The sequence below is a fragment of the Comamonas brasiliensis genome (assembly GCF_018292285.1).
Taxonomy (GTDB): domain Bacteria; phylum Pseudomonadota; class Gammaproteobacteria; order Burkholderiales; family Burkholderiaceae_C; genus Comamonas; species Comamonas brasiliensis.
Map to the genome: position 1 here is coordinate 1473254 of NZ_JAANES010000001.1, position 224875 is coordinate 1698128.

Below are 224875 nucleotides of genomic sequence, written 5' to 3' on the forward strand. Positions count from 1 at the left end.
TTCTTCGGACTGAGCCGCAAAAAAGCGGCCGAAGCCGCGAACAAACAGGCATTGCCGGTGCCTGCTTACCGCCTGGGGTCCAACAAGAGCCAGTGGTTTATGGATGCGAGCAAGCTCGCTGCGTACATCGACCAGAAGAAGGTTCAGGCCGAGCAGGAGTGGATATCTGTGAGGTGCTGACTTGTACGGATGAGCAGTGAGCGCAGAGCACATCACGCTACCCCAACTCGGGTACATCTGCTGGATCGAGGTGGGTGTAGATCTTCAAAGAAGTCCAAGACTCGTGCAGGGAAAACTGCGCGACCTGCTCAATGCTGTAGCCTCTTTCAAACAGCCTGCTGATTGCTTCATGTCGCAGATCATGGAACCGCAGATCCGGGATGTTCAGAAGCTTGCATGCTCGCGTAAAACTGGAGCCTATGCTTCGATGGTTGTAGGGAAAGACCAGCTCACCTGTCTGCCCTGACTCCATTCGGCGTCTGATCAGCTCCAGTGCAGGCTCCAGCATCCGAAAACAGCGCCGGTTGCCGGTCTTGAGCTTGGGATGCTTCACATCATCCAGCCAGCCCACGCGGCTTTCGAAGTCCACATCGGCAACCTTGAGCGTGGTGATCTCTTCCTGGCGCCGCGTGGTCAGCAGCGCAAACTCAAAGATCTGCAGCATGGGAATCGAGGCGCGAGTCTCCTGCTTGGCAAAGTACGCCCGCAGCGCAGCCTCTTCCTCTGCCCTCAGACGGCGTATGCGCCGGCGTGGCTTGGAGATGATCTTCAGCCGCAGCAGCTCCTGCTTGGCAGCGTCCAGCTCCTGCACCAGCTTGTGCATGCCATAGCGCGCCACGGCCCCCAGGCAGGCCTGTCGCAGCCAGACAATGTCGTTGAGCACGGTGGCCGGACCTGCATCCTCTTCGGTGCGCCGCCACCTGGCATACTCGATGAAGTCGATGGCACGCAGATGCCGGGCATCCCGGTGCGCCAGCTTGGCCTTCCGCAAACGGGTGATGTCTGCCGTCTTGGACCGCCCCCATGCCACGATGCCTTTTGCATCGCTGACATAATCCTCAAGTATCTGTTTTAGAGTGATGTGGCCCTTGATCGGCTCCCCGCTGGCAGTTGCCTTCTCTATTTCGAACTCACGTCGACGGATCCACTCCTGCGCCAAAGCTCGCCTGGTGAAGGTCTTGGACTCGCCATGAAGGTACTCATTTCCCTGCCGTACACGGACCTGCGCACGAAATGAGATCGAGCCATCCGCTCTCTTGCGTTGAGTGATAGTTCCCATACAAGGCACCATGAATTTCGTGGTGCCTCAATGTAGCACTGAGAGTGGCGCCTATAGGCAAAATCAGGCACCACACCACGGATATTCAAGGCACCACGGCACAGTTTTCATGCTATGAACGACAAAAATATCAAGCAAAATCAACAACCTAACAACATGTGGCGCATGTCGGTGGCCCCTATGATGGACTGGACAGACAAGCATTGCCGCTACTTCCACCGTCTGCTCAGCCAGCACACCCTGCTCTATACCGAAATGGTGACCACCGGTGCTCTGGTGCATGGCGATGTGGCCCGCCATCTGCGTTTTGAAGCCGAGGAACATCCAGTGGCACTGCAACTGGGAGGCTCGGAGCCGGCCGATCTGGCGCACAGCGCGCGCCTGGGCGAGCAGTGGGGCTATGACGAGATCAATCTCAACTGCGGCTGCCCTAGCGAACGCGTGCAGCGCGGCGCTTTCGGCGCCTGTCTGATGAACGAGGCCGCACTGGTGGCCGATTGCGTCAAGGCCATGGCAGATGCGGTGTCCGTGCCCGTCACTGTCAAGCACCGAATCGGCATCGACAAGATCGAAAGCTACGATTTTGTGCGCGACTTCGTCGGGACCGTTGCCGACGCGGGTTGCCAGGTGTTTGTGGTTCACGCTCGCAATGCCTGGCTCAAAGGCCTCTCTCCCAAGGAAAACCGTGAGATTCCGCCGCTGCGCTATGAAGTTGTGGCACAGCTCAAGCGCGACTTTCCGGGCCTGACCATCGCCGTCAACGGCGGCATCAAGACCGATAATGTGGTGCAGCAGCAATTGCAGCAGGTCGATGGCGTCATGGTGGGCCGCGAGGCCTATCACAACCCCTGGTGGATGGCGTCCTGGGATGCTCTTTACTATCAGGATGAGAGCAAAGAGCGCACGCGTGAGCATATTGAAGAGCAGATGGTGCTGTATATGGAGCGCGAAGCACGCGAGCATGGCACGCACTGGTATTCGATTGCCCGACATATGCTCGGTCTGCGCAACGGTCTTGCCGGTGCGCGCCGCTGGCGCCAGGTCTGGAGCGACCACCGCCTCAAGACCCTGCCGCCGCACGAGGTGATGAAACTGGCCCGCACCAAGCCGAACGAAATCCAGCAGGAAGCCGCAGAGCAGATGCTATGACCCTGCATGAAAAGCTGACTTTGGTCAGCTTTTTTACTTTCAGACGCTGTGAAATCCGGCCTTCGTTGCGCAATCCCCGCAGATCCGGAGTTTGAAGGGAATTCACTACTTCGCATGTCAAACTCTGCTGTTATATTGCACTGCAACATAACCCGCAAAAGTGCCTCCGATGCTCTATCAGATCTACGAAATGCAGCGCGCAATGGTCGAGCCATTTGCAGACTTTGCCCAGGCCGCGTCCAAGTTCTACAACAACCCTCATTCGGTCTTCAGCCAGGTGCCCTTGGCCCAGCGCATGGCTGCGGGCTTCAACCTGATGTATCGCCTGGGCAAGGACTACGAAAAGCCCGAGTTCGATCTGCATAACGTCGAGGTCAACGGCGTGGATGTCACTATCCGCGAACGTGTAGAGATCGACAAGCCATTTTGCGAACTGCGCCGCTTCAAGCGCTTCTCCGACGACCCCGAAACGCTGGATCTCATGCTCAGCCAGCCTGTGGTGCTGATCGTGGCCCCACTCTCCGGCCACTACGCCACCTTGCTGCGCGACACTGTGCAAAGCATGCTGGGAGGCCACAAGGTATATATCACCGACTGGAAGAACGCCCGCATCGTGCCGCTGTCCGAGGGAGAATTCCACCTGGACGACTATGTGAACTATGTGCAGGAGTTCATTCGCTATCTGCAAGGGCGCTATGGCCAGTGCCATGTGGTCAGCGTCTGCCAGCCCACGGTGCCGGTGCTGGCAGCGGTTTCGCTGATGGCCAGCCGTGGCGAAGTCACGCCGCTGTCCATGACCATGATGGGCGGGCCCATCGATGCACGCCGCTCGCCGACGGCCGTGAACAACCTGGCCGAGACCCGCAGCTACGAATGGTTCGAAAACAACGTCATCTACGAAGTACCCAACAATTACCCTGGTGCCGGCCGCCGTGTCTACCCGGGCTTTTTGCAGTACTCGGGCTTTGTGGCCATGAATCCCGACCGCCACGCCAACAGCCACTACGACTATTTCAAGGACCTGATCAAGGGCGACGAGGCCAGCGCCGAGCATCACCGCAAGTTCTATGACGAGTACAACGCGGTACTGGACATGGACGCCGACTACTACCTGGAAACCATCGCCACCGTGTTTCAGGAATACAAGCTGGTCAAGGGCACCTGGGAAGTCAGGAACGAGCAGGGCAAGCCCGAGCTGGTGCGCCCGCAGGACATCAGGAACACGGCCTTGCTGACGGTTGAAGGCGAGCTGGACGATATTTCGGGTGCCGGCCAGACCCGTGCCGCCCATGATCTGTGTGCCGGCATCGCTGCCGAGGCACGCCAGCATATCGAAGTGCAAGGCGCGGGCCATTACGGCATCTTCAGCGGCAGCCGCTGGCGCAAGACCGTCTACCCCCAGGTACGTGACTTCATCCTGTCCCACCAGCCAGCCAGCGCCACGGCCGCCAGCGCCGCCGGTCACCTGAGCAGCGTCAGCGATGATGGGCCCGAGCTGGAAAGCAATGAAGCCCATGCCGACAAGCCTGTCAAGACTGCGAAAACAGGTCAAAATAGCGCCCCTGCCCAGAAAGGACGCGGCTCCCACCGCGCCAGGGCGTAAAGGCTCACCAGACCAGAATGAACTCATCCCTGTCCGCAGCCTCTTCGCTTCAAGCATTGGCTGCGAACATTGATGCAGCCCTGCCCCAGACACAGTGCACGCGCTGCGGTTATCCCGACTGCGCGGCCTATGCCCAGGCCATTGCAAGCGGAGAAGCCGCCATCAACCAATGCCCCCCCGGCGGCCAGGAGGGCGTGCGCCGCCTGGCGTCCATCACCGGCAGGCCGGAGTTGCCGCTCAATGCCGAGAACGGCCTGGAGACACCCCGCGCCCTGGCCGTGATCGACGAAGCCTGGTGCATAGGCTGCACGCTGTGCATCAAGGCCTGCCCTACCGATGCGATTTTGGGTGCCAACAAGCGCATGCATACCGTGATTGCCGAGCATTGCACGGGCTGCGAGCTGTGTATTCCCGTCTGCCCGGTCGATTGCATAGAACTGGTCAATGCCAGCGCCGACGCCACGGGCTGGTCCGCCTGGAGCGCTGCCCAGGCCGGGCATGCCCGCAGCCGCTATGGCTTACATCTGCAGCGCACGGGCCGAAAGGCCAACGCGCCGGTGCGCACCACGGCGCAGCCCGCGGCAACAGAAACCAGCGCTCAGGCCGTCACGGCGGTAGCACCAGCCCAGGACAAAAAAGCGGCGATTGCCGCCATTCTGGCCAAGGCCAAGGCTCAGCGCGCCCAGAATTGATACCAAACAAGCCTCTATCGCTTATATATAAAGCGCTAGCAGCTCTTGATTCAATAGCATCTTCTGGGACTGTAAAGCTCTCTCGGGGTTTCACTAGGCCCCGACCAGGCTCTTGTAGACGCCACAACCCCAGTAGAGGCCTGCGTGCTTGCAGACATAGGACATCTTGGTCTGCACCTGCTGATTGCTGGGGTTGATGTAGTCGTATTCCACCCAGCCCGGGCGAAGTTCGGCCTGGGCCATGATATCGGCCATCAGGCGGTCGCCGTCGATACCGGGTACGTCCTGCACACGCAGCCCCACTTTGGCCGGATTGCCGCCGAAAGCCCGGTACTCCCCTTCAGCGGACAGGGCAAACACATACATATCGCGGTCGTGAAACGGCTGCGCAGGATCGGAGACGACCTGCAGCAGGCTGGCGACACTCGAGGAGCTTCTGGCTTGCCGCATGGTCGCATTCACCAGTGCCACGGCCTCCTCTGCCGTGCCCTGCTGCAATCTGAAGCGCGACACTGCGCCCGACAGGTGCTGAGCACGCAGCTGCAACTCCTGCGCCTGCTGCAGTGCCTGGCCCACCATCTGGGCGTTGTGCTGGGTGATTTCATCGATCTGGTGCACGGCATTGCTGATTTCCTGAAGCCCCGTACTCTGGCTGCTGGCCGAGTCCGAGAGCTCCCCCATATGGCTCACCACGTCGTGAACGGCCCGCGTCACCCCCTGGATTTCCTCAACCGCGCCGCGCAGCAGCTGCGTGCTCCGTCCGACCTGCTGCACGGTTTCGCCGATCAGTTGCCGAATCTCCTTGGCGGCCTCGGCGCTACGCTGGGCCAGCGTACGCACTTCACTGGCCACCACAGCAAAGCCGCGCCCCTGCTCGCCGGCTCTGGCCGCCTCCACCGCCGCATTGAGCGCCAGAATATTGGTCTGAAAGGCAATACCGTCGATCACCCCGATGATTTCCCGCATGCGCCCGGCATTGCGCTCGATCAGCTCCACCGACTGCACCGCATGCTGCATGGCTTGGGCGCCCTGGTCGGCAGCCAGGCGCACGCCGTCGGCGCGGCCATGGGCCGCCTTGCTCACCTCCGCATTGTGCTGAACCGCCGCCGTGAGCTGCTCGACACTGACCACGGTCTGCGCCAGATTGCTCGCCTGCGTCTCGGTACGCTCGGACAGGGCCTGATGGTCCTTGACCATACTCTGCCCGGCCTCGGCCACCAGGGCCGCGTTGCTGCGGACATCGGCCACCATGGCCGACAGCGCGTGCACCATGGACCCGGTAAGGCTTGATGCAGCCCGCCCATGGTTAGGCTCAGCGACTGCGCTCATGCTCAGGTCTCCTTGGGCGACCTTTTCCAGCGCCAGCTGCATGTTCTGCCACTGCTGCTGCCAGCTCTTGTGAAGAGCGCCCAGCCACAGCAGCACTCCCAGGGCCCACAATGACAACCAGCCCAGTTGCAAGCTTGCGCTGAGCCCCAGAGCGGACAAAACAGGCCCGGCAAGCAGCCATGGCAGCCCTATCCACAGCAAGCCGGAATTCCTCACTCGTACGCGGTTTTTTTTGTCGGGCAAGATGCGCTTTTGCATTGCCAGTCTCCATTCGTTTTTTGTTGTTGACTTCGTTTGCTGACTTCGCAGCTTGTTCACGGTAGCCACTTGCTCTGTCACCCAGCTTACGTAACAAATTGCAATTTCCGGAGCCTGCAAACCCGCAAAAACAGAACCATGAGCACTGTTTTCTCATGCGAAAATGGCATCAGCCCATAATGTGTCACTATGAATCCCCTGCTCTCGCGCTTACAGCCTTATCCGTTTGAACGTCTTCGCCAACTGTTTGCCTCTGCTCAGCCGCCTGAGGGCCTGCGCCCCATCAGTCTGGGCATTGGAGAGCCGCGCCATGCCACGCCAACGTTCATTGAAAAAGCACTGAGCAGCGAACTGCAGGGCCTGTCCGTCTACCCCGCCACCGCAGGTCTGCCAGCCCTGCGCCAGGCCTGCGCCCAATGGGCCAACCGACGCTATGGCATCGAACTGGATGCCGCGACCCAGGTTCTGCCCGTCAATGGCTCGCGCGAAGCCCTGTTTGCCTTCACCCAGGTGGTGGTGGACAGCACCCGGGCCGGTGCGCGCGTCATCTGCCCCAACCCCTTCTATCAAATCTACGAAGGTGCGACGCTGCTGGCCGGGGCTACCCCCTATTACGCTGCCAGCGATGCCGCGCGCAACTTCGCCGTGAACTGGGATGCCGTGCCCGAAGAGGTATGGCAGAACACGCAGATGATTTTTGTCTGCTCACCCGGCAATCCCACGGGCGCCGTGATGCCGCTGGGCGAATGGGAAAAGCTGTTTGCCCTGTCCGACAAGCATGGCTTTGTGATTGCCAGCGACGAGTGCTACAGCGAGATCTACTTCCAGGAGGAAGCTCCTCTGGGCGGCCTGGAAGCAGCTCAAAAGCTCGGTCGCCATGATTTCAAGAATCTGGTCATGTTCACCAGCCTGTCCAAGCGCAGCAATGTGCCAGGATTGCGCAGCGGCTTTGTCGCGGGCGATGCGGCCCTGCTCAAGTCCTTCCTGCTCTACCGAACCTATCACGGCGGTGCCATGAGCCCTGTGGTTCAGACGGCATCGGTCGCTGCCTGGGGCGACGAAGCCCATGTGCAGGAGAATCGCCGCCTGTACCGCGAGAAGTTTGCCCAGGTGACGCCCGTGCTGTCCAAGGTCATGGATGTCAAGCTGCCCGATGCCAGCTTCTACCTCTGGGCCGGCATTCCGCCGGAATTGGGCATGGATGATGCACAATTCGCCAAAGAGCTGTATATTCATACAGGCGTGACAGTTTTGCCGGGAAGCTATCTGGCACGCGAGGCCCATGGATTCAACCCCGGGGCCAACCGCATCCGAATGGCTCTGGTGGCCGAAACGGCAGAATGCCTTGAAGCAGCTCAGCGTATTGCCCAGTTCATCGAATCCCGCACACGCTGATTTCCACCCAAGGTCTGCCTTGTGCAGACCTCATGACTCAACGATTCACCTCAACTTTCGATCTTTGACCGAAAACATCATGACGCAACAACTGCAATCCATCATCGACAACGCCTGGGACAACCGTGCCAATATCTCGCCTTCCGCCGCCCCCAAGGAAGTGGTGGATGCCGTGGAGCACGTGATTGCCGAACTCAACGACGGCAAGCTACGCGTGGCCACCCGCGAAGGTGTGGGCCAGTGGACGGTGCACCAGTGGATCAAGAAGGCAGTGCTGCTCTCCTTCCGTCTCAAGGACAATGCGCTGATCAACGGCGGCGCCCTGAACTTCTTCGACAAGGTGCCTACCAAGTTCGAAGGCATGAGCGAAGCCCAGATCGCTGCCACCGGCGTGCGCGTGGTGCCTCCTGCCGTGGCCCGTCGCGGCTCCTTCATCGCCAAGGGCGCCATCCTGATGCCCTCCTATGTGAACATCGGCGCCTATGTGGACGAAGGCACCATGGTCGACACCTGGGCTACCGTGGGCTCCTGCGCCCAAGTGGGCAAGAACGTGCACCTGTCCGGTGGCGTGGGCCTGGGCGGCGTGCTCGAGCCCCTGCAAGCCAACCCCACCATCATTGAAGACAACTGCTTCATCGGCGCTCGCTCCGAAGTGGTCGAAGGCGTGATCGTGGAAGAGAACTCGGTTCTGGGCATGGGCGTCTACATCGGCCAGTCCACCCCTCTGTTCAACCGCGAAACCGGCGAAATCACTTACGGCCGCGTGCCCAGCGGCTCGGTGGTGGTCAGCGGCAACATTCCCAAGCAGACCAAGGATGGCAAGGACTACTCCATGTATGCCGCCATCATCGTCAAGCGTGTGGATGCACAGACCCGCTCGAAGACCAGCATCAACGACCTGCTGCGCGACTGATAGGCGCCCGGCCATGCTCGCTCCGCCCTGGTGCGGAAGCTGCACCGGCCAGCCCTGCACAAAAGCCTGCCCGCTCGTGAGCGCGCAGGCTTTTTTCATGCCGAAGTTCGGCTTTGGGCGTCATGCATCATCTGTACCGATTGGACACGCGCTAACATGCGCAGACAGAGAGGCTGCGCAAAAGAGGATGAAGAGCAAATGAGCACCATGGAAAAAATTCTGCGTCTGATGTCCGAGAAAAAGGCATCGGACGTGTATCTCTCCGCCCGGGCACCCGCGCTGATCAAGATCAACGGCATCTGCATCCCCATCAACAATCAGGAACTGCCGGTCGAAGCTCCGCTGGCCTTGCTCTCCGAAGTCGTCAAGCCCGAAGCCATCGAAGAGCTCAAGCAGACTGGCGAGCTGAACATGGCGATCCCCATGAGCGGCATCGGCCGCTTCCGTATCAGCGCCATGCGCCAGCGTGGCTCCTATGCGGTGGTCGTACGCTTTATCTCGTATCAGATTCCGTCGCGCAATGAACTGAATCTGCCCAGCATCGTCAGCGAGCTGGTCATGGAAAAACGCGGCCTGGTGCTGGTGGTAGGCGCAACGGGCTCAGGCAAGAGCACGACGCTGGCGACCATGATCGAAGAACGCAACGAAAAGCTCACCGGCCACATCCTGACGGTGGAAGACCCCATCGAATTCCAGTTCCGCAACAAGAAATCGATTGTCAACCAGCGTGAGGTCGGCACCGATACCAGTACCCTTGCGACTGCACTCAAGAACGCGCTGCGCCAGGCACCCGATGTCATTTTGATCGGCGAAATCCGCGACCGCGAAACCATGTCGGCCGCGCTGGCCTATGCCCAGTCCGGTCACCTGTGCCTGGCCACCCTGCACGCCAACAACAGCTATCACACGCTCAACCGCATCCTGTCCTTTTTCCCCGAGGAAGTGCGCCCCAGCATGCTGGGCGAGCTGGCAGCCTCGCTCAAGGCAGTGATCTCCCAGCGCCTAGTCCGCGCCGTCGACGGCACGCGCGTGCCGGCCGTGGAGGTGATGCTCAACACCAAGCTCATCAGCGACATGATCGTCAAGGGCGACTTCGGCGGCGTCAAGGAGGCCATGGAAAAATCCATGGCAGAAGGTTCTCAGACCTTTGAGGAAGCACTGGCGGCGCTGGTGCGCAGTGGCACAATTGAGCGCAACGAAGCGCTGGCCTATGCCGACTCGCCCACGAACCTGATGTGGCGTATGGATAATGACGTCAGCCATGCGGCCACTACTGTCAAAGCTCCGGCCATCACCGATGTGATCCTGCCCGGCGATGACGATATGCCGTCCTTCACGGAAATCACCCTGGATGTCAGAACCGCCTGAAGCCGCCCGCCAAGGCGGCTTTGGCATTGTTTTAGTTTCAAGCCCTCTCCCTACATGTCCCGGACCCTGCAACTGACCGAGCAGCTCATCAGCCTGCCCTCCGTCACTCCCGAAGATGCTGGCTGCCTTGAGCTGCTCGCCGATGCCCTGATGCCCATGGGCTTTGCCTGCGAGAGGCTGGACAGCGGCCCCGCAGACTTCCGCGTACAGAATCTATGGGCAAAACGCTCTCCAGCGCCTTTGCAGTCTGCGCAAGGCGCTATCAATTCAGATAGATCCGTACTGGTCTTTGCCGGCCATACCGATGTGGTGCCACCTGGTCCGCTCAAGGAATGGACCAGCCCGCCTTTTGTGCCCATGCACCGCGACGGCAAGCTCTATGGCCGTGGGGCCAGCGATATGAAGACCTCCATCGCGGCCTTTGTCGTGGCGCTGGAAGAGTTTCTGCAGGCCACGCCCGAGCCCGCCTTTGACATTGCGCTGCTGCTGACCAGCGACGAGGAAGGCCCCTCGGTCGACGGCACCAAGGTCGTGGTCGAGCAGCTACGCCAACGCGGCGAACGCCTGGACTGGTGCATTGTGGGCGAGCCCACCTCGGTCAAACAGACCGGCGACATGATCAAGAACGGCCGTCGCGGCACCATGAGCGGCAAGCTCACCGTCAACGGCGTACAAGGCCATATCGCCTATCCGCAACTGGCACGCAATCCCATTCACGAGGCCCTGCCTGCACTTGCCGAGCTCGCCGCCACGGTCTGGGACCAGGGCAATGCCTTCTTCCCGCCCACCAGCTGGCAGATCAGCAATATCCATGGTGGCACGGGCGCCAGCAACGTCATTCCCGGCCACGTGGTAATCGACTTCAATTTCCGTTTCTGCACCGAGTCCAGTTCCGACTCCCTGCAAAAGCGCGTGCATGAAATCCTGGACCGTCACGGCGTCGAATACTCGCTGATCTGGACCGTGGGCGGCCAGCCCTTTCTGACCACGCCGGGCACGCTGGTGCAGGCCGTGCAGGCAGCCATCAAGGATGAGACCGGACTGGATACCGAGCTGTCCACCACAGGTGGCACCAGCGATGGCCGCTTCATCGCCCAGATCTGCCCCCAGGTCATCGAGATGGGTCCGCCCAATGCCAGCATCCACAAGATCGACGAACACATTGCCGTGGCCGATATCGAGCCGCTGAAGAACATTTACCGCAAGACGCTGGAACAACTCCAGCGCCAGCAGACCGCATCCCAGACCGCATGAGCACTACCAGCACAACCCTGATCTCCGGTAACACTGTTGCCGAACTGATTGCCAGCGGCACCCAGGCGCTCACCGCTGCCGGCGTGGCTTTTGGTCATGGCACGGCCACGGCCGAAGACGAAGCGGCCTGGCTGGTGCTCTGGAAGCTGGGCCTCCCCCTGGACAGCGAGCTCACTCCAGGTGCTCCGGAATCTGTCGCAAATCAGCCTGTTTCCCTTGATATACAAGCGCAGACTGCTACGCTTTTTGATGAGCGCATTCGCAGCCGCAAGCCCGCTGCCTATCTGACGAACGAAGCCTGGCTGGTAGGAGTGCCCTTCTACATCGACGAACGCTCCATCGTGCCGCGCAGCTTCATCGCGGAGCTGCTGGCCGACGGCAGCATCGACGGCTGGCTGTCCGACAAGACTGTGCAAGTGCTGGATCTGTGCACCGGCAACGGCTCCCTGGCCTGCCTAGCCGCCATGGCCTATCCCGAAGTCCGGGTGACCGGAGCCGACATCTCGACCGATGCCCTGGCCGTCGCCCGCATCAATGTGGACAAGCATGGACTGCAGGATCGCGTGACACTGCTGGAAAGCAACGGCATGGGCCAGGTGCCCGGCCCCTGGGATCTGGTGCTGTGCAACCCGCCCTATGTGAACTCCGACAGCATGGGCAAGCTTCCCGCCGAGTACCAGGCCGAACCCGAGCTGGCCCTGGCCGGCGGCACCGACGGCATGGACTTCATCCGCCAACTGCTCCAGGATCTGCCTGCTCGCCTGAACAAGGATGCCGTGGTGGTGCTGGAAATCGGCAACGAAAAGCCGTACTTCGAGGCCGCCTTCCCTGATCTGCCCGTGTTCTGGCTCGACACCAGTTCGGGTGACGAGCAGGTTCTGCTGATTACCGAAGAGGCCCTGCGCCACTGGTCCGACAACGCGCTGTCCTCATAAAGGCAGACGCTATCAGCCAAAAAGGCCCGGTCGAACCGGGCCTTTTTTCTTGTTGCCGCCGCCAGAACGGCGCTGTCAATACGCCATGATGCGTGTGGCCAGCTTGGAGATCGGCGTGCGTATCAGTCCCTCGACCCTGGTCGGCAACAGCATGGGTTTGAGCAACATGCGCACGGCCAGATCAGCAGGCAGACGGCGGCTGACCAGCTCGTATATGCGCTGGGCCATGTCCTCGAAGCGCGTGCTGCCATCCGCGAAATAGCGGCCCTTGTGCGCCCAGACATGGCGCAGTGCGATATCCGAATCGCTCTCGCGCAGCTCCTTGAGACGGCCGTACAGTGCCTTGGCAATGCGTGCACGGCCCACGGGCGACTGCTGCTGCAGCTCCTTGAAGTACTTGAGGAAATGCTTGAAGTGGTTGACCTCGTCATTGCGGACATTGCCCAGCAACTCGCTGAGCACCGGCTCGTCGCTGAGCTCGCGCAAGGTGTGATAGTAGGCCGTGGTGCCGGTCTCGACCACGCAGCGCGCCACCATTTCCAGCCGCGGGTCGGGGTAGAGTTCCTCCATGGTGCACAGCTGCGAATATTCGGCGAAAAAGCTGTCGTAGGCTTGCTGCCAGGGAAACTCAGGCCATACGGCCTCCACATAGGCCCGCAGCGCGCGCCCGTGTTGCAGTTCCTCGAACTCCCATTGATCCTTGAGCCAGATCGCGATTTCGGGCCAGGCCGCGTAATGCTCCCCGAGGTTGGCCGCGTAGGTGTCCGAGCCGGTTTCGATGAACGAGGCGCTCATCAGTAGAAAGAAAAGATCCTGGTTGTGCTCTATGGCTCGGCGATCGATGGCAGAGAAGTCAATGTCTTCAATGCGCCAGTGGGCAGAGCCGTTTCTGCTCGAAGTGGTTGAAGGTGAAGAGAGGGACACGTTTTGCTGCATCAGTTGTAGGACCGACATACTGAATCTGTCGGACTTCAGACTTAGAGATATGCCATCTTGTCGACATTTGGCCCTTGCGCCATGTCAGATTACGCCGACATTACAGGAGGCTAACAATTCTTCAAATAGCCTTCTACAGGCTTTCACACCAGCCTTCAAGCTGATTTTTTAAGTGGCAACCATGGATCTTCGCGGGCTTCGCTATTTCATCACCGTGCTGGAGGCTGGCTCGATCTCGCGGGCAGCTCATTCCCTCTATGTGGCCCAGCCGGCACTGACCGCGCAGATCAAGAAGCTGGAGTCCGAGCTCGGCATCCAGTTGCTGGAGCGAACCCATGCGGGAGTCACGGCCACGCCAGCGGGCAGCCAGCTATACGAGGATGCCCGCCGCCTGCTCTCCGATGCCGACGCCATGTGCGAACGCCTGCAGCGCCTGCCCATGGGGCCGGAAGGCTCGGTCAGCATTGCCATGCCGTTCCTTCTGACCGGACTGCTCATGGGACCGGTGATTGCCGGCCTTCGCCAGAGCCACCCGCGCATCCGAGTGTTTGTGCTCGACGACTCCAGCCTGATGGTGCAAAAAGCCATGCTGGAGCGTCGCGCCGATCTGGGCGTTCTGGTGGACACTGCCAGTCTGCAGGGCCTGCAGGTGCAGCCCATGGCCACCGAGCCCATCTATTTCTGCGGCCATGATGCACAGGGCAAGGTCGCACCCCTGCTCTATCGACACAGCACGGCAGAAAACACTCCCTGCCTGGACTTTGCCCATGCTGCGGCACAGCCGCTGGTGTTGCAGTCACGGCGCTTTTCCATACGCCAGACGGTGGAGCAGGCCGCCAGCGATCTGCAAATGGGTCTGAACATCGTGCACGAGCATGACTCGGCCCGTGTCATTCGATCGCTCTATCAATGCGGCGGGGGCTTTACCTTCAGCCCCGCCTGCTCGGTGGCAGAGAACCCCCTGCCCCAAAACGCCGGCAGCGCCTGGATCGTGGCCAGAGTCTGCAACCCCGATCTGCAACGACGCTACTATCTGGCGCGCCAGCCCGGGCGTACCCACGACGCTGCGGTACAGGTGGTTCAGGACGCTCTTCTGCGACAGGTCCAGGCCATGATTGGCGAGGGCCGCTGGCCAGCCCACTGGGACTACGCCGAGGCATAAAGCACAGCCAAGCACGGTGAACACGGCAAATGCAGCTGTCAGCTGCCCCCCTGGCACGGGACAAACCCGCAGCGCAGCACCCTGCAACCAGGCATGTGGGGTACAAGTCGTTGATTTTCCAAGCCATCAAAAATATTGATGAGGATGGATAAGCAAACGGTATTTCCTTGATCTCCTTCGTTTTGGGACAGTTTAAGCAGATGCCGCACACCGGTGCGACGCTGCTTCAACAAGGACTTGCCCATGACCACTGCTTTGCCCGCGGCCAATATGCCTGACGCCCCTGTAACGGGCGCACCTCTGCCGGGCGCCCCTATATCCAATGTCGGTGCACTCGTTGCGCGCTGCTGCCGTCTGTATGCCGACCACCTTGCGGTGACCAGCGCCAGCAAAAGCCTCAGCTATGCCGCGCTGGAGCAGCGCAGCAACCGCCTGGCCAATGCCTTGCTGGCACAGGGTCTGCAGCGTGGCGACCGCGTGGGCATCTACCTGCCCAACTGCACCGAAATCGTCGAAATCGAGCTGGCCTGCTACAAGGCCGGTCTGGTCAAAGCACCGTTCAACGCCCGCCTGTCGCCCCGTGAAGTGATCGAGATAGCCGACAACAGCGATGCAGCCCTCATCGTCACCACGGCGGAACGTGCCGAGAGCTTTCGCGCCCAGCTACGCAAGCCACAGGTTCGGCTAATACTGTTGGGCGACAATGAAAATAATAGCTATGAGCGCTTGCTGGAAAAGGCTTCAGACCAATTCTCACCGGTATCCGTGCATGAACACGAAGTGGCCGTGCTCCACTACACCTCTGGCTCTTCGGGCACGCTCAAGGCCGCCATGCAGACCTTCGGCAACCGCCTAGCCCAGCTGCGCAAGTTCCTGATGCGCGGCGAAGGGATGCAGCCTGGTCATACCCTGGGTCTGGTGGGCCCTGTCACCCACGCTTCGGGCATGCAGCTGATGCCGGCCCTGTGCACAGGCGCCACCATCCACCTTTTCAGCAGCTTCGAGCCTGCGCGCTTTCTGCAGGACATGCGCAGCCTGCGCGTGACCCACACCTTCATGGTGCCGACCATGATCAATATGCTGCTGGCAGAGACCGCAGGCCGCTACCGCCCCCTGCCCGATCTGCTGCGCCTGGGCTACGGCGCCGCCCCCATGGCACCGACTCGCATTCTGCAGGCCATGGATGTGTTCGGCCCGGTGCTCAGCCAAGGCTACGGCGCGGGAGAAACCACCTCGGGCGTCTGCGCACTTACCGTGCAAGACCATCTCTATGCTCGCGCCGCCAGGCCCGAGCTGCTGTCCTCCTGCGGGCGGCCTTTTCTCGAGTCCTGCGTGGAAGTGGTGGATGACGAAGGCCGTCCACTACCCCAGGGCGAGGTAGGAGAGATCGTAGTCAGCGGGGCCGACGTGTTTGCCGGCTACTGGCGTGCCCCGGAGCTGACGGCCGAGGTGCTCAAGCACGGCCGCTATCACACCGGCGACCTGGCACGTGTGGACGAACAAGGCTTTGTCTACATCGTGGACCGCAAGAAAGACATGGTGATTTCGGGTGGCTTCAATGTCTATCCGTCCGAAGTGGAGGCCGTGCTCCATGAGCATGCGGCGGTGCAAGACGCCTGTGTGTTTGCCATACCCGACGACAAATGGGGTGAGGCCGTGGCTGCCCACATCGTGCTCAAGCAGGGGCAGACACCCAGTGACACGGGCATCAACGAGGCCATTGACCGCTTCTGCGCCGATCGCCTGGGCGGTTTCAAGCGCCCGCGCCATATCGAGTTTGTGCAGCAGCTGCCCAAGAACCCGAATGGCAAGGTCATGCGCAAGACCGTGCAAGCGCCCTACTGGGCCAACCACAGCCGAAAGGTGAACTGAGATGAATGCCAAAGACCCCATGCAAGCCGCATCCCCGAGCTCTGCCTTGCTTGCCATGCCGTTTGAGGGCTCGCCGCGCGCTGCCGAGCTGATTGCAGCCCTGCAGGATTTCCTGCAAGGTGAGCTCGCAGAGCTGGCCGAAAAGCACGGCATCAGCCATGACAACAGCGCCAGCAAAGAGTTGCTGCGACAGGTCTGGAAGCGTTCACGCGAGCTGGGCTTCTACGGCATGACGCTGCCCCGCGCCATGGGCGGCGAAGAGCTCTCGGTGCTGGACCAGGTGCTGATCAAGGAAGCCATCTATGCCAGTGGCTCACCGTTCGCTCCCCATGTGCTGGGCGAGCTCAGCGGCCCGCCGCGTATCGGCTCTCTGGTGCGCAAGGCCACGCCTTTTCAGATGGAGCAGTTCATCGCACCTGTTGCGCGCGCCGAAAAAGCTATCTGCTTTGCGCTGACAGAATCCCAGGCGGGATCCGATGCAGGCGCTCTGCAAACCAGGGCCGTGCGCGACGGGGAGCATTATGTGCTGACCGGCCACAAGCGCTTTATCTCTGGATCGCCGTTTGCCGACTTTGCCGTGCTCATGGCATCCACCGCCTCCGAGGGCAGCACCGAACGGGAAATCAGCGCCTTCTTTGTGGACCTGGCCGCACCTGGCGTGGAAGTGGTCAGCGGCTACAAGACCATGGCCGGGCAGTCGCACACCGGCGATATTCATCTGAACGCCGTGCGCGTGCCCGTGGCGCAGCTGATTGGCGAGCCAGGCCGCGGCCTGGGCCTTGCGCTGGGGCGCATTACCGTCAACCGACTGCTGCACTGCCCCGCCATGCTGGGTCTGGCACAGTGCGCGCTGCGCGATGCGCGCGACTATGCGCTGAGCCGTCAGCAGTTTGGCCGCAGCATTGCCCAGTTCCAGTCCATACAGCACATGCTTGCCGATATGGCTACCGACTGGACGGCCGCCCGTGCGCTGATGATCCAGACCGCCCGCGCGCTGGATGCAGGCATTGATGCACGCGCCCAGGCCTCGATGAGCAAGCTGTTTTGCTCGGAAAAAGCCTTTGCCATTGCCGATCGCGCCGTGCAGATCCACGGCGGTGAAGGCATTGTCCAGGGCCGACGCGTCGAGTTTCTGTTCCGCATGCTGCGCATGTACCGCGTGCTCACCGGCACCAGCGAGATCCAGCGCAACACCATTGCCAAGGAACTGCTCATGCCCTGACGGGACATAACCAGGCAGCTAAAAAAACCAGGAGACAAAATGAGCAAGCAATCCTTGAACCCCTCTGTCGGCAACAGCGAGCGCCGCGCTTGGCTGCGCATGGCTGGCGCCAGTCTGGGCGCCGCAGGCCTGGGCGTTGTCGGTCTACCCGCCCGGGCCCAGAGCTGGCCCAGCCGCCCCATCAAATGGGTGGTTCCCTATATGGCAGGTACCGGTCCGGACAATGCCGCACGCATCGTCTCCGAGGCGCTGGGTCAGCAGCTGGGCCAGCCTGTGGTGATCGAAAACCGGCCCGGCGCAGGCGGCAACATCGGTGCGCGCCAGGTCGCCCGCGCTGCCGCAGATGGCTACACCCTGCTGTATTCAGGCTCGCCCATGGCAGCCGCCATGCGCATGTACAAAAACCCAGGCTTTGAGGTATTCAAGGATTTTCGTCATGTGATGGGCATGTCCCGCTCGGACATTCTGCTCGTGGTTCATCCTGGCTCCGGACTGCGCAGCCTGGCCGACCTGATCGCCGCCAGCAAATCTCGCGACATCGATTACGCCTCTGGCGGTGTGGGCACACCGTCGCACCTGGGGGTGGAGCTGCTGCTCTCGGCGCTGCAGATCCAGGCCACGCACGTGCCTTACAAAGGGGCGTCCGATCTGGTCAACGCAGTGCTGGGCCAGCAGGTGGTGTTTGCGGCGCCCATCTTTTCCGTCGCCTACCCCCATGTGCAAGCCGGCAGGCTGATCCCGCTGGCAGTCGCCGGCGAGCAACGCAACGAAAAGCTGCCCCAGGTCCCCACGCTGGAGGAAGCCGGCGTGAAGAACGTGCATCTGAGCTCCTGGGGCGGCCTGTCCGTACCCAGGGACACGCCGCAAGCCGTCACCACCAGGCTGCGCAATGCCATGGATGCGGTGCTGAGCCAGCCCAAGGTGCGCCAGATGCTGGAGATGGATGGCGGCAAGGTGCAGATTCTGGACTCTGCTGCCTACACCCTGGCGTTCGAGCATGAGCTGAAATTCACCGAAACCATGATGAAGCGCATAGGCCTTCAAGCGGTATGAGGACTCCGACTGAGCCGCCGTGACCGGGGCACCGCTGCCCTCGGCTCAATCCCGCATGCTCCTGGGTCTGCGGGCATTCGCGGATAATCGGCTCCAGTCATGATCAGTCTCAAGAACATCACGCTGCGCCGCGGCACCAAAGTCCTGCTCGACCAAGTCAGCACCACCATCAACCCGGGAGAGTCCGTCGGCCTTGTCGGCCGCAACGGTGCGGGCAAGTCCAGCCTGTTTGCCCTGCTCAATGGCAGCATCAGCGAAGACGGCGGTGATTTTTTCATCCCTCCTCAGTGGCGCATGGCACAGGTGGCCCAGCACATGCCGGAAACCGACGAATCTGCCACCCGGTTCGTACTGGATGGCGACACGCGCCTGGCCGAGCTGAACGCCCAGCTGGCTGCAGCTGAAGCTTCCGGCGATGGCATGGAGATCGCTCAGGCCTATGTGGATCTGGCCGATGCCGGTGCGCATGATGCCGAATCGCGCGCACAAGCCCTGATTCTGGGTCTGGGCTTCAAGGTCTCCGAGCTGGATCACCCTGTCAACAGCTTCTCGGGCGGCTGGCGCATGCGTCTGCAGCTGGCCCGCGCACTGATGGCTCCCAGCGATCTGCTGCTGCTGGACGAGCCCACCAACCACTTGGACCTGGATGCCCTGGTCTGGCTGGAGGCCTGGCTCAAGCGCTATAGCGGCACGATGATCGTCATCAGCCATGACCGCGAATTTCTGGACGCCATCACCAACGTCACACTGCAGATTCAGGGTGGGCAGATCAACCGCTACGGCGGCAACTACTCGCGCTTTGAAGAGCTGCGTGCTCAGCAGCTGGAGCTGCAAGCGGCCAGCTTTGCCAAGCAGCAGGAAAAAATGGCTCACCTGCAGAAGTTCATTGACCGCTTCAAGGCCAAGGCTAGCAAGGCCAAGCAGGCACAAAGCCGGGTCAAGCAGCTGGAGCGCATGGAAAAGATCGGGCCGGTGCTGGCCGAGGCCGAATTCACCTTCGAGTTCAAGGAGCCTGCCAATCTGCCCAACCCGATGCTGGCCATCTCCGACGCAGCCTTTGGCTACGAGGACGAGGACGGCAACCAGACCACCATTCTGCGCGGCGTCAACCGCTCGGTGCTGGCGGGACAGCGCATCGGCATTCTGGGAGCCAACGGCCAGGGTAAATCGACCCTGGTCAAGACCATTGCGCGCGAGATGAAGGCGCTGGCGGGTACCGTCACCGAAGGCAAGGGCCTGAACATCGGCTACTTTGCCCAGCAGGAGCTGGACGTGCTGCGCCCCAGCGAGAACCCGCTGGAGCACATGATCCGGCTGGCCAAGGAACTCGGCGCTGCCGCGCCTGCGGCCAGCCGTGAACAGGACTTGCGCAACTGGCTTGGCACTTTCAACTTCAGCGGCGACATGGTCAAGCAGTCTGTGGGCAGCATGAGCGGCGGTGAAAAAGCCCGCCTGGTGCTGGCCATGATCGTCTGGCAACGCCCCAATCTGCTGCTGCTGGACGAACCTACCAACCACCTGGACCTGGCCACCCGCGAAGCGCTGGCCATGGCACTCAACGACTTCGACGGCACCGTGATGCTGGTCTCCCACGACCGCCACCTGCTGCGCGCCGTATGTGAAGACTTCTGGATGGTGGGCCGCGGCGTTGTCGGCCCGTTCGACGGCGACCTGGACGACTACCAGCGCTATTTGCTCGAAGAGTCCAAGCGCCTGCGTGAAGAAGCACGTAATGCCGAACAGCAGGCCGCCAGCACTCCGAAGGTGCAAGCTCCGGAAGAAATCAAGCCAAATCTGCCTGAAGCCCTTGAACAAAAAGCGCCAGATGCTCCTAAAGTGGAAGCATTCAGCGACACCGTAGCCGACCCCAAGGAGGCCCGCCGCCTGGCTGCTGCAGCTCGCCAGCAACTGGCCGAAAAGACCAAGCCTTTCAAGAAAGAGCTGGAGCAGATCGACAAGACACTGCCCAAGCTCAATGCAGAGCGCGGCACTCTCGAAGCCAAGCTGGCCACGCCCGGCCTGTCGGGCGGCGATATCGTGGAAGCCGGCAAGCAGCTAAGTGCCGTCAACGCCGAGATTGATCAATTGGAGGAGCGCTGGCTGGAGCTTTCGGAGCAGATCGAAGCCCTGTCCACCGAAACCTGCTGAGACCGTAAAGCAAGCTCTGCCATTGCCCAGCATTGGCAGGGTGCTATTCATTTTGAATAGATTCAGCAGCCGCTGACAACATCAGCAAACGTGAGTTGCATTTTCTTGCGCGGTTGATTCAGCTTCTTGTCAACCTGCAGTTCAGGCCAGGCGTTGAACACGCAAAGGAGTGAACTGCAATGACCACCACTGTTACCGACACCGCCAAAGCCCAGCCTGTAAAGGCAGCAGCAGCTATGTCTCTGATGGCCTGGCCCTGGGACGAGCGCGATCGCAAGCGTGCCCCCGCATTCGCAGCCTGATGATCACTGGATAAAAGAACAGGCAAAAAATTTCCAAAAAGCTGTCAACGAGCTGAATCTGTCAGACGTTAAACAGACATACAGGAGAGATTCCCATGCAAACCACGAACATCATGTCCATCTGGCCCGAAGACGAACGCGATCGCAAGCGCTAAGCGCTCGCCGCGCAGCACTGTGCAGACCAAAGCGCAGTGTGTTGCAGCCAGGTGCCCGGGCAGTCGGCACTGATAGGCCAAAGAACCCACAAGCCTTACTGCCCCGCGCTCGACCTGCCACTCCCTGAAGTGGCTCCCATTCCTCAAAACCCGCATGAATGATTTCTGCGGGTTTTGTCATTTGCTGAACCGAATTTCCCGGCCGCAGGCGAGCAGTGCAAAGCGAGGGGTATGAAAAAAAGGAGCCTGAGCTCCTTTTTTGCTGAATGCCTGAACAGGCTTAATGCATGTGCAGACCGCCGTTGACCGCGAAGTCAGCGCCGGTGGAATAGCTGCCCTCTTCCGAAGCCAGCCAGGAGATGATGGAGGCAATCTCTGCAGGCTCGCCCAGACGCTTGACGGGCACGCCCGCCACGATCTTTTCGAGCACATCGGGACGAATGGCCTTGACCATATCGGTGCCGATATAGCCCGGGCTGACCGTATTCACGGTCACTCCCTTGGCGGCCAGCTCTTGCGCCAGCGCCATGGTGAAGCCATGCATGCCCGCCTTGGCGGCCGAGTAGTTGGTCTGGCCGGCTTGGCCCTTGGCGCCGTTGACCGAGCTGATGTTGATGATGCGGCCCCAGCCCTTTTCCACCATGTCTGCTACCACCTGCTTGGTGACGTTGAACATGGAGTTGAGGTTGGTTTCGATGACCGACTTCCAGTCATCCGGCGTCATCTTGACGAACATTCGGTCGCGAGTGATACCCGCGTTGTTCACCAGCACATCGATGTTGCCGTGCTCTGCCTTGGTCTGGTTGAAGGCTTCGACGGTGGATTCCCAATCCCCCACATTGCCAACCGAGGCATAAAACGTGTAACCCAATTGCGCCTGCTCGTCCAGCCACTTGCGGTAGTCGCGCGATGGTCCGCAGCCCGCGATCACCTTGAAGCCATCCTTATGCAAACGCTGGCAGATTGCGGTACCGATACCGCCCATGCCCCCCGTGACGTACGCTACTTTCTGACCCATTCATCTCTCCTGTCAATCAATGGTTATTTCACGATCACACTATCAACGATAAACATTTTTAGGTTTTGCTTATCGTTTTGAACGCCACACACCCTGCACGCTGGCCATGCCAGTATGCAATCGAGTAGGTCCGAATGAACCCGCTTTCGCCGTGGTTTACCTCGTGATCTTCCCTAGGGTCGATGGGAGGCGGGCTTCAGCGGGCAGCTCAGACTGCCGGGCCTTCAGGAGCACCGCAGCAGTCTGCAATCCTGAAGCCTCAGCAGGCTTCCAGAGCCATAGCAACACCCATGCCACCGCCGATGCACAGGCCGGCCAGGCCCTTCTTGGCACCGCTGCGCTGCATTTCATGCAGCAGCGTCACCAGAATGCGGCAGCCCGATGCACCAATGGGGTGACCGATGGCGATGGCACCGCCGTTGACGTTGACCTTGGCGGTGTCAATGCCCAGATCCTGGTTCACCGCGCAGGCCTGTGCGGCAAAGGCTTCGTTGAGCTCGAACAGATCCACATCGGCAGCCTTCCAGCCGGCGCGATCCAGTGCCTTGCGCGTGGCATAGACAGGGCCCAGACCCATGACCTCTGGGGCCAGGCCGCTGGTGGCATAAGACACGATCTTGGCCAGAGGCTTGAGGCCCAATGCCTTGGCCTTGGCCGCCGTCATCACCACCACGGCTGCGGCGCCATCATTCAGACCCGAAGCATTGCCGGCAGTCACCGAACCCGCCTTGTCGAAAGCGGGCTTGAGAGTGGCGAGCACATCGGCATTGGTCTTGCGGTTGATGTATTCGTCGCTGTCGAACACGACGGGATCTCCCTTGCGCTGGGGAATGTTCACGGGAACGATTTCGTCCTTGAACTTGCCTGCATCCTGCGCAGCTGCAGCCTTTTGCTGGCTGGCCAGCGCCAGCGCATCCTGCTGTGCCCGGCTGACGCTTTTTTCCTTGGCCACGTTCTCGGCAGTGATGCCCATGTGGTACTGGTTGTAGACATCCCACAGCCCGTCCACGATCATGGTGTCCACCATCTTCCAGTCGCCCATGCGCTGGCCGTCGCGCGAATTGGGTACGGCATGGGGCGACAGGCTCATGTTTTCCTGACCGCCGGCAACCACGATTTCGCTGTCTCCGGTTGCCACGGCCTGAGCCGCCAGCATCACGGCCTTCAGGCCGGAGCCGCAGACGGCATTGATCGTCAGCGCTGGAGTCTCCTTGGCAATGCCGGCTGCCATCATGGCCTGACGTGCAGGGTTCTGTCCGGTCGCTGCCGTCAGCACCTGACCCATGATGACTTCACCGACCTGGTCCTTGCCCACCTTGGCACGGGCCAGAGCCTCGGAAATCACGGTCGCACCCAGCTGGGTTGCAGGAATCTTGGCCAGAGAGCCGCCGAACTTGCCGACCGCCGTACGCACGGCGGAAACGATAACGATGTCTTCCATTGCTGACGAACCTTTCTAGGTTTCTTACAAGTGATGCATGCGTGCGGGTCGCATTCTGTTCATCGTGCCACCCGACGCTTCCTATCACGGCGCAAGCCTTGTTTGCTGCACCGCAATATGGAACTGATTGTGCCTCAGGCCTCGCTCAGGCTTTTGACAGAACGTAGCGACCCGGTGCATCTTCGATGGCGGCATAGGCCCGCGCACGGCCATAGCTCCTCGGAGCCGCCAGCTGCTTGCCCGCATGGCTGCCGAGCCAGGCGCTCCAGTCCGTCCACCAACTGCCCGGATACTCCGTGGCATCGGCCAGCCAGTCGCTGAGCGACTCTGGAAACTCGCCACCCTCACGCAGCCAGTGGCTGCGCTTGTTCTTGGCCGGGGGATTGATGACGCCGGCAATATGGCCTGAGGCCCCCATCACGAAACGCAGCTCACCGCCCAGCACCTGGGAGGAAGCGTAGGCCGCGCCGACAGGGACGATATGGTCCTCGCGCGAGCCGTAGATATAGACCGGCATCTTGAGCTGACCCATATCGATCTTCTCGCCGCACACGGTCAGCACGCCGGGCTTGATCAGATTGTTTTCAAGGTAGAGATTGCGCAGATACCAAGCATAGAACGGGCCGGGCAGATTGGTCGAGTCACTGTTCCAGTAAAGCAGATCGAAGGGCGGCGGCGTTTCGCCCTTGAGGTAGTTGCCCACCACATAGTTCCAGACCAGATCGTTAGGCCGCAGAAAGCTGAAGGTGGACGCCATGTCCTGACCCTTCATCAACCCGCCCTTGCCCATCTGCATCTCGCGCAGACGCACCATGTTTTCATCGATGAAGATGTCCAGAATGCCGGTGTCGCGGAAGTCGATCAGCGTGGTCAGCAGCGTCATGCTGGCCACCGGGAACGGCTGGGCCTGCGTCTTGGCCGCAGCAGCCGTCCTGTTGCTGGTCTTTGCTGCAGCCGCGCGGCTGCGCGCAGGCTTGGCGGCCGGTAGCTCTCCATGCTCGCGGGCGTGGCGTGCGGCCAGCACCGCCATGGCCGTGGAGACCATGGTGCCGCCCACGCAAAAGCCCAGCACATTGATTTGCGGCGCCTCGCAGATGTCCTGCACCGTGCTCACGGCCTTGAGCACGCCGTCCTCGATGTAATCATCCCAGGTCTTGTGGCCCAGGCTTTCGTCGGGATTTCGCCAGCTGACCACAAAGGTGCGATGGCCCTGGCTGACGGCATAGCGAATGACCGAGTTGTCCGGCTGCAGATCCAGGATGTAGAACTTGTTGATGCAGGGCGGCACCATCAGAAAAGGCTTCTCGAAAACCTTGGCCGTCAGCGGCTTGTACTCGATGAGCTGGAACAGCTCGTTCTCGAAAACCACCGCGCCTTCGGTGGTCGCCACGTTCTGTCCCACGGTGAACAGGCTTTCGTCGGTCATGGAGACATGACCTTGGCGCATGTCGGCCAGCAGATTGGCAATGCCCTGGGCCAGGCTCTCGCCCTTGGTTTCCACGACCTTGTTGAGCGCATCGGCATTCAGCGCCAGAAAGTTGCTGGGCGCCATGGCCGCCACCCATTGCTCGACCGCGAAGCGCAAGCGGTTGCGCGTTTTCTCGTCACCCTGCACTGCCTCGGCCATGCCGGTCAGCATGCGGCTGCCGAGCAGATAGTTGGCTGCGGCCATCGCCGCAACAGGATTGGCGCTCCATTCGGGCTTGGCGAAGCGTTTGTCCTTGGCCAGCAGGGCCTGAACCTCCTTGGCATCCGCGAGCGACTGCACGGACTGGAGGTATTCCTGCTGCAACCCCTGCAGTTTGGGGGTATCGAACTGAACCGTCTGAGCCGAGCCGGCCGCCTGGGGCATGGCCGACTGCATGGCCTCCGTGATGGAGGCCCAGGGGTTCGGTGCAGCGCCCAGACCCGGCATGGCGCTGAGCCCCATGGGAGCACTGGCCTGCATTTGCTGGAGCGTCTGTAGACTTTTGCTCCAATGCTCCTGCCAGAATTGTTGAACGGATTGGCCAGCCTGGCCCCAGCTCGGGTCAAAATTCATGCTTACATCCTAGTCAAGGCAAGCGACCGGCGATCTCAGGGTCTGGGGACGCTTGCGGAATCTGCAATACGGCTCACACGGCGGCATTGTCACCTATGTGCCACTCGGTTCTGACAAGAAGCTGCGTCATTTCGCCGTTATGAAGCTGTTTTGACACAAAACACAGTGCTGCCGACATGCATGGCGGCTCTTAAGATAGACACCATGTACCTCATAGCCATCGCCTGGATGTACGTTGTCGTGATGATGACGATTGCCGAGGCAGCCAGCCCCGGCGGCACCCTGCTGGGTGCATTTTTCACCTTTGTTCTCTATGGTCTGCTGCCGCTTTCCATCGTGCTCTACATACTGGGCACGCCGGCCAGAAAGCGCCGCCTCAAAGCCCGCCAGGAGCAGGAAGCACTAGCTGCAGGACACGTTCCGCCCGGCCCCGATTCAGACGTCGCGCCAGATGCTGGCAGCCAGCCGACCGCTGCTGCCCAGACGGGCGGCATCGCGCCGGTGCGAGAAGAAACGTGATGCATTGATGACCGTGCACCAGGGCTGGCTGCCATCGTTACCGAAGATTGCAGCAATGCCCAAAGCAGCAAGCCTCTGACGCGCCAGTTGCGCCAGATCGGCCAGATATTTGCCCTCGCTGCCCGCTACCGGCACAAAATGCCGCGCAGCACCAGGGTCATGGGCCACAAAGATATCGCGCACCTCGTGCCCCACCTCGAAGGAATCGGGGCCTATGCAGGGGCCCAGCCAGGCCTGGGTGTGCGCGGCAATCCGGGAGCGCTCTGTTTCGGCCCCTGAAAGCGATGGCTGCATCTGCACCTTGCGACAGAAAGCCTCGAAAAGTGTCTCCAGCACACCTCCGGGCAAGGGCCCGTCAGACGGCTTTCTGCCGGGCGGCATGCCGGCCAGACCGCGCCAGCCCGCATGGGCCGCACCCACGACCAACCCCGAATCATGGGCCAGCAACACGGGCAGGCAGTCCGCCACCATGATGGTGCAGACCACGCCTACCTCGTCGCTCACACAGGCATCAAAGGCCGCACCGTTGGATTCGGCCACATTGCCTGCATCCAGCGTCAGCACGCCCACACCATGCACCTGCTGCAAGAACGCCGTACAGGCACCGGGCGTGCGAGCCTGCAGCGCCGCATTGAACAGTTCACGGTTGCGGCGCACATGAGCGGGGTCGTCGCTCACATGGTCGCCCAGATTCAAGCTACCCCAGGGGGCCTGACTGACGCCGCCCTCGCGCGAGGTGCAAAGCGCATGCACGCCAGGCAAGGCCGGCCAATCGGGGACCAGCCAGGAGTCCGGCAGGCCCGGCCTGTAGTTCTCGCTCATGGCGCCCTCTTCACTCCGCATCCGGACAGGCCGAAGGATGGGCCTGCTGGAAAGCCGACAAGGCGTTGCAGCGCTCGACCACGCCCATCAGGCGCGGCAGCGCATCAAGATTCACATTGAAGCGCTGGGCGTTGTAGATCTGCGGCACCAGGCAGCATTCAGCCAGCGTGGGCGTGTCACCCCAGCAAAACGTCGACGGCGCCAGCCCCGCGGCCTTGCGTTCGGCATCCAGCAGCGCCAGCTGACGCTCGAAAGCTTCGAGGCCGGAGCGTACCCAGTGCGCATACCAGCCATTCTTGGCTTCGTCGCCGACCCCCATCTGGTGCACCAGATACTTGAGCACGCGCAGATTGTTGAGCGGATGGATTTCACAGGCCACCATCTGCGCCAATGCCCGCACATGGGCACGGCCCAGCGCATCTGCGGGCAGCAATGGTGTTTGAGCATGGGTCTCATCGAGATATTCGATGATGGCCATGGACTGCGTGAGCCAGAGCCCCTCGTCCGTCACCAGTGTGGGCACCAGGGCGTCGCCGACATGGGAGGCATAGGCCGCAGCCTTTTGCTCGCCGCGCACCAGATGCACGGGTACGGAGTCATAGGGCAGGCCCTTGAGTTGCAGCGCAATGCGCACGCGGTAAGAGGCGGAGGAGCGGAAATAGGTATGCAGCTTCATGATGCCGCCAGCATAGCGCGAGCCGCGCAGACTGGCATTTTCCCTAGGTCCGGAATACGTAAAAGCCGACGAGCGCCGCGCCGCCAGCGTGCCCGCACCGTGGCACACTGCTTGCCACATCAACCATTGCTGATTTCAGCGCCTGTTCCTGCCGAGGACCTCATGAGTTACGTGTTCAACCCCCCTGCTGTTGCCAGCCTGCCTGTTGTGGGCCGTGGCGAGCGCTTTCCCATTCACCGCATCTACTGCGTGGGCCGCAACTATGAGGATCACGCCAAGGAAATGGGCTTCACCGGCCGCGAGCCACCGTTCTTCTTCATGAAGCCCGCGGACGCGACCGTGGCGCTGGAAGCCGGCAGCACCGGCCAGGTGGCCTATCCCACGCTGACCCAGAACCTGCACCACGAGATCGAGCTGGTCGTCGCCATCGGCAAGGCCGGCAAGAACATCAAGGCCGCCGACGCACTGCAGTACATCTACGGCTATGCCGTGGGTCTGGACATGACGCGCCGCGATCTGCAAAACGAGATGAAAAAGCAGGGCCGCCCCTGGTGCATCGGCAAGGCTTTCGAGCAATCGGCTCCCATCGGCCCCATCACGCCGGCCGATCAGGCGGGCGACATCGTCAACGCCGAGATTTCGCTGCAGGTCAATGGCGACTATCGCCAGCGCAGCCACATCCACAAGCTGATCTGGAACATCGCCGAGACCATCGAACATCTGTCCAGCGCCTGGGAGCTGCAGCCCGGCGACCTGATCATGACCGGCACTCCCGAGGGCGTGGCCGCCGTGGTCAAGGGCGATGTGCTGGAAGGCGCCATCAGCGGACTTGAGGCCATCAAGATCCAGATTGCCTGAAAACCCTTGGCGCACAAGCATTTAGCGCCAGTCAAGCTCCAGGGGAGTCACACCTGCACCGGGTGTGGCTCCCTTTTTCATAGCTATTTGCACATGTTGCGCCTGCGCTTGCGGCCTGATTTGCTTATAGTTGCGGAATGATTTTTCGCAGCCCCATCAAGTTCTGCCGCGAATGCGGCACCGCAGTCACCTACCGCGTTCCTGACGATGGGGACACACGCGAGCGTGCCGTTTGCCCGGCCTGCCACACCATCCACTATGAAAACCCGCTCAATGTGGTCGGCACCCTGCCCGTGACGGACGACGGGCGCGTGCTGCTGTGCAAGCGCAATATCGAGCCGCGCCGTGGCAAGTGGACGCTGCCCGCGGGCTTCATGGAACTGGCCGAGACCACCAGCCGCGGAGCCCAGCGCGAAACCGACGAGGAAGCCGGAGCCGACATAGAGCTGGGCAGGCTATTCAGCCTCATCAACGTGCCCCAGGTGGGACAGGTCCATCTCTTCTATCTGGCCCGCCTCAGGAGCACCCAGTTCTACCCCGGCCCCGAGACCATGGAGGCACAGTTGTTTGCCGAGGCCGACATCCCCTGGGAAGAAATCGCGTTTCGCACCGTCAAGCTCACCCTGGAGCGCTTCTTTGCCGACCGCAGGGCCGGCGTGCTCGAGCAGCCGCAAGTGCACTGCATAGACCTGCTCTGAAACTGCCAGACTGGCTACCCACTTTCTCACAAAAATCACCGCTCTGTCTTCGAGGGACAGAGGAAGTTGTCTGACGCCACGCTCACGTCTGCAGGCCAAAAATTACCAATGAATACAAATTGCGTGTGACCTGACATATCTCCTACGCAATGCTGTGAAAGGTCGAGCATGAGAGCGGGCATCGCAACGGAGCTCTGATCGCCAACGGGCATGGCGCCTGCTGGCTGTTTCGTACCCGTGCGCCTTGTGAATGCCTGAGCCCATGCTTCTACAGTCTATTTACTGGATGAGGCGTCATGAAGGCATCTTTGAGCCCCGCACTGAAGTCTCAACAATTGCTGCAGCGCGTCTGGGCTTTTGCGCTCCTGGCACTGATTCTGCTGCTCAGTGCCAGCTGCAGCCTGTACCTACTCTCGGCCGTGCGCGCCTTCGTCAACGGAGAAAGCCTCTGGTCCAAGGCCCAGAAGGATGCGATCTACTCACTGTCCCGCTATGCCGACGAAGGCAACCCGGTGGACTTCGCCCACTACCAGCGGGCCCTGCAGGTACCCCGCGGGGATGCCGAGGCACGCATCGCCCTCTACGACAAGCCGCTGCGCCTGGACCTGGCGCGCAAAGGCATAGAACAAGGCCAGAACCACCCCGATGACGTCAGCTCCCTGATCTGGCTGCTGCGCACGTTCCGCTACTTCAGCTGGGTGCAGGAGCCCGTGGCCTACTGGAAGCTGGGCGACGAATATCTGAACCAGCTGGACACCCTGGCCCAGGAAATCCGGCGCGGCTACGAAGTGGGCAATATCAGCCGCGAAAACATTGCCACCTGGAAGCGCGAAATCGACCTGATCAACCAGGGCGTGACGGCCCTGACCCGAGCCTTCAGCGACTCTCTGGGCCAAAGCTCGCGCAACATCGTCTGGCTGCTGCTCGCGCTCAACGGTGCACTGGCCATCGGACTGGTGAGCCTGTGGGTCTGGAATACCTGGCGGCTGATCCTGCTGCGCGAGCAGGTTCAGGAAGGCCTGAACAGCGAGAAAGAGCGCGCGGAAACCACGCTTGCTGCGCTCAGCGATGCGGTCATCACAACCAATGCCAAGGGCCTGATCAACTACGTCAACCCGGCCGCCATCGGCTTGCTGGGTCTGCAAAAGCAAAACTATCTGGACAAGCCCATCAAACAGGTGCTGCAGTTCTACACCATGGACGCCTCCATCACCAGCGAAGGTCTGCTCGCCCAGCTGGTCAGCGAAACCAAGGAAAGCACCGTCGTGCGTGACGAACAAACGCACTGGGTGCGCCGCACCGACCACAGCATCGTGCCGGTCAAGGTGCTGGGTTCCGCCATGCAGCGCGAGGGCCAGACATCGGGCGCCGTCTTCGTGCTGCGCGATGTATCGCGCGAGCAGCAATACATGGATCAGATCTCCTGGAACGCGCGCCACGACACGCTGACAGGACTGGAAAACCGCGGCGAATTCGAGCGGCGCCTGCAAAAAATGCTGACCCAGGGCCTGCATCAGGTCAAGCCCTATGCCCTGCTCTACATCGACCTGGACCAGTTCAAGCTCATCAACGAAACCAGCGGCCATGCCGCCGGCGACGAGGTGCTGTGCGAAGTCTCGCGCATGCTGCAGGCCAATCTGCGCGAAACCGATTGCCTGGCACGCATGGGCGGCGACGAGTTTGCCGTGCTGCTGGAGAACTGCCCGCCCTCCAATGTGGCAAGCATTGCCGAGAAGCTGCGCCTGGCAGCCCAGCAATTGCAGACCACCTGGGGCGAGAAGATATTGCGCACCGGCTTTTCCATCGGCGCCGTGCATGTTCCCGGCGATGCGGTGAATGCCTCCGATCTGCTGCGCATGGTCGACATGGCCTGCTACCAGGCCAAGGAGCGTGGGCGCAACAAGGTCTTTTTCTACAAGGCCGAGGATGGAATCTACAGCCGCTACGTCAGCGAGATGGAATGGGCCACGCGCATCCGCACCGCCTTGGACGAAGAGCGCTTTTGCCTGTACGCCCAGAGCATTGCACCGCTGCAGCACAGCAAGAGCGGCAAGCATGGCGGCATGCACTTCGAGGTCCTGCTGCGTCTGCGCGACGAGAACGGCCAGATCCTGGCGCCCGGCCATTTCATCCCCGCGGCGGAGCGCTACGGCCTGATGCCCTCGCTGGATCGCTGGGTGATCTCCAAGGCTCTGCAGACGCTGGCCCAGCAGCCAGGACATGCCAAGCTGGTGGAAACCTGCGCCATCAATCTCTCCGGCCCCAGCCTGGACGACGACGGCCTGCTGGAGTTCGTGAAGGAGCAACTGCAGCTGCACGGAATTGCAGCGCAGAAGCTGTGCTTTGAAATCACCGAAACCAGCGCCATCGGCAACCTCAGCAATGCCACGCGGTTGATTCAGGCGCTGCGCGCCCTGGGCTGCCGCTTTGCCCTCGATGATTTCGGTGTCGGCATGTCGTCTCTGACCTATCTGAAGCAGCTGCCTGTCGACTACCTCAAGATCGATGGCGGCTTTGTGCGCGACATGCTCAAGGACAAGGGCGATCACGCCATGGTGGAAATGATCAATCGCATCGGCCAGACCCTGGGCAAAAAAACGGTTGCCGAGTTCGTCGAAAGCCGCGAGATCGCCGAGGAACTCATGAGCATGGGCGTGGACTATGTCCAGGGCTACGCCATCGCCCGCCCCAAGCCCATGACCAGCGAATACTTTGCTCCCACGCAGGAAAACCAGCTGCCCCAGTGGTGCGGGGCACTGGCCATGAGCTGAAAGCAGCGCACGCCGGCAATAAAAAAACGACGCCTGAGGCGTCGTTTCCTTTTTAGGCGGCACTCAGGCTGCTGCCATCAGCGCGGCTTGCGCGAAGCCTGACCCGCAGGCTTCGCCGGCCTGGCTCCAGGCCTGGCCTTGCCCGTCACACCGGCACGCGGAGGCAGACCCGTGTGCTGGGTCAGCATCTTGCCCGGTTGGGGCTGGCTGCTGCGAAAGCGCACATCCCCCTTGGGCTCAAGGCCTGCATCATCCTGGCGACGACGCACAGCCACGGCCTTGCCATCCTTGTTGGTGGTGTAGCCGATGCCGCCGCCGCTCTTGGACGAGGTGCTGTTCTTCTTGCGGGCACTCTGATAGCTGCCGTCAACCAGAGGCTGGAAGGTCGGAATCAGATGCTGCTTGCCGTTGCCGATCAGGTCGGCACGACCCATGGTCTTGAGCGCCTCGCGCAGCAGCGGCCAGTTGTTGGGGTCGTGATAACGCAGAAAAGCCTTGTGCAGACGGCGACGCTTTTCACCACGCACGATGTCCACGCGCTCTTCGTCCTCGTCGCGCATCTGCCGGCGCACCTTGGTCAGCGTATTGCGGCCGCTGTGGTACATGGCCGTGGCCGTGGCCATGGGGCTGGGATAGAAGGTCTGCACCTGGTCGGCGCGGAAGCCGTTCTTCTTGAGCCAGATGGCCAGATTCATCATGTCTTCATCGCTGGTGCCCGGGTGGGCGGCGATGAAATAGGGAATCAGGAACTGCTTCTTGCCGGCCTCTTCGCTGAACTTCTCGAACAGCTGCTTGAACTTGTCATAGCTGCCGATGCCCGGCTTCATCATCTTGGTCAGCGGGCCTTGCTCGGTGTGCTCGGGCGCGATCTTCAGATAACCGCCCACATGGTGCTGGACCAGTTCCTTGACGTACTCGGGCGACTTCACGGCCAGGTCGTAGCGCAGACCCGAGCCGATCAGGATCTTCTTGATGCCGGGCAGTTTGCGCGCGCGGCGGTAGATCTTGATCAGCGGCCCGTGGTCGGTATGCAGGTTCTGGCAGATGCCGGGGAATACGCAGCTGGGCTTGCGGCAGGCGGCCTCGATCTGCGGGCTCTTGCAACCCAGGCGATACATATTGGCCGTGGGCCCGCCCAGGTCGGAGATGGTGCCGGTAAAGCCCTTGACCTTGTCGCGGATCTCCTCGAGCTCCTGGATGATGGAATCTTCCGAGCGGCTCTGGATGATGCGACCCTCGTGCTCGGTGATGGAGCAGAAGGTACAGCCGCCGAAGCAGCCGCGCATGATGTTCACCGAAGTGCGAATCATCTCCCAGGCCGGAATCTTGGTTGCGCCTTCGTGGCTACCACTTTCGTCGGCATAGACAGGATGCGGGCTGCGGGCGTAGGGAAGACCGAAAACCCAGTCCATCTCGGCCGTGGTCAGAGGAATGGGCGGCGGGTTCATCCACACATCGCGCGCCGTGGCTCCCTCGCCATGGGCCTGGACCAGCGCACGGGCGTTGCCGGGGTTGGTCTCCAGATGCAGAACGCGATTGGCGTGGGCGTACAGAATCGGATCGCTCTTGACTTCTTCGTAGCTGGGCAGGCGCAGCACGGTGCGCTCGCGCGGGGGCAGCTTGGACTTGCTGCGCAGCGAAAGATTGGGCACGAACTGGATGGGCTGGACCTTGGCTACCGATGCGCCGTCATTGGTGCCGTCCGCTTCCGATTTCGCGGCATCTTCCTTGGAGCAGCTCTGGCCCTGGGCCTCGGCCTGCTCGCTGGTCGTCATATAGGGGTTGATATGGGGCTCGACTTCGCCGGGCTCGTCCACCGTGGTGGAGTCGACCTCGAACCAGCCTTCCTCCGAAGCACGGCGAAAGAACGAAGTACCGCGCACATCGGTGATCTGCTCCACCGGCTCGCGCGCCGCGATGCGGTGCGCCACTTCGACCAGGGCACGTTCGGCATTGCCGTAGAGCAGGATGTCGCATTTGCTGTCCACCACGATGGAGCGACGCACCTTGTCGCTCCAGTAGTCGTAGTGGGCAATGCGACGCAGCGAGCCCTCGATGCCGCCCAGCACGATGGGCACATCCTTGTAGGCCTCGCGGCAGCGCTGGCTGTAAACGATGGCCGCGCGGTCGGGGCGCTTGCCGGCCACATCGCCGGGGGTGTAGGCATCGTCGCTGCGAATCTTGCGATCAGCCGTGTAACGGTTGATCATCGAGTCCATGTTGCCGGCCGTCACGCCCCAGAACAGATTGGGCTTGCCCAGGGCCTTGAAGGCCTCGGCGCTGGTCCAGTCGGGCTGGGCGATGATGCCCACGCGAAAGCCCTGCGCCTCCAGCACGCGGCCGATGACGGCCATGCCGAAGCTCGGGTGGTCCACATAGGCATCGCCCGTGACCAGAATGATGTCGCAGCTGTCCCAGCCGAGCTGATCCATCTCCGCACGACTCATAGGCAGGAACGGCGCCGGGCCGAAGCGCTTGGCCCAGTACGGCTTGTAGCTGGTCAGCGGCTTGGCATCGCGATGGAAAAAGGAAACATCAACCGGGGCGTTCATGTGGATGGGCTTTATATGGCCTCATGGCCTATGCGGAGAAAGAACCCGTCAGTGTACTTTTCCGCCCTCGGCCTTGCACGAGCAAGGTCTTGCGGAAACAGGGCTGAAACTCTGAACTTCATAGCAGGCAGCGCTTGCGACCATTGAAATTCAATGCTTAACGTACCTTAAACCTTTGAATGACAAGCGCTAGATACTCACTTATTCATAGCGCCAGAATGCCGCCGCCACGCTGCCTCAATCTTTTTCCTGGCCCGTGACGGCACCTGTGACCGGGTCCAGCCGGAGCTTCATGACCGTCTGGTCGGCCCGCAGCAACTTGACCTTGTAGCTGGTCCTGCCCCAGTCCGAATCCAGCTGAGCCTCCAGCGGCTTGCCTGGCAAGGAGGCAACGGCGGCATCGACCGCCTGCGCCAGCGTGATCCGGGTATCGGCCAGGCGCTTGACATGCTTGGCCTCGGCCCGCCCCTTGTTCTTCTCTACGGCGGCATCGCCGGTGCTGGCATTCACACGCAGCCTGATCTCCTCGTTCGCGGGCGACACCAGGGTGACCGCGTAATAAGGAGCGGCGCCTTTCTTGCCTTCTTCCAGCTCGGCGTCTATCGCGTTTCCGGAAACGACGGCCTGGGCTTTCTCGACGGCCTGGGTCAGGCCGATCTGCACGGCGCCGGTCAGGGCCAGCCATTCGGCAGCCGACCTTGCCAGGGCCGGAGCCGCGCTCCATCCGTACAGGCTCAGGGTGGCAGCTAGCAGCAAGGTGCTGGAACGCAATCTCATGAACCCATCCTCCGACAGTGGCGACCCTTGCAGTCTGCCCCGATTCCGGGGCTCGGGCTTGTCAGATATCAAGCCGTATCGACTTTGAGAAAATCCAAGCAAAGCCTTTGCCAGACAAAGCTTTCTCGCTATGAAATTCAAGAGTCCCATGCAAACAGCCCGCCAGGGCCGGGCCTTGGCGGGCTGCAATCGGATCGGAAACAGGCCGCTGTCGCTGTTACAGATCGCGCTGGGCTGCGGCAATCAACTCGCCGAACTGGCCGGCGTCACCCAGCCGATTGGCGGCCAGCAGCGCCAGCTTGACCAGCAGCAGCTCGGACTTGTCCGCGCCCACGGCATCGATGGCGACAGCCAGCTGGTCGTACACGGTCTCCAGACCGGCGATATCAAGAGTGGTTGGGTTCATTTGCATCTCTCCTCAGACAGGCAGGGCCGCCTTGAATGCCGCTTGCAGGCGATTGGCGTCCAGCGCCATCCAGCGCGCACAGACATGTTGATCGGGACGCAGCAGATAGGCAGCGCCATCGGCCATCACGCCATAGCGGGCGCGGCAACGGCCTTCGCTGTCGTCGAGCACCAGATCGGCACCCTGTACCGCGCTGGCGGTCTGGCTGCTGACGGCAATCAGGCGCACGCCGATGCCGCGAGCCCTTATCCCGGCCACGACCGCTTGCAGCTCGGCGGGTATCGCCTTGCCGTTCGTGAAATACAGCAGATCGAAGCCGCCACCCAGGTGGTCAAGCAGATAGCTGTCCGGCGCAAGCCGCACGTTCAGAGGCGGCGCGCCGTGGGCGGGCCCGGCCTTGAACAGCAGATTGTCGTCGCCCATGCTGTTGAGCGGCGAGCTGCCGTACTCATGCGGGCGCGAAGTTCGCCAGTGATAGAGCGGGCCGACAAAGGGCTGGCTCAGCGACAGGGACAGCACGGCATCGCGCAGCAGTCTGAAGCCTCGGCTCGGCGGGGCCATGAAACGCGTGCTCTTGCCGGCCTCCTCCACAATCTCGCGGGCCGCACCCACGCGCTCGCTGCTATAGCTTTGCAGCAGCGCGGCGCTGGCCGCGCCCTTGGCGACGAGCGCCAGACGCCAGCCCAGGCCCTGGGCATCCTGAAAGCCGGTATTGGCGCCGCGCACGCCGAAGATGGGCAGCATATGGGCGGCGTCGCCCGCAAAGATCACGCGGCCATGCACATAGTCGGGCAGGGTCAGCGCGCGGGCCGAGTAGACGGAGCTCCAGTCCATCTCCCAGGGCGTGCCGCCAAAGCCGATCATCTCCAGCTGCGCATCGATGCGCGCCTTCAGCGACTCGGGCCTGAGCGCATCCTCGGGATCTTCGCCGGCAGGCAGCTGGTAGTCCACACGCCAGATGCCATGCGGCTCGCGGTGCATGAGGATGGTGTTGCCCGGGTTCCATGTGGGATCGAAGAATGCGAGGCGCTCGGTGGGCAGGGGCAGGTCGATGCGGATGTCGGCGATCACGAAGCGGCCCTCGTAGGAGGCGCCCTCCATCAATAGATTCATGGCCGTGCGAATCCCGGAGCGCGCGCCGTCGCAGGCCACCAGCCAGTCGGCCCGCAACTCGTAGCTGCCTTCTGGGGTGTCCACTTCCACCAAAACCTGCTCGCCCTTTTGCTCGACCTTGTTCACGCGATTGCCCCAGCGCAGCTCGATCAGCGGGTTGGCTTGCGCTGCATCGACCAGGTATTCCTCCAGGTACTGCTGCTGCAGATTGATCATGGGAAAAAAGCGGTCGTCGTCGGCACGCGCGTTCTCCATGCGAAACACGCGCTGGCCGCGGTAGATGCTGTTGCCGTAGCACCAGGGCAGTCCGGTCTCCGTCACGCGCTGGGCCACGCCCACCTGTTGCAGGATTTCCATGGAGCGGCGCGTGAACACGATGGCACGGCTGCCTTCGGACACCTGCAGCTCGGACTCCAGCACCACGCAGCGCTGGCCGTGGCGGGCAATCTCCAGCGCCGTGGTCAGGCCCACGGGGCCGGTGCCGACGATGACGATGGGGTGGTTTTGCTCGCCCGGATGCCGGGAGGCAAGCCAGGGCTGGTGCACCTGGTACTGGTAATAGATGGAGCGGCGTGGCTCGGCAAATGGCTGGTGCATGTTCTTGTCTCCTGGGGGCGCTGTCGTGGTCAAACCGGTGCGCTTTCATCCCCTTTGCGGTCTGGCTTGCAATGCAGTGTAGAAAAGCAGCCCACCGCCGATGTCACCAAATGGAGACAACATCTATCCCAAGTCAAATTTCAATGAAATCAGCCTCTACCCCTTTCCCATCAATCGATGGAAGATATCAAAGTTGACCATCGACAGCTTCAGCAGGCTCCATCAGCAGCGCGAACAGCTCGCGCTGCCCCTGCACGCCCAGCTTGGCGCAGACGCGTTTGACATAGGTGCGTGCACTGTTGACGGTAATGCCCAGGCGCTGCGCCAGCGCATCGGCATCCAGGCCCTGGGCCAGCGCCCGCACCACATCGAGGTCGCGCGGCGTCAGTTGCTCGAAGCGCCTTGCCAGCCGCGCCAGCACCAGCCCGACCAGGTCATCCTGCAGCGTCTGCCCTGCGTAATGCAGACGCATGGCCTGCATGACCAGGGGCGCGAAAGCCTCGATCCGGGCAATGGCTGAGGCGTCGAAGCTGCCGTGCTCCTCGCCTCGGTACAGGTTCACGGAGAGCCAGCGCGCGTTTTCCTGCAGCATCAGCAACGACAGCCGCTCGGCGATGCGCGGCAGCTCATAGCAGACATGACGGTATTCGGGATGCTGCACATCGCGCGGGCCCTGGCGATGCAGCCAGACGCGTGGCTTGGCATGCGGGTCCTTGGCAAGGCGTTCCAGCTCGGCCTGCATCACGCGCTGCGAGCCGTCGAGCGGATAGAAGCGTTCGCTGTAATCTTGGGAGATCATGGGCAGCGCCCCCGTGCGCGCCCTGTCGCCCATGCCCACCACGCGCGGCCTGGCCATGCCCTGGAAGGAGAAGATCGTGCACTGCGCCAGCGGCACATGGCGCCCCAGCAACTGCAGGATCTGCTCGGCCACGGCATCGCTGCTGCTGCGCCCCACTCTTTCCATCATGGCCGTCACATCGGCCAGAGCCACGGGCAGCTGCGCTGCCTGCGCGGCAGCCGGCAGCAGCATCCAGTGCGAGGAATCGGGAAACGGCGCGGAGCAGGCAGTCATAGACCGCGATTCTCGCCGCTGCAGCGCGGCAGCGGACAGGAAAAACCGGCTGTCCTTTCAGGAGCAGCCGGTCTGGCCGGTTTGGCTTGTGGCAGAAAATGCGGTCGGGCTCTGGCGCCCTACCACTCGCCCACATTGCGTATGCGCTGCAGCAGCTCCCATTCGTCTTCGGGAGCCGCCGCCTGCAGGGCCTGAGGCTCTGCCAGCTCCTGGGCCAGCGGAGGCGGCGTGAAGTGTTCGCGGCCAAAAGTATGTTCGCTCAGGGACTCTGGGTGCGGATGGTTCATGATGGCCTCCTTTGCTCAAAGCTTAAGGCTCGAAGCGGGCCGCTCCTGTAGGAATTGGCTTAAGGACACTGTCGAGCAATCCCCACAGGCCGCGTCGTCGTGTCATGGATATGTCACAACTGCCATCATCGGGCCACGCTGCTCGGCCTCGACTTTGCGGTTATGCTGCCGCCGCTATGCCTCAGACCCTTCGTGCTCCCGTCTCCAGCGAACTCATCATCAAGAAAAGCCGCTTCATCGGCTGCGTGCAGCCGATGACGGACCGGGCCAGCGCACAGGCCGTGGTGGATGCACTCTGGCGCGAGCATCCGGGCGCGGCCCATGTCTGCTGGGCCCTGCTGGCGGGCGGTCAATCGGCCGCCGTGGATGACGGCGAACCCAGCGGCACGGCAGGCCGCCCCATGCTGGATGTGCTGCGCCATCAGGACCTGGAAGGCGTTCTGGCTACCGTGGTGCGCTATTTTGGCGGCGTCAAGCTCGGCGCCGGCGGACTGGTGCGCGCTTATACCGATGCCGTGGCACAGGCCTTGCTGCAGGCCGAAAAAGTCGCCATTCAACGCATGCAGACCTTGCAGTGCACGGCCCCCTATCCGCTGGAAGGTCTGGTGCGGCGCATGGCCGATACAGCGGGCGCGGAGTTGCTGGAGGTCGATCACGGCTCTCTGGTGCGCTTCACGCTGCAGATGCCCGAGGCCGATGCCGCCCAGTTTGTCAGCACCCTCAATGAGAGCGGCCAGGGCCGCATTGGCTGGCTCAAGCCCGACGAGCTATAGGACGCAAAAAAACCCGCCTGGGCGGGTTTCTTCTGCAGCCTTATCAGCAATTGCCTTTTTTGGCCTGGCCCGGAGGGCAGCCATGGGGATGGGGCTTTTTGTAGCCATCATCGTAATACCCGCCGCGGCCGTCATAGACCGCGCAGCCGCTGAGCACCCACAGGGCCGCAGCCAGCGCAAACATGGTTTTCATGGGTTGGACCTTTTTCTGATTTTTCGGAGTGCCAGTCTATAGGCGATCCCGCTCGAATTCTGTCAACAATCTTTTCTGCAGCTCTCAATTGGCAGGCTGCTGCTCGGCCGCCACCTGCAGGTGCAGCAAGGTGAAATACAGGGTCACATCGCCCTGCTGGTCGATGAAGGTGCCTACGGCGCGCTGCAGGCGGGCGGCAATGCACAGGCATTCCATGGCCTCGGGACGGCCGCCGGGAATCCTGGCCGTGGTCAGCAGCGCCAGCTGGTTCTGGCGACCGAATTCATGCACCACCTCCAGCGCTTCGCCGTGCTGTCTGGGAATGGCTTCGTTGGCCCAGCTCCAGACAAAGCTGCCGTCCTGCTCACTGCTGGTGCCCACCAGGCAGACCGTGGCAACCACCTCATGCAGCGGAGCTTCCAGTGCCAGCAGCGCACGTTCGAGATCCCAGCGGTACTTGGGGCTGCCCTCCAGGCCGAACTGCCGGGGCCAGTCGGCATTGCGGGCCTGCATCATTTCAACGGCCTCACGGCTCCAGGCGGCCCAGTCGGCGGTTTGTGCGTCGTTGCTCATCGCGTATCCATTGCTTTTCAACAGAGCGCATTGTCAGGCAAGAAGCGGGCATGCCAGGGCCTGGAACCCTATGCCCCCGCAGGCCTGCGTTCAGTTCTTCATCTGCTGCGCTATCCAGTCGGCAAGAAGCTGCTGCACCGAACCAGCAACCCAGACTTGCGGGGCCAGCAGACAGTATTGCGAGCCGTCCGGCACAAAGCCCAGCGGTGCCACCAGCCTCCCGACGGCGATATCGTCCTGCACCAGCAACTGCGGGCCCATGGCCACGCCCAGACCCGCTGCCGCGGCCTGCAGGCTCAAGTAGAAATGCTCAAGCACCAGAGCGCCGGCTGTTGGTGCCTGCCCCAGCTGCATCGGGATCTGAAGAGACACAGATTGACACCAATCCGCCCAGGCCCCGGGGCGCGTCCTGCTGTGCAACAGCTCCGCGCCACCCCGCAGCTCCAGGCTGCCATCCGCCTTCGAGGCAAAGAACTGCTCCAGCCGGTCCGGCTGGCAGACCGGCCCCATGCGCTCTGCGCACAAGGGCTGTACATGGACGTTGCGCCCCCAGTCGAAGTCGTTGCGGCGTATGGCCAGATCGATGCCGCGCCCCCACTCGACGGTGCCGCCGCCTGCGACCAGATGCACGGTGTGCTGCGGGTAGCGAGCCTGAAAGTCGCCCCAACGCGGAATCAGCCAGCGCATGAGCAGCGTGGGCTCGCAGGACAGCAGCAAAGGCCTGTCGGCCACCTGCCGGCGCACCGCTTCTGCCGCGCGCGCCATCTGCGCCAGCCCGGCATGGACGCCATCGAACAACAAGCGGCCCGCGGCATTGAGAAACACGCGGCGATTGCGACGCTCGAACAGCGGCGCCCCCAGCTCCTGCTCCACCGCGCGCACCGCACGGCTGATGGCGCCATGGGTCAGATGCAGCTCATCGGCAGCGCGGCTGAAACTCTCCAGCCGCGCTGCGGCTTCAAAGCAGCGCAAGGCCACCAGCGACGGCATGCGCTGTGGACCGGCCATGGTTATCTGTGATCTGGATTCACTATTTTCTTGAGAAATCATCGTTATTCAAAAAGCTATGACCGTCCTAGAGTTCAGGCCCATAGAGCGCTGCCTGCCATTCTCCTGCAGCAGAGCCATCGAAAAAACAGCAATTTAAACTCAACCAAACGCATAGCATGAACGCCTGGCCTACCGTGATTCTTGTCACCTCTCTCGCCGTCGTCAGCCCCGGCGCCGACTTCGCCCTGGTCACCCGCACCAGCCTGATGGAATCGCGCCGTGCAGGTCTGTGGGTAGCGCTGGGCATTGGCAGCGGTGTGCTGATCCATGTCGCCTATACCCTGCTGGGACTGGGCCTGGTCCTGCAGCGCCTGCCCTGGCTGTTCGACCTGCTCAGATATGCGGGTGCAGCCTATCTGGTCTGGCTGGGAATTTCTCTATGGCGTGGCGCCAGCCATGCCAACGAAGGTTCGTCAAAGCCTGCTTGCGGCGCTGCAACCGGGCATGCTGCCGGCCTCTCGCTTTTTGTCCTGGGTTTTCTGACCAACGTGCTCAATCCCAAGACCGCGCTCTTCATCATCAGTCTGTTCATGCAGGTCGCCGGCCCTGACGTGCCCATGACCAGCCAGCTGGCCTACGGACTCTTCATCGCCCTGACCCATGTGCTGTGGTTTGCGCTGGTCGCCTGCTTCTTCTCGACCCCGGTGCTGCAACTCAGGATGCAGGCTGTGCGCCCCTGGGTGGACCGCAGTCTGGGCATGGTGCTCATGGGCCTGGGTGGGTTGCTGATCGGTGCCAGCAGCGCACGGCAAATTCAATTTTGATAGCTACTTGCACTTGATATGAAAGAGTCTCAGACCAACAAGGTGTTCGATAGCAGTATCTGCAACGTAAACGACAGCTTTGGAGCGCTCACCCATGCCATGCTTGGTCGGCATCAGTGAAAAAGCCAGAGGAGACCAGCACCATGAAGAATCGCTACCCCTTTCCCGATCTGAACACCCTGCCGCAAGACATCAGGCAGCGCATTGCCGAAGTGCAGGAAAAAACCGGCTTCATCCCCAATGTGTTTCTGGCCTTTGCGCGCCGGCCGGCCGAGTGGCGGGCCTTCTTTGCCTACCACGATGCGCTGATGCTCAAGGAGGAAGGCAGCCTGAGCAAGGGCGAGCGCGAGATGATCGTCACGGCCACCAGTGCCGCCAACCAGTGTCTGTTCTGCGTGGTGGCACACGGCGCCATATTGCGCATTCACGAGAAAAAGCCGCTGATTGCCGATCAGATAGCCGTCAACTACCGCAAGGCCGATATCAGTCCGCGCGAACGGGCGATGCTGGACTTTGCCATGAAGGTCTGCCTGCACAGCCAGGACATCGACGATGCCGACCACGAAGCGCTCTATCCCCACGGCTTTGACGACGAGGATATCTGGGACATCGCGGCCATCACCGCCTTCTTCGGCCTGTCCAACCGCATGGCCAGCTTTGCGGGCATGCAGCCCAATCCTGAGTTCTATCTCATGGGTCGCGTGCCGCGCGAGAAAAAGGCCTGAAGCCACCGGCAACAGGCAGTAACTCGTTGGCTGCAACCGGTGCAACAGGCGCAGGAATGGCGCATCATCCCGGGCAGAGCAGCGGCCGACCCGGCAAAGCGCTGCTTGCCGGAGGCCTATCAAGATGCGAAAAACCGTTTGCTGCCTCGCCGTGCTGGCGGCGTTCAGCGCCACAACGGCTCATGCTGCCACCTGGCAACTCGAGCCAGGGCCTGACAACCGGCTGGAGTTCACTGCCACCTTCGAGAAAACGCCGGTGACGGGGGTATTCAAAGACTTCAGCATTCGCTTTGATTTCGACCCGCAGCAAGCTGCCGGCAGTCACCTGAACGTCCGCATTCGCGTCAGCAGCGCCGACATGAACAGCAAGGACATCAACCAGGCCATTGCCGGCAAAGACTGGTTTGACTTTGCCGGCTACCCCGAGGCGGTCTTTGATACCCGCGAAATCCTCGGCACGGCGGGCACTGACCGCCATCTGGCACGCGGCACGCTGCTTCTGAAAGGTGTTCGGCAGCCGCTTGCGCTGCCTTTCAGCTGGAAGCCCGAGGAGCGCCTGCTCGAAGGGGAATTCCTTACCCGCCGCACCCTCTTCGGCATAGGCACGGGACAGTGGCAAAGCAGCGATGCCGTGGGCGACGAGGTGAAAGTGAAATTTCGCGCCCGGCTGCGCGAGCTGCCATGAGGGCCCTCAGACCGCTGATTGCGGTACTGACGGCACTGATAACCCTTATGACCCTGGTTGCGGGATGTTCCCAACCGGGGCTGGAAAAAGCGCAGCCTGCCAGCCCGCAGGCAAGGCCTGCGGACTTTCCAGCAGCCTTCTACGAACAGGCCACAGCCAGCGGTCAGGAAGTACTGAAGGTAACCTCCTCACGTTCGCTGGTCTCCATCACCGTGCGTCGCGCTGGCGCCCTGGCCAGCCTGGGGCACGATCATGTGATTGCCAGCCGGCAGCTGCAAGGCTATGTGGCGCCCCAGCTGGGCCGGGCTGACCTGTATGTGGCGCTGGACGGTCTCTCGGTCGACGAACCCGCTCTGCGTGCCGGTGCGGGCCTGGACACCCAGCCCAGCGCCGCCGATATCGAGGGAACCCGCACCAATATGCTGAGCAAGGTGCTGCAGACCCAGCTCCATCCGTTTGCACGCGTCCAGGTGCGCACCACCCCGGATGCGGACGGCGAGGTCATGCTGGCCATGGCTCTTACAGTCCACGGCGTCACGCGCAGCCTGAGAGTGCCGGCCCGGATTGGTAGGGAGCAAGGAGCTATTCGTATCAGCGGAGCGCTGAGCATCGATCAGTCAGACTTCGGCATCACACCTTTTTCGATCCTGGGCGGCGCCATCCAGGTCCGGGACCGGCTCGATCTGAGCTTCGACGTGCGCGCCGACCCAATGAAGCGGGAATCCGGATCATGAGAACGGCGAGCTGGCGTTCCCCGAGCGCAGCGCTGCTGCTGATCTGCTGCGGCCCGCTGGTGTCGGCACAGCAGCTGCAGATCGAGACCGCCGAGCAGGATGAAGCCGTGCTGGTAAACGCCTCGGCCATCATGCAGGTCAGGCCGGCCACTGCCTGGAGCGTGATTTCCGACTACGAGCATCTGGCCGAATTTGTGCCGGGAATGCACAGCTCTCGCGTGCTGCAACGCAACGGCAACCAGGTGCTGGTGGAGCAGAAAGGCAGCCTGGGATTTCTGTTCTTTCGCCAGGCTATCGAAATCAGGCTGGCCGTAAACGAATGGCCGCAACAGCGCATCATCGCCCATGCGGTTGGCGGCAATCTCAAGCAGATGGACGGCAGCTATACCCTGGAAACCCTGGCGGACGGCCGCGTGCGCCTGAGCTACAGCGGCCGCCTGGTTCCCGCATTCACCATCCCCCCGCTGCTCGGGAAAGCGGTGGTGCGCCAGCTGCTGACGCGCCAGTTCAAGGCGCTGGTGGATGAAATCCTGCGTCGCGAGGCATTGAACCTCGGAAGCGGCAACCCTCCATCAAAAAATTAGTGCAAAGCCACTCATTGCGAGGAGTACAGGATTTTCCGTGACGATCCGCCAAAGCAGTCCAGGGCGCATCCAAGCCTGCAAGAGCGATTTGCCTGGCCGCCGGGAAGCCATGACTGCCGGCATTCGTTCATCAAGCGCCGAAAGCCATGGAGTTTTCAGGCCTTGAAAGTCAGCCAAGGCCTCAATCTCAGGCTCGCCCGGATCAGCCCCGCCTCCTCCTGCGCCTGCAGCACCGGTCCCACCGGTTTGTAGGCACCTGGGGCCTCCTCGATCAAGCGCTCCTCGCGCAGCGTGATGCACTGCCACATGGACTCGATCAGCGGCTGCTTCATGCGGCGTGTGTCCTGTCTCCGCACCTGCCGACCTGCGCCGTGGCTGCACGATTGCAGCCAGTCTTCATGGCCCAGGCCCTTGACAAGGAAGGAGTAGTCGCCCATGGAGCCCGGAATCAGCGCCCACTGGCCGTCGTGCGCCGGGGTCGAGCCCTTGCGGTGCACATTGAACTCGCCTTCGGTCATCACGACGTTATGCGGCACATCCACAATCAGGCGCGAAGCATCGGGCGCGGCAATGTCCTCCAGTTCTTTGCGCACCAGCTCGGCCAGCGCCATGCGGTTGAACCATGCATAGCGCGCGGCCACGCCCATAGCCTGCAGGTAATCCTGCGCCAGCGCACCGCTCAGACCATACAGGCCGTGCCGCGGGTGTTTGCTGCCTTGCGGCCATTGCTGCCTGGCCAGATCCATCCAGCGGCGGCCGACATAAAAGCCGACATCGCGCGAGCCGGTATGGATCATCACCGTGACATCACCCTTCTTGAGCCCTGCCGCATAGGCGGCGTGGCGATCGAAAATCTCATCAACCACGCAGAACTCCAGAAAATGATTGCCGCTGCCCAGGTCGGCGGCAGACGGCGGGCGCAGCAACTCACGCGCCTGCAGCAGGGCTTCGGGCGCGTAAAGACTACGGCCCGCAAAGCCTTGCAGTCCCACGCAACCGGCCAGCTCGGCCTGCAGGCGGTCGCGGTTCACGCCCTGCCACAGGCCGGCGTCGGGCAACTGCTCAATAAAGGCCTGGGGACCCTCGTCGAACAATGCCTTGAAGCCTGCGCTGCGCACGGGTACATCGCGCCCGTTCTGCAAGATGACGCGGGTCAGCCGCTGCACGATGGTGCTTTTGTGCAGCTCGGCCTGCGCCTGGGTCAGGCCCGTGCTCAGCAGGCGTATGCCGCAGTTGATATCCGTACCGATGGCAGCAGGAATCACGAAATCCGGCGATGTCGCCACCACGGCCCCCACTGGCGCAATGCTGCCGGGGTGAAAGTCCGGCGTGGCACAGGCTTTGCAGACTGCGCCATGGCCTTGCGGGTCGGCAACCGAGGCGAAGTCCAGCAGTTGACTAACGGCCTTGTGCTCCAGCGGCAGACTGTCAGGCAGCAAAACCGTGGCGGCCGCCTGCTCGTTATGGATTTGATAGATATGGTCCCGATATGAGACCTGGATGCCCTGACGTGACAGAGCTTTTTGCAGTCGGGAAAGCTTCCCGGAAAGATGGGGCATGATGCTGAGAAAAACAGGTACGCAACAGCGCATCTCCGAATCTGGGAGATGCAACGCACCTTCGAGCAGCAGCATCAGGAAGGATGGGTAAGCCGCAGATTCTAATGATTAGCGGCCCGGCCGCGAAGCATCGGTGTTGCCGACAGGCTGCAGTGCACTTGATGAGCCAAGGCACTTTTCATCAGGACTTCAATCAAGAAAGCGCGCTGCCACGGCGGGGTCCGGCATCAGGCATTGCTCGCTCTTGCCAAACCAGCGGTAGCGGTTTCTGGCAATCAGGCGATAGAGCGCATCGCGCAATGCAGCGGGTACCAGTCGGAACAGCGCTGTCAGGCGCCAGGGCCAGCCCAGCGCGTGCAGCACGCGCAGGATGGCATCGGTGTGCTGCCAGGAACGCTTGCCGTCCACCAGCAGCAGGGTTTGCAGACCTTCCAGGCGCAAGCCCGCATCGGCCAGCAGCTTGCCGCCTACCTCTCCCTGGATGGCGGCAAACTGAAAAATGCCCTGCTTGTCGTGCTTGAGCAGAAACTGCACCCAGCCGTTGCACAGCAGGCATTGCGCATCGAAGACCACAATCATTTTTTCTCCTCGGGCAGCAGCAGATGACCTCGGTAACTGGCCACCACGCCAATCAGCGGCACGGCCGCCTCGATATGAAACTGCAAGCGCTGCCCGACGCCTGCTTCCTCGGCCACGATGCGCGGCGCCAGCCAGCCCGGACAAGGGATGCCCAGAAAATACAGGCGCTGCAGTCGCATGTGCAGCCGTCCATCCACCGCCTGCAGGGCAAAGCACAGCCGCGCCGGCCCGAGACGTTCGACCAGGCCGCCCTGATGCAAATGCATGCTGGAACGCATGACCTGCTCGGGGAAGATGCGAGTCCAGGTCTCGGCCTCGGGACTGGCCTGCAGCTCGAAATGAATCTCCCCCTCAGCGGCCGTGCGCGGCGTACCCAGGGCCAGGGCCAGCAACCTGGCCAGCAGCGTCCGGGGCGCGCCGGTCTGTACCCTGCCCTCCAACTCATGCTCTCCCTGCAGGCGGTGAAAGCGCTGTAGCGTGGCATCGAGCCTGCCGAACTCTTCACCCATGGCCTGCTGAAACAAGGAAGCGCTCTGCGTCATGGGGCCAGCTCCTGCATCCGGATGTCCAGCCCCCGAGCCTCGGCCATGAAGTCCTGCAGCGTCAACAGCCCCATGCAGGGCCGGGCACCAGGCACCAGCGCTGCACCTGCAGCCAGCTTGCGCACCAGTGCACTGGCGGCCAGCGTGGGAACATAAGGCCCGTCACCGGAGCCCGCCGTCAGCACCCAGCTGCGCTGGCTGGCTTGCCCCTGGGCATCCAGCCAGCTGACGGTGACATGCATGGCGCCCACATCGCTGCCACGGTTCTTGAACCAGTCCGCCATGCGCTTGAGCGTGCGCGCATGGGTGGACCAATCCTGCACCAGCCCTTTGTGCGCCAGCCAGGCCATGGCGTTCATGCCTCTGTGCAGAAGCGGCAACTCAAGTCCGGCGCCAAATCTGACAGAACAGTTCTGATAACGAAGCGGCAGCAATACAAGATCGGGCACATCGCAGTCCGACAGCAATCGCCGCCCCACGGGCGCCGGGTAGTCATGTGCATAGCTGCGCAGCCAGCCGATCACGGCCTGCTGGCCCGCACCGGGCAGTGGCTTGCCGCAATAGCTGAGGATGGCAGCGACGGTGGACAGGCCTCTGTCCGTTCGATTGCCCGGGCTGATGCCGATGTCGATATGGTCGACGCGGTCCATGTCCCGAGCCAGCGCATCCACCACCGCCGAGGACAGCGCCGGCACCGAGCTGGCACCACTGAGCAGCAGCACGCCGGCGGCTTTGGCCTGCAGCTCGAGCTGGTCTATGCCGCAGACGAACTCACGCCCATCGGCCAGATCCACATAGTGCACGCCGGCTCGGGCACAGGCCAGGGCCACGCGGTAGTCCTGTCCCTGAAACGGGCCCGAGGTGTGAATGAGCGCATCCACCGCCAGGGCCTTGAGCCGCTCTTGCAGCCCCGCAGCCATCACGTCCAGCACCGCATGGCTCAGGCTTGAGCGGGCATCCCGGGCCAGACCTTCGAGCAGCGCATGCGCCGCAGAAGCCGAGCGCCCTGCCACCACGATGTGCAGACCACTTTGCCTGGCCAGCCTGGCAACCAGGCGACTGCCGAAGAAGCCATAAGCACCAACGACCATGACCTTGAATTCACGCATGCCCCAGTGTAGCGGGACGCAAGTTCCGCCCTGGAGCCCAAACGCGGCAGCCGCTTTCATGGCTTGCTCACAGCCCGTGCTTGCGAATCTTGTCGTGCAGCGTGGTCTTGGGGGTGTGCAGCGCCTGCGCCGTGCGCGTCAGATTGCCTTCGTTGTTGCGCAGGGCTTCGGAAATCAGGGAGCGCTCTATGGACTCCATGGTCGACGCCAGCGAAGCAGCAGTCCCGGGCGCGGCGCCGGGTGGGGATATGCCGGCATCCAGCCCCAGCGTGATGCGCTCTGCCGCGTTGCGCAACTCGCGCACATTGCCGGGCCAGTCGTGGGCCAGCAAGGTCTGAAGACGCTGCGGCGTCAGCTCGGCCACAGGTCGCTGGTGGCGGGCCGCCGCCTGCAGCGCAAAATGCTCGAACAGCAGCGCAACATCCTCACGGCGCTCGCGCAGCGGGGGCAGGTTCACGGTCGCCACATTGAGACGATAGTAGAGATCGGAGCGAAACAGGCCCTGGCGGCTGAGCTCAAGCAGATCGACCTTGGTTGCCGCAATCACGCGGCAATCCACGGGAATGAGCGTGTTGGATCCAAGACGCTCCAGCACTCGTTCCTGCAGCACGCGCAGCAGCTTGGCCTGCATGGCCAAAGGCATGCTCTCGATCTCGTCGAGAAACAGCGTGCCGCCGCTGGCATGCTCGATCTTGCCGATGCGCTTTTTGCCCGCACCGGTGAAGGCCCCGGCCTCGCTGCCGAACATTTCGCTGTCGAACAGGGTTTCCGGCAGGCCGCCGCAGTTGATGGCGACGAAATTGCCGCCTTTGCGCCGGCTGGACTCGTGCAGGCTGCGCGCGACTCTTTCCTTGCCGGTGCCGGTTTCACCCCAGATCAGCACATCGGCCTCGCTGGCCGCAAGGCTCTGCAAGGTACTGCGCAGCTGCTGGATCGGCAGCGACCGCCCCAGCAACTGGTGCTGCAACACATCCCGGCTCTGAAGTTGCTGACGCAAGCTGCGCACCTCCAGAACCAGACGACGTCGCTCCAGCGCACGGCGCACGGCCTCCACCAGGCGTTCGGGCGCAAATGGCTTTTCCAGAAAATCGGCCGCACCATCCTTCATGGCCTGCACGGCCATGGAGATATCGCCGTGACCGGTGATGAGAATCACGGGCAGCTCGGCGTCCAGCGCGCGAATCGCGGCCAGCAGCCCCAACCCGCTCATCTGGGACAAACGGATATCACTGACCACCACGCCGGCGAAATCCGGCGACAGGCGCTTTAGCGCCTGCTCGGCACTGCTCGCACAGACGCAGTCCAGGCCTTCGAGGCGCATGGTCTGCTCGCAGGCCATGGCGACATCGGCATCGTCTTCAACGATCAGGACTTGGAGGGAAGGGTTCATGGGCAGCAGGCAATCAGGACAGCGGCCGAGTATCCACCAAGGGCAGGCGCAGCGTGAAGATGGCCCCGCCTTCCGGATGGTTGCCACCACTCAGGCTGCCACCCGCGGCATGGGCAATCTCTGCCGACAGCGGCAGGCCCAGACCCAGTCCCAAACCCTCGGGCTTGGTCGTGAAAAAGGGCTCAAACAGCCGCGCCTGAACCTGCTCGCTGAGTCCGGGGCCATGATCGCGTACCGTAATCTGCGCCCAGGCACCGGACCGGTTGCAGGCGATTTCCACGCACTGCGTGCTACCGCCCTGCACGGCGTCCAGCGCGTTGCTCAGCAGATTGATCAGCACCTGCTGCACACGATTGGCATCGCACCAGGCACTCAGCGCGAGATCCGAAGGCTGTCGCACGATCATGACGCCGCTTTGCGCAATGCGCGGCTCCAGCAGGGTCAGTGCGCCATCCACCACCTTGGCCAGTTCGACCTGCGCCGGCTGGCCCGCGGACTTGCGCGCAAAGTTGCGCAACTGTCCGGTGATACGTCCCATGCGCTCCGTCAGCTCGGCCATGCGCTGCAGATTGCTGTGCACCATCTCGCCCTGGCCGCGCTCCAGAAAACGCTGGCTGTTGCCAGCCAGCGCCCGCAAGGCCGCCAGGGGCTGATTCAGCTCATGGGCCACTTCGGTGGAGAGCTGACCGATGACGGCCAGTTTGCCGGCCTGCACCAGCTCATCCTGCGCAGCGCGCAGTGTGGCCTCGGCATGCATGCGCTCCACCACCTCCTGCTGCAGTGCCAGATTGGCGTTCTGCAGATCGGCCGTGCGCTGCTGCACTTTCTGCTCCAGCACCTCGTTGGCCTGCTTCAGAGCCTGCTGGGCCGCCAGTTGCTCACGCACATGCCTGCGCCGCTGATAGAGCAAAGCCCCCAGCAGCAGCATCAATGCAATCAACGCCCCGGTCACCCATGCACGGCTCGCCGCCAGCTGCAATGCAACACTCAGGGGAGACAGCACGGTGATCTGCCAGGGCGTGCCGGCCAGCGGCGTGGACTGCGCCAGAAAGCGGCCCGCACTCGGCCCTGCCGCGGCATCTTTGAGATCAGGAATGCTGACCTGCCTGGTACCCGTGGCACCGCTTACGCCACGCCAGCTCAGCGACCTCAAATTCAGACGGTTGTATTTCTGCGAAGCTTCCAGCTCCGCGCGTCTTGCTGAGTTCAGCGGCTGCAAGGTGGCAAAGCGCCAGGCAGGCATGTTGCTGAGGATGACCACGGTGTTTTCATCGCTGACCATTACCGGCGACTCTGCGCTGGCCCAGGACTGCTCGAGCTGCGCCAGCCCGACCTTGACCACCACCACGCCATGCAGCTCGCCCTGGCCCAAGGTAGTGGTCAGGTAATAGCCAGGCTCGCCGCGCGTGGTGCCAACACCGAAGTAACGCCCCCGCCCTTCCCGCAGCGCCTGCTGAACGTAGGGCCTGAAGCCGAGGTTCTCGCCCACAAAGCTGTCAGCGCGGCGCCAGTTGCTGGCGGCCAGCACAAGGCCCTGGTGATCCAGCATGTAGACGCTGAGCGTACCCGCTCTGCGACTCAGCTCTTCCAGATAGAGGTTGGCACGGGATTGCAGCGTTTCGTCGCCTGGCGATTTCAGCAGGGACAGGATCTCGGGCTGCAGGGCCACCACATCGGGCAGAAAGGCAAATTTGTCGATCTCGCGCCGAAGGCTGGCTGCATAGAGATCAAGGCGGCCGTTGCCGGCTGCCGCCACCGTCTCGAGACCGATCTTGACAAAGCCCTGATAGCCCAGCCAGCCGCCCAGGCTGCTTGCAGCCAGCCAGAGCAGGATCAGCAAAGCAGCGCGCAGGTGCGGGGGCAGGAAAGCTAGCATGGTGCGGGCCATGTTAGCAGCGCCCGACACAGCAGCAGGCAGCAAGCCGGGCAAGGCAGGGATCAGGCTCAGGCGCGGGCGGCCTCGGCCATGATCACGGGCTGGGCTGCCGAGTCTGTGGAAGACTCAGGAGCTTCATCGCCTTCCCATTTGGCCACCACGGCCGTGGCAATGGCGTTGCCCAGCACATTGGTCAGCGTACGACCCATGTCCAGGAAGTGATCGATGCCCAGAATCAGCAGAATGCCGGCTTCCGGCAAACCGAACATGGGCAGCACGGCGGCCACCACCACCAGCGAGGCGCGCGGCACGCCGGCAATGCCCTTGCTGGAAATCATCAGCACCATCAGCATGGTCAGCTGTGCGGTCAGCGACATCTCGATGCCATAGGCCTGAGAGATGAAGATGGCCAGGAAGGTGGTGTAGATCATGGAGCCGTCGAGGTTGAACGAGTAACCCAGCGGCAGCACAAAACCGGTGATGCGCGGCTTGATGCCAAACTTTTCCAGTTGCTCCATGAGCTTGGGCAGCGTGGATTCGCTGCTGGCCGTGAAAAAGCCCACCAGCACCGGGCCGCGAATCAACGACAGCAGACGGAAGACATCCTTGCCCAGCACCACATAGCCGGCACCGATGAGCAGCACCCACAGCGCGGCCAGCGCAATATAGAAGCCCAGCAGGAACTTGCCGAACACCAGCAGCATGCCCAGTCCGTGGGTGGCAATGGTGCCGGCGACAGAGCCGAACACGCCCACGGGCGCAAAGCGCATCACGTACTCGGTCACGCGCAGCATGACGTGCGAGGTCTCTTCCATCAGATCGACCAGCATGTGCTTTTTCTGGTGGTTCAGATAGCCCAGTGCAATACCGAAGAACAGCGCGAACACGAGGATCTGCAACACCTCATTGGTGGCCATGGCCTCGAAGATGTTCTTGGGGAAGACATGGGTGATGAAATCCTTGAAGTTCAGCGCACCGGTCTTCAGACCCAGGCTCTCGGCATTCGTGGGCAGCTCCACAGTCAGGCCGTGGCCGGGTTGCAGCACATTGGCAAACACCAGACCCAGAAACAGCGAGCAGAACGAAGCCGCGATAAACCAGCCCAGCGCACGACCACCCACACGGCCCACGGAACCGGCATCGCCCATATTGGCCAGGCCCGCCACCAGCGTGGCAAACACCAGGGGCGCGATGATCATCTTGATCATGCGCAGGAATACGTCGGTGAGGATGCCGAAATAGCCGGCAATGTCTTTGGCAGTCTCCGGTGTCGCGGCGTTGGCGTGGACGAGATAGCCCACGACCACACCCAGAACCATGGCCAGCAGAACCATGATGGTCAGGCGATTGGATTTCATTTCTTGGAATCTTGGTATGCGTTGTTTGAGCCGCAGCCGGAGTCCGGGCCTTGAAGGCACCGGGTTCAGGCAGCGACAACAAACCGAGACGGACCGCCGACGCAACCGAGGTTTCGTCAGCCAGGTCCAGCCCCAGTCTCACTTGGTCAGCCGCAGCGAAGCGGCGTGCCGTCGTTTAAGCACATACCGTGCCAGCCACTAAATCACGGCCAAGTCTTTGATTTGCTTATATTCAAAATACTTTTTTGCATAACAACGATCGGATTTCCGGACGACATCCATAGATATGTACGGAATTCCGAACAAGACTCAGGCAGTCACTGCCGAACGTATCCAGTCCGGCAGCGCAGCGGCTTTCTGCCGGGGAAAGTCCACCCAGATCACCGTGCCTCCACCGGCGGCACAAATGACTCCTGGCTGTGCCACACGCTCCATCGTGGCCCAGGTCTCGAAGGTGGTGCGTGCGGGATCGCTGACAAACATCTTGAGCAGCACTTCGTCGGGATAGGCCAGCTGCTGATAGAAATTGCAGAAGGCGTTGACGATGACCGGCCCCTGCCCAGCGGGATCCGGATTCAGACCCATGCCGCGCATCCAGTCGATACGGGCAGTTTCCAGGTAACGGAAGTACTGAGCGTTGTTGACATGGCCCATGGCGTCCATATCACCCCAGCGCACGGGAAAGCGCGTTTCATAGACCTGTTTTTTTTGCTCTGGCAACTCGATTTTCATGCCGCTATGTCTCCTGATTGAACGAGGTTTGCAACTGCCTCATCATCCCCTTGTTCTAGTTTCTTTGAGGGATGGCGTGCCCCGGGGGGAGCACTAGCCTATGGACTTTGCCGCAACACCGATTGATGCGCTGTCGCCAAATCTGCACGGTCGTGCCGGACTGTCAGCATAGAATCGCCCGCATCGTGGTTTTTTGCAGACGCACCTGCCTGGGCCGCGCACGCCAGTTTTCCCAATCCAATATCAAGCGAGACTTTCCCGATGACAAACGAAGAGATCCTGGCCCAGTACGGCCCGCGAGAGGCCATGGAATATGACGTGGTGGTGGTCGGTGGTGGCCCCGGCGGCCTGGCCACTGCCATTCGCCTCAAGCAGCTGGCGGCTGAAAAAGGTCAGGATGTCTCCGTGGTCGTGCTGGAAAAAGGCTCGGAGCCCGGCGCTCACACCCTCTCGGGCGCCATCATGGATCCTCGCGCTCTGACCGAACTGATCCCCGACTGGAAGGAAAAGGGTGCCCCCCTGAACCAGCCGGTGACCGAAGACGCCATGGTCTTCCTCGGCGAGAAGAGCTCTCTGCGCACGCCCAACTGGCTGCTGCCCAAGTGCTTTCACAACGAAGGCAACTACATTGTTCGCCTGGGCTTTGTCACCAAGTGGCTGGCGGAACAGGCCGAAGCCCTGGGCGTGGAAATCTTCCCCGGCTTCACGGCCGCCGAAGTGCTCTACACCGAGGACGGCTCCGTCAAGGGCGTGGCTACCGGCAATATGGGCATCAGCAAGGAAGGCGAGCCCACGGGCGACTTCCAGCTGGGCATGGAGCTGCACGGCAAGTACACCATCTTTGCCGAAGGTGCGCGCGGCCATCTGGGCAAGCAGGTCATCGCCAAGTATTCGCTGGACGCCAACCGCGACCCGCAGACTTACGGTCTGGGCATCAAGGAACTCTGGGAGATCGACCCCCAGCGTCACAAGCCCGGCATGGTGCTGCACACTGCCGGCTGGCCCATGAAGAGCGACACCTACGGTGGCGCCTTCCTCTACCACCTGGAAGACAATCTGGTCACGCTGGGCTTCATCACCGGCCTGGACTACTCCAACCCCTACCTGTCTCCGTTCGAGGAGATGCAGCGCTGGAAGACCCATCCCAATATCCGCTACTACCTGGAAGGCGACGAAGCCAAGGGCATCAAGCCCGCCAAGCGCATCAGCTACGGTGCGCGCGCCATCACGGCCGGCGGCATCTCCAGCCTGCCCCGCTTTGTCTTCCCCGGTGGTGCACTGGTGGGCTGCGAAGCCGGCTTCCTCAATGTCAGCCGCATCAAGGGCAGCCATGCCGCGATCAAGACCGGCATGCTGGCCGCCGAAGCCGCCTACGCCGCCATCGTCGCCGGTCGCCAGAGCGATGAGCTGACGGCCTATACCTATGCGTTCGAGAACAGCTGGCTCTATGAAGAGCTGTGGAAGGCGCGCAACTTCAAGGCCTGGTTCAAGAAGGGTCTGACCACGGCCACCGTGATGAACGGGCTGGAGCAGTTCGTGCTGCGCGGCAACATCCCCTGGACGCTGCATCGCAACAAGCCCGACCACGCCTATCTCAAGCCCGCCGCCGAGTGCGCCCCCATCGAGTACCCCAAGCCCGACGGCAAGCTGACCTTCGACCGCCTCTCCAGCGTCTTCATCAGCAGCACCAATCATGCAGAGAACCAGCCGGCCCACCTGACGCTCAAGGACGCCAGCGTTCCCGTTGCCGTGAACCTGACCAAGTTCGCCGGCCCCGAGCAGCGCTACTGCCCCGCAGGCGTGTACGAGTTCGTGGAGGACGAGGCCGATGCCGGCAAGCAGCGTCTGCAGATCAATGCGCAGAACTGCGTGCACTGCAAGACCTGCGACATCAAGGATCCGACGCAGAACATCGTCTGGGTCACGCCCGAAGGCGGAGGCGGCCCCAACTACTCCGGCATGTAAGCCATGCGACGGCATTCGGCGGCGGCAGCCGCTGCCGGATGCACTCCCCGAAAGCCTGCGCCAGTTCAGACTGCGCAGGCTTTTTTCATGGGCTGAATGTTTTTAGCAACGCAGTCCGTGAAATGCCCACAAATTTGCAGCATCCTGAAAATTCTCAGGCCAGAGCCAGGGCCGTGAATCTCCCAATGGAGACAGGCTTGCGGCCAAGAAAGCGCTGCGACCAAAAAACAGGCAATCGCCTCAATATCCTTGACCTGAGCAAATCAAACGCAGGAAAAATGCAGCAAAAAGCAGAAACTCTGCCCTGCTCAACGCAATATTGCGCGCCATTGAACAGCATCTACACACACAAACACCAGTCAAATAGCGCTTTGCGCAGCTTTCATGCCATTTTTTCGCGATCATCGTATAGGGATAAACAAGGTTATCTCAATTGCGAAGACAGCCAGATCGGTGCAGTAGACTTTGCCGCGAGGCGACGCGCATCGAGCACTGCCGTCTTAATTCACCTGGAACACACAACAAACGCTGGAGATACACATGAAGCAGCTGTCCTTGGCCCGCATGGGCGCACTGGCCCTGGCAATTTCCGCCATGTCGGGTGCCTATGCCGCCGACACCAAGTCCGTGGCCGTGACCGCCATTGTTGAACACCCCGCCCTGGATGCGGTGCGCGACGGCGTCAAGGACGCCCTGAAGGCAGCCGGCTACGAAGAAGGCAAGGCCCTGAAGTGGCAGTACCAGAGCGCACAGGGCAACACCGGTACGGCAGCCCAGATCGCCCGCAAGTTCGTGGGTGACAAGCCCGATGCCATCGTCGCCATCGCCACGCCTTCCGCTCAGGCCGTGATCGCATCGACCAAGACCGTGCCCGTGGTGTTCTCGGCCGTGACCGACCCCGTCGCCGCCAAGCTGGTCCCCAGCTGGGAACCCTCCAAGAACAATGTGACTGGCGTGTCCGACCTGCTGGCCCTGGACAAGCAGATGGACCTGGTCAAGCAGGTCGCACCCAATGCCAAGCGAATCGGCATGGTCTACAACCCCGGTGAAGCCAACTCCGCCGTGGTCGTCAAGGAACTGCAGGCCCTGCTGCCCAAGATGGGCTGGACTCTGGTGACCGCTGCCGCTCCCCGCTCGGTGGACGTCTCCAGCGCCGCACGCTCGCTGGTGGGCAAGGTCGACGTGATCTATACCAACACCGACAACAACGTGGTGTCGGCCTACGAATCGCTGGTCAAGGTGGGCCAGGACGCCAAGATTCCTCTGGTGGCCTCTGACACCGACTCCGTCAAGCGCGGCGCCGTGGCTGCCTACGGCATCAACTACCGTGATCTGGGTGAACAGACCGGCCGCATGGTGGTGCGCATCCTCAAGGGCGAGAAGCCCGGCGACATCAAGCCCGAAGTCTCCACCAAGATGGAACTGTTCGTGAATCCCGGCGCTGCCGAAAAGCAAGGCGTGAAGCTGTCCGACGCGCTGATCAAGTCCGCCGCGACCGTGGTCAAGTAATCCACTCCCTGTCGCCAGCACTGCCACCAGGCAGTGCCAGCGCAGCGGCAGGTGCCGTGGCAACATGGCCCTGCCGATTTTTTTAGACGTTTGCCGCGCCTGTCGCTCTCTCTATGTCTTTATTTTCCATCCTCGGTGCCATTGAAATTGGCCTGATCTTCAGCCTAGTGGCGCTGGGCGTCTTCATCTCCTTTCGCTTGCTGCGTTTTCCCGATCTGACGGTCGACGGCAGCTTCCCCCTCGGTGGTGCAGTCTGCGCCATTCTGATTTCCACGGGCACCAACCCCTGGCTGGCCACGCTGGCCGGCACGGCTGCCGGTGCCGTGGCTGGTTTCATCACGGGCTGGCTCAACGTCAAGCTCAAGATCATGGACCTGCTGGCCTCCATCCTGATGATGATCGGCCTGTACTCGGTGAATCTGCGCATCATGGGCGGCCCCAACGTGCCGCTGATCAACGAGCCCACGCTGTTCACCATGCTGCAGCCGGCCAACATTGACGACTATGTGATGCGCCCGCTCATCATGCTCGGCTTCGTCATCGTGGCCAAGCTGGCTCTGGACTGGTTCTTTGCCACCGAGCGCGGCCTGGCCATCCGTTCCACGGGCTCCAACGCCCGCATGGCTCGCGCCCAAGGCGTCAACACCGGCGCCATGATCTTGCTGGGCATGGCGATCTCCAACGGTCTGGTCGGCCTGGCGGGCGCACTGTTCGTGCAGACCCAGGGCGGTTCCGACATCTCCATGGGCATCGGCACCATCGTCATCGGTCTGGCGGCCGTGATCGTGGGCGAGACCATACTGCCTTCGCGCAAGATCATCTGGGCCACGCTGGCCGTGGTGCTTGGCGCCGTGGTCTACCGCTTCTTCATCGCGGCAGCCCTCAATATCGATGCCATCGGCCTGAAGGCGCAGGATCTGAACCTGGTGACGGCAGTGCTGGTGACCATCGCACTGGTGATTCCGCAAATCAAGAAAAAGCTGAGCAAGCGCAAGTAAGAAGAAGGACGGCGGAGAACACCATGCTGAACGCACAAAACCTCGAACTCACCTTCAACCCTGGCACGCCGATCGAAACCCGCGCGCTGCGCGGCCTGTCGCTGTCGATTCCTGACGGTCAGTTTGTGACTGTCATCGGCTCCAACGGCGCAGGCAAGTCCACGTTTCTGAACTGCGTCTCGGGCGACCAGAGCGTGGACAAGGGCAAGATCGAAATTGCCGGTATCGACATGACGCGCATGCCGGTATGGTCCCGCTCCAAGCAGGTGGCCCGGGTGTTTCAGGACCCCATGGCCGGCACCTGTGAAGACCTGTCCATCGAAGAGAACATGGCACTGGCGCACGAGCGCGGCAACTTCCGCGGCTTGTCCAAGGCCGTGAAGGCCAGCAATCGCGATCTGTATCGCGAGCGTCTGGCCACGCTGGGCCTGGGCCTGGAAAACCGCCTGACCGACCGCATCGGCCTGCTCTCGGGCGGACAGCGTCAGGCCGTGAGCCTGCTGATGGCAGCGTTGCAGCCTTCGCGCATTCTGCTGCTGGACGAGCACACTGCCGCTCTGGACCCACGCACCGCCGACTTTGTGCTGCAGCTGACGGCGCGCATCGTGCAGGAAGCCAATCTGACCACGATGATGGTGACGCACAGCATGCGCCAGGCCCTGGATGTGGGCACGCGTACCGTCATGCTGCACCAGGGCAATGTGGTGCTGGACGTCAGCGGCGAAGAGCGCTCCAGAATGGATGTGCCCGACCTGCTGCACATGTTCGAGAAGGTGCGCGGCGAAAAGCTGGCCGACGATGCATTGCTGCTGAGCTGAGCCAGAAATCATCAAAACAATAGCTGCCAACGCTTTATCCATAAGCGCTGGCAGCTATTTTCATATCAACTCAACTCAGCCAAGCTGAGGCTTCAGCTCCTGAGCCAGCGGCCTGTGCCCCATGACCGCGCAGACCAGCAAGGCCGCCAGGGCAATCAGCGCGGTGCCCCATTCCGCATTCTGCAGACCCAGAGCATTGGCCTGCTGCAGTGCCTGGGCATTTGCCGAACCCGTGGCCTGCACTTGCGCCACCGGCAGGGCAGCGACCATCACCAGCACAGCCAGCCCCAGTGCCGCCCCCACCTGCTGGGCTGTGGCGGCTACACCGGAAGCCACCCCCTGCTGCTGCGGCGCAATGCCCTCGCCCACCAAGACCCACATGCCGGTCCAGCTGGCACCCTGGCCTATGCTCATCACGATGAAGCCCGGCACCAGCCACCAGTAATTGCCGGCCAGTGGCAGCACGGCGGCGGTCCAGACCAGGCCCGCCAGACCTGCAGCCCAGCCGGCCATCAGCACGATGCGGGCGCTGTAGCGCGCCAATCCGCGTTCGGCCCAGCGAATACCGACGGTGCAGACAATGGTGGGCAGCACAAAGGCCAGCCCGGCCTGCAGCGGACTCAAGCCCAGCACCTGCTGAAAGTACAGGCCCAGAAAGTAGTACTGCACGCCGTAGCAACTCATGAACAGCAGCGTCAGCAGCATGGCATGCTGCAGGCCACGCACTTTCAGCATGGCCAGCGGCATCAGCGGCGCGGCCACCTGTTTTTCAATGGCAAAGAATGCCGCCAGTGCCAGTGCGGCTGCCAGCAGCACACCCAAGGTGCGCCCGTCCAGCCAGCCCCATTGCGGACCTTGCACCAGGGCCGTGACCAGCAGGCAGCTGCCCAGCGTCACGCTGATGCACCCGGCCACATCAAAGCGGCGCTGATGACGCGGCGCGCTGGGCATGGCGGGCAGATAGCGCAGCGCCGCCACCGCACAAGGCCAGGCAATCGGCACCAGCACCCACAGTACCCAGTTCCAGCCCAGCAACTGGGTCAGCACGCCGCCCAGCAAGGCCCCTGCCGCCAGCCCTCCGGCGCTGGCCATGCTCCACACGGCCAGCGCCCGATTGCGCTCGGCACCTGGGCGGTACAGGGTGTTGATCATGGCCAGCGTGGCCGGGAACAGCAGCGCCGCCCCCACGCCCTGGGCCGCACGCGCCGCGATCAACAGCCAGGCTTCGGTGGCAAAGCCTCCGGCCAGTGACGCCAGTCCGAACAAGGCCATGGCTGCTATGTACATGCGGCGCTGCCCCAGCAGATCGGCGCAGCGCCCGCCCAGCAGCAGACAGCCGCCAAAAGCCACGCTATAGCCACTGATCACCCATTGCAGATGGTGCGCAGGCAGCTGCAGATGCATGCCCATGGCGTCCAGCGCCACAAACACGATCGTCGCATCCAGCGCAATCATCAGCTGCGCCAGCGACAACAGGGCCAGCGCTGCACGCGGATAGCGCAGGCTGGGCAGGGGCGGCAACTTGTCTCTCTCTTGATCCATCACATCGGTCCTCATTCTCGAAAAAAAGCGGCTGCACGCCTCGTCGCGGCGACGGGCGTGAGTGCTCCAAAGCGTGCTGCATTGCAGGTACAGCGTGAATGACCGGTCAGGCAGGCATCGTATTTAATTCAAGGACGCAGATAAACATGAAAATCATGTTTAACTTATGCGTATACGCATCAATCAAGCTTGAGCACCATGGATCTGAACGCCGTACACATGCTGGTCAAGGTGGCCGAGTGCAAAAGCTTCACGCAGGCTGCGCACAGCCTGGGGACCACGCAGTCCCGCATCTCGCGGGCGATTGCCCAGCTGGAAGCCGATCTGGGCACCCGGCTGCTGCATCGCAATACGCGCAATGTCTCGCTCACGCCCGATGGCTGCACCCTGGTGGACCGCAGCGCCGCGCTGATTGCCGGGCTCGACGAAGCGCGCCAGCTGATGCTGGACCGGCGCTGCGAACCCAGTGGCGTGCTGCGCATGACCGCGCCCTCGGTGCTGGGACGGGTGGTGCTCACGCCGTTGCTGGGGCCGCTGATGGATCGCTATCCGGGTCTGCAGATCGATGCCAGCTTTACCGACAGGGTGGTGGACATGGTGGAAGAAGGTTTTGACGCAGCCGTGCGCATAGGCCCTCTTGCCGACAGCCGCATGATTGCGCGCAGCCTGCCGCCGCTGCGCTGGGTGACCGTGGTCTCACCCAGCTATCTGCAAGCCCATGGCGCACCGCGCACGCTGCAGGAGCTGGCCCGACACCGCTGCCTGTCGGTCTACAACCACTATCTGGGATTTCAGGTGCCCTGGCAGTTCAAGGCCGAAGGCGAAGAGCCGCTGGACTGGATGCCGCCGCAGTCCATCAGCTTCGACAGCGGCGACCCTTTGGTCGAGGGCTCGCTGGCCGGTCTGGGCGTGGCTCAGGTCATGGAGTTTGCCGTGCGCGAGCACATTGCCAGTGCGCGGCTCATACCCGTGCTGACCCAGCTCGAAGGCCGCAGCCGCGAGCTGTCTCTGGTCTACCCACGCACCCGCCATGCCTCACCCAAGATCAAGGCGCTGACCCAGATGCTGCTGGAGCAGGCGCGCTGGTAAGCGACAGGCCGGAGCCGCTCGGAACGACAGCGCCGTCAAACCTTGCGAACGGCACTCTCGCCAGCCCCTTGCGCCGCAGGACTGCGACCGGCCTTGCCCAGCCAGACCAGGCCCAGACCGCCCGCGGCCAGCGCAGCGCCCACCAGCGGCACGGCCGCATATCCCAGGCCCTGACCGATGACGAAGCCGCCCAACGCAGCGCCCACCGCATTGCCCAGATTGAATGCCCCCACATTGACAGATGAAGCCAGACCCGGCGCCTGCGCCGCGGCCTGCATGACCCGCATCTGCACTGGCGGCACGATGCCAAAGGCCGCAGCGCCCCAGACCACCAGACCGATGGCCGCACCCAGATGGGTGGTCATGACCAGCGGCAGCAAGGCCATGATGATGGCGAGCAGCGCCAGAATGATCTTCGTCGCGCCGTCCAGCGACCAGTCGGCCAGCTTGCCGCCCAGCGTATTGCCCAGCGTGAATCCGACGCCGATCAGCACCAGGGCAAAGGCCACAAAGCCGGGGCTGGCGTGCGTGATCTCGGCCAGCACCGGCGCCACATAGGTATAGAGCGCAAACATGGCACCGGCCCCCAGCACCGTGGTGCCCATGGCCAGCAGCACTTCGGGGCGCGCCAGCACCTTCAGCTCGCGGCGCACGTCTGGGCGTGTGCCCGGCTCGCCCTTGGGCAGCGCCAGCCACAGCGCGGCAATGGTGACCAGGCCCAGCACGGCCGTGCCGCCAAAGGCCAGGCGCCAGCCCACCTGCTGGCCGATCCAGGTCGCAGCGGGCACGCCACCGATATTGGCAATCGTCAGGCCCATGAACATGGCAGCAATCGCGCTGGCCTGCTTGTCCCTGGGCACCACGCTCGCGGCCACCACGGCACCGATGCCGAAGAAAGCGCCGTGGTTGAGACTGGTGACCAGACGCGACAGCAGCAGCGTGGTATAGCCCGGCGCAAAGGCCGACAACAGATTGCCCACTGTGAACAGCACCATCAGGCCCATCAGCGCAGCCCGTTTGCCAAAACGGCTGAAAAGCAGCGTCATGACCGGAGCCCCCAGCATGACGCCCACGGCATAGGCCGAGACCAGCATGCCCGCCGTGGGAATGCTGACCTGCACCCCATCGGCAATCACGGGCAGCAATCCCATGGGAGTGAACTCGGTCGTGCCAATGGCAAAAGCGCCAACGGCCAGGGCAAATAAGGCTGCAGAGGATTTCATGACCCGCAGTGTGCCCGCTTCATCTTTGCCGATTAAGCCCTGTATCCAATAAATTCTCTTGAATTGAATTCAAGAATAGAAATGCTCACGAAACCATCACCGACAAGCTGAAGCCTGTTTCGGCCGGGATGCTCACAGGGCATCTTGCACCTGCCGGGGACTGCCGATCTCCTCTATCGCTCGCATGCAGGCACAGCCGGAAGAACAGCACCAGACCGCGCCGCTGCGGCATGGCACCGTACGAGTTGCAGGCTAGTGTTGCTGCCGCCATGAAAACCGAGGTCCGGCGAATCGGGCTGCGAAAAAGCGCTCATGTCCCAGGCTCGCTGCAGCTTCTGCTGGCTGGCCGAAAGACCGCTGTCGGTCCGTGCATTGCCTCGATCCGTTGCGTCCATGCCACCATTTGAGCGCCACCGCTCCATGCAGAGCCAATGCCGCCCACAAGAGGCAGCCACCGGCCCAAGCCCATAAACCTATAAAAAACAGATACTTGAAAAAAATATCCGCCAATTCGCTGCACTTCATGACAACCCGAAGCGCACGCACCGCCCATAAATCGCTCACAATCTGCACCCACTGAACGGCAATGAGTGTCATCGCCGATCGCGCACGCCGCGTTGCTATCCCGGGGCCGGCCGTGCAGAACCACAATAATGCAAGCCATGACAACGGCCTTAGCCAGCCTGTTTCCCCTTGTCATGTCCTGCCAGAAAATCTCGTATTCATGAGCGACAGCGAATCCACTGCAGCAACCGGCCAGTTGCACCGTTCCCTCAAGGCCCGTCATATGTCGATGATTGCCATCGGCGGCTCCATCGGCACCGGCCTTTTTGTCGCCTCCGGCGCAACCATCTCCCAGGCAGGCCCAGGCGGCGCCTTGCTGGCCTACATGATCGTGGGCCTGATGGTCTATTTCCTGATGACCAGTCTGGGCGAGATGGCCGCGCACATGCCCGTCTCCGGCTCTTTTGCCACCTATGGCGCCAAGTATGTGGATGAAGGTTTCGGCTTCGCGCTGGGCTGGAACTACTGGTACAACTGGGCCGTGACCATTGCCGTGGATCTGGTGGCCGCACAGTTGGTGATGGCCTACTGGTTCCCGGGCACCAACGGAGTGCTCTGGAGTGCGCTGTTTCTGGCCCTGATGTTCGGCCTCAACGCACTGTCGGCCAAGGGCTTTGGCGAATCCGAATTCTGGTTCGCCGCCATCAAGGTGACCACGGTGCTGGTATTCATTGGCATCGGCGTGCTGATGATCTTCGGCATTCTGCAAGGCGGCGCACCTGACGGAATCTGGGGCAATATTGCCAACCTGAGCACGGGCGACGCCCCGTTTGCAGGCGGCTTTGCGGCCTTGATCGGTGTGGCCATGGTGGTGGGCTTTTCCTTCCAGGGCACGGAGCTGATCGGTATCGCCGCCGGCGAGTCCGAAGATCCCGCCAAGAACGTGCCCAAGGCCGTGCGCAAGGTGTTCTGGCGCATTTTGCTGTTCTACGTCTTCGCCATCCTCATCATCGGTCTGCTGATTCCCTATACAGATCCCAAGCTGCTGCGCAACGATCTGGGCGATATCGCCGTCAGCCCCTTCACGCTGGTGTTCGAGCGTGCCGGCCTGCTGGGCGCTGCCGCCGTGATGAATGCCGTGGTGCTGACCTCGGTGCTGTCGGCCGGCAACTCCGGCATGTATGCCTCCACCCGCATGCTGTATGCACTGGCCAAGCAAGGCATGGCGCCCAAGGTGTTCACCCAGGTCAACACGCGTGGCGTACCCGTGCTGGCCTTGATCGCCACCACCGTGATCGCCGCCCTGTGCTTTCTGACCAATATCTTCAGCCCCGAAGTGGTCTACATCTGGCTGCTGAATCTGTCCGGCATGTGCGGCTTCGTTGCCTGGCTGGGCATTGCCATCAGCCACTATCGTTTCCGCAAGGGCTGCGAGGTGCAGAACTACGATATGAACCAGTTGCCCTACAAGGCAGCAGCCTTCCCCTTCGGCCCCATCTTCGCTTTTGTGCTGTGCCTGATCATCACTCTGGGCCAGAACTACGAGAACCTGATCAAGGACCAGATCGACTGGGTCGGCGCCATCGCCACCTATATCGGCCTGCCTCTCTTCCTGGCCATCTGGTTCGGCTACAAATGGGTCAAGGGCACGCGCATCGTCAAATACTCGGAAATGGATCTGAACGGCTCGCGTTAATACCTAGTCATTTTTGATCCCTCCAAAGGGCAGCACCGGCAACGGCGCTGCCCTTTTTGCATCATGGGCCGGCCCCGGACGCTGCCGATTAGTCTCAACAGACGATTCATGTCATGACAAATATCTGAAGAATCGATGCTCACAGGCAAGAGCCTGCATGGTTTTCACCAGGGAGGAGAGCAATGAAAAACAAGACGATGAATACGGCGCTGTTGCTGTGCATGGGTTTGCTGAGCGCAGGTGCAGCCTGTGCCAAGGTTCCCGCCGCCGAGGCCGACAAACTGGGCAAGGAGCTGACCTGCACGGGCGCCATCAGGGCCGGCAATGCCGACGGCAGCATTCCGCCCTTCACAGGCAAGATCCTGGGCGTGCCGCCCGGCGTGAAGTTCACCAGGTCCGTGGGACAGTTCCAGCCCGATATCTATGCCCACGAGAAGCCGCTGTTCGAAATCACGGCCGCCAATATGGCGCAGTACGGCGACAAACTCAGTGATGGCCAGAAGGCGCTGCTTGGCAAATTCCCAGCCACGATGCGCATTCCCGTCTATCCGGGCCACCGCGACTTCCGCTATGACGACGATATCTGCGCCGTCGCCAAGCGCAACGCTCAGGAAGCCGAAATCACCAACGACGGCAACGGCGTCAAGGGCTTTATGGGCGCCCTTCCCTTCCCCATTCCGAAGAGCGGTGTGGAGCTGCTCTGGAACAACCTCATGCCCAGCCGCGCCAGCACCGAAGAGGTGGAGCGCGACATGGCATTGGTGGGCGCAGGAGGCGATATCGCCTGGGGCCGCACCAGCTACATCCAGCTCAGCCGCTATGACTCCAAGGAGAACCTGGGCAAGCCCAACGAAGGCAAGTACGCCTATGTGACCAACTTCTCCATCCTGCCCGAGCGCGAAAAAGGCGGTGTGATCCTGTCCATAGAGCCCATGAACTTCGGCACGGACAAGCGCCTGGCCTGGAACTACGACCCCGGCACACGCCGCGTGCGCCAGCTGCCCGAGTTCGGCTATGACCAACCCTCCCCCGGCACCAGCGGCAAGGCGACCATCGACTCCGAGCGCCTGTTCAACGGTGGCTCCGAGCGCTATGAATGGACCATGCATGGCAAGCGCGAAATGTTCGTTCCTGCCAATACCTTTCGCATCAACCAGCCGCTGAAGTACGCCGATCTGCTCAAACCCGGCCACCCCAACCCGGCCTACACCCGCTATGAGCTGCGCCGTGTCTGGGTGCTGGAGGGCAAGCTCAAGCCGGGCTTTCGCCACCTGTACTCCAAGCGCGTGATGTTCATCGACGAAGATACCGGCCACGCCGTCTCGGGCGACTTCTACGATGCACGCGGCCAGTTGTGGCAGCACGCAGAGATCAATTACTACTACGCCTACGACATCAGGAAATGGCATGCAGGCACATCGTTCTACTACGACCTGAATGCCGGCTCCTATGTGAGCATGAATCTGGTCCAGGAGCGCCCCAAGGCGCCGATTCTGGGCAAGGACAACCTCAAGCCCAGCCAGTACACCCCCGAAGCGATCCGCAATCTGGGCAACTGATGGACGACAGGTGGCTCAACCACCGCGCGCACTGCACCAAAGCGTGCAAAGAGAGGCCATGAGCCTCTCTTTTTTTATGGCGGCTCCAACGCCCGAAGCTGGCGCGCCCCCGCATATCCCCGGGCAGCGTGCTAGGATGAAACACGGCGGCGGCATTGAAAACCATGGCTGTTGGCGCCGTTTTTCTGTCTTCGAGTCGATTTCAACGTGAGCATCATTCACAAGCTGCCAGCACCCCACCCGGTCGCCTGGCAAAGCCCGGATTCATCGGCCATCCGCCGACACCCTTGCCGCCATCGATGCCATGCGGGCCCGGTTCGGACAACGCGCCCCGGGTCGCCCGACCTTCTCGACCCAGGTCGCAGCCTCGCCCTGTTTTAATCTCTGCACAACAAAGCCCGACTAAGCTTGCAGACGGTTTAGTTCGCCGCAATCATGACTTCCATGCAATCCCTGGCCCGATGGCTGCCCTTTCTCGATTGGCCCAAACCTACTTTCGGCCTGCTGCGCGGCGAATTCTGGGCCGGCCTGACCGTGGGCCTGATGCTGCTGCCCCAGGGCGTGGCTTACGCCGCGCTGGCCGGCATGCCACTGATCACCGGCATCTACGCCTCCATCATTCCGGCCGCAGTGGCCATTCTCTTCAGCCCCTCGCCGCGGCTGGGCGTTGGGCCGACGGCACTGAGCGCCTTGCTGATCGGCGCCTCACTGACCGGCATGGCCGAGCCGGGCTCGGCCCAATGGGTGGTGCTTGCGGCATGGATGGCCATTCTCTCCGGCCTGGTGCAATGGAGTCTGGGCGTGGTGCGCGCAGGCTGGCTGCTCAACCTGGTCACCTCGCCTGTACTGGCAGGTTTCACCCAGGCAGCAGCCCTGCTGATCCTGGCTTCGCAGCTGCCCACCCTGCTGGGCATGCGCGCTGACTGGTCCACCGTCTGGCACTCGCCGTCCATTTACCTGTTCAGCATCCAGTCCATCGCCTACGGCCTAGTCAGCATGGCTCTTCTGATGCTGGCCAAGAAATGGCGTCCGGCCTTTCCCTCGGCCATTTTCATCATCGGCCTGAGCGGCTTCATCAGCTGGATCACGGGTTTTGCCGATGCGGGCGGCTCCGTGATCGGTCACCTGCCTGCAGGGCTGCCCAGCTTCCAATGGCCAGGCATGCTGGACTGGGAGCAATTCGGCGCCCTGATCATGCCGGTGCTGGTCATCTCCCTGGTCAGCTTTCTGGAGACCGCCTCCAGCGCCCAGGTCGAGCATCAGCAGGCCGGCACGCGCTGGAACGAGAACCAGGATCTGATTGCCCAGGGCCTGTCCAAGATCAGCGCCGGCCTGTTCGGCAGCTTTGCCACCAGCGCCTCGTTCTCACGCTCGGCGGTCAATCTGCTCGCCGGTGCCAAGACCGGCTATGCGAATGTCTTTTCCATCTTGCTGGTGGTGGTGGTCGTGCTCTGGTTCATTCCCTGGCTCTACCACGTGCCTCAGGCCACGCTGGCAGCCATCGTGATCACCGCCGTGCTCAACCTGGTCAAGCCCAGCGCGATCCTCAAGCTGTTCAGGGTCTCCAAGGTGGAAGCCTGCATCAGCGTCGCCACACTGGTGCTGACCATCGTCACCGCCCCGCGCATGTACTGGGGGGTGTTTGCGGGCATCATGCTCAGCCAGGCTTACTACCTCTATCACCACCTGCACCCGCGCATCATCGAGATCGGCGAGCATCCCGACGGCAGCCTGCGCAGCCGCCAGCTCTGGCAATTGCCGGCCCTCGCGCCCAATGTGGTGGCCCTGCGCATGGACGCAGACCTGGACTTCGCCACGGCCACGGCCCTTGAGCGCTACGCGGCCGACGCACTGCAGCAGGCGCCTCAGGCCAAAGACCTGGCATTGCTGATGCAGTCCATCAACAGCATCGACATCACCGGCGTCGAAACATTTGCCCGCCTGGAGCGCATGGTTGCCTTGCGCGGTGGCCTGCTGCATGTGGTGGGGCTGAAACTGCCTGCCGAGCAACGACTGGAGCGCGCCGGCCTGCTGCACCAGCCCGGCAGCCCCATCAGGCTCTATCGCACGGATGCCGACTTTCTGCGAACGCTTGGCAATTTCCCCACAAAACCGCCATCTGTAAACGCTGACGAAAAGCCTACACCCACAAAATGATAAGGGTCGCTGCTACACTGACGGCCACCATTGATAGCTTGTCGTGACCTCATCCGCCCCCCATCAATCCGTGTTCCTGCGCGATCTGCGCCTTGCCACCGCACACAATCTGGTGACTCGCGCGGGCGGTGGCGATATCCGTCTGCCCACCGACACTCCCACCCATTACCTGCAAGCCCTGATTGATGGCTTGTGCGCTCTGTCATTGCGCGACCCTCTCACGGGGCTGGCCAACCGCCGCCATTTCCGCTCCGTGATCGAGCGTGAGATCGACCGCGTGGCCCGCTCGGGCGAGACCGCTCTGCTGCTGATGCTGGACATCGACCACTTCAAGCAGATCAACGACGAGCACGGCCACATCGCCGGCGACATGGTGCTGCAATCGGTGGCACAGACGCTGTCCGAAATCATTCGCCCCATGGACACGCTGGCGCGCTTCGGCGGCGAGGAATTCGCCATAGTGCTGCCGGTCTGCCCCGCGCATCAAGGCCGTGCGGTCGCCGAGCGCCTGCGCCAGGCCATCGAAGACAACTCCATCGCGGTGTCCTCGGGTCAGATGCTGAAGGTCACCGTGAGTATCGGCGGGGTCTACGCCCAGCAATGGATTCGCAGCACCGCGCAACTGTGGACCGAGCGTGCCGATCGCCAGCTCTATCTGGCCAAATCGGCAGGCCGCAACTGCGTCTGTGTCGAGGAACCGCCCGACAGTACGGTGAGTGCCGAGGAAAAAAGCCTGCTATTCAGCCCTTTGCATGCTGCCTCTTTAGAGGAAAATGTTTCCGACAACACAGCACCAGACGTAAACACCGACGCCGCAAGCCAGGTCATAACGCCTTGAGACGATGGACACCTTGGCCCCTCACCCTACTTTGCCCGCTCATATATCCATGGAAGATGCCCTGCGGGCGCCTGGCCGCACCAAGCAGGCCCACATCATTGCCGTCACCAGCGGCAAAGGCGGTGTCGGCAAGACTTTTGTCTCTGCCAATCTGGCTGCGGCTCTGACGCGTCATGGCTTCAACGTGCTGGTACTGGACGCCGACCTGGGTCTGGCCAATCTGGACGTGGTGCTCAACCTCTACCCCAAGGTCACGTTGCACGATGTGTTCACGGGCCGCTCCACGCTGGAAGATGCGATTCTGACCACGCCGGGCGGCTACTCCGTGCTGCTGGCCGGCTCGGGCATGATCGAGTATTCGCGCCTGACGCCCGAGATCCGCTCCCAGTTCATGCGCACGGTGGAGCTGCTGCGCCCGCGCTACGACATCATCCTGCTCGACACCGGCGCCGGCATCTCCGACGTGGTGCTGTTCTCCGTCTCTCTGGCCACCGAGGTGCTGGTCGTGGCCACGCCCGAGCCCACCTCGCTGACCGACGCCTATGCAGCCATCAAGGTGCTGGCCCTGCAGCAAAAGCGCCAGCAGATCCGTCTGGTCATCAACCAGGCGCAGCGCCCTGGCGATGGCCGCGCCATCACGGGCCAGCTGCAGCAGGTGCTCAACCGCTTCGTGACCACCGATTCCGGCCAGCCGCTGCAGTTGACGCACTGGGGCGATATTCCGGTCGACTCCGCCGTGCGCGAAGCCGTGATGCGCCGGCAGCTGCTGCTGCAGGCCATGCCCGGAGCACCCGCATCCCTCGCAGTGGCACAGCTGTCCAATAAAATCAAGGCAGAGCTGACGGCCCCGGTCTGAGCTGCGTCACTGTCGATGCAGCAGCCGCGCGGCCGCCCCCCGGATATCGACGTGGCCGACATACTCAACATTTCCTGCTACAAATTCACGCCCCTGCCTGATGCCGACCAGCTGCGCCAGACGCTGCTGGAGCGCGCCCATGCCCTGAGCCTCAAGGGCACGGTGCTGCTGGCCGAGGAAGGCATCAACTTCTTCCTGGCCGGCCCGGCCGATGCCGTACGCGGCTTTGTCGAGCAGTTGAAGCAAGACCCGCGTTTTGCCGACCTGACTCCCAAGGAAAGCTGGTCCGAAACCGTGCCCTTTCGCAAAATGCTGGTCAAGGTCAAGAGCGAGATCATCCGCATGGATCATCCCGCCATTCGCCCCGCCCATGGCCGGGCGCCTTCGGTCAGCCCGGTCACGCTGCGCCGCTGGCTGGAGCAAGGCCATGACGACGAGGGCCGCGAGGTGGTGACATTGGACACGCGCAACGACTACGAAGTGGACGAAGGCGCGTTTGCAGGCACGATCGACTGGCGCCTGAGCAAGTTCACCGAATTCCCGCCGGCACTGCGCCAGCACAAGGACGAGTTCGCCGGCAAGACCGTGGTCAGCTACTGCACGGGCGGCATCCGCTGTGAAAAGGCCGCCATCCTGATGCAGGACGAAGGCATCGAAAACGTCTATCAGCTCGAAGGCGGCATCCTCAAGTACTTCGAGGAAACCGACGGCAAGTTCTACGACGGCGGCTGCTTTGTCTTTGACGGCCGCGACTCGCTGGGCACCGATCTGTCGCGTACCGAGCTGGTTCACCCCCGCCCCATCAAAAAGCACTTGATGGAATAAGCCGGCCTGTCTGGGCGACTCTCAAAAAAAGAGCGGCTAACGCTTTCCATCAAAGGATTTCAGATACAAATCAATCTGAAATCCAATATAGAAAATCGCTAGCCGCTTCTTATTCAATAGCAGATCGAGGCTGTTTATCTGGCCCAGCGTGCTGCAGCGCTGGCCACGCGCTCGCCGAACTGGCGGGCGGTCTCCAGATCGCCAGCGGCCATCTCGCCGGCCGATGCATCCGAGGGCGACTGCGCCATGGCGCCGCTGAAGCTGCCCATCCAGTTCACGTCATTGCGCTGCGCGGCCTTGGTGTTCGAAGGCAGCAGGCCCAGACCCACCCAGACGCCGCCATGCTGCATGGCCAGGTGGTAGAAATAGTCGAGCGTGACCTGCTTGTCGCCCTGCACGCTGGCGCTATTGCTGAAGCCGGCGAACAGCTTGTCCTTCCAGGCCTGGGCAAACCAGGCCTTGGACGAGGCGTCGGCAAACTTCTTGAACTGCCAGCTCGGAGCCGCCATATAGGTGGGAGCGCCAAAGACGATGGCGTCGGCCGCGGCCAGTTGCTCCCAGCCGCCGTCTGGCAGATTGCCGTCGGCATCGATGGCCAGCAGCTGCGCGCCCGCGCCCTGCGCCACCGACTGCGCCATGCGCTGGGTATGGCCGTAGCCGGAGTGGTAGACCACAACGATAGTGCTCATGATTTCTTCTTTCTTGCTTGCGTCGGCGCGGCCATCCGCGCCGCCATCCTGTTTCTTTGCCAAATAAAGGCCCGCCGGATTGACACCCGGCGGGCCTTGTCTTGCGAGAGCACGCTAGCTTATCAAAGCCTTGGCTGCCCGCGCGCCTTCAGGCGATGCGGCGACCCGAATCAGCTCTTGCGACCGTCCATGCTCCAGGCGCCTGCCCCATGGGCGGCGTAGCCCAGCAGACCACCGACCACGGCGATATTCTTCCAGAACAGCAGCTGCTGCATCATGGCGGCTTCGGCTGCCACGCCCCAGAAGTTATGGAAGAAGAAGCTGGCGACGAGGGTGAAAAAGCCCAGGATCAGGGCCGCCCAGCGCGTATGCCAGCCCAGCAGGATGGCCAGACCGCCGACGATCTCGATCACCAGGCCCACCGCCACGGCGACCTGGGGCATGGGCATGCCCACCGATGCGGCATAACCCACCGTGCCGGCAAAGCCGCTGATTTTCTGGAGGCCCGCCGGCAGGAACAGCAGGGCGATAAGTACCCGCCCCAGCAGGTCCAGAGGATTTTTGAATTGATTCAACATTTAAAACTCCAGTCGTTGCGACCAAGGGTCGCGTTGGCTTATATCCATCATCACAACCCTTGAAATCGTCAGACTCAAGGCTCCAGATCAAACACCAGAACTTCCGCAGCCCGGCCATTTGCAAGGCGCAGCCGCTCCTCATTTTCAATAAGTGCAGCGTCGCCGCCTGTCAGCTTTTGTCCATTCACGTCCAGCTCGCCGCGCACCAGGTGCACATAGGTCTTGCGACCGGCTGGCAGGGCCACATCCGCAGCCTCGCCTGCGTCAAAGAGGCCGGCGAACAAGCGCGCATCGGCATTCATGCTCACCGAGCCCTCGGCTCCATCGGGCGAGGCCACCAGGCACAGGCGGCCGCGCTTTTGCGCTTCGCTGAAGGTCTTTTGTGCATAGCCGGGCTCGATGCCGGTGCGCGCCGGCAGCAGCCAGATCTGCAGAAAATGCGTGGTCTGGTCCTGGGCGTAGTTCTGCTCGCTGTGCACCACACCCGAGCCGGCGCTCATGCGCTGCACTTCGCCGGGCAGGATGGGGGTTTCGTTGCCCATGCTGTCCTTGTGCGAGAGCGCGCCTTCAAGCACATAGCTGATGATTTCCATATCGCGGTGGCCGTGGGCGCCGAAGCCCGTGCCCGGCGCGATGCGGTCTTCGTTGATCACGCGCAGATTGCCAAACCCCATGTGGCGCGGGTCGTAGTAATCGGCAAACGAAAAGCTGTGATAGGACTTGAGCCAGCCGTGGTCGGCGTAGCCGCGTTCCTGGGATTTGCGCAGAGTCATCATGGTGTGCTTCCTTTCGTTCAAGTGACTGTCTCTATGGGCTCTACTGTAGAAGTCGGCTGCAAGGCTGTGGCTGAACGGCGTTGATGGCATCATTCAAACTGTTTGAATACTCGATCCCACCATGCCCAGCTCCCGCGATGTGCTCACCCCCGACAGCCTGGCCATGCTGCAGGCCATAGCCGAGACCGGCAGCTTTGCCGCTGCGGCACGCTCCCTCGGTCTGGTGCCCAGTGCGCTGACCTACCGCGTGCGCCAGATAGAAGATGCGCTCGACGTGTTGCTGTTCGACCGCAGCTCGCGCCACGCCCAGGCCACGGAAGCCGGCCAGGCCTTGCTGCACGAGGGCGCCCGGCTGCTGCAGGAGATCGACGCCGTGGCGCACCGCGTCAAGCGCGTGGCCACGGGCTGGGAGCCGCAGCTGACCATCGTGATCGACGGCGCCGTGGCCCGTACGCCCGTCTTCGAGCTGGTCGAAGCCTTTTATGCGCTGAACCCGCCGACCACGCTCAAGCTGCGCGACGGCATTCTCAACGGCACGCTGGAAGCGCTGACCAGCGGTCAGGCCGACCTGGCCATTGGCGTGGCGGTCAACACCAGCAATGTCTCGGAGCTGCAGACGCGTGAGATCGGGGAGATGGATTTCGTCTTCGCCGTCGCGCCGCACCATCCGCTGGCCAGGCTCGACGAGCCGCTGTCCGACGAGCTGCTGCTGCAGCACCGCATGGTGGCGGTGGCCGACTCTGGCGTGCGTAGCAACACCAGCTTCGGTCTGGTCAACGGCCAGGACGTGCTCACCGTGGACAGCATGCAGGCCAAGCTGGAAGCACAGATACGCGGCATTGGCGCGGGCTTTCTGCCGCGCGGCATGGTGCAGGCCTATCTGGACGCCGGCCTGCTGGTCACAAGGCAGGTACGGCGCGCCAGCCGCAATCTGCGTTTGCACTATGCCTGGCCCGGCCCTGCCCACCGCACGCCCGGGCGCGCGCTGCAATGGTGGCTGACGCAGCTCGAGAGTCCGGCCACGTGCAAGGCGCTCATGGAAAACCATCACCGCCAATAAGCTGAGGCGGCTCACCGCCGACATCCGGGAGGTGTAGAGTGAGTTGCGCTGCAACAATTCAGCAAAAGCAGCACTTGCTATCTTTTGGATAGCTGGCTACGCTAGAACTCAAACGGTGTCGAAAAGGCTTTTCCATGAATGCTTCCCGCACTCGCGCGTCCGCAACTGCCTCTGCTTCTTCCCCCTCCCTGCATCCCGATGCCAAGCGCATTGCCGTCATCGGTGCAGGTATTGCAGGCCTGGCCTGCGCCCGCACGCTGATGCAGGCCGGACACGACGTTCATGTCTATGAGCGGCTGACCCAGGCTGGCGGGCGCATGCGCTCGGTCAGCGGCCCCTATGGCAGCTTTGACATCGGCGCCCAGTTCTTCACCGTGCGCGACCCACGCTTCAAGCAGGCGCTGGACACCACGCCCGGCAGTCTGCGCGCCTGGAGTCTGAACAGCGTTCAGACCCGCAATGCCCAGGGCCGCAGAGTCGACAAGCACGCACCGGTGCGCGAGACCCACTGGGTCGGCATGCCAGACATGCAGTCCCTGCCCCTGGCCTGGGCCGCTCCGCTGTGGGAGGCCGGACGCCTGCATCTGGGCCAGTCCCTGCGCGCCATGAGCCACCACATTGCCAGCGGCAGCCACCACAGCCGCCATCAATGGTCGCTGATGCTGGATACCGAGGACCACGGCCCGCAGATTGCCGCCGACTTCGACGCCGTGGTGCTGGCGGTGCCGGCGCCCGTGGCCGCGCAACTGCTGCAGACCGCGCCGCAGGGGGCGGCCCTGGCCAAGACCCTGGCCCCCGTGGAAATGGCCCCCTGCTGGGCCATGACGCTGTCCTACCCGATGGCGGCTCAGGCCGGCCTGACCACGCTGGGCCCGCAGTGGAATGCGGCGCGCAGCACGCATGAGCGCGTTGCCTGGGTGGCACGCGAGTCTTCCAAGCCCGGCCGCGCCCAGACCGAGCGCTGGACGATTCATGCCAACCCGCTGTGGTCCAACGAGCACCGCCATGACGACGCCACGCGCGTGCTCTCCAAGCTGCAAAAAGCCTTTGGCGAGATCACCGGCATCCGCGTCGCACCGCGCCATGCCAGCGTCTACCTCTGGCAGCATGCCCAGACTCTGGCCCCCCTGGGTAGGCCCTTCAGCCACGATCCCTCGGTAGGTCTGGGCCTGTGCGGCGACTGGTGCATAGGTCTGCGCGTGGAAGATGCTTTTGTCTCGGGGCTCGAAATGGGCCTGGCTCTGGCCTGAGCCTGCTGCGCACAGGGCAAGGGGCGTAAGATGGCGTCCCTCATGACTGCGGCCCTCTCCCGTCCCTTCACCAGCGCCCCCAGTGCGGGGCCATATATCGGGCGCTTTGCCCCCTCTCCCACCGGACCGCTGCATGCGGGTTCCCTGGTCGCGGCACTGGCCAGCTGGCTGGATGCACGCGCCCACCAGGGACGCTGGCTGATTCGCATCGAAGACATCGATCCGCCGCGCTGCCAGCCTGGCGCCGACCAGGAAATCCTGCGCCAGCTGGCCGCCTGCGGCCTGCACTCCGATCTCCCCGTGGTATGGCAGTCGCAGCGCCATGCTCTCTATGAAAAAGCACTGCAGCAACTGCAGGCGCAAAACATGGCCTACGCCTGTGGCTGCACGCGCAAGGACATCGAAGCTGCCTGGCAGGCCAAGGGACTGACTCACGAGCGGCATGTGGAGCGCCCCTACCCCGGCACCTGCCGCCATGGCCTGCAAGGCAAGCCCGCCAGGGCCTGGCGCTTTGCGCTGGAGCAGCAGGTACATGAACTACAAGAGAATCAAGCCAACACTCTTACCCAGCAAGCGCAAGCAGCTACGCAAAGCATAGCAACAAGGCAAGCTTACCTGGAAAGCGTGCGCCCTGTGCTGCACTGGCAGGACCGGCGTCTGGGCCCGCAGCAGCAGAACCTGATCACCAGCGTGGGCGACTTTGTACTGCGCCGGGCGGACGGGCTCTGGGCCTACCAGCTGGCGGTGGTCGTTGACGACGCCGAGCAAGGCATTACCGATGTGGTGCGCGGCGAAGACCTGGCAGACAACACCCCGCGCCAGCTCGTGCTGCAACGCGCCCTGGGCCTGCCTCAGCCGCGCTATCTGCATACGCCGCTGGTTTGCATGGACAACGGAGAAAAGCTCTCCAAACAGCATGGCGCACCCGCCGTGGATGTCAGCCAGCCACTGAGCGTGCTGTCTGCTGCAGCGCAGCAGCTCGGCCTGCCACAAGCGCCTGCGGCCACAACTGGCAGCAACGAAAGCCCCGCAAGCGCCTTGCCTTTGGCGCTGGACTTCTGGCTTCAATGCTGGCGCCAAACCTACAATATCGCCCCGTGACTTCTTCTATTCCAACACATACTACCGATATGGCCGAAAACGTGCCAGCCGCTGACGCATCCGCAGCATCCCAAGGCCAGGCACCCGAAGGCGTGGCCTATCCCAAGACCATCAAAAGCTATGTGCGCCGCGCCGGCCGCACCACCACGGGCCAGGCCAAGGCTTTCGAGGAGCTGGGTCCGCGCTTTCTGCTGCAATACCAGAAGGCCCCGCTCGACGCCGCAGCCGCCTACGGTCGCGACGGCAAGCTGATTCTGGAGATCGGCTTCGGCATGGGTGAAGCCACGGCCCATATCGCCCGCGTGCGCCCCGACGACAATTTCCTGTGCTGCGAAGTGCACGAGCCCGGCGTGGGCGCGCTGCTCAAGCGCATTGGCGAGCAGGAGATCGAGAACATCCGCATCCTCCAGCACGATGCCGTGGAAGTCATCGACAACATGCTGCCCGAAGCCTCGATCGACGGCGTGCACATCTTCTTCCCCGATCCCTGGCACAAGAAAAAGCACAACAAGCGCCGCCTGATCCAGAGCCCGTTGATCGCCAAGCTGGCTGCTCGCATCAAGCCCGGTGGCTACATCCACTGCGCCACCGACTGGGAGCCCTATGCGGTGCAGATTCTGGAAGTGCTGAACGCAGAACCCATGCTGCAGAACACGGCCGAGAACTACGCCGAAAAGCCCGACTACCGCCCGCTGACCAAATTCGAAAACCGCGGCATTCGCCTCGGTCACGGCGTCTGGGACCTGGTGTTCAAGAAGAAGTAACACCCCCTGAGCGGCTTTGCCGCTCCCCCTCTCTGCTTCGCGGAGGGGGACGACAGCCTCGCTGCGGGGCGGCCCTTGCTTGCTGTCTCTGATTTGAGTCAGCGCCAGCTATTTGGATTCGCGCCAGTTGCAAGGACTTGGCTCCAAGCCATAAAAAACGCTCCTCATCGAGGAGCGTTTTGTTTTGGGACAAGGCAGCCTGGGCTGCCTTTTGACGCTCGCCTTACAGGCGCTCGGCTCAGAGGCGCTCGGCCACCCAGGCCTGCACGCTGGCCAGCGCTGCGGGCACGGCTGCGGCGTCGGTGCCGCCGGCCATGGCCATATCGGGCTTGCCACCACCCTTGCCGCCCACTTGCTGGGCCACAAAGTTCACCAGCTCGCCGGCCTTGACCTTGGCGGTTTCGGCCTTGGTCACGCCTGCAGCCAGTTGCACCTTGTCGCCGTCCACGGCAGCCAGCACGATCACGGCCGCGCCCAGCTTGTCCTTGAGCTTGTCCATGGTGTCGCGCAAGGTCTTGGCATCGGCGCCTTCGAGCTTGGCTGCCAGCACCTTGACGCCATTGACGTCGGCGGCCTGCGTAGCCAGCTCGTCGCCTTGGCTGGAGGCCAGCTTGCCCTTCAGAGCAGCAATTTCCTTTTCCAGTGCCTTGATCTGATCCAGCGCACCGCCGATGCGGTTGGTCAGCTCGGCAGCAGGCGCCTTGAAAGCGGCTGCTGCCTGGTCCACGGTGGACTCCAGCGACTGGAGATAGGCCAGCGCGTTTTCGCCGGTAATGCCTTCGATACGGCGCACGCCAGCGGCCACGCCGGATTCGCCCACCACCTTGAACAGGCCGATGTCGCCGGTACGGCTGACGTGGGTACCGCCGCAGAGCTCGCGGCTGGAGCCGATGTCCAGCACGCGCACGGTTTCACCGTACTTCTCGCCGAACAGCATCATGGCGCCGGTCTTCTGGGCGCTTTCGATGTCCATCACGCGCGCATCGGTGGCGGTGTTGGCCAGCACCTCGGCATTGACGCGGGCTTCGATCTCGCGGATCTGCTCGGCCGTCACCGGGGCGTTGTGCGCAAAGTCGAAACGGGTGCGCTCGGCATTGACCAGCGAGCCCTTTTGCTGCACATGGCCGCCCAGCACTTCGCGCAAGGCCTTGTGCATGATGTGGGTGACCGAGTGGTTACGCATGGTGGCGGCGCGCACAGCGGTATCCACCTGCGCCTCAACGGCATCGCCCACCTTGAGGCTGCCAGCTTCCAGCACGCCGTGGTGACCGAATACATCGGCCTTGATCTTGAGCGTGTCTTCCACGGCGAAGCGGTTGCCGCCCGCGGCAATCACGCCCTGGTCGCCGACCTGACCACCGGATTCTGCATAAAAGGGAGTGGTGTCCAGAACAACCACACCGTTTTGACCAGCTTTCAGCTCGGAAACCGATACACCGTCAGCGTAAAGCGCTACGATCTTTGCAGCTTCCGCCAGCTTGTCATAGCCCACGAAGGTGTTGCCCTGGCCGGTGTATTCCAGCGCGCGGTCCATCTTGAACTTGCCGGCTGCACGGGCAGTTTCCTTCTGGTGCTGCATGGCGGCGTTGAAGCCGGCCTCGTCCACCGTCACGCCACGCTCGCGCGCCACGTCGTTGGACAGATCCAGCGGGAAGCCGTAGGTGTCATGCAGCTTGAAGGCCACATCGCCGGGCAGCACCTTCACATCGCCGGCCAGCGCGCTGTCCAGGATTTCCATGCCGTTGGCCAGGGTCTCGAAGAAACGCTCTTCCTCGGCCTTGAGCACGCTGGTGATATGCGCTTCCTGCTCCTTGAGCTTGGGATAGGCATCGCCCATCTGCACCACCAGGTCGGCCACCAGCTTGTGGAAGAAGGGAGTCTTCTGGCCCAGCTTGTAGCCGTGACGGATGGCGCGGCGGATGATGCGGCGCTGCACATAGCCACGACCTTCGTTGGAAGGAATCACGCCGTCGGACACCAGGAAAGAGGTCGCGCGGATATGGTCGGCAATCACCTTGAGCGAAGGAGTGCTCAGATCTTCGGTGTGGGTTTCGCGGCCGGCAGCCTTGATCAGCGCCTGGAACAGGTCGATCTCGTAGTTGCTGTGCACATGCTGCAGGATGGCCGCAAGGCGCTCCAGGCCCATGCCTGTGTCCACGCAAGGTGCGGGCAGCTTCACCACGGAGCCGTCTTCCTTCATGTCGAACTGCATGAACACGTGGTTCCAGATCTCGATGAAGCGGTCGCCGTCTTCTTCCGGGCTGCCGGGAGGGCCGCCGGCAATGTGCTCGCCGTGGTCGTAGAAGATTTCCGAGCAGGGGCCGCAGGGGCCGGTGTCGGCCATCATCCAGAAGTTGTCGCTCTTGTACTTGCCGCCCTTGTTGTCACCGATGCGGATGATGCGCTCGGCAGGCATGCCGATGACGTTCTTCCAGATGTCATAGGCCTCGTCGTCTTCGTGATAGACCGTGGCCAGCAGCTTCTCGGCGGGCAGGCCGAAGACCTTGGTCAGCAGCTCCCAGCCCCACTCGATGGACTCCTTCTTGAAGTAGTCGCCGAAGGACCAGTTGCCCAGCATTTCGAAGAACGTGTGATGGCGCGCGGTGTAGCCCACGTTTTCCAGATCGTTGTGCTTGCCGCCGGCGCGCAGGCAGGCCTGCACCGATGTTGCACGGTTGTAGGGGCGCTTGTCCGTGCCCAGGAACACATCCTTGAACTGCACCATGCCGGAGTTGGTGAACATCAGCGTGGGGTCGTTGCCGGGAACCAGCGAGCTGGACGCGACAACGGTGTGGCCCTTGGAAGCGTAGAAATCCAGGAACGTCTTGCGGATGTCCGCAACGGAAAAAGTGGGTGTACTCATGGTGTTTGGTATGAAGACGCCAGCATGACGCCTGCGATCAGTACGGCCCGGCGCTGCTTTTTCAGGAGCTGCGCAGACAGGCAAATCAGCCGAACATTATAGGTTTGCGACTACATACCCGCGCTGCCTTGTGCCGATAACAGCGATCACGAATTTTCATGCGTTGCATTAATGTCTTCATCATCGGCTTGCGGATAATCGGCAACCACTATGAGCGATACCCCAAAAACCGAGACTTCCAAACCCGATGCCCCAGCCAAAAACCGCCTGGTGGTCTGGCTCATCGCACTGCCCGTGGTCATCTTTGGCGCGCTCATGCTCGTCGGCCAGTTCATGGACGATCCGCTCAGCAAGCAGCGCTGGACAGAGGCCGAAACCATCAAGATCTGCTGGAAGCAGACGGCCAAGCCTGAGGCCGAGCGCAAGACCCAGGAGTTCAGGTCCCCCGAAGACTGCGAACGCCTCGAATTCGACTTCAAGACCCGCTACGGCGAAAACCCCTGAAGCAGCTGCGACGGAGCAAGCCCGGGCTCCGGGCATGCGTCCTGCGTGACTGAAAGACTTACTCTTCGCCCCAGTCTTCGCCCGCGCCCTCTTCCTCTTCTGCAGCGGCCAGAGCGATCATGCGGTCGAAAGTCTCGATGATTGCGACGCGACGATCCTGCTTGTAGCCCTCTTCCGGCTCCAGTTCGTCGATGCTCTGATCCCAGGCCTGCAGATAAGTGGCTTTCCATTGCTCCAGCGTCTGCAGATCCGGCCACAGCGGATGCATGCCGCCCTCGGCCATGGCACACAGCAGCTCGATCCGGCAGGGAACCAGATCGGACTCGGACTCGCCCGCCTGCAAGGCCTCGGGCGAGTCCAAGGCCTCGGCAATTTCATCGAGGAGCTGGCCCGTGATATCGGCCAGCCAGTCCAATGCGGTGTCGTTATCGAAATTGCCGTGCGACCAAGTGCCCATGACCAAACTCCTTGCTGCGATATGTCAGTAAAGCAAGGCCCAACATAGCGGGCCTTGATGTCAGAACTGTGTCAGTCCGGGCAGTCGATCCAGGCGCGGCAGGTCAACGGTTGCGGTTTTTCATGGCACGCTCCACCTCGCGCTTGCCTTCGCGGTCCTTGATCACGTCGCGTTTGTCATGCTCGGCCTTGCCCTTGGCCAGGGCAATCTCGCATTTCACGTAACCGTTCTTCCAGTGGAGATTGATGGGCACCAGGGTGTAGCCCTTTTGCTCGACCTTGCCGACTAGGCGCTTGATCTCATCCTTCTTCAAGAGCAGCTTCTTGATCCGCGCCGAGTCGGGATTGACATGGGTGGAAGCGGTCTTGAGCGGGTTGATCTGGCAGCCCAGCAGGAACAGCTCGCCGTCCTTGATCAGCACATAGCCATCGGTGAGCTGCACCTTACCGCTGCGCAAGGCCTTGACCTCCCAGCCGTGCAGCACCATGCCGGCCTCGTGGCGTTCCTCGAAGAAATAGTTGAAAGCTGCTTTTTTATTGTCGGCAATGCGCGACGATGTTTCTGGTTTCTTGGCCATGGAATATTAGTTGCAGGCGGACCGGAGATGAAAGCTCTCCCTACAATACTGGATTGCCGTCTCGCCTCTGAGCGATGATTTTAGTTTCGCATCGCGCCCCTGGGTTGATTGGCCCTGACCAATTCCCTGCTCTTGCGCCCTGCTGATTGCTCTTTGTTCATGAAAAACGTCAACAAGTCCGTCCTGATCTGGTACAGCCCCGAAGAAATGTTTGCCCTCGTGACGGACGTGGCCCACTATGCCGACTTTCTGCCCTGGTGCGATCATGCCAAGATTCTGGAGCAGGACGGCACCGGCATGACTGCCGAGGTGGGCATTGCGTTCAGCGGACTGCGCAAGTCTTTCGTGACGCGCAACACGAACAGTACCATGGACAACGGCGGCAAGCAGGTCAGCATGCGCCTGGTCAAGGGACCTTTCTCGCGTCTTGAGGGCCACTGGCGCTTTCACCCCGTGGGCGACGGCACGCAGCGCGCCTGCAAGGTCGAGCTGCAGCTCGACTACGGCTTCGAGAACGGCGCAGTGGCCGCCATCATCGGCCCGGTCTTCGACCGCATCGCTGGCTCCATGGTCGACGCCTTCATCAAGCGTGCCGAGCAGATCTATGGCTGATGCGCCCCCCACGCTGATCGACATCACGGTCTGCATTTCGCCCTGCTCCGGTACCGTGCAGGAAACCTTGTTGCAGCTTCCAGCAGGCAGCACCGTCCAGCAAGCGCTGGACGCAGTGACCGCTTCAACAGCAGCATTGCCGGATGTGCAACTGCCCGAAGCCTCGGCTGGCATGGTTGGTATCTGGGGCAGGACCGCGACCGCGGACCAGGTGCTCCAGCATGGCGATCGCCTGGAGGTCTATCGCCCGCTGACCGTGGACCCCAAGGTCGCCCGACGCGAACGCTTTGCCCGCCAGGGCTCGCGCAGCGCCGGACTTTTCAAACGCCAGAGGGACGGAGCCAAGGCCGGCTACTAACCAACAGCCAGCAGGACAAAAAAAGCGCCTTCAGAAGGCGCTTTTCTTATCGAGATTCCGGCGAAGACTCTGGCGACTATTGCGCCGGCTCTGCCATGGGTCCGCAATCGGAAGCGATCACGGCATCGGCTCGCTTGATCTCGGCATCGCGCGTAGCCTCGTCCATGAAGCCGCGCTCACCGTTGGCATTCACATGCGAGAGCATGCGGCCCGAGGCCAGGGTTGCCCTGGCCTGCTTGGCGCGGTTGCAGTTGTCCTGGCGCTGCTTTTCCTTTTGCAGCTTGTCGGCCTGGGCCTTGGCGCTCTCCTGCTCCTGCTGCTTGCGCTTTTGCTCTTCCAGCCCCTTGTCTACGCCCTTGTCCACCGAAGGAGCTGCACTGGCTTCAGGCACGGCCACAGGCGCCGCAGGCTTTGCGCCACCGGGGGTGCGCAAGATATTCTTGGCAGGGATATCCGCAGGCGGCGCCCGGTCGCTGAATACCTTGCGCCCCTGACCATCTATCCATTGCCACTGGGCAATGGCGGGTACCGTGCAACAGGCTATGGCTGCGAACAAAGCGAACTTGATGGCGTGCATGGAGTCAATAAGTCTTGGACAGGCGTTGGGGATTCTGGCTCACGAGCCCACATTGTGCGGCAAGTCACAGGTACAATCTTTCTTTTGGAGCCATCACATGCGCCTTCTCGGAAAAGCACTGACCTTTGACGACGTCCTGCTCGTTCCCGCCTACTCCGAAGTCCTGCCCAAGGACGTTTCTCTCGCCACCCAATTCACTCGCAATATCCGCTTGAACCTGCCCCTGGTGTCTGCCGCCATGGACACGGTGACCGAAGCGCGTCTGGCCATCGCCATTGCGCAAGAAGGCGGTATCGGCGTGATCCACAAGAACATGACAGCCGAGCAGCAAGCCGCTGAAGTGTCCAAGGTCAAGCGCCACGAATCCGGTGTGGTGCACGACCCTGTGGTCATCACCCCCGAGCACACCGTGCTGCAAGTGCTGCAGCTGTCGGAAGAGCGCGGCATTTCGGGCTTCCCCGTCTGCGACGGCGGCAAGGTCGTCGGCATCGTGACCAGCCGCGATCTGCGCTTCGAGACCCGCTACGACGTCAAGGTCAGCCAGATCATGACGCCCCGCGAGAAGCTGATTACCGTCAATGAAAAAGACGGCACCAGCCCCGCCGAAGCCAAGGCCTTGCTGAACAAGCACAAGCTCGAACGTATTCTGGTGGTGAACGACGCCTTCGAACTCAAGGGCCTGATCACCGTCAAGGACATCACCAAGCAAACCACCTTCCCCAATGCTGCACGTGACGCATCGGGCCGCCTGCGCGTAGCCGCAGCCGTCGGCGTTGGCGCTGGCACCGAAGAGCGTGTGGAACTGCTGGTCAAGGCCGGCGTGGACGCCATCGTGGTGGACACGGCCCACGGTCACTCCAAGGGCGTGATCGACCGCGTGCGCTGGGTCAAGCAGAACTACCCCCAAGTGGACGTGATCGGCGGCAACATCGCCACCGGCGCTGCCGCTCTGGCACTGGTGGAAGCCGGCGCTGACGCGGTCAAGGTCGGTATCGGCCCCGGCTCCATCTGCACCACCCGTATCGTGGCAGGTGTGGGCGTGCCCCAGATCATGGCCATCTCCAATGTGGCCGACGCCCTGAAGGGTACTGGTGTGCCTTTGATCGGCGACGGCGGCATCCGCTTCTCCGGCGACATCTCCAAGGCCCTGGCCGCAGGTGCCTCCACCATCATGATGGGCGGCATGTTTGCCGGTACCGAAGAAGCTCCCGGCGAAGTGATTCTGTACCAGGGTCGCTCGTACAAGAGCTATCGCGGCATGGGCTCCATCGGTGCCATGCAGCAAGGCTCGGCCGACCGCTACTTCCAGGAATCGTCCACCGGCAACCCCAACGCCGACAAGCTGGTTCCCGAAGGCATTGAAGGCCGCGTGCCCTACAAGGGCTCCATGGTCTCCATCGTCTATCAGATGGCCGGCGGCGTGCGCGCCTCCATGGGCTACTGCGGTTGCGCCACGATCTCCGAGATGAACGAAAAGGCCGAGTTTGTGGAAATCACCGCAGCCGGCATCCGCGAATCTCACGTGCATGATGTGCAGATCACCAAGGAAGCGCCCAACTACCGCGCTGACTAAGCAAGTCCCTTGAAATCTGACCAGATTGAAAAATCTGGTCAGAATGCTAAAATCTGGCCTGAACTACTGGTTCTAGCCAGATTTTTTGTTTTCCACCATGCAATCTATCGGTATCTACGAAGCCAAAAGCCGCTTTTCCGCCCTGGTCGAAATGGTCGAGCAAGGTGAGGAAGTGCGCATCACGCGCCACGGCAAAGAAGTCGTGCGCATGTTGCCCATGCGCCGCAAGCCCGTGATCACCGATGAGCAGATTGCCCGCGAACTGGAGCAGATCTCGGCTCTGCAGCAGACGGTGAAAGCGCCAGCAGCTGCAACGAGCGCTGCTGACAGCATCACCGGCCTGCGCCACACCGGACGGAGCCAGGCATGAGCGCCACCGCTTTTGTGCTCGATGCCTCCGTCACCGCCGCCTGGCTGCTGCCTGACAGCGCCAGCGAACACACCCGGCGCCTGTACACCCGCATCCGCCGCGATGAGGTGGATCCCCAAGCCCCCAACCTCTGGCAGTGGGAATGCGGCAACCTGATTGCATCGGGCGTGAACAATGGCCGTATCCCACAGACTTCGGTCGAAGGCTTGTGGGGCGTGCTGGAAGCCATTCGCCATCGCGTGGAGCTGCACGATCTGGCGCCTGCACAGCACAAGGCCGTGCTGGATGTGGCGCTGGACACGGGCCTACCCACCTACGATGCCGCCTACCTGTGGCTGGCGCAATCGCTGCGCCTGCCGCTGGCCACATTCGATGCAGCCCAGATGGCGGCCGCCCGCAAAAGCGGCGTCACCGTCTGGGCTCCCGAAGATTTCTAATCCCTTTTTGCCACCCTCTTGCCCTTGATCACCATGCAACACGACAAGATTCTTATTCTGGACTTCGGCTCCCAGGTCACGCAGCTGATTGCCCGCCGCGTGCGCGAAGCCAATGTCTACTGCGAAGTCCACCCCTGCGATGTGAGCAGCGACTGGGTACGCGAATTTGCCGCTGACGGCAAGCTCAAGGGCATCATCCTGTCGGGCAGCCATGCCTCCGTCTACGAAGTGGACGACCGCGCTCCCGACGCCGTGTTCGAGTTGAACCTGCCTGTGCTGGGTATTTGCTACGGCATGCAGACCATGGCCACCCAGCTGGGCGGCAAGGTCGAAGGCTCCAATACCCGTGAATTCGGTTACGCCGAAGTGCGCGCCCATGGCCACACCAAGCTGCTGGAAGGCATCGAAGACTTCGCCACGGCCGAAGGCCACGGCATGCTCAAGGTCTGGATGAGCCACGGCGACAAGGTCACCGAACTGCCTCCTGGCTTCAAGGTCATGGCCTCCACGCCCTCCTGCCCCATCGCCGGCATGGCCGATGAAGCGCGTCGCTACTACGCCGTGCAGTTCCACCCCGAAGTCACGCACACCGTGCAGGGTCAGGCGCTGCTCAACCGCTTTGTGCTCGACATCTGCGGCACGCAAGCCGACTGGATCATGGGCGACTACATCGAAGAAGCCGTGGCCAAGATCCGCGAGCAGGTGGGCGACGAAGAAGTGATCCTGGGCCTGTCCGGCGGCGTGGATTCGTCCGTGGCTGCAGCCCTGATCCACCGCGCCATCGGCGACCAGCTGACCTGCGTGTTCGTCGATCACGGCCTGCTGCGCCTGAACGAAGGCGATATGGTCATGGACATGTTCGAAGGCAAGCTGCACGCCAAGGTCGTGCGCGTCGATGCTTCCGAATTGTTCCTGGGCGAGCTGGCCGGCGTGTCCGAGCCCGAGCAAAAGCGCAAGATCATCGGCCGTCTGTTCGTGGATGTATTCAAGGCCGAAGCCGAGAAGCTCAAGGCTGCCAACGCCGGCTCCAAGGGAGCCACCTTCCTGGCCCAGGGCACCATCTACCCCGACGTGATCGAGTCGGGCGGCGCCAAGAGCAAGAAGGCTGTCACCATCAAGAGCCACCACAACGTCGGCGGCCTGCCCGAGCAACTGGGCCTGAAGCTGCTGGAGCCTCTGCGCGACCTGTTCAAGGACGAAGTGCGCGAGCTGGGCGTGGCCCTGGGCCTGCCCCGCGGCATGGTCTACCGTCACCCCTTCCCCGGACCCGGCCTGGGCGTGCGCATTCTGGGCGAAGTGAAGAAGGAATACGCGGACCTGCTGCGCCGTGCCGACGCCATCTTCATCGAAGAACTCAACAACTGGATCGACGAGGCCTCTGGCAAGAGCTGGTACGACCTGACCAGCCAAGCCTTCACCGTGTTCCTGCCCGTCAAGAGCGTGGGCGTGATGGGCGACGGCCGCACCTACGACTACGTCGTGGCCCTGCGCGCCGTGGTCACCAGCGACTTCATGACCGCCGACTGGGCGGAGCTGCCCTACGGCCTGCTCAAGAAGGTGTCAGGCCGCATCATCAACGAAGTGCGCGGCATCAACCGCGTCACCTATGACGTGAGCACCAAGCCACCAGCCACCATCGAGTGGGAATAAAGCGCTGTCGTGAACTGACACGCAAGCTTTAACTGCCCTTCACCCAAGCCCGCAATCTGCGGGCTTTTTTATTGCGGCCTGCCACTACTGGAACCTGCCGCTCTCACCACCCAGCCCCTCGGAGGTCGAGAGCCGGATGAAGGACGACCGCAAATGGATGCAAAACTTTCCAGACACCTACCCGCAACATCTATGCGAGCAGCACGAACATAGTCGCGGAAATCTGCAGCAGGCCCATGGCAAGACGATTCGCGCCACGAAGGCCACAGCGCCGTGCAGTACTTTGGTGCGCCATGCCGATAGAGATAAGACCGCCGCATGACAGTACCCATGAAAAATAGCTGCAACATGGCAAGGCGGCTTCGCCTGACTCTAGTCCATAAAAATACCCATGTCGCCATGGGCTTGCCATCGAATCGGCAGACCGACTATTTGGTGAACTCCTTGATCCGGATGGGGCGATCCTTCACAAACTCCACAATACCTTCGCCATTCTTGAAATGGATGAACGTGCTCTTGCCATCCGACATGCGCAAGCCGCTGGCCGCCGGCAAACGGGTCATGTTGAACGAACGATCGGCGTTGTCCGTCATCACGGCGGTCTCAAAATTATCCGAAGACTGCAGCCTGATCGTCAGATCCATGGGCCCTACAAAGTTGACCACCTTGGTGGCTGAAACGCCCGCCGACTTGTCCCCGGCAGCGCCTTGCACAGACGGTTGGGAGGCATTGCAGCCCACCAGAGCAATAGCGATCAATGAAATGGCCAGCATCACTTTCATGACGAACTTCCTTGCTTGTTGAATCTCAAACCAAACACCATCAAGCAGCATCAAAAGCCTGAGCCGGCCCTGATTCACCTTGATCGCAACACACCGCCACAGGCGCATAGCAGTCAATCACACTGGCAGCGTCATCGCAAAATGGCCATCGCTAGATGGCCTTTCTCTGCAACAGCCTGAGTGCATCGCCACTGATTTTTGTCAACAGCGTTAGAGCAATTCTCGCCCCACGCGGCAGTCATTGGCGCGGCATCTCAGCGGCGCAACAAGTAAAGCAACTGCACGCTATTGAAACCGAAGCAGATAGCGCAAGTCATGCAACGATCTTGATATAAAACTGCTTTCAAATACATATAAACCGTGCGCTATATGCTCATAAATTCGATGATCGTCCACATAGCCCCGGGATCCATACTGCGCAGACTTTTCATGGACCAGGCTCATTAAGCCGTGACCTCTCAAACCGCAGCGAACCAGTTCGACCAGCGCAGCCAGCCGGCGGACAAGCTCTGCCATTCAGAAACCTGCGGGTCAAAACAGCCTGGCTGCGCAACTCCGCCGACAGGAGCCGCATACGGGCCAGTGGGCATGCAGCAATCAGGACATCAACCCGCCATCGGAAAGCGTTTCGCGCAGGATGGTGAGATTGTCCGGCGACACGTGGATCAGGCCCTTACCGGGTACATCGATCTCGGCAATCAGGAAAAGAGCCAGGGCCGTGACGAACGGGACGATGAAAATCAGGGAGCTGCGACGATTCTGGCCCCGGATGTTGTAGCCAATAAGAAAGTTCGAACAGACCCCGAAGATGATGAGCAAAAACCAGGCCGCACTTGGAATGTGATGTCGCCAGCTGGCCATCGTTTTCTGCTGCGCGATATAAAGGTCGTTGCAGGCATTCAAGGCTGTCGCAATGACCGGGTCGGGATTGGCTGTGGCAATCTTGCTGACCAGCGTCCACATCCGGGTCTGCATGCGAATGGACTCCCTGCGGATTTCCGCCCGCCGGTCTTCATTCATGGTCTCAAAGAATTGTGTGCGCAGGCTCAAATAGTCTTGCAGCAAGGCCTTCGCCTGCTGCTGATGACCGTCCTTCAACAAGCTCGTGCGCTGAAAAGCATTGCCGATTGCGATCGCTTCGTTTTCTTCGGCCGCCACGCGCATGTTGTAGCCGCCAATCGCGAACGACAGAATGAAGCCGATCAGCAGACCAAACAATGACAAGGTCGCGCCCAGGACGATCTTGAGCTCATCTTGGGCGACGGCATCATTTTTGAACTTCTTGTTCCAGGTGAACTTTCCCAGAAAAGCCGCGAGGCTAAGCAACGCAAAAATACTGACCAGCAGTATCCAGGAGTTGGTATCGATGGCGAGAAATGTCTTTTGCATCGTTATTCTCCAACTCAGCTCAATAGTCACCAGCAGGCAGTAAGCTCGAGGAATGGCTCTGACTGCGACATCCCAGCGCTAGCCTTGGGGCAGCGCCCTCATCAGCTTGTCTCCAGGCAAATATACGCTTTATCGGTAAGCCAAACACAAAGCAGACACTCGCGAGTCAGGCGGACCGAGCAATGGACAAGCCAACGCCAGTCTTGTCAATCAACCCCATGTCCACATACGCTGCGACTCGGCAACCACCCCAAAAGACGCGCAGCAAAATCAGCCGCAAACGGGGCATGCAGCTACACCGGCATATCGAAGCTTGGCTTGCGACCAAGAAATGCACCACTATCAATGCGCCTCGATGAGCAGGTCTTTCTCGCAGTTTGCGGCAAACAGAATGAATCCCTTTGGATATGCGGCGTGGGGCATGGCTGCTCCCTGAGAAGCAGGCAATGCTCCATCGTCAAGGTTTTCATCGCTGGACCAGCTCCTGAAATAATTATCGGAAGCTGCTCTCCATATTTCATGCATGAGCGATGCCATTGCTTCCGGCATCTCGCCACTTGATAGCTAGTTGTCGTAGGGTCTTGATATACAGCAAGACCTGGGGCCAGACCTGATCTTTTGCTTCAACGATTGGACCTTCTCACAGCCCACATCACAAAGGCTATGGGCGTGGATTGGGATTTGCAGGTGATGGCTCGGGAACAGGAATTTGTGACCCCGGGGCTGGATGCGGTGCAGGCATTCCTTCTGTTGCTGGCGGCCTCGATTGAAGTTCTGGTTGTGGCGCTTTTTCACAGGCACTGAGAGCCGCCACAGCCGCGAGCAATACAAGAGCATTGAGAGATTTCATGACCGACCTCCTTTCATGGAACACAGGTCCATGCTAGGCCACGTCGCTTCTCGGAATCTGTCCTCTTCTTTCAGAACTCACATCCTGTGACTTTCATGCCCACCGCCGGGAAATCACCTTATATGGTCACTTCTGACAAACAGACGGTTCACCCGTTGGGGCTCACCACCTACCCAGATCTGGCGATGATGGAGCGGGCGTAAGAAGCCCGAAAAGATGTAACACCTGCGCACTGTCAGGGCCAACCAAGCCGGCTGGCGATCAACGGCCTGCGCCTGCGCGCACCACCGCACCATCCTCAAAGACATTGTTGACCATCAAGTCACTTCAAGCTTTAGCCTTGAACACATGACTTTCCAATCCCGCTCGCAAACTGATTCCTCTTTGCTCGCGCTGCGAGTGCCGCCTGTGGCACTGTTCGCAGTGTTTGCCGCAGCCATGTGGCTTCTGCCAGATATCCTGGTCACCAAATTCCCCGCTTCCTGGACGGCCGCGTCATTGTTGGCCATATTGGGCGGCGGCTTCTGCATAGCCGGCGTACGGGCGTTTCAGCGCGCCCAAACCACGGTAAGCCCCACAACTCCTGCAGCGTCGACCTCACTGGTCGTCAGCGGGGTCTATCGTATGACGCGCAATCCGATGTACCTGGGCTTTGCACTGCTGCTGCTTGGCTTCGCCACAGGGTTGGGCAAGTTGTCAGCACTGCTTCTTGTGCCGCTATTCATGGCTTATTTGCAGCGCTTTCAGATTCGGCCGGAAGAAGAAGCCCTGCAAGCACAATTTGGAGCGTCCTTCGATACCTATCGTCAACAGGTCCGACGCTGGCTGTAGATGGGCTTAAATCAGCGCCTGGGAATGCCCAATCAGTTTTGATGACTTGAAGCTCGCGATACCAAGGTAGAAGCACTCAAGCCGCTATTGGGTCAACAAACGGAGTCAGCCAAGGCATCGCTGGCTGAAACCCTCATACATTCGGCCGATCTATGGGGTCGGCCGGCAACTCTGCAGGCGGTTGTTCATCGGGAGGATCAACCGGTTCCGGCTTGGGTTCCGCTTCCTTGAGCGGGTTCTTTTGAAACGTCATGGCTAGCATCTCCTGCATGCGGTTTAAACGGGCTGCTCGCCCCCTGCGCTGTCAGGCGACAGCGAAACCAACCCAAGGAGCTATTACCTCAGCGAATAAGTGAACTCAGCATAGCCGGAGGCCGGTTTCCCGATACTTCATCCGTCACGAAAAGATCTCAAAACGCCCAGTCTTGATCACCCAACGCCGAACTCAAATGCACCGAAGACAAGACCTGCGCCCATGTGAGCGTCGAAAAGGTTGCAAGCACACTGGAGCCAGTGCCCTGGCCTTCGCCGCAGACCTTCCGCAAGCGGCTGCAGGGATACCAGGAGGCTCAGACTATCTCGAAGATATCGCCATCGGACGATGCGGCGCTCTCGTGAAATATGTCGTAGAGATACTGAGGCAACTCCTCGTAAGAGACCTCGGAAGGAACGGCCAGATCCACAAAGCCAAGCTTGCCATCGGCTCCAACGGAAAAACAACGCCATGCGGAGTCTCTGCGCTCTATGAGCACGATATCGCCGAACACATTGAACCGGTACCTTTCCATGGCCACTCCCTTGTTGTGCCTTGCATGCTAGCCCGTTTTCTCCTGCGTCGCCTGTGCACTCGCCCGAGTGCTCCGGCCTTCATCAGTGGGATGAGACAACAGCATGACTCTGATCTCAGACGCGATGTCCGCAATCGGCTTCGCAAGCTGTAGTCATGCATCAGCCCCGTTGACTTTGGCAATGGAAGGAAGCGACGGTATCTGCATGAAGATTGGCTTTCTGAGCTAAGGCAGCCGACTCAAGCAGGGTCCGGCTTTTTGAAAACCATCTGGCGAGCACGCTCCGAGATAGCACCAGCACCGAAGCTGACGTTTTACTTATTGGAGAGCATTTAGGGTTATTAAAAAGAGTACTGTGCTCTTTGACGATCGATCCTGATTCGTCATCCAGGACTGGAGGTCTATATGCCAGATAGCCGTATTCCCCCGCCAATCCAGAAGTTCTGGGAGACCACCAAGGAGCTGTTCTCCATGGACAAGGATTTCCCCACACCGCCACAACTAGAACAGCAAGAGCCCACAGCAATGGAAAAAAAGCAGGAGCAAGAGAGGCTGCTGCGCGAGCGCCACAACTACCGGTATTGGTAGCCGGGCGCTTCAAATTCATCTTGCAATGGGTTCTCGACCACCTCGACAGGTGGTTTTTTGTTGCTTTGAGATATAAGAATATGAGCAGGTAGACCCTGCCAAACCTCGGCGCCAACAAGAGATGCAGCGATAAGATGAGTCGCAAGCGATGCTGCCCATGCCCAGACTCTCAGCCGCATCCCATGCACCATTCAGGAGACCCATGAAAAACAAAGTTGTGCTCATCACCGGTGGCAGTCGAGGTATTGGTGCAGCCACCGCCGTACAAGCTGCGGCGGCCGGCTGGGACGTGCTGCTCAGCTTCCATACGGACCAAACAGCTGCCGAGGCGGTTGTCTCGCAAATCACCGACAAGGGCAGGCACGCCATGGCCATTCAGGCCGACATGGCTTGCGAAGAACAGATTCGACGCCTTTTTGCAGTGGCGGATGTGCAGTTCGGGCGCTTGGATGCACTGGTCAACAACGCGGGCATCGTGGACACGGCGCAGACGGTGGCGGAATTCAGCCTGGAGCGTCTGGAGCGGATGTTTCGCATCAACACCATCGGCGCTTTTCTGTGTGCCCGCGAAGCCGTGCTTCGGATGAGCACGGCACGCGGCGGTCATGGCGGAGCGATTGTGAATGTGTCCAGCATCGCTGCAAGACTGGGCGCGCCAGGCCAGTATGTGGACTATGCAGCGTCCAAAGGAGCCATGGATGTCATGACTCTGGGACTGGCCAAGGAGGTGGCTGCGGAAGGCATCCGCGTGAACGCAGTCCGCCCTGGCCTCATCGAAACGGATATCCATGCCAGCGGGGGACAGCCAGACAGGGTTCAGCACCTGGCGCCGCGAGTTCCCATGCGGCGTGGAGGAAGCGCCCTGGAAGTTGCGAATGCAATCGTATGGCTTATGTCGGAGGAGTCCCCCTACACCACGGGCAGTCTAATTGAAATCTCGGGCGGAAACCTCTGAAGAAAAAACACTCGCCCGTCCATTCACAACAAAGCCCGCCAAGGCGGGCTTTTAGATGTCCTCGAGCGCCAACGGCATGCGGCGGACGACTTTGACAGACACATCTGCGCAAGCAGATCCCAGACCGAAAGCCAAGAAGGAACATGGGCCGGCATTCCTGCTTAAGTCAAAAAATAGCCTGCCAGATGCCGAAGACTCTCAACTACCCAAATCACCGATCCGCAGTTGACCCTTAACTGGCACGCTGCTGCGATGTCAACTTCCCAGTCTTCGCTCTTTCCCTTAGTACATGCAGCTCAGCGATGTCCATGGCCTCCACCCGGCCGATGCCCGCCATGTGGAGGACGATGATTTCCATGTCCGCCATGACCTGGGTGAGGCCTATGGGCAGGTGGACGGTGCACGTGATGATGATGGTGGTACCCAGGCCTGTATGCAGGTCGCCCGTAGTAATACGATCCGCCGTAAGGCTGATAGATATAGGTATCGCCATACCCGTAGCTGTATCCAGGGCCTGCTGCATAGCAGCCCGACAAAATCAAGACGAGCGCAGAGACTCCAAACAGTTTCTTCATTTGTCTGAGTCTAGTCGGTTCGATATCTTGCGGGTTTTCAATGTGTAAGGCCGTCTTTCCTCCAACAACTGCAGCCATCTCGCCAAGCCGCTTTTGGCGCACCCATCGGCAACCAGCCATCGGCCCAGATTTTTTTGACACATCAGAAGCACGCTGCATGGACCGCTGCCGATTCGACTGTCCGTGGTGACCACATTCCTGCTCAATAGATAGTGAATGCAATAATTGAATAATCAATTTTGATAGCTTCAATCGCTCCATAGGAAAGCGTTTCAAGGCATATTACCGTAAACATTGGATAGCATAAATTGATGACTGTGATCTGCCTAAGGTGCCATGCAAGGCCCGCACCAACAGCAAACGCGGATGGCATCAGACCTTAAAGATGCTGTCTCCTGGACTTGCAGATATCAAATTCAGCTTGGGTTTGCCAATGCGCCAGCCCCATGCTTCGGTGCAATTGCAGTTGCGAATAACTGGTATGACACCTACGCACATAGCCCGTCAAATGCTGAACTCGGAATCGCTCCCCTTGAGCGTCGATCACAAACAACTAAAGACACTCAAAGAGTGGTTGGGCCGAATCCTTCATCGGTCCAAACTGCGAAGTCTCAGCAAAAATTGCGATAGATTTTCATTTCTAACAGGGTCTGCATCTGGCGATGGGAATCGAACCGATCAAACCGGGGTTTAAGGGGGATTAACGAGCGCCACTCCCTCTGAACGCCAACATTTCAATTCCCGTCGCGCCCCCTAAACTCCCCAGAAAACTCCCCACGCATCAATGTCCGAGGACGCCCTACTCTGTATGATCTGCAAAAATGCATGTCACCCTAGTTCTCCTCCCCGGCATGGATGGGACGAGCATCCTTTTCGAGCCCTTCATTGCTCAGCTCAGAGACAAGTATCCAGTTTCAGTAGTTCGATATCCAACTACAAGCCATCCTCAGACTTACGCTACTTTAAGTGACTTCGCTACAGCGCAGCTACCACCTGATGGCCCCATTGTTTTGCTTGGAGAGTCGTTTTCAGGCCCAATCGCAATTTCGATAGCGGCAGCCAATCCAGCGCGAGTGCTGGGCGTCATCTTGTGTTGTACCTTCGTTCGAAACCCCAGACCCAACCTTCGGTGGTTAAAAGGCATGACTTACTTGCCGACACCCCGACCACCTTTGACAGTCGCAACTAAATTTCTTTTCGGCCGGTTTGCAACCCCGAAGTTGAGCGCCTTGCTGCGTAAAGCTCTGCACGAGGTACAGCCAGCTGTTTTGCGAGCTCGGCTCCGTGAAGTCGCATCTGTGGATGTACGTGCTCAAGCTGCCAGGCTTGCAATGCCAGTTCTATATCTGAAGGCACTCAATGACCAGGTCGTGCCGCCGTCAGCAGCATCCGAAGCACAACAAGTGTGCCGAGACATGAAAGTCGAAACTTTTGATGCCCCACACTGCCTTTTGCAGGTCGTTCCCGCTGAAGCAGGCGAAGCGGTGATGCATTTCATGGATCGGTTGGTAGCCACCTAAAACAAATGGTCAGTACTGCGACAGCCTGAATTCAGCCCTAACCTGTCACTTCGGGCATATCACGCTACAGCTCATGGCTGTAAACGATAAACCCGGCATGTCTAGCCAACTTGTCGTAGAGCGCGCGGCCGGCTTCATTGGTTGCTTGTGTTTGCCAGTAGACACGACTCGCGCCAGCCAGCGTGGCTTGCTCATAGACGTTGTTGATGAGGGCCTTGCCAATCCCGAGCTTGCGCCGTGTGGGTGCAGTGAACAGGTCCTGTAGGTAACAGACCAGGCCCAGTCTGGTGGTGCTGCGGTGAAACAGGTAATGGGCCAGGCCAACCACTTCTCCTTCATGTTCCGCAACCAACGCAAATACCGGCTCAATGGGATTGAAGAAGCGTTCCCAAGTTGTCTCGGTAATTTCTTTGGCCAGCGCAGTAGCCCCTTTGCGTCCATAGAAAGCGTTGTAGCCGTCCCAGAGCGATAGCCACTGATCAAAGTCTTTGGGTTGAATGGCTCTTACCACGACGTCGGTTACCACGTTATTTTCAGCCATAGGAAGACCTTATTGATTTGCGCAACGGTTTATATTCTTGTGCCCAAGAAATGATCTTGAACATCATTTCACAATAATGAGAACATTGATTATTACATCCAATATTAAACCGTATATCAATATTGGCCGCATAAATCTATCTTGAAATCGGATGGGGGTCGCCAAGATTGCAAAAAATGCAGCAATCAATGCAAACAAGCCAATCCACATAGCACCCGCATAGTCTTGAAGCGTTACAAACGAACGCAGCAGGCTAAACATCAAGACCGCAAAGACTGCACTCAGTGCTACAAAAATGATGCGCGTCCACCATTGATACTCTTCCGGGGCGACGGGATCCCCATCGACTCTGTCGGATCGCGTTCGGTCTGCTGGTGCAGGAGAAATTATGGACATGGATCGCAGTTCTTACATCTCGGATTCAGCACAGAAGTACCAATGAGGTTAGTCGACACACAGTTTCGGCCATAGCAAATATAGGCAAGCGCATGCGCCGTTGAAATAATGCTGCCCGACGCCGAACACCTTGAACGGATACAGCTATCGAGATACCGCCGACTTTTCTGCCTCAGATGTCGCTGAAGAGTTCTTGGTTGCCGCAGCCGCCATCTCCAGCCCCGCGACCACATTGCACATGGCGTGGTAGTTCAGTGCGTCAGCAATGGCGCGATTTACCGGATATGCCACCAACGAAGCATCACGTTGCTTCTGGATATTGACCAGCGCCACCTCCCGCTGCTTGGTGATCCCGGTTGAAATCACCTGCACCGTCAGATTGTTGAAGTACGCTTCGTTGTACTTGCTAAGCAAGCCATTGGACACCGTACTGCCTGCCGAAAGAATCCTGGCCGCGGACGCTGGCGTCGTCACCGATGCCGCTCCGGACAGTAGTGTGGCCAGCCCTCCCCAGCCCATCTGGCTTTGCGCCTTGGAAGACGTCATCACCCGCAGATAAGTGGCACAGCGCTGGTTCGATACGGAAATCAACCTGTCCTGCAGCTCGTTGCGACGGTACTTGTATTCCGCAGTACTCGTCTGTGCGCTTACAGTCGCGACGTTCTCAAGGCCATATTCCTTCAGCAGACTATCGATATTGATCTGCTCAAACGCCTCGGCACTTTGCTTATCGCCACTGCTTTTCACAATGATCGAACCTGCGCCGCTCAGCAGGTTGTCTTCATCCGGCATCGTGTAGCCGCGAATCACAGTGCAGCCGGACACAGCCATCAATATGCATGCTGCTGCGGCCATTCGAATTGTCTGCATCACTCCCCCTTGCACCTGATAAGCAGTGCCGTCTCGTTCTTGCTCAATGCTCTTCGCTGCCCCTGAGGTCACCAAGCAGCAACGCTTCATCAAGGCCACGCTCGCGACCTCGCTTTATGCATTTGTAACCAAATTTTTCAGACAACGCAATTCACGCCTCTCTGCCTGCCTTGAATGCAGCCGTCCGGCAGGCTCGCCACAGCCCAGATGACAGCCCTTGCTGATATTGCCGCTGACACCCCATTGCGCTAGCCTGCACGCTCCACCATTGCTCAGGAGCCTGCCATGTCCCGTCGTTTGGTTCTTTCCGCCAGCACCGCCCTTGCGGCTGCCGCACTGATTGTGGGTTGCGGCGCCATGGGGGCGTCGAGTGGCAACCCCATGAGCTTCTTCATCACCAGCACCAACCCGGGCAAGGGCGGCGACCTGGGCGGGCTGGCCGGGGCTGACCGCTACTGCCAGTCGCTGGCCGCAAGCGTGGGCGCAGGCAACAAGACCTGGCGCGCTTACCTGAGCAATGCGGCGCTGAGCGGACAACCGGCCGTCAATGCGCGCGATCGCATCGGCAACGGGCCGTGGCGCAATGCCAAGGGCGTGGTCATTGCCACCAGCGTGGCCGACCTGCACAGCGCCAATGCCAAGGTCGGCAAAGATACCTCACTGACCGAAAAGGGCGAAGTCGTCTCGGGCTTTGGCGATGAAGTCAACCGCCACGACATCCTCACCGGTTCGCGCCCTGACGGCACCCTGGCCGTGCCCGAGCCCGGCAAAGACACCACCTGCGGCAACTGGACCAAGAGCGACGGCGGCTCTGCCATCGTGGGCCACCACGACCACCAAGGCACCAACCCCGACCCTGTGGCCAATGCCTCGTGGAACTCATCGCACGGCACGCGCGGCTGCAGCATCGAGCAGCTCCAGCAAAGCGGCAGCGCCGGGCTGATGTACTGTTTCGCGACCAACTGAGCGGGATGAACGCGCGGGCTTCGGCCCGCACAAGTGCCTGCTACTCACGAAGTGAACTTGCCCATATAATTAGCCACCATATTATATTCTGGCTAACTAATGAAGCTTGAACAGAAGTACCAGGCGCTAATTGAAGAAGCGCAACGACGCAAACTTCCCGATGTGGATGGCATTCAGCTGTGCTTTCAAGTGCTGTCGATGGCTGCAAACATTGACCGCGACTGCGCTGCTTTGCTGGCCCCTCATGGCTTGTCTGAGGGGCGCTTTGTGCTGTTGTTCCTTCTCGATGTGGCGCCTGACGGACTCGCACCCAACGTGCTGGCCGAACAGGCTGGCGTCACCCGCGCCACGGTGACCGGCCTGCTAGACGGACTGGAGCGCGAAGGTCTGATTGAACGTCACGCCAACGCCGAAGACCGCCGTGCACTGTGCATTCGTCTCACCTCAAAAGGGAAACAACTCGCCGGTACTGTTATCGACCAGCATGGCAGGTGGATTGCAGGCCTGTTTGGCAACCTGTCTGGAGATGAGCGAAAGCAGCTGGCAGCGCTTCTGGAGAAAGTACGAGGCCCTAAATCGGACGTTGAATCATGAAAGATCCAGTCCGCAAGGGTGCGACGCGCACCGTTGACATTCCTCTGGACGTTCTGCATGCGCTATCGCGCGGGGAGTTGCAATGTGCAACGCTGGCTGAGTGCCTGGCAGTCGACCAGGCCGTACTGGCACGAACACTCTTTCCGGCACTTACGGCTCAAGCACTGAGCACGATCGATGAAGCCTGCCAGCTGGGCGTGCTCAAACGCATGGCCCGTATCGGCGCAGTCTTGCTGCAGGACTTAGGTACTGAGGGCATCGCACAGTGCCAAACGCACCGCGCCGATATGGCACGAGGCTGGGCGTGCTTCATGATCGGTGCTCAGCCTCACCTAGATCTCGGTGTACGGCTGGCCGCAATACACCCGCTGGCAGACGACGCCCATTTTGGTGTGCGTGAATGGGCCTGGATGGCGATGCGGCCGCACCTGGTGCAAGACCTGGCTGCGGCTATCGCACAGCTGATGCCATGGACACAAGATCCTTCTGAGCGTGTCCGACGCTTCGCGTGCGAGGTTTTGCGTCCCCGCGGTGTGTGGAGCACGCATATCTCGCAGCTCAAACGCTCGCCCGAACAAGCGCTGCCTTTGCTCTCAGCTCTGAGTAGCGACCCTTCGGTCTACGTGCAGGACTCGGTCGCCAATTGGCTCAATGATGCCGCCAAGGACCAGCCAGCCTGGGTGCGTGACATCTGTGCTCAATGGCTTCAAAGCTCCCAAGCCGCCGCCATACAACGTATATGTCAACGCGCACTGCGCAATCTCAAGTGAAAGTGGAACCATGTCTCATTACCTCGTAGAGCTCTACACCCCCAATCCGGCTTGGCTCGCACTGCCTGCCGAACAAAGGCAACACTTTCTTGGCGGCATCGGACTCGCATTGAATCAACTCTCCAGCCTCGGTGTCGAAGTCCTCTCTCTGGCAGAAACGGACTCCAACATCGACCAGGGAACCGCGCATAAATTCCTTGGGATTTGGCGCTTTCCTGACCAGGCCGCTCGTGACGCTCTGTTGGCAGGCATCAAAGCCAGCGGCTGGTACGACTACTTTGACCATGTGAATGCAGCCAGCACTCAAGGGGCGGCGGATATTCACCTGGCTGCTCTAGCTGCCGCGTAGCGCAGTCTTTCGGATCATGCCGTTGTGCTCTGCAATGCATGCGGCTAGTCATTTCTAGTGCCCGCTAATGCCTAGTAATGCCCGCTAACGGCCGCCCGCCACAGTCAACACTGCGGGCTGGCCAGCTTTCGGCGCAGCATATGCAACACAACATTGGTCCCCGGCTTCGCACAGAACCGGGTACGAAATCGCGTGGAAAGCATGCGACATCAACGTGGACCCATGACACCCGAGTCGCCTCAATTCAATGATTCATCCCGAGTTCGTTCTGACCTCTTGATGAAAAACAAACTCCACACGCCTTCGCTCCCAGAAGTTAGGCGCATTTGACACACAAATCATCGCCGCTCAATTTAAGTGAGTGACCAGAAGCGATATTTGGTTTAATCAGGCGCGATAACAACACTGAGAGAGATTGAATGGCTTCCTGCGCGTACTGCAATACCCGAATTCTTTTTGGCGGAAAGCGAGACGGCGACCGTCGCTACTGCAATGAGAAATGCCTGCACCAAGGGCTACTTTCCGACGCTGCAAGTCAGCTCTCCCCCGCAGATGTCAAAGCCCATATCTTTCGGGTTCACAGAGGCAACTGCCCCAAGTGTGACGGCCCCGGCCCGGTGGATGTCCATACCTCTTACCGCGTTTATTCCGTTGTGATGATGACATCGTGGTCGAGCCGGCCGCTGGTGGCTTGCGCACGATGCGGCACAAAGCAAAAAATTGGAGACACGGTCTTTTCGTTGTTTCTGGGCTGGTGGGGCCTGCCTTGGGGAATGTTGATGACGCCAGTACAACTCACCAGAAATCTGATGGCCTTTGGCAAAACCCCAAACCCCGATACGCCCTCGCCCGCACTTGAGCAAGTGCTTAGAAGCCATTTGGCTGCCCAGCTCCTTGCCAATCAGCAACAAGCGGCGTCCCAGCCCGGCAACTACCGTTGAAATCTGATTAGCGCCGAAAAGCGCCTGCTAACGAACAAAGGCAATGTAGCTCTCTACATTGCCTTTTTCTTTGGTTTATTACAGTTGCCCAACATCGCACGGCACGCGCGGCCGCAGCCTTGACCAACTCAAACTGAGCGGCAGCGCCGGGCTGATGTACTGCTTCGCGACCAACTGACCGACGTGATAGAACGGGCCTCGGCCCGCTTAATTTCTTCCAGCGCTACTCTTCATCATTGCGGCGCGAAAAGCCGGAGATGATGGCAACCAGCAGCAAGCTGCTCACCCAGCCAAACAACGTTTCAAACCAAGCCACAAAGCGCACCAAGTAGCCCCAGCGCCAGTGCAAAACAGACTCTTCAGCTGTAGTTTCATCAGGGGACGGGATATAGGAGCCCCAAAATTTCTCCTGCCCTAAATCCACAACAGGCAACAGCAAGTCCAAGGAGTAGGCAAATGGGCTGAATGTTGAGTACTCTCCGGGCATCTCAGAGCAGAAAGGCCAGTTGCCAGTTGTCCGCTCAGCGAATATTTTATGCGTTTCAACAGAATCGGACTGCTTATCTTGCGTTGGCCTGCATTCACTATAACGAGCGTCTTGGAAAACCAATGGATCTGAAGGTGCCATGGCATTAAATGGCGATCGAGCAAGAGCCCAATAAATTCCGCCGCATAATAACCACACCGCAAGCATCCACATTACCAAGTTGACAGGACGATAACCGTACCCGGCTAACTTCCCAAATATGTAATGGGCAGTACGAGTGACCATACCCTTAAAACCGCGAACCAGGTCGCATGGATCATTTGGCCACAGTCCCATACGACCAATTGTGCGCAAATGATCCTCAAATGCAATGCCCACCTGCTTTGCATCTTCCGTATGCCCCATCTCGCGTAACACGCGCTGCAGCTGGCGCCATGGCTGAGGTCGGAATTCTGATGTATCTATATGCCTCTCAGGCTGCTTAAGCAACCATGCGATCCGATCTTGCCCATTCGTTGACGCTTGCCCTCCAATAGCGCCGTAGCGGAAACCGTCTAACTCACTGCTGTCACGCCAAACATTTAAATCATCGTCAAGCACACCCACATTTGCGTGAGACATATCAAGACGTATCGGATTTTCGAAGTTTCTCAAAAAAAATATGCCTTTAACAACAGCGGAATTTAGAGATAAGGCGATGCCATTTTCAAGAGAAATAAATGCATTAGAACAAACAAAGTCACCGTTAACCTGAGTCCCCCTTAGGTCAACTTTTCCGTTTGCCATAAAACCATCTCTTAAGAAAAAATTTCCAAAAACATTGATGCGATAAGCAAGAAGTGCAGTCCCTTCATAAACATCTAAATTTCCACCTACGCACGCAAAATCGCCTTTAATAATGGCCCCTAAAAACCTCACCTTACCTTTCGCTTTGAAATTAGCACCAAGTAATACATTTCCTTTTACGTTTATTTTATCTGCAGATAAAGCGTTATTTTCTTTGTTATCAAACTCACCATCAGAGCAAACTAAGTCGCCGCCGATCTGAGCCCCCAGCAATCTGACTGCTCCTTTTGCTTTAAAACCATCGCAAAAAAATAGGTCACCATTAATACTGATACCGTCAGCAGCCAAGGCAACGCCGGTTTTTCCGATAAAGCAGCCGTCAGAGCAGTCGAAGTTGCCGCCAACACTCGCCCCTAGGAATCTCACCTCTCCGGTTGCCTTAAATCCATTGCGAAGATTCACACTGTTTTCAATCTTGGCTCCTTCCGCAAAAAATGCACCTCCCTGAGTGACTTCAAACTGCCCGTTTTCGCACAAGACTTCTCCGCCAATCTTTGCCCCCGACAAACTGACTGCAGCCTTGGCCGTCACGTCACTAAGAACCAAGCTACCTGTGCTGTGCATGCGGTCTGCAACAATACCATTCCCAATGTAACTACCTGCCAATATAAACGCGCCATTTAGCCTTGCATCTAGCGCCGATATCTCCTCATTGAAGTTGCAACACAACAGATCAAATCCGACAGGAATACTGCAGCCATTCAGATTTAGTCGCCCCTCAACATAAGCTCCCTGTAACTGCACGCCGCTATCATGTACAGGTGCCAGTTCATCGCCACCCAACAGCAAAAACCGCACAAATCCGGCGCGGACGCTGTTTTCATCCGTCGGTGTCTGTGGCACTCCATCGCCAAGCACTGCCAGTTTCCCCATCCGGCACGCTCTCAGCAGCTTCTTCTCGCCAGTATTCAGCTCCCCAAAATCTCTCAGACTGCGACCAAATGGCTTCAAATTTTTCACGCGCGCCCTCCCTCAAGCTCGTGCTTTTATATTGATGCCGGATATTAGCCGCGCCTTGGCCCAGATTGATGAAGCTTGTCAACCAAAGCACACCCGCTATACTTGACACACCTCGCAGGAGGTGGAGCGTAAGAACTCCTAAGGAACAGCGGAAGAACCGCACCCGACAGTTGGCGGTTTTTTTGCGCCCGGACATTGCACGCCTGCACTCTTGCAGACGGTTGATTTATGGCCGGGAGGGCGACGGATACAAGACCCGCAAGGGGAAGAAGTCCGCCTGGCTGTTCCCAGGTTCTTAACCTCCCGGCCGCCTTATTGCAGTGCGTAAGAACGCTGCGATAAGGCTTCAAAAGTCTCGAACAGGAGCAGCACCATGTCTCAGCCCGCACTGGCTATCTCTCCCAGCGTCACCATCGTTGACGGCATCCCCACCACTCTCAGCACCGATCTAGCTAGCCACTTTGGCAAACGCCATGACGACGTGTTGCGCGGCATTCGCAATCTCTGCGCGCAGTTGCCCGAAGGGGGTGTCCGCAATTTTGCGGAGACCTCAGTCACCGACGAGCAAAACGGACAAACCTACCCCGCCTACCGCCTGACCCGCGACGGCTTTACGCTTCTGGCCATGGGCTTTACGGGCAAAAAGGCGCTAGCCTTCAAGCTGGCCTATATCGACGCCTTTAACCGCATGGAGGCCGCGCTGCACCAGCCGGCAGACACGCAGCGCATGGAGCTGGCCTTTTCTCTGGCGGCTGAGGCCGCGGCGCAGGTGCACCGCACGGTGTTCAATGCGGTGATGGAAGGTGACGCAGAAGAGTGGCAGCACAGCCGCTATCTGCTGAACCTGAACTACGACAGCCAGGGCCGCCCCACCCTGCCCCATGCCCAGCCGATTGCGACCGACCAGATGGTGGTGTCCTTCAGCAGCCTGCCGCAGCGCATTGCCGACGGCGAGATCATGAGCGCGACCGATGCGCAGCTGGCCACGCTGGCAACGGCCTGCACCCAGCGGCTGACCCAACGGGCCCAACACCGCGAAAAGCAGGTGACGCTGCCGATCTACCCCGGTAATTCCCCCGGCCAGCGCCACGCCTCTGCACCGGCCCTTTCAGCCAAGCAACCACCTGCGCCCGATGAAGGCCTGCTGCGCATGACGTTCAGATAGTCTGCCTGGGTCACACGAAGCGCTTTGCCATGCAAAAAGCCCCTCAGAGGGGCTTTTTTGTTCAGGCCTCTGGCGTGGAAGGCCAGAACATCTCTCGCACTTCAGGAGAGTAGTACGGCAAAGCCAGCACCGCCCCAAAGAGTACGCAGCCCAAGGTCGATGTGGAGTACCCCAGGCCGGACAGGATGATGGGCGGGCTGAAACAGGCGACGACTATGGTCGCCACAGAAGACCACAGGGTAAACAGAGGTGCCCACGCTCTGAACCGCAGCAGCCCATAGAAGGAAATGAGGCCAAGCACCACGAGCACCGAGAACGCGAACAAGAGAATCCAGTCGGTGGGGCCGACCTCTGACTGCATCAACAGGCTTTGGGAAAGGTCGGTCAGCTCCTGGGGCACCAGATCGAAGCCATATTCCGCCAGCATTCCGAGGATGGGGATGCCCAGCGAAGCAATCACCAATGCGCGATACGTCGATTTGCCCATACCCACTCCAAGTTGCGATTGGAGAATCGTACTACCGCCCTAGCCGCTGATGGCAATCTGCACAGCGGATGCGAAAGCACCACGCACAAAACCTGCGTGGCTAAACGGGCCGGTGCCCTTCCGCCAGCCGGCGCAGCAGTTGCAGTTGTTCGCTCTGGATGGTGATGAGCTCGCTCCACTGCGTTTTCTGCAACTCGTCGATTTTTTGGTGCAACAGCATGATCTCCAGCTCGGCCTTGAGGTTGACTTCGTAGTCGTGCTCGCCGCGAATGCGGTCCTTGTCTGCCTGGCGGTTCTGCGACATAAGAATGATGGGCGCCTGTATGGCGGCCAGCATGGACAGAAACAGGTTCAGCAGAATGTAGGGGTACGGGTCGAACGTGGAGCCGCGCGCCCAGAGCAGCAAGCCGTTGAGGCCCACCCAGGCCAGCATGGTTGCGCAAAAAAGCACCACAAAAGTCCAGGAGCCGCCAAAGGTGGCAACGGCATCTGCCGCGCGCTGGCCGAAGGTGGGCGGGGTTTGATCCAGCTCCTCATCCACATTGCGCGAGATGTGTTTGCGCCGGGCAATGTGCTGGGCGACCTTGAGCGCTCTTTCGTCCAAGGTATCTGCGGAGGCGCCGAACAACCTCTTCGCAACGGTATCCGTGTTGAGCATGGGACTTCCTTGTCATCCGAAGGATGAAGACAACGTCACCATGCTACCCAAGCCTGGCACTTGGCTTGCGCCCTGTCGCGCCGCCGCCACCGATATGCCGCAGCCAGCACATGCGGGGAATGCCTGAATATTGACGTCAGGTGTTGCAATGACCGCCCCGGAGTGTGAGTATGGGTGTGCAATCGTTCGGATTGCGTGGCACCCACACAGGCGCTGGCGCGCAAGGAGGCTGAAAATGTTCAAGCACATTCTGATCCCGACAGACGGCTCGAAACTCTCCGAAGCCGCACTGCATGCAGGCCTGCAGCTGGCCAAGGAGCAAGGCTCCGAGGTGACGGTGCTGTATGTGATGCCGGACTATTCCGCCCTGATGTACAGCGGCGAGGGAATGGTGGCCTACAACCCCAGCGAGCTACGCAAAGACGCCGAGCGCATGGCCGACAAGGTGCTGCAGGGCGTGCAGGACATTGCCAAGGCCGATGGCGTGGACTGCAAGACGGCGCGGACCATGAACTTCTCGGTGCACCAGGCCATCATCCAGCAGGCCAAGGACAGCCAGTGCGACCTGATCTGCATGGCATCCCACGGCCGCAAGGGCATTGCCGGCATTTTGCTGGGCAGCGAGACCCAGCGCGTGCTGGTGAACAGCAGCGTTCCGGTGCTGGTGCATAGGCCGGTTGTGTAGGGTCAGCAGCGCCTTGCAGCCAAAGCATAAAGGCCATCTTTCGATGGCCTTTGGGTTTTCTGCGACAGCGGGGTTGCATAGCTGCGCGCTTTTGGAGAAACTTCAGCCGTTCGGGAAGCGAACCCGACCGCACTTGGCGTCTGCCAATGCATAGCCGATACCGGTCCCGGACGGCGCCTCGTAGTACCAACCCAAACTGGGCTCTTGGAACAGCAAAACTTCACCTGCTTCGGCAGGCGTCTTTTGTGGGTCCAGGCCATGGCCAAACTACAGGCTCTTCGCCAACGCGCTTTTACTTCTCAAAACGGTCTCTGCTTCTACTGCAACCTGCCCATGTGGGAATCAGGCGAACAGGGGTGCTTTAAGCTCCGCTACAACCTCACAGACAAACAGCTTGCATATTGCAAAAGCACTGCAGAGCATTTGACAGCTCGACAAGACGGCGGCAAAAACGCACGGCACAACATTGTTGCAGCATGCTGGTTCTGCAATGCCATGAGGCATAGAGGCCGTGCTGGGTCAGCTCCCACAGCAGCACAGTACAAAGCACGAGTGCAACAAAGGATTCAGAGCGGCAGATGGCATCCACTCCTAGACAAGTTTCTCTCGGCTAAGGCTGCGCCAACAAATCGCGATCGATCCTAACCTGCCCTATCAAGGCATTGACCTGGGCATCTCTGCGCTCGACCAGTCCGACAAGCTGGCCAACCACGCCCGCGCCTTCGCCAACAAGGGCAGCGAGTCGCTGGTGCTGATCTGCGAGATCTCGGCAGGCAGCGGCGTCACCGGCAAGCTGGGCGTTGCGGGTGGCGGCGGTTCGGATGTCGTGCTGCAGGCCTGCAATGCGGGCAGCATCAGCAGTGCGGCCAGCCTCCAGGGCGGCAAGTTTGCGGTTGTAGTCATGGGTGTTTTCCTGTTGTCCTGCGGCGTGCTGCAATCGCCCTGCGGTTTTGATTTCCATAGCAGCCTGCGCCTGCTGCGCCTGGGCTGCGGCCTGTTTTGACTGGGATACTTCGACCCCTGCCAACCGGTGGTTCTGCAGGACCAACAGCAGGGCAAGGGCCAAGGCCAGCCAGGGCCAGATGCGGGATGCGCCGGTCATGCCAGGCCCGCCTCGCACAATTGGCGCTCTGCCGCGCGGCGCTTGACCAGGCCGGGCAACTGCTTGCCGCCGGCGTAGGTCCAGCGGCTCAGCTCGGCACAAGCGCCGTCGATGTCGCCCGCATTGGCCTTGCGCACCAGGGTGCTGCGGCAAAATGCTTCGTCACCCACGTTGAAGGCAAAGCTCACAAAGGCGGCGCGCTGACCGTCAGTCAGCGGCGCGGTGATGCAGCTCAGCGCATCCGCATGCTTGGCCAAGTCCTTGTAGAGCATTTCCTCGCACTGCTGGCGGGTGTAGGTCTGGCCCATCTTGAGCTCGGGGCCGGTGTGGCCCGTGCAGGCCGTGACGATGCCCACCGGGTCGCGGTAGCTGCGCAGCACGGTGCCTTCGTACCTCTGCACCAGGGGTATGGCCAGCGCGACCGCTGCACCGCCAAGGGTGGCGATGAGTTTTTCTTTCCAGTTCATCGGCTTGCTCCTCCCTTGACAGCCGTCCAGAAGGCTACGCAAGCCCCGCCCAGCATGACGATGGCGGCAAGCGGCTTTGCCACCTTGCCCACCCAGTTGAGCACCTTGAAGGCGCCTTTCATGGCGGTGAAGAATTCCAGCAGCTCGGCCATCTGCTGGTTGCGCTGGTGCAGTTCCTGTCGCACCTCATGCAAGCCTTGGGTTGCGGCTTTCAAATCTCGCTCGATGGCAGCCATACGTTCACTCCCCTGGTTAAAGCGTTTGTTGACTTGCTGCAGCGTGGTGGCCGGCAGCTCGTTGCCGTAGTCGTCCATTCCCCTTCCTTTCTTCTTTCAGACTTCGATCAGCACATAGGGCATAGCGGGCGCGGGGCCCGTGACGGCACCGCCTTGCACATAGACGCGCACGCCGTTGGCCGTGCCCAGCGGGTTGCGCACGCGCAGCAGGCCTGCTGCGCCTTCGAGCGCGACCAGCGCGGTGCCGTCGGCAAATACGGCGCTGATTTGCCCGGTCATCACCGGGTCGTCGGGCAGCAGGGCCTTGAGGCGCTTGTAGAGGTTGGTTGTCATGCCGCTACCCTTTCGACAGTGACCTGCTGGCGCACGCGGGGCATGGAAGCGCTGACGCTGACGCCGCGCACCAGGCCGCGCCAGGTGCCATCGGTGTCGGCCACCTCCAACAGCTGGCCGGGGTTCAAGATGCCGGGGTTGGTGCCACCTGTGAGCACGGGCATGCTGATGCTGTGCTGCAGCTTGTTGCCGCTGGCGGCCAGGGCCCAACTGCCGCGCATGCGGGCGGCGTCGGCGTGGGTGATGAGGTCGTCCTGAATCTGTGGGGCCAGCTTGTCGCGCGCGCTGAGGCTGCGCACCACATGGCCCAGCACGCCGCCCACGCTGCCGCCGGCGACATAGATGGCGTTGTGTTCGGCACGCGGGTCGGGGCGCAGCTCGTCCGTCACGATGACGGCTGCAGGCATTTGCACATCGGGTACGGCAGCACCCCACTCCCACGGCAGCACCGGGTAGCGCAGCGCGACGATCAACTGCTCTGCCGTGCGGTGACTGCGCACCACGGCATTGACCGAATCGGCAATGCGCAGCACAGCCTGCAGCGGCGTGCCCTGAAAACTCCAGGCGCCGGCGGGCACCTGCCAGTCGGGAATCTGCCAGTCCAGATCCACGCCACTGAATTCCAGCGCGCTCACCGCCAGCTGCTGCGCCGTTGCCGTCGAGCTGGATAGCCAAGCCTGCTTGGGCATATAGGGACTGCCCAGCATGGCCGTGACGCTGATGCCCTGCACCGCCACGCGGCGGCGGTCGAACGAGCGACTGCGCGCGGTGCTGGTCACGGCAAAGACAAACTGCATGCCGTCAATGCCGACCTGTAGCCGCTGCGGCAGCCCGCCCACGGGCGCGAGCTGGTCGAGCAGATGCTCGGGGCCGTTGGCCGACAGGCTCCAGCAGTAGCTGTCGTCGTCTGCAGCAATGGAAACGTCAGTGAGCACTACGGGCTCAAGGCTTGGCAGCAAATGCGCCGTGAGGTGGTGGACTTGCATATAGACGGGCAGCAGTGGAATGACGAACTGGGGCTGCGGCTCTGCCGTGGACTGGCAGCAGTAAAAAACAAGGTCTGCGGAAGCAGCCCAGGATCTGCAGAACAGCAAACGGATGGGGCCGCCCACCAGTTGCTCATAGCAGCCTGGCTTTTCCGGCTCGGGCGGTTGGGTCTGCGACTTGCCCGCCGGCGGCTTCATGGCCTGCTGGTAGCGGCCCTCAAATCCTCGGTACAGCGGCACCGATGGGCCTGCGCCCGTGGTGAAGAGGTACTGCAGGTCCATCGCATCCTGTGCCGTGGCCTCGACCATGCGCCGACGGTCGCGCAGGCTTTCCTGAAACCGCACTGCCCAACCGGCCCGCACAGGCGCGGCATCCTGGGCCGTGGCCTGCAGACCCCTGCGCACGCCCTGGGCCTCTTGCCAGCGGGCCTGGGTTGCAGCACCAGGCAGCGCCCGCGCCTGCTGAAACCTGCCCTGTACAGCAGCCCCTTGCCGCTGACCGTCCTGCCAGGCAGCGCCAAACTGCTTTTGCAAGGGCATGGCATCTTGCGCGGTCGACACCCAGCCCGCAGGCAGTGCATCCGTGTCTTGCCAGCCGGAGAGCCAGCCCTGCGCCATAGGCTGGGCCTGCTGGGCGCTGGCGGCCACCTCGGCCACAACGGGCCGGGGGGTGTCGGTGTCGTAGCGCACGACCGCGCTGCAGCGAAGGCCGGGCATGCGGCCCGCAGCAACCAGATCCTTGCGCACATGCACCAGGGATCGGACCCGCAGCCCCGGCATGCGCGCGGCAACGACCAGCGTTGCATTGGGCACTTGCCCGCCGCCACNTTGCAAGGGCATGGCATCTTGCGCGGTCGACACCCAGCCCGCAGGCAGTGCATCCGTGTCTTGCCAGCCGGAGAGCCAGCCCTGCGCCATAGGCTGGGCCTGCTGGGCGCTGGCGGCCACCTCGGCCACAACGGGCCGGGGGGTGTCGGTGTCGTAGCGCACGACCGCGCTGCAGCGAAGGCCGGGCATGCGGCCCGCAGCAACCAGATCCTTGCGCACATGCACCAGGGATCGGACCCGCAGCCCCGGCATGCGCGCGGCAACGACCAGCGTTGCATTGGGCACTTGCCCGCCGCCACCGTCATCGCCAAACACCAGCTCGACCGGGTTGCCGGTCTTGAGGGGGCGGTTAAAGATCAGGTCGACGGCTGCCATCAGGCTATCCTTGTCTCACCCAGGATGGCCTTTCCGCCCGCATACAGCTGCGTTCCGGTGCTGCCCAGCAGCTTGAAGTGCCCAGCGCCCGCCTCATCCGTGACCAGCCCGCGCCCGACCAGCTTGCCGTCGCTGGTAGCCCAGACGCCGATTGCCGCCTGCCCGCTCGCCAGGATCATGTCGCCGCTGCCGCTGGCCTGGGTCAACACCAGATAGCCTGCCTCGGTGATCTGGCCGCAGGGCCTGGTCAGCGTCAGCGTGACGAGCAACTGCTCTACCGCGTCATACAGGGCGATGGTCGAGGCAGCGGGGCCGGAGTCCGCAAAGGCCAGAGTGGCCTGCAGGCGGGCCAGGGCATGGGCTGCCGAGATCTCGAAGGCGGGAGAATCACTCATGCGACCTCCGCCAGCTGGTTATTGGCCACGGTCGAGAATTCCTGCAGCTCGTGATCCCAGGCGATGACATCCCACTCGTAACGCGTGGAGATATCGCGGAACTCATAGGAGCCGTCAGCCTTGCTCCAGGTCTCGCGGGCCAGATAGCCGTCGACGCTGCGATGCAGGCGCACGCGCCGGCGCAGCGGCACATTGGCAGGAGTCTCTTTGCGCGAGACCGTGCCGTAAATGCGGCCCTGCCCGCCGCACTCCACGTCGATCAGCTTGGACGCGCGGTAGCGGGCCATGCTCTGCAAGCCCTGCTGCGGCGGCACTGTGTTGCTGGGCGACGTAGAGAGCTTGAAAGACCCGATCCGGGAAACAAACGGCGCATGTGTGGAGGAAGGTGCCCAGATACGCACCCGCGCCAGGAACCCGGATTCCGCCGAGGCCGTCCAGGCAACACCATAGGCATCCACGGCTGCAGCCTCCATGGCCAGGGCCACAAAGGAAAAGCTTTTGACGGAGCCATTTTTGTTCCTGGCATAGAGCACGCGCGCACTGTTGCCGGTGCCTGCGATGTAAAACTGCCCGTCACCCGACAGCGCAATATTGCGCCACTCCGACGATGCCGCCAGCGTGTCACGGCTCCAAGAGAGGCCACCGTCCCAGCTGGCATAGATCCATCCGGCACGGGCGCAGACCGCCAATGCAGTGCCGTTCCTGGAGACAGCGCAGCGGGTCAGAGGTGCAGACGGAACTCCAGCGACTTCGGCCCAGGTTGCACCCCCATCAAAGCTGATCGATGGCGAGCTGCTTGCAGCGGTCGCAAGCACGATATCGCCCAAGGCCGAAACGCTGACCCCCAGCCAGGCCTTTGCACCGGCTCCTGCGCATANCGACAGCGCAATATTGCGCCACTCCGACGATGCCGCCAGCGTGTCACGGCTCCAAGAGAGGCCACCGTCCCAGCTGGCATAGATCCATCCGGCACGGGCGCAGACCGCCAATGCAGTGCCGTTCCTGGAGACAGCGCAGCGGGTCAGAGGTGCAGACGGAACTCCAGCGACTTCGGCCCAGGTTGCACCCCCATCAAAGCTGATCGATGGCGAGCTGCTTGCAGCGGTCGCAAGCACGATATCGCCCAAGGCCGAAACGCTGACCCCCAGCCAGGCCTTTGCACCGGCTCCTGCGCATAGGGCCCAGGTCGCGCCTCCATCGGTCGAGCGCCACAGGCCACCGCCAGCGGTGCCATCTGCTGCCAGCAGCGTGCTGCCATCCCCGGACACAGCACAGGATTCCCAGCCGCGCGAGCCCGCACCGTCCACAGCAGCAAAGGAGGCTCCGGCATTGGTGCTCAGGTAGAGCGGCCCGCCATAGTTCGAGAACAGGATGACTCCACCGTCATCGGAGACTGCCGCACGCGAATACTGCAAGCCCGGTGCGCCTGAAGGCCGTGACCATGTGACGCCGAAGTCCTTGGACAGGTACGGCGACTGGGCATGCGGGGCGCATGCCACGACCCCGCCATAGGCCGAAACGCCGGCCCCATAGATGCCGCCTGACGGCCCTGCAGTGAGGCTGGTCAGATCGGCGCTGATCTTCTCGACGTCTGGAGGTGTGCTTTCTCCTGCGCTCAGCGCGCCGGCCACCCAGATCGGGCCGCCCCGGTAAATCGAGTCTGCGCCTGAAGCCGTCAACATATAGGCACAAGGCCAGCGGGTCGCATCCGGCCCCCGAAACCGAAAGTCAAACAGCTCCACGGCGCTGGCAAAGCCCAGCTCAATATAGAAACCGGGCTGACGCACCGCCGCGCCCGAAAACACGACTTCGGCGGTTGCCCCCGAGATCAGCTCATTGAGCGAGCCTGAGACCGAGGGCACGCTGGCCTGAATCGACGTGGGCACGACATCACCCGCCGCCGCCCAGCCGACAACCTGCTGCAAGGCCAGATCTGCCCCCAGCGTATCCAGGCCGCACAGACGCCAGACCAGGCTTTTCATGAATGCCTCCAGGGGCCGGTCACATCCAGAAATGCCAGGCCTTGACTGCCAGTATTGGGTGTTCCAATCTGCACCGTCAGCAGCTGTTTACCGGCAAATGCTGCTTGCCCTTTGCTGATGGCTACGTCAGAGCCGTAACCCGCCAGCACGCCGGACTGCGGGCAGTGATAGGCACCGGGCATGTTTCCGCGAGGGCCTGCCGCAGCTCCCAGCCCATCTAAAAGCAGGATATTTGAAAGGTGCAAGCCGTTGTCGACCGCCGACGGGAAAGTCCCCAGAGTGCCGTCATTGCCGGATGCGCTCGAAACCAAACCAAACACCTTGCGAAAACTCTGCACGGCTCCGCCCATACCATGAGACATCCGCTTGAGCGATAAGCCAGAACTGCCGGCTGTGCTGAACACGCAGCCGGAAACACTGGTATAGGCAGTGGAGTCGCCCCCCGTCAGAACCCCGGCCCAGGCGTCCCCACTGCGATAGCTGTTGAGATCACCCATGTACTGCGACAGCAGCGCCACATTGCCGCTGGCGGCCTGAGAGCTTGCGTTGTTGGGAGCCACCAAGAAGTAAAAGCCGCGTGCGTCTCCAGCGAGCACCCAGTAACTGGCAGTTGCTCCGGTCGTCCGCTTGTGCCAGTAAAAGCCGCCCGAGATGGTCAGCGGCGCTGGCCCGACACCGTTGTCCACATCCGTCATGGATTCGTACATCTGCACTCGGGCGTACTGCGCATTCGTGTCGTCTACGCGGTAATAGGTGCGGGTCGAGGCCGGGTCGGTTTGCCTGTAGACGGCCTTGTTTGTTCCAGCAAAGACCTTCTCCCAGCCGAGCGGGGCCATCTTGAAGCTGATGGAGCCCGTGACGGCACCGTCCGGCAGATCGGTCTTGAACTCCACCCAGCCATTGGCGACAGCCGTTACCTTCTGCTCGCCGTTCAAGGCCGCGGGCGTTGCCCCGGTCACCAGAATGACGGCATGGGCCTCTGCCGCACTCTTGCCGCTGGCAAAGTTGAGGCGGCAGATGCCGTTGGTGATGACCGCCGAATCCACGGCCTTTGCGCCCCAGCCATTGACCAGGAACGCATCGAGCGCGCCAATCAGGGAGCCGACCGTGCCGCCAATGGCCGGTGCCCCGGTCATGGCGCTGTATGCGTGCTTGACGCTGGTGTCTACGATGGATGCCATCTCTATCTCTCCAAATCAGTAATCAGACGGATTGCGGGCGATTCACGTCGCCGCGCGCCAGGATGGAAAAGCTGTGCTCGATGCCGGTCTCGGGGCCGGGCTGGATGGTGCGCACGACCCAGAAGGGGTAGATAGCGCCCACGGTATTCATGCGCAGAATGTTGCCGACGGCCCAGCCGCTGCCCCAGCCCAGCGGCTTGATCGTGAAATACGGCTTGCCGGTGGCCGGATTGACGGGAGAGCAAACGCTGTTGATGTCGCCCGTAGCAATCACGCCCACATGCTCGCCAATCACTCGGAACTGACTGGTTGACGTGAACTGCAGCACCCAGCGCTCGGTGCTGCCGCCTGCGTTGGTGATCTCGATAGGAGAAACGCTCTGGTCATACTTGGCGGCAATCCCTGGCCCACTGGGGGCATCGGCCCAGGCGTTATCGATCCAGGTCTGTTGCTCAAACACCAAGCTCACCCGTGCGAAACGGTCACTGGCCTGCAGGGCGCTGGACACATAGGTGCCGTCCTTGGGGTAGTCATGGGTCAGAGCCCGGTTGAAGGTGATCTCGCCCGCGATCTGCACATCTGTGGCGACGGCCATGTCCTCGATCCGGTCCTCGATCGTCACCGGCATGGTCATTGCGGACACATCGGTAAAGGTGACCAGGCCGGCCTCCAGATCCACGGAATAGCCGGCATTCAGGGTCTTGCCGTTGGCATCACGCACCACCACGCGCGACAGGCGCACGCGGGCCAGATTGACGGTCATGTTGTTGCTCACCACCAACTGGTTGCTGGTCTTGGTGTGGCCCACCACGCACAGCGTGCCAGGCCTAAAGATGGGCACCTTGCCGTCGCTGGGCAGGCGCACCGGGTCGATGCCGATGATGTCGGCATTCATGGGCAGATAGGCATAGGCCACCGCCGTGTAGCGCAAGGCACTGGCGACCACGGGCTGGGGCTTGAAGATCTTGCCGTCCGGCTGGACGTTGGCCGCGTCATACCAGGGCTCGGACTCATTGCCTGCGGCAACGACCAGGGCACCAAAGCCCAGGCGCACCAGGCCGGTTTCATAGTCCACCGTGCCGACCACGCCGGTGGCCGTGATGGTGCCGTCAATGCCCGCGCTGACGTTCTGAGAGCCGCCCGAAGCCCTTGACACCTGCACAGTGAGGGAGCCAGGGCGCAGCGGCGCTGCCGCCGTGCGGAACACGTAGGCGCTGCTGATCGCATCGCCCAGCGTGGTGATGCAGCCTGCTCGGCGCAGTGTGTTCGCATTGCCAGTCGTCCACGAGATCAGGCCCACTCGCCCCGTGGCGTAGTTGATGCTGCCGCGCGTCACAAAGCCGCCCGATGTCAGCACCCGCAGCAGCCCCCTGCCGTCATCGCTCCAGGGCTGACCGCTGGAAGGCATCAGCACGACCGAGCCAGGCACCACCGGGGCCTGCACGCCCGTGACCAGGTCAAACTCGGGCGCAAACACGACCTGCAGCGTGCGGCGCGTGGCGCTGCCCGTGGTGCGGAAACGAATCTTGACGTACCCGCTTTCGTCGTTGGGGTAGATCGACGGCGCATTCAGGTACTCGATGCCCTCGTAGTTGAGGCGGTACTGGGCAACCTCGCCATTGAAGCCGCCGCCGCTGACCTGGCTGGACGAGTAGACCGGCTTGGGAATCTTGATGACCACATCGGGATTGAAGTCCACCGCGCCCGTGCTGTAGTTGACCGTTCCGACCTGCACACCATCCAGCATCAGCTTGCCGTTGCCGTCATCGCGGGCGATCTGGGTCGGGTCGACCAGCGTCACGCCCATTTCCTTGAGCTGATCGCGGGTGTAGACGCCCAGTACAGCCTGATCGGTCAAGGTGTTCCATTCGACTTCAACCGTGAACGGCACCAGCGCACCCTGGCCCGCCGAGACGGCCAGACGGCCCTGGCCGTTGCGCGAGGGATGCTGCAGGTTTACCTCGACCGCAGGGGCTGTATCGACCGTGACATCGAGCACCGTGCCCACGGCGGGCAACAGCTTGGGCGCAAACAGCACCTCTGAGCGACCGACACGCACCTCGCCCGTGGCGTCGCCCTGCAGCTGCCAGGCAGCGGTAGCCGTAGCGGTGCGCTGGTTCGTGCCATCCATCCAGGTCATGGAGAAAGCGCCCGGATAGAGCGCCTGGCCCGCTGGCAGAGCCAGGGCGATGGTCTGGCTGATCAGCAGGTCAGCGGCGGGCTGCACCGTCTCCTGCGTGGGTACGCCCCAGTGCTGGACGATGGAGCTGCCCACATCGGGCAAAGCGCCCAGCGTGACGACGAAACTGCCAGTCTCGGCGCTATAGGTGCCTGCGCCATAGCTGGAGTCGGTACCGCGCAGGGTGCCATCACCAGAGTCCGAGAGCACATACCAGCGGCCCTGCGCCCGATAGCTGAAAGACAAGGTGCCGCGCGCCGGCAGCGGCGTGATGAAGCCCGTGTAGCTCTGGCTGCGGTTCTCCGCCGTGATGCGGATCTCGCTGGATTGCGGCATACGCTGCATATAGGCAGCAGGCCGGTAGCTGATTGTTTTGCTGCCGTCATAGCTGCCCGAGCTGGAGGTAACGATGCCGTTCGCATAGTCCACCAGCCCGATCTGCTGGGTGCCCGACATCAGAATGCCGCCCTTGTCGATCAAGGTGACGCCGCCTACCACGATGGAGAGCGAGCCAGGCAGGCACCCACCGGGCAGGGCCAGGCTGGTGGTGGTGTTCCAGGTCTGGGCAGTGCTGAAGGTCACGGCCTCGGCCGCAGAGATCGGGAAGCCTGCCGCCGCATAGGGAATGGTCGCGGGGATGGGCGTCTCGCTCTGCGCCGAGGGCACGATCTGGGTCATGATCGTCTTGGCGATGATGGTGAAATCGCCCAAGGCGGCAGCCTTCTGCAAAGGCGTGACGCCCACATAGCTGCCCGCATCAGCCACCACGGTATCACGCAAGCGGGCGCTGTTGACCAGGCGCATGAACTGGCGACTGGCCGGAGAGCCGGTGAAGGCATAGCGCAACGCGTCCGAGATCTCGACCGAGACAATCACCGCCTTGTAGTCTTTGTCCGTGTCGTAGGTGAAGGTCAGCTCTTTGCTGGTCACGCGGATGGCACGCACATATTGCATCTGCTCATTCACCAAGCCTTCATTGCCCACCAGCACCAGGGTCTTGCCCACGGCGGGCAGCTCGGTTCCAGGGCGCTGGAAGATCTGGATGACGCGCTGGCCCTGGATGTGATCCTCATAGAGATAGCCAGCCCACTCAGGCCCCTTGTTCAAGTAGGCCTCCAGCCTGGCCTGCGCCTGGGCGCGGGTGTCGTAGACGCCGCCCGTGGCAAACAGGGTGATGGAAATATTGGGATCTTCGGGCGGCTTTGCCACGATGACGTTGCTGCCCTGGTAGGTGTCGCGGTCTTCGGTGTCCACGCCCACAAACATCTGGCGCATGTTGTCGCGGCCCAGGGCGCGGTCCATCTCGGAGACGTCGGGCATGATGGCGTTCTCTTGCCCGGACTCGATCACGACATTCGACGGCCCACCACCTCCCTCGGGTACATCGTCCATGACGCGGCTGGCTCGCAGCTGGATGTCGCCTTGCAAAATGGGCATTGTTCTTCTCGCTTAAACAGTGATCAGCCGCAGCGTGGCGACATAGGGATGGGTTGCAGCAGGCAGCTCGGGCCGAGAAATAGGCGCGGCGGCAATCGGGTCGTCTGCCGCAAACTGCACGGTGAATTCGCGGCCATCGGCCAGGCGCAGCGGGTACTGCGCGCCTGGCTCGTCGGCCAGGGCCTGCACGGCCTGCAGCGTTGCGCGGCGAATCCAGCCCTGGTCTTCCACGGCCTGCAAGGTGATGGGCCGGCCCTCGATACGGGCAGCGGCATCGATGATCTGGGCGCCAGTGATGCCGCGCTCGACCGTCTTCTGCACGGCCGACCAGTTGAACTCGTCCACCCACAACATGCCGCGCGGCAGCTCGATGCCGTTCAGGAAATGGCCGGCCATCAGTGCACCCCTCCAGTCAGATTGGCATCGCGCTCCAGCGCGGCCATCAGCTGCTGCATCTCTGAGCTGCCTGCCGCATCCGTGCCCACGTTGTATTGGCGGCCGCCAATCACAACCTCGTGCCTGTGGGTGATGACGGATTGGGGTGCTGCAGGGGCGACGGCAGGTGCCGGTGCCTGAGCTGCCGGGCTGGGAGCGCTCGCCTTGCGCTCCGCCTCCTGCTTCGGCCTTGCATTGGTGGCGGCCTGCTGCAGATCAATCGCCCTGCCCGCCTGCGTGACCGCAAACTGGGTCAGGTCATATTGATAGTTGCCCAGCGCGCCGCTGCTCTTGACCGAGAAAGGGTTGTCCTGCGCATACTGATTCTGCCATTGCTTCCACCAGGCCTCCAGCTCCTGACGGGTCTGGAACTGGGGCACCAGGCTTAGCGGGCCGGTGTTCTGGTGCATGACGCCTTGCGAGCCCTGCACGCCAGCATTGCGCTCCTCGACAAAGTTGCGCGGGCCGCCCTGCTCCCACTCTCTGGCAGCGTGGGCGGCGCGGCCCGATGCGTGCTCGATGCCGCGCATGCTCTCCTGCACGCCGTCGGCCGCCTCGCGCACCCGGCCCATGCCGGTCACCATGCTGCTGACGGCCCTGGCCGTGGCGCGATCGGTGTTGAGCACGGCCTTGCCCGCATCGTCCACCGCGACTTCGTAGCCCTTGACGGCTGCCTGGGTCTTGAGCCATTCAGGGGCAATGCCGCCATTGGCCGCAATCACTTTGTCGGCCATGGCTTTCCAGGCCTCGGCAATGCGCATGGGCGGCTGCTTGCCGTCCTTTTCTAACTGATCAAACGCAGCACGCGCCTGCTTGGCCATGCGCTGCAGATCCTCGTTGGTGGTCATGCCCAAGTCTTTATAGGCCTGCTCCAGCAAGGCCGTGGACTGCGCCGCATCCTGGGCCGTGCTGGCGGCCGCGCGCTGGGCCTTGGCAATCTCCTGCAACTTGCGCCCGGCGGCATCCAGATTGCCGCTGGCGATCAGCTGCTCGTACTCGGCCCTGAGCTTTTTCAGGTTCTCAGCCGCAACGCGGTCGGCCTCGGCCTTGGCTGCAGCCTCCTTGGCCGCCTTGGCTGCGGCCTTGCCCGTGGCTTCGATACCCGCAGCTACCGCCTCGATGGAGGGGGCCACCGCCGCAGCAGCATTGCCGACCGCTGTCACATCCTCAGTCAAACCGTCCCATGCATCGCGCGCCGTCTGGGCTCCATCGGCCATGCGCTGCAGGGACTCTTCGGCCTTGGCCTTGAGGGCGTCGGCAGAGGCACCAAATGCGCCCGCCATCTCTTCGGCATCAGCCGCCGCCAGACGAAAGCTCTCACTGAGACCGCCAAAGGTGACGGATGCCAGACCGCTGCGCAGCGCCGCCACGCCCTCCATCACCTTGGAGGCAATCTGTGCAAATGCCGCGCCCAGGCCGTAGATGGCAGTCAGCACGCCATTGACGCCCGCCGTCATCACGCCCCAGGCCAGCCGCACCGTGTTGCCCGCGTTGGTGGCGTACTGGCCGATGCGCTGCAGCGTCTCGCCCGTCTCGCTGGCAAAGACCTGCAGGCGCAGGATCACGACGTCAAAGTTGACGTTGGCTGCAAACGCTCGGAAGAATTTGAGGCCGCTCTCAAAGGCCGTGGCCAGGGTCTGGCCGAAGCGCTCAACCAGGCCGCTCTCGACCGCCTTGCGCAGCGCGCCGGTCAGCTCGTCTACGCCTTTGCGTACCACCGGCAGCACGGGCTTGCCCAACACCTGGGTCACGGTCTCCCACATGCTGCTCAGGCCCTTGAGGGAGCCGTTGAGGTTGTCGGCCATGGTCCTGGCCGTGGCCTCGGCACTGCCGCCCGCCTCACGCAGCTTGCCCGTCAGCTCGTCCAGAGCACCCATGCCCTGGTTGAGCAAGGCACGCAGCGCGGGCCCGGCCTCCTGGCCCACGGCATTGATGGCACGCTCGCCGTCCTTGCCCTTGGCGGCCAGCTGGTGCAGCGCTTCTTCAAAGTTGGTGGTGACTATGCCGGCAGCGCCCAGCTCCTTGCGGAAGCTGGAGAGCGGGTTGGCAAACTGACTCATGATGGAGTTCAGCGCCGTACCCGCGCGGCTCGCGTCAATGCCCGCATCGGCAAACTTGCCGATGATCGCCACCGTGCTCTCCAAGCTTACGCCCAGGGAATTGGCAACCGGCGCGGCATAGCTCAGCGCCTGGGCCAGCCCTTCCACGCTGGTATTGGTGGCGTTGGCGCCCTTGGCCAGCACATCGGCCACACGAGCAGCATCATCAAACTCCAGGCCCATGCCCATCACGGCCTTGGTCACGTACTCGCTGGATTTGCCCAGCTCGATATCACCCGCCTGGGCCAAGGCCAGCACGGCGGGCAGCGCCTTGACGGAGTCGCCCGCGCTCAGGCCCGCCTTGGCCAGGTTCTCCAGTGCGCCAGCAGCCTGGACCGAGGTGTATTTGGTATTGCTGCCCGCCGCCTGGGCGGCCTTGGTCAGCGCGGCCATTTCTGCGGCCGTGCCCTCGGTGGCGGCCTTGACCCGGCTCATGGCCGCTTCAAAGTCTGCGGCGCTCTGCACCACGCCTGCAAATGCCTTGATGCCGAAGTAGCCGGCAACCGTGGCGCCCAGCAGCTTCACATTGCGCCCAAGGCGGCTCAGCACCGCAGACGCATCGTCCTTGGCGTTGATCACGATCTGAATGGGCTTGAAGGCCATGGCGTCGGTGCTTGAATGAAAGTGGTTGCTTCGGTTTGCGCTGCAGCCGGCGCTTGCGGGCCGCAGTGCAAACCGCCCCGGCAAGCCGGGGGGTCTGATGGAGAGGGGTTAAGGAATCAGCGCTGCGCGGCCGTCCACATAGACGGCCTCGCCGTTGTCGGGCTTGAGCACTTCCACATCAAAGCCAAACTGGCTGTAGTCGGTGCCGTCCTGAATCAGCGGCAGTTCGCCCGTGGGCGACAGCGCCACGCTGGGGAACCACCAGTCACGATTGCTGCCGTGGGCGTTGTCGGCAATCAGCTGCAGCGCGCCCTTCAGATCCGCGCCATTGCCGGACTTGATGCGCTCCCAGCTGGTCTCGGCCGCCGTGTAGCCCACCAGCACCTCGGTGGCTGCGTCGATCTCGCCGCCCTCCACGATCTGCAGCAGGCCCAGGTCGGCATCCACCGTGTAATCGGTGCCCGCTGCAAAGGTCGTGATGCCGTCCTTGCTTTTGACGGTGACAGTGCTCAGCTTGCGCGCGCCCGTGGGGGCCGCTGCGGTCACGCCCAGGCGGTAGATGCCGCCCGGCTCCACCGTGTGCGCCTCGTCGGCCACCGTGGCAGATGCCTGTGTGTGGGTCTCTGCCGTGCCGGACAGAAACATGCGCAGATTGCTGCCGCTGATGTTGTCGGTGGTAATGGCCGCCTTGCGGCTGATCTCGATCAGGACCTCTTCGTCCTTCTCGCGCAGGCCGCCCTGAGAGCTGTAATGCGGGGCCTTGTCACCCTCCACACTCAAAGAGAAGGCTGGGCAGTTGCCGAACTGGCGGCCGCCCAGCAGACGGCCCGCCGCATCGAACGGATAGAAAACAAGGCGTCCACGCGGAATCTGGTATTCCTTCTTGACGCGGGGCAGTGCAGCCATGGCTAGCTCCTATGAAAGATTGAACGGCGCCGGCCTCAGGCGTCCAGCGACTCGAAAACAGAGACGGTGGTGAACTCCACCGCGTAGCCGACCAGGCCGGCGTCCACAAACTCGGCCTCGCGCACGCCGGCGGCGCGCAGCTCGGACCAGGCCCGCCCGCCGGGCACCGCAGGCCGCCAGCCGTGCAGGCAGCCGACCACCTCTTCCATGGCAGCGTCCAGCTCGGCAGCAGCGGTGTCGCTGCGCCGGTTCACCAGCACGCAGGACCAGCGCGGCTCCAGCTGGGCTGCCTCGCGCGACACATCGCCCAGGCCCGCGCCGGACATGCGCACCTCGACGGCCGGCACCTGCGTGCGGTCGCACAGCTGCGATGCACCGCGCACCTGCCAGGCGGCCAGCGCACTGCGCCCTGCCAGGCGCGACTTGATGATTTGCTCAAGCAACAACATGGCGGTCAGTTCAGAAAGACGATGGGGAACACGGCCCAGCCGCTGGCGTCCTGCACCACCGGCCCGGTTACCTGGCAGGGCTGGCCGCCCAGCAGCAGGCCGGTGCTGCCCTCGGCAATGCCGGGGGCATCGGCAACCGGCATGGCTACGGTGTGGTGCTCGGCGGTGGCGGCATCGGCCAGAAAGCCTTCCAGCGGCGTGCGGTTGAAGACCACGCCAAAGGGCTTGCCGCCCTGCCAGCTGGCCGTGGCGTTGGCCAGCAGCTGGCTCACACCCTGGTTGATCAGCGCATCCACCTGCGCAAAAGGTGCAGTACTTGCCAGCATGCTCAGGCCTTGCGCTTGGCGCGCTGCAACATGCCGGGGCGGGTGCACATGAACAGCGGATAGCTGCGCACCTCGGGGCGCACCCACTCTTGGCGGTCCTTGTCCGTGACCACCATGGCGTACACGTCCTGGCCAGGCGTGTTGACGAAGGGGAAGGATTCGGCCGGCGAGAAGCCAACGCGAAACGCATCCGGCGCGCCCACGGGGAAGAACTGGCACTTGTCCGGGTGCACGGCCACGGTGCTGTTGTCGTCGGTGCCGCGGTAGTTGATGAACTGGATGTTGCCGTAGCGAAACGACCCGAAGACCTGGCCCACATCGTTGCGCAGGTCGCGCGCCTCCTGCTGGTTCAGGTACGTGCCGCGCGTTTCGGCGTTGCCCGTCAGGTCGTCAAAGAAGTTGTCGCCACACAGGCCCACGGCATAGGTCTGGCCGGGCAGCCAGGCGCCATGGCTGGCGCGCATCATGTCGCGGATGAGTGCATTGCACTGCTTGCGGATCTCGCCGCCTTCGGCCGTGGCGTTGGCCAGGTCGAAGTTGATCTCGGCAGGCTGGGCAATGCCGAACTCTTCATACCAGTCCACCAGCACGGTGCCGTCGGCATCCAGCACCTTGCCCTGCACGGCGCCCAGGCGCATGTGCTCGTGCGTCAGCTCCACGGCGGCGCGCAGGCCGGTCTTGCCGTTCATGATGTCGGCCAGCTCGTTCTGCACGGCCTGCAGCTCGCTGACGGAGCCAAAGGCGCGAATGTTCTGTACCGACGATGCATACAGCGTCTTGCCACGCGCGATGCGCAGGGTGTCGAAGTGGCGCATGCGCCGGCTTTCGCCCTTGCCTTCTTCGATGGGGGCGCCGCGCGGGCTGGTCTTGATGAGGGACAGCACGCCGCCCTTTTCCTCGATCGCCACGGTGGTGGTGCGCGAGCGCTCGGTGGTGAAGATGCCCAGTTGGCCCAGCAGCTGCGGCGCATAGGGCGCGGCCTGGATGGCGGTGGACATCGAGGTCATGCTGAATGCCTCGTGCGCAAAGATATTGAGATCGGCCATATCGGTAGTCCTTCTTCTCGCGCGGCTTCAGCGCGCAACAATGCCCAAGGTGGCCAGTTGGGCCAGGGCAGCGGTTTTCTGGGGTTCGGTCGTGCCTGCGGGCCAGGCCAGCGCATGGGCGGCCACTTCGGCGTCGCGGGCGGTGATGACGGCGGCGTGGGCTGCGGCGGTGCTGTCCACGGCGGCAAACAGCACGGCAATGGCGGTCTGGCTGCCGTTGTCGTTGGAGGGGCTGACTGCCGTGTATTCGCCACTGGTAGTGACCTTGCCCAGCACAGCGCCGGGCAGCAGGTTTTGCCCCTGCGCGATAGTGACCACTTCGCGCGAGCGGGTGCCGTTGGCCTCGCTGACCAGATAGCAGGCCGTGCCGGGGCCGAGTTCTTGCACTTGCATGGTGTGTGCTCCTATGGGTGAGGGTTGGGTTACGGTGCGGTGCCAAAGGCCTTGCCCCAACCGGCTGCGGCCTGGGTGGCCGCCTGTGCAGAGCCGTCGGGGCTGGCCGCCTCGACGCCCGAGACATTGGGATTGCCCAGCGCCGCCATGGCCTGGGCAAACTGGTTGGCAGCCGCTGCGGGGGCTGCAGCGGCTGCGACAGCCGGTGCGGCATCCAGCACGCCCTGGGCCTGCTCTGCCGTCAGGCCGCCGGCAATACAGGTCTGCGCCAGTGCAGCGTTGGCCGGTGCATTGGCATGACCCAGGATGGCGCTGACGCGGGCACGCTCGGCCTGTGCGCCTTCGGCGCGGGCTTGCTCCAGGCCTTGCGGGGCAGCAGCCGCAGCTGCCGCAGCAGATGCCACAGGTGCCGCAGCCGATGCAGCGCCGGGTGCCGCAACCGTTGCCGTGGAAGGTTCGGCAGGCGCAGCCGCCGCCGGTTGAATGGTTTGGGGGTCGCCCATAGAAGCTCCTTGAAGTTGAAATGACATTCCCGCCCCTGCGGGGTAACTGCGAGCGCGGCGCGCGGACAGGTCGGAGATCACGGCATCGGCCGTGCCGATGCGGTCGGCCAGGCGCGCAGCCACGCCGGCCACGCCCCGGTACACGGCGGCGCGCGTATCGCGCACGGCCTGCTCTTCCATGCCCCGGTGCCTAGCCACGGCCTGCACAAACATCTGGTACAGGCCCTCGATATCGGCCTGCAGGTGCTCGCGCACCGAGGTGGGCAAGGGCTGGTAAGGGTTGCCGTCCACCTTGTGCTCGCCGGCAAAGATGTGGCTGACGTTGATGCCCTCGTTGGCCAGGGCGCGGCTGTAGTCCACATGGCGCATCACCACGCCGATGGAGCCCACGTAAGAAGTCGTGGTCAGCACCACCTCATCCGCCGCGCTGGCGGCAAGGTAGGCAGCGCTGGCCGCCATGCCGTCGGCCACGGCCACGATGGGCTTGCGCCCGCGTGCGGCGTAGATGCGGTCGGCCAGCTCAAACGCGCCCGATACCTCGCCACCTGGGCTGTCCAGCACCAGGGCAATGGCATGCACCTCGGGCTGGGCCAGGGCATCTTCCATATCGGCGGCCAGGTCGTTGTAGCCAATCAGCAGGCTGCTGTCGGCCTCCAGTCGGGTGCGGTGCACCAGGCCACCCATGGCGCTGATGACGGCCACGCCCTCATTCACGCGGTAGCCGCGCTCGGTGCGCTCGCCCTTGCGGGTGGTAAACATCTCGGCAGGCAGCGCCGCGCGGGGGCTGATGGCGGCGGCATCGATCTGCAGGCCCTCGGTGCCCAGCAGGCGCTGGCCCAGGCCGGCGATGATGGCGTCCAGCTTCTGCGGGTGCAGCAGCAGCGGGGTGTTGAACAGGCGGTCGGCCAGATGCGGGTAAGGTCTGCTCATGGCGCATCCTTTCGGGCGGGTGCGCCCTCTTCCTTGTCGCTGCCGTGGTCTGCGGTATTGGCAATCCAGGTGGTGGCTCCGGGCTCAGGCAGGCCGTGCTCGCGGCGGCATTCGGCCTCCAGGCGCTGCTGGTGCAGCACCTCTTCCCAGTCCAGGCCCTGCTCGGCGCATTCCTGCTCCAGGGTGGAGACGCCAATCTCCAGCCGCAGCTTGGCGGCCTGCACTTCCTTGACCGGGTCCACCCAGCCCTTGCCGCCAAACACAAAGCGGCAGCGGGTATAGGCATAGCGGTTGGCGTAAAAGCCGGGCGCGTCGATCACGCCCGCGTTCACCGCCTCTTCCAGCCACAGCTCGTAGATGGGCCGCAGCCAGGTGGTGGTCAGCCAGCGGCGGCGGCCGTGAAAGTAGCGCCATGCCTCCAGCAGCGCAGCGCGGGCGCTGCTGTAGTTCACGCGGCTGAAGTCTTTGGCAAACAGCTCGTAGGGCAGGTTCATGCCTGCGGCAATGCGCCGCTCCACCGCCAGCATGAAGGCCTCAAACGCCACATTGGGCCGGCCCGGCGCAAACGACTGCAGCCGCGCGCCCACGGGCAGCGGGATCACCGCCCCGGCCTGCAGCTTGCCGATGCTGCGCGACTGGGTGACGGATTCCTTCCACACATCGCGCGCCTGATCGCCAAAAAGGGCCGAGGCCGCCTCCTGGCTCAGATCCGACTCCAGAAACGCCGCCACCAGCGAGTTGGCCAGGCTGGCCTGCAACTCGTTCTGGGCGTACTTGCCCGCCATGTGGAACTCGCGCATCACGGCGCTGACGATGGGCTTGCCCCGGCTCTGGCCCGTGCGCTCCTTGGCGTGCAGGTGCACCACGCGGCGGCGGCCCCAGGGGGTAAAGGCGGGCACGCGCTCCCAGCGGTTCAGGTCCTGCGCCTCGTCGCCGCGCAGGTACAGCGCATCGCCAGGGTGCGCGGCGCGAAAGTGGTAGGCCACGGGCGCGCCCTCGCCGTCCAGCTCCACACCACGGCGAATGCGGGCCATGCCCTCCAGGTACGGCGGGGTCTCCAGCCGGTCGGCCTCGATTACGCTGAGGCGCGTGGCCCAGGGGCTGTCGGGCCGGGGCAGCCATTTGGGGATGGCCACGGCATCGCCGTTGACCATCTCGCCGCCCAGGGCCAGCACCGTCAGGCCCAGCAAATCCAGCGTGCGGGCGGCATCGCAATCGGTGGTGTCGGCCCAGCTGCGAAAGTGCGCCTCCACCTTGTTGCCCCACTCACGGGCCTGCTCGGGCGACCAGCCCAGCAGGCGGTAGTCGGGCACGGCAGACAGACGCAGCACCGCACCCACCACGTTGTCGCGGTGGGTCTGCAGGCCGCCGGCCATCAGCCCGTCGTTGCGGGCCAGGTCGCGGGCACGGCTGGTCAGCGTGCCCAGCTCGGGCAGCAGGTCGGCATCGGCGCTGCCCGCCATGGGCTGCCAGTCGCTCAGGGCCAGATCGGTGTGCGATGCACCCTGGTAGGCAGACATGGCCGCCCCGCCCTTCAATGGCGCTGCGCCCAGCGACGCTGCAAACGACGTACGGCTGCGGCTTTGGCGGCTTAGTTGGTTCTTGCGGCCCATGCTTACACCAGGTAGATGGGCTTGCGCACGGCCTGTCCATTGCGCTGGGCCAGTTCGGCGTTGATGTCGTCAATGGCGCGGCGCAGCTGCGTCGTGTCGGCATTGAACTGCACGGAGCGCGCGCCCACGCCGTCGGTGCTGTGGCTAGCCTGCGTGGGGCCGGTCAGACGCGCATCGATGGCGGCCAGATAACTGTCGCGCCGGGCGGTGAGCTGTTCGGTGGTGAGGTGGCTGTAGAGACCCATGCGCCGATGGTCGGCGGGCAAGGCGGAACACTCCATGTGAAAGTTTCACAAAATTGCTTCCGCCCTATTGCGGGCTTATGCAGCAAGGACATCAACAATCATTTTGATAGCAGACAGTGGCCGAAGCGCTGCAATCTTATGCTTTACGCAACCTTCACCTCATAAAAACTCACCACGACCCATTGCAATCGCAACCAAAAAGGTTCAGAATAAAAACCGCTGATAGAATTAACTCCAGTTTGTAAGTCATATCAGCATCACTAGGAGTCCCCACATGGCAATCACAGAGTTCGGAAAGGCAGTTCGCAAGGCTCGAATTGATGCCGACGTAACTCTCGCATCGATGGCCGAAGAGCTTCAGACCACGCCAAGTTTTTTGAGCGCAATGGAAATGGGCCGAAAAAAAATACCCGATGCGTGGGTTTCAAGTATTGAAAGTTACTTCGTCCGCAGAGGCGTCAGCGTACGTTTGCGAGAGCTGGCAGATGTAGCCAACAAGTCCGTCAACCTTGACGGCTTAGACCCTGCTCAGCAAATGCTGGTTGCAGGTTTCGCCCGGGTAAACATGTCCGAGACAGAGCTAACCCACTTCCAACAGCTGCTTTCCACCATCAAGAAGAAAGAACCGTAATGGACATGCCACTGCACGAAGGCTTTCCCGTTGCGCCACGAAAACGGGTAGACATCAGAGAACTTGCGCAGCACGTTCGTAATGTGCTCCAGCTTCCTTCAGGACGATTGAACAGCCCTCGGCTGCTTGACACTCTGTCTGCTCATTTCGGCGTTCACTATGACATTTTTGACAAGCAGTCGGCTCCAGTACCAATGGAGGTTGAGGCTTGCTATGTGCCAGAGGACATGACGATCTACATCAGAGACAGCATCTTTGATCAGATGGCAAGGGGCGGTCAGCGTGCAGTTTTTACGATCGGACATGAGCTTGGACATGCGGTACTTGCACATAGGCGCACATACAACCGTCAACTAAAGGACACGCCGATCTACTGCAACAGCGAATGGCAAGCTAACACTTTTGCAGCGGAGTTCACGATGCCTTTGTTGGAGATCCAAAAGCGCTCATTGCGAACGCCTGAGGCAATCAGTACCTTCTTTGGAGTGTCCCCTGCCGCAGCTACTACTCGTCTAACAGATCTGCGAAAAAAAGGCGAGCTGTAAAGAAAAAGCTCCCAAAGTGGTACCAACACTTTGAGAGCCTTGGGGAAGGTGACAAGGGTATACCTCTCCACCTCACGTTTGTCTGTCGAGGACGCCGCGAGACTACCACTCCGGAACGTGTAGGGCAAGAAAAACCCTTCAACAACTTCTGCTAGCAAGTTGCTGGTGGAACACATCGTTTCGGAGGTCGGCCATGACATATAGCCGCACGAAGGACGTGCATGTGACCGCATACGTGCGTACCCGCAGGGGTCGCTTGGAATACGTGTGTGCGCACTGGCGCTCGTCCCCCGGTCAAGCTGAGCTGTTTTAAGCCCGCTTGAACCAGTAGTCTGCCCGGCTGAAAAGCTGGTGCCCGCCATTGCCTGGCGGGGTTGCTCCTGGGCACAACTCGGTGCTCAGGCAACTTGAACCTTAGCTTTAGGAGCCATCATCATGGCCAAAACACACCACGTAGTACCCGCCAAAGGCGGAGGTTGGAACGTCAAAGTGGGCGGTGGCGAACGTGCCATCAAGCACACCCCTACCAAGCAAGAAGCTGTAGGCGTAGCGCGCACGATCAGCCGCAACCAAGGCTCCGAGTTGCTCATCCACAACAAGGATGGACGAATTGCTCAAAAAGACAGCCATGGAGCAGATCCTCGGTCCATTAAAGGCTGAGCCAGTCTGATCTGAGCGGGGTTCGCCCCGCTCTGCTCCACCGGCCTCACACCGAGGTCATCTGAGTCTTACTTGAGTTCATCGTGGATAAACACACCGAAATCGCCCAAGAATTTCACAAACTGTTTGAAGGCAAAGACCTTTACCCCAAATTTGTCAGCTGGCAATGGATTGCCTGGTTAGTACTCGGCCCCATCTTTGCCATCTCTGCTGGGTATGCGGCGTACTGCATCGCCACCCAACAACCAGCACTCAAAGTTGTCTTGAGCGGCATTGGAATGATTGTTGCGGAACTGGCATTTCTCTCAGTCAACGCTGCAATTGACTCGTACAAAAACAAGCGTCAAGACGAACGCTTCAGCTTGAAGCCTCCAGACGTCAAGCTACAACTACAAGCCGCCAAGCGTCGAGAGCTTGAGCGATTGTTTGGACTCAGGAGCGCATCGTTCCTAACGGTAGCCAAAGAAATGTCCGAGTTGAAAGCTGCCAAAAAAGATTTTGCAGAACCTTCGATTGGCTTTTGGAGCAGTATCTTCCAATCCGATGCCAAACCACGATTGATCGCTATCACGCTTGGCGCCTGCGCAATCACCGCTGCACTGATCAACCGATCCATCGAAAGCACCGCAATCTTCGAATTGATCGAATCCGGCAACTTCTATGTGATCCTCAGTCTTTGCGTGTGGCTCGCCCTGATTGCTCATTTCTCCATTTATGGGGGACGAGTCGCATTTCAGGCGATTAGCGGAAAAGTTATGGAGTGGCTACTAAGGCTTGGCTGGAGCAAAACTGCAAACAAGATTGCATTGAACTACATGGCTCAAGCACTCGTAGAGCTGCATGAGCCGGCAAAAACCATACAACGCCCACTGAAGCCCTTCGATTCTTACAGGCGCCGACGAGCAAAGCTCTATTGAGCGTCGTTTATCAAAAAAGCCCCTGCCAGCCAACGCCAGCAGGGGCTTTTTCATTGCACCAAAGACTTCAAGCCAAATCTGCCTCTAGTGCTTATCTGTCAAGCGCTAGCAGCTATCAAAACCGATTACTTGAAGGTCATCATCAGCGTGCCGGGTGGCAGGCTGGTGGCGGACTTCTGATTGGGGTAGACAGGTTGGGTCACCAGCTTTTCGCGGTGCTGGACGCGTTGGGTCAGGCGCTGGGTGCAGGCCGTGGCCAGGGTGGCGAGCTGGGCGTCGGTGGCGGACAGGATCTCGCCGCTGGCGATGCGCTCGGGCAGCGCGTTGAAGGAGACGATCATCTGGTCGTCGGCTATGGGCTGGGCATGGGGCACGCTGGGCTGGCCTTCGCGGTCGTAGCCCAGGTTGAGCAGGTAGCGGGCGTGGCGCCAGTCGGTGTTGTCCGCAGCCATCACGGCGTCGAACACGGCCTGCGTGACCTGGGCTGCCGCCTGGGTGGCCAAGCGCTGGGCGAGCTGGATGCGCTGGGGGTCTTGCGCGGGCTTTTGCAACTCGGCCTCCATGCGGTTGAAGGCGGCGATATAGGCCAGCTTCCAGCGCAACGCCTCTTTGCCGGTAAAGCCCATGGCCAGCAGCATGAAGCCTTCGCGTGTCATGCGGAAAGCGGCATCCTGCCTAGTCGCCCCCCGCATATTGGCTGCACCTTCAATTCGGGTGTCAACGCTGGTCCGCGCAAAATTGCGCGCATCTGAATCTGGCAACTCGGCGATCAGGTTCTTGATGGCACGCATCACATCACGATGGCGCTTCTCAAAGAACCGAGCGACTTGAAGACTTGTGGTGGTAACGCTACCGTCGTGAATGGAAAGCTCAGGACGAGCAGCGACGACGGATGCAGAAGAACCGGTAGAGATGTCAGCCATGGTGAGGCTCCTGTTGATGGACTTTTGAGCCATCACCCTCCCGACCAAGAGAAGGTGGTGGACCGTGCAGGGTTGGTCGACCGGCAACAGGCACCGGCACACCCTCGCGGGTGTCCCCACACGGCCCACCGTAAAGCGGAGCCATGTGCGCGCAGACATGCTCATAAAAGCAAAAAGCCGCAGACCATCTTGTATGGCGCGGCTGCTGCGCCTGTTGTGCCGGGCGACCAAGCCCAGATCACGCTTACGGGCGTGATGAAGCGATTCTAGTCGATAACAGCTTGCAACGGAACATCTAAACAGTCACAGAGCACATAATATTCTTAAACGATAGAGGTGCATTAGTGCTTTTTCGAAAATCCATTATCAATTTTCGCTGTTCAACACCGCCCTTTGGAAAGCGTGTTGTCACGATATAGCACTCTCTAGCATGCTTTGAAAATTTATCCTTTGTAAATGAGATTGTTGACTTTAACTGAGAAATAGCTTTATCTACATTTTTCCCTTTTAATTCAACATACATCATTCTCAGATTATCTTCACTCTCAATCCCAATCATCCAATCACATCGTTCTCTATCATCTGTAACAAGACATTTATCAACCTGCAATTTTAGTATCCGAGATTTACTCTTATTAACCACGGTGAATTTGCATTTATTCTCTTCGACGACAACCAAGGGATCATTTGAATAAGAGCTGCATTTCTTGTAATCCATCTTATTCACCTCTAGCCAATAAATCGTGCATTACGCTCTCATAGTGATCCCCGATTTTATCAAGCATACCTGCCCCAACCAGGCGATAATCGTCATCGCAAATATTTACAGTGACCCCATTTTCAATGGAATAAGCGGCAACATCTTCATATCTTATTGGGATACCTGATCCGTTTATTGTTCTAAACTCTTCAATACTTATCAGACCTGCTCTAACCTTATCGCTAGCCAAAATAAAATTATTTATTGCCGATATAATATATGGGCTATGCGTTGTCATAAAGAAATTCAACTGAGTTGTGGCATACAGCTGAGAAATTATTGATACAACGTGTCCCTGAGAAGTTGGAAATAAATGCGCTTCAGGTTCTTCAATAAAGCACATTGCATCATCATCTTCGTTATTCATGATAGGCAACGAGTAGAGCGTGATGAGCATTGGTAGCGACTCTTGCTGCCCAGATGAGGCATTTGCCAAATTAATTCTTGAGCCTTGTTTCCCGATGATCCAATCCTGCTCATCAGAAAATTCGTAATCTCCAGCAATAATTTGCTCTATAACGCGATGAATGTCATTGGCATTTTTAGAATCCAGTCGCTTCTGCATAAAGTCAGATTTATACCAGCGTTTGGCATTTTCATAATCTTTACCAAATTCTTTCAAATATGGATCAATATCCAAATTAGATGCCAAAAACGAAAATATGTTTTTCTGCAAATTAGCAAAGAAAGAGCGAGATGCCGGAATAAAAAATCCATTCATAAAGAACGATGAATATTCACCTCGTCTTAGAGAATTAACTACGTTCTCATAGAAAATACCCTCTTCATAAAATACGCTCTTACGTCCAGCCTTCAATGAATTACTTTTTCTCCGCTCATCAAGTTTTTTCTGAAATATTTTCTTCTTTGCGACAAAAATTCTCGCCAAGTTATCCGAATAACGAATAGAGATGGTAGTTTTGTTTTGCTTGGAGCTTTTCCTACCAACTAAATTAAACTCAATATCCTCGAATTGATATTTGATATCAAAAGAAGTACCTTCCCAAGTATATCGAGGGAACCTCTCTTCAAATTCTTTAAGAATTTTATTATCGAGCTCTCGTTTTGATTTGTTCTCCTGAACTCCCTCTATAAAATCCAAGCCTAATGTTTTACAAAAGTTCAGTATCTTTGCAACAAGGCTTTTCCCATTGGCCTGAGGGCCAATAATAATATTAATTCTTTTAACGTCAATTTCTGCTTTTTTTATAATCAGAAAATTGTTTATAGTTAATTTCTCCACACGCTCCTCCAATGTAACTTTAGGTATCTTACACGATAGTGTTTATAAATTCCCATTCACCAGCGGATCAACGGAATGACATACTTTAAAAAGTAGGAATGCACTAACATCAAGCAACAACGACCTGAGGAAGCAAAGTAGCTATCGCTTGACTTCACAACAAGCACCTTGCGCGGTTCCAATCCCAAACTCCCTGCACTTGTTGCACTCTCTGCCGAGTTCTTTTACAGGCTCTCGTGCACTGTGCCCATTAGTGCTGAGGCCTGTCTCTTTTCCTACATCTCAGCAACCTGAGGCGTCTTTGATCGTCTGGCATTGACTCGTGAAGCACCCACTAAAATTTGCCTTACTCTCCGAGGACTCAAACCATACTTATTTGCCAGCTGGATAGCATTACACCCATCGAAGCTGGCGCGAATTTCCTCCACTACCCGTTTGCGATCAACAGCACGCTGCCCTGGTACATAAACCTGCACACCCCCCAACCGCGCCACATAACGGCGCACCAGCTCTTCCGTCAAATCCTCCACCCGCTCCACGCCATGGCATAGCGCGGCAGCGGCCAGTTCTTCGCGCAGCACGGCTATGGGGTCCAGCTTGTTGCTGGATACAGAGGTGGTGGTGGTTGCGTCTTTGTCGTTCATTGTTTTGATAGCTGGTTGCGCTTGCGGTGCCTGCGTTTGCATTGGTTTTTATCAATAAAGGCTGATGGGGCTGAAAAGCTCTTCGTCCGCCAACTGGCGCGACGGGCTGGGCCGTGCTGGCGCGCGTGGCGGTGCGGCTTCACCGCCCTGCGGTTGTGGCTGGGCGGCCTGGGCCGGGGCGGTGTTGAAGAGGTCTTGCGGGGGCTGCACGGTTTGCTCCAGCTGCAGCCAGCGGGCCTCTGGCCATTTGTGCACACCTAGGCACATGGCGGCATGCAGAGAATAATTTCGAGCGTCGAGCACCTCATTACGAGGCCTGCGCTTGACCCAGCGGTACATGTCCTTGCCATTGACCTTGATGAGCACGCGCTGCTCTGCGGTGAGCTGTTCGTACCATTCGCGCGGCAGCTTCTGGCTGGTGTGCACGTAGCCAGGGCCATATTTGTCGATGGCGAGCTGGCCCAGCAGCAAGTCTTTGGCGCTGTCAACGCCCACCAGCCAGAGCTTGATGCCGTGCGATATCTTGCGGCCGCGGTAGTTGACTTCTTGCAGGCTGCTGGGGCCGACGATGTTGCGGTTGTCGTTGTTGTCGCCCTTGATGGCGCGCAGGCCGGAAAGCTGCCCTTGCGCGCTGCGCACCCAGTTGTAGACGGCCTGGGTCTGGTCGGACGAGTCGATGCTGATGGCACTGAGCCCCAGGCTGCCGCCGTGCCAGGCCTGCACATAGCGCTGCTGCAGGTATTGGGTGACGGGCTCCCAGTCGGCCTCGCTGGCGGGGTTGCCCTGGATGACCTGGTGGGCAATGGCCCAGCTTTCCAGCCCACGCCCCCAGGCCCAGATGGCGATCTCCCACCGGTCGCGCTGCACGTCGACCCCGGCGGTAAGCAGCAGCGCGCCGGCGGGCACGCGGCCCAGGGGGTAGTCTTCGGCCCGGGCCTGCAGGGCGTGTTCGTCGCTGCTGTCGCCTTTGAGCTCCCAGGTTTCGCCCAGGGTTTCGTTGGTGAAGCCGGTCATGGGAGCCACGTCGCCCGCCTGCAGGGCGCGGTGGGCCTTTTCAAATTCATCGACGATGCTGACCCAGGTGCGCTGAGGGCTGTAGGCGGCCCAGACATGCACGCCCAGGGTGCGCGGCGGGCGGCAGGGCTGGCCCACAGCGTCGCGCCAGATGCGGTCTGCGCCGTAGCGGCGGCCGGTCTTTTTGCAGACCCAGGTGCCGGTGAGCGGCCAGCCGCCGGGCAGGTAGTCGGCCTGGGTGATGCTCTGCAGGCAGTGGGGGCAGACGTGGCGCACGCTGGCGGGTTGGCCTTTGACCCATTTGAAGCCGTAGGGCAGCTCTTTGCTGCCCCAGACGAGCGGGTGCTCCGCGCTGCAGCGTGGGCATTCGATGTGGTACTGGACGTAGGCGTCGGATTCTTCGCAGGCGCGCTCCACATGGCACATGCCTTTGACGCGGGGCGTGCTGCCGCCGACGAACTTGGGGTAAGGCGCGCCTTCCAGCCGGCCCTTGGCCAGGCTGCCGGGGTCGCCGGATTTTTCGATGCTCTGGTCGAAGGCGCTCCATTCGTCGAGGATGGAGACGGCCACGGTGATGCGGCGGTAGGCCCGCGCAGCCTTGCCGCCCAGCAGGTGCAGCACGCTGTCGCGGAAGGGCTTGTATTTGATGGTGTCTTCCACCCCTTTGCCCTGGCGGCGCGCGGCCTGCACAGCAACCACGCCGTCGAGCACGGGCTCGATCTCGCTCTTGACGTAGCTGTCGCGGTCGTCGTCGGTGGGCTGCCACAGCGCCTGTTTGCGGCGGCGGTGGGCGATGTTGTAGGCGACGAAGGCGGTGATCATTTTGGTATAGCCCACGCGCTTGCTCTTCTTGACGGCCAGCTCTTCGATGCGGTCGTCGCTCATGAAGTCGAGAATGCCGAGCTGAAAGGGCCAGCCGACCCAGCCGCCCTTCTGGTGGCTGGATTCGCCCGCCAGCAGAAAGTGCTCTGCCGCCCATTCGCTAAGGGTTTGCGGCGCATCGGCCCGCAGGCTGGACAGGCCCAGCGCGGCGGCGGCCTGGATGGCGGCCATGGCTTCAGGGCTGAGGGGTGCGCTCATGCGGCGTCGCCCTCCTCGCCGCTGCCTGCTCTGATATCCAATGCGGCGGTCTCGTCTGCGTCGAGCAGCGCCATGGCTTCAACCTCTTTGTTGACCAGCTGGGAGGTGGAGCGGATCCATTCGTTGCGCGCGTCGGCCATGATGCGCAGAACGATCAGCAGCACCTCTTGCGGCAGGTCCGGGCAGGCCTTGCGCACCTGGCCTTCGAACTGGTCCATGCGATCGACGATGGCGGAGCTGGCCAGCCCGAGCACGTCCGCCAGGATGCCGATGGGCGCGTACTCGCCACGGGCGACTGCGTTCTTCAGCTCCTGCGCCTCGCGCTGGGCCTTGGCCAGGCCGGCGCGTTCCTGGACAAGGTCGAGGCCGCCCAGCTCGCCGCTCATGCGTCCGGCCGCCACTTCACGCAGGCGGTTGCAGTAGGCGCTGAGCAGCTCGGCCCAGGTGCCGCCGGTGGGCAGCTTGCCATCCGCCATGAGGGCGCTGACGTTCTGCTGAGACACTCCGATAACGCTAGCAAACTCCGCTTGCGTGGGGCGGGCTTCAAGCTCAATCATCCTCACAATACAACCCCCTTAGGAAACCCACGAAACAGTCCGACAACGCGGCTCGAATTACCCGCTTCAGAGGCCCGCCGGAAGGACCCGCGACCCTCACCCTGCCTATTTTTTGTGCAGTGCATCAAACCTTCACCTCCAGGCCCAGGGCCATGCGTGCGGACTTGCCGGCGTAGTACGAGATGCTGGTGTCGCCACCCTCCATGCGGGCCACGATGCGGCGTGCCCAATCCTTGCCGTCGTTGCGCTCCTGCAGGTTGACCTTCACAGGCGGAGCGGCCACGGGTGCAGGCAAGGCAGGCAGGCCCTGCTGCTGGGCATAGGTCTGGCGCGGCATGACTGCATCGCACATCTGCTCGAACTGCGGCAGGTTGGGCGGGAAGTCGGGGTGCTCTGCAGCCAGGCGGGCGGCCGCGGCCTCCAGCACGTCGGCAGGAAAGCGACCCAGGCGCGCCTGCCAGACGTTCATGGCCGCGCGGATGCCCTTGTCGTGACCCTGGCCGTCCTTCAGCCCGGTGGCGAACTTGCTGAGGAACAGGCTGCCGTAGCTGCCCTGCAGCAGCACGAAGAGCTTTCGCACCGCAGGGCCGGCCCGCAGCCCGTCTGCCGGATCCGCAGCTCGTGCCTGCGCTTGCTGGATCGCTTCAGCCGTCAACGTCGCCACGTCATGCATCCCACACCCCGTCGAAGATCGTTGCTGCCGCAGCTGCGTGCTTGTTCGCGTTGAACGCCGGCGCACGACCACCTGCCGGTGCTGCAGCAGGCCTGAGCCATGCGGCCTGCAGCCCTTGCGAGCCGCGTATGCACCACAGCTGCAGAAAGGCCTCCAGCGTCATGCCGGCCTTTGCTGCCTCGGCCTTGGCGCCCTTCAGCACGGTCTCCGTCACCGGTGCCCGTTTGACCTTGCGCAGCTGCAGCCAGTCGGCCCAGGTCTGGTCTGTCACGTCCTCCGGTTGGGCAACAGGTCCTGCGCGCTCAAGCGCAGGTGTGTTGGTTCTTTGATGGTTCCTATGACGGTTCAATGATGATTTGGGTGCGCCTGGTTCACCCCTGGGGTGCGCCTGGTGCGGGGGTGCAGGTGCGCCTGGTTCACCACCTGGTGCGCCTGGTGCGGGGGGTGCGCTATCTGCGGGGGGTGCGCCATCTGCACCACCTGCCTTGCTCCGGCGGCGACCGGCAGGTGCTTTGGTCGGGTCGAAACTGCCCGGCGTGATGGTGTAGCTGGTACTGGCATTCAGGCGATATTCCCGAAAGACCAGACCGACCTTCTGCAGCCAGGACAGCGCCTCTTGCACGGCCCGCTCCGACAGGCAGGTGCGCCTGGCAATGGTGCCGACACCGGGCCAGCACACGCCGTCGTCGTTCGACTGGTCTGCCAGCGATATCAGAACCGCCTTTTGCGCAGCAGACATGCCCTGCAGCGGCCAGCAGGCCGACATGATGATGGTGCTCATACTTCTCTCCCGATCAGGCCAAGGCCGTTTGTCGCGCCTTGCAGCGCACAGGCATCACGTCACGCTGGCGCGGCGACAGGCTGCAGCGGCGCGCAGTGCCCTCCTCCAGCCGTCCGGCAGCCAGCAGGGCATTGACGGTGCTGGCCACGCTGCACAGCTCCAGCCACTCGCCCGTCTGGGCGTTGTGGTAATCGCGCAGCTCGCGCCGGCTCATGTCGCGCACGCCTTGCTGGTGGGCATGACGCAGCGACTCGTACAGGCGCTCGTGCAAGCGGCGGCGCGTTTCGTTGCCCAGAGCGGCAAACGCCTCGGCGCTGGTGTCGCGCCCGGTCACTACGGATTGGGGTTGCTGCATGGTCAAACCTCCTGATATCTGCACGGGCGGCTGCGCGCCCGCGCTCAAAGTCGTTGCTGGGTTCATGGAAGTCATACGCCTGCGGCCTCGCGCAAGCGGTAGCGGATACGGCGCTCCAGATAGGCCGTGGCGTCGGCACGCTTGGCCACCTTGTCCATGTCAAAGCGCGGCAGGTAGCCACGCCCTGGCCGTACAAACATCAGCACCGGGCGCACATCGGCACCGCCCGTGCCGCTGGCCGCCCAGATGCCCGGGGCCAGGTGCGACGTGCGCTCGTCCTGCTCGCCCTTCTGGGTGATGCGAGGCCCGCCGCGTGTCTTGCCATAGGTCACGAAATAGCGCCGGCCCGCCTGCTTCTTGGTGCCGCGGTGCACGCGCAGATAGCCTTTGGCGCTCATATTCGCCTTGTAGCCCTGCTCGCCAAACGCCTGGAAGTAGCTGATCAGCTGCACCAGAAACGGCCCGCGCAAATTGCCCTTGCCGTCATCGCTGCCGGGGTACGGGCCGCCTCTGGCCTCATCGGGAATCGCCGTCTGATAGCCGGCAGGCAGGATGCCCGCACGCTTGAGTGCCACCTCGCTGCGCTTGTCGCGCCGGCGGCCGCCCCAGGTCTGGGCATCCAGAATCTTTTGCGGATCGATCCCCTTGCCGCCCATATAGGTCGGCTCGATCGTCACGCTCAGCTTGGCGGCCGTGGCCATACGCACAAACGGGCTGCGCAGGATGTAATCCGTAGGCCGGTCGAACACGGCGCGCATCTCGTCCTGCATAGCGCGGCGGATCTCAAAGCCCGTATCGTTCAGCGCCTTGGCATAGGCCTTGGCGGCCTGTGCGCCCGTCAGGCCGTGGATCTGCCGCAGCAGCTCCGCTTGGTTCAGCACCCGCGCGCTCAGCTGGATATGCATATCAGCCCTCCTCCACCGGCGCCGGCACGCGCGCTGCCGCCGTGGCCAGCAGCTGGTTCAAGGCAGATATCAGCTCGTTGTAGCGGTACTGCAGCCGCTTGATCTCGTTGCGGCTCACCATGGCCTTGCCGCCACGAAAGGCGTCCGCCGCTGCGGATGTGAACTCGCCCACCTCCTGCTGCAAGGCCACAAACGCCTCCACCGGGTCGCCCGCGGCCTGGTCCGGCAACGCAGGCACGCAGGTGTAGCCCAGGGCTGCTGCCATGGCATGCAGAATTGCCGGGTTGCCCGACATCACCTGCAGCGCCACAGACTCGCGCAGCGTCAGGTGGTGCGTCGTGTTGTTCGGGTTCAGCTTGTTTTGCAGCGTATTGGCGCTCACGCCCATGCGCTCGGCCAGCACGCGCACGCCGCCGGGGTGGTTGTGCGCGATCAGGTAAGCCGCATCCGTCACATCGGCCGGCATCCGCATGTCGTTTGGGCGGCCTGCTTCGCCATTGTTTGCGTGGGGAGGGAAAGAGACACTGCTTCTCATGACCACACCTCACTTCTCAGGCGCATCGCTGACGGCCGCTGCACAGACAGCCAAGCAGACCCCCATCGCCCCCACACCCGAGTGGGCCCACGCCATGGAGCTGCTGCTGCAGCAAATCGTCTTCGTCCTCGACGTCGAAGGCCGCGACAGCTTCACCACCCGCAAAGTCGCCCGCTGGAACAACCAGTGCATCCACGAAATGCTGCGCACCGGCAGCGTGCCCCTGCCCGTGATCGAAGAGCTGCAGCGCGTGGCGGTGCGGGTGCTGACGTGAGCGTTAGTATGGGAAGCACAATCCAAAGCCCGAGGGAGAACAGAGTGACGGACCACACTCCACATCAGTGCATCAATCATTCGCCGCCTTTGCATGCGTGACCCAGGAGCGCCTCCTCGATGCAGGCATCTCTATGCCGATAAATGGCTGCTGCAAGCCCCTCCTCCCAGGACTGCCCGCTATCGATATCAGTCACGCGGATGGCCAGCTCGACGATCAATGCATCTGTCTCCGCCCGGGTCAACATGCGTCGCATCGTTCGCCTTCCAGACCGCAAGGTCAGCTGCAGATAACCGCCGCGAATGCGATCCACAACCCAGTTTTCGACCAGTACGCCTTCCTGCTGTCTCTGTGCCCGCCATCGACGGACCAATGACTCCCGGCTCCAGCGCATCTCTGGCAAAGAAAGGTGCATCCTGGGCAACTTGCGGCGCCGGCGAAAGATGCGCTTAGCCATGAGCAGCCTCCTTGCCAGACTGAGACTGCGAGCTAAGCTGTAGCCACACCAGCGAGCGAACCACCACCGAAACCAACACTTCCACGGCTGCTAGACCATGAACATGCCCAATGTCATTCACCCAACGACCTACCGCCTGGGTGAGATACATCTCCGCATAGCGAGCTATTTCCCACTGACCGAGCCTCAAGCACGTGCTATTGCTATGCATTCGTATCGCTCCCGCAAATGGAAGAAAGCTGATGCCAAGAAGACCCACACCATCCTGTGGACGGGAGATCAGTCAGCTGCGGCGATGTTTGGTTAAGCAGCTCGACCAGCGTCCTAACGTCGCGCGCATCGAGCTCACGGCTCAATGAACGGCGGCCGGCATACAAAGTCAGCTCCACCGCACCGGCTTCGCCGGCGGAAACCATGAAAGCCAATGCGCGACGTGGCGCGAGCTTGCGACGACGGCGAGAGATGCACTTAGCCATTCGCAGCCTCCTGACCGGATTGAGGCTGTGAAGCCAGCTCGGGCCAGAACTGCAATCGAAATACCGTGGGGAACGCCACCTTCACTGCAGCCGGAATCCCGCGCTTTTTCCAGTTGCATACACGACGCACACCTTTTGCCCCAGGGAGGCCGAGAAGCCGGGCAAATTTCGCCGGGCCTCCATGGTGAGCAATGAGTTCGATATCGGTCATCACCCAATGCTACACATTGAGTGTATTTTTATCAATCCTTTTGTGTAGCCACAGATTGTGTAATTCCAGAACAATCCGCCTATGTCAAAAGAGAAGCACCCAACCTTCGAACGCTTGCTCAGCGCAGCACGCGAAGTCAATGCAGAAATCAGCGGCCCACAGAAGCTCGCAGATGCTATGAACGAGTCCGCCCAGACTGTCACCAACTGGGGCACTCGCGGCGTTTCCGCCAAGGCGGCGGCCAAGGCTCAGAGTCTGCTTGGGGTTTCATCCACCTACATTCTGGAAGGCTCCGGCCCTCGCTTTGTCCGGGCAGCTTTGAGCGATAACCTAGCGGAGGTTTTGCCAGCCACCGAACCTCGCGACCTAATTCGAATTCCCCTTCTAGCCAATAGCGGCAGCATGGGCAAAGGTAATGACACGCTCGATGCGGACTATGTGGTGGGCGATCTGGCACTGTCCGCACACTGGATCAACCAGCACATCAAGCCGGGAAATATCCGGGAGCTGAAGTTCATTCACGCCCAAGGCGAAAGCATGTCGCCCACCTTCAGCGACGGCGATGTGCTGCTGGTTGATGTAGGCTCGCGCGACCCTGCCAGCCATGAAGGCGTCTATGTACTCGATGTGCACGGCCAGACCTATATCAAGCGCGTTCGTATGCGCATGAGCGGCTCGCTAGAGGTGAGTTCGGACAACCCCAACATCAAGACCGTGGACGAACTGAACGGCGATCACCAGGTTCGCGTGCTGGGCCGTGTGGTCTGGGCGTGGAACGGGCAGAAGCTGTAAATCAACCACCTGAACAGCAAAGCAACTGCCTTGGCCAACAGAGTTTCAGTTCTCAGCCAGAAGGCCATATTCAATCATCAGTTACCTGCATCCGTCACAAACAACGATATTATTCTTTCAATTTACCTAAAAATTAATTATCCACTCACACCTATATCACTGGGGCCTGAGTCATTATTATCCTAGCGTCAACCGATATTTAGTTGCCGCCAAATCTAGTTGGACCTCTATGAGCCTATGCCGCGAATGCAAGCAGCCCATTAATTCTGGCGCAACGCGTTGCCATCACTGTACCGCACATCAAAACTGGTTTCGATTCCTTAACAATGGAACGTTAATAGTTAGCCTAGTTTTAGCACTACTATCCATAATTGCTGCGCAACCAGTCGTTAATTTTTTTGATTCAAAAAAAGCAGAAATAACCATCTCAATTCTTGAGGGAAACCACCTACACACAGTCTTCATGGTGTCCAACACTGGCAGCCGTCCCGCTGGATTGCAGCGAGTCACGATAGATAAAAAAACAAAGGAGGGCTCTCGCACATGGTATCTACAAAGCGATCTCGATAAAAAATTACTTGAACCAGGAAAAGCATACGTTCTAGATGCATCCAACGGCTCGGCAATTCCTGCCCCCATACCTCACGAAATAAACGCAGTTCTGTATGGAAGAGATATCAGCCCTGAAACATGCAATCTCGCCCTCGAGTTTGTTCAAATGAATGGAATAAAGGTATTTCAGTCAATAGAATTCTCGTGCTTTCCCGTTGATAACAACCTTAAAGATCCACTCTCAGATTCCCAAGACCACTCCAACCATTCCACCGAATCTACCGAAAATAGCGCGAAAGTCCTGTGAAACCAGACTTTAAGCTCATGGAGATTTTTACTTGATCGATGCTTTCATTAAACACCCCTTCGTTAGACTCTTTAGCCTATGTGCTGCGGTAGCCGTCGGAACTTGGGCTGTTAGCCACAACCTACTCATCGTTCCTCGGAACGAGGAAATTACCCGCTTGAAGGAGCAACTCCAAGTTCACAAAACACTATCGGCGCCTTCACCGATCGTTCTTCCAGAAACTGGGGTCAATTCTGGTAACTCTGTTACCACATCAGATGGACTGTGCACAGTTCACGTCCTCTCTACTACAAACGCCAATGCATCCCTTCGTGTGACTGTCGGCTCCGGACCACCTCAGTCTTTCACTGCTGCAAAGATTGGCGAGAGAATTGTCGTCCATGGGACTAATGCCAGTTATTACATAGATCTCCTGCGTTCTCGCGGCAACATCACAGACCTAACTATCAGCAAGCATTCTGAGAGCTGATATCTTATCCAAGCCAACCAGCTGCCAGCGATCAGCTCATCTCTTGCTCGCAAGCGAATCGCCCGCAATAAGTCAATGCAAGGCCTTACCCCAAGCCCGCAACAGCGGGCTTTTTTACGCCCAACTCACTCAAACTACACAAAAAAATCGCACGAATACACAAAACGTGTTGACATTGATTTACACAATTGGTGTAATTCATCCATCGCAGCAACCGCCACCACACAACCAAGCCCCGTCAACACAGGGCTACAGCCATCAACGCCAACGCGAACTGGCTTCAGGGGTAAAGCAGATTGCAGACGCGATGGGCGCCACGGCATCGGCCGGGTCAGGCCCGGTCTTTCAAAAGTCGCCTGCCCATGTCGTTCGCTCCACCCACGCAGAGCGTCCCCGGGCACCATCGCATCAGCGGGCATGGCCGCTGCTCTGCGCGGCATCCCTGCCGTATCCAGCCGCCAAAGGGCGTACACGGTCAAAAGGGTGAGGCGAATGCGGCCAAGAGCAACAACGGCAACGCCGGTTGGAATCCCGGCACCGCCCACCCCGAGCGCATCGGGGCCAAACCAGAGCGCCTTGCACCAGGGCGCTGCGGTTTGAACGGTTTTCGCCGAGCCAGGGGCCTCTCCTCCCTCCACTTCACTTCCTCTGGCATGCCTGCAATGGCATCGGCTCTTTCTGCACGGTCTGCGCCAGTCGATAGCTGCAGTCGTCAATCCCCCAAGCCCGCCAGCAATCGCTGAGCGGGCTTTTCTTTTGCCCTCAACCGGAGAACCCATGCAAGCAGCCCGCCCCACCTTGCCCAGCGTGCCGATCACCAGCGCGGCATTTCAGTACAGCAACTCGGCCAGCACCAACATTGCCGACACCTTCGCCAAGGCCCGCGCACGCATTGCGGCCGAGCAGGCAGCTGCAGCCAGCAAGCCACGGCGTCGCAGCCAGCATGGCCCGGCGCTGATGACCATCAACCGCGTACGCGCCGGCACCGCCAATCACCTGAATATGCAGCTTTTCGAGGAGCACCCGTCATGCGCATCTTTGTTCTGAAATGCGGCTGCGTCTCCATCCACCACATCGCCCGCAGCGCCGCCGAAGCGTTTGACCACGGCTTTGCCGAGCTGGGCCACCTGGGCTTGGGGATCTCCTGCCGATGCATCCGATAGACACCGTGCTGCACGAGCTGCAGCACCGCGACCGCCAGCGCAGCCGCCTGCTACGCGCTATGGAAATCAAAGCAGCTACCGACAGCCCAGCAAGGCTATCGGTAGCAAACTACTTTCAAACGCAGCTAGAGCAAGCGCAACGCGCTCACAAGTTCAAAAGCCACCACTCAAACAAAAGCCCGCAAGGTTCCAGACCCTGCGGGCTTTTTTGATCACCGGGGAGTCTTGATGAACGACACCCCAGGCCGCGACGAGCTGCGAACGGCTGGTCACCGCCAGCCTGCAGTTCGCCCATCTCGCATTCCTGGCGCTATTGCGCAGCCGATCGTAAAAACGCTCTTAGATATGCAGCATCGCCAGCCCGCCCACGGCCAGGCCGAGCGCGGCAACGCCAAGCATCCCGTATTCGAGCCACTTCTTCTTGGTCAGCAGCGCAATGGCGGCGAGGGCGATGGCGACCTGCAGCGCCGTGGTGGCCTGGGCCCAGCGGTGATGCAGGTGCATCTGCATTTCGGACTGCTCGTCCCACTGCCGGGCCTCCGCTTCCAGGCGCTCGGCATCGCGCTTGATGTCATCCTTTTCCTTCTCGTAGCGCTCCACCTTGGCCTGGTAGGCAGCCCGCTTGTCCTCCGTGGCCACCAAATCGCGCGCAAACTCGGCCATCGACTGCTTGGTGCTCTTGGCCTGGTAGAAGGCCCACTGGTTGGCCGCCTCGGTCTTCTTGATGGCTGCGTCGTTTTTGTACAGCCCGGCATTGGCCTGAGTCGCACCGCCCATGTACGAGAAGATGGCGCCCACCGTGGCGATGACTGCGGTGCACATGGCGATCTGGTTGGTCAGGCTGCCGCCGCCGATACCGTGGTGGGCGGTTGCGCCATGTTCGCCCTGGGCGGCATGTTCGAGTTCGTGATCGTGCGGGCCGTGGACGTGAAAGCCGTTGGAAGACATAGGTGCCAAATTTTTGATAGCAATGGGTGGCGCATTATGGGGCCGGTATGACCGCCACTTGGGCTTCAGAGCTCACAGGTACGCCGAAAGCGCGGCCTTGCTGGACAGGCTTCGCGACCAGCAGCAAATGGCCATGGGTCACCAGTGGCTAGCAGAGCTTGCAAAGCAGGCATAGGCACTGCCTTTGAGAAGCAGCGCCTATGCAGGGGCGCTTTATCTCTCCTGCTTTTTCCCTTTCAGCCAGCGCTTGCGGCGCGCAATTAAGTCTTGCACACGCCCATCCTTACTGAGCCAGAAAATTTCTGAAATCATAATAGGTACAGAAATAATAATTCCGTATGCAATACTCTTTCCACTTACACCCGAGTAAGGATTCAGAACCAATATGACAAAACCAGCGGATATAAACGTCATAAAGACATTAAAGGCGGCTTGGGCAGAAAACATTTCTCGCTGAATCAGCAAGTCGTCCAGCCTTTTTTCTTTAACCTTCTTCAAGTACCGTGCCCGCGTCACACGAAACAGTTTTCTTGATGTTCTGAAGAAATATTTCCAAAACTTCGCCAAGAGAATTATCAGCAAAGGCGGAAAGAGGCTTGTAAACCACCAAGACGCATCAGTTAGATTATTGAGGATACTTTGCATGGCTCTAAGATTTATTCTGATGCCGCTTCACGTCGCACTCGCACCTCTTCAATCTGATTCGGCAAAGTGTACAAATAGGTCAGCAGGAAATAAGTCAGATGATGCATTTGCTCTGCCATATCCTCCGTCGCATCATCATCCCCATGCAGTGCCTCGTTGCCATCCAGTCGCAACTCATGCGCCCATGTCTGAAGAGCTGGTGTAATTCGATGCTCAGCCGCCAGCTTGTCGATACGCTTTTCCAGCTTCCATGCCTCGACATCAGGGGCAAACTCCTTCAACGCCAGCTCCATGCAACGGCGATAACTGCCACATGCGGCGTTCCAAAGCCCTGAACGTCTTGATTTCGCTGCCTCCACAAAGCTGCGAGCGACCTTTTCAGGCGTACTCTGCGGCGCATCAATAGGAGGCAAAGTGGGCCAAACCTTCTCCAGAACCACTGCAGGGTGCTCTAGAACATTGCCTTGATAACCCAGCAATTGTTCAGCCCTATACCCCGCCTGGCTCAACGCAAATTTAGCTACTACTCCTTCAAAACAGGCTGAGCATTGGGCAAAGATCGACGAAGTCAGGTTTCGATTGCTATTGCTGCCTGAGATCGCTGCAAAAGTCATATTTTCCGCACCGCAATGCGGGCACTGCATCACAAGGACTGCCATGGACTCCCTCTCTTCTATCGTGATCGATGACAACGCCATTTCGGCGGTTCTGAATTTTGACGGCGGCTTCAAATTGCAGCAACTGGTGGATTTGTACCGCACAGCGCCCGACAGGGATGCTTTTATCTGCACCCTCTGCATGCGGTTGCTACTTGAGCACCAACGGCACCTTCTTAAGTCAAAATCACCCAACTAAAAAGCCCGCATCAGCGGGCTTTTTAGCTTCAGGTAATTTCCACCCCTGAACGTCTTGCGGCCTCGATCACCACCTGCAGCAAGATGTTCGTGTCCGGCTTCACCAACGGCAGCGTCTGCATAAAGCTCAGCCGCCTGGCTCCAGACTCGAACAAGCACACACACACATGCTGGGGGTGCTGTGCCGACGCATACAAGATGCCGTCGTAACCACCACCAAAGCACACCTCAGCCAGCGCCTGCGTGTGCTGAATACGCTGCGACTGCAGAACCGGGTACTGCTCCTCAAGTCCCCGAAGATCCACCAGCCGCAAAGGCTTCTTAGACATGAAAGAACTCAGCGTCTTTAATCGCAGCTCCTCCAAAGGGACATGCTGTTTAAGCTCTCGCCTGAAAACTGCCTCATACAACGCCGTCTCCGCACTATCTGCCAGATACGCCGACACCCCAGTTGCCAGACAAAACCGCCCTGCCTTGATTCCTGCCGGAGGAAGAATCATGCGATTAATCTTTACGCTACCCTTTCGCGCCTTGATACGTTGAACGCGATGGAAAACCTGCCCTGCGGGCAATTCAATTTTTGGAACCTGATCTACCGAAATTGTCATTTTTGAAGGTCATTTTTATCAATGTCCTTCTGCCATGGCCAGTTGCAAGATACGCTCAGCAGATTCACCCTGTGCCAGCGCCACCAAAGGTGTGCGGCGGTCAAGTGCCTCTTGTGAGTTTTCAAGGAATGCCAACAAGCTCCAGCTATCCGTAGTGCCCAGCGCTTCAAACAGCGGCTGAATCAACTCGAAGACCTGAGGTTCAAATTGCCACTTGGGCAGCTTGAAACCGCGACGCAGGTTGGAGATGCCGATGCAGCGACCTTGCTTGATCCAAGCATTGATCGTCACACGCGACACACCGGCCAGTTCTGCAGCCTCGTCAGTTGTCAGCATGTCGGCAGCAGCGATCCGGTTCTTCCGGAACTCCGCGCCTGAGCGCAACACTGCAGCCGATTGCGCAGCAGTGGCATAAGGATCAGCCTTTACGGTTGTCCTTCCCTTGGTATCTGCCTCTGGAAAAGCAGAAAGATGAGTTAAAGAATTAGTTAACATCAAACTTCCTTCTGCCATATTCATGGCGTATTTCTTTTATCTACCTTGAAGGCAAAAAAGAAACTATGCCTAACTATTTCAAAACCCCTATTAAGTTTTGAAAATCTCCCTTCAATAGATAAAATTAATTTGTTTATCTTTTTCTCTGCAAGACTTAAACAAGCATTCTGCAGAGATTTATTAATCGTCTTAAATACTTTATTGATTATCCCGCAGATTCTATTTATTTCAGAATAAAAACCTCTTCCCAAATTTCCAACAAGAATTACTCGATTGACAATCTTGGCTGCCCTTTGATTAATTTCATCAGAAGCTTCGGGAGTAATTACTCCTTTACGGATAAGCCGCTCGCGCAAGCTCTCCGCAGGGTTGGGTGGTGATAGTGCTTCGGCTGTCATGGTGAGGGCTTCAAAACAGAGGTGGGTGACGGCTTGCGCCATGAGTTGAGGTGACACCATTGTGGCAAACCTCGCGAAGATCGTCAATCTCGTTAAGTTGGAAAAATTGGAACACTTTGCAAACCGCGATGAGTCGCGCTACACTGATCGTGTCACGCCAGTAAAGCGTGACCGGGTTTGGAAGCCTGAAACAATCTAGCGGTGACAACAAAGCCGCACCTGAACCGCAGTCGTGCGGCTTTGTCGTCTGTGGCCCCAGTTTTATGGTGGCTCGGAGGGGGAGCCGCGAGGCTCGCCGGTTTGCCGCAGGGTTGTCCGGTCTTCCAACCTCTTCGAGTCACCGCCATTTGTTTGGAAGCGAGCGGCGGTGGTTGTAGCAAAGCACACAACCTTCGGAGGCCGCCATGGCTGACATCCTCAACGCACGCGCTGCTGCGCTGTCTTTTCACTCCACCACCTTCGGTATCGTTGACCACCAAGGGCAGCCTTGGCTCAAGGCAAACGAAATTGCCCAGGCTCTTGGATATGCCGATGAGAGCGCGATCAACCGCATCTATGCACGGCGCTCCGACGAGTTCACTGAGAAGATGACCTTGACGGTCAATTTGACCGTCAAGGGTTTCGGCAATGGGAACAGCGAAAAGGAAGTGCGCATCTTCAGCCTGCGCGGCGCGCACCTTCTGGCCATGTTTGCACGCACGACCGTGGCCAAGGAGTTTCGGGCCTGGGTGCTGGACTTGCTTGAACAACAGACCGACGACAACGCTCCGCAGCGCGACGTTCACCTTGTCGAGCACGCCCACCAACTGGCTCATGCGGCCACGCTGCAGGTCTATCAGGCGGTGTTTGATGCCGTGATGCTGGAGGGCGAAGCACCCCACTCCACCCGCATGCTGCTGTCTTTTACCCGTGGCACGGGCGGTGCGATGAACCCGTATGTGCAGCCCATCGAGGCCGGCGCCATGGTGATGACGCTGGCCCAGCTGACCCAGGCCGTGCGCACCGACCTGATCGTGAGCGATACCACGCTGGCGCGACTGGCGGCAGCCTGCACCCAGCGCATGGCCACGCGCGCCGAGCTGCAGGCGCTGCAGCAGGCCGAGCCCAACCAAACCGCCCAAACCGCTCAATCCGGCCACCAAGGCCGTCTGCAGCTGCAGTAGGTTTATCAATTTCATAGCTAACAGCGCTTGATGCATCAACGCTAGAGCCTGATTTCATTCAAAACCCAGCCCGCCCGGCCCAAGCCGTGCGGGCTTTTTTCATTGCCAAAACAGGAGGCATGTATGCGCCATACCGGAACGCTTTTCCTCAGCCGCACCCCGCCGCAGGCCAGCACGGCGCTGTGCGGCGCTTTTCAGCTGCAGTTGCTGCTGCTGGACCGCCTGGGCCCACATCACACCGAGCCATGGCGCGCCACCTGGACGGGCGTGGCGGCGCAGCGCTTTTGGCAAACACACCATGCAGCGCTGCTACCCGGCGCCGCCCTGGTGGTGGAGCTGGAGCGCGCCCGCATCCACACGCTGGCCTGCCGCCCGCCACGCAGCGAGGTGCATGCACGCGTCATTCACTGCGCGCTGGTGCCGGCGCGCAGCCAGGAGCCTGCCAGCGCTTCTACGCGGCATGCCCGGCCACAGCATGCGATGTAACCCACGCAATCGAGCAACCCCGAGCCCTGCCACTGAGCGGGCTTTCTGTTTTCTGGAGACCCGGTCCATGGCCACAAAGCACGTCATTTCTGTTTCAGGGGGCAAAGACAGTACAGCATTGCTGGCTCTCGCGCTTAAGCGCTGTCCTACCAAAAGCGTTGTTCCGATCTTTTGCGACACGGGTAACGAGCATCAGGCCGTCTATGACTACCTGATCTATTTGGAGCAAGCGTTGGACGTGAAGATAGTGCGCCTGCGTGCCGACTTCGCAGCCCGTTTTGCCGTGCGCCGCATGTTCATCGCTCGAGATCAGCGCACGCGGCGCGACAAGTCGGGCCGAAAGGTTCGCTGGAGCAACAAAGCAAAGCGCCGCGCCCTTGCTGCATTGCATCCCTCCGGGAATCCGTTCCTCGATCTCTGCATGCTAAAGGGCCGCTTTCCAAGCCGCAAAGCCCAATTCTGCACCGAGGAGCTGAAGCGGAATATGGCCGTTGAATTCCAGTTGGCTCTACAGGGTCAGGGACACCGGATTGTCAGCTGGCAAGGGGTCCGCCGCGATGAGTCGGAAGCTCGCAAGTGCGCCAAGTTGATAGAGCGCATTGGCCCAGGTCTTTGGGCGTTCCGTCCACTGGTTGAATGGAGTGCTGTCAACGTTTTTGCCTACTGCGCAGAGCGAAGCATCCAGCCCAATCCGCTCTATCTGCAAGGCGCTAACAGAGTGGGTTGCATGCCATGCATCAACTGCAGCAAGTCCGAGCTTCGCCAAATTGCACTGCGATGGCCGGACCACCCCAAACGCATCAGCGAATGGGAACACGCAGTCAGCCAGTGCAGCAAACGTGGCTTCAGCACCTTCTTTGCCGACAGTCACAAAGCCAAGGACAGACGCAAAGTGTTTGCAGATCTGAATGTCTGGACACGAATCGAGTGGGCAAAGACAACCCATGGAGGCCGACAGTTCGATCTGCTGGCCCAGCTTGATGAGCCCCATACCTGTGCATCGGCCTATGGACTGTGCGACTAACCCCAACCCAACCTGCTACTGAGCGAGGCTCTTCTTAATTAGGAGGTATGACATGGACTCTTTTCTGACCGCCACCCAGCCGCCGCCGGTCTTTTTGGCACCGGATCGCTTTGTCACCATCAAGATTTTTGCGGCCATCTCGGGCTTCACCGAGAAGGCGATTCGCCGAAAGATCGAGAGCGGTGTCTGGATCGAGCGGCGCGAGTATTTCAGGTCGCCCGATTCGCACATTTTTATCGACCGTGAAGGAGTCCAGAAATGGGTAATGCGCGGGGTGTAGAGATTCGCGAGAGCGGCATTCGGCTCTCGTTCGCCTACCGGGGAGAGCGCATTCGCCGCACTCTTCTGGTGGACGGCAAGGCCATTGCACCAACGCCGGCCAATATCAAATACGCCATTCGGCTGCTTGCCGAAATCAAGCTCAAGATCCGCGCAGGCAACTTTGTAATGCGCGAGTACTTTCCAGAAGGCGGTACGGTGGCCGCCGGCACGACTGTGGCCCACCAGCTGGATCACTGGCTGTCCGTGAAGGTGGCAGAGAATTCGACGCTGGCCGGCTACCTCAGCGCGGTCAAATTCTGGAAGCCGTTCATTGGCGAGAAGCAGGTCTCAACCCTTAAGCATTCGGACATTCTTCGCGCCATCAAGACCCGGCCAGATCTGAGCGGCAAGACCGTCAACAACTATGTGTCAGCTCTCCGATCCGCGATGGACCTGGCCGTGCTCGACAAGCTGCTGACCGAGAACCCGGTCGCGGCGGTCCCCAGCGCCAAGTGGCAGCGGGAGCCGCCCGACCCGTTCGACCGTGAGGAAGTGGAGAAGATCATCGGCTACGCGCGTGCCAAGTTTGCGCCCACGGTCGCCAATCTGATCACGTTTCGATTCTTCTCAGGCCTGCGCACCAGCGAGATGGTGGCCCTGCGCTGGCACAGCATCGACTGGAACAAGAAACAGGTGCTGATCCACGAGGCGGTCGTCAAGGGCCTGCGCAAGCAGACCAAGACCAACAAGGCCCGCCTGGTCAGCCTGAACAGCCGGGCACTGGATGCGCTGGAAAGACAAAAGGAACAGACCCCGAGGGCACACCTCGGCAGCCTGGCCAGCGACGTCCTGAGCCAGGCCGCGCCCAAGGATTCACTAACAATCTTCGCCGACCCGACGCATGGCGAGCCATGGGCAGACGACAAGCGGTTTCGCAACCCCTTCTGGGTGCCGATGCTCAAGGCGCTGGGCATTCGTTACCGCCCGCCCAACCATATGCGCCACACCTATGCGACGATGCTGCTCATGGCAGGGGCCACGCCGGCCTATGCAGCCAAGCAGATGGGGCATTCGGTGGAGATGTTTTTGAACGTCTATTCCAAGTGGCTGGACGACGCCCAAGGGGATATCGAGCAGGCGAAGCTGGAGTCCTTCATCGGACAAAACTCCCCAGGAACTCCCCTGAAAAAACAAAGATCGCGATAAGTCTTTGTTTTAAAAAGGCAAAGCTGGAGCGGGCGATGGGAATCGAACCCACGTTATTTGCTTGGGAAGCAAGAGTCCTACCATTGAACGACGCCCGCACAACGTTAACCGCATGATTTCATTGCAAAATCTGCCGCAAACCATTGTCTCTACTGGAAATGACAATGTTGTGCTTCGAAAATTCTAGCACAACGAAATCCTATGAAACCCGCCTGCTCTGCGCGAGTCGGCATAGGTTCTCCGGCAGCCTTGAGTGCTGCGTTGTACTGCTTCAAGTTGGTGGTGCGGTAGCGTTGCTTGGGCGACGCGGGCTGACTCATTGCCCGGGGCTACCCGAGGGCCGCAGGCGATTTACGCAAAAACGCCTCGCTGACGCTAATCTCAATGGAGCGCCATTTCAGTGAATCGACGCCCAACTCGGCTTCATGCCGAGTGCCACCATCAATTCCTGGCCTCTGCATGAAGACCGAGTCGATGAGACATGCCAAGGCATTCAAGCTGAGGCAGCCCTCCCCAAGTGCAAGCTGTGTTTGAGTGTGCTCTCCAGGTACAGCACGGCCTCAATGGACGCTTTTTTGCAGATGCCGAGCTACTGCATCGCCCCTGATTGGCAATTCGTTTCGGGCTTAGCCAACTTCGCCCAGCGCCGCTTTGCGATGAAACAAAAAATGCTAGGATCGCGCCGCTAGCGCCGACTTCAGCACCAAAGACACATAACTCCGCAGAAGTATTCGCCCACCTGATTCACAAGGCAGGTCGAAAAGCTATTGCGTTCGATGCAGCAAGAAAGCTCGGGGAGTGAAGCCATCACCCCTCCAATACATGAAGAGCATTTTGCTGCGGTAGTTGAACTTCATGAGTCAAGTGTCTTGTCCCAAACATCCATCCCCGGTGATTCCCCTGCGTCTCACGGCATGCGCGTCTCCTGGTCAGCGCTAAGCGGCTTGGCCGCCATTGTCCTGTTCTTCATTGTTCTGGGGCATGACGGCCGACGTGTTGCACAGTTGCTGATACTCATGGTGCCTGTGCTCGTCAGCCTGGCCTGGTCGATGCGCAGCCCTGCATGGCTCAAGGCGCGACGTTGGCTTTCATTTGCCTGGGTCATGCTTTTTGCGTTGGATGGCACCATGCGCGCCTATCTGATGGAGCTGTACCAGTCATCACCAGAGGGCGCCATGGTGATCGGCGCAATGGCCAACACCAACTGGCGTGAAAGCTCCGAATATCTGTCAATGCACTGGCGCAGTGTTGTGCTTATCTGCGGCGGCCTTGCCTTGCTCGCTTTGCTGGTGTGGCATCTCACGGGGCGAACTACATTGGCTGCCTTGCGCAGGGACAGAAGGCTGGCGGTGCTTTCATTGATCGTGGCCCTTGTGTGTGCGCTGGCCTATTCCAGCAAGCCTTGGCGCAGGTTGCATCCCGCGATTTTCTGGACCCAATGGGTTCACTCCACTCAAAAACTGAAAGCCAGCCTCGCCGACCAGCATGAGGAGCGTGCAAGACTGCTGGATCACGCCATTCAAGCAAGGCCTGTGCTGGCGGATGGCGGGCCATCCACCGTCGTGCTGGTGCTCAGTGAAAGCATCAATCGCGACAACCTGTCTCTCTATGGCTATGACAGACAGACGACGCCTCAGCTCCAGGAGCATCAAAGGCTTTCAGGGGCCCAGATGACCGTGCTGCGCAATGCATGGTCTGTGGATGCCAGTACTCTGCCCGCAGTGCGCAACTTGTTTGGCTTCGGAGCCCCGGGCTCGACGGAGTCCCATCATCTGGTCGCACTTGCTCGCGCATCGGGCTACAAGGTCTGGTGGATCAGCAACCACGACGATGTAGGGATCGAGCAGCAGCATGCCAGGCTGGCTGACATCGTGCAGATGGTAAATCGCACTCCCGGGCGCTCCTCTGTGTCTTTGGACGGGGAAATGGTCGATGAACTGAAGACAGCTCTTGATGCGCCTTCCGAGCGCAAGTTCATCGTGGTTCACATGCTGGGCGCTCATCCGCACTACAGCCTGCGCTACCCCAAGGGCCAGAACCCCTTTGATGATGAAGCAGATGCGATTGATGCATCGCTGAAGAATAAGGGCGCCTCCCTATGGGTGCGCCGGCAACGCCAGGAGTACGATGCGGCGCTGCTGTATCACGATTATGTGGTGGCGGAGACGCTGCGCCTCACCCAATCAGCTGCCTTGGCAAAAGGCAAGGTGGCATGGATGTATCTGTCCGACCATGGTCAGGAAGTGGGACATGTCCGCAACCATGCGGGACACAGCAAGAGCACCGAGGCCGGCTACCGTATTCCCGCGATTATCTGGCGAACACCCTCTGCGCCAAAACTGCCTGAAGACGTTGCACAGAGGCCCTTCCGCTCCGATTGGGCCGCATGGACTATCGCGGACCTGCTGGATATACGCTGGAGCAGCCAATCCCTTGAGCGCAATGTCTTGAACAAGAACTACCGATGGGAAGAGCCGCGCCTGCCAATGCCTGTGAGTTCATTCACCAGGTGACTTTTCATGCGGGAACAAGTGCTGAAGTCCGGAAATGCAAGCCTCACATAAAGCACCAGCCTAGAGCTGCTGTGCGGGTGCTCAAACAACCAGCAAGGGCTGTCGACAAGTTTGGTGAAAAGAAGACCTCATAGCGATAAGCCTGAAAAAATTCGGTCCAGTGAAGCAATCTCAGGCCCGCTCTTTGCGTGGACCGCGACACCTAGCCGTCAGTTGGAGGCAAATACCCGCGAGCACAGGAAATCCACAAGGGCTCTGACTTTGGGCGAAACATGTCTGCCTGCCGGCCACAAAATGTGAAAGACCCCCTCGCGTTGCGCCTGCTCAGGCATGACACGCACCAGCCTTCCGTCGGCCAGCGCCTCACGAATGGCAAAGTCTGGCAGACAGGCAATGCCTAGCCCTTGCAGGGCAAAACATGCACGCGTCTCGATGTTGTTGCAGACCATGGATACCGGTAGTTTCAGGGGCTCGCCGTCCGGCTCTGGAGGAAGTGGCCAAGCCTCCAGCTTGCCACTGTGAGGCCAACGGAAATGCAGGCAGAGATGGGACTGGAGGTCTTGCACCTTGCTCGGACTGCCATAGGTAGCGAGGTATTCGGGAGACGCAACCAGCACCATCTTGAAATGACCGAGCTTGCGTGCCACCAAACGGGAATCGGCAGGCTCTCCGGTGCGGACCACGGCATCGAAGCCCTCTTCCACCACATCAACCAGACGGTCTGAAAAATCGAGGTCCAACTGGATATCCGGATACTCGTGCATGAAATCGGCAAGCACCGGCAGCACAAGGGTACTCACCAGCGGCAGACTCACACGCAAGCGTCCTCTTGGAGCCGATGAGGCCTGAGACAGTTCCGCCTGTGCCGCTTCGATCTCTGAAAGAATGCGCCTGCTGCGCTCCAGCAGCAGCAAGCCTTCGGCGGTAGGCGTGATGCTGCGGGTGCTGCGATGAAACAGGCGCACGCCCAGTTTTTCCTCGAAGCGCGCCACGCTCTTGCCCACCGCAGAAGCGGAGACACCCAGCAGGCGGCCAGCCGCGACAAAGCTTCGGGTCTCGGCGACCTGCACAAACACCGTAAATGCGTTGAGGCTATCCATGCATCGCCATTTTCGTTTCGGCTGTGTATCTCTTGATTACGGACATATTCGTCCTTGAAGAGCGGAACTCTATCCTACTTTTTCTCGGATTGCAGGCCGCATAAGGTCATGGCTTCCAAGCAAAGAGGACTGTGACCCGATGACTTCTTCACTTTCCTGCACGCCTGCAAAAAGCGTGCAGCACCCCATTTCCGAGCCGCAGGCATTGGTGACCGATGTAGTGCACCACGCCCTTGCCGAAAAGCGCCTGGTGGGCGCCGTGGTGCTCGCTTATCAGCACGGTCAAACGCTGTGCCGCATGGCCGCAGGCTGGGCCGACCGTGAGGCAGGCGTCGCAATGTCGGAAGACATGGTGTTCCGCTGGGCTTCGGCCAGCAAGCCGGTGATCAGCGCGGCCGTTCTGCGGCTAGTGGCCCAGGGACGCATCGCGCTGGACGAGCCCGTCACGACCTGGCTGCCGGCCTTTCGCCCCCGGCTTCCTGATGGCGGTGAGACGAACATCACGGTGCGCCAGTTGCTCAGCCACACCGCAGGCCTTGGCTACCGCTTTCTGGAACCCGACGCACACGGCCCGTACACGCGGGCTGGTGTATCGGATGGCATGGATGCGAGCGGTATTGACCTGCAGGAGAATCTGCGCCGCATTGCCAGCGTGCCGCTGCTGTATGCACCTGGCACTGGCTGGGGCTACTCCCTGGCCGTGGATGTACTAGGCGCGGTGGTTGAAGCAGTGAGCGACATGGGCTTGCCGCAGGCCATCGAGACTCTGGTGACACGCCCCCTGGGCATGGTCGATGCCGGCTTCACCTGCCTGGATGCGGCGCGTATGGCGACGGCTTACGTCAATGACAACCCGGCGCCCCATCGCTTGCAGGAAGGCGAGGTCGTGGCGCCCTTCGAAGGCACGATAGGTATTGCCTACAGCCCTTCACGCGCTTTTGATGAAGGTGCGTTTCCTTCCGGCGGCGCCGGCATGGTGGGCACTGCCGATGATTTGCTGCGTCTGCTGGAGGCGCTGCGCACAGGTCGGGATGGCTGGATGCCCGAGCACCTGGTCGCCGAGATGGCACGGGACCAGACACAGGGGCAAGATCTGGCCGCCGGCCCCGGCCTGGGATTCGGCCTGGGCTTTTCCGTGCTACGCGACCCGGCACTGGCCCAGTCACCCGAGTCCCGTGGCACCTGGCGCTGGGGTGGTGCCTACGGACATGCCTGGTGGGTGGACCGCCCCCGGGGTCTGACGGTGGTTGCCATGACCAACACCTTGTATGAGGGAATGTCGGGGCGTTTTGTATCGGCATTGCGGGATGCGGTTTACCGGGGCCTTCAAGAATGAACGCCTCTAACTCTCAAAATAGTCTGCCCTGGGCTAACTTGCTGGCCCTGAGCATGGCTGCCTTCATCACCATCCTCACTGAAGCATTGCCCGCCGCGCTGCTGCCGCAGATGGCACAAGACCTGGGGGTCTCTCAAGCCTGGATCGGCCAGACCGTGACCACCTATGCATTCGGTTCGCTGGTGGCTGCCATTCCGCTTGTGACGATGACACGCAGCATGCGCCGGCGCCCGCTGCTGATGGCTGCCGTGCTGGGTTTTGCGCTGGCCAACAGCGTGACGGCTTTGTCGGACAGTTTCACCCTCATCATGGCTGCGCGCATCGTGGCAGGTATGGCTGCGGGAATGCTGTGGGCGCTGCTGGCGGGCTACGCCACCCGCCTGGTCGCACCGCAGTTCCGTGGCCGCGCCATTGCCATAGCAATGGCTGGCACGCCGCTGGCATTGTCCCTGGGCGTTCCCGCAGGCGGCTGGCTGGGATTGGCATGGGGCTGGCGCTGGTGCTTCGGCTTGGCCAGTACCCTGGCCCTGCTGCTGTGGCTGTGGATGTGGCTGCGGCTTCCGGATTTTCCGGGGCTGGACCAGAAGCAGCGCAAGCCCATTGCCGCCGTGATGCGCACGCCCGGCGTGCTGGCAGTATTGATGGTCGTGCTCTTCTATGTACTTGCCCACAACATCCTCTATACCTACATCGCGCCTTTCCTCGCGGCCAGTGGAGTGCATGTCCGCATAGACCTGGCGTTGCTGGTCTTCGGTATTGCGGCCTTGCCTGGCATCTGGTTGACGGGGTTGTTCGTGGACCGGCATCTGCATCGCCTGTCGATGGCGAGCATTCTGCTTTTCTGCGGCGCTGTTCTGATGCTGGGGCTGAGCTGGGGCGGTTCGTCGCGGGCCTTGGCAGCATTGGCAGTCTGGGGATTCGCCTTCGGCGGTTCAGCCACCTTGTTTCAGACCTCACTCGCGCAAGTCGCGGGGGAACAGGTCGACCTGGCCCAGTCCCTGCTCGTGACGACGTGGAACTCTGCCATCGCCGGCGGAGGTCTGGCTGGCGGACTTCTGGTCGCGGCCTGGGGGGCGCAAGTCTTCCAGCCAGTGCTGCTGCTACTACTGGGCTTTGCCGTTGTCTGCCAGCGGCTGCTTTCTGAATCCAGCGTCAAACACCTCAGGGGGATGCAAGCCGATTACGAAAACTGAGTCTGCTGCTGCCTGGCCACATCTGTTCAGAGGCAAGGATGACGGACTTCCGGCGTCTCGCCTGCTGCAACTGGCTGCCAATGCCGGGCCGTTCGGCCGAGCGCGACCGAGAGACTTTCGAAGGGTCACAACAAGACCACGAGCAGATCCAATGTCTGCCGACCGGCGAGTCTCAAACGACCGCAGCCTACTGAACGGCAGCATCCACTAACGACCATGAGCGGAGTGTTCAATGTCATGCTTGGAGGTGCGGTCTGCCCGTCCCCCTTCTTCATTGGCTTGGAATGCACGTTCTCATAGTGCCTATGATTACCCCTGCCAAGTCTGCACAGGAGATCGCCATGAGCACTTTCCGCGTTCAACACATCGACCACATCGTGCTACGCGTCAGTGACTTGGAGCAAAGCATCCGCTTCTACCAGGAAGTGCTTGGCTGCGCACTTGTAAAACGTCGTGACGACCTGGGTATGGTTCATCTTCGGGCCGGTACATCCATGATTGATCTGGTAGATATCCATGGCCCGATTGGACGTGAGGGCGGCCCTGCTGCCTCAACAGAGCGCAGGAATGTGGACCATTTCTGCCTGCGCATCGAGCCATTCGATGAGTCAGCCATCCTGGCCCACTTGAACGGCCACGGCCTCAAGGCCGAGAAAGCCGAACAACGCTTTGGAGCGGACGGCACTGGCCCTTCCATCTATTGCCACGATCCGGATGGCAATCAGCTGGAACTGAAAGGACCTGCACACAGACCTTGATAATTGAGCGAGCTTGAGGCCGCAGCTTGGCGATGTTGAACAGATCAACCCCAAATCGCCAAAAGCTCACTATTCGCTGAAGAGAGCAGGCGCATCAACATTGAAAGCGCTATCGCGAAGCGCTGACAGTCGCAGCTTAACTACAGGGCAAATCACTGATGATCTCAGCCACGAGATGCTTGTGGTGCAGAACTACGAGATATGGAGCAGTGCCTGAAATTTACTTGCAACAGATAATCGGCAAAGGGAAACAGAGTGGATGAGATTAATGCGCTCCATTAAAGCAACAACATGAAGAACTTTCGCTGGTCGGCATTTTTCGGTCACTGCAACTTCATTCTTAGTGCCTCTTATGCGATGCCGCTGGTGGGAGGGATTGTTGCGCTATCGATGACGGCGATCTGTACTTTCGTCCTCTATCAAAGCCGCCTGGATGCGATGGAGCATGCCGTAGAGACATCGCGGGATGTTGCCCTGCTTGCAGAACATGACCTGGTTCGAAACTTCGAGCTCTATGCACTGTCGCTGCAAGCCGTGGTCGAGGGCCTGAGCGATCCTGAATTGATGGCCGCGTCGCCACATGTTCGCAAAGCAGCCTTGTTCGACAAGGCGGCGAGCGCGACCTATTTGGGATCCATTCTGGTGCTCAATGCGGAGGGAAAAGTCACCCTCAAGGCAGGTGCAGAGAGTCTGGTGGACGACAGCTTCTCTGATCGTGATTTTTTCAAGGCACACCAGGAAAGCTCCAACCTGGGGCTCTATGTGGGTGACCCCTATGTATCACCACTACATGGCGACTCGATGAGCATTCCTCTCAGTCGCAGGATTTCTCATGCGAACGGTTCTTTCGCTGGAATTGTGATGATTGATATCCAGTTGGAGTACTTCCAGAAACTATTTTCTGAACTGTCGCTAGGCACACATGGATCGCTGGCACTGATCAGGAAGGACGGGACCATGGTGATGCGGCAGCCGTACGATGCAAAAGTCATAGGTCGCAATATCAGTAGCGCAAGCACATTCAAGCGGTTCATGGCGGCGCCAGAGGGCAGCTTTTCGGATACGTCATATATCGACGGTGCGAGACGGCTGTACTTCTTCAAGACTCTGCCTAACCTGCCTTTCATCATCATGGTGGCAAAGGCGCATTCTGATATCTATGCGGTTTGGCGGCAAAGAACATTGCTCATTGCCTCTGTCATGGGGACGCTCACATTGGCATTCATCGGTCTGTCCTGCGCTTTTGGAGTACAGCTCAAGCGCAAAATGCGCGCAGAGGCTGAGCTGGCAATGTTGGCGCGCACCGATGGGCTGACGGGCTTGAGCAACCGCCGCAAGCTCGATGAAATCCTGGATCAGGAATGGCGAAGAGCCAGACGGCATCAAAGTGCCCTGTCATTGCTATTCGTGGATATTGACTGTTTCAAGGCCTACAACGACAACTACGGGCATCAAGCTGGCGATACCGTTCTAGCGACCGTGGCGAAATGCATTGCCAACAATATCCGCCGCCCCGGAGATAGTGCCGCTCGCTATGGAGGCGAGGAGTTCCTTGTCGTTTTGCCCGACACGTCTTCGGACGGCGCAGAGTTCATTGCTGAGAATATTCGTCTCGCAATCTGCAAGCTTGCCGTTGAGCATACAGAAAGCGCTTTCGGTCACATCACGGTCAGCATAGGGTGTGCCACATGGGGCCCAGAACGGGCCGATGCAGATATGGCAGCGGTGATCCGCGATGCCGACGAGGCGCTCTACAACGCCAAGATGACCGGGCGCAACAAGGTAGTCTTGTCAGCACAACACAAATGCGGGGTGCCGCAGGCCCGCCGCTGATCGGGACGACTGCATTCGGCCAGCTCCAGAGGTGCAAGCACAACGGTTGTCAAAACCGCACTCGGCTCCGTTTCTACGCCCCTGCCGGAGTACCCCTCAGCGATCGGACGTGGTCCTGCATCCGCTGTCGCAATGCCCAGGCGCAAACTCCGCGGTCCAGGCGCAGCGCTCTTGTCCATTTCGCGCATTGGCAACCGCTCAGCTTGAGAGCCTGCACCACCGCCCGGAAGCCGCATGTCTGTTGCGACCTCGTGGAGTCTCCGGCGCACTATGGTTCAGGCCGCAAATCGCTTCAGAATCAGGGAAGCATTGACACCGCCGAACCCAAATCCGTTGAGCATGGCGTGCTCCATTGCATGGGCACGTGCATTACCGGCGATCAGATCCAGACCGGCAGCCATAGGATCTGGATGCTCCAGGTTCAGCACAGGTGGTGCGATCTGGTCGCGCAAGGCCAATACGGTGAAGATCGCAGCAGCTCCGCCAGCAGCTCCCAACATATGACCCAGGGCGGATTTGGTGGCCGTGATCGAAGGGCCGGAGTCTGCGCCAAACACTTGACGAATGGCGGCCAGCTCGCCTCGGTCACCTACGGGTGTAGAGGTCGCATGGGCATTCAGATGTTGAATATCACCAGCTTGCAGCTGTGCCTGACGCAGCGCGGCGCGCATAGAACGAGCAGCGCCCGCTCCATCCTCCGGACCGGAAGTGACATGGTAGGCATCGGCAGAGGTACCATAGCCCACGATCTCCGCCAGTGGCTTGGCGCCTCGCTCCAATGCGTGATCCAGTGCCTCAAGCACCAGCAGCCCCGCACCTTCGGCCATGACAAAGCCATCCCGTGCCTGATCGAAAGGTCGGGAAGCCCTCGCAGGATCGCCGCCGCAAAAAGTCGTCACGGCCTTTGCCGCAGCAAAGCTGCCTAGAGCAACGCGGTCAATCGTGGCTTCGCTACCGCCACAGAGCGCCATGTCCGCTTCGTCATTGCGAATCAAGCGCGCCGCATCGCCAATGGCTTGAATACTGGCGGCACAAGCAGTCACCGGCGCCCCCAACGGCCCCATGAGCCGGTGCCTGATCGATACCTGCCCCGCGGCCAGATTGGCCAGGAAAGCGGGTACTGTGAAGGGTGACAAGCGCTGGGGTCCCTTGCCATCCGTGGTTCGCACGGCTTCTGCGATGGTGCTGAATCCGCCCACGCCGGAGCCGATGACGGTTGCAGCGCGTTCCCGCTGCTCGGCTGATGGATGAGCCCACTGCGCATGGGCCAGAGCCTGGTCGGCGGCGCCCAACGCAAATGCAATGAAGCGATCCATGCGGCGTAGCTCTTTCGCTGAAATGATGGCTTCGGCATTCCACCCGGCCTCCGGATCCTCCTGCTGGCCTGGTACACGCCCAGCCACGCAGACGCCTGTCCCCTCGGCGGTACCAGCACTCAGAGTCCGCACCCCGGACCGACCTGCCAGCAGCCTCTGCCAGGCCAGTTCCACATTGCACCCTAAAGGAGATACCAGACCCAAGCCGGTAATAACCACCCGACGACCCATGCTGCACCTTTCGCTTGTCGAGCTCAGTCTCCAGCAGGAAGTAAGCACGACTTTATTGATGATGACTGCAATCATAAATGAGTTTTGATGATGGTTATCATCTAACTCATGAAAGTGAGCAAAGCACAGTCAGCCGAGAATCGCGAGGGAATCGTGGATGCCGCTGCACGTCTGTATCGAGAAAAAGGCCTGGATGGCGTGGGCGTGGCGGAGATCACCCGCGACGCAGGATTGACACATGGCGGGCTGTACCGGCATTTCGAGTCCAAGGATGCCCTCGCACGCGAGGCATGCCTGCGCGCATTCGAGTGGACAATCACCCCACTGGACGGATTGGAGTCTTCGGAGGTCGACGCCGCATCTGCACACAGCCTCCGCGCACTGGTGCATGGCTATCTTTCTGCAACCCACCGCGACCACCCTGGAGAGGGCTGCCCTGCTGCGGCATTGGCCGCCGATGCCGCCAGAGCAGGCCCCGAAATGTCAGAGGTATTTGCGCTGGGCGTGGAACGCAACATCCAACGCTTTATGGGCGTGCTCCAAGGTGAAGACGAGACCAGACGCACCCAGACTATCGTGACCCTCAGCAGCATGGTGGGAGCACTGGTTCTCGCTCGAGCAACAGCAGCGGGCAACCCGGCTCTTTCTGAAGAAATACTGGCCACCTTGCGAAAGCAATTGGCTCCGTAACCGCCTGGTTGGGCATTCGCTCGCGCATTAGAAACGCGTCACGGCCGGTGCGGGCTCCCAAAGCAGGCATTGGGCGGCGTCGCTGCTATGGGCCGCGACTGCCGGCGAGACTGCCCGAACCGGACGACGGCTGATGGCCTCGCACACGCTGATCGCGAAAAGACAGGATAACCTGCCAGATTCAATACGTTCCAACATGGAGACGAAAGAAGAACCATGAGCACGCCTTGCCTGTGCTCATGATTCTGGCGGCTTAACCAGGCCGAGGTCTCGCAGACGCGTCATGCGCAAACGCTGCTATCTGGATCTGTCGCGCAGACCTTCGCTCCAGCGCGCAAGCCAGCCCGAGGCTGCCACCAGTGCCTGGCTGCCCTTGCCCAGTAGCGAAGAGAGCTCCGTCTCGGCACGCTCGCGCAGCGTCTCCTCGTTTTCAGGCAGCGGTGGCAATATATGGGCGTAGTAGCTATTGCCCAGAACCCGGTGCAGCAGGCGCTCTCCCGGAAAAGGCTCGTTGTTGTTCAGCGCCCGCGCGCCTTTGAGAATATTGCGGATGTCGTACTGTGTGGGGCTGATATCGGCCACCTGCTTGGGCAGTCCCAGCAGCGTGTAGACGCCGATACGCGCGGTGCGCACCGAGCTCTCCATCGTGAAGATCACATCGTTGCTGGTCTCCACGAACTGGCCCAGCAAGGCCAGGTTGGTACAGCCCTGCGGCACCACATGAGGCCGGTCACCCGCCGCGCGCGGCATGAACTGCGCAGTAATGTAGGGCATCAGAGCCTGGCGCACCTTGGTGTTGGCGGCCACTGCATCGAGCTGATCATCGATACCCAGGTGGTAGCACAACTCGGCCAGGATCTCTCGTCCGGTACAGGCGGGCATGGGCTTCCTGATATGGTTGCCCTCCTTGTCCATCAGCAGCGCATAAACCCACAGCACCAGTACGTCGTCAGGCTGATCGGGAAAATGCGGCTGGCGATTGCAGGTGAAGCTCATCACCCAGTTGGAATCCGTGAAGGTGATGATGCCGCCGGTGACCGTCTTGCCCGAGTAAGGATCATTGACCGCCAGTTCCTTGAGCTTGTCGATCAAGGGAGAAGGCTTGCAGGTAAGCGTGGCCGACTCCCACATCGAGCGGGAAACATCACCGCAGAACTTCTCGGGCTTACCGAAGACCGGAGATTTCTTCGCCAGGTTCTGCCACAGCGTCCAGTCGCTGCCCTCTCCCGGCTCGCCATTGCCACGCGTCAGTACTGGTACCGTGTCCATGTCTCCGTAAGCCGTGCCCTCGGTCATCGAGCCAGTCAGCGCAAACACCACGTCGTCAGTGCCTAAAGTGATGGTCTCCTCGCGACCGGCAACCTTGCAGCGGATCGCGGTCACGGTGCGGCTGCCTTCCTCCTCACGCATGTCCAGTTCGTGGGCACGGGTGTCGAACTGCACACGCACGCCCTGCTCCTGCAGCATGCGGGCCAGCGGCACGACAAAGCTGTCGTACTGGTTGTACTTGGGAAACACCAGGGCCGACATGTCGGTAAGGCCATCGATGGCATCAAGGAAGCGATGCATGTACAACTTCATCTCCAGCAGACTTTGCCAGTTCTCAAAGGCGAACATCGAACGCCACAGATACCAGAAGTTGGTCTCGAGAAAGCTCTTGCTGAAATACTCCTCGATCGTGATGTCGTTCAGGTCCTCCTTGCGCTTGAGCAGCAGCTTGACGATCTCCCACTGGTGCGACTTGCTCAGACCCAGCGTAGCGAAATCGCGAATCTGCCCCTGCTTGTGCATCAGCCTGGCCTTGGACCAATTGGGATCGTTGTCGTTGATCCAGCGGTATTCATCGAGCACGCTGTAGCCTTCAGGCAGCTCCAGCGCCGGCACATCCTGGAACAGATCCCAGAAGTTGTCGTAGTTCCAGTTCATCTCGCGGCCACCGCGCACGATGTAGCCATCCTCGGCATTGCCCGAGCCATCGAGCGAACCGCCGGCAATGCTCAGGCTGTCAAGAATGGTGATGTCCTCCCCCTTCATTCCTCCGTCGCGTATCAGATAGAAGGCGGCCGCCAGTCCGGCAATGCCGCTGCCTATGATCCATGCCTTGCGGCCCGACGTCTGCCCGGTCGGTACCGGACGATTGCGCATGTACGGACCGACCATGTCCGGCGGGGGCAAGGTATCTTTCGCGCTCTTGCGCCAAAAGCTCTCGCCGACATTCGCCTCCACGCGAACGGAAGCCTGGGACTGACTACGGGTGATGAACTCTGCACGATTCATGGTCTTGCCTTTCATGGATGTCATTGATGATGACGCTCTACATTTACCAGTAATCCACCGACTGCGATTTGATATGCCATAAAAGCATCTCAACGCACATTTGCTCAAGCCCTTGAGGAAATGCCTGGGAAAGAAAAAAATCTTCAGCGAACATGGGCTCAGGAAAGTCTGGCCTCTGCTGAAATAAGCAGGCCTCAATCAATAGGCCAATGCGGGGATATTCTGCAAAGTGCCAAACGCATTGCTACAGCTTATCAGTGACGGTGTCCGCTCGGTCACTTCTCAGATGCTGCATGGCGCGCATCCACAATTTGCCCACTGAAAGTATTTGCCTGGACGGCCTCTTAGTCGTAGCAGCCGCCAGCACCAAGTCCTTGAAAACTTAGCGGAATCGAGTGCAGCCGATGTTGGCAACCTATGACCGGCCGAGTCAAAAGAATATGCAGTCGGTCAAAACCTGAGCCAAGTCGACACCAGAAGACAGGCTCGGACCAAAGTATCAGTTGGTCCGCAATGCTTAGAACATGCCCAGTTTGTTGGGTGAGTCCTTGGGCACCTGCTGTCCTATATCCCACATTTCGACGATCTTGCCATTTTCGAATCGAAGGATATGCACGACCGCAATATCCATATCGACTCTCTCACGTCGCAAATGTGAATAGACCGCCACACGGTCATCGGATTCAATGGTTTGTTTGACTAGGAACGATTTATTGGGTTCTGATTCAGCGCTTTGTTCCATGCCAAGCAGTAAGGACTCCCGGTCAGCAGGGAAATACGCGTTGTGATGGTGGAAGCTATCCGACACGTACAGATCGTAGGCTGTTCTTACCTGCCCTGTTGCGCACAGGGTCAGGAAGTCTGCCGCAATAGCGGCCTTGCTCCGGGTGCTCATGATCATGCTCCATTCAGGCTGATGTTCGGCCCAAGGGTTTCAAGCTCAGGCCTATCCACGCCAGTGGTTGATGACGCCAATCATCGACCCGCCATGTTTTTGAAGCAAGCACCAGCCGCGACACGGCTAGTGCCTGCTTTCGGCCCGCCAACTCATCTGAGAAGATGCGCGCTCATGGCTCAAGCAAGCAGCCGCTTTCACGCAAGACGCGCTGCAAACGCTTTGGGTCTATCCCTTGAACAGCAACGCTGCCCGCCATCGCTGCCGCGGTGCCTGCGGCCTGCCCCATCACAAAGCATCCTCCGCTTGCACGAGCAGCAGACTGCCCCTCGTGGGTCATGGAAGCACAACGTCCTGCGACAAGCAGGTTCTCAACCGTCTGCGGCACCAGCATTCTCCAGGACAGATCATTATAGCCGCGTTCGGGGTCCGAGGGAAACCCCCATGTGATGCCTCCGGCACGATGCAGCTCCATCGGCCACGCGTTGATACCAATGCTGTCATCAAAGCGGACCGAATTCAGGATGTCATCGCCAGTCAGCGCATAGAGCCCCTGGATTCGACGTGTCTCACGAATGCCGACCTGAGGGGCAATCTCCACGATTCTGGAGTCGGCAAACCCCGGTACTTGCTCCTGTAAAAAGCGGAAGTACTCGACAATCTGACGCCGCCCCTCAACCTCTCCTGCACTCAGCTCCTGCGCATCCACGGCATTCATGGCCTGACCGCTCGAATTCGCAATCTGGGTGACATTGGCGCGCCACTCCGACGGATTGATCTGCGGTCGAAGAATCGCTCCTTCGCGAGGGAAGTTGTAGCGACCTGGATCGCGGAGCCGAGAACGCTCCATGAAGTCATTGATTGCCTTGAAATCGCCAACCGCCGGCAGGGCCTGCGATGCGTCGACATGGCCAATGCGGAACATCGTGGACGGGAAAAGGCCGCTGCCATGCCCGTCGCCCACCTCATAGGGAACGCCGGCCAGGGCGGCGATGTCCGCGTCGCCCGAGCAATCGATGAACATATTGGCCCGAACTGCCTGACGTCCTGATTTGGTCTCTATGACCAGGGCATGAATGCGTGAGTCATCCATCAGCACAGACGAGGCCCTGGTGTGAAACAGCAAATGCACGCCGCAAGACAGCATCCACTGGTCCGCCACGCATTTATAGATGGAGGTGTCATAGGAGCGAACGCGAATCCTGCCCTGCATCCCGTCCTGAGGCTTGTTCAGCCCACCCATTGCCTGCAGTCGTGAAAGCAGATCGTCCACGACGCCATGCACCAGTTGGCGCATTTCCCCTTGATGACGGCCATAGAGTCCTGCGAAGTTGGTAACGCCGCCGGCGGTGCCCATTCCTCCCAGGAAACCGTAGGATTCCACAAGAAGGGTTTGCGCCCCAAGCCGAGAAGCGCTGGCGGCAGCAGCCAGTCCGGCCGGACCGCCACCGATGACGACTACATCGTATTCACCTTGAACCGGTAGATGACGGGCAGGCTCCAGAAGGGATTTTTGCGAGGATTTCATGGTTTCTTGCTTCAGTCCAATGTGATCTTGTTGCGTTCGACGACATGCTTCCACCGCGCCACATCCGCAGCCAGCAATCTGCGAAATTCCTCGGGCGAATTCCCCACCGGATCCATGTACTGCATACGCAGCTTGTCCTTCACGGCGGGCTCGGCAAGGACTTGCACAATCTGGTCGCGCAGCGCATCGACAATGGCTGCAGGCGTTTTCGCGGGCACGATGAAACCGATCCAGGCATCTCCCTTTATGTCAGGAAGGCCGCTCTCAGCCAGAGTTGGCAGATCGGGAAGTGATGGCGATCTGCTTGGGGAAGCCACGGCCAGGGCTCGCAGCTTCCCGGCTTTCACATGCGGCATCACGGCTGCGGCAGGTAGCAAGGCCATGTCCACCTCACCCGACAGAAGAGCGGTCACTGCACCACCCGATCCGCGATATGGAACATGCACTGCATCGCCGCCCGCCTGGGCTACCAGTGCAGCCATTGCCAGATGCGAGATGGAGCCGGCACCAATCGACGCAAAGCTGAGCTTGGATTTGTCCCTCATCAGAGCCGACAGTTGCTTGGCATCTGTCGTGGACAGCCTGGAGCCGACAACCAGCACTGAAGGCTGGGACACGGCAATGCTCACCAGCCCGATATCCCTGGACGTGTCGTAGGGCATCTTCCGAAACAGAAGCGCGTTGACGCCAAGAGGTCCGGCAATGCTGACACCGATGGTGCGTCCATCCCCCTCGGCCTTGGCCACCATGTCGGTGCCGATGTTGCCGGCGGCGCCACTCCTGTTCTCCACCACAAAAGCTTGATGCAGCCTGCTGGCCAACCTATCGCCAATGACGCGGGCCGCCAGATCAGGGGTCGAGCCAGCATCGAAGGGCACGAGGACTTTGACAGGGACTTTGGGCCACTCCTGTGAGTAGGCATGGCCACCAGTGATGGAAATACAGGTGAAAAAAAGGGATAGAAGCAAGCGCGATTTCACAACAATGTCTCCAGGTTCTTAGGTATTCAGGGCGAGTTCTTCATCGCCTGGTCCGAACTCTAGGCAAGCAGCATCATTGCGTCGATTGATAATGAACAATATCTCCTAGCGGAAAATCGAATAATGGATATGAAGCTTCTCTCGGTCTTCGACGAGATCTATAAAACACGGAGCGTGAGCCGGGCAGGAGAGAACCTGGGTCTGGCTCAGACCTCGGTCAGCCTGGCACTCGGCAGACTGCGCCGAGCTTTCAATGACCAGCTCTTTGTCCGCACCAGTGAAGGGATGCTTCCCACCCCGCGTGCAGCCGCACTGGTTCCTCAGCTGCGACAGGCTTTGGAACTGCTGCAATCAGCGACCAGGCAGCAAGCGGAATTCGATCCAGCCTCTTCCTGCAGAGCGTTCCGGCTCGCGATGACCGATATCAGTCACCTGGAATTCCTGCCTGCCTTGATGAACAAGCTGGGGAATATCGCGCCCAAGGTGAGAGTCGAAGTGCTGCGCATCACGGCCGACACAGCCAGATTGCTGGAGGCAGGCGATGCAGACTTGGCGATAGGCTATATGCCGGAACTCGATGCAGGCTTCTACCAGCAGAAGCTGTTCAGGGATGGGTTTGCTTGCGTTGTGCGCAGAACGCATCCTCGAATCGACAAGAACCTGACGATGGCTCGGTTCAAGAAGGAGCGCCATGTGATCATCACGGCTCCTGGAACTGGCAACGAGATAGTCGAGCAAGAGTTGAAGCGCCAAGGGGCGCAGCGCAATGTTGCGCTGTCTCTGCCCACACTCCCGGGGGTTGGCAACCTGCTGGCCCATACGGATCTCATCGCCACGGTTCCGCATCGAATTGCGCAGACGCTGGTAAAGATCGCCCAGGTCAAGGCAATAGCGTCGCCATACAGACTTCCAGAGTTCGCCATCAAACAGCATTGGCATGAACGCTATCAGCAGGACCCGGCAAACCGATGGCTGCGCTCAACCCTGGCAGAGCTATTCCTGGAAATCTGATCAGCTCGGTCGCCTTGGCTACAACAGGCAGGGTTCGCTCAGAACGCGCGCCCGATTGCCGGAACGCTCCCATGACCAAAGAATAGGAAAGGCTCCTATCGGAGCCTGGAGCGATCAATCAACAGCGACCATCACCGACGACGCCTTGATAACCGCGTAGGCATTGTCTCCCTCCTTCAGCCCCAGCGACTGGGCTGAAGTCGAGGTGATGGAGGATGTGACCCTGACACCTGGAGCAATTTCCAGTGTCAACTCCGTGCTGACCGGGCCTGTGACAATCGAGATGACTTTGCCTTGCAAGACATTGCGAGCACTGATCTTCATAGCATCTATACCTAAGAAATGACGATGGCCGTGAGCATATATTCAGCGGATTGATGGCTGTAGAAGCTCTGCAATATAGAAGTCTTATCGTCCGTTGTATGACTGCCAGGGATCGATTGCTATCGATCCCACGCTATCCGTGCAGGAGCAAAGAACATGCAACGCTCACAAGCCTCGCTTCAAGCAATTAGAGTACCTGCCGCAAGCGGCTTCATTTTTTGTATTCTGTATACCGCCTCCGGGCGAGGTCACAGATACACCTATGCTCGCAGCTCCCGCTTCCTCAATACATTCCTCTTAATGACCCGGAGATGAAATGTTGCGCATTTTGGGCAAGGCATCCTCAATCAATGTTCGCAAGGTACTCTGGGCCTGTGCCGAGCTGGACATTCCCTTCGAGCGGGAAGATTGGGGCAGCGGTTTCCAGTCGACGCTCAGTCCCGAATTCCTCGAGTTGAATCCCAATGCCATGGTCCCTGTGATCCAGGACGGCGATTTCACGCTATGGGAGTCCAATACGATCATTCGCTATCTGGCCAATGGCTACAACGGGACCCGGCTCTACCCCATCGACGCCAAAGCGAAGGCGCAGATTGATCAATGGATCGACTGGCAGGCGTCGGACCTCAACAGGTCATGGAGCTATGCCTTCAGTCCCTTGTCAGGCAATCGCCGGAGCACCAGGACCGCCGTGCACTGGCCCTGTCTTGCAAGGACTGGGCAAGGCACATGGAAATCCTCGAGCGACAACTGGGCTCCACCGGAGCCTACGTAGGCGGTACCGAGTTTTCTCTGGCGGACATACCTATAGGTCTGTCGGTGAACCGTTGGTTTGAAACTCCGCTCGAGCATCCGGACTTGCCTGCGGTGCGTGAATACTACGAACGCCTGAGTCTTCGCCCGGGATTCCGGCAGCATGGAAGAAACGGCACGCCCTGAGCAGGTCCATCACGCCCATGCAAACGCTGCATCTCGCCCCCGTGCGGAGGCTTCGCCCGGTTAGTCCGCTTCGCCTATTGGCGCTTGAGTCCAGGCGGGCCTCAGCTTCACTGTCAGCAATGAAAGCAGAACATCATGTCCGAATCACGAGATTCCAGGTTCGCCGCAATGGAAGCGGCACTTTCCCTGAGCTTTTCCGGCGAGATAAAGATCGGCGGAAACTATGTCTCCGTGGTTCGCCACGACAGGCAGCTATTTGTCAGCGGCCAGATCCCTCGCGTCGGTGACAGCGTGGTCGTCACAGGCAGAGTCGGCGCTGAAGTCTCGGTCGAGCAAGCACGGTATGCCGCAAAGATTTGCACCATGCGTGCACTGGCATTGCTTCGGCAAGAGCTGGGATCTCTGGACAGAGTTTCACGCATTCTGCGCATCACCGTGTTTGTCAAATGCTCAGAGGACTTCAGCCTGCAAAGCGAAGTGGCGGACGGCGCGTCCGAGCTGCTGCAATCCGTGCTGGGCGATGCCGGCATTCATACGCGAACATCTGTGGGGGTCTATCAACTTCCCAAGAACGCTCCGGTGGAAATCGACCTGATCGCGGCGGTGGATTGATGCCCCTTTTACGTGGCTCCCCTGAGCTACACTGCTTCGCGTGGGCACCGTCCTGCTGACCTCAACCGCAAGCGCATGAGTCATACAGCACCGCCTGGAAGCTGATCGCGTCTTGCAAGCAGAGACCATCTAATGAGCAACACCACCGATCACGGTGTCCAGTTCGGCCGAATCGCCACGACGATTCCGGTAAAGGACATCGCCAAAGCCTATGATTTCTACACCAAGGTTCTCGGGTTCACAAAAGTCTTCGAAAACGGGAGCCCTGTCGGGTTCATGATCCTGAAGCGGCATCACGGCGAGCTGCACCTGAGCCTGCAGCCCAGTCACAAAGCCGTGAAATTCAATGTCGCGCATCTCCTGGTCGACAACGTTGATGCGCTGCACACAATCTGCAGTCAATACGGCCTGAGAATCATCAAGAGCCTTCAGGACAAGGACTATGGTCTGCGGGCATTCGTGTTTGAAGACCCCGATGGCAATCGTATCGATGTTGGACAAATGATCTAAAGCCTGGATCGGGAGTGGGCCGCGGCCGCCTCGATGGTGGTCACCGCCGACTTCGGGTTGAGAGTCTCGTCGCGACTGAGCACTGGCAGCTCCAGGCTTGAGCCGCTCCCCTGCCTGGCACAGATCGCATTCGGCCAGGAGCAGACACACGGCCGGGTTTCACAGCACAGCGCATCTGGCTGACCATTCCCCGCCAGCTTTGCGACCTCAATGACCACAGATACCAGCCATGCTTGCTGCACCGGCCGGCCTTGCATGCCTTAGATCCTCTCGGATGCTCGGCAGCAGGTTTCCCCCAGGCCTTCGTCCAAGGTCAGAGCGTCAAGGCAATTCCTGCCTCCTGGCCTCACCGAAAGCGGGTCTGGAAGGCAAGTCTTTCTTCCACATTGTTAGGGGCACTCAGGTCACGGCTGCCTAGCCTCAAATCACATGGGTAAAATTGTGCGGGATCAAAGAGCCTGCATTCAACTGCTGCTCCAAGCGTCGAGCAGAGTCCTGACCCTGGAGCGCACAAGGCTCGCTACGTACAGTCAGGTTTTCTCTCGTTCTGCGCTTGACCAAGATCTTCAAGAATTTCTGTAAATACAGGCCAAGCACTGGCCGCCCCTGCCGAACCATGCTGCTTTGCTTTTGCGATTTTGCCCTGACCGCCGACCGCCCTGCCCTGCCTGAAGTGCAGGCGGCCAAGCGCCGGAAGATGGCCCCCGGAGCAATGGCATGACAGAGCAGCAGCTATACGACCTGGCTCCTGCATTGGAGCTGATGGCTTTTGGTCTGGTCCTGGCGCTGGGGCCTTTATGCTGGGTCTGGTGGCGCAATCGCGGCACCGGCTCCGGCAGGCGCCTCCAGGCGCTATGTGTGCTGACGCTGTTTCTGACCTTCGATCTGGTTCTGTTCGGCGCCTTCACCCGTCTGACGGACTCAGGCCTGGGTTGCCCGGACTGGCCTGGCTGCTATGGCACCGCCAGCCCCATCGCGGCACATGCCCAGATCTCCGAAGCGCAGGCTGCCATGCCGACCGGCCCGGTCACCCATGGCAAGGCCTGGGTGGAAATGATTCACCGCTATCTGGCGACCACGGTCGGCGTGCTCATCATTGCGATGACGGTCATGAGCTGGAAGCAGGCAGGCGCCGACAGGCGAGCAGGTCGACACATATCATTCAGTGGCGCAGCCAATCCCTGGTGGCCGACTCTGGCACTGGTATGGGTCTGCATCCAGGGTGCGTTTGGGGCACTGACGGTCACCATGAAGCTGTTTCCGGCCATCGTCACGCTGCACTTGCTGGGCGGTACCGGCTTGCTGGCATTGCTGGCCATTCCTGCTTCGGGCCTGAGCCTGCAGCAAGCCGGCCTGTCTCCAGCGCTGATCGCCAGAGGCTTGCGCATCGCGCTGTGGCTTTGCCTGGCGCTGCTCGTCCTCCAGGTCAGCCTGGGCGGCTGGGTCAGCACCAATTACGCCGTCCTGGCCTGTACGACCTTCCCCGGCTGTCAGGGCAGCTGGTGGCCAACCATGAATTTTGCCGAAGCGCTGCAGATCTGGCGCCCTCTGGGCATGCTCAAGGACGGCAGCCATATCAGCTTCGAAGCGCTGACCGCCATTCACTACACCCACCGTCTGGCGGCCTATGTGGTGGTTCTGGCACTGGCCGGTCTGTGGTGGGCATTGCGCCATGCTCCTGCGCTGGCCAAGCAGCGACGGCTGCTGGGTTTCTTTGCAGTGCTGCAAGTTTTGACGGGTCTGTCCAACGTGGTGTTGGACTGGCCTCTGGTTGCGGCCGTGCTTCACACTGGTGGAGCCGCGGCCCTGGTAACGATTGTGGTCTGGAGTCTGGCCGTGACGCGCGCAAATGCCGTCGCCGCCCCCGACCCTGAAATGGCGCGCCGCCCAGCCTGAGGCATAGCGTAAAAGAGTGATTGCATGAGTCAAAGTGAAGCCTTGTTGAACAACACCTCGCGAATCAGCCAGTTCTATGCGCTGACCAAGCCGCGCGTGGTGCAGCTCATCGTGTTCTGCGCCCTGATCGGCATGGTGCTGGCCGTTCCCGGATGGCCCACGGCCAATCAGTGGATCCATATGGGTGTTGCCTGCGTTGGCATCTGGCTGGTAGCAGCTGCCGCTGCGGCCTTCAATTGCCTGGTGGAACGTCATATCGATGCCAAGATGAAGCGCACCTCCTGGCGCCCCACGGCGCGCGGCGAGCTCTCCAGTCAGCAGGCACTGGCCTTCTCGGCCATTCTGTGCATGATCGGTGCCACAATTTTGCTGCTCTGGACCAATGCGCTGACCATGTGGCTGACGCTGGCCACCTTTGTCGGCTATGCGGTGATCTACACCGTGGTGCTCAAGCCCGCCACGCCACAGAACATCGTGATCGGTGGAGCCTCTGGCGCCATGCCCCCCGTGCTGGGCTGGGCCGCCATGACGGGCAATGTCGGCCCCGAGGCATTGATTCTGTTCCTCATCATCTTCCTCTGGACCCCTCCCCACTTCTGGGCACTGGCCCTGTATCGTGTCGAGGACTACCGCCAGTCCGGCCTGCCCATGCTGCCCGTAACCCATGGCAGCGAATACACGCGCCTGCAGATTCTGCTCTACACCGTGGTGCTGTTTGCGGCTGGTCTGCTGCCCTTTATGTACGGCATGAGCAGCTGGCTGTATCTGTTTGCGGCTGTTGTGCTGGGCGCTGGCTTTATCGTCTATGCCGTGGCTCTGTACCGCAATTACTCGGACGAGCTGTCGCGCCGCACCTTCAGGTTTTCGCTGCTTCACCTGAGCCTGTTGTTTCTCGCCCTGCTCGTGGACCACTATCTGTTCATGGCCTGATCTTTGAGGTTTCGCCCATGCCAAAGCCCGGTTCACCGGGCTTTTTGCGACTCTCAAAAAGTGAGCTATCAGCGCTTTATGGATCTACGTTTGAGCGCAATTTCATTCATATTATTGCTTTACCCGGCCACTTCACAGGTTCGTGACCGAGACCGAACGCGGCGCTGATGATTCGGCGAAGACCTGGCGGGGCGCAGATTCTCGTCACCGGGATCATCAAAAAAGAAGGCCAGCCCCTGCTACAGGACTGGCCCCGGTCATGCATTCAGCAGACCCGATCAAGTGTCCATTTACAGACCCTTGAGCAGCTTGCCGTTCACTTCTTTGCCGTACATGGAGTACTTGCCATGGTGCTTTTCGGCCGTGGCCTGCAGATTGCCGTTGAAGCGTGGGTCCTGACCACGCTCCTGGCTGTTGATGAAGGTGGCCACATCCCAGGCTTCCTGATCGCTCAGGCTTGCATTGCCATAAGGCATGTTGTTCTTGATGAAGTTGGCAGCCTTGTCGATATCGTGCATGCCGGCTCCCCAGTTATAGGAATCCTTGCCCCACAGCGGCGGGAACACGGCCACATCGCCGACAAACTGGCCCTTGCCGTCCGCAGCATGGCATAGCGCGCACTTGGCTTCATACACCTTGGCTCCGGCTTCGTAAGTGGGTGTCGTTTCGGGCTGGCCCGCTTTCTTGAAACCGGCACCGGGCAGCTTCTCTCCCGTGGGCGCCTTCTGGGCCATCCAGTAGGCGTAGGACTCCAGAGCCACCAGAACATCATGACCGTCATCCGGCGCCTTGCCGTTCATGGAGTACATGAAGCAGCCGCGCACGCGCTCGGCAAACGTGTCCACATGGTCGGTCTTCTTGCGATAGGCCGGGTACATGGGATAGGCCCCCCACATCGGAGCAGCGCCTTTCAGACGACCCGCATCGAGGTGGCAGTTGGTACAGCTCAGCGGATTGCCCGAGAAGCCCACGGCATTGGTCGGCGTGCGCGTGAAGATGGCTTCGCCGCGGCGCACCCACTCGCCCATGGGGCCTTCCGGGTAGTCACTCACACCGGGAGGTGTGAATTCGCCAGGCTTGGCAGCCACCACCACGGCCCTGGTGTCTGCCGCAGGCGCTGCCACCTTGACGGGCTCTTCGGCCTTTTGGGGGCGGCTGATGCTCATGCCATACCAGAGCGCTCCGCCCAGACCTGCAAACAGGCAGGCCACCACGGCGTATTCAGCGAAATTGGAGCTTTGAGAAGCTGTTTGTTGTTGGTCCGACATAGTCAACTCCCGAACACTTAAGGCTTGGCGGCCGCTGCGGAAGCAGCGGGGGCATGCAGGCGCTGGTAATACGCAGCCACGGCCTTGATGTCCTCAGCCGTGAGCTTCTTGGCCACTGCGCCCATCAGACCCAGAGGGCCGGCTTCGCGCTGCCCCTTGTTCCAGGCGTCGATCTGGCTCTGCATATAGTCGGCCGTCAGGTGGCCGATGGCCGGGAAATCATTGCCCACGCCCACGCCGCCGGGGCCATGGCACTGCGCACAGGCAGGAATGCCGTCGGCCCAGCGGCCGCGCTCGACCAGCCAGGCGCCGCCATCGTCGCTCTTGCCGGGCAAGGCACCGCGCACGCTCTTGATGGGCAATGGCAAGCTCGCGTAATAGGCCGCCACATCGGCGCGCTCCTGCGCGCTCATGGCCTTGGCCATGGGAGCCATGACAACGGATTGCCGGGCGCCGGCCGCGAGCTGGTTCAGCTGACGCTCCAGGTAGCCAGCATGCTGGCCCGCCAGAGCAGGAAAGCCGGCCTGGCCCTCACCCTTGGCACCATGGCAGCTGGCACAGGCAGCCGCCCCGCCCGCCGAGCCGGCCTGGGCAATCCTGGCCCCGGCAGCGGCGTTGCCGTTCAATGCGGCCTTGGCGGCGGCAGGTTCTTGTGCCCAGGCGCTGGTCGCCATCAGCATGGAAATGCCGACAGCTACCCACGACCGGGGCAGAGTCTTTGTGTTCAAGCGATTCATCTTGGGAATGGAGGTTTGGGCGGCGCAGATCTGCCGCGCATCAGGCCTGTGCCTGACGCCTACGTCTGAGCTGGGCAGTCACGGCCGAAGCAAGCCATGGCAGCAAGCACATGGCACTAAGATACCGAGGGAAGATTAAGAGCCAATTAATGCCGCCAGCAATTGGCTGCCGCTGCAGGACCGGGCTAATCGGGCAATGCCGCACAGGGCTTGACCGGCAGGCATAAACGCGCCACCAGCCCCGTCACCGCAGGCTCCGCCTGGCCGCTCTGCTGCCGCCATTGCGCCAGGGGCAGCAATTCCAGCTCACCGCCGCCGCTCTGCGCGATGCGCTGCACGATCGCCAGTCCCAGGCCGCTGCCATGGGCCTGATGCTGCTTGCGCCAGAAGCGCTGGGTCGCCACGGCACAGTCCTCGCTGTTCAGCCCGGGCCCGTGGTCGATTACCGTGAACTCCAGATAACCGCAGGGATTGGCAGGCGTTGCCTGCAGCTTGCCGGCATCAGGCTGCACCGGCTGCGAAACATGACGCAGACCAAGCAGCACCGAAGATTCGCCAGGCCCTGCGTCTGCTGGCTGCCCATAGTGCAAGGCGTTCTCCATCAGATTGCGCAATGCCGACACCAGCAGGGGCAGAGGCAGGGCCACGCGCAAATCCTGTAGCCTGGCATCCTCCAAGTCCTGATCTGGCGACCAACGCAAGCGCTGCGATCCCGAGGGAATGGCCGTGGCAGTGAGCTCCCGGGCCTTTTCCAGAGCCTCCCAGCCACAGGCCGGCTCGCCGCGGAAGCCACAGTCTTCCTCAGCTGCCGGCTGGCAATCCAGCCTGGCCAGCAGCAGCAATTGCTCCAGCGTGTGCTGCAAATGCTCCACCCCCTGTCCCGCCTGCTCCAGGGCCTGCCGGGTCATCTGCCACTGTGTGGTCTGGGAAACAGGCCTGGAAGCGATGCCTGGGTTTCCAGCAGGCGACTGTTCCGTCAACGCCACCATCTGTGCGCTTGCATGGGCCACCGCCATCTGCGCCACCTGCACATGGGTTTTGACGGCTGTCAGCGGAGTGCGCAGCTCATGGGCGGCATCGTCGCTCCAGCGGCGCTCACGCTCAATGGCTCGGTGCACGCGCTGCAGCAGGTGATTGATGGTCTGCACCAGCGGCGCCAGCTCCCTGACCTGCCGGCCTTGCGCCACCGGAGAGTCGTCACCGGGCGGACGCTGGCTCAACTCCTGGCGCAGCGACTCCAGCGGCCGCAGGCCGCGCGTCACGCCCCACCACATCAGCACCATGCTGGCCAGCAGTGCCAGCACAAAGGGCAGGATGATGGTGTAGGCAAAGCCATGAATCAGGCCCTCGCGTACATCGATGCGGTCGGCCGTGGCAATGCGCACGCCATGCTCCTCGAGCACATAGGTGCGCCAGGGCTTGCCGCCTTTGGTGATGCTCGAGAAGCCCAGCGGCAGCGGTCCCTGGAAGCTGGGTGCGCCAGCGGTACGGGCCAGTACCTGAGAATCGCCGGGTTCGGCCCCATGGCCTGATTCAGCAGTCCCGCCAGGGTTGGTACTGCCAGTCTTTGCAGCCCTGACACGCGGCAAATCCAGAGGAGACGCAGGAATCAGGGCCGGGCGTGCATCCACCTTGCCAGTCGCTCCACCAGTTTCTTCATCAGCGGCTGCCTCCATCGCGCCAGGCGCGGGGGCGGTCTGCACCTCGCTGCGAATCATGCTGACCTCGCAGGCCACACCATCGCGCGCCACCACGTTGAGCATGGGGCCCCAGTCCTCGGGACTGGCGTTATGGGGTTTGAACTGATGGACGATGCCCGCCACCATGCGGGCCGAGGCAATCAGCCGGTCGTCAAGCACCGATCGCAGCTCCTGCCGCATGTCGGCAAACATCCAGGCGGCCACGCCACCCCATAGCGTGCACAGCGCCAGGCACAGCCAGACCAGCAGACGGACCCGCAGACTGCGCATCAGCGCCCGCCCCCTTGCACACGCCCCAATCTGAAGCCCACGCCACGCACGGTCTCCACCATGTCCGAGCCCAGCTTGCGGCGCAGGTGATGCACATGCACGTTCACGGCATTGCTCTCCACATCGAGGCTGTAACCGTAGAGGCTGTCGCGCAACTGCTCCAGACTCAGCACGCGCCCCGGTGACTGCAGCAGCGCACGCAGCAGCGCCCACTCCCGGCGCGACAAATCCACGGCACAGCCTCCACGCATGGCCTGGCCGGCAGCCAGATCCACATTGACATCGCCCAGCACGATCCAATCCACGGTACGCCCCGCAGCACGGCGCAGCAGCGCATGCAGTCGCGCCGCCAGCTCGTGCAGATCGAAGGGCTTGACCAGATAGTCGTCGGCCCCGGTCTGCAAGCCTTCGATGCGCTGACCCACTGCATCACGTGCGGTCAACACCAGCACGGGCAGCGCCAGCCCCTGGCTGCGCCAGCGCGCCAGCAGATGCAGACCATCCTCATCAGGCAGACCCAGATCCAGCACACACACGTCAAAGTGGGAGGATTTGAGCGCCGCATCAGCCTGGCTGGCGCAACCCACCACGTCCACACCAAAGCCCTGTAGCTGCAGGCCCGCCTTCACCCCGCTGGCGACCAAAGCGTTATCTTCCACTAACAGCACATGCATTTTTTCATTGCGCAACCATCACCCGCACCATCGTTTCCAGTGACCGGGCAGGTGTTGCGCGCCTTGTTTATCCGAATCGGGCGAGCATCGCAGATTTGTCTTTTCGCAGCGTTAACCCCTGCTTAATCCCCTGCGCCCAAGATCACGGCCAGCCCCATCCAGGACCGCCCCCCCGTTTGCTCATGTTTCTTCGCTTCATCGCAGTCCAAGCTCTGCTTTCAGCCCTGCTGCTGGCAGGCTCGGCTGCGTGGGCGCAGCCGCTGAGCCCGCCAGGCCTGAGCGCTGGCAGATCCGCTGCGCAATCCTCGATTCTGGGTGCGGAACAGGCTTTTGCACTGACGCCACCGGAGCAGAACGCCATCAGGACAGAGGCTGACGGTCGTCGCCTGCTGGAGCTGCACTGGGCTATTGCCCCCGGCCATTACCTCTACCGCGACCAACTGCGCCTGCGCGATGCGCTGGGTCAGGCGCTGCCGCTGCAAATCCCTCTGGGGCATTCGCTGGACGATGCCTTTTTTGGCAAGGTTCAAGTCTTTCATCAGGAGCTGCGCGTTCAGATCGCGCTGCCCGAAAGGCCCGAGCAGTGGCCGCTGGAATTGCAGTGGCAGGGTTGCGCCGAGGTCGGCATCTGCTACCCAGTGCAGCAGCAGAGCATCAGATCTACTCAGTTGGATCTCGGCAAGACGGCGCAGCCAACTGCCCCGGATCCTGTCAATACCGCAGCCGCGTCAGCCAGCCCGCTGCAGGCACTGGCCTTGCCGGCCAGTGTGCTGATCGGCCCTCTTGTCTTTCCCAGCATGGCACTTGCAGCGCTTCTGGCCATGTTTGCAAGCCAGTGGTGGGCGAGGCGCAATCAGCGCCAAGGCGGTCAGCCCATGGAGGCCCTGCTGCTGCGTGCCACGCTGGCAGGGCTGCTGGCGGCACGTGCGGCCTATGTAGCTCAATGGTGGCCCGAGTATTGGTCGTCCTTGGGTGCATCTCCGGCCGGCGCGCTGCAGATCCTGGATATTCGCGACGGCGGCTGGAACCTCTGGGCCGGACTGTTGGCGGCAGCACTCTGGGCCACATGGGGCGCAGGTCGGCATGCGGCTTTGCGGCGCGGCGTGCTGCAGTCCCTGGGACTGGGGGCTTTCATACTCGTTACGGCTTATGCGCTGCGCAACTGGGTGGAGCCCACCAGGCCCTCGCTGCCCGCGCTGACGCTGGTCAGCGCTGGCGCTCAGCCCACGGACCTGCGCAGCTATCGGGGCCAGGCGCTGGTCGTCAACCTCTGGGCCAGCTGGTGCCCGCCCTGCAAACGCGAAATGCCGGTACTGGCCCAGGCACAAAAAGACCATCCCGAGGTGCGTTTCATCTGGATCAACCAGGGCGAGGACGCGGCCACCGTGCTGCGCTATCTGCAATCCATGCCCTTGCCCGTCTCCCAGGTGCTGCTGGACCCGGAGCAGCTCGCTGGCCGGCACTGGCAACAGCGCGGCTTGCCTTCCACCTATTTCTATGACGCGAGCGGGCAGCTCCGATCCATGCGCATGGGAGAGCTCTCGCGTGCCAGCCTGGCCGAACAGCTGCGCACCATTGCCCCTGCTCGCCCTGCTCCATGACTCAAGACTGACAAAGGTTTACCGTGCCCCGCCCACTGCCGCTGTCACGCCCGCTTTCCGCACTGATTTTTCCCGTGCTCGCTGCCACTGCCGCTGCTGTGGTGGCCGTGGCCCATGCCCGCGATGTGATTGCCGCCAGCAAAGCCGCCACAAGCAGTGTTGCAGCCAGCGATCTGCCGTCGGAGCAGTTCCTGGCCGAACAGGGCCTGCAGATCGTGGGGCCCATGCAAAGCTCCGGCGGCCTCAAGGCCTGGGCTGCCTACCGCGATCAGCAGCCGATTCCCATCTACCGCATGCCTGACGGCAAGCACTGGGTGATAGGCACCGTCATCGATGCCCAGGGCAAGGATGTGAACGCCAAGGCCTTGCACAGCGCGGTACAACAGCCCATGGGTCAGGAGCTCTGGGCCGATCTGGAAAACACCCGCTGGATTGCCGACGGCAAGCCTGATGCCCCTCGCATCACCTATGTATTCACCGACCCCAACTGCCCCTATTGCAACCAGCTCTGGCGCGAAGCAAGGCCGCTGGTGCAGGCAGGCCAGTTGCAGCTACGCCATATTCTGGTCGGCATGCTGCGTCCCAGCAGCGAGGGCAAGGCCGCTGCCATTCTGGGCTCCCGGGTTCCGGAGCAGGCTCTGGCCGGCCACGCCATGGCCTATGCCGATGCCCATGGCAAAAATCCCGATGCCCTTGGCATTGCGCCGCTGCAGCGCATCCCTGTGTCGGCCCGCGATGCGCTGGCCAATAACGCCGCGCTGATGAGCAGTGCGGGCTTGCGCGCGACGCCTGTGACGATCTGGAAGAACTCCCAGGGCCTGGTGCAGATCCGCACCGGCATGCCGCCGGGGCTACTGGACGAATTGCTCGAGAAAGCCCCAGGCAAGCCAAGCCCTCAATAAGAGCTGAATTGCCTTGAAACCCATGCACCGAAAGCACAAGCAGCTATCATCACGGTAGCAAATCTATACAAGCACCATGAACCGCCCTGACTGGAACACCCTGCTGCCCGCCCTGAGCCCTGCCACCCGCATCGTGCTGCACGCCCCCAGTCCGCAAGCGCTGGCCCGCGCACGCGGCAATTTCAAGAACCTGAAAGCCGCCAACCCCGAGCTGGAAGTCTGGATCGTCGTCAACGCCCAGGCTGTGCAAGCCGTGCTGGACCAGCCGGACGATCTGGGTCCGACATTGGCGCAGGTGCTGCTATGCCCCAACACGCTCAAAAACAATAGCCTCAGCGCCCCTGAAAACATTCAGGTGCTGCCCATGGGCGCCGTTGAAGCCATCGCCCGCATGCAGCAGGATGGCTGGACCTATATCCGCAGCTGAGCGGGCGGTCGCCGGATTCAGGACTACAGCCCCCAGTCCCTAAGCGCAGGCAGCGCCAGCTGGGTTGCGGCATAGCCTTCGTCGATGGACTCGCGCCCACGGTAGAAATCCATCAGTCCGACATGCGAGAGGCGCGGCGCTATCAGCACCTCGGCCGGGTCTCCCGCCATGCGGCTGCGCGTGATGCGCATCTGCATGATGTTGACACTGGCCATGACCACATTGACCAGCGAGGGTACGGGCATGGAGTCGTCGCCCTCGTCAAACCCGTCCCCCTTGCGCCCCCTGCGCATGACGGTTGAGGACAGCGTCTTCACGCTGGTCATGCTGCGCTTCCAGGCCCCTGTCCAGCCGAGCGGCGAACCGTTCGCGGCCAGAGCTTCGGGAATCTGGCCCAGCGGCAGCGGAGGCTCCTCTTCTTCCGTATGCAGCGCCGAGACCTTGAGCTCGCGCCCGTGCATCCTGAGCTCGTTCTCGCCCATGTCCGCAGCCCTCATATGCCTGCGCATGATGTCGGCATTCAAATCGACGGCAATGACGATATCCGCCCCCATGGCGCGCGCCAGCGAGACCGGGACAGGATTGACCAGACCGCCGTCGACCAGCAACCGCCCTTCACGCATCACCGGGGTGAACAATCCGGGCAGGGCAATGGACGCGCGCACGGCCTCGGCAATCGAGCCCTTGCGCAGCCAGACTTCAGCTCCCGTCTGCAGGTCGGTGGCCACGCAGCCGAACGGCGTGCCCAGCTCTTCCACGGTTTCCTGCACGAAATTCTCGCGCCAGAACTCGATGATCTTCTCGCCCTTGAGCAGGCCACCGCCCAGATTGAAGTCCATGAAGCCGAAGACCTTGCGCTTGCCCAGACCCAGCACCCAGCTCTCGAAGGCATCCATCTCGCCGGCCGCGTAGGTTGCACCGACCAGCGAACCAATGGAAGTGCCGCAGATGATGTCGGGGCTGACGCCGGCCTCGCGCAGCGCGCGCAACACGCCAAAATGCGCCCAGCCTCTCGCAGAGCCGCTGCCCAGGGCCAGGCCCACAACGGGTTTGCGTCGCAATTTGTTCATAAGGCCTTCCCTGCCACTTTCACAGATGGTTCAACCGGGCTGCTCGCCCCGCAGCAATGCCAGCATCCCGGCCTCGTCCAGCACAGGCACGCCCAGCTCCTCGGCCTTGGCCAGCTTGCTGCCAGCCTCCGCACCAGCCACCACATAGCTGGTTTTCTTGCTGACCGAACCCGAGACCTTGGCACCCGCCGCTTCCAGCATGTCCTTGGCTACGTCGCGGCCCAGTGTGGGCAAGGTGCCGGTCAGCACCACGGTCAGTCCGGCCAGAATCTGGGGCGCTTTCTCGACTGGCTCGCCTTCCTCCCAGTGCACGCCGCAGGCGCGCAACTGCTCCACCACCTCTCGGTTATGGGGCTGGGCAAAAAAGGTGTGAATGCTGTCGGCCACCACCGGCCCCACATCCTTGACCTGCAGCAATTCCTCCACACTGGCGTCCATGATGGCATCGAGCTTGCCGAAATGCTTGGCCAGATCCCTGGCCGTGGACTCGCCCACATTGCGAATGCCCAGACCAAACAGAAAGCGCTGCAGCGTGGTGCTCTTGGATTTCTCCAGGGCCGCCAGCACGTTCTGGGCCGACTTCTCGGCCATGCGATCCAGCGCCGCCAGCGAACTCAGGCCCAGTCTGTAAAGGTCTGGCAACACACGCACCACCTGGCCATCCACGAGCTGATCGACCAGCTTGTCGCCCAGACCTTCGATATCCATGGCACGGCGATGCGCAAAGTGCAAGATGGCCTCCTTGCGCTGCGCGCCGCAGAACAGGCCGCCCGTGCAACGGTGATTGGCCTCGCCCTTTTCGCGCACCACCGCGCTGCCGCAGATGGGACAGGTCCTGGGCATGCGGAAGTTGGGCACGTAAACCGGCCGCTCGCCCGGCACCCGCCCCACCACCTCGGGGATCACATCGCCCGCACGGCGCACTATGACCTGGTCGCCCACACGCACGCCCTTCTTGCGAATGTCGAACAGATTGGACAAGGTGGCATTGGTCACCACTACACCGCCCACCTGCACCGGAGCCAGGCGCGCCACGGGCGTGAGCTTGCCCGTGCGCCCCACCTGCACGTCGATGGCTTCCATCAGCGTAGGCATCTCCTGTGCGGGATATTTGTGCGCCACGGCCCAGCGCGGCTCGCGCGACTTGAAGCCCAGTTGACGCTGCAGGGCCAGGCTGTTGACTTTGTAGACCACGCCGTCGATTTCATAAGGCAGATTGGCACGCTCGGCACCGATGCGCTGGTGAAACGCGACCAGCTCGGAAGCACCCAATGCCAGGCTGACCTGCGGTGCAACCGGAAACCCCCAGGATCTCAGCGTCTGCAGCATCGCGTAGTGCGTGCCGAAGTCCGGCCCGCCCAGCTCTGGCGGCGTGATCTCGCCCAGGCCGTAGGCGAAGAACGACAGCGGGCGCTGGGCCGCGATATTCGAGTCGAGCTGGCGCACCGAGCCGGCAGCCGCATTGCGCGGGTTGGCAAAGGTCTTGGCACCGGCAGCCTGCTGGCGCGCATTGAGCTTTTCCAGATCAGCCTTGGCCATATGCACCTCGCCGCGCACCTCCACCACCGGCGGCACATTGCGATCTGCGGGCAGGGACAGCGGAATCTGGCGAATGGTACGGATATTGTGGGTGACGTCTTCCCCCACCTCGCCATCGCCGCGCGTGGTGGCCTGCACCAGGCGGCCGTTCTCATAACGCAGATTCATGGCCAGACCGTCGAACTTGGGTTCGGCCACATATTCGATGGCGGCTGCGGATGCATCCAGCCCCAGCTCCTTGCGCACGCGCTGATCGAAGGCAATCGCGCCCGTAGCCTCATTGTCGGTCTCGGTCTGAATGCTGAGCATGGGCACTGCATGACGCACGGGCGTCAGGCCATCCAGCACTGCACCGATCACGCGTTGCGTGGGCGAGTCCGGGGTGACGAGGGCCGGGTAAGCGCCTTCGAGTGCTTCCAGTTGCTGATAGACACGGTCGTATTCGCCATCAGGCACCGTGGGCGCATCGAGCACGTAGTACTCATGTGCCCATTGCCGGAGCTGGGCGCGCAATGCAGCCACCTTGCTCGTCACGCTTTCCGGCACCCCCGCATTGATAGCGGCCGGCGCTTTCTGGCCCTGTGGCTCAGCGGAAAAAAGGTCTAAATTCTCGGTCATGCTCTGCCCGCTGGAAATTCACGGTCTGGGATAAAAAAGGCCAACATCGTTGGCCCTGTTTGTTTTAGCTGAAAAGCCTTCTCGCGAGAAGCGAGCCGGCCGACAGCTCTGCGCTGTCGAGCTTGTCGTAGAGCAGCTCCAGGTCATGCTGAATCGGGTCCAGCGCCGATACCGGCAGCAGATAGCCATTCTGGTCGCAGAGCACGCCGTCCATGGTCTGGCAAAGCTGCTCCGCCACCTGGCGCAGGCGTGCAAACGGCTGCTGCCCGCGCGGCACCTGAGCCACGTCCAGGCTGAGCAGGAATTCGCGCACGACGGACTGATCCAGATCGTCACCCATGGCGGCCTGGGGGTCGTAGTTCAGCACCAGCACAGGCGGCAGGCCCTGGATGGGCGAGGCAAGCACCATGCGACCCGGCATGGGCGTGATGACAAAGCCCAGGCGCTGCGCATTCTGCTGCACATAGCCGGCACTCCAGGATGCCTGACGCGCCCGCAGCATAAAGCTCAGCTGCGCATCGTGCTCGCTGGCGAACTGATCGAGCTCGCGTGCCCGCGAGACCTCGTTAAGCATATTGGGCACATCGGCCATGGCGCCCAGCGCATCGGCAAAGCGCTGGACCTTGGTGACGAACTCCGAGAACTCGATCTCGTTGAGCGCACCGGTACGGTTGGCCAGTTGCACCCCGGCCTGAAAACCCAGATAGCGTTGACCGGTCTGCAGCGGCTCCCACTGCTTGCTTTCCTGATTCATGCCTTCGATGGCAAAAGGCTTGTTGCCGGCACGGCGGGTGCTGGGCTGGGCCTGCAGAGCCACTTCGCCAGGAACGATCTGCGCCACCGTGACAGGCGCGATCGCATCGATCAGCGCATCCAGATGGCCGCGGCGCTCCACGGACGAGGCGGGAGGAATCGAAACGGCCAGAGGAGCGTCCGTCAACACGGGCTCCACTGCCTGCGCGGCCTGCTCGGTCACGGCAGCAATGGCGGCATCCGTGCGCTGAGCGGTCGCCTCTTGCATCGCCCCGGCATGCGCTGCTTCGGCCAGCTCGGCTTTCTGCTGTGCGGCAGCCAGGGCTTCCTGGCGCTGTGCCTCTTCATGGGCTTCACGCGCCACGAGTCGGGCCAGCTCGGCATCGGCTTCGGCAAAGCGACCCGCGGACTCCGGCATCTGCAGAGGCTCGGTGCCGGGAATGGCGTTGCCGAAATCGCCCAGCACGGGCTCGTGCTGGTACTTGGTCAGATCCGCGCCATGACCGACGGTGTTCATGCCGGGTTCAAGGCGCTGAGGATCTGTGCTTTCTTCCTCGGGCTCGGCCCGCTTGGGAGCATTGCGACGCGCAGTCCAGGAGTTGTAGGCAACGATCAGCGCCAACAGCACCACACCCAGGACGGCCAGACTGATTTGCAAGTTACTCATGTGAGAAAACGGTTCTTCAATAGGAGGATGACCGGGCTCAGGATAGCTCAGCCATGGAGAGGGCGGACTCCATGTCCACCGCAACAATTCGTGAAACGCCCTGCTCCTGCATGGTCACACCGATCAACTGCTCCGCCATTTCCATGGCGATCTTGTTGTGGCTGATGAACAGGAACTGGGTTCCCTTGCTCATGCTGTGAACCAGCTTGGCATAGCGCTCGGTGTTCGCATCGTCCAGCGGCGCATCCACTTCGTCCAGCAGACAGAAGGGCGCAGGGTTGAGCTGGAAGATGGCAAACACCAGCGCAATCGCGGTCAAGGCCTTTTCGCCGCCCGAGAGCAGGTGAATGGTCTGGTTCTTCTTGCCCGGCGGCTGGGCAATCACCTGCACGCCGGCATCGAGGATTTCGTCGCCGGTAATCACCAGCTTGGCCTGACCGCCGCCGAACAGCTCGGGGAACATGCGGCCGAAGTGACGATTGACGATATCGAAGGTGCCGGTCAGCAGATCCCGCGTCTCGGCGTCGATCTTGCGGATCGCCTCTTCCAGGGTATTCATGGCCTTGGTCAGATCGTCCATCTGCGCATCGAGGAAGGTCTTGCGCTCGCGTGCCAGGGTCAGCTCGTCGAGCGCGGCCAGATTCACCGCCCCCAGGGCCTGAATTTCCCGATGCAGACGATCGATCTCGCCCTGCAGACCGTGAAGACGCACATTGCCCTCGGCAATGGATTGCGACACTGCCGCCAGATCGGCATTGGCCTCGGTCAGCAGATTGCTGTATTGCTCCAGGCCCAGGCGCGCAGCCTGCTCCTTGAGCTGGAATTCGGTGATGCGCTGACGCAGCGGATCCAGCGCCTTCTCCAGGCTCTGGCGACGCTCGTCGCTGGCGCGAAGCTTGTTCGTCAGATCCTCATATTCGCTGCGGCGCTCGGCAACGTCCTTTTCACGCTGCATCTTCAAGTCCAGCGCATCCTGCAGACCGCCCTGCGCTGCCGCATCGGACAGCCGGGCCAGTTCATCCTGGGCGCGCTGCTGCTCATCGGCCAGTGATCTGGTTTGCTGGCTGGCGGTTTCGATGGTGCGAGACAGCTCCGCGCGACGCGCGTGCAGCGTGCGCTGCGAGAAGGTCGCTTCCTGGGCCTGACGCTCCAGGCTGCGCAGCTGCTCGCGCGACTCGTTCAAGCGACGCTCGGCATCCAGCACGCGATCACCCAGCTGGGCATGGCGCTCCTGGCTGTCGGCCAGCTGCATGTCCAGCTCCTCGAAGCGCGCTTCGGCGGCCACCTTGCGCTCTTCGATATCGGAGAGCTGGGCTTCGACTTCGGACAGATCCGCCGTGATCTGTGCATTGCGGGCGCGCGCCTGCTCGGCCAGTTGCGACAGGCGCAGGGTTTCGACCTGCAGCTCATGGGCACGGCTTTGCGACTCACTCGCTTCGCGGCGCGCGGACACCAGACGCTGCGAGGCATCGGCATAAGCGCTTTCGGCGCGCACCAGAGCCGAGCGCGACTCATCGGCAATCAGTGACTGGGCGCGGACTTCCTTCTCGAGATGCTCGATCTCCTGCGCCCGTGCCAGCAGACCCGATTGCTCGGAATCCTGGGCATAGAAAGTCACGCTGTGCGCGGTCACCGCATGGCCTGTGGGCACATAGATGGTCTCGCCGGCCTGCAGATCGGCGCGCTTGGCCAGGGCCTCGTCGAGTGTGGGCGCGGTATAGCAGCCCGTCAGCCAGTCCACCAGCACGGTGCGCAGACCGGCATCGCTGATCTTGAGCAGATCGCTGAGACGCGCAAAGCGCGCAGCTGCCGTGACACCGGGAGCCTGAGCCTGGCTGAAGAAGGCTAGCCTCGCTGGCGGAGCATCCTGCCCGCCCGAGCCCAGAAAACCGCGCACCATGTCGAGACGACCGACTTCCAGCGCCCCCAGACGTTCGCGCAGCGCGGCTTCCAGCGCGTTTTCCCAGCCCGATTCGATGGCAATGCGGCTCCACAGCCCCTGCAAGCCGTCCAGCCCATGCTTGGCCAGCCAGGGCTGGAGCTTGCCATCGGTCTTGACCTTTTCCTGCAAGGCCTTCAGAGCCTCCAGCCGCGCCGACAGATCGGCATGCCGGCTGTTCTCCGCATTCAATGCCTGCTGGCGCGCGCGCCGGTCCTCGTCGAGCTGCGGCACGCTGTCCTGCAGTTCATTGAGCACGGCATCCGCCATCTCGGCCAGCTCCTGGGCCTCGGCCAACTGTGCCTGCAAATTATTCAGACGTGCCTCGTCCGGCGTCTCCAGCGCATTGCGGTCGGTCCGCAAACGCTCGTAACGGGTTTCGAACTGGCGACGCTGCTCGTCCAGGCTGCGCTGCTCGGCGGCCAGCACCTGAATCTGCTGCTGCACCTGCACCACGGAGTTGCGCTGCTCGGCGTCGGCCTTCTGCGCCTTGTGCCAGGCTTCCTCCAGGTCGGGCAGACGGCCGCTTTGCTCCTCGAGCTGCGCGGCCAGCATCTCGGCCTGCTCCTCGGCATCCATGCCCGCGCCTTCGATGTTCTCGATCTCGCCCTGGGCCTCTTCGCTGCGGCTGCTCCACAGCAGCAGCTGCTCTGCCAGTTGCTGCAGGCGCTGCTGCACGCGCTGGCGGCCTTCGACCACATAGCGAATCTCGGCCTCCAGCTTGCCGACCTCGGCCGTGGCTTCGTAGAGCTTGCTCTGTGCCTGATTGACCTGATCGCTGGCGTCGTAGTGCGATTGGCGCAGGGTCTCGAGTCCGCTTTCGTTGTTGCGGATATCGGTCATGCGCTCTTCGAGCTCGTTGACGACCTGGAGGCCTTCGACACGCACGCGGTCCTGCTCGGCCTCGGCCTCGGCCCGCTTCATGAACCACAGCTGATGCTGCTTGAGCGTGACCTGGGCGTTCAGGCCGTTGTACTTGGCCGCAACTTCGGCCTGCTTTTCCAGCTTGTCCAGATTGGCATTGAGCTCGCGCAGAATGTCTTCCACACGGGTGAGGTTCTCGGTCGTGGCCGAGAGGCGGTTTTCCGTCTCACGACGACGCTCCTTGTACTTGGAAACCCCGGCCGCTTCCTCGAGGAACAGGCGCAGCTCCTCGGGGCGCGACTCGATGATGCGGCTGATCGTGCCCTGGCCGATGATGGCGTAGGCACGCGGCCCCAGACCCGTGCCCAGAAACACGTCCTGCACGTCGCGGCGACGCACGGGCTGGTTGTTGATGAAGTAGCTGCTATTGCCTTCGCGCGTGAGAACGCGCTTGACGGCGATTTCGCCGAACTGGCCCCACTGGCCGCCCGCGCGATGGTCGCTGTTGTCGAAGGTCAGCTCCACACTGGCACGGCTGGACGGCTTGCGATGCGTGGTGCCGTTGAAGATCACGTCCTGCATGGACTCGCCACGCAACTCGCTGGCCTTGCTCTCGCCCAGCACCCAGCGCACCGCATCCATGATGTTGGACTTGCCGCAACCGTTGGGTCCCACCACACCGACCATCTGCCCTGGCAGAATGAAATTGGTGGGCTCGGCAAAAGATTTGAAGCCGGAGAGCTTGATGGAATTCAGGCGCACAGTGTCAGTGTCGGTCTAGAAGCTGGCCTGCAAAGGCTTGTGGTGGGGAAGAGAAGCGCCAACAGCAACGGCAGCCATGCAAAGCCTCAAGGCCCTGCCCGTGCTCGCAACCATTAGCAGAAGGGAATCATAACGCGGCCTGCCCCTTCGTCAGCCAAGATTGCTGCATACACACAAACCATAGCTGCCTGTGCTTGTGTGCCAAGGGCTGGAGGCGGATTTCAATACCAAACCTGCCGAGGATTGCCTCAGGCGCGCGGCTGAAAGGCGATCAGCCCGGCTCCCAGCAGGCAGACGGCAACTCCCGCCATATCCCAGGCACTGGGTTTGATGCCATCGACCAGCCACAGCCATAGAAGCGCCATGCTGATGTAGATGCCGCCATAGGCGGCGTAGACGCGGCCCGAGGCCGAGGGATGCAAAGTCAGCAGCCAGACAAACAATGCCAGGCTGGCCGCTGCAGGCAGCAGCAACCAGACAGTGCCGCCCTGCTTGAGCCAGAGCCAGGGCAGATAGCAGCCCACGATCTCCGCCAAGGCGGTCAAGGCAAACAGCAGCAAGGTCTTGATTTCAGGCAATTCGAACTCTCACACAACGAAAAGCAGGCATTGTAGAGACCGCAACCGCCTCAGCGCATGGACACCGGGCTGAGCGCCGGCGTTGCAGAACCCGGCACATTGCCATTCGTGACCAGCCCCTCGAACTCGCTGACCGGCACGGGCGGGCTCATCAGGTAGCCCTGCCATGCATAGCAGCGTATGCCTTCGAGGAAACGGCACTGCGCCTGCGTCTCCACGCCTTCGGCAATCACATGCAGACCCAGACTCTTGGCCAGGGCCACGATGGTGCGGGCAATGGCCGCATCATTGGGGTCGGTCAGCACATCACGCACAAAGCTGCGATCGATCTTGAGCTGGTCCAGCGGCAGCCGCTTCAGATAGGACAGCGAAGAATAGCCGGTGCCGAAATCGTCCAGCGAGAATCCGATGCCGTAGGACTTGAGGCGCATCATCTTGGCGATGGTGTCGTCCACATCGGCCACCAGCATGCCTTCCGTCAGCTCCAGCTTGAGCCGGCGCGCATCGGCCCCATGCTCGGCCAGCGCCTTGAGCACCTGCTCGACAAAGCCGCTCTGGTGAAACTGCTTGGGGCTGACATTGACCGAGAGCACCAGTTGCGCATAGCGGGGATGCTTGGCCCATTTCGCCAACTGCTGACAGGCCGCCCTGAGCACCCAGTCCCCCAGAGGCAGGATGACGCCGGTTTCTTCGGCCAGCGGAATAAAGTGGGCGGGCGGAACAAAACCTTTTTCAGGGTGCTTCCAGCGCAGCAGTCCTTCGGCACCGATCACCTTGCCCATTTCCACCTGGGGTTGATAGAACAGCTCGAACTCGCCGGCCTGCAGGCCGGCTCGCATGTCCTGCTCCAGCGTACGGCGCTCCTGCAGGGCCGATTGCAACTGCGGATCAAAGAAGCAGCTGACATTGCGCCCCTGGCTCTTGGCCTGGTACATGGCCATTTCAGCGCGGCGCTGCACTTCCTCACCTGTCAGCTCGGGCTCGCCAAACAGGCTCAGGCCCATGCTGACAGTGATGGAGCGCAGCACTCCGCCGATCTCGATGGGCTCGCGCAAGCGGTCCAGCCATTGATCGGCCTGCTGCTCCAGCCTGGCGGCAGCCGCCACGGAATCGCCGCCCAGATCCTCGATCAGCAGCACGAAATCGTCACCGCCCTGGCGGGCAATCGTGGCCCCCGAAGGCAGCAGACCACGGATGCGCTGACTCATCGACTGCAGCAGCAGATCGCCCTGATCCAGGCCGTAGGTCTCGTTGAAGGCCTTGAAGTTGTCGATATCCAGCAGTACCACTCCACCGAAATGGGCCTTGCGCTGGGCCACGGCCAGCGCCTGCTGCAACCGGTCGGCCAGCAGGCGGCGGTTGGGAAGCCCTGTCAGGGCATCGTAGAAGGCCAGACGGCGGACCTCCTGTTCGGCCGCCATGCGCTGGCTCTGGTCCTGCAGCACCATCAGGCATCCATCGGCCTGCAGCACGGCGCTGACCGCCACCGGGCGGCGCAGGCCGTCAAGACCTCTGAGCATCAAGGTCTGTGCAGATACGGTGCACGCAGCGGCCTCGGTGGCGAGCTCGTCCCACTGCGCATCCTTGCCATCGACGCGCTCGTGTTCGGAGCGGCGAAGCTGCAATATCCGGCTGGCCTGTGCCTTGGCGACCTGCCAGCGCTGGATCACGCGCTCGCGCTCTGCGGTGTCGGGGAACATGCGTTCCCACCACTGCTGGGTGGACACGCTGGGTTTGCCGCCATAGCCGGCCAGACGCAGAAACTCCTCGTTCCAGTACACCAGGCGCCCGTCCAGATCCTCCATGACCAGCCCTACCGGCAACCGTTGCATGAGACTGCGCAACTGCTGGTGACCCAGCCGCTCCATCTGCTCCAGGCGCTTGCGCCCGCTGATGTCCTGCACCAGCACCTGCAATCGACGGGACTCATGACGTCCGGTCAGAAACGCGTTGAGCTCCACCCAGACCGGCGCACCATTCTTGGAGCGCAGACAGAATTCGCCCGCGTTGTGCTGAAACTGCTGCAGGTCCAGCCCTTCGAGAAGCTGGGCGCACTGGGCCTGGTCTTCAGGCATGACCAGCTCCAGCACGCTGCGTCTGTGAATATCCTGGGCTTCGTAGCCCAGCAGCCTGCAGAAATGCTGGTTGACCTTGAGCACGCTGCGCGTGGCGATATCCAGCTCGAGCACACCCATGGCGGCCTGCTCGCACATGGCATGAAAGCGCGCATCGCTCTCCTGCCGCGCCTGTGCGCTGAACTTGAGGCGCCGGCTCCAGCTCCAGCGGCTTTGCCACCAGCCCGAAACCCAGGCGGCCAGCACCAGCCCTGCGAGCAGGCCGGCAGCCAGCACCAGCCATGGCAGGTACCGCTCAAGCCGTCTCTGGCTGCTGAGTGCGGGCTTGAACTGCAGCGACCAGATACGGTCGTACACCTGTATCTGCCGTTCCAGCGGCTTGATAGCGGCAAACTCCGGATGGGTTTCCGCCTCCGCCCACAAGGAGCCCGTGAACAGTATCTCCGAGCCGCTGGCAAGCAGCGACAGCGGCAAGGCCGGCCGTTTGTGTTCCAGGCCGACCTTGGGCAATGGGTCGGCGGGGCTGAGGTCCACCAGCTTGAAAGCGACCTGCGGATAAAGATTGGCCGGGACCAGCCCTCTGGCAAATTCACCGAGCCGGATCCGGGCATCGACCGTTCCAAGCAGCTTCTCGGAGCCGTTATAGCCCCCTTCCTGAGCAGCAGCAGGCCATAGCGGCGCACGCAATGCAACGCCCTTGGCGCTATCGGGCAGCTGCAGAAAGCGAAATGGCGCGGACATCGACATCTGGCGCGAATTCCATGCCTGCATCAGACCATGAAATGCCGCTGCCGGCTGACGCGCATTGCTTCCCGCCAGAGCCTCGTTGTCGATCATCGGCCAGACATAGGAAACCTCGAAGGCCTGAGAATCACGCGCAAGATCGGTGTGCAGTTCCTCGTTCACCGCGCGGGTCAGACTCAGTGCCTGCAGCCCGACCAGGCTCTCACGGCTGAGCAAGGCATGAGCATGCTGGGAAAACATCTGCTGGCCCGCATCCGCATCACTGGCCATTTGCTCGGCCAGCTTGGCAAGCAGCCGGTCATAGCTGCCCAGGCGCTGCTCCAGGGATCGCGTTGCCATATCGGCACTGAGCTGCAAACGCTGTTGCATGCGCGACTCCTGGCTCTGATGGAGCAGCCAGCTCCCCAGACAGCCACAGGAAATCCCAAAACCCAGTGCCAGCAGCGCCAACCAAGGTTTGCGCACTGTCATCACTGGCTGAGTTGCGAATTGCGGCATGCAAAAAACACAAGATTCCTGAGTTGCGAAGTGGCTCCGGTCCGCAGTAGCGCCTTGCAGCAAAGGCTGCGACACCATGAGCCAATGGGAGGAGCGACATAGTTTGTAGGAACAAACCTACAGCCAAAGAACATTCACGCCAAGTGATTACCCTGAAAGGCTTGCCATGATTGCTTCTAGATTTAGATCAAATCATAGGCATAAGCTTGTATATCCAATACAAAGCGCTGCAAAATCAAGAGCAAGCCTCCGCCTCAAAATTGACAAATGTCAATATTTGTCGGAGCTTAGTCCTATTCCGACTTCATCACAAACCACGACAATTTGTATCTTTTCTGCAACAATCAAGCAGAACCACAGTGCGGAACCCGGTTATTTCCGCCTGCAGGCGAGTGAGTAACAAGGTTTTTCCACCGGTAACAGCACAATCATGTCCCAACGCCCGACCCTGCTGATCGTCTACCACTCCCTGACGGGCGGCACGCTCCAGATGGTCGAAGCCGCCAGTGCCGGCGCCCGCCAGGAAGCATCCGTGCAGGTCCGCCTGCTGCATGCGACTGACGCCGGCCCGCAAGACCTGCTGCAGGCCCAGGGCTATCTGTTTGCGACGCCGGAGAATCTGGCTGCGATCAGCGGTCTCATGAAGGATTTTTTCGACCGAAGCTATTACGGCGTGCTTGACCGGATACAGGGCCGCCCCTATGCCAGTCTGGTCTGTGCGGGCAGTGACGGTCATAACGCAGCCAGACAGATGGAACGCATTGCCACCGGCTGGCGTCTGAAGGCAGTGGCGGAGCCGCTCATCATCTGCACCCACGCCCAGACACCGGAGGTCATACTGGCCCCCAAGCAGATCCCGGCCGCCGATCTCCAGCGCTGCGAAGAATTGGGCCAGTCGCTGGTCGCCGGGCTGGCTTTGGGTATTTTTTAGAAAAACCAGGGTTTGCCCGCATCATTCCGCGCGGGACAGGCTCCAGACAAAGGCAAGAATGGGGCCTTCGAATCGGCTTGTATAAATGTGCCATCATTGCGCGCGCATGCTTTTCTCCGATGCGCGCTCCCAAGCAGGCATAGTCTGCGACTTCACCAGCTCTTGCGTCCATGATTGAACCAGACACCGCACGTCCCAAGCGCACGCCTCGCGGCCCCAGTCCGCAAAAGACTCAGGCCACGCGCCGCTCCATCGTGGCGGCTGCGTTCGCAGAATTTCTGGAACACGGCTATGCGCGTGGCACCACGGCTTCGGTGGCACAGCGCGCGGGACTGTCAAAGGTCACGCTGTTTCGCTATTTCGACAGCAAGGAAGCCCTGTTCGAAGCTGTCATCCAGACACATATCGCCTCGGCCGCCGTGGCCTTGCAGTCCAGCCCCATGCACGAGCAGGAATCGGTGGGCGAATATCTGCTGCGCACCGTGGGCGCCGCTGCGGAGGTCATAGACAGCAGCGGCCGCTCTGCCACAGCCAGACTGGTCGTCGCCGAAGGCCTGGAGTTTCCGCTGCTGGCGCAGATGTATCGTCGCTATGTCCACGACGCCTTGCTAGAGCATTTCACCCGGCTCGCGCAACTGGCCGCCAAGCGTGGAGAGCTCAAGGCACCGGAGCTGGTGCAGCACCCGGAATTGCTGCTTGCACCGCTGTGGCTGGCCATGATGAACAACACCGTCATTCATCCCGAAGTGCCCATGAATGCCGGAACCCTGTTCCGGCTCCAGGTGACCCTGCTGTTCAAGATGCCTTGAGTGTTGGTGCGCCAGAATTTCAATGAAATCCGGCTCAATCGCTTACTGGTAAAGCGCTAGCAGCTATCAAAAAAAAAAGCCGCAGTCTTTCGGACTGCGGCTTTGTTCATCGAGCGAGTTCGCCCATCAACCCGGCTGTGGGGCCTCTTCTCCACCCAGTGCCTTCCACAGGGTCACGCGATTGAGCTGCTCCGACAGGCGCAGGCCTATCAAGGTCTGCTGCGCGGTGTAGAGGCTGCGCTGCGCATCCAGCACCGTCAGATAGTTGTCCACGCCGGCCTTGAAGCGAGCATTCGACAAATCAAAGGCTTTTTGCGTATTGGCCACCATGCTGGTCTGGGCGTCCAGCCGCTCGCCCCACTGGGCACGGTCGGCCAGCACATCCGCCACCTCCTTGAAGGCAGTCTGCACGGACTTCTCGTACTGACTCAGCGCAATGCGCTGATTGCTTTCGGCCACCTGTACATTGGCGCGGTTGCGGCCGCCATCAAAAATCGGCAGTTTGACCAGAGGGATGAAACTCCAGGTGCTGTTGTTGTTTCCGAACAGGCGGTCCAGCTCGTTGCTTCCGGTGCCGAAACTGCCGGTGAGCGTGATGCTGGGAAACAGCGCCGCTCTGGCTGCGCCGATATTGGCATTCATGGCCTGCAGGTTGCGCTCCGCAGCCTGCACATCAGGACGCTTGAGCAGCACCGACGAGGGCAGAGGTACAGGCACGACCTTGAGAGCCGCCGTGTCTGCCGCGCCCGTCAGGGTCTGGGCGTTGGGCAGCAGTTGCGCAGGCACCGGACCGCCCACCAGCAGCTGCAGGGCATTGCGGTCCCTGTCGACCTGAGAGGTATAACTCGCCACGTCACCGCGCGCGGTATCGACCGTGGTCTGGTTCTGAGCCAGCACCAGACCGGAGGTCGAGCCCAGCTCATGCATGCGCCGTGTCAGCTCGAAAGCCTTGATGCGGCTGTCCAGCGTGTCCCTGGCCAGCTGCAGGCGCGCCTGATCGGCCGCCAGCGTCAGCCATGCATTGGCGACATCAGCCACCAGACCGATCTGCACATTGCGCCGGTTGTCCTGGCTTTGCAGAAACTGCTGCAGCGAGGCTTCGCTCAGATTGCGGATGCGTCCCCACAGGTCCAGCTCGTAGCTGGCGAAACCCAGCTGGGCCGTGTACTGCTCGCTGACGCTGGAGCGCCCCGCCGTCGTCAGATCGCCTGCGGTGCGCGTGCGATTGCTCTGCGCCTGGGCCGTGATGCCCGGCAGCAGATCTGCTCTGGTGATGCCGTACTGGGCGCGCGCCTTCTCGATGTTTTCCAGCGCGACGCGCAAATCGCGATTGTTGCTCAGCGCCAGCGCCACCACCTCGCGCAGCTGCGGCGACTGCAACCATTGCAGCGTCTGGGCCTGTTGCAGCGCCGCCTCGCTGGCCTGAGCCGGCACGGCGTTGCCGGAGACAGTCTCGGGCACGGGCAGATCAGGCGTTTTATAGGCCGGCGCCAGGTTGCAGCCCGCCAGCAAGGCCGTCATTGCGGCGACCGCCATGGCCGAAAATTTCATGCTCGGGCGCCTCATGCCGCGCTCTCCTTGTTGACGTCAGCCGCCTCATCGCTGCGCGAGCGGCTCTTGAACCAGCTGCGCACCAGCAGGAAGAACACCGGCACGAGGAAGATACCCAGCACCGTCGATGCCACCATGCCGCCCAGCACGGCTGTGCCGATGGCATTGCGACCACCAGCTCCAGCGCCGGTGCCGATGGCCAGCGGGATCACGCCGAAACCAAAGGCCAGAGAAGTCATCAGGATGGGACGCAGGCGCAGACGCACGGCCTCCACCGTCGCATCGAACAGCTTCTTGCCCTGCTCCTGCAGCTGCACCGCAAACTCCACAATCAGGATCGCGTTCTTTGCCGCAAGACCCACGGTGGTGAGCAGGCCGACCTGGAAATACACGTCGTTGGTCAGGCCACGGGTATAGGTCGCCAGCAGCGCGCCCACCACGCCCAGCGGCACGGCCAGCATCACCGACAGCGGCACCGTCCAACTTTCATAGAGTGCGGCCAGGCACAGGAAGACGAACAGAATCGAGATGGCATACAGCATGGGCGCCTGCGCACCGGACTGGCGTTCCTGCAAGGAAGCTCCCGTCCATTCGTAGGCAATGCCATTGGGCAGCTTCTTCAGGATGTCTTCCACCGTCTCCATGGCAGTACCCGAGCTGATGCCCGCTGCGGCGCGGCCTTCAAACTCATAGGCCGGGCTGCCGTTATAGCGCAGCAGCTGGGGCGAACCATAGGCCCAGTAGGTTTTGGAGAACGCGCCAAACGGAACCATCTCGCCCTTGTTGTTGCGCACCGTCCATTTGGCGATATCGGTGGGCAGCATTCGGTACTGGGCATCGCCCATGATGTAGACACGCTTGACGCGGCCGTTGTTCAGGAAGTCGTTCACATAGGTGCCGCCCATGGCGCTGGAGAGCACGCTGTTGATGTCGCTGTACGCCAGCCCCAGAGCGGCAGCCTTGCGGTCATCCACATCCACGCGCAGCTCGCTGGCATCTTCCAGATTGGTGGTGCGCACAGCCGTCAGCAGATTGTTGGCACGCATTTCGCCAAGCACCTGATCACGGGCGGCGAGCAGCGCTTCATGGCCCACACCGTTGATGTCCTTGATCATGAAGTTGTAGCCCGAGCTCGAACCCAGGCCGCGCACTGCGGGCGGCAACACCACCTGCACGCGCGCATCACGGATGCCGGCCAGATCCTTGGTCGCCTTGTTCGCAATGGCCGCAGCCGATTGCGAAGGCAGCGGACGCATGCTCCAGGGCTTCAGACGAATGAAGCCGCGCGCCGAACTCTGGTCGCCATTGAGGCCCGAAACCTGGTTGAAGCTGATCACATCCGGCTGCTTGGCCAGATACTCGCGCACCTGGTCCAGCACTTCCTGCAGACGGGTGTCCGAAGCACCCGACGGCAGATTGACGTTGACATAGACAAAGCCCTGATCCTCGTCCGGCAGGAACGAGGTGGGCAGCTTGGCCATCAGCAACCAGACCGCGGCCAGCACGGCCAGGAAGATCAGCATCATGCGCTTGGTCCGGCCCAGGCTGAAAGCCACGGTGCTCTGGTAGCGGTTGGCCGCAGCATCGAAATTGCGGTTGAACCAGCGGAAGAACCGGTCGTTGATGCCCAGCACCCCGGAGCGTATGGGGCGCTCGTGGCCATGTCCGTGGTCGAGATCCGGAGCCTTCAGAAGCGTGGCGCACAACGCCGGTGTCAGCGTCAGGGCCACGAACACGGACAGCGCCATGGCCGCCACGATGGTGATGGAGAACTGGCGATAGATCACACCGGTTGAGCCACCAAAGAAAGCCATGGGCACGAACACCGCCGACAGCGTGACCCCGATGCCGACCAGCGCGGGCGTGATTTCCTTCATGGACTGGCGCGTCGCCTCCTTGGGAGACTTGCCCGTCTCGTGCATCACCCGCTCCACGTTCTCGACCACCACGATGGCATCGTCCACCAGCAGGCCGATGGCCAGCACCATGGCAAACATCGTCAGGGTGTTAATGGAGAAGCCCGCAACGGACAGCACGCCGAAGGTGCCCAGCAGCACCACCGGCACGGCAATGGCGGGGATCAGCGTGGCACGGAAGTTCTGCAGGAACACGAACATCACGATCACCACCAGCACCATGGCCTCGCCCAGCGCATGCACCACCTCGTTGATCGAGGCCCGCACAAAAGGCGTGGAGTCCGAGCTCACGAAATAATCGATCTGGTTGGGGAAAAAGGGCTTGAGCTCGGCCAGCTTGGCGGCCACGGCATCCGACACCGCCATGGCGTTGGCACCATCGGCCAGGATGATGCCCATGCCTGCGCCCGGCATGCCGTTGAGCTTGGCCTGAATGGACAGGTTGTCGGCCCCCAGCTCCACCCGTGCCACGTCCTTGATGGTGACGACAGAGCCGTCATTCGAGGACTTGAGCACGATGTTCTCGAACTGCTCCACGGTCTTGAGCTTGGTACGCGCCGTAATGGTCGCGTTCAGTTGCTGGTTCTGCACTGCGGGCAAGGCCCCCAGCTGACCCGCCGAGACCTGGGCATTTTGCGCGTTGAGCGCGTTGCTCAGATCGGAGGGAATCAGCCCGTATTTCTCCATCTTGGCCGGGTCCATCCAGATGCGCATCGCATAGGGCGTACCGAAGACGTTGATGTCACCGACGCCTTCGATGCGTCCGATGATGTCCACCAGATTGCTGTTGATGTAGTCGCCGATGTCCACGGCGGTCACATCCTCATCGGGGGAATAGAAACTGTAGGTGACCAGAAAATCCTGGCCGCCCTTGTTGATGAACACGCCTCGCGTCTTCACGGAGTCCGGCAGGCGGTTGACCGCGCCCTGGATCTTGTTTTGCACCTGCACCTGGGCCACGTCGACATTGGTGCCCGGAGCAAAGGTCAGGGTAATACGGGCCTGACCGGAGGCATTGCTGGTCGAGCTCATATAGAGCATGTTGTCGATGCCCTTGATCTGCTGCTCGATGATCTGCGTCACCGAGTTTTCGACCGTCTCCGCCGAAGCACCCGTGTACTGGGCGCCGATGGTCACCCGGGGTGGAGCGATCTCGGGGTACTGCTCCAGCGGCAGCAGCTTGATCGACAAAGCCCCGGCCAGCATGATGATGATGGCAATGACCCACGCAAAGATGGGCCGGTTGATGAAGAACTGAGCCATGTGTGTCGCCTGCCTTGCTTACTTCTTGGCAGGCGCATCGGCAGCGGCCTGGACAGGCGGCTCGCCACGCTGGCTCTTGCGCTCGGCCTTGGCCTTCAGATCCACTTCCACGGTCTGGACCTTGTCGCCGGGCTTGATGCGCTGAAAGCCATCCACCATCACACGCTCGCCGGCTTTCAGGCCAGTCTTGAGCAACCAGAAAGCACCCACGGCGCGATCCAACTCCACATCGCGCTTTTCCACCACATCGCCGTCCTTGACGACCATGACATTGGCGCGTCCGGTCAGATCACGGGTCACCGACTGCTGCGGCACCAGCAAGGCATCGGGCGCCAGGGCAGTCGGCAGCAAGGCCTTCACATACATGCCGGGCATGAGCATGCCGTCGGGATTGGGCACCTCGGCGCGCAAGGTCAGCGTGCCGGTCGTGTCGTTGACGATCACGCCGGCAAAGGCCAGCTTGCCCTGATGCGGGTAGTCGCTGCCGTCGTCGAGCTGGATGCGCACGGGAATCTTGTTGCCTTCCACCTTCTGGTAGCGGCCGGACTCCAGATCTCGCTTGAGCTGCATCAGATCGGAGCTGGACTGGGTGAAGTCCACATACATCGGGTCCAGTTGCACGATGGTGGTGAGCGCCGTGGCCTGACTGGCCGTGACCAGCGCGCCGGGTGTGACGGCAGACAGCGCGATGCGGCCACCGATCGGTGCCTCGATACGGCTGTACTTGAGATTGATGCGCGCGGTTTCCAGGTTCGCCTTGGCCACCGCCACGTCGGAAGCGGACTGGGCTGCCGCCGCCTGGCTTTCGTCAAAGGCCTGCTTGCTGATGGCATCGATCTTGACCAGCTCGGCATTGCGCCGCGCCGTGGCCGCCAGCGTGCGCTGGCTGGCTTCGGCCTTGGCCACGGCTGCCGCGGCGCTGGCCTCGGCGGCCTTCAGCGATGCGGCATCGATCTGGTAGAGCTGCTGGCCCTGCTTGACCTGAGCGCCTTCGGTGAACAGGCGCTGCTGGATGATGCCCGAGACCTGGGGACGCACTTCGGCCGTCATGAAAGCCCGGGTACGCCCCGGCAGGCTGGCATCCAGCTGCTGGCTTTGGGACTGCAAGGTGACCACTCCGACCTTGGGCTCCGACTTGGCCGGGCCTTTTTGCTCCGCCTCGGGCTTGGAGCAACCCGCCAGCGCTGCGGCGATCAGCATGGCGCCCACAGCCAGCGTCCAGCGCTGCTGGCGACGACCCTGCCGGCCTGCACCGGGCAGGCAAGAAAAATGCGCCTCTCGGCGCGGTCTCGGCGAAGCGGGCTGGTCAATCTTCATACGTGGAACGGTCTGAACTAAGGAACTTGTCAACATTGTGCGCCGACAATATTAATAAAATGTAAAGCAGCCAAGAGCGCAATGACATGCCGGCAATCACCCGCTTGCCATTCTTCTGTCACACAGGCATGCAAGACATGCTGCGCCATCGGCTTGGTGGCATCACTGTAGAAAGCCTTGGCAGCAAGGCTCCACCTCATAACGGACTAGAGCCGCCCCCCCCCCGCACTGCGCAATCGATGGCCGGCTGTGCCATCAATATCAGCACGGCAGCCGCTTTTGCTGCCAAATCAATGCTGCGACTTGCCCGGGCGTACCCGCAACATGCTGAAAACCCCGGCCAATGCCGCAAAACCGCCGGCCACGGCCAGCGCCAGCAGTTCAGCATTGCCACCATGCCCGCCCGAGATGGCAAAGATGGTGGCCAGTACCACGGCACCCAGCGTCTGCCCGGTCATGCGGGCCGAACTCAGCATGCCGCCCGCTGCACCGCTGCGCGACATGGGCGCCGAGGTGACGATGGTGTGATTGTTGGGCGACTGGTAGAGCGCAAAGCCGCTGCCCGCCAGCAGCATGCGCCAGACCATGTCCCAGTGCGCGACATCGATGGGCATGGCCGCCAGCAGCCACAGTCCGCAGGCAAACATGGCCATGCCGATGCCGCCCAGCAGTCCGTCGGGATACTTGCCGATCAGGCGCCCCGCCACCGGGGCCGTGAGCATGGTGGCCAGCGGCCAGGCCGTGATCAGCATGCCGGCCTCCATGGGAGACAGGCCGCGCGCCTCCAGCAACAGGAATGGCAGGGCCAGATAGGACAGCATCTGCGCGCAGAAGGCCGAGACCGAGCCGCACATCGACAAGCGGAACACGGGAATGCGCATCAGATCGACCGGAAACAGCGGAGCTGTCTTGTGCCACTGACGGCGCAGATAGACATAGCCGACCACCAGCCCGGCGCCCAGCAGCCACCAGCCCGAAGGCATCAGTGAGCTGCCCGCAGCGCCCTGCCCCATGCGCACGCCCAGTTGTTCACCGCCCAGGAAAAGCAGGGTGAACATCAGAATATTGAGCAATACGTCAAGCGCCGCTATCGGCTCGCCATCCTTGCGCACCACGGGGTTGGCCGGCAGCGCCTTGCGTCCCATCCACAGGGTGATCAGGCCCAGCGGCACATTGATGGCAAACAGCCAGGGCCAGTTGGCGACCGACAGGATGGCCGCGGCCACCGAAGGCCCGGCCATGGACGAGGTCGCCACCACCAGCGAATTGATGGCCATGCCGCGTCCCAGCATGGCGCGCGGATAGGTCAATCGCACCAGCGCTGCATTCACGCTCATGATGCCGGCCGCGCCCATGCCTTGAAACACGCGCGCCGCAATCAGAGTGGCCAGCGAGCTGGCCAGCGTGGCCGCCACCGAGGCAATGACAAACACCGTCATGCCCAGCAGATAGATGCGCCGGTAACCCAGGCGCTCGCCCAGGGCCGCCAGCGGCAGCAGCAGCACTAGACCGGCAAGCTGATAGGCGTTGACCACCCACAGCGTCAGGGCCGAGCTGGCCTGCAGCTCGCGCGCAATGGCGGGCAAGGCCAGATTGACGATGCTGCTGTCCAGCACCGACAGCGTCAGTCCCAGAATGATGACCAGCATGGCGCGGCCGCGTGCGCCATCAGGCAGGCCGTCGTAGGCTGCAGGAGTCTGGGCAGTGCTCTCAGTCATGGGCAACTCGGTGTACACAGCCCAGCGTGATCCAGGTCAGCGCCACGCCCACCAGGGCTCCGGTCGCCATACCCACCACCATGGGCAGGGGCTTGCTGTTGGAAAAATGCCCCACGATCTGCATGGCCGCCGCGCCGCTCAGCATCTGCAGCGTGCCCAGCAAGGCCGAGGCGGTTCCGGCAATCTCGCCATGCTCTTCCAGGGCCAGCACCGAGGTCGTGGGAATCACCAGGCCCATGAAGGCACTGGCGATGAAGTACAGCACGATCAGCACCGTCAGCTGCTCGCCGCCCAGCAGGTAATAGACCAGCAATGCAGTCATGGTCACGCCCGAGGCAGAAGCCGCGGCCTTGACCACATTGACCAGGCCGAAGCGCTGACCCAGCCGACCCGTCAGCTGCGCCGCACCGATGAAGGCGATGGAGTTGAGTGCGAACGCCATGCTGTACTGCGTGGACGAGAGGCCGTAGTAGTTGATGAGCACAAACGGCGAGCCCGCCAGGTAGACAAAAAAGCCCGCCATGGCGCAGCCGCCGATGAACACCAGGCCCAGGTAATGCCAGTCACGCAACAGGCTCAGGTAGGCCTTGAGTGCACCGCCCAGGCTGCTGTCCAGACGCGCCTCGGCGCTGCGGGTTTCCTCCACGCCGCGCCAGGTGGCGATCAGGCCCAGCATGGCTGCGGCGGCCACGACCCAGAACACGGCACGCCAGCCGGCCAGGGCAATCACGCCGCTACCGGCCAGAGGTGCCAGAATCGGCGAAACGCTGAAGACCAGCATCAGCAGCGACATCATGCGCGCGGCCGCGTGGCCCGTATGCAGGTCGCGCACCACGGCACGCGGCACGGCCATGCAGGCCGCAGCGCCCAGACCCTGCACAAAGCGAAACACCACCAGGGTTTCGATATTGGGTGCCAGCGCACATCCCACGCTGGCGGCGGCAAACACCGTCAGGCCAAAATACAGCGGCGGCTTGCGGCCCAGCATGTCCGAGACCGGGCCGTAAAGCAGCTGGCCCACGCCGATGGAGAGAAAGAACGCGGTCAGGCTGGCTTGCACGGCACCGACCTGGGCATCCAGGCTGGCGCCGATCTGTGGCAAGGCCGGCAGATACATATCGATGGCGAAAGGCCCTATGGCCGACAACAGGCCGAGAATCAGAACCAGGCGCAGGGAAACAGAAGCTTGCATAGGGGTGTGATTGTCGTGGTAACTTGATTTATGTGCTGAGCAGGCGCCGGTTTCCTGCATGGCGGTGCAGGCTCACGCCGGTCAGCCTCGCACCGCCTGCACCTAAGCCGTCAATTACGAGGCTTTAGGCCCGGTCATCCAGGCCATGGCTGCATGGACAGCCAGCACAATGGGTCAACTACCCTTCCCTGCTATTGCCGTGATTGCTGCCAGTATCTCCCCACGCCTGCCCTTTTTACTGCTGACTGCGCTCGCTGCGCTATGCCTGACGTCTCAGCCGGCCAGCGCGCAGTCCGCCGCAGCGGTCCCGGCTTTTCTGCCCTCACCGGATGGAAGCATGGTGATAGACACGCGCGCCAAGCTGGCCTGGCCCCGCTGCGCCGAGGGCATGAGCTGGAATGGCAAGGCCTGCAGCGGCCAGGCCGAGGTCTTCAGCTACAAGCAGGCCATGACCCATGCCGCACAACGCAGCAAGGCCGAAAACCTGCGCTGGCGTCTGCCGCGCGTCAATGAGCTCAAGCGCCTGCTGGACCGCAGCAGCAAGCCCCAGGGCTTGAACCCGGAACTCTTTCCCAATGCGCCGCGCGACTGGCACTGGACGGGCACGGCCGCCGTGAATGCCCAGCGCCTGAACACCTACAACTACGCCCAGGTGGACAAATCCAGCAGCATCTCCGGCCTCTCGGCCCAGCAGGCCTGGGCAGTCAACACCGAGACGCTGCAGGCCGTGCCTGATATGGGCAAGGGCAATGGCCTGCTGCTGCGCCTGGTGCGTCCGGCCACCGAGGCCGAGCTCGCCCACCAAGCTTCGACTACGCCATGAAAAAAGCCTTGCCGCAGTGGCAAGGCTTTTTCAACTCCCTCACGCTCAGCCTGCGCGCAGCGCCGCCTTGAGGCTCTCGCCCAGTTCGGGCTTGTGCGCGAAAGGATCCGTCGGGTTGCGGCCCTGCACCACATCTTCCAGACGCACCTGCACCGAGCCCAGGGCCTGCGGGTGGCTGTAGATATAGAACTGGCCCGACGCAATCGCATCGAACACCTTCTGCGCCACCTCGGTCGCCGTGACCTTGCCCGAGCCCACGGCCTTGTCGGTCATGGCCTGACCTATCTTCTGGCTGGCCGTCAAAGGCTGCGCCTCCAGGCCCTGTGGACGGTTGCGCTCGCTGTGACCTATGCCCGTGGACACGAAGAAGGGGCAAAGCAGACTGGCGCTGACCTGGTCCGAGACCAGGGCCAGGTCCTGGTACAGCGTCTCGGTCAACGACACCACCGCATGCTTGCTGACGTTGTAGATACCCATGTTCGGCGGCGCCAGCAGACCCGCCATGCTGGCGGTGTTGACGATATGGCCTTCGAAGGCCGGATCGGCCTTGGCGGCCTCCAGCATCATGGGCGTGAACAGGCGCACGCCATGGATCACGCCCCAGACATTGACGCCCAGCACCCACTGCCAGTCGGCTACCGTGTTTTCCCAGACCAGACCGCCGGCACCGACGCCCGCGTTGTTGAAGACGAAGTGCGGCGCGCCAAAGGTCTCCTTGACCTCGGCAGCCAATCGCTCCATCTGCGCCGCATCCGACACATCGACCCTGCGCGCCAGCACCTTGGCACCGGCGGCCTTGAGCTCGGCCTCTGCCTTATCCAGCGCCTCCTGCTGCACATCGACCAGCACCAGATTCATGCCTCTGGCGGCTCCAATGCGCGCGCACTCCAGCCCGAAGCCAGAGCCCGCACCCGTCAGAACCGCCGTCTTTCCCGCGAAATTCGTGATCATTCTTGTCTCCGTATTTATTTGGACGCAGCTCAAATGCGTTTCCACGCTCGAAACCGGCGCAGCACAACCAAGGGACAGCAAGCAAGGGCCTGTGCCGGCCGCGCCGCCCCGCAGCGGGGCTGACGTCCCCCTTACATAGCGCGCAGCGCATAGAGAAAAGGGGCGCCCGGCAAGGGGAAGGCGCGAGGCCGCCCAGGCAAAGCGCCTCAGGGGGTTAAATCAGCTTTACCAGCTGCTTGCCGAAGTTCTTGCCCTTGAGCAGACCCAGAAACGCGCCGGGCGCCGAGGCCAGACCTTGGGAAATCGTCTCGCGCGGCTTGAGCTTGCCGGCTGCCACCAGGCCGCCCAGCTCGGTCAGTGCCTCGCCCCAGACTTCCATGTGCTCGCTGACGATAAAGCCTTCGAGCTTGATGCGATTGACCAACAGCAGCGCCGGGTTGGCCAACGGCAGGGGCTGGCCGTCATAGCCGGCAATCATTCCGCAAAGGGCCACACGCGCAAAGGCATTGGTGCGCAGCAGCACGGCGTCGAAGATATAGCCGCCCACGTTCTCGAAATAGCCATCGATGCCGTTGGGGCAGGCATCCTTCAGGGCCTTGGCCATGGTCTTGGTATCGGGGTGCTCGCGGTAGTCGATGCAGGCATCAAAGCCCAGCTCATGCACGGCGTAATGGCATTTCTCGGCACCGCCCGCAATGCCCACCACGCGGCAGCCGCGCGCCTTGGCCAGCGCCACAAAGGCGCTGCCCACGGCACCGGTCGCGGCACTGACGACCATGGTTTCACCGGCCTTGGGGTTGATGATCTTGACCAGACCATACCAGGCCGTGACGCCCGGCATGCCCACGGCACCCAGATAGTAGGACAGCGGCACATGGGTGGTGTCGACCTTGCGCAGCGCGCCGGGCACGCTGGGGTCAAGCAGCGAGTACTCCTGCCAGCCGCCCATGCCGACCACCTTGTCGCCGGCCTTGAACTTGGGGTGACGGCTCTCGACAATCTCGCCTACCGTGCCGCCCTGCATGACCTCGCCCAGCGGCTGGGGCTGGGCATAGCTCTTGGAGTCGTTCATGCGACCGCGCATGTAAGGGTCCAGGCTCAGATAGTGGTGGCGCACCAGCACCTGACCCTCGCCCACCGCGGGCAGCGGCGACTGCACCAGCTTGAAATTGCTCTCTACCGCCTCGCCCTGCGGGCGGTTGTCCAGAAGGATCTGCTGATTGACCGTCATGTTTCGTCTCCTGTTTGAAATTCAATTTTCATAGCTGAAAGCGCTTGATATACCTCACACCTACAGCCAAAAACATACAAAACAACCATATGAAAGGCGGTAGCCGCTCATAAAAACAGAGCAGCCTATCTGTACTCAATCCGTGGGCAGGGCTTTCAGTCCGCCTTCGGCTGCAGGCCTGCGCTGCATGTACTTGAAAGTGCCTGTGGCCTGCACGCACAGGCGTCCTTGCGCGTCGTAGATACGGCCTTCGGTGAAAGCCATGCTTCCGGTGCGATGCAGCAGCTTGCCCTGACCCACCAGCGGCCCCTTGGCGGCCTGCATGAAGGAACTCTTCATCTCGATGGTGACAACACCCTGCTCGAAATCCACGCTGCGCGCGGCCACGGCCATGGTCACATCGAGCAAGGTCATCGATGCGCCGCCATGCGTGACGCCGAAGGAATTCAGGTGCTCGGGCCGCGGTGTGTAGCGCAGTTCGGATTCGCCGTTTTCGGCCTTGATCAGGACGAAACCGAGTTCATGCACAAAGGGAATTTCTGGACCAAATGACAACACCGCAAAACCTTTCAGGAGAATGAAGCGCCGCGCACCACGCTGCGACAGCCAAGTCGTGAATATAAACACGCCGGACCGGCCCGAACTCCGGCGCGTGACAAAAACACGGCCAGGCCGGGCTTCAGCCTCCGACCAGGGCGCTCACACCACCATCCACCGCCATCCACTGGCCGGTGATGTGCTTGCCGGCATCGCTGGCATAGAGCAGCGTCAGTCCCTTGAGATCCTCGTCGTCGCCCAGGCGGCGCAGCGGGGCATGGGAACGCATTTCGTCCTCACCCAGCGTCTCGATCAGCACGGCCGCCATCTTGGTCTTGAAAAAGCCCGGGCAGATGGCGTTGACCGTAATGCCGTGCTCGCCCCACTCGCCAGCCAGCGCGCGCGTGAAATTGATGACCGCGCCCTTGGAGGTGTTGTAGGCAATGGTCTTCATGCCCGTGGGATTGCCGCCCAGGCCGGCGATCGACGCCAGATTGATGATGCGGCCGCTCCTGCGCTCCAGCATGGACAGGCGGGCGATCTGCTGGCTCAGCAGAAAATAGCCGCGCACATTCAGGTTCATCACCTTGTCCCAGGCCGCCGTCGGGTGGTCCTCGGCCGGCGCGCCCCAGCTGGCTCCGGCGTTGTTGATCAGGATGTCCACATGGCCGAGGCGCTGCACGGCCTCCTTGGCCATACGGGTGATATCGGCCTCGTCCGAGCAGTCGGCGGCAATCCAGTCAGCCTCTATGCCAGCGGCCTTGAGCTCGGCTGCGGCCTCTTCCAGATCCTTGGCCTTGCGCGAGCTCAGCAGAATCTTCGCACCGGCCTCGCCCAGCGCATGCGCCATCTGCAGACCCAGGCCACGCGAGCCACCGGTCACCAGGGCCGTCTTGCCCGAGAGATCGAAAAGTTGCTGCACCGTACGTGTCATTCTCATGTCTCCTGTTTGTTTTCAAGGTTCAAACCGGGTTCGCAGTGCCTTGCAAGGCCTGCCCGTCAAAAGCTGCATGAATTGTGCGGGTGCCTCAGGCGCTATGTTGTCACCTGCGTGTCGGCGCTGTCCCGCAGGTGGCAGAGCCCGCGCTGGCGCGGCTTGCAGGGTCTGCCGGCAGCCGCCAGGCGAAGCGCATCCCGTGCCCTCAATCGGCATCAATCGGCAAACAGCGACTGTGTGCCGCCCCAGGCCCCGCCTTCGATCTCCAGCATGCGCAGCTTGGTCAAAGCGCCCTGACCGCCCGAAAAACCGCCCGGCGCCCGCCCTGCCGCCAGCACGCGATGACAGGGAACAATCGGCGCAAACGGATTGGCCCCCAGCGCCTGGCCCACAGCGCGCGCTGCACCGGCCTCGCCCAGTGCCGCCGCCACCTCGCCATAGGTGCTGGTTCGGCCCGGCTCCAGGGCGCGCGTGAAAGCATAGACCCGGCTGTGAAATGCAGGCACGGCAAATTCATCCAGCGCGATCTGCTGCAGATCAGGCAGACCGTCGCCTGATTCTTGCGCAAAGGCCTGGCGCATATCGCCCAGCACGCCGAAAGCCAAAGCCTCTGCACCGGGTTGCGCCCAGCCCTGCTCGCTCTGTGAGTTCACGCCTGCCAGCAGACACTGCACCCCGGCCATGGCCTGCAGGGCAAAGCCCGGAACCGCGGAGATGGAGGTCACGGCGCCATAGACCGCAGGCCCACGCTGCGGCTGCAGCGCATGGCGTTTGGTCAGGCCCAGCAGCATGCGCTCCCGGGTCTCGCCCCAGCTGGCCTCGGGCAGTTGCACGGCGCAGACGGCTGCGGCATTCCAGGCCAGTCCACAGGCACCGATGCGCGTGACAAACAGGGCATGGCCGGGAAATGGCAGCGAAGCAGCGTGATTCATGGCCACAGTCTACAAAACGCAGTCCCCGGTCTGCCGCAAAAATTTTCCAGGAACTGGATACAAAAACAGTTAATTACTGTATATTTAAACAGTCAAAACACTGTGGATATACGGACATGCAAGAAGCCCATTTCACCGTCTCTCTTTGCGACTACCCCGAGCTGCCCGAGGACAAACGTCATCAAGCCGAGGCACGCTATGCCCGCGTACTGGCACGCCAGCTTGGCGGGGAAGAGCAGGTCGGCGAAGCACTTTCTCTGGTGCAAGGCCTGGAAGACACCCCGCCCGAGGAAATCACCGACGACGCCAAGCTCACCTTCCAGCGCTGGATGAAAGCCGCACGCGCTGCTGCCGAAGCGGGCCTGCAAGGCATTGGCGGCACCGAAAGCTGTTTCTTCGATGTGCGGCGCATCTACCACTGAGTGAACAGCCACGCCCGCGCGAGCCCCAGGGCCATTTGCGGCTGCCCGGGCCGCCAACCATTGCAAGGGGCATGTGCCGCCCTGGCAACCGGAGCTCGCTGCAATGCCTACACTGGCGGCTTGTTTGACCGTGTGACTGTTTTCTCCCCATGCAAGCCCTGCTAGCCGCCATTGCCCAGATGCCCTTCCCCACCGATGCCCAGCGCATCTTTCACGGCCGCGGCGGGCGCTATCCGGGTTGCGAGCAGATCTCACTGGATGCCTTTGCCCCCGTGATCGTGCTGACCAGCTTTGCGCCCATGGAGGAAGCCCAGCTGAGCCAGATCGGTCAGGCACTGGAGCAGCGCTGGCAGCAGATCGCCCCGGCCGGGCTGCCTCTGACCTGGGCCTTCCAGAGCCGTGAGAGCGGCGGCAAGGTCGAAACCCGCGTCATGGCCGGCGAGCTGCCCGAGCCGCATGTGGTGACCGAGAACGGCGCCAAATATCTGGTCCATATCTCGCGCGGGCAGAACCACGGCCTGTTCCTCGACATGGCCGCCGGCCGCGACTGGGTGCGCCGGCAGGTGCTGGCCCATGAGCGGCCCGCGCGCATGAAGGTGCTCAATCTGTTTGCCTATACCTGCGCGTTCTCGGTCGTGGCCAAGCTGGCCGGTGCGGGCCAGGTTCTCAATATGGACATGAGCAAGGGCGCTCTGGCCACGGGTCAGCACAACCATCAGCTCAACGGCGTCAAGGCCGGCGCCAGCTTTGCCGCCCACGATATTTTCAGCAGCTGGGGCAAGATCAACCGCAGCGGACCGTACGACCTGATCGTCGTGGACCCGCCCAGCTACCAGAAGGGAAGCTTCATCGCCACCAAGGACTATGCGCGCCTGATGCGCCGCCTGCCCGATCTGCTGGTGCCGGGCGGCCAGGTCCTGCTGTGCCTGAACGCACCCGAGCTAGGGACGGACTTCCTGCGCGAGCAGATGGCGGAAATCGCACCCGAGCTGCAGTTCGTCGAGCGCCTGGCCAACCCGGCCGTATTTGCCGATGTGGACGAGGAACGCAGCCTCAAGGTCATGGTCTATCGCGCGCCGGCGCTGACTGAGGCCCAGCAGCCATGAACGACGCTACAGACGACCGCCAGGACCTGCCTCCGCAGCCAATAGATCCGGCACTGGGACACACCTTGCAGCGCTTTGCCCAGCTCGATACGGACACGCCGACCCCGCAGCTTGACTATGTGGAGCGTCGGCGCCTGCTCAGCGAGCTGCAGGCCGGATTGATTCGCTCGGCCCTGCCCGGCATCTCCAGGGCCGAACATTTCCTGGCCGCCGAGGGCCGCGAAATCTGCATGCGCAGCTATCGCAAGCAAGGTGCGGGCAGCGGCCGGACGCTGGTCTGGCTGCACGGCGGCGGCTGGATGGTGGGCGATCTCAACACCCATGACGACCTGTGCGAGCATCTGGCCCAATTTACCGGCCATACCGTGCTGTCCGTGCATTACCGCCGCACGCCAGAGAGCCGCTTTCCCGCGCCGCTGGACGATGTGATGGCCGTGCTGCAGTGGCTGAGCGACATGCGCGGGCTGCTGCCTTTTGCGGCCGACAAGGTCCTGCTCGGTGGTGATAGCGCTGGCGCCCATCTGGCACTGGCAGCGGCAGTGCGCCAGATTCAGCAACCCACCAATGCGGCCCACATCGCAGGCCTGCTCCTGCTCTACCCGCCGCTGCAGCCCGATCAGGACAATGACAGCATGCGCCGCTTTGCCGCAGGCTTCGGGCTCACGCCCGCCGCCATGCAGCGCTACTGGCAGGAACTGGGCCGGCCCGAGGGCCAGGCCGCACAATGGCTGACGCCGGGCTGCAGCAGCGCAGCCATCGTCCATTTGCCGCCCACGCTTTTGATGACGGCCAGCCACGATATCCTGCGCGACGAGGCCGAGGCCTTTGCCCATGAGGCCCAAGCCCTGGGCGCACCGCTGCAGCTTTTGCGCGCCCCGGCCATGGTCCACGGCTTTGCACGCATGCTGGCAGCCAGCCCGGCGGCGCGCCAGCAGGTGGAGCTCGCCTGCTCGGCCTGGGCGGAACTATTGGGCCGCCAACGCCCTCTGAGCAAATAAGCTTTGCTTTCCAGACGGGTAGCGGCATGGCCCTGCAGGTGTACGCTGCAAGGCGCCGGGCGCCGCCCCGCCGCCTTCAAACACCACAGTTGCAGCGCTGATGCATCAGGCATCCGGCGCCTGCCGCCACAGCTTTCATCGCCATGAGTCCAACTTCCGCCACCCCACAACAACTGATGCGCCTGGCCGTGGACCTGGCCCATGCCAACCGCCTTCAGGGCGGCCGCCCGTTCGGCGCCGTACTCGCCCGGGGAAATGAAGTCGTTGCCACCGGCGTCAACGAGATCATTGCCAGCCACGACCCCAGCACCCATGCCGAAATGCAGGCCATACGCGCGGGCACACAGCAGCGCGCCAACCCCAGCCTGGCGGGCCTGTCCATCTATGCCAGCGGCCACCCCTGCCCCATGTGCCTGGCGGCCCTGGTCATGAATGGCGCCGAACAGGTGTTCTTCGCCTTCGACAACCAAGACGCCGCGCCCTATGGCCTGTCCAGCGAGGGTACCTACCAGCGCCTGCGCCTGTCGCTGACGCCACCGCCGCTGCCCATCACCCGCATCGACACCGGCATCCGCGCGGCGCAGCTCTACGGAGATGAGGCCTGGCCAACTGCCTGACCCTCCTCGCCCTAAAAAACCACAACAATAAACCGGGCTGCCCAAGGCGACCGCACCGATGCACTGCACCTCCGGCAGCCTCAGCGCTTTATGACATCGACATCTTCCCGAACGCATCGCGTGCCGCCGCTGCTCTGGCTGCTGGTGGTGATACTGGTCACCATCAATCTGCGTCCCTTTCTGACGGCACCCGGCCCCTTGGCACCGACCATACAGCAGGCCACGGGCATGGATTTGCGCAGCTTCTCCTGGCTCACGCTGCTGCCCATGGCACTGATGGGCATTGGTGGCTGGCTTGCTCCCACGGCTTTGCAACGCTGGGGCGCGCGCGCCAGCATTGGCGCCTCGCTGCTGCTGATTGCCCTGGGCTGCGCCCTGCGCCTGACGCCTGCGGGTGCCGCCACCGGTGCGCTGCTGATCGCCACGGCCGGCCTGTGCGGCGCGGGCGTGGCGCTGGCACAAAGCATTCTGCCGGGGCTCATCAAGCGCCAGTCTCCCCACAACGTGGCGCCCATGATGGGCCTGTATTCGGCGGCGCTCATGGGCGGCGGCGCACTCAGTGCCCAGCTCTCGCCCATGGCCATGCAACTGGGCCTGAGCTGGCAGGCTTCACTGGCCATCTGGGCCATTCCCGTGTTGCTGGCGTTGCCGCTGGCCTGGCATGCGCTGACCCTGATGCGCGAGTCCGCTCCCCCTGTGCCCTCCGCGCCCCTGGTACAAGCCAACAGAGACAGCGACACCGGCTGGCTGCTGCGCCGTGGCCGCACCTGGCTGCTGCTGATCAGCTTTGGCCTGATGAACGGCGGTTATGGCTCCACGGTTGCCTGGCTCGCTCCGTTCTATCAAACCCATGGCTGGACGGCCACGCAAAGCGGCTCGCTGCTGGCCATCTTGTCGATTGCACAAGCCGCATCGGCGCTGGCCATGCCTGCGCTCGCGCGCCGCAGCCTGGATCGTCGCTGCTGGCTCATGCTGGCCTTGCTGCTGCAGATCATCGGCTTTGCCGGCATCGGGCTCTGGCCCGATGCCATGCCCACGCTCAATGCCATCGTGCTGGGGCTGGGTCTGGGCGGCTGCTTCTCGCTCTTCATGCTGGTGGCGCTGGACCATCTGCCCTCGCCCACACAAGCCGGCGCCCTCAACTCGCTGATGCAGGGCGGCGGCTTCATCCTTGCAGCGCTGGCCCCTCTGGTCATGGCGCAGTTGCACCAGATCAGCGGCAACTGGATGACGGGCTGGCTCTATCAGGCAGGTGTGGCAGCGCTGGTCTGCCTGCTGGTGACACGCTTCAACCCCAAGGGCTACCCGCAAGCCATGCAGCGGCCGTGAACCCGCCATCTCGCGAAAAAAAGGGCCTGGAAATTTCCAGGCCCTTTTTTGTTTTGGCTTGAACTACTCGTTGACCAGCAGTTGTAGCCCATGCGCCTCGGTCGGCAAGGGCACCTCCCATCTGTGCAACATGCTCAGCAATGCTGCATTGCCGAGTGTGGTGTCGCGCTTGCTATTGCGCGCCAGCAAGGTGGATCTGGCAGCCTCCAGGTGCACCAGCTCCACCTGTGCACCATAGGCCAGGCACAGGTCCAGCGTCTTGCCACGCATCTGTCTGGACAGATGCGTGGCATTCCAGACGAAGGCAGCCTTGGCTCGCAACAGACTCTTGGCCTTGTCCACGGCTCGGTGGGCAGCAGCGCCCTCGTTCTCGCCATGGCGCAGGCCCAGCTCGGCACGCGCATCGTCAAACGACACCACGGGCAGGCCCGCATGGTGCTGGGCAACCCAGTGGTTCTTGCCCGACGCGGGCAGGCCGCACATGACGATGACGTGCGAGCCCGGCTCTTCGTGCAAGGCGTAGTCCGGGTGTAGCTCGGCTCCGCGGAAATAGCGCACAGCCGTCTCGGCCGAAGCAAAGCTGCGCGGCTTGCGCAAACAGCCTTCTTCCAGCGCCAGCTCCCTGAACAGCTCGATATTCACCAGCACATTGCCCACATCGGGGCAGATGCGACCGCGAATATCGGCACGGGCCAGCAGCACCAGCAAATGCAGATCGACCTGCCAGGACAGCTCTCTGACCATGAACTCGGGCGAGACGCCTCGGCGCGAATCGGCAAAGGCGAAGAACGGCACCTGATGCACGGCAATCAGCCGGCAGACCGCCTCACGCCGGGCCACGGGCGCGCCCGCCTCCCAGAGCATGAGCCGCGCATCCAGCGCCCCACGGCGCGAATGGCCGGGTTGCGATATGCGACCGTCGTCGGCTATCTGAGTGGTCGAGCACTTGGCGACATCGTGCAGCAGCGCGGCCAGAAAGACCGTCTCGCGCTCCTCGTTGGTGAGCCCTGCATAGTCGCCGTCCTGCAGCAGTTCGGTCACCACCATCTGCGTATGCGTCCAGACATCGCCTTCGGCATGGTAGATCGGGTCTTGCGGCGTGGTCTTGGCCAGCTCAAGTTGCGGGAAGGCATCCAGGCAGGCCGCCCAATCCACTGAGTCGTGAGCGGAATGCGGCACCAGGGCCGCGATCTGTTTCCAGCTCCACATAAGTTCTCCTTTCACCGCAGCTTCATCAAAAAACTACGGTTTTGATAGCTATCAGCGATTTCTGGTAGAGGCTTACCAGCTTTTTTGAATCGCATTGGCAAAGATATCGACGCCTGTGCGCAGACCGTTGGCGACAATGGGCCGCTCGCTGTGGTGTGAGCCGGACTCCAGGATCACCTGCACAAAGTCGGAGCGTACGAACTTGTAGCGCTCCACGGTCTGACCGTTCTCCTCGACCTTGATATACAGACCTTCGGCCAGCTCGGATCTGTCAGTCTGGCTCCAGGCCAGCGGCAGATCCAGCTTCTGCTTTTGCACCTGATCCTCGAACACCGCCTTCCAGCGCGCGCTGCGCCCCAGGGACGGTGCCAGCAATGCAAGCAGATCCTGCATGCGCCTCGGTGCGATACCGGCGTAGAGCACGGGCACGGACACCACGGGCACACGATCCAGCAGCGCGTGGCGCTGCGGCGTGTCCAGAAACTGCTGCGCCACGCGGTCCCAGACGTCGAACTCGCAAAACCAGTGCGGCAACGCGTCGTAGTACAGCGAGTGCTTGGCGTACAGCCACTCGCCATACATCACATAGCGCTCGTCCAGCAGCGCCATCAGCGCGCCTTCATGGGCTCTTGCCCATTGCTTGTAGGCATTGAATTGGCGCTCGCGCCCGCCCATCTGATCGGCTTGCAGATAGTGGCCGCGCGACTGCAGCAGCAGGCTGCCGTCGGCACCAAAGCTCAGCGCCGCATTGGCGCCATCGAGCTTTTCCTCGACCACGATATGCCGGCCGGCCAGCGCTTCATAGGACACGGCATCGGCCTGATCGCCGACCTGCAGCCGCGAGCCACGCAGATGCGGCGTACGCGGATATTTGAGAATCTCCAGATTGAATAAATGGGAAGTAGTCATGTTGTGCTTTCCAAAAAGGGAATAAGCCACGCGCCAAAAGACGTGGCAGACAAACCAAGGACAACGAAAGCGGCACTTGCCGCCACCATCGGGCGAAGACAAAAACACCTGGCCGCCGAGCAAAGGGCAGGCCGGGATTCAGAGAGTGGAAGAGCGCAGGACCGGGGCGCGAGCCAGGTCGAAAACGCCGGGCAAGGGCTTGCCCATGGTGAAGAAACTGCCCCTTCGGGGCGGCAAGCCACCTGGGCCAGGCACCTCAGGGGACCGATATGTCCATACCGCAGCGCACACCTGAAAAATCAGCGTGTGGCGAAGTCGTTTAGCGCAAACGAATCTGGCAGGACATGGTGCACCTCGAAAATGAGAGCGGATAACGCAAGTGGAATAAAGGCTGGCGAGTTTATTGGCTTGGCATAGCAACTGCCAAGTGGTTTGCCCAGACTGTGGTGCAAAGGACACGAATCGGTTTCACAGAGATGAGATGCAGGCTGGTGAGACATCGAAGTTTTCCTCCTGCATCTGCCAAGCTCTCAATGACATCTGCACAGGGCTTGCGCCAACCTCTTCTGATTTCGATGATTGCAGCCGCCGCCCTGGCCGCCTGCGGTGGTGAGGACAACAACACTAACAGCAACACCCCAGCGCTGGCTCCGGCTCACAAGGTCCCGGCACCAGTTCCGAACCCGGGCAAACGCCTGTCTAGCGCCTGCTTGAGAAGATCGGTAGCTATCAATCGGGCATCATGGCAAGCCCTTGCTGATGCTAGGCAACGAGGTCAGCGCAGCCACGGCCGTCTACCTACTGCATCTGCAATATTGGAACCTGCAGACAAGCAGTCGCTTTCGTGCCAAGCCCCATCCCCACGGGGCTTTTTGCTATTCAAATCAAGCAAAGACTGCGCCGAGGGTTTCTCAATTACGTAACAATAAGCGCCAGCGGTCGGTGTACCGCCTATGGGTTTCCATTCGCCGCAAGCCAAACGCTTGTGACCTACTAAACCGCCGTGTATCCGGACGGCGGTGGCTTTTTGAACGGAGCACTTAATGAAGCACTCTTTCGCTCGCCGCCAGGTGCTGCGCGGCTTGGCCGTGGCAGCTCTCGCTTCCTCCTCCTTGCTGTCCGCAGCGCATGCAGACACCCCCGCCGTGCTGCGCGTCTCGGCCATTCCCGACGAGGCACCGACCGAGCTGCAGCGCAAGTTCAAGCCCCTGGGCGAATACCTCTCGCAGGCCACCGGCATGAAAGTGGTGTTCACCCCCGTATCCGACTACGCGGCTGTGGTCGAGTCCCTGGCCACCCGCAAGCTGGATCTGGCCTGGCTGGGCGGTTTCACCTATGTGCAAGCCAAGATCCGCACCAACGGCACGGCCATCCCCATCGTGCAGCGGGCCGAGGACGCGGTCTTCACCAGCAAGTTCATCACGGCCGACCCCGCCATCAAGACGCTGGCCGACCTCAAGGGCAAGACCTTTGCCTTCGGCGCTCCCTCCTCCACTTCGGGCAGCCTGATGCCGCGCTTCTTCCTGCAGCAGGACGGCCTGAACCCCGAAAAAGACTTCAAGACCGTGGCCTACTCGGGCGCGCATGACGCCACCGTGGCCTTTGTGGCCGCAGGCAAGGCCGAGGCCGGCGTGCTCAACACTTCGGTGTGGGACAAGCTGGTCGAATCCAAGAAGGTGGACACCAGCAAGGTGCGCGTGTTCGCCACGACGCCCACCTACTTTGACTACAACTGGACGGTGCGCGGCGACCTGGACCCGGCCATCGTCAAGAAGCTGACCGCCGCCTTCCTGGCACTGGACCCCAGCAAGCCAGAGCACAAGGCCATCATGGACCTGCAGCGCGCCTCCAAGTTCATCGCCACCGATACCAAGAACTACGACGGCATTGAAGCCGCCGCCAAGTCCGCCGGTTTGCTGAAGTAAGAAATTCAGCTTTTTTGACTGCCAACGCTTATGTATCAAGCGTTGGCAGCTATTGTTTTCAGAGTATTCGTCTCATGAGCTTCATGCTGGACGATGTGGGCCTGACCCACAGCAACGGCTTTACCGCCCTGTCCCATATCTCCTTGTCCGCCATCCAGGGCGAGAGCATTGCGCTCATCGGCCCCTCGGGCGCCGGCAAGACTTCGCTGCTCAGCACCATAGGCACAGCCTACCTGCCCACGGCAGGTCGCATGCAGGTGCTGGGCCGGACCGCGTCTGCGCAATCCGCCGCCCGCGAACTCAAGGCTCTGCGCAGCTGCATCGGCACTGTGCATCAGGCCGCCCCCATTCCGCTGCGTCAACGTGTGGTCACTGCCGTGCTGGCCGGCAAGCTGGGCCAGTGGCCGCTGTGGAAGGCGCTGGCATCGCTCGCCTATCCGCAGGACATTGCGGGCGCGCGCGAAGCCCTGGCCCGCGTGCAGCTTGAGGACAAACTGTTTGCACGCTGCGACCAGCTCTCCGGCGGCCAGTTGCAGCGCGTGGGCATTGCCCGCGTGCTCTACCAGCAGGCCGGCCTGATTCTGGCCGACGAGCCGGTCTCCGCCCTGGACCCTGCACTCTCGCAGGCCACGGTGCAACTGCTGGTGCAGGAAGCTGCCGCGCGCAAGGCCACGCTGGTGGCCAGTCTGCATGCCGTCGACCTGGCTCTGGCCAACTTTGCCCGCATCGTGGGCGTACGCAATGGCCGCCTGGCTTTTGACCTGCCTGCCACGCAAGTCAGCGAAGCCCAGTTGCAAGCGCTCTACGCCCATGCCGATGGCAGCCCCGCCGATCTGCCCACGCTGCACAACCGCCTGGCTCAGCGCGATCTCGCCAGCACCGCGCCCGCTCCCATCCAGGTGAACGCATGCCGCTAGAAATGGCCGAGCCCGCCCGGCCATCGCGCCGCGACCCCTCCGCTCGCGGCCGCCTGAGCGGCGTGATCCTGACCCTGGTCGTGCTCTGGCCCATGCTGCAGACCTCGGGCTTTTCGCTCAAGCCGCTATTCGATGCCGACAATCTCAAGGTCATCGGCGGCTTTCTGGCGCAGTTTCTGCCGCCCGAAACCAGTGGGGAGTTTCTGGCCTACCTGGGTCAGGCCACGCTGGAGACCCTGGCCATCGCCACGGCCGGCATGGCGCTGGCCTTCGTGATTGCCGTACCCATGGCCTATCTGTCCACGGGCGCTGCGCGCGAGAGGATCACGCTCAACCCCATCGCCCGCAGCGTGCTCACCATCCTGCGCGGCATTCCCGAGCTGGTCTGGGCTCTGGTGTTTGTGCGCGTCTTCGGCCTGGGGCCCGCAGCCGGAGTGCTGGCCCTGGGCCTGACCTATGGCGGCATGCTGGCCAAGGTCTATGCCGAAATTCTCGAATCCACCGACCCTGCTCCGGCCCGCGCCCTGCGTGCCAGTGGCGCCGGCCGTATCCAGGCCCTGCTCTACGGCCTGCTGCCGCAGGCGGCCAAGGAGCTGACCTCCTACACCGTCTACCGCTGGGAATGCGCGGTCCGTGCCTCGGTGGTCATGGGCTTTGTCGGTGCGGGAGGCCTGGGCCAGCTCATGGACCAGGCCATGAAGATGCTCAACGGCGGCGAAGCCGCCAGCATTCTGCTGGCCTTCATGCTGCTGGTGGCGGCAGCCGATCTGCTTTCCTGGTGGCTGCGTCGCGCACTCGACGCCGCGCCTGCCGCGCGCGCACTGCCCTTCGGCTGGCGAACCGGCACATTTGTGCTGACTGCCTGTGTGGCGCTATGGGCCAGCCTGCGGCTTCTGGATATTGATTTCTCGGCACTGTTCACGACAGATGCTGCCGCCAGCATGGGCGACTTTGTACGCGGCTTTTTCCCTCCCGATCTGAGCCAGCCCTGGCTGCTCAAGGTGCTGCAAGGCATCTGGGAGACCCTGGCCATCTCCATCGTCGGCACCTTGCTGGCCGCGATCGCGGGCCTGCTGCTGGCCCTGCCACGCTGGCGGGCTCCGTGGAATGTGGTGCTCAATGTGCTGCGCTCGGTGCCCGAGCTGGTGTGGGCCACGATCACCGCGCTGGCCGTAGGCCTGGGCCCGTTCGCCGGAGCCCTGGCCCTGGCCCTGCATACCACCGGCGTGCTGGGCCGCCTGTTTGCCGAGGCCTTGCAGAATGCTCCGGCGGCTCCCGCAAATGCGCTCAAGCTCAGCGGCAGCAATCGCCTGCTGGCATTTTGCTATGGCACCCTTCCTGGCGCTGCGCCGCAACTGCTGGCGTACACGCTGTACCGCTGGGAGATGAATATCCGCATGGCGGCGATTCTGGGCTTTGTGGGAGCAGGCGGGCTGGGCCAGTTGCTGTACTTCGAGCTTTCGCTGTTCCACTATGCCCAGGCCAGCACCGTGATCATGGCCATGCTCTTGCTGAGCATCGCTGTGGACTGGAGCAGCGCTGCCTTGCGCCGCGCCATGCGTTGAGACGGCTGCACAGCGCCCCGGCTCCGCGTCAGCTTCATCAACTCCTCCATCAATCCGACGCGCAGCCGCCTCCACAGGGGCAGCGCTGGCAGCGGCCAGGCCTGCATCCAGGCTCGATGAGCACCGGAGTCTGAATGGCTTCAGTCACACCAGCTCCGCGCCGCGACTGATCGCACCGCGAAGAGCAGTGCCGCTTCACACGCCCAGAGGCAGGTCGGCTTTTTTCAGCGTACGCAGCACAAAGCTGGACTGGCTATGGCGTATGCCCTTGATCTTGTAGAGCTTCTCACGCAGCAGGCGCTCGTAGTCACGCGTGTCCTTGACGACGATACGCAGCAGATAGTCGTACTCGCCCGAGACCAGATGCGCTTCCACAACCTCGGGAATGGTGGCCAGCACCTCGCCGAACTTTTCCAGCGTGTTGTCTGAATGGCTGTCCAGCGTGACCATGACCAGAACCGAATCGGCCAATCCCAGCGCCTGCGGGTTCAGACGCACGGTATAGCCCTCGATCACACCAGCCTCCTCCATCTTCTTGATGCGGGCCCAGCATGGCGATGCACTCAGGCCCACTGCAGCGCCAATGTCCTGCAGGCTGGCGCGCGCATTGGCCTGCAAGGCAGCAAGAATCTTTTTATCCAAGGTATCCATATTCACAAATTTACCGCCAAAAATATAAATACAGAAAATTTTTCTGTAGCAACGCTGTATTCGCAGAATTTGAAGCAACATTTTCTGCGCTGCAACATGCACACTTGAGTCCATGGAAGCACGTCTACCGACGCCGCAAAACCATTCAACATGCCGCGCCGTTTACCGTCAGCATCCGGTTGGTTGATCCGCAACACGCCTACGCAACAGGCCGCATCACTTAAGCACAGTGGTGCGGCCTGTTGATTTTTGGAAGCCTCCATCGTCCGGGCCAGCCGCTGCTACGTAAAAAAACCCAGCCGGATTTCCATCGGGCTGGGTTTCGGGAATCTGCCTGGCGCGCAAAGCACCTGGCGGATACGCGTGCTATTTACTGGGCTCGCTGTGGAGCAGCATCGGCTTGCACATGCTGGCGCACCTTGCTGACCTGGCTTTCGCTCACATCCGAAGCCTGGTTGCCCCAGCCTTTGCGCACGAAGCTGGCCAGTGCGGCCACTTCACCGTCGGTAAGGCGGTCGGCGTAGCCCTGCATCACCAGATGCATGGGACGGCGATCCGTAGCGGGCGAGGAAGCGCCCTTCAGAATCACCGACACCAGCGGGCCGGCATCCTTGCCCAGCACCATGGCATTGCCTTGCAGCTCGGGGAAGATCTCGGGAGCGCCCTTGCCGCTGACAAAGTGGCAGGCTGCGCAGTTGTCGAGATACAGGCGAGCACCCAAAGGCATGTCGGGAGACGCGGATTTCAGCAACTTGGCCGTGGCCTCGCCGGCTCCATCCGCTTTGGCAACCGCAGTGCTGCGAGGGCCTGGCGTAGCCACTTTTTCAGGGGCTGCATCTGCGGCCTGGCCGTCCATGGTCTTGAGGAACTTGGCCATGGCGTTCAGATCGGCATCGGTCATGTACTGCATGGAGTGCTCGACCACCAGCGCCATTTCTCCGTTGGCCACCGCATGGGCATTACGGCCGGTCGCCAGATAGGCGGCCACCTGCTCGGTCGTCCATTGCTGAACACGCGAGTCCTTGCCGCGCAGTGCAGGAGCAGACCAGTCGTCCACCATGCCGCCGGTCAGGAAGCTGGAGTCGGACAGGCGTGTGCCGTTCTGCGCCATGAAGGCAGTGCGAGGGCTGTGGCAGGCTGCGCAGTGACCGGCGCCTTCGACCAGATACTGACCGCGGATCTGCTGGTCGTCACCGGCCATGGGCTTGAAGTCGGCTTCACCCGACAGAGCCAGCCAGTTCCAGGCGCGGATGCCGAAGCGCATATTGAACGGGAAGCTCAGGCTGGTGGCCTGCACCTCGTTCCTGACGGGCTTGACCTCGGTCTGGAGGTAGTCGAACAGCGCGCGGATATCGCTTTCCTTCATGAAGCGATAGTTCTCGTAGGGCATGGCTGGGTACAGCTGCTGGCCGTGACCACCGATACCGTCCACCATCGCGGCACGGAACTGGTCCAGAGTCCAGCTGCCGATGCCGGTTTCCTTGTCCGGCGTGATGTTGGAGGACCAGATGGTGCCCATGGGGCTCTCAATGCCGCGACCGCCAGCCATGGGCTCGCCACCCTTGGCGGTGTGACAGGCCATGCAGTCACTGGCGCGCATGACATATTCGCCACGACCGGCTTCTGCCTTCCAGTCGGCGGCCAGCGCCTCATTCGCCGGTGTCGGCTTGAATGGCAGGTAGATCAGCGCCAGCGCCGCCAGAACGCCCAGAACGATCAGCGCAATCAGAATGCTGAGGATTTTCTTCATGTCTTGCTCTCCTCAGACCAGCGGACGTGGGTTTTTCAGATACATGGTGCGAATCGCATGCAGCGTCCAGTACGCCAGGCCGC

General features: G+C 61.3%; 212 protein-coding genes, 1 tRNA gene and 1 pseudogene (2 of these 214 cut by a window edge). 101 read left to right on the top strand and 113 right to left on the bottom strand.

Annotated elements, in window-relative coordinates; translation table 11 throughout:
* Window positions 1-180, top strand: partial view of a pyocin activator PrtN family protein gene (locus DJFAAGMI_RS06630; protein ID WP_211456429.1) — the 3' portion only. 72 nt of this gene lie to the left of the window's left edge; the window shows 180 of its 252 coding nt (coding positions 73-252); the start codon falls outside the window, past its left edge; it ends in the stop codon at window positions 178-180.
* Window positions 181-217: 37 nt separating this feature from the next.
* Here the strand turns inward: DJFAAGMI_RS06630 and DJFAAGMI_RS06635 are convergent, their stop codons facing one another.
* A complete protein-coding gene (locus tag DJFAAGMI_RS06635) occupies window positions 218-1279 on the bottom strand; it encodes a tyrosine-type recombinase/integrase (protein WP_211456430.1) in 1062 nt (353 codons plus the stop codon).
* Between the two features lie 114 nt (window positions 1280-1393).
* Between DJFAAGMI_RS06635 and dusA the strand changes: the two genes are divergently transcribed.
* The 3 genes from dusA to rsxB all read left to right on the top strand — a co-directional run bounded on the left by dusA (window position 1394) and on the right by rsxB (window position 4723).
* Entirely contained in the window at window positions 1394-2428 is a 1035-nt protein-coding gene (gene dusA, locus DJFAAGMI_RS06640; protein WP_283245727.1) for a tRNA dihydrouridine(20/20a) synthase DusA, read from the top strand.
* A gap of 169 nt (window positions 2429-2597) precedes the next feature.
* The gene (locus DJFAAGMI_RS06645) at window positions 2598-4031 is read left to right on the top strand and encodes a polyhydroxyalkanoate depolymerase (protein WP_211456431.1); all 1434 of its coding nucleotides are present in this window, start codon (window positions 2598-2600) and stop codon (window positions 4029-4031) included.
* A gap of 17 nt (window positions 4032-4048) precedes the next feature.
* A complete protein-coding gene (gene rsxB / locus DJFAAGMI_RS06650; protein WP_211456432.1) occupies window positions 4049-4723 on the top strand; it encodes an electron transport complex subunit RsxB in 675 nt (224 codons plus the stop codon).
* 93 nt (window positions 4724-4816) lie between these two features.
* Here the strand turns inward: rsxB and DJFAAGMI_RS06655 are convergent, their stop codons facing one another.
* Window positions 4817-6310, bottom strand: coding sequence for a methyl-accepting chemotaxis protein (locus DJFAAGMI_RS06655; RefSeq protein ID WP_211456433.1), 1494 nt, complete (start codon window positions 6308-6310; stop codon window positions 4817-4819).
* A gap of 189 nt (window positions 6311-6499) precedes the next feature.
* Here DJFAAGMI_RS06655 and dapC point away from each other — a divergent pair, with 189 nt between their 5' ends.
* The 5 genes from dapC (at window position 6500) to prmB (ending at window position 12175) form a co-directional block, all read left to right on the top strand.
* Window positions 6500-7705: a succinyldiaminopimelate transaminase gene (gene dapC / locus DJFAAGMI_RS06660; RefSeq protein ID WP_211456434.1), complete on the top strand. Its 1206-nt coding sequence runs from the start codon at window positions 6500-6502 to the stop codon at window positions 7703-7705.
* A 79-nt stretch (window positions 7706-7784) separates the two neighbouring features.
* Complete coding sequence (dapD, locus tag DJFAAGMI_RS06665; RefSeq protein WP_043005088.1) at window positions 7785-8618, top strand: 2,3,4,5-tetrahydropyridine-2,6-dicarboxylate N-succinyltransferase; 834 nt, start codon at window positions 7785-7787, stop codon at window positions 8616-8618.
* Window positions 8619-8816: 198 nt separating this feature from the next.
* Complete coding sequence (locus DJFAAGMI_RS06670) at window positions 8817-9986, top strand: PilT/PilU family type 4a pilus ATPase (RefSeq protein WP_211456435.1); 1170 nt, start codon at window positions 8817-8819, stop codon at window positions 9984-9986.
* 54 nt (window positions 9987-10040) lie between these two features.
* Window positions 10041-11240, top strand: a complete 1200-nt coding sequence (gene dapE / locus DJFAAGMI_RS06675) for a succinyl-diaminopimelate desuccinylase (RefSeq protein ID WP_211456436.1) — start codon at window positions 10041-10043, stop codon at window positions 11238-11240.
* A complete protein-coding gene (gene prmB, locus DJFAAGMI_RS06680; protein ID WP_211456437.1) occupies window positions 11237-12175 on the top strand; it encodes a 50S ribosomal protein L3 N(5)-glutamine methyltransferase in 939 nt (312 codons plus the stop codon). Before dapE ends, prmB begins: the two co-directional genes overlap by 4 nt.
* Window positions 12176-12250: 75 nt before the next feature.
* On the opposite strand, the gene DJFAAGMI_RS06685 is transcribed toward prmB, so the two are convergent.
* The gene (locus tag DJFAAGMI_RS06685) at window positions 12251-13111 is read right to left on the bottom strand and encodes a ferritin-like domain-containing protein (protein WP_211456767.1); all 861 of its coding nucleotides are present in this window, start codon (window positions 13109-13111) and stop codon (window positions 12251-12253) included.
* Window positions 13112-13292: 181 nt separating this feature from the next.
* Between DJFAAGMI_RS06685 and DJFAAGMI_RS06690 the strand changes: the two genes are divergently transcribed.
* From DJFAAGMI_RS06690 to DJFAAGMI_RS25135, 6 genes are all read left to right on the top strand, one after another.
* On the top strand, window positions 13293-14273 hold the full coding sequence (locus DJFAAGMI_RS06690) for a LysR family transcriptional regulator (RefSeq protein ID WP_211456438.1): 981 nt from the start codon (window positions 13293-13295) through the stop codon (window positions 14271-14273).
* 270 nt (window positions 14274-14543) lie between these two features.
* Window positions 14544-16145, top strand: a complete 1602-nt coding sequence (locus tag DJFAAGMI_RS06695; protein WP_211456768.1) for a class I adenylate-forming enzyme family protein — start codon at window positions 14544-14546, stop codon at window positions 16143-16145.
* A gap of 1 nt (window position 16146) precedes the next feature.
* Window positions 16147-17367 carry an acyl-CoA dehydrogenase family protein gene (locus tag DJFAAGMI_RS06700; protein WP_211456439.1) on the top strand — a complete coding sequence of 407 codons (1221 nt, stop codon included), beginning with the start codon at window positions 16147-16149 and terminating at the stop codon, window positions 17365-17367.
* A gap of 39 nt (window positions 17368-17406) precedes the next feature.
* Window positions 17407-18420 (top strand): Bug family tripartite tricarboxylate transporter substrate binding protein, encoded by a 1014-nt coding sequence (locus tag DJFAAGMI_RS06705; RefSeq protein WP_211456440.1) that lies wholly within the window; start codon window positions 17407-17409, stop codon window positions 18418-18420.
* 99 nt (window positions 18421-18519) lie between these two features.
* A complete protein-coding gene (locus DJFAAGMI_RS06710) occupies window positions 18520-20568 on the top strand; it encodes an ABC-F family ATP-binding cassette domain-containing protein (protein ID WP_211456441.1) in 2049 nt (682 codons plus the stop codon).
* A 179-nt stretch (window positions 20569-20747) separates the two neighbouring features.
* Entirely contained in the window at window positions 20748-20870 is a 123-nt protein-coding gene (locus DJFAAGMI_RS25135; protein ID WP_003054819.1) for a hypothetical protein, read from the top strand.
* Window positions 20871-21305: 435 nt separating this feature from the next.
* Here the strand turns inward: DJFAAGMI_RS25135 and phbB are convergent, their stop codons facing one another.
* The 3 genes from phbB to DJFAAGMI_RS06725 all read right to left on the bottom strand — a co-directional run bounded on the left by phbB (window position 21306) and on the right by DJFAAGMI_RS06725 (window position 25525).
* Window positions 21306-22043: an acetoacetyl-CoA reductase gene (gene phbB / locus DJFAAGMI_RS06715; protein ID WP_003064980.1), complete on the bottom strand. Its 738-nt coding sequence runs from the start codon at window positions 22041-22043 to the stop codon at window positions 21306-21308.
* Between the two features lie 259 nt (window positions 22044-22302).
* Window positions 22303-23484, bottom strand: a complete 1182-nt coding sequence (locus DJFAAGMI_RS06720; RefSeq protein WP_211456442.1) for an acetyl-CoA C-acetyltransferase — start codon at window positions 23482-23484, stop codon at window positions 22303-22305.
* A gap of 145 nt (window positions 23485-23629) precedes the next feature.
* The gene (locus DJFAAGMI_RS06725; RefSeq protein WP_211456443.1) at window positions 23630-25525 is read right to left on the bottom strand and encodes a PHA/PHB synthase family protein; all 1896 of its coding nucleotides are present in this window, start codon (window positions 25523-25525) and stop codon (window positions 23630-23632) included.
* A 204-nt stretch (window positions 25526-25729) separates the two neighbouring features.
* Between DJFAAGMI_RS06725 and DJFAAGMI_RS06730 the strand changes: the two genes are divergently transcribed.
* A complete protein-coding gene (locus DJFAAGMI_RS06730) occupies window positions 25730-26044 on the top strand; it encodes a hypothetical protein (RefSeq protein WP_211456444.1) in 315 nt (104 codons plus the stop codon).
* Here DJFAAGMI_RS06730 and DJFAAGMI_RS06735 read toward each other — a convergent pair.
* Window positions 25961-26866, bottom strand: a complete 906-nt coding sequence (locus DJFAAGMI_RS06735; RefSeq protein ID WP_211456445.1) for a purine nucleoside phosphorylase YfiH/LACC1 family protein — start codon at window positions 26864-26866, stop codon at window positions 25961-25963. The genes DJFAAGMI_RS06730 and DJFAAGMI_RS06735 overlap by 84 nt on opposite strands.
* A gap of 10 nt (window positions 26867-26876) precedes the next feature.
* On the bottom strand, window positions 26877-27542 hold the full coding sequence (gene maiA / locus DJFAAGMI_RS06740) for a maleylacetoacetate isomerase (protein ID WP_211456769.1): 666 nt from the start codon (window positions 27540-27542) through the stop codon (window positions 26877-26879).
* A 162-nt stretch (window positions 27543-27704) separates the two neighbouring features.
* Here maiA and DJFAAGMI_RS06745 point away from each other — a divergent pair, with 162 nt between their 5' ends.
* The 3 genes from DJFAAGMI_RS06745 (at window position 27705) to DJFAAGMI_RS06755 (ending at window position 31869) form a co-directional block, all read left to right on the top strand.
* Entirely contained in the window at window positions 27705-28400 is a 696-nt protein-coding gene (locus DJFAAGMI_RS06745; protein WP_043004957.1) for a fumarylacetoacetate hydrolase family protein, read from the top strand.
* Between the two features lie 137 nt (window positions 28401-28537).
* On the top strand, window positions 28538-29098 hold the full coding sequence (locus DJFAAGMI_RS06750; protein WP_043004959.1) for an NUDIX hydrolase: 561 nt from the start codon (window positions 28538-28540) through the stop codon (window positions 29096-29098).
* Between the two features lie 296 nt (window positions 29099-29394).
* Window positions 29395-31869: a putative bifunctional diguanylate cyclase/phosphodiesterase gene (locus DJFAAGMI_RS06755; protein WP_211456446.1), complete on the top strand. Its 2475-nt coding sequence runs from the start codon at window positions 29395-29397 to the stop codon at window positions 31867-31869.
* 77 nt (window positions 31870-31946) lie between these two features.
* Here the strand turns inward: DJFAAGMI_RS06755 and DJFAAGMI_RS06760 are convergent, their stop codons facing one another.
* From DJFAAGMI_RS06760 to DJFAAGMI_RS06785, 6 genes are all read right to left on the bottom strand, one after another.
* The gene (locus tag DJFAAGMI_RS06760) at window positions 31947-34421 is read right to left on the bottom strand and encodes a YgiQ family radical SAM protein (protein ID WP_211456447.1); all 2475 of its coding nucleotides are present in this window, start codon (window positions 34419-34421) and stop codon (window positions 31947-31949) included.
* A 237-nt stretch (window positions 34422-34658) separates the two neighbouring features.
* A complete protein-coding gene (locus DJFAAGMI_RS06765; protein WP_211456448.1) occupies window positions 34659-35198 on the bottom strand; it encodes a PepSY domain-containing protein in 540 nt (179 codons plus the stop codon).
* Window positions 35199-35415: 217 nt separating this feature from the next.
* On the bottom strand, window positions 35416-35604 hold the full coding sequence (locus tag DJFAAGMI_RS06770; protein WP_043004963.1) for a hypothetical protein: 189 nt from the start codon (window positions 35602-35604) through the stop codon (window positions 35416-35418).
* A 12-nt stretch (window positions 35605-35616) separates the two neighbouring features.
* Window positions 35617-37314, bottom strand: coding sequence for an FAD-dependent monooxygenase (locus tag DJFAAGMI_RS06775; protein WP_211456449.1), 1698 nt, complete (start codon window positions 37312-37314; stop codon window positions 35617-35619).
* 187 nt (window positions 37315-37501) lie between these two features.
* Window positions 37502-38386 carry a helix-turn-helix transcriptional regulator gene (locus DJFAAGMI_RS06780; RefSeq protein ID WP_211456450.1) on the bottom strand — a complete coding sequence of 295 codons (885 nt, stop codon included), beginning with the start codon at window positions 38384-38386 and terminating at the stop codon, window positions 37502-37504.
* A 119-nt stretch (window positions 38387-38505) separates the two neighbouring features.
* Window positions 38506-38673 carry a hypothetical protein gene (locus DJFAAGMI_RS06785; protein WP_196250296.1) on the bottom strand — a complete coding sequence of 56 codons (168 nt, stop codon included), beginning with the start codon at window positions 38671-38673 and terminating at the stop codon, window positions 38506-38508.
* A 176-nt stretch (window positions 38674-38849) separates the two neighbouring features.
* Between DJFAAGMI_RS06785 and DJFAAGMI_RS06790 the strand changes: the two genes are divergently transcribed.
* Complete coding sequence (locus DJFAAGMI_RS06790; RefSeq protein WP_043004966.1) at window positions 38850-39446, top strand: IMPACT family protein; 597 nt, start codon at window positions 38850-38852, stop codon at window positions 39444-39446.
* 43 nt (window positions 39447-39489) lie between these two features.
* On the opposite strand, the gene DJFAAGMI_RS06795 is transcribed toward DJFAAGMI_RS06790, so the two are convergent.
* The 3 genes from DJFAAGMI_RS06795 to DJFAAGMI_RS06805 form a co-directional block, all read right to left on the bottom strand.
* Window positions 39490-39639 carry a hypothetical protein gene (locus DJFAAGMI_RS06795; protein WP_043004967.1) on the bottom strand — a complete coding sequence of 50 codons (150 nt, stop codon included), beginning with the start codon at window positions 39637-39639 and terminating at the stop codon, window positions 39490-39492.
* 84 nt (window positions 39640-39723) lie between these two features.
* Window positions 39724-40212: a DUF6882 domain-containing protein gene (locus DJFAAGMI_RS06800; protein ID WP_211456451.1), complete on the bottom strand. Its 489-nt coding sequence runs from the start codon at window positions 40210-40212 to the stop codon at window positions 39724-39726.
* A gap of 90 nt (window positions 40213-40302) precedes the next feature.
* A complete protein-coding gene (locus DJFAAGMI_RS06805) occupies window positions 40303-41262 on the bottom strand; it encodes a LysR substrate-binding domain-containing protein (protein ID WP_419095592.1) in 960 nt (319 codons plus the stop codon).
* Window positions 41263-41378: 116 nt separating this feature from the next.
* On the opposite strand from DJFAAGMI_RS06805, the gene DJFAAGMI_RS06810 reads away from it, so the two are divergent.
* The 5 genes from DJFAAGMI_RS06810 to DJFAAGMI_RS06830 all read left to right on the top strand — a co-directional run bounded on the left by DJFAAGMI_RS06810 (window position 41379) and on the right by DJFAAGMI_RS06830 (window position 44754).
* Complete coding sequence (locus DJFAAGMI_RS06810) at window positions 41379-42026, top strand: LysE family translocator (RefSeq protein WP_211456452.1); 648 nt, start codon at window positions 41379-41381, stop codon at window positions 42024-42026.
* Between the two features lie 143 nt (window positions 42027-42169).
* Window positions 42170-42751, top strand: a complete 582-nt coding sequence (locus DJFAAGMI_RS06815) for a peroxidase-related enzyme (protein ID WP_043005093.1) — start codon at window positions 42170-42172, stop codon at window positions 42749-42751.
* 124 nt (window positions 42752-42875) lie between these two features.
* Window positions 42876-43436, top strand: a complete 561-nt coding sequence (locus DJFAAGMI_RS06820) for a YceI family protein (RefSeq protein WP_211456453.1) — start codon at window positions 42876-42878, stop codon at window positions 43434-43436.
* Between the two features lie 47 nt (window positions 43437-43483).
* Window positions 43484-44170: a YceI family protein gene (locus tag DJFAAGMI_RS06825; protein WP_249333870.1), complete on the top strand. Its 687-nt coding sequence runs from the start codon at window positions 43484-43486 to the stop codon at window positions 44168-44170.
* Window positions 44167-44754: an SRPBCC family protein gene (locus tag DJFAAGMI_RS06830; protein ID WP_211456455.1), complete on the top strand. Its 588-nt coding sequence runs from the start codon at window positions 44167-44169 to the stop codon at window positions 44752-44754. The genes DJFAAGMI_RS06825 and DJFAAGMI_RS06830 overlap by 4 nt, the downstream gene beginning before the upstream one ends.
* Window positions 44755-44909: 155 nt before the next feature.
* On the opposite strand, the gene DJFAAGMI_RS06835 is transcribed toward DJFAAGMI_RS06830, so the two are convergent.
* From DJFAAGMI_RS06835 to DJFAAGMI_RS06870, 8 genes are all read right to left on the bottom strand, one after another.
* Window positions 44910-46388, bottom strand: a complete 1479-nt coding sequence (locus DJFAAGMI_RS06835; protein ID WP_211456456.1) for an RtcB family protein — start codon at window positions 46386-46388, stop codon at window positions 44910-44912.
* Window positions 46389-46502: 114 nt separating this feature from the next.
* The gene (locus tag DJFAAGMI_RS06840; RefSeq protein ID WP_043004975.1) at window positions 46503-46892 is read right to left on the bottom strand and encodes a thiol-disulfide oxidoreductase DCC family protein; all 390 of its coding nucleotides are present in this window, start codon (window positions 46890-46892) and stop codon (window positions 46503-46505) included.
* A complete protein-coding gene (locus DJFAAGMI_RS06845; protein WP_211456457.1) occupies window positions 46889-47434 on the bottom strand; it encodes a DUF4166 domain-containing protein in 546 nt (181 codons plus the stop codon). The genes DJFAAGMI_RS06840 and DJFAAGMI_RS06845 overlap by 4 nt, the downstream gene beginning before the upstream one ends.
* Window positions 47431-48543, bottom strand: a complete 1113-nt coding sequence (locus tag DJFAAGMI_RS06850; protein WP_211456458.1) for a saccharopine dehydrogenase family protein — start codon at window positions 48541-48543, stop codon at window positions 47431-47433. Before DJFAAGMI_RS06850 ends, DJFAAGMI_RS06845 begins: the two co-directional genes overlap by 4 nt.
* A gap of 67 nt (window positions 48544-48610) precedes the next feature.
* Window positions 48611-49933 (bottom strand): sigma-54-dependent transcriptional regulator, encoded by a 1323-nt coding sequence (locus DJFAAGMI_RS06855; protein WP_211456459.1) that lies wholly within the window; start codon window positions 49931-49933, stop codon window positions 48611-48613.
* A 13-nt stretch (window positions 49934-49946) separates the two neighbouring features.
* Window positions 49947-51821 carry an ATP-binding protein gene (locus DJFAAGMI_RS06860; protein WP_211456460.1) on the bottom strand — a complete coding sequence of 625 codons (1875 nt, stop codon included), beginning with the start codon at window positions 51819-51821 and terminating at the stop codon, window positions 49947-49949.
* A gap of 56 nt (window positions 51822-51877) precedes the next feature.
* Window positions 51878-53167, bottom strand: coding sequence for a dicarboxylate/amino acid:cation symporter (locus tag DJFAAGMI_RS06865; RefSeq protein ID WP_167002169.1), 1290 nt, complete (start codon window positions 53165-53167; stop codon window positions 51878-51880).
* A 309-nt stretch (window positions 53168-53476) separates the two neighbouring features.
* Window positions 53477-53899, bottom strand: coding sequence for an acyl-CoA thioesterase (locus DJFAAGMI_RS06870; RefSeq protein WP_211456461.1), 423 nt, complete (start codon window positions 53897-53899; stop codon window positions 53477-53479).
* 261 nt (window positions 53900-54160) lie between these two features.
* On the opposite strand from DJFAAGMI_RS06870, the gene DJFAAGMI_RS06875 reads away from it, so the two are divergent.
* From DJFAAGMI_RS06875 to DJFAAGMI_RS06890, 4 genes are all read left to right on the top strand, one after another.
* Window positions 54161-55864 (top strand): electron transfer flavoprotein-ubiquinone oxidoreductase, encoded by a 1704-nt coding sequence (locus DJFAAGMI_RS06875; RefSeq protein WP_211456462.1) that lies wholly within the window; start codon window positions 54161-54163, stop codon window positions 55862-55864.
* A 540-nt stretch (window positions 55865-56404) separates the two neighbouring features.
* A complete protein-coding gene (locus tag DJFAAGMI_RS06880; RefSeq protein WP_043004982.1) occupies window positions 56405-57373 on the top strand; it encodes an ABC transporter substrate-binding protein in 969 nt (322 codons plus the stop codon).
* A gap of 113 nt (window positions 57374-57486) precedes the next feature.
* The gene (locus DJFAAGMI_RS06885; RefSeq protein ID WP_003054767.1) at window positions 57487-58371 is read left to right on the top strand and encodes an ABC transporter permease; all 885 of its coding nucleotides are present in this window, start codon (window positions 57487-57489) and stop codon (window positions 58369-58371) included.
* Between the two features lie 23 nt (window positions 58372-58394).
* Entirely contained in the window at window positions 58395-59189 is a 795-nt protein-coding gene (locus tag DJFAAGMI_RS06890; RefSeq protein ID WP_003054766.1) for an ABC transporter ATP-binding protein, read from the top strand.
* Window positions 59190-59264: 75 nt separating this feature from the next.
* Here the strand turns inward: DJFAAGMI_RS06890 and DJFAAGMI_RS06895 are convergent, their stop codons facing one another.
* On the bottom strand, window positions 59265-60731 hold the full coding sequence (locus DJFAAGMI_RS06895) for an MFS transporter (RefSeq protein ID WP_211456463.1): 1467 nt from the start codon (window positions 60729-60731) through the stop codon (window positions 59265-59267).
* Window positions 60732-60929: 198 nt separating this feature from the next.
* Between DJFAAGMI_RS06895 and DJFAAGMI_RS06900 the strand changes: the two genes are divergently transcribed.
* Entirely contained in the window at window positions 60930-61820 is an 891-nt protein-coding gene (locus DJFAAGMI_RS06900) for a LysR family transcriptional regulator (RefSeq protein ID WP_211456464.1), read from the top strand.
* A 35-nt stretch (window positions 61821-61855) separates the two neighbouring features.
* Here the strand turns inward: DJFAAGMI_RS06900 and DJFAAGMI_RS06905 are convergent, their stop codons facing one another.
* Complete coding sequence (locus DJFAAGMI_RS06905) at window positions 61856-63043, bottom strand: MFS transporter (protein ID WP_211456465.1); 1188 nt, start codon at window positions 63041-63043, stop codon at window positions 61856-61858.
* Window positions 63044-63767: 724 nt separating this feature from the next.
* Between DJFAAGMI_RS06905 and DJFAAGMI_RS06910 the strand changes: the two genes are divergently transcribed.
* The 6 genes from DJFAAGMI_RS06910 (at window position 63768) to DJFAAGMI_RS06935 (ending at window position 71478) form a co-directional block, all read left to right on the top strand.
* On the top strand, window positions 63768-65243 hold the full coding sequence (locus DJFAAGMI_RS06910; protein ID WP_211456466.1) for an amino acid permease: 1476 nt from the start codon (window positions 63768-63770) through the stop codon (window positions 65241-65243).
* Between the two features lie 182 nt (window positions 65244-65425).
* Window positions 65426-66802 carry a DUF1329 domain-containing protein gene (locus tag DJFAAGMI_RS06915; RefSeq protein ID WP_211456467.1) on the top strand — a complete coding sequence of 459 codons (1377 nt, stop codon included), beginning with the start codon at window positions 65426-65428 and terminating at the stop codon, window positions 66800-66802.
* 444 nt (window positions 66803-67246) lie between these two features.
* Window positions 67247-68959, top strand: a complete 1713-nt coding sequence (locus tag DJFAAGMI_RS06920; RefSeq protein WP_211456771.1) for a SulP family inorganic anion transporter — start codon at window positions 67247-67249, stop codon at window positions 68957-68959.
* Between the two features lie 43 nt (window positions 68960-69002).
* The gene (locus DJFAAGMI_RS06925; protein ID WP_080757923.1) at window positions 69003-69797 is read left to right on the top strand and encodes a GGDEF domain-containing protein; all 795 of its coding nucleotides are present in this window, start codon (window positions 69003-69005) and stop codon (window positions 69795-69797) included.
* Window positions 69798-69801: 4 nt separating this feature from the next.
* The gene (locus DJFAAGMI_RS06930) at window positions 69802-70653 is read left to right on the top strand and encodes a MinD/ParA family protein (RefSeq protein WP_003054751.1); all 852 of its coding nucleotides are present in this window, start codon (window positions 69802-69804) and stop codon (window positions 70651-70653) included.
* Between the two features lie 51 nt (window positions 70654-70704).
* Window positions 70705-71478: a sulfurtransferase gene (locus DJFAAGMI_RS06935; protein WP_043005097.1), complete on the top strand. Its 774-nt coding sequence runs from the start codon at window positions 70705-70707 to the stop codon at window positions 71476-71478.
* 134 nt (window positions 71479-71612) lie between these two features.
* Here the strand turns inward: DJFAAGMI_RS06935 and DJFAAGMI_RS06940 are convergent, their stop codons facing one another.
* The 3 genes from DJFAAGMI_RS06940 to DJFAAGMI_RS06950 form a co-directional block, all read right to left on the bottom strand.
* Entirely contained in the window at window positions 71613-72167 is a 555-nt protein-coding gene (locus DJFAAGMI_RS06940; RefSeq protein WP_043376517.1) for a flavodoxin family protein, read from the bottom strand.
* A 170-nt stretch (window positions 72168-72337) separates the two neighbouring features.
* Window positions 72338-72745, bottom strand: a complete 408-nt coding sequence (locus DJFAAGMI_RS06945) for a DoxX family protein (RefSeq protein WP_211456468.1) — start codon at window positions 72743-72745, stop codon at window positions 72338-72340.
* A gap of 74 nt (window positions 72746-72819) precedes the next feature.
* On the bottom strand, window positions 72820-73521 hold the full coding sequence (locus DJFAAGMI_RS06950) for a pirin family protein (RefSeq protein ID WP_211456469.1): 702 nt from the start codon (window positions 73519-73521) through the stop codon (window positions 72820-72822).
* Between the two features lie 121 nt (window positions 73522-73642).
* Here DJFAAGMI_RS06950 and DJFAAGMI_RS06955 point away from each other — a divergent pair, with 121 nt between their 5' ends.
* The 4 genes from DJFAAGMI_RS06955 to trmB all read left to right on the top strand — a co-directional run bounded on the left by DJFAAGMI_RS06955 (window position 73643) and on the right by trmB (window position 77696).
* Window positions 73643-74581 carry a LysR family transcriptional regulator gene (locus DJFAAGMI_RS06955; protein WP_211456470.1) on the top strand — a complete coding sequence of 313 codons (939 nt, stop codon included), beginning with the start codon at window positions 73643-73645 and terminating at the stop codon, window positions 74579-74581.
* A gap of 134 nt (window positions 74582-74715) precedes the next feature.
* Window positions 74716-75831: an NAD(P)/FAD-dependent oxidoreductase gene (locus DJFAAGMI_RS06960; RefSeq protein WP_211456471.1), complete on the top strand. Its 1116-nt coding sequence runs from the start codon at window positions 74716-74718 to the stop codon at window positions 75829-75831.
* A gap of 42 nt (window positions 75832-75873) precedes the next feature.
* On the top strand, window positions 75874-76932 hold the full coding sequence (gene gluQRS / locus DJFAAGMI_RS06965; protein ID WP_211456472.1) for a tRNA glutamyl-Q(34) synthetase GluQRS: 1059 nt from the start codon (window positions 75874-75876) through the stop codon (window positions 76930-76932).
* A 29-nt stretch (window positions 76933-76961) separates the two neighbouring features.
* Window positions 76962-77696 (top strand): tRNA (guanosine(46)-N7)-methyltransferase TrmB, encoded by a 735-nt coding sequence (gene trmB, locus DJFAAGMI_RS06970; RefSeq protein WP_063661298.1) that lies wholly within the window; start codon window positions 76962-76964, stop codon window positions 77694-77696.
* A gap of 238 nt (window positions 77697-77934) precedes the next feature.
* On the opposite strand, the gene alaS is transcribed toward trmB, so the two are convergent.
* Window positions 77935-80559, bottom strand: a complete 2625-nt coding sequence (gene alaS / locus DJFAAGMI_RS06975; protein WP_211456473.1) for an alanine--tRNA ligase — start codon at window positions 80557-80559, stop codon at window positions 77935-77937.
* Between the two features lie 210 nt (window positions 80560-80769).
* Between alaS and DJFAAGMI_RS06980 the strand changes: the two genes are divergently transcribed.
* Window positions 80770-81063 carry a hypothetical protein gene (locus tag DJFAAGMI_RS06980; RefSeq protein WP_043004996.1) on the top strand — a complete coding sequence of 98 codons (294 nt, stop codon included), beginning with the start codon at window positions 80770-80772 and terminating at the stop codon, window positions 81061-81063.
* Between the two features lie 58 nt (window positions 81064-81121).
* On the opposite strand, the gene DJFAAGMI_RS06985 is transcribed toward DJFAAGMI_RS06980, so the two are convergent.
* Both DJFAAGMI_RS06985 and smpB read right to left on the bottom strand, forming a co-directional pair.
* Complete coding sequence (locus tag DJFAAGMI_RS06985) at window positions 81122-81520, bottom strand: DUF4259 domain-containing protein (protein ID WP_211456474.1); 399 nt, start codon at window positions 81518-81520, stop codon at window positions 81122-81124.
* A 103-nt stretch (window positions 81521-81623) separates the two neighbouring features.
* A complete protein-coding gene (smpB, locus tag DJFAAGMI_RS06990; protein WP_003054725.1) occupies window positions 81624-82097 on the bottom strand; it encodes an SsrA-binding protein SmpB in 474 nt (157 codons plus the stop codon).
* 159 nt (window positions 82098-82256) lie between these two features.
* On the opposite strand from smpB, the gene DJFAAGMI_RS06995 reads away from it, so the two are divergent.
* Window positions 82257-82709 (top strand): type II toxin-antitoxin system RatA family toxin, encoded by a 453-nt coding sequence (locus tag DJFAAGMI_RS06995; protein ID WP_043005099.1) that lies wholly within the window; start codon window positions 82257-82259, stop codon window positions 82707-82709.
* Window positions 82702-83067, top strand: coding sequence for an RnfH family protein (locus tag DJFAAGMI_RS07000; protein WP_211456475.1), 366 nt, complete (start codon window positions 82702-82704; stop codon window positions 83065-83067). Before DJFAAGMI_RS06995 ends, DJFAAGMI_RS07000 begins: the two co-directional genes overlap by 8 nt.
* Before the next feature lie 76 nt (window positions 83068-83143).
* Here the strand turns inward: DJFAAGMI_RS07000 and DJFAAGMI_RS07005 are convergent, their stop codons facing one another.
* A complete protein-coding gene (locus DJFAAGMI_RS07005) occupies window positions 83144-83644 on the bottom strand; it encodes a DUF4124 domain-containing protein (RefSeq protein WP_211456476.1) in 501 nt (166 codons plus the stop codon).
* Window positions 83645-83741: 97 nt separating this feature from the next.
* On the opposite strand from DJFAAGMI_RS07005, the gene guaB reads away from it, so the two are divergent.
* The 4 genes from guaB (at window position 83742) to guaA (ending at window position 87674) form a co-directional block, all read left to right on the top strand.
* Window positions 83742-85217, top strand: coding sequence for an IMP dehydrogenase (gene guaB, locus DJFAAGMI_RS07010; RefSeq protein ID WP_167002192.1), 1476 nt, complete (start codon window positions 83742-83744; stop codon window positions 85215-85217).
* 97 nt (window positions 85218-85314) lie between these two features.
* Window positions 85315-85587: a type II toxin-antitoxin system Phd/YefM family antitoxin gene (locus DJFAAGMI_RS07015; protein WP_034348441.1), complete on the top strand. Its 273-nt coding sequence runs from the start codon at window positions 85315-85317 to the stop codon at window positions 85585-85587.
* Complete coding sequence (locus tag DJFAAGMI_RS07020; RefSeq protein WP_043005002.1) at window positions 85584-86024, top strand: type II toxin-antitoxin system VapC family toxin; 441 nt, start codon at window positions 85584-85586, stop codon at window positions 86022-86024. Before DJFAAGMI_RS07015 ends, DJFAAGMI_RS07020 begins: the two co-directional genes overlap by 4 nt.
* Before the next feature lie 33 nt (window positions 86025-86057).
* Window positions 86058-87674, top strand: a complete 1617-nt coding sequence (guaA, locus tag DJFAAGMI_RS07025) for a glutamine-hydrolyzing GMP synthase (protein WP_211456477.1) — start codon at window positions 86058-86060, stop codon at window positions 87672-87674.
* A gap of 428 nt (window positions 87675-88102) precedes the next feature.
* Here guaA and DJFAAGMI_RS07030 read toward each other — a convergent pair whose 3' ends face one another.
* Together DJFAAGMI_RS07030 and DJFAAGMI_RS07035 are read right to left on the bottom strand one after the other, a co-directional pair.
* Window positions 88103-88456: a hypothetical protein gene (locus tag DJFAAGMI_RS07030; protein WP_211456478.1), complete on the bottom strand. Its 354-nt coding sequence runs from the start codon at window positions 88454-88456 to the stop codon at window positions 88103-88105.
* Window positions 88457-89053: 597 nt separating this feature from the next.
* A complete protein-coding gene (locus DJFAAGMI_RS07035; RefSeq protein WP_249333877.1) occupies window positions 89054-89845 on the bottom strand; it encodes a bestrophin-like domain in 792 nt (263 codons plus the stop codon).
* 669 nt (window positions 89846-90514) lie between these two features.
* Here DJFAAGMI_RS07035 and DJFAAGMI_RS25140 point away from each other — a divergent pair.
* Together DJFAAGMI_RS25140 and DJFAAGMI_RS07040 are read left to right on the top strand one after the other, a co-directional pair.
* Window positions 90515-90649 carry a hypothetical protein gene (locus DJFAAGMI_RS25140; RefSeq protein WP_283245728.1) on the top strand — a complete coding sequence of 45 codons (135 nt, stop codon included), beginning with the start codon at window positions 90515-90517 and terminating at the stop codon, window positions 90647-90649.
* 394 nt (window positions 90650-91043) lie between these two features.
* Complete coding sequence (locus DJFAAGMI_RS07040) at window positions 91044-91526, top strand: methyltransferase family protein (protein WP_249333879.1); 483 nt, start codon at window positions 91044-91046, stop codon at window positions 91524-91526.
* A 569-nt stretch (window positions 91527-92095) separates the two neighbouring features.
* On the opposite strand, the gene DJFAAGMI_RS07045 is transcribed toward DJFAAGMI_RS07040, so the two are convergent.
* On the bottom strand, window positions 92096-92314 hold the full coding sequence (locus DJFAAGMI_RS07045; RefSeq protein ID WP_043005006.1) for a DUF7661 family protein: 219 nt from the start codon (window positions 92312-92314) through the stop codon (window positions 92096-92098).
* A 405-nt stretch (window positions 92315-92719) separates the two neighbouring features.
* On the opposite strand from DJFAAGMI_RS07045, the gene DJFAAGMI_RS07050 reads away from it, so the two are divergent.
* The 3 genes from DJFAAGMI_RS07050 (at window position 92720) to DJFAAGMI_RS07060 (ending at window position 95952) form a co-directional block, all read left to right on the top strand.
* On the top strand, window positions 92720-92902 hold the full coding sequence (locus DJFAAGMI_RS07050) for a hypothetical protein (protein WP_043005007.1): 183 nt from the start codon (window positions 92720-92722) through the stop codon (window positions 92900-92902).
* Between the two features lie 202 nt (window positions 92903-93104).
* The gene (locus DJFAAGMI_RS07055) at window positions 93105-93857 is read left to right on the top strand and encodes an SDR family oxidoreductase (RefSeq protein WP_211456479.1); all 753 of its coding nucleotides are present in this window, start codon (window positions 93105-93107) and stop codon (window positions 93855-93857) included.
* Between the two features lie 1396 nt (window positions 93858-95253).
* Window positions 95254-95952 (top strand): alpha/beta fold hydrolase, encoded by a 699-nt coding sequence (locus DJFAAGMI_RS07060; protein ID WP_211456480.1) that lies wholly within the window; start codon window positions 95254-95256, stop codon window positions 95950-95952.
* A gap of 64 nt (window positions 95953-96016) precedes the next feature.
* Here DJFAAGMI_RS07060 and DJFAAGMI_RS07065 read toward each other — a convergent pair whose 3' ends face one another.
* The 3 genes from DJFAAGMI_RS07065 to DJFAAGMI_RS07075 all read right to left on the bottom strand — a co-directional run bounded on the left by DJFAAGMI_RS07065 (window position 96017) and on the right by DJFAAGMI_RS07075 (window position 97744).
* Window positions 96017-96493 (bottom strand): GNAT family N-acetyltransferase, encoded by a 477-nt coding sequence (locus DJFAAGMI_RS07065; RefSeq protein WP_043005009.1) that lies wholly within the window; start codon window positions 96491-96493, stop codon window positions 96017-96019.
* Between the two features lie 63 nt (window positions 96494-96556).
* Window positions 96557-96889, bottom strand: a complete 333-nt coding sequence (locus DJFAAGMI_RS07070; RefSeq protein ID WP_211456481.1) for a hypothetical protein — start codon at window positions 96887-96889, stop codon at window positions 96557-96559.
* Window positions 96890-97033: 144 nt separating this feature from the next.
* Window positions 97034-97744: a hypothetical protein gene (locus DJFAAGMI_RS07075; RefSeq protein ID WP_211456482.1), complete on the bottom strand. Its 711-nt coding sequence runs from the start codon at window positions 97742-97744 to the stop codon at window positions 97034-97036.
* A 300-nt stretch (window positions 97745-98044) separates the two neighbouring features.
* On the opposite strand from DJFAAGMI_RS07075, the gene DJFAAGMI_RS07080 reads away from it, so the two are divergent.
* The 5 genes from DJFAAGMI_RS07080 to DJFAAGMI_RS07100 all read left to right on the top strand — a co-directional run bounded on the left by DJFAAGMI_RS07080 (window position 98045) and on the right by DJFAAGMI_RS07100 (window position 101379).
* On the top strand, window positions 98045-98725 hold the full coding sequence (locus DJFAAGMI_RS07080; protein WP_211456483.1) for a hypothetical protein: 681 nt from the start codon (window positions 98045-98047) through the stop codon (window positions 98723-98725).
* A gap of 99 nt (window positions 98726-98824) precedes the next feature.
* Window positions 98825-99319, top strand: a complete 495-nt coding sequence (locus tag DJFAAGMI_RS07085) for a MarR family winged helix-turn-helix transcriptional regulator (RefSeq protein ID WP_211456484.1) — start codon at window positions 98825-98827, stop codon at window positions 99317-99319.
* Window positions 99316-100089 carry a DNA alkylation repair protein gene (locus DJFAAGMI_RS07090; protein ID WP_211456485.1) on the top strand — a complete coding sequence of 258 codons (774 nt, stop codon included), beginning with the start codon at window positions 99316-99318 and terminating at the stop codon, window positions 100087-100089. Before DJFAAGMI_RS07085 ends, DJFAAGMI_RS07090 begins: the two co-directional genes overlap by 4 nt.
* A 10-nt stretch (window positions 100090-100099) precedes the next feature.
* Complete coding sequence (locus tag DJFAAGMI_RS07095; protein ID WP_211456486.1) at window positions 100100-100438, top strand: DUF6616 family protein; 339 nt, start codon at window positions 100100-100102, stop codon at window positions 100436-100438.
* 419 nt (window positions 100439-100857) lie between these two features.
* The gene (locus tag DJFAAGMI_RS07100) at window positions 100858-101379 is read left to right on the top strand and encodes a hypothetical protein (protein ID WP_211456487.1); all 522 of its coding nucleotides are present in this window, start codon (window positions 100858-100860) and stop codon (window positions 101377-101379) included.
* A gap of 223 nt (window positions 101380-101602) precedes the next feature.
* On the opposite strand, the gene DJFAAGMI_RS07105 is transcribed toward DJFAAGMI_RS07100, so the two are convergent.
* Window positions 101603-103672: a hypothetical protein gene (locus DJFAAGMI_RS07105; protein WP_211456488.1), complete on the bottom strand. Its 2070-nt coding sequence runs from the start codon at window positions 103670-103672 to the stop codon at window positions 101603-101605.
* A gap of 373 nt (window positions 103673-104045) precedes the next feature.
* Here DJFAAGMI_RS07105 and DJFAAGMI_RS07110 point away from each other — a divergent pair, with 373 nt between their 5' ends.
* Entirely contained in the window at window positions 104046-104837 is a 792-nt protein-coding gene (locus DJFAAGMI_RS07110) for a Rha family transcriptional regulator (RefSeq protein WP_211456489.1), read from the top strand.
* Window positions 104838-104898: 61 nt separating this feature from the next.
* Here DJFAAGMI_RS07110 and DJFAAGMI_RS07115 read toward each other — a convergent pair whose 3' ends face one another.
* Complete coding sequence (locus tag DJFAAGMI_RS07115; RefSeq protein WP_211456490.1) at window positions 104899-105324, bottom strand: hypothetical protein; 426 nt, start codon at window positions 105322-105324, stop codon at window positions 104899-104901.
* Between the two features lie 100 nt (window positions 105325-105424).
* Window positions 105425-105982, bottom strand: a complete 558-nt coding sequence (locus DJFAAGMI_RS07120) for a DUF1003 domain-containing protein (RefSeq protein WP_211456491.1) — start codon at window positions 105980-105982, stop codon at window positions 105425-105427.
* A gap of 235 nt (window positions 105983-106217) precedes the next feature.
* Here DJFAAGMI_RS07120 and DJFAAGMI_RS07125 point away from each other — a divergent pair, with 235 nt between their 5' ends.
* Window positions 106218-106667: a universal stress protein gene (locus tag DJFAAGMI_RS07125; protein ID WP_211456492.1), complete on the top strand. Its 450-nt coding sequence runs from the start codon at window positions 106218-106220 to the stop codon at window positions 106665-106667.
* A 610-nt stretch (window positions 106668-107277) separates the two neighbouring features.
* Here the strand turns inward: DJFAAGMI_RS07125 and DJFAAGMI_RS07130 are convergent.
* The 17 genes from DJFAAGMI_RS07130 to DJFAAGMI_RS07210 form a co-directional block, all read right to left on the bottom strand.
* On the bottom strand, window positions 107278-107733 hold the full coding sequence (locus DJFAAGMI_RS07130; RefSeq protein ID WP_249333882.1) for a hypothetical protein: 456 nt from the start codon (window positions 107731-107733) through the stop codon (window positions 107278-107280).
* Window positions 107734-107765: 32 nt separating this feature from the next.
* Window positions 107766-108236, bottom strand: coding sequence for a lysozyme (locus DJFAAGMI_RS07135; protein WP_211456494.1), 471 nt, complete (start codon window positions 108234-108236; stop codon window positions 107766-107768).
* The gene (locus DJFAAGMI_RS07140) at window positions 108233-108550 is read right to left on the bottom strand and encodes a hypothetical protein (protein ID WP_053283073.1); all 318 of its coding nucleotides are present in this window, start codon (window positions 108548-108550) and stop codon (window positions 108233-108235) included. The genes DJFAAGMI_RS07135 and DJFAAGMI_RS07140 overlap by 4 nt, the downstream gene beginning before the upstream one ends.
* Before the next feature lie 18 nt (window positions 108551-108568).
* Complete coding sequence (locus DJFAAGMI_RS07145; RefSeq protein WP_211456495.1) at window positions 108569-108805, bottom strand: hypothetical protein; 237 nt, start codon at window positions 108803-108805, stop codon at window positions 108569-108571.
* A gap of 2188 nt (window positions 108806-110993) precedes the next feature.
* Entirely contained in the window at window positions 110994-111389 is a 396-nt protein-coding gene (locus tag DJFAAGMI_RS07150) for a hypothetical protein (protein ID WP_211456496.1), read from the bottom strand.
* A 1978-nt stretch (window positions 111390-113367) separates the two neighbouring features.
* Complete coding sequence (locus DJFAAGMI_RS07155; RefSeq protein ID WP_211456497.1) at window positions 113368-114552, bottom strand: hypothetical protein; 1185 nt, start codon at window positions 114550-114552, stop codon at window positions 113368-113370.
* 22 nt (window positions 114553-114574) lie between these two features.
* A complete protein-coding gene (locus DJFAAGMI_RS07160; protein WP_211456498.1) occupies window positions 114575-118168 on the bottom strand; it encodes a hypothetical protein in 3594 nt (1197 codons plus the stop codon).
* Between the two features lie 12 nt (window positions 118169-118180).
* Window positions 118181-118564, bottom strand: coding sequence for a hypothetical protein (locus DJFAAGMI_RS07165; protein WP_249333884.1), 384 nt, complete (start codon window positions 118562-118564; stop codon window positions 118181-118183).
* Complete coding sequence (locus DJFAAGMI_RS07170) at window positions 118564-121305, bottom strand: phage tail tape measure protein (protein ID WP_211456499.1); 2742 nt, start codon at window positions 121303-121305, stop codon at window positions 118564-118566. Before DJFAAGMI_RS07170 ends, DJFAAGMI_RS07165 begins: the two co-directional genes overlap by 1 nt.
* 108 nt (window positions 121306-121413) lie before the next feature.
* Window positions 121414-122211, bottom strand: coding sequence for a phage tail tube protein (locus DJFAAGMI_RS07175; protein ID WP_211456500.1), 798 nt, complete (start codon window positions 122209-122211; stop codon window positions 121414-121416).
* A 35-nt stretch (window positions 122212-122246) separates the two neighbouring features.
* A complete protein-coding gene (locus DJFAAGMI_RS07180) occupies window positions 122247-122660 on the bottom strand; it encodes a hypothetical protein (RefSeq protein WP_211456501.1) in 414 nt (137 codons plus the stop codon).
* A gap of 5 nt (window positions 122661-122665) precedes the next feature.
* Window positions 122666-122986 carry a hypothetical protein gene (locus DJFAAGMI_RS07185; RefSeq protein WP_211456502.1) on the bottom strand — a complete coding sequence of 107 codons (321 nt, stop codon included), beginning with the start codon at window positions 122984-122986 and terminating at the stop codon, window positions 122666-122668.
* A gap of 2 nt (window positions 122987-122988) precedes the next feature.
* Window positions 122989-124032, bottom strand: coding sequence for a major capsid protein (locus tag DJFAAGMI_RS07190; protein ID WP_167002272.1), 1044 nt, complete (start codon window positions 124030-124032; stop codon window positions 122989-122991).
* Window positions 124033-124059: 27 nt separating this feature from the next.
* Complete coding sequence (locus DJFAAGMI_RS07195; RefSeq protein ID WP_211456503.1) at window positions 124060-124425, bottom strand: head decoration protein; 366 nt, start codon at window positions 124423-124425, stop codon at window positions 124060-124062.
* A gap of 29 nt (window positions 124426-124454) precedes the next feature.
* Complete coding sequence (locus DJFAAGMI_RS07200; RefSeq protein WP_211456504.1) at window positions 124455-125858, bottom strand: S49 family peptidase; 1404 nt, start codon at window positions 125856-125858, stop codon at window positions 124455-124457.
* Entirely contained in the window at window positions 125855-127378 is a 1524-nt protein-coding gene (locus DJFAAGMI_RS25015; protein ID WP_249333886.1) for a phage portal protein, read from the bottom strand. The genes DJFAAGMI_RS07200 and DJFAAGMI_RS25015 overlap by 4 nt, the downstream gene beginning before the upstream one ends.
* Before the next feature lie 95 nt (window positions 127379-127473).
* Entirely contained in the window at window positions 127474-127737 is a 264-nt protein-coding gene (locus tag DJFAAGMI_RS07210; protein WP_245633444.1) for a hypothetical protein, read from the bottom strand.
* Window positions 127738-127990: 253 nt separating this feature from the next.
* On the opposite strand from DJFAAGMI_RS07210, the gene DJFAAGMI_RS07215 reads away from it, so the two are divergent.
* The 4 genes from DJFAAGMI_RS07215 to DJFAAGMI_RS07230 all read left to right on the top strand — a co-directional run bounded on the left by DJFAAGMI_RS07215 (window position 127991) and on the right by DJFAAGMI_RS07230 (window position 130469).
* Entirely contained in the window at window positions 127991-128347 is a 357-nt protein-coding gene (locus tag DJFAAGMI_RS07215; RefSeq protein WP_211456505.1) for a helix-turn-helix domain-containing protein, read from the top strand.
* Window positions 128347-128892 (top strand): ImmA/IrrE family metallo-endopeptidase, encoded by a 546-nt coding sequence (locus tag DJFAAGMI_RS07220; protein ID WP_211456506.1) that lies wholly within the window; start codon window positions 128347-128349, stop codon window positions 128890-128892. The genes DJFAAGMI_RS07215 and DJFAAGMI_RS07220 overlap by 1 nt, the downstream gene beginning before the upstream one ends.
* A gap of 435 nt (window positions 128893-129327) precedes the next feature.
* Window positions 129328-129552: a DUF2188 domain-containing protein gene (locus DJFAAGMI_RS07225; protein WP_211456507.1), complete on the top strand. Its 225-nt coding sequence runs from the start codon at window positions 129328-129330 to the stop codon at window positions 129550-129552.
* Between the two features lie 83 nt (window positions 129553-129635).
* Window positions 129636-130469, top strand: a complete 834-nt coding sequence (locus DJFAAGMI_RS07230) for a hypothetical protein (protein ID WP_211456508.1) — start codon at window positions 129636-129638, stop codon at window positions 130467-130469.
* Window positions 130470-130594: 125 nt separating this feature from the next.
* Here DJFAAGMI_RS07230 and DJFAAGMI_RS07235 read toward each other — a convergent pair whose 3' ends face one another.
* The 11 genes from DJFAAGMI_RS07235 to DJFAAGMI_RS07285 form a co-directional block, all read right to left on the bottom strand.
* Window positions 130595-131392: a Rha family transcriptional regulator gene (locus DJFAAGMI_RS07235; RefSeq protein WP_211456509.1), complete on the bottom strand. Its 798-nt coding sequence runs from the start codon at window positions 131390-131392 to the stop codon at window positions 130595-130597.
* 295 nt (window positions 131393-131687) lie between these two features.
* Window positions 131688-132110 (bottom strand): hypothetical protein, encoded by a 423-nt coding sequence (locus tag DJFAAGMI_RS07240; RefSeq protein ID WP_211456510.1) that lies wholly within the window; start codon window positions 132108-132110, stop codon window positions 131688-131690.
* A 1-nt stretch (window position 132111) separates the two neighbouring features.
* A complete protein-coding gene (locus DJFAAGMI_RS07245) occupies window positions 132112-133395 on the bottom strand; it encodes an AAA family ATPase (RefSeq protein WP_211456511.1) in 1284 nt (427 codons plus the stop codon).
* 275 nt (window positions 133396-133670) lie between these two features.
* Window positions 133671-134081: a Mor transcription activator family protein gene (locus DJFAAGMI_RS07250; RefSeq protein ID WP_211456512.1), complete on the bottom strand. Its 411-nt coding sequence runs from the start codon at window positions 134079-134081 to the stop codon at window positions 133671-133673.
* A 9-nt stretch (window positions 134082-134090) separates the two neighbouring features.
* Window positions 134091-136133 (bottom strand): phage terminase large subunit family protein, encoded by a 2043-nt coding sequence (locus DJFAAGMI_RS07255; RefSeq protein ID WP_211456513.1) that lies wholly within the window; start codon window positions 136131-136133, stop codon window positions 134091-134093.
* A complete protein-coding gene (locus DJFAAGMI_RS07260; protein ID WP_349305221.1) occupies window positions 136130-136636 on the bottom strand; it encodes a hypothetical protein in 507 nt (168 codons plus the stop codon). Before DJFAAGMI_RS07260 ends, DJFAAGMI_RS07255 begins: the two co-directional genes overlap by 4 nt.
* A gap of 178 nt (window positions 136637-136814) precedes the next feature.
* The gene (locus tag DJFAAGMI_RS07265; protein ID WP_211456514.1) at window positions 136815-137363 is read right to left on the bottom strand and encodes a hypothetical protein; all 549 of its coding nucleotides are present in this window, start codon (window positions 137361-137363) and stop codon (window positions 136815-136817) included.
* Entirely contained in the window at window positions 137356-138144 is a 789-nt protein-coding gene (locus DJFAAGMI_RS07270) for a helix-turn-helix domain-containing protein (RefSeq protein ID WP_211456515.1), read from the bottom strand. The genes DJFAAGMI_RS07265 and DJFAAGMI_RS07270 overlap by 8 nt, the downstream gene beginning before the upstream one ends.
* Window positions 138145-138157: 13 nt before the next feature.
* Window positions 138158-138499, bottom strand: a complete 342-nt coding sequence (locus DJFAAGMI_RS07275; protein ID WP_167002296.1) for a hypothetical protein — start codon at window positions 138497-138499, stop codon at window positions 138158-138160.
* Window positions 138500-138570: 71 nt separating this feature from the next.
* Window positions 138571-139404 carry a hypothetical protein gene (locus DJFAAGMI_RS07280; RefSeq protein WP_211456516.1) on the bottom strand — a complete coding sequence of 278 codons (834 nt, stop codon included), beginning with the start codon at window positions 139402-139404 and terminating at the stop codon, window positions 138571-138573.
* A gap of 1 nt (window position 139405) precedes the next feature.
* Window positions 139406-139876 carry a phage regulatory CII family protein gene (locus DJFAAGMI_RS07285; protein ID WP_087864709.1) on the bottom strand — a complete coding sequence of 157 codons (471 nt, stop codon included), beginning with the start codon at window positions 139874-139876 and terminating at the stop codon, window positions 139406-139408.
* Between the two features lie 61 nt (window positions 139877-139937).
* Between DJFAAGMI_RS07285 and DJFAAGMI_RS07290 the strand changes: the two genes are divergently transcribed.
* The gene (locus DJFAAGMI_RS07290) at window positions 139938-140213 is read left to right on the top strand and encodes a hypothetical protein (RefSeq protein WP_087082940.1); all 276 of its coding nucleotides are present in this window, start codon (window positions 139938-139940) and stop codon (window positions 140211-140213) included.
* A gap of 76 nt (window positions 140214-140289) precedes the next feature.
* Here DJFAAGMI_RS07290 and DJFAAGMI_RS07295 read toward each other — a convergent pair whose 3' ends face one another.
* Entirely contained in the window at window positions 140290-140670 is a 381-nt protein-coding gene (locus DJFAAGMI_RS07295) for a hypothetical protein (RefSeq protein ID WP_211456517.1), read from the bottom strand.
* A gap of 97 nt (window positions 140671-140767) precedes the next feature.
* On the opposite strand from DJFAAGMI_RS07295, the gene DJFAAGMI_RS07300 reads away from it, so the two are divergent.
* A complete protein-coding gene (locus DJFAAGMI_RS07300) occupies window positions 140768-140977 on the top strand; it encodes a hypothetical protein (RefSeq protein WP_211456518.1) in 210 nt (69 codons plus the stop codon).
* A gap of 161 nt (window positions 140978-141138) precedes the next feature.
* Here the strand turns inward: DJFAAGMI_RS07300 and DJFAAGMI_RS07305 are convergent, their stop codons facing one another.
* Window positions 141139-141357, bottom strand: coding sequence for a hypothetical protein (locus tag DJFAAGMI_RS07305; protein ID WP_211456519.1), 219 nt, complete (start codon window positions 141355-141357; stop codon window positions 141139-141141).
* A 402-nt stretch (window positions 141358-141759) separates the two neighbouring features.
* Between DJFAAGMI_RS07305 and DJFAAGMI_RS25020 the strand changes: the two genes are divergently transcribed.
* The 4 genes from DJFAAGMI_RS25020 (at window position 141760) to DJFAAGMI_RS25145 (ending at window position 144640) form a co-directional block, all read left to right on the top strand.
* On the top strand, window positions 141760-142149 hold the full coding sequence (locus DJFAAGMI_RS25020) for a S24 family peptidase (RefSeq protein ID WP_249333893.1): 390 nt from the start codon (window positions 141760-141762) through the stop codon (window positions 142147-142149).
* Window positions 142150-142612: 463 nt separating this feature from the next.
* A complete protein-coding gene (locus tag DJFAAGMI_RS07315; protein ID WP_211456520.1) occupies window positions 142613-143008 on the top strand; it encodes a hypothetical protein in 396 nt (131 codons plus the stop codon).
* Between the two features lie 1246 nt (window positions 143009-144254).
* Window positions 144255-144524: a hypothetical protein gene (locus DJFAAGMI_RS07320; RefSeq protein WP_211456521.1), complete on the top strand. Its 270-nt coding sequence runs from the start codon at window positions 144255-144257 to the stop codon at window positions 144522-144524.
* A complete protein-coding gene (locus DJFAAGMI_RS25145) occupies window positions 144506-144640 on the top strand; it encodes a hypothetical protein (RefSeq protein WP_283245729.1) in 135 nt (44 codons plus the stop codon). Before DJFAAGMI_RS07320 ends, DJFAAGMI_RS25145 begins: the two co-directional genes overlap by 19 nt.
* Window positions 144641-144979: 339 nt before the next feature.
* On the opposite strand, the gene DJFAAGMI_RS07325 is transcribed toward DJFAAGMI_RS25145, so the two are convergent.
* The 3 genes from DJFAAGMI_RS07325 to DJFAAGMI_RS07335 form a co-directional block, all read right to left on the bottom strand.
* Window positions 144980-145588: a DUF4337 domain-containing protein gene (locus DJFAAGMI_RS07325; RefSeq protein ID WP_087082919.1), complete on the bottom strand. Its 609-nt coding sequence runs from the start codon at window positions 145586-145588 to the stop codon at window positions 144980-144982.
* 213 nt (window positions 145589-145801) lie between these two features.
* Window positions 145802-146233, bottom strand: a complete 432-nt coding sequence (locus DJFAAGMI_RS07330) for a hypothetical protein (protein ID WP_211456522.1) — start codon at window positions 146231-146233, stop codon at window positions 145802-145804.
* An 11-nt stretch (window positions 146234-146244) separates the two neighbouring features.
* Window positions 146245-146892, bottom strand: coding sequence for a DUF4145 domain-containing protein (locus DJFAAGMI_RS07335; RefSeq protein WP_249333895.1), 648 nt, complete (start codon window positions 146890-146892; stop codon window positions 146245-146247).
* Here DJFAAGMI_RS07335 and DJFAAGMI_RS07340 point away from each other — a divergent pair.
* The gene (locus DJFAAGMI_RS07340; RefSeq protein WP_211456523.1) at window positions 146891-147088 is read left to right on the top strand and encodes a hypothetical protein; all 198 of its coding nucleotides are present in this window, start codon (window positions 146891-146893) and stop codon (window positions 147086-147088) included. The genes DJFAAGMI_RS07335 and DJFAAGMI_RS07340 overlap by 2 nt on opposite strands.
* Before the next feature lie 28 nt (window positions 147089-147116).
* Here DJFAAGMI_RS07340 and DJFAAGMI_RS07345 read toward each other — a convergent pair whose 3' ends face one another.
* Genes DJFAAGMI_RS07345 through DJFAAGMI_RS07355 form a run of 3 tightly spaced genes read right to left on the bottom strand, consistent with a single transcriptional unit; the run spans window position 147117 to window position 148630 of the window.
* A complete protein-coding gene (locus tag DJFAAGMI_RS07345; protein ID WP_211456524.1) occupies window positions 147117-147695 on the bottom strand; it encodes an RES family NAD+ phosphorylase in 579 nt (192 codons plus the stop codon).
* Window positions 147696-147713: 18 nt separating this feature from the next.
* Complete coding sequence (locus DJFAAGMI_RS07350) at window positions 147714-148214, bottom strand: helix-turn-helix domain-containing protein (protein ID WP_249333897.1); 501 nt, start codon at window positions 148212-148214, stop codon at window positions 147714-147716.
* Window positions 148211-148630 (bottom strand): hypothetical protein, encoded by a 420-nt coding sequence (locus DJFAAGMI_RS07355; protein WP_211456525.1) that lies wholly within the window; start codon window positions 148628-148630, stop codon window positions 148211-148213. The genes DJFAAGMI_RS07350 and DJFAAGMI_RS07355 overlap by 4 nt, the downstream gene beginning before the upstream one ends.
* 362 nt (window positions 148631-148992) lie before the next feature.
* Between DJFAAGMI_RS07355 and DJFAAGMI_RS07360 the strand changes: the two genes are divergently transcribed.
* The 5 genes from DJFAAGMI_RS07360 to DJFAAGMI_RS07380 all read left to right on the top strand — a co-directional run bounded on the left by DJFAAGMI_RS07360 (window position 148993) and on the right by DJFAAGMI_RS07380 (window position 152728).
* Window positions 148993-149751, top strand: coding sequence for a BRO-N domain-containing protein (locus DJFAAGMI_RS07360; RefSeq protein ID WP_211456526.1), 759 nt, complete (start codon window positions 148993-148995; stop codon window positions 149749-149751).
* Between the two features lie 123 nt (window positions 149752-149874).
* Window positions 149875-150237 (top strand): hypothetical protein, encoded by a 363-nt coding sequence (locus DJFAAGMI_RS07365; protein WP_249333899.1) that lies wholly within the window; start codon window positions 149875-149877, stop codon window positions 150235-150237.
* Between the two features lie 67 nt (window positions 150238-150304).
* A complete protein-coding gene (locus DJFAAGMI_RS07370; RefSeq protein ID WP_211456527.1) occupies window positions 150305-151261 on the top strand; it encodes a phosphoadenosine phosphosulfate reductase domain-containing protein in 957 nt (318 codons plus the stop codon).
* 52 nt (window positions 151262-151313) lie between these two features.
* Window positions 151314-151541, top strand: coding sequence for a hypothetical protein (locus tag DJFAAGMI_RS07375; RefSeq protein ID WP_003054634.1), 228 nt, complete (start codon window positions 151314-151316; stop codon window positions 151539-151541).
* Complete coding sequence (locus tag DJFAAGMI_RS07380; protein ID WP_211456528.1) at window positions 151520-152728, top strand: Arm DNA-binding domain-containing protein; 1209 nt, start codon at window positions 151520-151522, stop codon at window positions 152726-152728. Before DJFAAGMI_RS07375 ends, DJFAAGMI_RS07380 begins: the two co-directional genes overlap by 22 nt.
* Before the next feature lie 24 nt (window positions 152729-152752).
* Here DJFAAGMI_RS07380 and DJFAAGMI_RS07385 read toward each other — a convergent pair.
* Window positions 152753-152826, bottom strand: a tRNA-Gly gene (locus tag DJFAAGMI_RS07385).
* 816 nt (window positions 152827-153642) lie between these two features.
* Between DJFAAGMI_RS07385 and DJFAAGMI_RS07390 the strand changes: the two genes are divergently transcribed.
* Complete coding sequence (locus DJFAAGMI_RS07390) at window positions 153643-155241, top strand: phosphoethanolamine transferase (RefSeq protein WP_211456778.1); 1599 nt, start codon at window positions 153643-153645, stop codon at window positions 155239-155241.
* Window positions 155242-155450: 209 nt separating this feature from the next.
* On the opposite strand, the gene DJFAAGMI_RS07395 is transcribed toward DJFAAGMI_RS07390, so the two are convergent.
* Complete coding sequence (locus DJFAAGMI_RS07395) at window positions 155451-156341, bottom strand: LysR family transcriptional regulator (RefSeq protein WP_148729492.1); 891 nt, start codon at window positions 156339-156341, stop codon at window positions 155451-155453.
* Window positions 156342-156480: 139 nt separating this feature from the next.
* Here DJFAAGMI_RS07395 and DJFAAGMI_RS07400 point away from each other — a divergent pair, with 139 nt between their 5' ends.
* The 4 genes from DJFAAGMI_RS07400 (at window position 156481) to DJFAAGMI_RS07415 (ending at window position 161461) form a co-directional block, all read left to right on the top strand.
* Complete coding sequence (locus DJFAAGMI_RS07400; RefSeq protein WP_211456529.1) at window positions 156481-157677, top strand: serine hydrolase domain-containing protein; 1197 nt, start codon at window positions 156481-156483, stop codon at window positions 157675-157677.
* Window positions 157674-158870, top strand: a complete 1197-nt coding sequence (locus DJFAAGMI_RS07405) for an MFS transporter (RefSeq protein ID WP_211456530.1) — start codon at window positions 157674-157676, stop codon at window positions 158868-158870. The genes DJFAAGMI_RS07400 and DJFAAGMI_RS07405 overlap by 4 nt, the downstream gene beginning before the upstream one ends.
* A 341-nt stretch (window positions 158871-159211) precedes the next feature.
* Complete coding sequence (locus DJFAAGMI_RS07410) at window positions 159212-159628, top strand: VOC family protein (RefSeq protein WP_211456531.1); 417 nt, start codon at window positions 159212-159214, stop codon at window positions 159626-159628.
* 291 nt (window positions 159629-159919) lie between these two features.
* Window positions 159920-161461 carry a sensor domain-containing diguanylate cyclase gene (locus DJFAAGMI_RS07415; RefSeq protein WP_419095594.1) on the top strand — a complete coding sequence of 514 codons (1542 nt, stop codon included), beginning with the start codon at window positions 159920-159922 and terminating at the stop codon, window positions 161459-161461.
* A 275-nt stretch (window positions 161462-161736) separates the two neighbouring features.
* Here DJFAAGMI_RS07415 and fabF read toward each other — a convergent pair whose 3' ends face one another.
* The gene (gene fabF, locus DJFAAGMI_RS07420; RefSeq protein WP_211456532.1) at window positions 161737-163008 is read right to left on the bottom strand and encodes a beta-ketoacyl-ACP synthase II; all 1272 of its coding nucleotides are present in this window, start codon (window positions 163006-163008) and stop codon (window positions 161737-161739) included.
* 108 nt (window positions 163009-163116) lie between these two features.
* Between fabF and DJFAAGMI_RS07425 the strand changes: the two genes are divergently transcribed.
* Window positions 163117-163698, top strand: a complete 582-nt coding sequence (locus DJFAAGMI_RS07425) for a TetR/AcrR family transcriptional regulator (RefSeq protein WP_211456533.1) — start codon at window positions 163117-163119, stop codon at window positions 163696-163698.
* 297 nt (window positions 163699-163995) lie between these two features.
* Here DJFAAGMI_RS07425 and DJFAAGMI_RS07430 read toward each other — a convergent pair whose 3' ends face one another.
* The 4 genes from DJFAAGMI_RS07430 to DJFAAGMI_RS07445 all read right to left on the bottom strand — a co-directional run bounded on the left by DJFAAGMI_RS07430 (window position 163996) and on the right by DJFAAGMI_RS07445 (window position 169378).
* Window positions 163996-165999, bottom strand: a complete 2004-nt coding sequence (locus DJFAAGMI_RS07430) for an oleate hydratase (protein WP_211456534.1) — start codon at window positions 165997-165999, stop codon at window positions 163996-163998.
* 493 nt (window positions 166000-166492) lie between these two features.
* Complete coding sequence (locus DJFAAGMI_RS07435) at window positions 166493-166870, bottom strand: nuclear transport factor 2 family protein (protein ID WP_249333906.1); 378 nt, start codon at window positions 166868-166870, stop codon at window positions 166493-166495.
* Between the two features lie 172 nt (window positions 166871-167042).
* Window positions 167043-168398: an FAD-dependent oxidoreductase gene (locus DJFAAGMI_RS07440; protein ID WP_211456536.1), complete on the bottom strand. Its 1356-nt coding sequence runs from the start codon at window positions 168396-168398 to the stop codon at window positions 167043-167045.
* An 11-nt stretch (window positions 168399-168409) separates the two neighbouring features.
* Window positions 168410-169378 carry a Bug family tripartite tricarboxylate transporter substrate binding protein gene (locus DJFAAGMI_RS07445; RefSeq protein ID WP_211456537.1) on the bottom strand — a complete coding sequence of 323 codons (969 nt, stop codon included), beginning with the start codon at window positions 169376-169378 and terminating at the stop codon, window positions 168410-168412.
* Between the two features lie 129 nt (window positions 169379-169507).
* On the opposite strand from DJFAAGMI_RS07445, the gene DJFAAGMI_RS07450 reads away from it, so the two are divergent.
* A complete protein-coding gene (locus DJFAAGMI_RS07450) occupies window positions 169508-170389 on the top strand; it encodes a LysR family transcriptional regulator (protein WP_249333908.1) in 882 nt (293 codons plus the stop codon).
* A 114-nt stretch (window positions 170390-170503) separates the two neighbouring features.
* On the opposite strand, the gene DJFAAGMI_RS07455 is transcribed toward DJFAAGMI_RS07450, so the two are convergent.
* The gene (locus DJFAAGMI_RS07455; RefSeq protein WP_167002359.1) at window positions 170504-170713 is read right to left on the bottom strand and encodes a TOBE domain-containing protein; all 210 of its coding nucleotides are present in this window, start codon (window positions 170711-170713) and stop codon (window positions 170504-170506) included.
* A gap of 316 nt (window positions 170714-171029) precedes the next feature.
* On the opposite strand from DJFAAGMI_RS07455, the pseudogene DJFAAGMI_RS07460 reads away from it, so the two are divergent.
* The 5 genes and pseudogenes from DJFAAGMI_RS07460 (at window position 171030) to cyoE (ending at window position 175600) form a co-directional block, all read left to right on the top strand.
* Window positions 171030-171652, top strand: a pseudogene (locus tag DJFAAGMI_RS07460) (glutathione S-transferase family protein).
* A gap of 135 nt (window positions 171653-171787) precedes the next feature.
* A complete protein-coding gene (locus DJFAAGMI_RS07465; protein ID WP_211456539.1) occupies window positions 171788-172264 on the top strand; it encodes a RidA family protein in 477 nt (158 codons plus the stop codon).
* A 132-nt stretch (window positions 172265-172396) separates the two neighbouring features.
* Complete coding sequence (locus DJFAAGMI_RS07470) at window positions 172397-172774, top strand: VOC family protein (protein ID WP_211456540.1); 378 nt, start codon at window positions 172397-172399, stop codon at window positions 172772-172774.
* A 717-nt stretch (window positions 172775-173491) separates the two neighbouring features.
* Window positions 173492-174670: a COX15/CtaA family protein gene (locus tag DJFAAGMI_RS07475; protein WP_211456541.1), complete on the top strand. Its 1179-nt coding sequence runs from the start codon at window positions 173492-173494 to the stop codon at window positions 174668-174670.
* Window positions 174671-174694: 24 nt separating this feature from the next.
* Complete coding sequence (gene cyoE / locus DJFAAGMI_RS07480) at window positions 174695-175600, top strand: heme o synthase (protein ID WP_003054312.1); 906 nt, start codon at window positions 174695-174697, stop codon at window positions 175598-175600.
* A gap of 290 nt (window positions 175601-175890) precedes the next feature.
* Here cyoE and DJFAAGMI_RS07485 read toward each other — a convergent pair whose 3' ends face one another.
* The 4 genes from DJFAAGMI_RS07485 to DJFAAGMI_RS07500 all read right to left on the bottom strand — a co-directional run bounded on the left by DJFAAGMI_RS07485 (window position 175891) and on the right by DJFAAGMI_RS07500 (window position 180249).
* Complete coding sequence (locus tag DJFAAGMI_RS07485) at window positions 175891-176868, bottom strand: c-type cytochrome (RefSeq protein WP_211456542.1); 978 nt, start codon at window positions 176866-176868, stop codon at window positions 175891-175893.
* A 17-nt stretch (window positions 176869-176885) separates the two neighbouring features.
* Window positions 176886-177605: a c-type cytochrome gene (locus DJFAAGMI_RS07490; RefSeq protein WP_211456543.1), complete on the bottom strand. Its 720-nt coding sequence runs from the start codon at window positions 177603-177605 to the stop codon at window positions 176886-176888.
* Between the two features lie 185 nt (window positions 177606-177790).
* Entirely contained in the window at window positions 177791-179575 is a 1785-nt protein-coding gene (locus DJFAAGMI_RS07495; RefSeq protein ID WP_211456544.1) for an ATP-binding protein, read from the bottom strand.
* Window positions 179575-180249, bottom strand: coding sequence for a response regulator (locus tag DJFAAGMI_RS07500; protein ID WP_003054305.1), 675 nt, complete (start codon window positions 180247-180249; stop codon window positions 179575-179577). The genes DJFAAGMI_RS07495 and DJFAAGMI_RS07500 overlap by 1 nt, the downstream gene beginning before the upstream one ends.
* A gap of 182 nt (window positions 180250-180431) precedes the next feature.
* Here DJFAAGMI_RS07500 and DJFAAGMI_RS07505 point away from each other — a divergent pair, with 182 nt between their 5' ends.
* The 3 genes from DJFAAGMI_RS07505 (at window position 180432) to DJFAAGMI_RS07515 (ending at window position 183179) form a co-directional block, all read left to right on the top strand.
* Window positions 180432-181850 carry a prolipoprotein diacylglyceryl transferase family protein gene (locus tag DJFAAGMI_RS07505; protein ID WP_211456780.1) on the top strand — a complete coding sequence of 473 codons (1419 nt, stop codon included), beginning with the start codon at window positions 180432-180434 and terminating at the stop codon, window positions 181848-181850.
* A gap of 74 nt (window positions 181851-181924) precedes the next feature.
* On the top strand, window positions 181925-182752 hold the full coding sequence (dsbG, locus tag DJFAAGMI_RS07510; RefSeq protein WP_419095595.1) for a thiol:disulfide interchange protein DsbG: 828 nt from the start codon (window positions 181925-181927) through the stop codon (window positions 182750-182752).
* A gap of 76 nt (window positions 182753-182828) precedes the next feature.
* On the top strand, window positions 182829-183179 hold the full coding sequence (locus DJFAAGMI_RS07515) for a DsrE family protein (protein ID WP_211456546.1): 351 nt from the start codon (window positions 182829-182831) through the stop codon (window positions 183177-183179).
* 23 nt (window positions 183180-183202) lie between these two features.
* Here the strand turns inward: DJFAAGMI_RS07515 and DJFAAGMI_RS07520 are convergent, their stop codons facing one another.
* From DJFAAGMI_RS07520 to DJFAAGMI_RS07545, 6 genes are all read right to left on the bottom strand, one after another.
* Window positions 183203-184249 (bottom strand): patatin-like phospholipase family protein, encoded by a 1047-nt coding sequence (locus DJFAAGMI_RS07520; RefSeq protein WP_211456547.1) that lies wholly within the window; start codon window positions 184247-184249, stop codon window positions 183203-183205.
* 30 nt (window positions 184250-184279) lie between these two features.
* Window positions 184280-186406: an NAD-dependent DNA ligase LigA gene (gene ligA, locus DJFAAGMI_RS07525; RefSeq protein WP_211456548.1), complete on the bottom strand. Its 2127-nt coding sequence runs from the start codon at window positions 186404-186406 to the stop codon at window positions 184280-184282.
* A 64-nt stretch (window positions 186407-186470) separates the two neighbouring features.
* The gene (locus DJFAAGMI_RS07530) at window positions 186471-187826 is read right to left on the bottom strand and encodes a cell division protein FtsZ (protein ID WP_211456549.1); all 1356 of its coding nucleotides are present in this window, start codon (window positions 187824-187826) and stop codon (window positions 186471-186473) included.
* A gap of 37 nt (window positions 187827-187863) precedes the next feature.
* The gene (gene smc, locus DJFAAGMI_RS07535; protein ID WP_211456550.1) at window positions 187864-191391 is read right to left on the bottom strand and encodes a chromosome segregation protein SMC; all 3528 of its coding nucleotides are present in this window, start codon (window positions 191389-191391) and stop codon (window positions 187864-187866) included.
* Window positions 191392-191639: 248 nt separating this feature from the next.
* Window positions 191640-191969, bottom strand: a complete 330-nt coding sequence (locus DJFAAGMI_RS07540; protein WP_211456551.1) for a YnfA family protein — start codon at window positions 191967-191969, stop codon at window positions 191640-191642.
* Window positions 191970-192019: 50 nt separating this feature from the next.
* Complete coding sequence (locus tag DJFAAGMI_RS07545; protein ID WP_211456552.1) at window positions 192020-195157, bottom strand: bifunctional diguanylate cyclase/phosphodiesterase; 3138 nt, start codon at window positions 195155-195157, stop codon at window positions 192020-192022.
* Between the two features lie 559 nt (window positions 195158-195716).
* Between DJFAAGMI_RS07545 and DJFAAGMI_RS07550 the strand changes: the two genes are divergently transcribed.
* On the top strand, window positions 195717-196217 hold the full coding sequence (locus DJFAAGMI_RS07550) for a flavodoxin family protein (RefSeq protein WP_211456553.1): 501 nt from the start codon (window positions 195717-195719) through the stop codon (window positions 196215-196217).
* Window positions 196218-196387: 170 nt separating this feature from the next.
* Complete coding sequence (locus tag DJFAAGMI_RS07555) at window positions 196388-197026, top strand: TetR/AcrR family transcriptional regulator (protein WP_211456554.1); 639 nt, start codon at window positions 196388-196390, stop codon at window positions 197024-197026.
* Window positions 197027-197152: 126 nt separating this feature from the next.
* Here the strand turns inward: DJFAAGMI_RS07555 and DJFAAGMI_RS07560 are convergent, their stop codons facing one another.
* The 5 genes from DJFAAGMI_RS07560 to DJFAAGMI_RS07580 form a co-directional block, all read right to left on the bottom strand.
* Complete coding sequence (locus DJFAAGMI_RS07560) at window positions 197153-198592, bottom strand: efflux transporter outer membrane subunit (protein WP_211456555.1); 1440 nt, start codon at window positions 198590-198592, stop codon at window positions 197153-197155.
* Complete coding sequence (locus DJFAAGMI_RS07565) at window positions 198589-201756, bottom strand: efflux RND transporter permease subunit (RefSeq protein WP_211456556.1); 3168 nt, start codon at window positions 201754-201756, stop codon at window positions 198589-198591. The genes DJFAAGMI_RS07560 and DJFAAGMI_RS07565 overlap by 4 nt, the downstream gene beginning before the upstream one ends.
* Before the next feature lie 18 nt (window positions 201757-201774).
* Window positions 201775-203073 carry an efflux RND transporter periplasmic adaptor subunit gene (locus tag DJFAAGMI_RS07570; protein ID WP_211456557.1) on the bottom strand — a complete coding sequence of 433 codons (1299 nt, stop codon included), beginning with the start codon at window positions 203071-203073 and terminating at the stop codon, window positions 201775-201777.
* Window positions 203074-203363: 290 nt separating this feature from the next.
* Window positions 203364-204791 (bottom strand): MFS transporter, encoded by a 1428-nt coding sequence (locus tag DJFAAGMI_RS07575; RefSeq protein WP_043003701.1) that lies wholly within the window; start codon window positions 204789-204791, stop codon window positions 203364-203366.
* The gene (locus DJFAAGMI_RS07580) at window positions 204784-205983 is read right to left on the bottom strand and encodes a multidrug effflux MFS transporter (RefSeq protein ID WP_211456558.1); all 1200 of its coding nucleotides are present in this window, start codon (window positions 205981-205983) and stop codon (window positions 204784-204786) included. The genes DJFAAGMI_RS07575 and DJFAAGMI_RS07580 overlap by 8 nt, the downstream gene beginning before the upstream one ends.
* A 337-nt stretch (window positions 205984-206320) precedes the next feature.
* On the opposite strand from DJFAAGMI_RS07580, the gene DJFAAGMI_RS07585 reads away from it, so the two are divergent.
* Window positions 206321-206806, top strand: a complete 486-nt coding sequence (locus tag DJFAAGMI_RS07585) for an Lcl C-terminal domain-containing protein (RefSeq protein ID WP_211456559.1) — start codon at window positions 206321-206323, stop codon at window positions 206804-206806.
* 45 nt (window positions 206807-206851) lie between these two features.
* Here the strand turns inward: DJFAAGMI_RS07585 and DJFAAGMI_RS07590 are convergent, their stop codons facing one another.
* The 5 genes from DJFAAGMI_RS07590 to DJFAAGMI_RS07610 all read right to left on the bottom strand — a co-directional run bounded on the left by DJFAAGMI_RS07590 (window position 206852) and on the right by DJFAAGMI_RS07610 (window position 211394).
* Window positions 206852-207757, bottom strand: coding sequence for an SDR family oxidoreductase (locus tag DJFAAGMI_RS07590; protein WP_211456560.1), 906 nt, complete (start codon window positions 207755-207757; stop codon window positions 206852-206854).
* 214 nt (window positions 207758-207971) lie between these two features.
* On the bottom strand, window positions 207972-208988 hold the full coding sequence (locus DJFAAGMI_RS07595) for an NADP-dependent oxidoreductase (RefSeq protein ID WP_211456561.1): 1017 nt from the start codon (window positions 208986-208988) through the stop codon (window positions 207972-207974).
* Between the two features lie 135 nt (window positions 208989-209123).
* Window positions 209124-209546 (bottom strand): hotdog fold thioesterase, encoded by a 423-nt coding sequence (locus DJFAAGMI_RS07600; RefSeq protein WP_167002410.1) that lies wholly within the window; start codon window positions 209544-209546, stop codon window positions 209124-209126.
* Window positions 209547-209667: 121 nt separating this feature from the next.
* Entirely contained in the window at window positions 209668-210459 is a 792-nt protein-coding gene (locus DJFAAGMI_RS07605; protein WP_211456562.1) for an SDR family oxidoreductase, read from the bottom strand.
* A 218-nt stretch (window positions 210460-210677) separates the two neighbouring features.
* A complete protein-coding gene (locus tag DJFAAGMI_RS07610) occupies window positions 210678-211394 on the bottom strand; it encodes a methylated-DNA--[protein]-cysteine S-methyltransferase (protein ID WP_211456563.1) in 717 nt (238 codons plus the stop codon).
* 116 nt (window positions 211395-211510) lie between these two features.
* Between DJFAAGMI_RS07610 and DJFAAGMI_RS07615 the strand changes: the two genes are divergently transcribed.
* From DJFAAGMI_RS07615 to DJFAAGMI_RS07635, 5 genes are all read left to right on the top strand, one after another.
* Window positions 211511-211816: a hypothetical protein gene (locus DJFAAGMI_RS07615; protein WP_043003708.1), complete on the top strand. Its 306-nt coding sequence runs from the start codon at window positions 211511-211513 to the stop codon at window positions 211814-211816.
* 149 nt (window positions 211817-211965) lie between these two features.
* Window positions 211966-212922 (top strand): class I SAM-dependent methyltransferase, encoded by a 957-nt coding sequence (locus DJFAAGMI_RS07620; protein ID WP_211456564.1) that lies wholly within the window; start codon window positions 211966-211968, stop codon window positions 212920-212922.
* Window positions 212919-213920, top strand: a complete 1002-nt coding sequence (locus DJFAAGMI_RS07625; RefSeq protein WP_211456565.1) for an alpha/beta hydrolase fold domain-containing protein — start codon at window positions 212919-212921, stop codon at window positions 213918-213920. Before DJFAAGMI_RS07620 ends, DJFAAGMI_RS07625 begins: the two co-directional genes overlap by 4 nt.
* A 176-nt stretch (window positions 213921-214096) precedes the next feature.
* Entirely contained in the window at window positions 214097-214537 is a 441-nt protein-coding gene (locus tag DJFAAGMI_RS07630; RefSeq protein ID WP_211456781.1) for a nucleoside deaminase, read from the top strand.
* A 90-nt stretch (window positions 214538-214627) separates the two neighbouring features.
* Window positions 214628-215866 carry a cyanate transporter gene (locus tag DJFAAGMI_RS07635; protein ID WP_211456566.1) on the top strand — a complete coding sequence of 413 codons (1239 nt, stop codon included), beginning with the start codon at window positions 214628-214630 and terminating at the stop codon, window positions 215864-215866.
* Window positions 215867-215929: 63 nt separating this feature from the next.
* Here the strand turns inward: DJFAAGMI_RS07635 and DJFAAGMI_RS07640 are convergent, their stop codons facing one another.
* Window positions 215930-217075, bottom strand: coding sequence for an AAA family ATPase (locus tag DJFAAGMI_RS07640; protein ID WP_211456567.1), 1146 nt, complete (start codon window positions 217073-217075; stop codon window positions 215930-215932).
* A gap of 72 nt (window positions 217076-217147) precedes the next feature.
* Window positions 217148-217984: an RNA ligase family protein gene (locus tag DJFAAGMI_RS07645; RefSeq protein WP_211456568.1), complete on the bottom strand. Its 837-nt coding sequence runs from the start codon at window positions 217982-217984 to the stop codon at window positions 217148-217150.
* A 1043-nt stretch (window positions 217985-219027) separates the two neighbouring features.
* On the opposite strand from DJFAAGMI_RS07645, the gene DJFAAGMI_RS07650 reads away from it, so the two are divergent.
* The 3 genes from DJFAAGMI_RS07650 to phnE all read left to right on the top strand — a co-directional run bounded on the left by DJFAAGMI_RS07650 (window position 219028) and on the right by phnE (window position 222391).
* A complete protein-coding gene (locus tag DJFAAGMI_RS07650; protein ID WP_211456569.1) occupies window positions 219028-219909 on the top strand; it encodes a putative selenate ABC transporter substrate-binding protein in 882 nt (293 codons plus the stop codon).
* Window positions 219910-219983: 74 nt separating this feature from the next.
* Entirely contained in the window at window positions 219984-220826 is an 843-nt protein-coding gene (locus DJFAAGMI_RS07655) for a phosphonate ABC transporter ATP-binding protein (RefSeq protein ID WP_211456570.1), read from the top strand.
* Complete coding sequence (phnE, locus tag DJFAAGMI_RS07660; protein WP_211456571.1) at window positions 220817-222391, top strand: phosphonate ABC transporter, permease protein PhnE; 1575 nt, start codon at window positions 220817-220819, stop codon at window positions 222389-222391. Before DJFAAGMI_RS07655 ends, phnE begins: the two co-directional genes overlap by 10 nt.
* 195 nt (window positions 222392-222586) lie before the next feature.
* Here phnE and DJFAAGMI_RS07665 read toward each other — a convergent pair whose 3' ends face one another.
* The 4 genes from DJFAAGMI_RS07665 to DJFAAGMI_RS07680 all read right to left on the bottom strand — a co-directional run.
* A complete protein-coding gene (locus DJFAAGMI_RS07665) occupies window positions 222587-223042 on the bottom strand; it encodes an Lrp/AsnC family transcriptional regulator (protein WP_003054244.1) in 456 nt (151 codons plus the stop codon).
* Between the two features lie 2 nt (window positions 223043-223044).
* On the bottom strand, window positions 223045-223305 hold the full coding sequence (locus DJFAAGMI_RS07670) for a hypothetical protein (RefSeq protein WP_211456572.1): 261 nt from the start codon (window positions 223303-223305) through the stop codon (window positions 223045-223047).
* Window positions 223306-223412: 107 nt separating this feature from the next.
* On the bottom strand, window positions 223413-224792 hold the full coding sequence (locus DJFAAGMI_RS07675) for a cytochrome c (RefSeq protein ID WP_211456573.1): 1380 nt from the start codon (window positions 224790-224792) through the stop codon (window positions 223413-223415).
* 12 nt (window positions 224793-224804) lie between these two features.
* A protein-coding gene (locus DJFAAGMI_RS07680; protein WP_043003719.1) for a GMC family oxidoreductase crosses the window boundary here: on the bottom strand, window positions 224805-224875 show its 3' end. Its footprint extends 1699 nt past the window's final position; 71 of the gene's 1770 nt are visible here — the last part of the coding sequence; its start codon lies off the right edge, out of view; it ends in the stop codon at window positions 224805-224807.

Bases quoted from the DNA above. Each gene is read 5' to 3' on its own strand.
- DJFAAGMI_RS06635 (WP_211456430.1), bottom strand. From the start codon at position 1,279: ATGGGAACTATCACTCAACGCAAGAGAGCGGATGGCTCGATCTCATTT.
- dusA (WP_283245727.1), top strand. From the start codon at position 1,394: ATGAACGACAAAAATATCAAGCAAAATCAACAACCTAACAACATGTGG.
- DJFAAGMI_RS06645 (WP_211456431.1), top strand. From the start codon at position 2,598: ATGCTCTATCAGATCTACGAAATGCAGCGCGCAATGGTCGAGCCATTT.
- rsxB (WP_211456432.1), top strand. From the start codon at position 4,049: ATGAACTCATCCCTGTCCGCAGCCTCTTCGCTTCAAGCATTGGCTGCG.
- DJFAAGMI_RS06655 (WP_211456433.1), bottom strand. From the start codon at position 6,310: ATGCAAAAGCGCATCTTGCCCGACAAAAAAAACCGCGTACGAGTGAGG.
- dapC (WP_211456434.1), top strand. From the start codon at position 6,500: ATGAATCCCCTGCTCTCGCGCTTACAGCCTTATCCGTTTGAACGTCTT.
- dapD (WP_043005088.1), top strand. From the start codon at position 7,785: ATGACGCAACAACTGCAATCCATCATCGACAACGCCTGGGACAACCGT.
- DJFAAGMI_RS06670 (WP_211456435.1), top strand. From the start codon at position 8,817: ATGAGCACCATGGAAAAAATTCTGCGTCTGATGTCCGAGAAAAAGGCA.
- dapE (WP_211456436.1), top strand. From the start codon at position 10,041: ATGTCCCGGACCCTGCAACTGACCGAGCAGCTCATCAGCCTGCCCTCC.
- prmB (WP_211456437.1), top strand. From the start codon at position 11,237: ATGAGCACTACCAGCACAACCCTGATCTCCGGTAACACTGTTGCCGAA.
- DJFAAGMI_RS06685 (WP_211456767.1), bottom strand. From the start codon at position 13,111: ATGCAGCAAAACGTGTCCCTCTCTTCACCTTCAACCACTTCGAGCAGA.
- DJFAAGMI_RS06690 (WP_211456438.1), top strand. From the start codon at position 13,293: ATGGATCTTCGCGGGCTTCGCTATTTCATCACCGTGCTGGAGGCTGGC.
- DJFAAGMI_RS06695 (WP_211456768.1), top strand. From the start codon at position 14,544: ATGCCTGACGCCCCTGTAACGGGCGCACCTCTGCCGGGCGCCCCTATA.
- DJFAAGMI_RS06700 (WP_211456439.1), top strand. From the start codon at position 16,147: ATGAATGCCAAAGACCCCATGCAAGCCGCATCCCCGAGCTCTGCCTTG.
- DJFAAGMI_RS06705 (WP_211456440.1), top strand. From the start codon at position 17,407: ATGAGCAAGCAATCCTTGAACCCCTCTGTCGGCAACAGCGAGCGCCGC.
- DJFAAGMI_RS06710 (WP_211456441.1), top strand. From the start codon at position 18,520: ATGATCAGTCTCAAGAACATCACGCTGCGCCGCGGCACCAAAGTCCTG.
- DJFAAGMI_RS25135 (WP_003054819.1), top strand. From the start codon at position 20,748: ATGACCACCACTGTTACCGACACCGCCAAAGCCCAGCCTGTAAAGGCA.
- phbB (WP_003064980.1), bottom strand. From the start codon at position 22,043: ATGGGTCAGAAAGTAGCGTACGTCACGGGGGGCATGGGCGGTATCGGT.
- DJFAAGMI_RS06720 (WP_211456442.1), bottom strand. From the start codon at position 23,484: ATGGAAGACATCGTTATCGTTTCCGCCGTGCGTACGGCGGTCGGCAAG.
- DJFAAGMI_RS06725 (WP_211456443.1), bottom strand. From the start codon at position 25,525: ATGAATTTTGACCCGAGCTGGGGCCAGGCTGGCCAATCCGTTCAACAA.
- DJFAAGMI_RS06730 (WP_211456444.1), top strand. From the start codon at position 25,730: ATGTACCTCATAGCCATCGCCTGGATGTACGTTGTCGTGATGATGACG.
- DJFAAGMI_RS06735 (WP_211456445.1), bottom strand. From the start codon at position 26,866: ATGAGCGAGAACTACAGGCCGGGCCTGCCGGACTCCTGGCTGGTCCCC.
- maiA (WP_211456769.1), bottom strand. From the start codon at position 27,542: ATGAAGCTGCATACCTATTTCCGCTCCTCCGCCTCTTACCGCGTGCGC.
- DJFAAGMI_RS06745 (WP_043004957.1), top strand. From the start codon at position 27,705: ATGAGTTACGTGTTCAACCCCCCTGCTGTTGCCAGCCTGCCTGTTGTG.
- DJFAAGMI_RS06750 (WP_043004959.1), top strand. From the start codon at position 28,538: ATGATTTTTCGCAGCCCCATCAAGTTCTGCCGCGAATGCGGCACCGCA.
- DJFAAGMI_RS06755 (WP_211456446.1), top strand. From the start codon at position 29,395: ATGAAGGCATCTTTGAGCCCCGCACTGAAGTCTCAACAATTGCTGCAG.
- DJFAAGMI_RS06760 (WP_211456447.1), bottom strand. From the start codon at position 34,421: ATGAACGCCCCGGTTGATGTTTCCTTTTTCCATCGCGATGCCAAGCCG.
- DJFAAGMI_RS06765 (WP_211456448.1), bottom strand. From the start codon at position 35,198: ATGAGATTGCGTTCCAGCACCTTGCTGCTAGCTGCCACCCTGAGCCTG.
- DJFAAGMI_RS06770 (WP_043004963.1), bottom strand. From the start codon at position 35,604: ATGAACCCAACCACTCTTGATATCGCCGGTCTGGAGACCGTGTACGAC.
- DJFAAGMI_RS06775 (WP_211456449.1), bottom strand. From the start codon at position 37,314: ATGCACCAGCCATTTGCCGAGCCACGCCGCTCCATCTATTACCAGTAC.
- DJFAAGMI_RS06780 (WP_211456450.1), bottom strand. From the start codon at position 38,386: ATGACTGCCTGCTCCGCGCCGTTTCCCGATTCCTCGCACTGGATGCTG.
- DJFAAGMI_RS06785 (WP_196250296.1), bottom strand. From the start codon at position 38,673: ATGAACCATCCGCACCCAGAGTCCCTGAGCGAACATACTTTTGGCCGC.
- DJFAAGMI_RS06790 (WP_043004966.1), top strand. From the start codon at position 38,850: ATGCCTCAGACCCTTCGTGCTCCCGTCTCCAGCGAACTCATCATCAAG.
- DJFAAGMI_RS06795 (WP_043004967.1), bottom strand. From the start codon at position 39,639: ATGAAAACCATGTTTGCGCTGGCTGCGGCCCTGTGGGTGCTCAGCGGC.
- DJFAAGMI_RS06800 (WP_211456451.1), bottom strand. From the start codon at position 40,212: ATGAGCAACGACGCACAAACCGCCGACTGGGCCGCCTGGAGCCGTGAG.
- DJFAAGMI_RS06805 (WP_419095592.1), bottom strand. From the start codon at position 41,262: ATGATTTCTCAAGAAAATAGTGAATCCAGATCACAGATAACCATGGCC.
- DJFAAGMI_RS06810 (WP_211456452.1), top strand. From the start codon at position 41,379: ATGAACGCCTGGCCTACCGTGATTCTTGTCACCTCTCTCGCCGTCGTC.
- DJFAAGMI_RS06815 (WP_043005093.1), top strand. From the start codon at position 42,170: ATGAAGAATCGCTACCCCTTTCCCGATCTGAACACCCTGCCGCAAGAC.
- DJFAAGMI_RS06820 (WP_211456453.1), top strand. From the start codon at position 42,876: ATGCGAAAAACCGTTTGCTGCCTCGCCGTGCTGGCGGCGTTCAGCGCC.
- DJFAAGMI_RS06825 (WP_249333870.1), top strand. From the start codon at position 43,484: ATGACCCTGGTTGCGGGATGTTCCCAACCGGGGCTGGAAAAAGCGCAG.
- DJFAAGMI_RS06830 (WP_211456455.1), top strand. From the start codon at position 44,167: ATGAGAACGGCGAGCTGGCGTTCCCCGAGCGCAGCGCTGCTGCTGATC.
- DJFAAGMI_RS06835 (WP_211456456.1), bottom strand. From the start codon at position 46,388: ATGCTGCTGCTCGAAGGTGCGTTGCATCTCCCAGATTCGGAGATGCGC.
- DJFAAGMI_RS06840 (WP_043004975.1), bottom strand. From the start codon at position 46,892: ATGATTGTGGTCTTCGATGCGCAATGCCTGCTGTGCAACGGCTGGGTG.
- DJFAAGMI_RS06845 (WP_211456457.1), bottom strand. From the start codon at position 47,434: ATGACGCAGAGCGCTTCCTTGTTTCAGCAGGCCATGGGTGAAGAGTTC.
- DJFAAGMI_RS06850 (WP_211456458.1), bottom strand. From the start codon at position 48,543: ATGCGTGAATTCAAGGTCATGGTCGTTGGTGCTTATGGCTTCTTCGGC.
- DJFAAGMI_RS06855 (WP_211456459.1), bottom strand. From the start codon at position 49,933: ATGAACCCTTCCCTCCAAGTCCTGATCGTTGAAGACGATGCCGATGTC.
- DJFAAGMI_RS06860 (WP_211456460.1), bottom strand. From the start codon at position 51,821: ATGGCCCGCACCATGCTAGCTTTCCTGCCCCCGCACCTGCGCGCTGCT.
- DJFAAGMI_RS06865 (WP_167002169.1), bottom strand. From the start codon at position 53,167: ATGAAATCCAATCGCCTGACCATCATGGTTCTGCTGGCCATGGTTCTG.
- DJFAAGMI_RS06870 (WP_211456461.1), bottom strand. From the start codon at position 53,899: ATGAAAATCGAGTTGCCAGAGCAAAAAAAACAGGTCTATGAAACGCGC.
- DJFAAGMI_RS06875 (WP_211456462.1), top strand. From the start codon at position 54,161: ATGACAAACGAAGAGATCCTGGCCCAGTACGGCCCGCGAGAGGCCATG.
- DJFAAGMI_RS06880 (WP_043004982.1), top strand. From the start codon at position 56,405: ATGAAGCAGCTGTCCTTGGCCCGCATGGGCGCACTGGCCCTGGCAATT.
- DJFAAGMI_RS06885 (WP_003054767.1), top strand. From the start codon at position 57,487: ATGTCTTTATTTTCCATCCTCGGTGCCATTGAAATTGGCCTGATCTTC.
- DJFAAGMI_RS06890 (WP_003054766.1), top strand. From the start codon at position 58,395: ATGCTGAACGCACAAAACCTCGAACTCACCTTCAACCCTGGCACGCCG.
- DJFAAGMI_RS06895 (WP_211456463.1), bottom strand. From the start codon at position 60,731: ATGGATCAAGAGAGAGACAAGTTGCCGCCCCTGCCCAGCCTGCGCTAT.
- DJFAAGMI_RS06900 (WP_211456464.1), top strand. From the start codon at position 60,930: ATGGATCTGAACGCCGTACACATGCTGGTCAAGGTGGCCGAGTGCAAA.
- DJFAAGMI_RS06905 (WP_211456465.1), bottom strand. From the start codon at position 63,043: ATGAAATCCTCTGCAGCCTTATTTGCCCTGGCCGTTGGCGCTTTTGCC.
- DJFAAGMI_RS06910 (WP_211456466.1), top strand. From the start codon at position 63,768: ATGAGCGACAGCGAATCCACTGCAGCAACCGGCCAGTTGCACCGTTCC.
- DJFAAGMI_RS06915 (WP_211456467.1), top strand. From the start codon at position 65,426: ATGAAAAACAAGACGATGAATACGGCGCTGTTGCTGTGCATGGGTTTG.
- DJFAAGMI_RS06920 (WP_211456771.1), top strand. From the start codon at position 67,247: ATGCAATCCCTGGCCCGATGGCTGCCCTTTCTCGATTGGCCCAAACCT.
- DJFAAGMI_RS06930 (WP_003054751.1), top strand. From the start codon at position 69,802: ATGGACACCTTGGCCCCTCACCCTACTTTGCCCGCTCATATATCCATG.
- DJFAAGMI_RS06940 (WP_043376517.1), bottom strand. From the start codon at position 72,167: ATGAGCACTATCGTTGTGGTCTACCACTCCGGCTACGGCCATACCCAG.
- DJFAAGMI_RS06945 (WP_211456468.1), bottom strand. From the start codon at position 72,745: ATGTTGAATCAATTCAAAAATCCTCTGGACCTGCTGGGGCGGGTACTT.
- DJFAAGMI_RS06950 (WP_211456469.1), bottom strand. From the start codon at position 73,521: ATGATGACTCTGCGCAAATCCCAGGAACGCGGCTACGCCGACCACGGC.
- DJFAAGMI_RS06955 (WP_211456470.1), top strand. From the start codon at position 73,643: ATGCCCAGCTCCCGCGATGTGCTCACCCCCGACAGCCTGGCCATGCTG.
- DJFAAGMI_RS06960 (WP_211456471.1), top strand. From the start codon at position 74,716: ATGAATGCTTCCCGCACTCGCGCGTCCGCAACTGCCTCTGCTTCTTCC.
- gluQRS (WP_211456472.1), top strand. From the start codon at position 75,874: ATGACTGCGGCCCTCTCCCGTCCCTTCACCAGCGCCCCCAGTGCGGGG.
- trmB (WP_063661298.1), top strand. From the start codon at position 76,962: ATGGCCGAAAACGTGCCAGCCGCTGACGCATCCGCAGCATCCCAAGGC.
- alaS (WP_211456473.1), bottom strand. From the start codon at position 80,559: ATGAGTACACCCACTTTTTCCGTTGCGGACATCCGCAAGACGTTCCTG.
- DJFAAGMI_RS06980 (WP_043004996.1), top strand. From the start codon at position 80,770: ATGAGCGATACCCCAAAAACCGAGACTTCCAAACCCGATGCCCCAGCC.
- DJFAAGMI_RS06985 (WP_211456474.1), bottom strand. From the start codon at position 81,520: ATGGGCACTTGGTCGCACGGCAATTTCGATAACGACACCGCATTGGAC.
- smpB (WP_003054725.1), bottom strand. From the start codon at position 82,097: ATGGCCAAGAAACCAGAAACATCGTCGCGCATTGCCGACAATAAAAAA.
- DJFAAGMI_RS06995 (WP_043005099.1), top strand. From the start codon at position 82,257: ATGAAAAACGTCAACAAGTCCGTCCTGATCTGGTACAGCCCCGAAGAA.
- DJFAAGMI_RS07000 (WP_211456475.1), top strand. From the start codon at position 82,702: ATGGCTGATGCGCCCCCCACGCTGATCGACATCACGGTCTGCATTTCG.
- DJFAAGMI_RS07005 (WP_211456476.1), bottom strand. From the start codon at position 83,644: ATGCACGCCATCAAGTTCGCTTTGTTCGCAGCCATAGCCTGTTGCACG.
- guaB (WP_167002192.1), top strand. From the start codon at position 83,742: ATGCGCCTTCTCGGAAAAGCACTGACCTTTGACGACGTCCTGCTCGTT.
- DJFAAGMI_RS07015 (WP_034348441.1), top strand. From the start codon at position 85,315: ATGCAATCTATCGGTATCTACGAAGCCAAAAGCCGCTTTTCCGCCCTG.
- DJFAAGMI_RS07020 (WP_043005002.1), top strand. From the start codon at position 85,584: ATGAGCGCCACCGCTTTTGTGCTCGATGCCTCCGTCACCGCCGCCTGG.
- guaA (WP_211456477.1), top strand. From the start codon at position 86,058: ATGCAACACGACAAGATTCTTATTCTGGACTTCGGCTCCCAGGTCACG.
- DJFAAGMI_RS07030 (WP_211456478.1), bottom strand. From the start codon at position 88,456: ATGAAAGTGATGCTGGCCATTTCATTGATCGCTATTGCTCTGGTGGGC.
- DJFAAGMI_RS07035 (WP_249333877.1), bottom strand. From the start codon at position 89,845: ATGCAAAAGACATTTCTCGCCATCGATACCAACTCCTGGATACTGCTG.
- DJFAAGMI_RS07040 (WP_249333879.1), top strand. From the start codon at position 91,044: ATGACTTTCCAATCCCGCTCGCAAACTGATTCCTCTTTGCTCGCGCTG.
- DJFAAGMI_RS07045 (WP_043005006.1), bottom strand. From the start codon at position 92,314: ATGGAAAGGTACCGGTTCAATGTGTTCGGCGATATCGTGCTCATAGAG.
- DJFAAGMI_RS07050 (WP_043005007.1), top strand. From the start codon at position 92,720: ATGCCAGATAGCCGTATTCCCCCGCCAATCCAGAAGTTCTGGGAGACC.
- DJFAAGMI_RS07055 (WP_211456479.1), top strand. From the start codon at position 93,105: ATGAAAAACAAAGTTGTGCTCATCACCGGTGGCAGTCGAGGTATTGGT.
- DJFAAGMI_RS07060 (WP_211456480.1), top strand. From the start codon at position 95,254: ATGCATGTCACCCTAGTTCTCCTCCCCGGCATGGATGGGACGAGCATC.
- DJFAAGMI_RS07065 (WP_043005009.1), bottom strand. From the start codon at position 96,493: ATGGCTGAAAATAACGTGGTAACCGACGTCGTGGTAAGAGCCATTCAA.
- DJFAAGMI_RS07070 (WP_211456481.1), bottom strand. From the start codon at position 96,889: ATGTCCATAATTTCTCCTGCACCAGCAGACCGAACGCGATCCGACAGA.
- DJFAAGMI_RS07075 (WP_211456482.1), bottom strand. From the start codon at position 97,744: ATGGCCGCAGCAGCATGCATATTGATGGCTGTGTCCGGCTGCACTGTG.
- DJFAAGMI_RS07080 (WP_211456483.1), top strand. From the start codon at position 98,045: ATGTCCCGTCGTTTGGTTCTTTCCGCCAGCACCGCCCTTGCGGCTGCC.
- DJFAAGMI_RS07085 (WP_211456484.1), top strand. From the start codon at position 98,825: ATGAAGCTTGAACAGAAGTACCAGGCGCTAATTGAAGAAGCGCAACGA.
- DJFAAGMI_RS07090 (WP_211456485.1), top strand. From the start codon at position 99,316: ATGAAAGATCCAGTCCGCAAGGGTGCGACGCGCACCGTTGACATTCCT.
- DJFAAGMI_RS07095 (WP_211456486.1), top strand. From the start codon at position 100,100: ATGTCTCATTACCTCGTAGAGCTCTACACCCCCAATCCGGCTTGGCTC.
- DJFAAGMI_RS07100 (WP_211456487.1), top strand. From the start codon at position 100,858: ATGGCTTCCTGCGCGTACTGCAATACCCGAATTCTTTTTGGCGGAAAG.
- DJFAAGMI_RS07110 (WP_211456489.1), top strand. From the start codon at position 104,046: ATGTCTCAGCCCGCACTGGCTATCTCTCCCAGCGTCACCATCGTTGAC.
- DJFAAGMI_RS07115 (WP_211456490.1), bottom strand. From the start codon at position 105,324: ATGGGCAAATCGACGTATCGCGCATTGGTGATTGCTTCGCTGGGCATC.
- DJFAAGMI_RS07120 (WP_211456491.1), bottom strand. From the start codon at position 105,982: ATGCTCAACACGGATACCGTTGCGAAGAGGTTGTTCGGCGCCTCCGCA.
- DJFAAGMI_RS07125 (WP_211456492.1), top strand. From the start codon at position 106,218: ATGTTCAAGCACATTCTGATCCCGACAGACGGCTCGAAACTCTCCGAA.
- DJFAAGMI_RS07135 (WP_211456494.1), bottom strand. From the start codon at position 108,236: ATGAACTGGAAAGAAAAACTCATCGCCACCCTTGGCGGTGCAGCGGTC.
- DJFAAGMI_RS07140 (WP_053283073.1), bottom strand. From the start codon at position 108,550: ATGGACGACTACGGCAACGAGCTGCCGGCCACCACGCTGCAGCAAGTC.
- DJFAAGMI_RS07145 (WP_211456495.1), bottom strand. From the start codon at position 108,805: ATGACAACCAACCTCTACAAGCGCCTCAAGGCCCTGCTGCCCGACGAC.
- DJFAAGMI_RS07150 (WP_211456496.1), bottom strand. From the start codon at position 111,389: ATGAGTGATTCTCCCGCCTTCGAGATCTCGGCAGCCCATGCCCTGGCC.
- DJFAAGMI_RS07155 (WP_211456497.1), bottom strand. From the start codon at position 114,552: ATGGCATCCATCGTAGACACCAGCGTCAAGCACGCATACAGCGCCATG.
- DJFAAGMI_RS07160 (WP_211456498.1), bottom strand. From the start codon at position 118,168: ATGCCCATTTTGCAAGGCGACATCCAGCTGCGAGCCAGCCGCGTCATG.
- DJFAAGMI_RS07165 (WP_249333884.1), bottom strand. From the start codon at position 118,564: ATGGCCGGCCATTTCCTGAACGGCATCGAGCTGCCGCGCGGCATGTTG.
- DJFAAGMI_RS07170 (WP_211456499.1), bottom strand. From the start codon at position 121,305: ATGGCCTTCAAGCCCATTCAGATCGTGATCAACGCCAAGGACGATGCG.
- DJFAAGMI_RS07175 (WP_211456500.1), bottom strand. From the start codon at position 122,211: ATGGCTGCACTGCCCCGCGTCAAGAAGGAATACCAGATTCCGCGTGGA.
- DJFAAGMI_RS07180 (WP_211456501.1), bottom strand. From the start codon at position 122,660: ATGTTGTTGCTTGAGCAAATCATCAAGTCGCGCCTGGCAGGGCGCAGT.
- DJFAAGMI_RS07185 (WP_211456502.1), bottom strand. From the start codon at position 122,986: ATGCTGGCAAGTACTGCACCTTTTGCGCAGGTGGATGCGCTGATCAAC.
- DJFAAGMI_RS07190 (WP_167002272.1), bottom strand. From the start codon at position 124,032: ATGGCCGATCTCAATATCTTTGCGCACGAGGCATTCAGCATGACCTCG.
- DJFAAGMI_RS07195 (WP_211456503.1), bottom strand. From the start codon at position 124,425: ATGCAAGTGCAAGAACTCGGCCCCGGCACGGCCTGCTATCTGGTCAGC.
- DJFAAGMI_RS07200 (WP_211456504.1), bottom strand. From the start codon at position 125,858: ATGAGCAGACCTTACCCGCATCTGGCCGACCGCCTGTTCAACACCCCG.
- DJFAAGMI_RS25015 (WP_249333886.1), bottom strand. From the start codon at position 127,378: ATGTCTGCCTACCAGGGTGCATCGCACACCGATCTGGCCCTGAGCGAC.
- DJFAAGMI_RS07215 (WP_211456505.1), top strand. From the start codon at position 127,991: ATGGCAATCACAGAGTTCGGAAAGGCAGTTCGCAAGGCTCGAATTGAT.
- DJFAAGMI_RS07220 (WP_211456506.1), top strand. From the start codon at position 128,347: ATGGACATGCCACTGCACGAAGGCTTTCCCGTTGCGCCACGAAAACGG.
- DJFAAGMI_RS07225 (WP_211456507.1), top strand. From the start codon at position 129,328: ATGGCCAAAACACACCACGTAGTACCCGCCAAAGGCGGAGGTTGGAAC.
- DJFAAGMI_RS07235 (WP_211456509.1), bottom strand. From the start codon at position 131,392: ATGGCTGACATCTCTACCGGTTCTTCTGCATCCGTCGTCGCTGCTCGT.
- DJFAAGMI_RS07240 (WP_211456510.1), bottom strand. From the start codon at position 132,110: ATGGATTACAAGAAATGCAGCTCTTATTCAAATGATCCCTTGGTTGTC.
- DJFAAGMI_RS07250 (WP_211456512.1), bottom strand. From the start codon at position 134,081: ATGCAAACGCAGGCACCGCAAGCGCAACCAGCTATCAAAACAATGAAC.
- DJFAAGMI_RS07255 (WP_211456513.1), bottom strand. From the start codon at position 136,133: ATGAGCGCACCCCTCAGCCCTGAAGCCATGGCCGCCATCCAGGCCGCC.
- DJFAAGMI_RS07265 (WP_211456514.1), bottom strand. From the start codon at position 137,363: ATGCATGACGTGGCGACGTTGACGGCTGAAGCGATCCAGCAAGCGCAG.
- DJFAAGMI_RS07270 (WP_211456515.1), bottom strand. From the start codon at position 138,144: ATGAGCACCATCATCATGTCGGCCTGCTGGCCGCTGCAGGGCATGTCT.
- DJFAAGMI_RS07275 (WP_167002296.1), bottom strand. From the start codon at position 138,499: ATGCAGCAACCCCAATCCGTAGTGACCGGGCGCGACACCAGCGCCGAG.
- DJFAAGMI_RS07280 (WP_211456516.1), bottom strand. From the start codon at position 139,404: ATGCATATCCAGCTGAGCGCGCGGGTGCTGAACCAAGCGGAGCTGCTG.
- DJFAAGMI_RS07285 (WP_087864709.1), bottom strand. From the start codon at position 139,876: ATGCGGATGCCGGCCGATGTGACGGATGCGGCTTACCTGATCGCGCAC.
- DJFAAGMI_RS07290 (WP_087082940.1), top strand. From the start codon at position 139,938: ATGACCACACCTCACTTCTCAGGCGCATCGCTGACGGCCGCTGCACAG.
- DJFAAGMI_RS07295 (WP_211456517.1), bottom strand. From the start codon at position 140,670: ATGGCTAAGCGCATCTTTCGCCGGCGCCGCAAGTTGCCCAGGATGCAC.
- DJFAAGMI_RS07300 (WP_211456518.1), top strand. From the start codon at position 140,768: ATGAACATGCCCAATGTCATTCACCCAACGACCTACCGCCTGGGTGAG.
- DJFAAGMI_RS07305 (WP_211456519.1), bottom strand. From the start codon at position 141,357: ATGACCGATATCGAACTCATTGCTCACCATGGAGGCCCGGCGAAATTT.
- DJFAAGMI_RS25020 (WP_249333893.1), top strand. From the start codon at position 141,760: ATGGGCAAAGGTAATGACACGCTCGATGCGGACTATGTGGTGGGCGAT.
- DJFAAGMI_RS07315 (WP_211456520.1), top strand. From the start codon at position 142,613: ATGGTGTCCAACACTGGCAGCCGTCCCGCTGGATTGCAGCGAGTCACG.
- DJFAAGMI_RS07320 (WP_211456521.1), top strand. From the start codon at position 144,255: ATGCAAGCAGCCCGCCCCACCTTGCCCAGCGTGCCGATCACCAGCGCG.
- DJFAAGMI_RS25145 (WP_283245729.1), top strand. From the start codon at position 144,506: ATGCGCATCTTTGTTCTGAAATGCGGCTGCGTCTCCATCCACCACATC.
- DJFAAGMI_RS07325 (WP_087082919.1), bottom strand. From the start codon at position 145,588: ATGTCTTCCAACGGCTTTCACGTCCACGGCCCGCACGATCACGAACTC.
- DJFAAGMI_RS07330 (WP_211456522.1), bottom strand. From the start codon at position 146,233: ATGCAAAGTATCCTCAATAATCTAACTGATGCGTCTTGGTGGTTTACA.
- DJFAAGMI_RS07340 (WP_211456523.1), top strand. From the start codon at position 146,891: ATGGACTCCCTCTCTTCTATCGTGATCGATGACAACGCCATTTCGGCG.
- DJFAAGMI_RS07335 (WP_249333895.1), bottom strand. From the start codon at position 146,892: ATGGCAGTCCTTGTGATGCAGTGCCCGCATTGCGGTGCGGAAAATATG.
- DJFAAGMI_RS07345 (WP_211456524.1), bottom strand. From the start codon at position 147,695: ATGACAATTTCGGTAGATCAGGTTCCAAAAATTGAATTGCCCGCAGGG.
- DJFAAGMI_RS07350 (WP_249333897.1), bottom strand. From the start codon at position 148,214: ATGAATATGGCAGAAGGAAGTTTGATGTTAACTAATTCTTTAACTCAT.
- DJFAAGMI_RS07355 (WP_211456525.1), bottom strand. From the start codon at position 148,630: ATGGCGCAAGCCGTCACCCACCTCTGTTTTGAAGCCCTCACCATGACA.
- DJFAAGMI_RS07360 (WP_211456526.1), top strand. From the start codon at position 148,993: ATGGCTGACATCCTCAACGCACGCGCTGCTGCGCTGTCTTTTCACTCC.
- DJFAAGMI_RS07365 (WP_249333899.1), top strand. From the start codon at position 149,875: ATGCGCCATACCGGAACGCTTTTCCTCAGCCGCACCCCGCCGCAGGCC.
- DJFAAGMI_RS07370 (WP_211456527.1), top strand. From the start codon at position 150,305: ATGGCCACAAAGCACGTCATTTCTGTTTCAGGGGGCAAAGACAGTACA.
- DJFAAGMI_RS07375 (WP_003054634.1), top strand. From the start codon at position 151,314: ATGGACTCTTTTCTGACCGCCACCCAGCCGCCGCCGGTCTTTTTGGCA.
- DJFAAGMI_RS07380 (WP_211456528.1), top strand. From the start codon at position 151,520: ATGGGTAATGCGCGGGGTGTAGAGATTCGCGAGAGCGGCATTCGGCTC.
- DJFAAGMI_RS07390 (WP_211456778.1), top strand. From the start codon at position 153,643: ATGCGCGTCTCCTGGTCAGCGCTAAGCGGCTTGGCCGCCATTGTCCTG.
- DJFAAGMI_RS07395 (WP_148729492.1), bottom strand. From the start codon at position 156,341: ATGGATAGCCTCAACGCATTTACGGTGTTTGTGCAGGTCGCCGAGACC.
- DJFAAGMI_RS07400 (WP_211456529.1), top strand. From the start codon at position 156,481: ATGACTTCTTCACTTTCCTGCACGCCTGCAAAAAGCGTGCAGCACCCC.
- DJFAAGMI_RS07405 (WP_211456530.1), top strand. From the start codon at position 157,674: ATGAACGCCTCTAACTCTCAAAATAGTCTGCCCTGGGCTAACTTGCTG.
- DJFAAGMI_RS07410 (WP_211456531.1), top strand. From the start codon at position 159,212: ATGAGCACTTTCCGCGTTCAACACATCGACCACATCGTGCTACGCGTC.
- DJFAAGMI_RS07415 (WP_419095594.1), top strand. From the start codon at position 159,920: ATGAAGAACTTTCGCTGGTCGGCATTTTTCGGTCACTGCAACTTCATT.
- fabF (WP_211456532.1), bottom strand. From the start codon at position 163,008: ATGGGTCGTCGGGTGGTTATTACCGGCTTGGGTCTGGTATCTCCTTTA.
- DJFAAGMI_RS07425 (WP_211456533.1), top strand. From the start codon at position 163,117: ATGAAAGTGAGCAAAGCACAGTCAGCCGAGAATCGCGAGGGAATCGTG.
- DJFAAGMI_RS07430 (WP_211456534.1), bottom strand. From the start codon at position 165,999: ATGACATCCATGAAAGGCAAGACCATGAATCGTGCAGAGTTCATCACC.
- DJFAAGMI_RS07435 (WP_249333906.1), bottom strand. From the start codon at position 166,870: ATGAGCACCCGGAGCAAGGCCGCTATTGCGGCAGACTTCCTGACCCTG.
- DJFAAGMI_RS07440 (WP_211456536.1), bottom strand. From the start codon at position 168,398: ATGAAATCCTCGCAAAAATCCCTTCTGGAGCCTGCCCGTCATCTACCG.
- DJFAAGMI_RS07450 (WP_249333908.1), top strand. From the start codon at position 169,508: ATGAAGCTTCTCTCGGTCTTCGACGAGATCTATAAAACACGGAGCGTG.
- DJFAAGMI_RS07455 (WP_167002359.1), bottom strand. From the start codon at position 170,713: ATGAAGATCAGTGCTCGCAATGTCTTGCAAGGCAAAGTCATCTCGATT.
- DJFAAGMI_RS07465 (WP_211456539.1), top strand. From the start codon at position 171,788: ATGTCCGAATCACGAGATTCCAGGTTCGCCGCAATGGAAGCGGCACTT.
- DJFAAGMI_RS07470 (WP_211456540.1), top strand. From the start codon at position 172,397: ATGAGCAACACCACCGATCACGGTGTCCAGTTCGGCCGAATCGCCACG.
- DJFAAGMI_RS07475 (WP_211456541.1), top strand. From the start codon at position 173,492: ATGACAGAGCAGCAGCTATACGACCTGGCTCCTGCATTGGAGCTGATG.
- cyoE (WP_003054312.1), top strand. From the start codon at position 174,695: ATGAGTCAAAGTGAAGCCTTGTTGAACAACACCTCGCGAATCAGCCAG.
- DJFAAGMI_RS07485 (WP_211456542.1), bottom strand. From the start codon at position 176,868: ATGTCGGACCAACAACAAACAGCTTCTCAAAGCTCCAATTTCGCTGAA.
- DJFAAGMI_RS07490 (WP_211456543.1), bottom strand. From the start codon at position 177,605: ATGAATCGCTTGAACACAAAGACTCTGCCCCGGTCGTGGGTAGCTGTC.
- DJFAAGMI_RS07495 (WP_211456544.1), bottom strand. From the start codon at position 179,575: ATGCGCAGTCTGCGGGTCCGTCTGCTGGTCTGGCTGTGCCTGGCGCTG.
- DJFAAGMI_RS07500 (WP_003054305.1), bottom strand. From the start codon at position 180,249: ATGCATGTGCTGTTAGTGGAAGATAACGCTTTGGTCGCCAGCGGGGTG.
- DJFAAGMI_RS07505 (WP_211456780.1), top strand. From the start codon at position 180,432: ATGTTTCTTCGCTTCATCGCAGTCCAAGCTCTGCTTTCAGCCCTGCTG.
- DJFAAGMI_RS07515 (WP_211456546.1), top strand. From the start codon at position 182,829: ATGAACCGCCCTGACTGGAACACCCTGCTGCCCGCCCTGAGCCCTGCC.
- DJFAAGMI_RS07520 (WP_211456547.1), bottom strand. From the start codon at position 184,249: ATGAACAAATTGCGACGCAAACCCGTTGTGGGCCTGGCCCTGGGCAGC.
- ligA (WP_211456548.1), bottom strand. From the start codon at position 186,406: ATGACCGAGAATTTAGACCTTTTTTCCGCTGAGCCACAGGGCCAGAAA.
- DJFAAGMI_RS07530 (WP_211456549.1), bottom strand. From the start codon at position 187,826: ATGAGTAACTTGCAAATCAGTCTGGCCGTCCTGGGTGTGGTGCTGTTG.
- DJFAAGMI_RS07545 (WP_211456552.1), bottom strand. From the start codon at position 195,157: ATGCAACAGCGTTTGCAGCTCAGTGCCGATATGGCAACGCGATCCCTG.
- DJFAAGMI_RS07550 (WP_211456553.1), top strand. From the start codon at position 195,717: ATGTCCCAACGCCCGACCCTGCTGATCGTCTACCACTCCCTGACGGGC.
- DJFAAGMI_RS07555 (WP_211456554.1), top strand. From the start codon at position 196,388: ATGATTGAACCAGACACCGCACGTCCCAAGCGCACGCCTCGCGGCCCC.
- DJFAAGMI_RS07560 (WP_211456555.1), bottom strand. From the start codon at position 198,592: ATGAGGCGCCCGAGCATGAAATTTTCGGCCATGGCGGTCGCCGCAATG.
- DJFAAGMI_RS07565 (WP_211456556.1), bottom strand. From the start codon at position 201,756: ATGGCTCAGTTCTTCATCAACCGGCCCATCTTTGCGTGGGTCATTGCC.
- DJFAAGMI_RS07570 (WP_211456557.1), bottom strand. From the start codon at position 203,073: ATGAAGATTGACCAGCCCGCTTCGCCGAGACCGCGCCGAGAGGCGCAT.
- DJFAAGMI_RS07575 (WP_043003701.1), bottom strand. From the start codon at position 204,791: ATGACTGAGAGCACTGCCCAGACTCCTGCAGCCTACGACGGCCTGCCT.
- DJFAAGMI_RS07580 (WP_211456558.1), bottom strand. From the start codon at position 205,983: ATGCAAGCTTCTGTTTCCCTGCGCCTGGTTCTGATTCTCGGCCTGTTG.
- DJFAAGMI_RS07585 (WP_211456559.1), top strand. From the start codon at position 206,321: ATGGTGATAGACACGCGCGCCAAGCTGGCCTGGCCCCGCTGCGCCGAG.
- DJFAAGMI_RS07590 (WP_211456560.1), bottom strand. From the start codon at position 207,757: ATGATCACGAATTTCGCGGGAAAGACGGCGGTTCTGACGGGTGCGGGC.
- DJFAAGMI_RS07595 (WP_211456561.1), bottom strand. From the start codon at position 208,988: ATGACGGTCAATCAGCAGATCCTTCTGGACAACCGCCCGCAGGGCGAG.
- DJFAAGMI_RS07605 (WP_211456562.1), bottom strand. From the start codon at position 210,459: ATGACACGTACGGTGCAGCAACTTTTCGATCTCTCGGGCAAGACGGCC.
- DJFAAGMI_RS07610 (WP_211456563.1), bottom strand. From the start codon at position 211,394: ATGAATCACGCTGCTTCGCTGCCATTTCCCGGCCATGCCCTGTTTGTC.
- DJFAAGMI_RS07615 (WP_043003708.1), top strand. From the start codon at position 211,511: ATGCAAGAAGCCCATTTCACCGTCTCTCTTTGCGACTACCCCGAGCTG.
- DJFAAGMI_RS07620 (WP_211456564.1), top strand. From the start codon at position 211,966: ATGCAAGCCCTGCTAGCCGCCATTGCCCAGATGCCCTTCCCCACCGAT.
- DJFAAGMI_RS07625 (WP_211456565.1), top strand. From the start codon at position 212,919: ATGAACGACGCTACAGACGACCGCCAGGACCTGCCTCCGCAGCCAATA.
- DJFAAGMI_RS07630 (WP_211456781.1), top strand. From the start codon at position 214,097: ATGCGCCTGGCCGTGGACCTGGCCCATGCCAACCGCCTTCAGGGCGGC.
- DJFAAGMI_RS07635 (WP_211456566.1), top strand. From the start codon at position 214,628: ATGACATCGACATCTTCCCGAACGCATCGCGTGCCGCCGCTGCTCTGG.
- DJFAAGMI_RS07640 (WP_211456567.1), bottom strand. From the start codon at position 217,075: ATGTGGAGCTGGAAACAGATCGCGGCCCTGGTGCCGCATTCCGCTCAC.
- DJFAAGMI_RS07645 (WP_211456568.1), bottom strand. From the start codon at position 217,984: ATGACTACTTCCCATTTATTCAATCTGGAGATTCTCAAATATCCGCGT.
- DJFAAGMI_RS07650 (WP_211456569.1), top strand. From the start codon at position 219,028: ATGAAGCACTCTTTCGCTCGCCGCCAGGTGCTGCGCGGCTTGGCCGTG.
- DJFAAGMI_RS07655 (WP_211456570.1), top strand. From the start codon at position 219,984: ATGAGCTTCATGCTGGACGATGTGGGCCTGACCCACAGCAACGGCTTT.
- phnE (WP_211456571.1), top strand. From the start codon at position 220,817: ATGCCGCTAGAAATGGCCGAGCCCGCCCGGCCATCGCGCCGCGACCCC.
- DJFAAGMI_RS07665 (WP_003054244.1), bottom strand. From the start codon at position 223,042: ATGGATACCTTGGATAAAAAGATTCTTGCTGCCTTGCAGGCCAATGCG.
- DJFAAGMI_RS07670 (WP_211456572.1), bottom strand. From the start codon at position 223,305: ATGGAGGCTTCCAAAAATCAACAGGCCGCACCACTGTGCTTAAGTGAT.
- DJFAAGMI_RS07675 (WP_211456573.1), bottom strand. From the start codon at position 224,792: ATGAAGAAAATCCTCAGCATTCTGATTGCGCTGATCGTTCTGGGCGTT.